Source organism: Pseudomonas tohonis, assembly GCF_012767755.2.
GTDB lineage: Bacteria > Pseudomonadota > Gammaproteobacteria > Pseudomonadales > Pseudomonadaceae > Metapseudomonas > Metapseudomonas tohonis.
The window spans coordinates 5,008,701-5,229,908 of sequence record NZ_AP023189.1; the positions used below are offsets into that span (position 1 = coordinate 5,008,701).

A 221,208-nucleotide genomic window follows, 5' to 3' on the forward strand; every position below is an offset into this window, starting at 1 on the left:
CCGCGAGCTTCACCCGCCCTACTGCCGACTCCAGGTACCCATGAAAAAGCCGGGCATCGCCCGGCTTCCTTCATACCCGTCCCGCACTCACCACATCAGGTCGTCCGGCACCTTGTAGGCGGCGTAGGGATCGTCCGCATCCGCTTCCTCGGTGGGGGTGTTGAGCAGCAGGATGCGGCGCGGATCGCGCTCCTGGATACGCAGCGCGGCATCACGCGGGATGATCTCGTAGCCGCCGCCGTGCTGGACGATGGCCAGGGAGCCACGGCTCAGCTTGTCGCGGACCATGTCGTTGACGGCGATGCGCTTGACCTTCTTGTCGTCGACGAAGTTGTAGTAGTCCTCGGTGGTCAGCTTGGGCAGGCGCGAACTCTCGATGAGCTGCTTGATCTGCGCCGACCGGGCCTTCTGCTCGGCCTTCTCCTGCTGCTGGCGGTTCAGCTCCTGGTCCCGGGCGACCTTCTCGGCCTGGGCCTTGAGAGCGGCCTGGCGCTGGGAATCGTCCTTCTCGACCTGGTTCTTCTTCTCCAGGCGCTGCTGCTTCTGCTGTTGCTTGCCGGCCTGCTTGACCTGCTTTTCATTGACCAGCCCGGCTTTCAGCAGTTGGTCACGGAGGGAAAGGCTCATGGGTAATTCAGTCTCTCTGCTTAGCAGCCAAGGGCGGCTTTTTCCTGTTTCTTGGCTTCGCCCCACAGGGCATCCAGTTCGTCCAGGGTGCAATCTTCGATGGGACGACCCGCTTCGCGCAATGCCTGTTCGATGAATCGGAAGCGCCGCTCGAATTTGCCGTTGGCCGAGCGCAGGGCGGTTTCCGGGTCCACCTTCAGGTGGCGCGCCAGGTTGACCACCACGAACAGCAGGTCGCCGATCTCGTCGGCCACGGCGGCAGGGTCGTTGTCGGCCATCGCCTCCAGCACCTCGTCCAGCTCCTCGCGCACCTTGTCCACCACCGGCAGCGCCTCGGGCCAGTCGAAACCGACCTGGGCGGCACGCTTCTGCAGCTTGGCGGCGCGGCTCAGGGCGGGCAGCACGGCGGGTACGTCATCCAGCAGGGACAGCTGCTCGGGTGCTGCGGCCTTCTCGGCGCGCTCCTCGGCCTTGATCGCCTCCCAGCGCTGCTTGATGGCGGCCTCTTCCAGGCGTGCCATGTCCGGCGCGCCGTACAGGTCGCCATCGGGGAACACGTGAGGGTGGCGACGTACCAGCTTGCGGGTGATGGCATCGACGACGGTGGCGAACTCGAAGCGGCCCTCCTCCCGCGCCAGCTGGCTGTAGTAGACGACCTGGAACAGCAGGTCGCCCAGCTCGCCCGGCAGTTGCTCGAAATCGCCCCGCTCGATGGCATCGGCCACCTCGTAGGCTTCCTCGATGGTGTGCGGGACGATGGTCGCGTAATCCTGCTTCAGGTCCCAGGGGCAGCCGTACTGCGGGTCACGCAGCCGGGCCATCAGGTGCAGCAGATCATTGAGTTGGTACATGGCAGGTCCGATGATATATGCCCGACACGACCTGAGCGTCGCGAGCGAAGGGCTGGCTAGGCGGAATGGGGCCGGAAAAGCGGAGTTGGCTAGTGCCAATGAGCATTTTCCGGTCCCTTTCCAACAACGCCAGACCGAGCGCCACAGCTCAGGCGGCGCGGTTACGGCGGGCTTCGATGATATTGGGCAGCTGCGAGATACGCGCCAGCAGACGCCCCAGCGCATCCAGCCCGGGGATCTCGATGGTCAGCAACATGGAGGCGGTGTTGTCCTCCTTGTTCGAGCGGGTGTTCACCGCCAGCACGTTGATGCGCTCGTTGAGCAGCACCTGGGAAACGTCGCGCAGCAGACCGGACCGGTCGTACGCCTTGATGACGATATCCACCGGATAGGTCTGCACCGGCACCGGGCCCCAGCTGACCTGGATCATCCGCTCCGGCTCGCGACCCGCCAGTTGCAGCGCCGAGGCGCAGTCCTGGCGGTGGATGCTGACGCCGCGACCGAGGGTGATGTAGCCGACGATCGGATCACCCGGCAGCGGCTGGCAGCAGCCTGCCATCTGGGTGAGCAGGTTGCCGACGCCCTGGATCTGCACGTCGCCACGCTTGCCTGGCTTGTGCTGCCCGGCGACGCGACGGGGGATCAGCTCCAGCTGTTCGCTGCTGCCACGCTCCGGCTCCACCAGTTGCTGCGCGCAATTGACCACATGCGCCAGGCGCAGGTCTCCGGCGCCCAGGGCGGCATGCATGTCCTCGGCGGTACGCAGGTTGCACTTCTCGGCGAGCTTCTCGAAATCCACCGGCGGCAGCGCCAGGCGTGCCAGCTCGCGCTCGAGCATGGCCTTGCCGGCGGCGACGTTCTGGTCGCGGGCCTGCAGCTTGAACCAGTGGACGATCTTCGCCCGCGCCCGCGAGGTGGTGATATAGCCCAGGTTGGGGTTGAGCCAGTCACGGCTGGGCGAACCCTGCTTGCCGGTGATGATCTCCACCTGCTCGCCGGTCTGCAGGCTGTAGTTCAGCGGCACGATGCGGCCATTGATCTTGGCGCCCCGGCAGTTGTGGCCGATCTCGGTGTGCACGCGGTAGGCGAAGTCCAGCGGCGTCGCGCCCTTGGGCAGGTCGATGGCGTGGCCATCGGGGGTGAAGACGTAGACGCGGTCGGGCTCGATATCCACCCGCAGCTGTTCGGCCAACCCGCCGATGTCGCCCAGTTCCTCGTGCCACTCCAGCACCTGGCGCAGCCAGGAGATCTTCTCTTCGTAGTGGTTGGAGCTGGATTTGACGTCGGTGCCCTTGTAGCGCCAGTGGGCGCAGACGCCCAGCTCGGCTTCCTCGTGCATGGCGTGGGTGCGGATCTGCACCTCCAGCACCTTGCCGTCCGGGCCGATCACCGCCGTGTGCAGGGAGCGGTAGCCGTTCTCCTTGGGGTTGGCGATGTAGTCGTCGAATTCCTTGGGGATGTGCCGCCACAGGGTGTGCACGATGCCGAGCGCGGTGTAGCAGTCGCGCACCTCCGGCACCAGCACGCGCACGGCGCGCACGTCGTAGATCTGGCTGAACTGCAGGCCCTTGCGCTGCATCTTCCGCCAGATGGAATAGATGTGCTTGGCGCGACCGCTGATGTCGGACTTGATGCCCGTGGCGGCCAGTTCCTCGCGCAGCTGGTTCATCACATCGGCGATGTACTGCTCGCGATCCAGGCGGCGCTCATGCAGCAGCTTGGCGATCTGCTTGTATTGGTCAGGCTCCAGGTAGCGGAAGGACAGGTCCTCCAGCTCCCACTTGATATGGCCGATGCCCAGGCGATGGGCCAGGGGCGCGTAGATGTCGAAGACCTCGCGGGCGACGCGGTGGCGCTTCTCGTCGTCGGCGTTCTTGACCTCGCGTATGGCGCAGGTCCGTTCGGCCAGCTTGATCAGCGCGACGCGCACGTCGTCGACCATGGCCACCAGCATCTTGCGCAGGTTCTCCACCTGCGCCTGGGTGCCCAGCACCAGGGAATGACGCGGGTTGAGGCTGGCGCTGATCGCGGCCATGCGCAGCACGCCCTCGATGAGCTTGGCCACCACCGGGCCGAAGCGCTGGTTGACGTCGGCGAGCTGGATCTTGCCCTCGCGCACGCCGCGGTAGATGACCGCCGCCACCAGAGACTCCTGGTCCAGCTTGAGGTCGGCGAGGATCTCGGCGATCTCCAGGCCGGTCTGGAAACTGGAGGTGCCCTCGGCCCAGAGGTTCTGCGCGGCGTTGGCCTGCTGCTCGGAGTCCCGGGCGAATTCGCAGGCCTGTTTCAGCACCTCGCGGTCCAACACCGGATCGAGACTGAGGACATGGTCCAGCCACGCCTCGAGGTTGATACTGCCGTCGGTGTTGACCGGCTGTTGCGCTCTGACCTGTACCATCTTGCCTTACCTTCCCTACGACGTACGCCCGTCACGCCGAATGTTCGCCAGCCTCTCTGGGCCAGTCGGATTACGCGAGCATCCTAGCCCGCCTCGAATAACGCCATGGCCTCGACATGGGCCGTCTGCGGAAACATGTCGAGGATGCCGGCTCTCCTGAGCCGATAACCCTGCCGGACCAGCTCGGCACTGTCGCGTGCCAGCGTCGCCGGGTTGCAGGACACATACACCACGCGTTTCGCGCCGAGCCCGCCCAGGTGGCGGGCGACCTCGAAAGCGCCGTCGCGCGGCGGGTCCAGCAGCACTGCATCGAACCCCTGCCGGGCCCACCGGGCCTCGGCCAGCGGCTTCGACAAGTCGGCCTGGAAAAAGTGCGCATTCTCCAGACCATTGATTACCGCATTGCCACGGGCGCGTTCGACCATGGCATCCACACCTTCCACCGCCACCACCTCGCGCACCTGGCGCGCCAGCGGCAGGGCGAAATTGCCGAGCCCGCAGAACAGGTCCAGCACCCGCTCGGACGCCTGCGGTGCCAACCAGTCTAGCGCCTGGGCGACCATCGCCTCGTTGACCGGCGCATTGACCTGGACGAAATCACCCGGCCGGTATTCCAGTTCCAGGCGCCACTGTTCCAAACGGTAACCCAGGCGCATGGCCGGGTCGTCCGCGTGCGGCTCGCCCGCACCGTGCAACCACAGCTGGGCCTGGTGTTCGGCGCAGAAATGCCGCAGGCGCTGCAGGTCCGCCTCACCCAGTGGCTGGATGTGGCGCAGCAGCAGCGACGAGGCATTGCCGTGAAAGAGCTCGACATGACCGAGGGCTTGCGGCCTTTCCAGGCTGCGCAGCAGTTGCGGTAACGCACGGACGATAGACTGCAAGGGCTGTACCAGCACGAGGCAGTCATCGATGCCGATGATGGTCTGGCTGGCGGCGGCGCGGAAGCCGACGTCCAGGCGCGCGGCCTTGGCGTCCCAGCGCACAGCGATGCGAGCGCGGCGGCGGTAGGCGAACTCCGGCCCCACCAGCGGTGCGGCCCAGGCCTCGGGCTCGAGCCCGGCGACGCGCGACAACTGCTCGGCCAGCGTGCGCTGTTTCAGGGCGAGCTGCTCGGCATGGGGCAGGTGCTGCAGGGTGCAGCCGCCGCACTGGCCGGCATGGGCACAGGGCTCGGCACGCCGCAGCGGGCTGGCCACCAGCACCTTCTCCGCGCGTGCCTCGACGATCTGGGCGCGGGCGCCGAGTACACGGGCCTCGACCTGCTCGTCCGCCAGCGCACCGGAAACGAACCAGGTACGCCCTTCGACGAAGGCGATGCCACGGCCGTCGTTGGCCAGGCGCTCGATGGACAGGCGCTGCTTCTTGCCGGTCGGCACCTGCTGCGTCGAGCGGGTGCCGCCACTGGGCTGGAAGCGCAGGCCGCCGCTACGCTTGGCCATGTTTCACATCCTTGGGCAGATACCAGGAGCGCTGCAGCAGGGCCGACGGCGCATAGCGGGAAACGGACGCAGCGGCGCCCAGGGCGAGGCCCCGGCTGGCGCCGCTCACGGGGTGCAGGTGAATGCGATAGGCGCGCAGCGAGTAGCGGCCTGCACAGCCATCGGGACGGGGAATGACGAGTCTCACGGGATCGGGTCGTACACGCCGGTGGACAGGTAGCGGTCGCCGCGATCACAGATGATCGCCACCATCACCGCGTTCTCCACCTCGCGGGACAGGCGCAGCATGGCCGCCACCGAGCCGCCGGAGGACACGCCACAGAAGATGCCTTCTTCCCGGGCCAGCCGGCGCATGGTCTGCTCCGCCTCGACCTGGGCCATGTCGACGACGCGATCGACGCGATCGGCCTGGTAGATCTTCGGCAGGTATTGCTCGGGCCAGCGACGAATGCCGGGGATGGCCGAGCCTTCCTGGGGCTGCAGGCCGACGATCTGGATCGCGGGGTTCTGCTCCTTGAGGTAGCGCGAGGTGCCCATGATGGTGCCGGTGGTGCCCATCGAGCTGATGAAGTGGGTGATGGTGCCCTGGGTCTGGCGCCAGATCTCGGGGCCCGTGCCGACGTAGTGGGCCTCGGGGTTGTCGCCATTGGCGAACTGGTCCAGCACCTTGCCTCGGCCTTCGGCCTGCATGCGTTCGGCCAGGTCGCGAGCGCCCTCCATGCCCTCCTCCTTGCTGACGATGATCAGCTCGGCGCCATAGGCGGTCATCGCCGCCTTGCGCTCGGCACTCATGTTGTCCGGCATGATCAGGACCATCTTGTAGCCCTTGATCGCCGCCGCCATGGCCAGCGCGATGCCGGTGTTGCCCGAGGTCGCCTCGATCAGGGTGTCACCGGGCCGGATGGCACCGCGCAGTTCGGCGCGGGTGATCATCGACAGGGCCGGGCGGTCCTTCACGGAACCGGCGGGGTTGTTGCCTTCGAGCTTGACCAGGAGGGTGTTGCTGGTGGCTCCGCCCAGGCGCTGCAGGCGCACCAGCGGAGTGTTGCCGATGCAGTCGGCGATGGTTGGGTACTGCAGGGTCATGGCGGGGTTCGCAATCCAGACGCAGGGGGTGCACATGATACCGGCAAACCGGCGATGGCCATATCGCGGGAAGGTGTCGCGTTATGCCATGAGGCTATATGCATGGAACCGACGGCTATTGCAGGGCCGGTCCGGCCCGCGTCGCGACCCCGCCCCTCCTTATATAGGTACGCGAGAACGACGAAGCCCCGGCAGCGATCGCGACCGGGGCTCCGTGGCCTGGCGGGGCGGCAGGACCGCGCCGATCAGAAGTGGAAGTTGGTGCTGAGCAGCGCCGTACGACCCGCCGCCTGGTTGGCGAAGTGGGTGGTGAAGGCCTTGTCGTAGTAGGTCTCGTCGGTGAGGTTCTGCACGTTCAGCTGCAGGTCGACGTTCTTGGTCAGCTGGTAGGCCGCCATCGCGTCGTAGCGCCAGTAGGACGGGACGTACACGGAGTTGTTGTTGTCGCCGAACACGTCGTCCACGTAGAAGGCACCGGCGCCGAGGGTCAGCTTCGGCAGTACCTGGTAGGTGGTCCACAGGCTGAAGCTGTTCTTCGGCGTATTGGGCATCTCGTTGCCCTTCGCCGCGTTGACGGTGCTGGTCACCAGGCCCGTACGGTTGCCCACGGCACCCGGGTCGACCAGCTCGCTGTCCAGGTAGCTGTAGCCGGCGAACACCTGCCACTTGTCGGTGATCTTGCCGCTGGCGGTCAGCTCGAGGCCGTCGACGCGGGTCTTGCCGGCGTTCTCGTAGGTGTAGTTGCTCACCAGGACGCGGGTGTTTTCCTTCTCGGTGCGGAAGATCGCGGCGGTCAGCGACAGGCGCTCATCGAGCAGGTCCCACTTGGTGCCCAGCTCGTAGTTGGTGGTCTCTTCCGGCTCCAGGTCGCTGACGATACTGGTCGGCGTGCCCACGGACGTCGGCAGGGCGTTGCCTTCCGTGCCCTCGCCCAGCATGGAGCCCGGTGGCGTCGCGGACGTGGCGTAGGAGGCATAGATGCTGCCGTTGCTGGCCGGCTTCCATACCAGGCCCACCTGGTAGTTGACGAACTCGGCGGTATCGGACGCCTTGAAGGTGGTGGCGCCAGAGGCGGACTTGGTCCTGGACTCGGTCTGGAAGTTGTCGTAGCGCAGGCCCAGGTTGAGGATCCACTGCGGGTCCAGCTCGATGCTGTCGAAAGCGTAGAGCGCACGGGTATCGCCGGTGGTCACGGTGGCGGCGTAGTTGCGCGCGACGCTGCCGGCCCAGGGGTCGTCCGGGTTGGGATTGCCCAGCGAGGTGCAGTTGTAGCCGGTGCCGGCGCCCGTGGTCGGGCAGTTCAGGGTGCCGGTCCCCACCGAGTTGGCGACCGTGTAGGAAGAGCGATCGGACTCCTCGCGGGACAGCTCGATCCCCGTGGAGAAACTGTGCTTGAGCCCGGCCAGCTGGAAATCGCCGAACAGGTCGGTCTGGTTGGTGGTGGTGGCGGTGTTGCTCACACGGCTGTTGGCGCGGCGCCAGACGGTGCCATTGATCACGTTGCCCTTGCTGTCGTCCGGCTGGGTCAGGATGTAGTCCTGCATGCTGTTGCCGTGGCGCAGGGTGTTCTTGAGGGTCAGCGAATCGGTCAGGTCGTGCTCGATGGCGATGGTCGCGATGTCCGCCCGGGTCTTGCGGAAGTCACGGCTGGTCAGGCCATAGAAGTTGCTGCTGTCGCCGCCGTCGACGGGTTTGTCCGGGCTGCCCGCGGTGTGGGTGGAGCCCACCGAGTAGCCGTAGGGGATGCCCGAGTCCGGCAGGTCGTCGCTTTCCAGGTGGTAGAAGTCGAGGTTCACGCGGGTGTCGGTGCCGAGGCCGAAGGCCAGCGACGGGGCCACGCCCCAGCGGTCGTAGTTGACCTTGTCGCGGCCGGCGACATTGCTCTCGTGGCTCATCAGGTTGAGGCGGAACGCGGCGGTGTCGAGGAACTGCTGGTTGATGTCGGCGGTGTAGCGCTGGGTCTGGTCGGAACCCCAGGTGAAGCCACCGTCGATGGAATCACCGAGGTGCGCCTTCTTGGTCACCAGGTTGAGGCTGCCACCGGCCGAGCCACGGCCACCGAAGGACGAGTTCGGCCCCTTGCTCACCTCGATGGACTCGATGGCGAAGATCTCGCGGGTCTGCGAACCGGTGTCGCGCACGCCATCGAGGTAGGTATCGGACTGGGCGTCGAAGCCGCGGATGAAGGGACGATCGCCCTGGGGGTTGCCGCCCTCGCCCGCCCCCATGGTGATACCGGGCACGGTGCGCAACGCGTCCTGCAGGCTCAGCGCGCCGGTGTCCTTGATCACCTGCTGCGGAACCACGGTCACGGAGCGCGGCGTGTCCACCAGCGGCGCGGTGTACTTCTGCGAGGCGGAGCGCTGGACCTGGTAGTCCTCGCCCCCGATCTGCTCACCGACCACCGAGGTGGCATCGAGCGAGATCACGCCGTCCTGTTCGCCATCCTTCTTCTCCGCTTGCGCGGCATGGGCAACCGGTGCCAGGGAGGCGGCCGAGAGGGCGACGCCGATGGCGGATGCCAGCAGGCGCTGGGCAGAAGCGGTGGATTCGAGTGACTGACGCGACATCGTTTTCCCTCCCCAGGGATCTCAGAGGCCGCGGAATCTATTTCAAAACGTTTACACTATCAATTGCCATATATTCTCATTTGCATCTTTTTTACAAACTTTACACTCGTCCGCGCAGACCGTCGGCAGGCCCGGCCAATCCCCTTGCCAGCAACAAATGTAAATCACTATCATTTGCGCTTTTTTCCCATCCGGAGGCCCCCGACCATGCTCCTGCGCATACCCGGTGTATTCACGCCCGAAGAGGCCGCCCGCATCCGCGAAGCGCTGGAACAGGCCGACTGGGCGGATGGCCGCGTCACCGCCGGGCACCAGTCGGCGAAGGCCAAGCACAACGAGCAACTGGTGGAAGGCCATCCCCTGGCGAAGGAAATCAGCGCGGCGATGCTGCAGCGCCTGTGGACCCACCCGCTGTTCGTCTCCGCCGTGCTGCCGCTGAAGGTCTTCCCGCCCCTGTTCAACCGCTACACGGGCGGTGGCACCTTCGACTACCACATCGACAACGCCATCCGCCGCATTCAGGGCAGCCCCGAGCAGGTCCGCACCGATGTCTCCGCCACGCTGTTCTTCAGCGAACCGGACAGCTACGACGGCGGCGAACTGGTGATCCAGGACACCTACGGCACCCAGCGCGTGAAGTTCGCCGCCGGTGACCTGGTCATCTACCCCTCCACCAGCCTGCACAAGGTGGAGCCCGTGACCCGGGGCGCACGCATCGCCTCGTTCTTCTGGACCCAGAGCATGGTCCGCGACGACGGCCAGCGCACCCTGCTCTACGAGATGGACCAGGCGATCCAGGGCCTGACCCGCGACGTACCCGAACACCCCGCGCTGATCCAGCTCACCGGCACCTACCACAACCTGCTGCGGCGCTGGGCGGACACCTGAAATGCACGTCACCCTCAGGCGCACCGAAACCCTCAGCGCAGAAGAACTGCGCGAGCGACTGGCCAGCGACCCTCGCCAGGCCGCACGGATCATCCTCGGTGCCGCCCGCGACGGCCTGACCGATGCACAGACGCTGCTGGGGCAGATCCTCCTCGACGGCAAGGGCATCGAGAAAGACCCGGCCCTGGCCCGCGCCTGGTTCCGCATCGCCGCCGACAACGGCGACGCCATGGCGCGCAACATGCTCGGCCGCTGCCTGGAGCACGGCTGGGGCGGTGACGTCGACCTGGTGGAGGCTGCCAACCAGTACCGGCAGGCCATCGCCAGCGGGCTCGACTGGGCCCTGTACAACTACGCGGGCCTTCTGGCCACCGGACGCGGCGTCGAGCTCGACCAGGCGGCCGCCTTCGCCCTCTACCTGCGGGCGGCCGAAGCCGGGCACGCCAAGTCGATGAACCTGGTGGGGCGCTATTTCGAAGAGGGCATCGCCGTGCCACGCGATGCAGGAATCGCCCTGGACTGGTACCGGCGCTCGGCCGAGGCCGGCGACTTTCGCGGCCAGTTCAGCTATGCCGCGGTACTGGCGGCACAGGGGCGGATCGACGAGGCCCTGGGCTGGCTGCGACGCTCGCTGGCCGCCGGCAATCTCAACTTCCTCCGCACCAGCCGTGCCAGCCTGGCCCAGGCCAGCGACCCGCGCATACGGGCCCTGGCCGGCGACTTCCACCAGCGCGCGAGCGAACTCGGCGACGACAGCGACCATCAGGCCCAGCAGCGTTTCCTGGCCCAGGACGGCGACGGTGTGAATATTCTCAACTAGCTCGGCCGCCCATCCTTTCAGGGAGACATTCGGATGGCCGCCAGGAAGCCTCGGGGCCCGAGTCCTATGGCGTTCTCAGCCTGACCCCGAGGCGCCGCCCGGCCAGGCTTGCAGGCGCATGTGCAAGCCCAGCCCCGGATTCAGGTTGCACGCCCACAGTCGGCCCCCCTGAAGATCGATGGCGCTGCGGGCGATGCTCAGCCCCAGGCCGAAACCGCCATCGCCGGGCCGCGCCTCGTCGAGCCGGGAGAAGGGCTCGAAGATCAGCTCCAGGTGTTCTTCCGCCACCCCCGGTCCCTGGTCGCGGAGGCACAGCAGCCAGTGCTCGCCCTCCTGGCGGCCGGACAGCGTGACCAGCCCGCCCGCAGGTGAATGGCGGATGGCATTGCGCAGCATGTTCTCCAGGGCCTGGGCCAGGCTGTTGAGGTGGGCCTTGACCACGCACCGCTCGTCCAGCTCGAAACGCAGTTGCTCCCGGGGCCATCCCGTCTCGAAACAGGCGTCTTCCGTGAGCACGTCCCAGAGCGGCCGCAACGGCACCGCCTCCTGGGGGAAACGCGGGCGCTCGGAATCCATCCAGGCCAGCTCCAGGGTGTTTTCCACCAATTGCTGCATCACGCCGATCTCGCGCTCCAGGCGCTGGCGCAGCGCCGGCAGGTCGTCCTCGCGCTCGCTGGCCGCGCGCAGGCGGCTGAGCGGGGTCCGCAGTTCGTGAGAGAGGTCGCTGAGCAGCCGGCGCTGGTAGACCACGGTGCCTTGCAGGCGATCGGCCATGTGATCGAAGGCCCGGCCCAGCTCTCCGAGCTCGTCCCGCCGCGAAACGAAGGGTTCGCCCAGACGCGCGCCGAGGTCGTCCGCCTTCAGCGAATTGGCCTGTTCGCGCAGGCGCGCCAGCGGGGCGATGAACAGCCGGTAGAGCAGCATGCACAGCAGCAGGGCGAGCAGCCCGGGCACCACCTTCTGGGCGATGAAGAACAACAGCGGCCGTGGGCCCCAGGGGCTGAAGCGTTGCGGCAGGAGCATCACCAGTTGCCCGTCCTGGCCCTCGAAGGGAATGCTCAGCGTGCGGGGTTCCGGCGTCTGCCGCCCCATCGGCCACTCCAGTTGCCGCATGAAGCCCAGGCGACGGCGCTGCTCCTCGCTGACCGGGCGGCTGCCCAGGGGGAACAGGTGCTGGTCGAGCACCAGCACCCAGCTGCCCTCGCGGCGCTCCAGGTCGGCCTGGAAGGCATCGACGCCGGCCCGCCCTCCCTCACGCCAGGCCCGCTCGGCCTCATGGGCGTAGCCGCGCAGGGTCGTGCGCGCCGCGTCGGACAGGTAGGAGGTGCGCTCGCCGATGAGCTGACCGAACGACAGCGTCAGGGCGATCATCACCAGGCAGAAGCCGACGAGGATGATCGCCAGCTTCCAGAACAGCGAATGGCGACCGGGCATCAGCCTTTCCCGCTGGTGAGCACGTAGCCCTTGCCCCAGACGGTCTCCAGCCGCCACTGGGCATAGCCGAGCCGCGCCAGTTTGCGACGGATGTGGCTGACGTGCATGTCCAGGCTGCGGTCGTGCTGCGAGTAGGCGCGGTGCAGCACGTGCTGGTAAAGGAACGCCTTGCTCTGCGCCTCCTCCATGTGCCGCGAGAAGGTGACCAGCAGGCGGTACTCGGTGGGCGTGAGTTCGGCCCAGCGCCCGCGATAGCTGATATCCGAGCGCCCTTCGTCGAACTTCAGCTCCAGTGCCTCGCTGGGCGGTTCCGGCTCACGCCGTTCGTAGGCCACGCGACGCAGCACGGCATCCACCCGCACCTGCATCTCCGCCATGCTGAAGGGCTTGGGCAGGTAGTCGTCCGCCCCCTGGCTGAAGCCGGCGATGCGGTCCTGCTCGGCGCCCAGCGCGGACATCAGGATCACCGGCACGCGGCGGCGTCGGCGCAGCTCGGCGAGCACCTCCAGGCCGCTGCGCCCGGGCAGCAGGATGTCCATGAGGATCAGGTCGAAATCCTCGGCGCAGGCCAGGCCCAGGGCCTCATCGCCATCCCGCCGCAAGGTCACGTCGAACCCCCGGCGACCGAGGTGATCGCAGAGATGGGAGGCCAGGACGGGGTCGTCCTCGATGGCGAGGATGCGGGCACTCTGGGGGATACTGACGTTCATGGAATCACCAGCAAATGCGAATTATTCGTTAATAGAATCGCATTCTGGCAAATCGCCGCCTGGATTCCCATATCACCGCCTGGATTCCCGCCTATATGTGGGAGGATTCCGACCGGCCGAATCGCTACACTTCCGGCATTCACTGACCGAAGGAACGAGCGTGTACAAGGATCTAGGCATCAAGGGCCGCGTTCTGCTGCTCACCCTGCTGCCCACCAGCCTGCTGGCCCTGGTGCTGGGCGGCTACTTCATCTGGGCGCAGCTTTCCGACATGCAGGCGCAGTTGCTGCAGCGCGGCCAGATGATCGCCGAGCAACTGGCACCCCTGGCGGCGCCGGCCCTGGTCCGCGGCGACGCGGTGCTGCTGGAGCGCATCGCCGACCATGCGCTGGACCAGCCCGACGTGCGCGCCGTGAGCTTCCTCAGCCTGGAACGCGCACGCCTCGCCCACGCCGGGCCGAGCATGCTCAACGGCACGCCCGACAGCGACGGCAGCCACCTCAGCCTGACCAGCAACACCGATGCCACGCGCTTCATGCAGCCGGTGTTCGAACGCCATCGCGTGCTCTCCGGCGACACCGCCAAGCTGGGCGACGACCAGCTGCTGGGCTGGGTCGAGCTGGAGATGTCGCACCACGGCACACTGCTCAAGGGCTATCGCAGCCTGTTCGCCAGCCTGCTGCTGATCACCGCCGGCCTCGCCGTCACCGCGCTGCTCGCCCTGCGCATGAGCCACCAGATCAACGAGCCGCTGCGGCGCATCAAGCAGGGCGTCGCGCTGCTCAAGGAAGGTCGCCTGGAAACCCGCCTGCCGCAGCTCGGCAACCACGAGATGGACGAACTGGCCGGGGGCATCAACCGCATGGCCGAGGCGCTGCAGAGCGCCCAGGAAGAACTGCAGCACAACATCGACCAGGCCACCGAGGACGTCCGCCAGAACCTGGAGACCATCGAGATCCAGAACATCGAGCTGGACCTGGCGCGCAAGGAGGCCCTGGAGGCGAGCCGGATCAAGTCCGAGTTCCTCGCCAACATGAGCCACGAGATCCGCACACCGCTCAACGGCATCCTCGGCTTCACCAACCTGCTGCAGAAGAGCGAGCTGTCGCCGCGCCAGCAGGACTACCTGTCGACCATCGAGAAGTCCGCCGACAACCTGCTGGGGATCATCAACGAGATCCTCGACTTCTCGAAGATCGAGGCCGGCAAGCTGGTGCTGGAGAACATCCCCTTCAACCTGCGCGACCTGATCCAGGACACCCTGACCATCCTCGCCCCCGCCGCCCACGAGAAGCGCCTGGAACTGGTCAGCCTGGTCTACCGCGACACCCCTCTGCAGCTGGTGGGCGACCCCCTGCGCCTCAAGCAGGTGCTGACCAACCTGGTGAGCAACGCCATCAAGTTCACCCGCGAGGGCACCATCGCCGTGCGCGCGATGCTCGAGGACGACAGCGATGCCGACCTGGTGCAACTGCGCATCAGCGTGCAGGACACCGGCATCGGCCTTTCCGACGAGGACCTGCGCGCCCTGTTCCAGGCCTTCAGCCAGGCCGACAACTCGTTGTCGCGCCAGGCCGGCGGCACCGGCCTGGGGCTGGTCATATCCAAGCGCCTGATCGAGCAGATGGGCGGCGAGATAGGCGTGGCCAGCACCCCGGGCGAAGGCTCCGAGTTCTGGATCAGCGTCAGCCTGCCCAAGGCCCGCGACGACGCCGACGACCTGCCCAAGGCCCTGCTCGCCGGGCGCTACGCCGCAGTGTTCGAGCCCCAGGAACTGGCCCGCCAGGCGCTGCACCACCAGCTCGAGGACTGCGGCCTGGAGGTGCAGGACTACCCCAGCCTGGAGGCCTTGCTGGAGGCAGTCGAGACCCAGCGCAACGGCACCCGCGCCATCGGCTTCGCGGTCATGGGCGTGACCGCCCGCGACCTGCCGCCGGATCGCCTCAGCCAGTACATCTGGGAACTGGACCAGCTGGGCTGCAAGAGCCTGGTGCTCTGCCCCACCACCGAGCAGGCGCTCTATCACCAGGTGCTGCCCGACTCGCACAACCAGCTGCAGGCCAAGCCGGCGTGCACGCGCAAGCTGCACCGTGCCCTCACCGGCCTGGTCAGCCCGCGCCAGCAGCCGCGCCTGGAGGCACCGCAGCCACAGAGCACGCGTGCGCCGAAGATCCTCTGCGTCGACGACAACCCGGCCAACCTGCTGCTGGTCAAGACCCTGCTCGGCGACATGGGCGCCCAGGTGACCGCGGTGGACAGTGGCTATGCCGCCGTCGAGGCCGCGCAGCAGCACAACTTCGACCTGATCCTCATGGACGTGCAGATGCCCGGCATGGACGGGCGCCAGGCCACCGAGGAAATCCGCCGCCTGGAAGCCGGCAGCGAATTGAGCCCGGTGCCCATCGTCGCCCTCACCGCCCACGCCCTGGCCAACGAGAAACGCGCCCTGTTGCAAGGCGGCATGGACGACTACCTGACCAAGCCCATCGGCGAGCGCCAACTGGCCCAGGTGGTGCTCAAGTGGACCGGCCTGGTCCTGCACAGCCCGGCCCCCGAGCGCGGCGCCGAGCACCCGGCCAACGAGGATGAGCCGAGCGTGCTGGACCCGGAGGAAGGCCTGCGCCTGGCCGCCGGCAAGGCCGACCTCGCCGCCGACATGCTGGCGATGCTGCTGGCCTCCCTCGCAGCGGACCGCCAGGCCATCCGCCAGGCGCTGGACAGCGACGACCACGCGACCCTGCTGGAGCGCGTCCACCGCCTGCACGGCGCCACCCGCTATTGCGGCGTGCCGCAGTTGCGCGCGGCCTGCCAGCGCAGCGAAACCCTGCTCAAGAAGAACGACCCGGCCTATCGCCAGGCGCTCGACGAGCTCGACGTGGCCATCGTCCGCCTGGCCGGGGAAACGCGGGTGAACGCTTGACCTGATGCAGGGCGCCTCTTCCCCGGCGGTCTAGAATGGCCGGGGATAAAAGGAGAGCCCATGCGCACCATTCTTTTCAGCAGCCAGACCTATGACCGCGAAAGCTTCCTCGGCGCCGCGGCAGGCATCGAGCTGCATTTCCAGCCGGCACGGCTGACCCTCGACACCACGGCCCTGGCCAATGGCTTCGACGTGGTCTGCGCCTTCATCAACGACGACCTGTCCGCGCCGGTGCTGGAGCACCTGGTGGCGGGCGGCACGCGCCTGATCGCACTGCGCTCGGCTGGCTACAACCACGTCGACCTCACGGCAGCCCGCGCGCTCGGCCTCACCGTCGTGCGGGTACCGGCCTACTCGCCCCACGCGGTCGCCGAACATGCGGTGGCATTGATCCTCGCCCTCAACCGGCGCCTTCACCGCGCCTACAACCGGACGCGCGAAGGCGACTTCAGCCTGCACGGCCTGACCGGCTTCGACCTGGTGGGCAAGCGCGTGGGCGTGGTCGGCACCGGGCAGATCGGCGAGACCTTCGCCCGCATCATGGCCGGCTTCGGCTGCCAGCTGCTGGCCTACGACCCCTTCCCCAACCCGGCCGTGGAAGCCATGGGGGCACGCTACCTGCCCCTGGACCCGCTGCTCGCCGAGAGCGACATCATCAGCCTGCACTGCCCGCTCAACGACGCCACCCGCTACCTGATCAACGCCGACAGCCTGCAGCACATGAAACCCGGTGCGATGCTCATCAACACCGGGCGCGGCGCACTGGTGGAAACCCCGGCGCTGATCGAGGCGCTGAAGAGCGGCCAGCTCGGCTACCTGGGCCTGGACGTCTATGAAGAGGAAGCCAACCTGTTCTTCGAAGACCGCTCCGACCTGCCGTTGCAGGACGACGTGCTGGCCCGGCTGCTGACCTTCCCCAACGTCATCGTCACGGCGCACCAGGCCTTCCTCACCCGCGAGGCGCTGGCGGCCATCGCCCGTACCACGCTGGACAACATCGCCGCCTGGGCCGCCGGGCGGCCGTGCAACCAGGTCGACGCCTAGGCCGTGATAGGATGCGCGGCGTTTCTGGAGGACCTATGGCCGAACACGATTTCCGTTACAACCTGCTCAACCCCGCCCACACCCTCAGCGAGTGCCGTGCACTCGCGCCGGGCCGCTATCAGGTCACCGGCACCGGGGGCTCGATCCAGAATGGCGACACCCTGGTCGTCACCCTCAAGGGCAGCCGCGACCTGGCGATGCGCCTGGAGGTGGAGAAGGTCCGCCACCTGATCAACCCGCCCGGCCAGTGGCTGGCGGTGGCCAAGGGCCCGGTCTTCAAGGAACTGTCCATCCTCAACTGGCACGTGGACTGCGACGCCTGCGCCAAGCGCCTGGACTTCGAGTTCGCCGTCGATTCCAGCCTCGGCAAGAGCGCGCAGGCACCGGCCGCGGAAGCCCGTATCGCCGAGCTGGGCTGGTTGAACAGGGAAGGCAAGCACCTCTGCCCGAAATGCCGTCAGGAGACCCCATGAACCGCAACGCAATCAGTGCCGCCGTCGGCGCCCTGGCCCTGGTGGGCTGCGCCAGCGAAGGCCCGAGCATCGAGACCGAGCGTACCTACCAGGTGGAGTGGATCGGCGAACGCCCGTTGATCGACAACAGCCACCTGACCATCACCCTGGGCCGCGACGGCCGTGCCTATGGCAATGGCGGCTGCAACCACTGGTTCGCCTCCTACGAGCTGAAGGACGACAGGATCAGCTTCGGCCCGGTCGGCAGCACCCGCAAGATGTGCGCACCGGCTTTGATGGAGCAGGAGCAGCGCTTCCTCGACGCCCTGCCGAGCGTGCAGCGCTGGGACTTCTCGGCGATCGAGCAACTGCGCCTGTGGCCCGCCGAAGGCAAGCCGCTGCGCCTGTGGCCGGAACGCTGAGTTTCAGAAAAGCTTGAGCTGCTCGGCGACGCCCTGCAGATCCTGCAGGCGCACGCCGATGCCGATCAGCCGCACCGGCTTGTCACCCCGGGCGAACGCCGCGCCCAGCAACAGCCTGTAGCTGTCCAGGTCACGCCCAGCGCCGGACTGCTCCAGGGTGGTCTGGGCGAAGTCGTGGAACTTCAGCTTCACGAAAGGCTTTCCGGGCTTATAGCTGGCGTCGAGCCGTTGCAGGCGCCGCTGCAGCTCCTCGTAGAGCTCCGGCAGGCGCTCCAGGCAGGTGCCCAGGTCGGGCAGGTCCTGATCGAAGGTGTTCTCCACACTCAACGACTGACGGCGGCTGTCCACCTGCACCGCGCGCTCGTCGATACCCCGCGCCAAGCCGTACAGGCGCTCGCCGAAACTGCCGAACTCGCGGGCCAGGGCCAGGCGGCTCCATTCGCGCAGGTCCGCGCAACTGATCACGCCGAGGCGGCCGAGCTTGTCCGCCGTCACCTTGCCCACGCCATGCAGCTTGCTCACCGGCAGCTGGGCGACGAAGTCGTCCACCTGGTCGGGCGTGATCACGAAGAGGCCGTCGGGCTTGCGCCAGTCGCTGGCGATCTTGGCCAGGAACTTGTTCGGTGCCACCCCGGCGGAAACGGTGATGCGCAGCTCCTGCCACACCCGCCGGCGGATCTCCTGGGCGATGCGCGTGGCGCTGCCACTGAAGTGCTGGCTCTCGGATACGTCGAGGTAGGCCTCGTCGAGGGACAGCGGCTCGATGATCTCGGTGAAGTCGCGAAGGATGGCGTGGATCTCCCGCGAGGCCTCGCGGTAGGCGTCGAAGCGCGGGCGCACGATCAACAGGTCCGGGCACAGTTTCAGCGCATGGCGCGACGACATGGCCGAACGCACGCCATAGGCACGCGCCTCGTAGTTGCAGGTGGCGATCACCCCGCGCCGCTCCGCCGAGCCGCCGACCGCCAGGGGGCGGCCGGCCAGCGAGGGGTCGTCGCGCATCTCGATCGCTGCATAGAAGCAGTCGCAATCGATGTGGATGATCTTCCTTTGACTCATGGACGCCTGGTTACCGGTGGAGCGAAGGAAGCACGCTCGGGCGGGCGGATGCCGCCGGGGGAGCCTCCACGGACGGGAGGCGGGCAAGTCTAGCCGATTTGCCAGGCGGGTTTCAGCGGCCGGATGTGCGCACGACCTGGGCGGCCCGGGCGTGATGCTCCGGCCAGAGTTCGGGCCGTGGGTCTGGGGTGCGCCAGGTCCTTATATAGAGATCCCAGGACGCCTCCACCTCATCGAGCGCAGGCAGACGCGCCGGGTCGCTCCACAGCAACAGCCGCGCGAAAGCGGCGGCCAGCGTATCGTCATGCCCCAGCGCAACGCGAACCCGCTCATCCACCGGCGGTACCTGGCGGGCGTCGCATACCTCGACGGCGACATCCCGGGTCACCGGGCAGCGCAGGACGAAGTGGACCATTTCATCGGGCGACTCCGACTGCCAATAGCTGTGAGGCCCGCCCTTGACCAGCGGGCGCTTCTCCAGACCGCTTTCCTGCAGGCCGATGGCGAGCAGCATCAATTGCGCCTCGCGGCTGTTCATCTCATCGGGCAGCAGGGCCAGGGCCGGCTCGATGACGAGGCGGCTGAAGGAATCGAGCGTCATGGGAACTCCGGAACGAAACGCCCCGTGGAACGAGGCGCGACCAACGCGGATGGGGCGCCACCGGCACCCCGTTGAAGCGGAGCAGTATCGCCGTAGCCCAAATCGCTACAACGGACGCGGGGCGGAATCAGCCCGAGCCTACCGGTGTCTGGAACTCTCCTACAGCACCTCCCCGTTACGCTCGTCCAGCGGCCAGGAAATGGACCTCCTGCCGCCCTCGGGTCCGGTTCCCCGTTCCGGACCCGAGGTTCATCCGGTCCATTCCCGCACCTGCGCACCTCGGCACCCGAAAAGCCTGAAGAACCCCGCCCGGCAGGGGCTGGAGGACTATCTGACCACTCGGATCACGCTAAGCACCTGAAGAAAAAACACTTTTTTCTCAATCAGGCGTTGACAGGGTGAATTAAATCGCTAGAATGCCGACCCACAGACGCGGGATGGAGCAGTCTGGTAGCTCGTCGGGCTCATAACCCGAAGGTCGTTGGTTCAAATCCAGCTCCCGCAACCAAATACGGAAAGGCCACTCGAAAGAGTGGCCTTTTTCGTTTGGGCGTCTTTTCTTAGGCTGAAGCCGCCCGACTCTGAGTCAGGCCATGCGCCAAGGAAAATATTGCATGACAGGGCTTGGAACTTGCCCGCGCTGCCCACATCCTGTGGCGCACATTGCATGAGGTGCTCGATGCGCGCCAACCCCACCGTTGAAAATCCGCTCTCCGACGATTCCACGCTGCAGGACGAACCCGCGCAACTGCGCTGGCTCGATCGCATAAGCGCCTACCGACAGCCCATCGGGCTGGCCTTCACCCTTCTTCTGTTCACCATCGGCCTGGTCGCCTGCTGGCACCTGCTGCGCGAGCTCGATCCCGACGCACTGCGCACGGCCGTCCGTGATGTACCCGGCACCAGCCTGCTGATGGCCATTGGCGCCACGGCAATCGGCTTCGTCGCGCTGATGGGCTACGAGTGGTCCGGTTGCCGCTTCGCCGGGGTCAAGCTGCCCTTCCCGCGCATGGCGCTGGGCAGTTTCTGCGCCACGGGCATTGGCAACGCCATCGGCCTCTCGGTGATCACCGGGGGCTCGGTGCGCTACCGCCTCTATAGCCGCGACAACGTCGGCACCGGCGATATCGCCCGCATCACGCTGTTCGCCAGCCTGGCCCTGGGCAGCGCCCTGCCCCCCCTGGCCGCCGTGGCCGCGCTGAGTGACCTGCCCGCCGCCGCCCAGGCCTTGCGCATCTCCACCAGCCTGGTGGCGATCATCGCCAGCGCCGTGCTCGCCGCCACCGTCATCGCCGTGGTCTGGCTGTCGCGCCTGCGCGAGCCGGTGGCGCCGACACCGGGTTGCGTGAACATCCGCATCGGCCATCGCACCCTGCGCCTGCCGGGCCTGCAGTTGTCCGCGCTGCAGCTGGTGATCACCCTAGTCGACGTCTGCGCCGCCGCTGCCGTGCTTTATGTATTGCTGCCGGAAGCGCCGCCGCTGGGTGCCTTCCTGCTGGTCTACCTGCTGGCCCTGGCAGCGGGCGTGCTCAGCCATGTGCCGGGCGGTGTCGGTGTGTTCGAGGCCGTGCTGCTGGCAGCCTTCGCCGGGCAACTCGGTGCAGCGCCCCTGGCCGCCGCCTTGCTGCTCTATCGCCTCATCTATGTGGGCCTGCCGCTGATCCTCGCCTGCCTGCTGCTGCTGGCGAACGAGGCGCAACGCTTCCTGCCCGCCGGGCGCCAGGCGGTGCGCGCCGCCTCCGGCCTGGCCGCGCCGGTGCTGTCGCTGATGGTGTTCCTCTCTGGTGTGGTGCTGCTGTTCTCCGGTGCCACCCCAGCCATCGACACCCGCCTGGAGCACCTGAGCTTCCTCATCCCCCATCGCCTAATCGACGCCTCGCACCTGGCCGCCAGCCTGGTGGGCGTGCTCTGCCTGCTCCTCGCCCACGGCCTGCGCCGGCGCCTGTCGGCGGCCTGGGCGCTGACGGTGGTGCTGCTGCTCGCCGGTGCCGGGCTGTCGATGCTCAAGGGCTTCGACTGGGAAGAGGCCAGCCTGCTGGTGCTCACCGCGACCCTCCTGGCGATGTTCCGCAATGCTTTCTATCGCCCCAGCCGCCTGCTGGAGATGCCTTTCTCGCCGGTCAACCTGGGCGCAAGTGCCTGCGTGCTGGCCGCGTCGCTGTGGCTGATGTTCTTCGCCTACCAGGACGTGCCCTACAGCCATGAACTGTTCTGGCAGTTCGCCGTGGACGCCGACGCCCCGCGCACCCTGCGTGCGACCCTGGGCAGCGGCCTGCTGCTGGCGGGCCTGGCGCTGATCTGGCTGCTGCGGCCGGTCCCCCTGGTGATCCACGAACCCACCGAGGAAGAACTGCTCAAGGCCGCCGATATCGTCAAGGCATCCGGCCAGCCCGACGGCGGGCTGGTGCTCACCGGCGACAAGGCGCTGCTGTTCCACCCCGAGGAGGACGCCTTCCTGATGTTCGCCCGTCGCGGGCGCAGCCTGGTGGCGCTGTTCGACCCCATCGGCAAGGCCAACCACCGCGCCGAGCTGATCTGGCAGTTCCGCGACCTCTGCGACGTGCACCATGCGCGCCCGGTGTTCTACCAGGTGCGTGCGGAGAACCTGCCGTACTACATGGATATCGGCCTCAGCGCCCTGAAGCTCGGCGAAGAGGCGCGGGTCGACCTGCGCCGCTTCGACCTGGAAGCCAAGAACAAGGCCATGAAGGACCTGCGCTACACCCTCAGCCGGGGCCAGCGCGACGGCCTGTCGATGGAGATCTTCGACGCCGGGCTGGCGCCGCTGGATGCGCTGCGGGCCATCTCCGAAGCCTGGATGCAGGGCAAGCAGGTGCGCGAGAAGGGCTTCTCCCTGGGCCGTTTCGACCCCGACTACCTCAAGCACTTCCGCATCGCGGTGGTCTCCTTCGAAGGCAAGCCCATGGCCTTCGCCAACCTGCTGGAGACCAGCAGCAGCGAACTGGCCAGCCTGGACCTGATGCGCGTGCACCCCGAAGCGCCCAAGCTGACCATGGAATTCCTCATGCTCAACCTGCTGCTGCACTTCAAGGAGCGCGGGCACGAGCGCTTCAGCCTCGGCATGGTGCCCCTGGCCGGCCTGCAGCCGCGCCGCGGCGCGCCGCTGACCCAGCGCCTGGGGGCCCTGGTGTTCCGCCGTGGCGAGCAGTTCTACAACTTCCAGGGCCTGCGCCGCTTCAAGGACAAGTTCCAGCCCGAGTGGGAGCCGCGCTACATGGCGGTGCCTGCGGGCCTCGACCCGCTGGTGGCGCTGGCCGATACCGCCGCGCTCATCGCCGGCGGCTTCACCGGACTGGTCAAACGCTGAGGGAACCATGCTCAAACGCAACTGGAAGCGCATCCTGGTCGTCGCCGTCCTCCTCGCCATCGGCATCGGCCTGCTGCTCTGGAGCCGCCCCGCGCCCCAGGCCAGGGTCGAGCAGAAGCGCCTGCCAGATGGCAGCTCCGCGACACTGGCCAGCCCACCGGCGGACGCCAAGGCGTGGGTACTGGTCCTGGTGGATCGCGACCAGCAACTGAAGGAAGCCGAACTGCTGGCCCTGGCCCACGACGGTGCGGCGCGCATCGTCCAGCTCGCCCTGCCGGCCAATGATTGCGATGCCCAGCAGCACCTGCTCCAGAACGCGCGGGAGCTGCTCCAGGGCGAACCCACCCTGGTAGCGGGCATAGGCCCGGGAGCCGCCTTCGCCTGGCGGTGGCTGGCCGGCCAGGACAAGGACGAGGCACGCGCCCTGTCCATCGACTTCAGCCTGGAACATGCCGACTGCCCGGCTCCTCTGCCCAAGGCCGCCCCCCACGGCCACTGGACCATCGCCTGGAACGACAACCCGGACGACCCCAGTGCCGCCTTCGCCCGGGACCAGGCCAACGCCGACACCAGCATCAGCGACTACGACACCACCCTGCCCCAGCTGCTCGACGAGCAGTTGCGCGCCCTTCTGCAAGGCGAAGGCACGCCGATGCCGGTGGTCGAGGTGCCCGCCACCAAGCCCTCCTCCACCGTCACCCTGTTCTATTCCGGCGACGGCGGCTGGCGTGACCTGGACCGCGCCGTGGCCGAGGAAATGGCCAAGCGCGACCACTCGGTGGTCGGCATCGATGCGCTGCGCTACTTCTGGCAGCACAAGAGCCCCGAGCAGGGCGCCGCCGACCTCAGCCGCCTGATGAAGCAGTACCGCGAGAAGTGGGGGGCCCAGCGCTTCGTGCTGGCGGGCTACTCCTTCGGCGCCGACGTGCTGCCGGCCTTCTACAACCGCCTGCCCAAGGCCGACCAGCAGCAAGTGGACGCCGTCCTCCTGCTGGCCCTGGCGCGCAGTGGCAGCTTCGAGATCGAGGTGCAGGGCTGGCTCGGCAAGGCCGGCCAGGAAGCGCCCACCGGCCCGGAACTGATCAAGCTGCCGGCTGCGAAGGTGCTTTGCGTCTATGGCAAGGAAGAGGCCAGCGAGAGCGGCTGCACCCAGCCCGGCGCGCCAGGCGAAGTGCTGGCGCTGCCCGGCGGCCACCACTACGACGAAAACTACCCCGCCCTGGCGGAGCGCCTGGTCGCCGCCATCGCCAAGCGCCAGCCCGCCCCTTGACGCCGCCTGCCCGCTACCCGCCCGGTAGCGGGCAGCGCGACGCTTGATCTGCTTCATTTTCACTTAAGCCACGGCCGCTAAACTGGAGACAAGCCCGCCGCTACGATGCGGGACAACAAGGAGCCGTGATGACCACCCCAACGTCCCGCTACGGGAAACTTTCAATCGCACTGCATTGGCTGATGTTGCTGCTGATCGCCGCCGTCTACGCCACCATCGAACTGAAGGGCAACTTTCCCAAGGGCAGCGAAACCCGCGAACTGCTCAAGCAATGGCATTTCATGCTGGGCCTCTCGGTGTTCGCCCTGGTACTGGTGCGCATCGCCGCACGCTTCCTCTCACCCACCCCGCCGATCACCCCGAACCCGCCGGCCTGGCAGAACGCCCTGGCCAAGCTCGCGCACCTGGCGCTGTACGGCCTGATGCTGGGCCTGCCGCTGGCGGGCTGGCTGATCCTCAGCGCTGCCGGCAAGCCGATCCCCTTCTTCGGTTTCGAGCTGCCGCCGCTGATCGACAAGAACCCCGACCTCGCCGGGCAGATCAAGGAGGTGCACGAGACCGTGGCCGTGCTCGGCTACTGGCTGATCGGCCTGCACGCGGCGGCGGCCTTGTTCCACCACTTCATCAGCAAGGACGACACCGTCCGGCGCATGTTGCCTGGGCGAAATTGAGTCCTGCCCTCCGGGCCCGAGCACGGCCCGCTGGCTGATCCCATCCATGAAAAAGCCCGGGCATGCCCGGGCTTTTTTCGTCGTGGCGAACCCCGTCGCCGGCTAGATCTCCACCTGGGTGCCGAGCTCGATCACGCGGTTGAGCGGCAGGTTGAAGTAGCGCAGGTTGCCGTTGGCGTTCTTCAGCAGGAAGGCGAACAGGGCCTCGCGCCAGCGCGCCATGCCGATCAGCTTGGACGGGATCACCGTCTCGCGGCTGAGGAAGTAGGTGGTGCGCATGGGGCTGAAATCCAGGTCGTTGAGGTGACACAGCTTCAGGGCCTGGGGGATGTCCGGGTCCTCGATGAAGCCGAAGTGCAACACCACGCGGAAGAAGCCCTCGCCATAGGCATCCACCTCGAAGCGTCGCTCCGGAGGAACCCTCGGGCTGTCTTCGTTGACCACCGTGAGCAGGACCACCTGCTCGTGCAGCACCTGGTTGTGCAGCAGGTTGTGCAACAGCGCGTGGGGCACGGCATCGGAGCGCGCGGTGAGGAACACGGCGGTGCCCTGCACGCGGTGCGGTGGTTGCGAGCGAATGCTGGCGATGAACAGCGGCAGGGGCAGCGAGCCCTCGTCGAGACGCTCCACCAGCAGCTGGCGACCGCGCTTCCAGGTGGTCATCAGGATGAACAGCGCGAGGCCGGCGATGACCGGGAAGGCGCCGCCCTGGACCACCTTGGGCAGGTTGGCGGCGAAGAACAGCGCATCCACCAGCAGCATCAGCAGGAAGAACGGGACGGCCAGCCACAGCGGCCATTTCCACAGCAGCCAGATCACCACGCCCATCAGCAGGGTGGTCATCAGCATGGTGCCGGTCACCGCCACGCCATAGGCCGAGGCCAGCGCCGCCGAGGACTCGAAGCCCAGCACCAGCAGTACCACGCCGACCATCAGCGCCCAGTTCACCGCCGGGATGTAGATCTGCCCCTGCTCCTGGCTGGAGGTGTGCTGGATGAACATGCGCGGCACGTAGCCGAGCTGGATCGCCTGGCGGGTCAGCGAGAAGGCGCCCGAAATCACCGCCTGGGAGGCGATGACGGTCGCCGCCGTGGACAGCGCCACCATCGGCAGCAGGGCCCAGCCGGGGGCCGTCAGGTAGAAGGGGTTACGTGCAGCCTCCGGGTTGACCAGGATGGTCGCGCCCTGGCCGAAGTAGTTCAGCACCAGCGCCGGCAGCACCAGGGCGAACCAGGCGCGGGCGATGGGCTTGCGGCCGAAGTGGCCCATGTCGGCGTACAACGCCTCGGCGCCGGTCAGCGCCAGCACCGTGGCGCCGAGGATGGCGACGCCTATGCCGGGGTGGGAGACGAAGAAATTGATCGCCCAGGTCGGGCTCATCGCCTTGAGCACTTCCGGCTCCTGCGATACGCCATAGATGCCCAGGGCCGCGAGGGCGAGGAACCAGGCCACCATCACCGGGCCGAACAGGATGCCGATGCGCGCGGTGCCATGCTTCTGGATGAGGAACAGGCCGACCAGCACCACCAGCGACATCGGCACCACCCAATGCTCCAGGCCGTCGAAGGCGATCTCCAGGCCCTCGATGGCGGAGAGCACCGAGATCGCCGGGGTGATCATGCTGTCGCCGTAGAACAGCGCGGCGCCGATCAGGCCGGCGACCACCACCATGGCCTGCAGGCGACGACGCCCGGTGGCGGCACGACGCGCCAGCGCGGACAACGCCATCACCCCCCCCTCGCCTTCGTTGTCGGCCCGCAGGACGAAGATCACGTACTTGATCGACACCACCCAGATCAGCGACCAGAAGATCAGCGAAAGCACGCCGAGCACGCCGTCGTGGTTGGCCTGCACGCCATAACCGCCGATGAAGACTTCCTTCAGGGTGTACAGGGGGCTGGTGCCGATATCGCCGTAGCAGACGCCCACGGCGCCGGCCATCAGGCCGATCGCGGAGCTGGAGTGGGGCCGCTCATGCTCAACGGTGCCGGCGCTTGCATCGGACATGTAACAAGATTCCTCGAAAAAATTCCGCGCATCCTGCTCCGACCCATTCGTCGATGCAAGAGTCGGGCGGTGTCGTCCTGACTGACTATAGAGCCTGCCCCCTACAATTACCGGGTATCACGAGCCTTGACCGGCCTGCGACAGCTTGTCCCAAAGAAGCTGGTCAAGTGCGCGGGCTGCCGCTAGAATTGCGCACTTTTTGATCAGAGGCACCCCGCGAGGTGCCCTTCGAGGTTAGTCGCCAATGTCCACCGCAACGCCCAAAGTCGGTTTCGTATCCCTTGGTTGCCCAAAAGCCACGGTCGACTCCGAACGCATCCTCACCCAGCTGCGCATGGAAGGGTACGAGATCGTCCCGACCTACCAGGATGCCGACGTCGTGGTGGTCAACACCTGCGGCTTCATCGACAGCGCCAAGGCCGAGTCCCTGGACGTGATCGGTGAAGCCATCGCCGAGAACGGCAAGGTCATCGTCACCGGCTGCATGGGCGTGGCCGAGGACAGCATCCGCAACGTGCACCCCAGCGTGCTCGCCGTCACCGGCCCGCAGCAATACGAGCAGGTGGTCAACGCGGTGCACGAGGTGATCCCGCCGAAAGCCGAGCACAACCCGCTGATCGACCTGGTGCCGCCGCAAGGCATCAAGCTGACCCCCCGCCACTACGCGTACCTGAAGATTTCCGAGGGCTGCAACCACACCTGCAGCTTCTGCATCATCCCCTCCATGCGCGGCAAGCTGGTCAGCCGCCCGGTGGGTGATGTGCTGAGCGAGGCCGAGCGCCTGGTCAAGGCCGGCGTGAAGGAGCTGCTGGTGATCTCCCAGGACACCAGCGCCTACGGCGTCGACGTCAAGTACAAGACCGACTTCTGGAACGGCCAGCCGGTGAAGACCCGCATGCTGGAGCTGTGCCAGGCGCTGTCGAGCATGGGCGTGTGGGTGCGCCTGCACTACGTCTACCCGTACCCGAACGTCGACGACGTGATCCCGCTGATGGCCGCCGGCAAGCTGCTGCCCTACCTGGACATCCCCTTCCAGCACGCCAGCCCGAAGGTGCTCAAGGCCATGAAGCGCCCGGCCTTCGAGGACAAGACCCTGGCGCGCATCAAGAAGTGGCGCGAGATCTGCCCCGAGCTGACCATCCGCTCCACCTTCATCGTCGGCTTCCCCGGCGAGACCGAGGAAGACTTCCAGTACCTGCTCGACTGGCTGAGCGAAGCCCAGCTGGATCGCGTCGGCTGCTTCCAGTACTCCCCGGTCGAAGGCGCCCCGGCCAACGACCTGGGCCTGGAGCCGGTGCCGGACGACATCAAGCAGGAGCGCTGGGAGCGCTTCATGGCGCACCAGCAGGCGATCTCCGCCGAGCGCCTGCAGCTGAAGATCGGCAAGGAGATCGAAGTGCTGATCGACGAAGTGGACGAGCAAGGCGCGGTCGGCCGCTCCTTCGCCGATGCCCCGGAGATCGACGGCAGCGTGTTCATCGACAGCACCGACCTGAAGCCGGGCGACAAGGTGATAGTCCGCGTGGTCGATGCCGACGAGTACGACCTCTGGGCCGAGCGCGTCTGAGCCAGCCCATGAGCCATGAAGAAGCCCCGCAGATGCGGGGCTTTTTCATGGGGGGCGGAAAACCGGGCTGAAGACCGGGCGGCGGTGGGATGTGGTTGGCATTGGCTGGCGCCCGCTGTCGGCTCGACCTTGCACCCCGGCGAGACTGGCCTATACAGGAAGCTCTCGACCAAGGAAGACCCACATGCCGAAGATGAACCACCAGGACGCCCACGAGCTGATCGCCACCCTGCGCTACGCCGTCAACGAGTCCTTCGAGAAGAACCAGAAGCTCTCGAACTTCGACCCCGAGGCCCACAACCTGTGCATCGCCCACTGCACCTTCAACAACGCCCCGCCGCTGAACCTGTTCTCCTTCTCGGCCATGAGCTCCTTCAGCAAGACGGCGCTTAACAAGCTGGTGCACGAGTGGGGCGTGGAGTTCGTACCGGACGTGGCGACCCATATCCGCACCTTCGCCTGCGGCGGCATGGGCCAGTTCCACACCGAGCCCCGGCTGATCAACTACATCCATGGGCGCCCGGGCTTCATCGGCCATCTCACCGACGTGACCCTGGTCAGCGAGATCGACTGCTGCGGCACCTGCGTGCCCCACAGCATCAACGCCTTCAAGCAGACCTTCACCGACGTGCAGGTGCACATCATCGAACTGGGCATGAAACCCAGCCTGGGGATCGGCCCGCAATACGGCTACGCCCACCTCTACTGATCGCGAGACCTGCCATGAGCCGCCACGTCACCCTCTTCCACTGCCCGCACACCCGCTCCTCCGGCGTCCTCACGCTGCTGGAGGAGCTGGGCGCCGATTACGAGCTGCACCTGATGAACATGCACAAGGGCGAGCAGCGACAGCCCGCCTACCTGGCGATCAACCCGATGGGCAAGGTGCCGGCCCTCCGCCATGGGGAAACCATCATCACCGAGCAGGTCGCGGTCTACCTGTATCTCGCCGACCTGTATGCCGATGCCGGGCTCACGCCGGCGGTGGACAGCCCGCAGCGCGGCACCTTCCTGCGCTGGATGGTGTTCTCCGGCACCTGCTTCGAACCGGCGGTGGTGGACCACGCGCTGCAACGCGCGCCGGTGGAGCCCTCCCGCTCGCCCTACGGCGACTTCGCCACTGTGCTCGATACCCTGGCCGAGCACCTGCAAGGGCGGACCTGGATGCTAGGGGACAGCTACAGCGTCGCCGACGTGCTCTGGGGCACCGCGCTGAACTGGACCATGGCCTTCGGCCTGATCCCCGAGCGGCCGGTGTTCCGCGCCTACGTCGAGCGCTTCCTCGCGCGCCCCGCGGTGCAACGGGCCAGGGCCAAGGACGTCGCGCTCGCCGAGAGCCAGAAGGCGGAATGAGGCGAAACGGCGGAATGCCGGCGCATTCCGCCCCTCGATAATGCCGCCGCGCGAAGCGGCGCCAGGCTAGGGTATCGACCTCACCCGATCAGCGACGAGGTTTCCATGCATCACTACTTCAGCCTCCAGGGCCGCACCGCCCTGGTGACCGGCGGCACACGCGGCATCGGCAGGATGATCGCCCAGGGCTTCCTCGAAGCCGGCGCCCGCGTGTTCATCTGTGCCCGCAACGCCGAGGCCTGCGCCGAGACCGCAGCAGAGCTTTCCGCCTACGGCGAGTGCATCGGCCTGGCCGCCGACCTCTCCAGCGAGGAAGGCGCCAAGGCCCTGGCCAGCGAGCTGGCCGGGCGCATCGAGCACCTCGACATCCTGGTCAACAACGCCGGCACCACCTGGGGCGCCCCCCTGGAAAGCTACCCGGTCAAGGGCTGGGAAAAGGTCATGCAGCTCAACGTCACCTCGGTGTTCAGCTGCATCCAGCAACTGCTGCCGTTGCTGCGCAAGGCCGGCAGCGCGCAGAGCCCGGCGCGGGTGATCAACATCGGCTCGGTGGCCGGCATCAGCTCCCTGGGCGAACAGGCCTACGCCTACGGCCCGAGCAAGGCGGCGCTGCACCAGCTCTCGCGCATGCTGGCCAAGGAGCTGGTGGCCGACCATATCAACGTCAACGTGATCGCCCCCGGCCGCTTCCCCAGCAAGATGACCCAGTTCATCGCCAACGACAGCGAGGCCCTGGCTGCCGACGTCGCGCACATCCCCATGAAGCGCTGGGGCCGCGAGGAGGAGATGTCGGCCCTGGCCCTGAGCCTGGCCAGCACCGCCGGCGCCTACATGACCGGCAACATCATCCCCATCGACGGCGGCTTCCACCTCTGACGACACTGCGCAGGCCGCCGGGCAACGGCGGCTTGCGCAAGGCGCCACCGGGGCGCTAGGGTAGCCGCGCCACCGCCCCGGATACCCGCACCATGCGCCTGTTCACCCTGCTCCTTTCGCTCGCCCTCGTCGCCCCGGCCTTCGCCGCGCCGGCGCCGTTCTACCTCTGGCAGAGCAAGCAGGATGGCCGCTACAGCTGCGCCCAGGTGCAACCTGGCGAAGGCTGGCTGCGCCATAGCGGGCCCTATCGCGACGCCGGTTGCCGGGTCCCCCTCGACGCTCCGATCCGCAGCCGCTGAGCCCATCGCCATGCCGCATTCCGTCTCGCCCGTGGGCATCGTTCGCTCCTGCTTCAAGGAAAAATTCGCCATCCCCCGCCAGCCGCACCTGGCGCCCGCCGCGCGTGGCGTGCTGGAACTGCTGCCGCCCTTCGACAGTGGCGATGCCGTGCAGGGGCTGGAGGAGGTCAGCCACGTCTGGCTGCTGTTCCTCTTCCACCAGGCGCTGGAAGACAAGCCGCGCCTGAAGGTGCGCCCGCCCAGGTTGGGCGGCAACCGCTCCCTGGGGGTGTTCGCCACGCGCTCGACCCACCGGCCCAACGGCATCGGCCAGTCGGTGGTGAAGCTGGACAAGGTCGAGGCCAATCGCCTCTGGCTCTCGGGCATCGACCTGCTGGACGGCACCCCGGTCCTGGACATCAAGCCCTATGTCCCCTACGTCGACCGCCAGGACGGCGCGACCAACCGCATCGCCGAGGCGGCGCCGGAGCCGATACCGGTGGAGTGGGTGGAGGGTGCGCTGGTGCTGGCCCGCGAACACGCCCTGCGCCTGGACGAGCCGCTGGTGGAGCTGATCGAGCAGTGCCTGGCCCAGGACCCGCGCCCGGCCTACCAGCAGCCGGAGCCTGGACGCCGCTATGGCGCGCGTCTCTGGGACCTGGACGTGCGCTGGCACTACCCGCGCCCGGGGCTGATCCGCGTGCTGGAAATCAGCCCTTCGGACTGAACGCCTCTAACGGGCCGCGTTGAGCGCCAGCACATCCGCCTCGATGACGTCCTGCTGGATGATCAGCGGGTTCACCAGCGGGCGGCTGGCTAGAAAGTGCGGTGTCTCCATATGCGCGTCGAAGGCCGCCTCGTCGGTGTAGACCTCGTAAAGCCATATCAGGTCCGGGTCGCTGCGATCCCGCACTACATCGAACACCAGGCAGCCTGGTTCGTCGCGCACGGAGGCGGCGGCGTTGACGCGCATGGCATCCATGAAGGCATCGAGGCTGCCGGGCTTGAGCTGGGTCTTGAGCAGAAGACAATACACGTTGGATTCCTTTTGTTTTATATTTCAAGGAAATTGTATACAAAAAAGGAATCCTGCTCATGCCTGTCCGTCCGAGCCGCCTCAATGGTCTTCGCCACCTGGCGATCGTGGTACCCAACCTCGAGGAGTGCGAGCGCTTCTACGTGGACATCCTGGGGATGCAGGTGCTCAACCGTGCCAACGAAGACCTGGTCTACCTCACCTGCGGCAACGACAACCTTTCCCTGGGCCGCTCCGACGTGCCCAGAAGCGGCGTGCAGGCGGTGGACCACTACGGCTTCGTGGTGGACAGCCTGGAGGAGCTGCGCGCCTGGTACGACTACCTCAAGGCCAGCGGCGTGACCCTGCTCGACCGCCCCTTCGCCCATGGCGACGGCGCCCACAGCTTCCACGTGCTGGACCCGGCGGGTAACAAGATCCAGCCGATCTACCACCCGGCGATCTCCGGACAGCGCTTCGGCTCGCCGCTCTGACCGTATTCGGTGGGTCCCCGCGTTCGCGAGGATGACGACCGGATCGCCGAAACGAAAAAGCCCGCCAATCGGCGGGCTTTCTCATGAAGCTGGCAGCGCTTACTTCTCGACGAATGCACGCTCGATCAGGTAGTCGCCGGGCTCGCGCATGCGCGGGGAGATCTTCAGGCCGAAGCTGTCGAGGACCTGGCTGGTCTCGTCGAGCATGCTCGGGCTGCCGCAGATCATCGCGCGGTCGTCCTGCGGGTTGATCGGCGGCAGGCCGATGTCGGTGAACAGCTTGCCGCTGCGCATCAGGTCGGTCAGGCGGCCCTGGTTCTCGAAGGGCTCGCGAGTGACGGTGGGGTAGTAGATCAGCTTGTCACGCAGTGCTTCGCCGAAGAACTCGTTCTGCGGCAGGTGCTCGGTGATGAACTCGCGGTAGGCGACTTCGTTCACGTAGCGCACGCCGTGGACTAGGATCACCTTCTCGAAGCGCTCGTAGGTCTCCGGGTCCTGGATCACGCTCATGAAGGGCGCGAGGCCGGTGCCGGTGCTCAGCAGGTACAGGTGCTTGCCGGGGTTGAGGTCGTCGAGCACCAGCGTGCCGGTGGGCTTCTTGCTGATGATGATCTCGTCACCTTCCTTCAGGTGCTGCAGCTGGGAGGTCAGCGGGCCGTCCGGCACCTTGATGCTGAAGAACTCCAGGTGCTCTTCCCAGTTGGGGCTGGCGATGGAATACGCACGCATGAGCGGGCGGCCGTTGGGCTGCTGCAGGCCGATCATGACGAACTGGCCGTTCTCGAAGCGCAGGCCCGGGTCGCGGGTGCACTTGAAGCTGAACAGCGTATCGTTCCAGTGGTGAACGCTGAGGACGCGCTCGGAGTTCATGTTGCTCATTTACGGGGGCTCCGAAAATTTGGATGTCGCCAGCGCCTCGGGGCGCAATTGCGCGACATTGTATTGATAGCCACAATATCTGTTAACTGGATTATCAAGATATAGGTTATCGGTTATATCGATATGCGATTCACACTCCGTCAACTCCAGGTATTCGTCAGCGTCGCCCAGCAGGGCAGCGTCTCCCGTGCCGCCGAATCGCTGTCGTTGTCGCAGTCGGCGGCGAGCACCTCGCTGACCGAGCTGGAGCGGCAATCCGGCTGCCAGCTGTTCGATCGCGTCGGCAAGCGCCTCAGCCTCAACGCCCTGGGCCACCAGTTGCTGCCCCAGGCCGTGGGGCTGCTGGACCAAGCCCGGGAGATCGAGGCGCTGCTCAACGGCAAGAGCGGCTTCGGCTCCCTCGCGGTCGGCGCCACGCTCACGGTGGGCAATTACCTGGCGACGCTGCTGATCGGCAGCTTCATGCAACGCCACCCGGAGTGCCAGGTGAGGCTGCATGTGCAGAACACGATGAATATCGTCCAGCAGATCGCCCACTACGAACTTGATCTGGGTCTAATCGAAGGCGATTGCCAGCATCCGGATATCGAGGTCCTGCCTTGGGTGGAGGACGAACTCGTGGTGTTCTGCGCCCCCGGCCATCGCCTGGCCGAGAGCGGCCAGGCCTCGCTGGAGGAACTCAGCCGCGAGGCCTGGATTCTCCGCGAGCAGGGCTCCGGCACGCGCCTGACCTTCGACCAGGCCATGCGTCACCACCCCACCCCGCTGAACATCCGCCTGGAGCTGGAGCACACCGAAGCGATCAAGCGTGCGGTGGAGTCGGGGCTGGGCATCAGCTGCATCTCGCGGCTGGCGCTGCGCGACGCCTTCCGCCGGGGCAGCCTGGTGCCGCTGGAGACGCCGGGGATCGACCTGCGCCGGCAGTTCTACTTCATCTGGCACCGGCAGAAGTACCAGACCGCGGCGATGCGTGAATTCCTCGACCAGTGCCGCGAACTGACGGCGGGCGTGCAACGCAGCGACCAGATCGTGCTGCCATCGATCGCCTGATCAGCCCAGGAGGATGGTGGCCCAGACTGCGGTGATCAGGCTCAGGGCGACGAACTGAGCGGCGCTGCCCATGTCCTTGGCGTTCTTCGACAGTGGGTGGCGATCCAGGGAGATGCGGTCGATGGCCGCCTCCACCGCCGAGTTGAGCAGTTCGACGATCAGCGCCAGCAGGCACGCGGCGATCATCAGCGCACGCTCGCCACGGCTGACGTCGAGGAAGAAGGTGATGGGGATCAGTACGACGTTGAGCAGCACCAGCTGGCGGAACGCGGCTTCACCGGTGAAGGCGGCGCGCATGCCGTCCAGGGAATAGCCGGCGGCATTGAGAATACGCTTGAGGCCGGTCTGGCCCTTGAATGGCGATGACATAGAGGCGGGACTGCTTGGTAAGGAGGCCGCAGGCTAACCCGCGACGAATCAAAATTGCGTGAAAACCGCCGGCTCAGGCCGAGGGAATCGATTCCATCTGTTGCAACAGCAATGCGGCCTGGGTGCGGGTGCGCACGCCGAGCTTGCGGAAGATCGCGGTGACGTGGGCCTTGACGGTCGCCTCGGACACGCTGAGCTCGAAGGCGATCTGCTTGTTCAGCAAGCCCTCGCAGACCATGGTCAATACGCGGAACTGCTGCGGGGTCAGGCTGGCGAGGCCGGCGCTGGCCGCCTTGGCCTCGGCGGAAACGGCAACGCTTTCCTCCACCTGCGGCGGCCACCAGGCATCCCCATCGAGCACCGCGCTCTGGATCACTTCCAGGGGGCTGGACTTGGGGATGAAACCGCTGGCGCCGAATTCGCGGGAGCGGACCACCACGGCCGCCTCTTCCTGGGCGGAAATCATCACCACGGGAATCTGCGGGTACTGCCCTCGCAACAGCACCAGGCCGGAGAAACCGTAGGCGCCGGGCATGTTCAGGTCGAGCAGGACGAGGTCCCAGTCGGCCTTTTCAGCCAGGCGCGATTCGAGTTCGGCGATGCTGGCCACCTCGACCAGCCGCACATCCGGGCCGAGACCGAGGGTCAGGGCCTGGTGCAAGGCACTGCGGAACAACGGGTGATCATCGGCGATGAGGATTTCGTATGCGGCCATGGGCGAGTCCTTTTTCTTGTGGGCCCAGAGATGCTGCCGATCCTGTCGGAAACACCCGGCACGGGGGAGGTGCCGCCTCTGCCAAGCCCTGAATGCTTACGGGTTGGCCGTAAAGCGGCGCCCAGCATGCCGACCCGCAACGGGGTGGTCAAGCAGGCATCTTTACGGCAAAGTCTGCGCCTTTGCCCGTCGAGAATCACCATGCGAAGCCATGCCCTGCGCGCCGATATCCTGATGCTGATCACCGCCGCCATCTGGGGTGCCGCATTCGTCGCCCAACGGCTGGGCATGGATGCCGTCGGGCCCTTCCTCTATACAGGCCTGCGCTTCACCCTCGGCGCCCTGGTGCTGCTGCCACTGCTGTTCCTTCTGCCACGCACGGCACCGAAAGCGCCACTGAACCGGGGCATGCTGCTGGGCGGCGTGCTCATGGGCCTGGCCCTGTCGCTGGGCATCAACCTGCAGCAGGTCGGCCTGCTGTTCACCAGCGTGACCAACTCGGGCTTCATCACCGGGCTGTACGTGATCATCGTGCCGCTGCTCGGGCTGCTGCTGGGGCATCGCACCGGCACGGGTACCTGGCTGGGCGCCGCAATGGCGGTGGCCGGAATGTTCCTGCTCAGCGTCGGTGACGGCTTCCAGGTCGCCTCGGGAGACTGGCTGCAACTGGCCGGCGCCTTCGTCTGGGGCGTGCATGTACTGCTGGTGGGCTTCTTCGCCAGCCGCTACGACCCGATCCGCCTGGCCATCCTGCAGTTCATCACCTGCGCGGTGATCAGCATGGTGCTGGCGCTGTTGCTGGAGGAGATCCGCCTCGACGCCATCCTCACCGCCGGCCCGGCGATCCTCTACGGCGGCGTCATTGCCGTGGCCATCGGCTACACCCTGCAGGTGGTGGCACAGAAACACGCGATCGCCTCCCACGCGGCGATCATCCTCTCCCTGGAGGCGGTTTTCGCCGCCATCGCCGGCGCCCTGCTGCTGGACGAGTCGCTGCATGCCCGTGGCTACCTGGGCTGCGGGCTGATGTTCGTCGGCATGCTGGTGGCGCAGCTCTGGCCGCAACCGAAGGTCGCGGCCGAGGGCGCGGAGGCTGCGCCCGCTCAGAGATAGGGCACGAGCGCCTGGTGCGCAGGGCTGGCGAGGTCCAGCGGCAAGGCGCGCTTGGCGCCGATGTAGTGCTCGGTGAAGACATCCAGGTAGGCATTGAGCGCCCCCGCGGCGCGCTCGTCGCCGGCCAGCTCCAGGCACAGCGCGGCCACTTCCGCGGTGCACAGGTGCTCGTCGCGGTTGGAGCGGCGCAGGCGGTAGCGGGAGATCTGCTCCGGCTGCAGGCTTAGCACCGGGAAGCGATCCAGGTAGGGACTCTTGCGGAACATCTTGCGGGCTTCGTTCCAGGTGGCGTCGAGCAGGATGAACAGCGGGCGCTTGCCGTCCTCCACCTGCACATCACTGACCACTCGCGACTGCGGCTCGACGTACTCCCCGGGGAATACCAGGTACGGCTGCCATTGCGGGTCGTCGAGCAAGGCGATGATCGCCGGGTCGACTTCGGTGCGCGACCAGCTGAAGGCACTGGTGTCAGCCACGGTGTCGGCGATCAGCCAGCCGGTGTTGCTGGGTTTCATCGGCTCCGAGTAGTACATGAACAGGCACATGCCGGAGCGGGCCTCCACCTGTGGGCGCAGGGTGCAGAAACAGTAGGGGGCGATCACCCGGCAACCCGGGCAGCGTGGCGAGCGGGCACCACGGGCGACGAAGGGGCGGGTACTGCGCGCCAGCAGCTCGGCGCGCAGGCGGGAAACGGCGTGACTCATCGGATAGCGGTCCAGGACAACTGATAGAGATCGCGACGCCGGTCCTGGCCGTTACGCACGGCGCCCGCCTCGCGCAGTTGCGCGAGGCGGGCGAGATCCAGGTCGGCGATCGCGAAGGATTCGATATTGGCATCCGCCTGGGCCAGTACGGCATCAGGCGGGAATGGCAGGTCGGCCGGGCTGAAGATCGCCGACTGGCTGTACTGGGTGTCGACGTTGTCTACCCCGCGCAACAGGCCAACGCCGCCGGCGATGGCGACGTAGCACTCGTTCTCCACCGCCCGCGCCTGGGCACAGAGGCGCACACGCAGGTAGCCGTGGCGGGTGTCGGTCCAGAACGGCACGAGGAGTATCTCCAGCCCCTGCTCGCGCAGCAGCCGCGGCAGCTCGGGGAATTCCACGTCGTAGCAGACGAGGATGCCGACGCGGCCCACGTCGCTGTCGAACACCCGCAGGCTGTTGCCACCTTCGAGACCCCAGACCTCACGCTCGTTGGGGGTGATGTGCAGCTTGGGCTGGCGGTCCTGGCTGCCATCGCGGTGGCACAGCCAGCTCATGTTGAGCATGCGCCCGCCCTCCTCCAGCGGCAGGCTGCCCGGGCAGAGGTTGACCCGGTAGCGCTGGGCCAGGCGCGAGAATGCGGCCAGTAGCGGCTCGGTGTACTCGGCGAGCTTGCGCATCTGCGCCGGGCCCTGGGCGAAGCGCGCGCCCTTGAGCAGGTTGACGTGGAAGAACTCGGGGAACACCGCCAGCTCGACGCCATAGCCGGCGAGGGTCGCCACCGTGTGTTCCAGGGCCTCCAGCAGGGCCGGCAGCTCGCTGCTCTGGCCGAGCGCCCACTGCACGGTGGCGACACGCACGGGGCGACGTTGCTGGGCGAGCGGCAGGACGGTTTCCGGGCCTGGCATGGCGGGCTCCTGAAGGTCGGGGGAATGCCGCGCAGTTTACCTGCGCCTCCACGGAAAAGGGCGGCCGCAGCCGCCCTTCCGTCACCCCTAGCCTCAGAAGGTGTGGTTGAGCGCCAGGCCGATGAAGTGGATCTGGGTCTTGTACTCGCCCTTGTAGTTGCCGCCGTTGCCGGTGCAGCGCACGCCGCTGTCGACATACAGGCCGCCGCTGCCGGGCACCCAGCCGGCCGGGGAGCAGTTGTCGGTGTAGTCCATCTTGCCGGTGTCGAACTGCACGAAGCTGTAGGCGAGGTCCACCGAGGTGTCCTTGAACAGCTTGTAGTTGGCGCCGAAGGACAGCCAGTAGCGATCCGCGTCGGGGAAGCCCGGGTGGCGGGTGGTGGAGCCGCTGACCGGGCTCTTGTCGTAGGCAACACCGGTGCGCAGCAGCAGGTCGTCGCTGTACTGGTAATTCATCCCCAGGGAGATCTTGTAGGTGTCGTTCCAGTCCTGCTTGACGCTGAGGTCGCCCTCGGTGACGCCGTTGAAGTAGGGGTAACCGGCAACCTGGTCGAGCCCCACGCCGATGGTGCCCAGGCGCGAGTGGCGGGTCCAGGTCACGTCGGCCATCAGCGCGACCTTGTCGTTGAGCTGGTGGAAGGCGTTGATGGACAGCGACTCGGGGGTGTCGATCGAGGTGCTGGCGTTGGAGTTGGGGTGCAAGCGGGTGGCGGCGAAGTCGCCGGGGTTGATCCAGTTGGCAGGATCGAGCACCTGCTCCAGCGCGTCCTGCGGCGGCAGCGTGATGATCCCGAGGTCGATCCCGCCGCTCAGGTCGGTCGTCGGAGAAGGCACGGCCCCCTGGACACCGGCGAAGCTCCACTTCGACTCACCTTCCAGGGTGTGCTTGATGTGGGAACGGTAGGAGATGCCGAAGCGGGTGAATTCGGTCGGCTCCCACAGGTACCCGATGTTCCAGCCGAAGCCCCAGTCATCGCCCTTGGCGCGGAAATAGCCGTCGCCCTGGACGTTGTCGGCGAAGTTGGAGGCCACGCAATCCACGAAGGAGTCGCCTGTCTGCCCGTCGCAGCTACTGATTTCGGTGGGCACGTTGACGCCATAGAGCAGCGGGATCGCGAACTGCCCGAGAGGGGACGCGGCCAGTTCGGTGACATCCTGGTTGGCGGCGACGAACTGCCCGGCCAACTGCCGTGAAGCCCCCTTCACATCGGCCGCGCCACGCTGGATCGACTTGATGTACTGGGCCGAGACACCGAAGCCGATGCTGTGATGCTCGTTGAAGCGGTAGGCGATGCTGGGGTTGAAGTTGACCGTCTCCAGGCTCGCCGACTGGATGCCGTAGCGGCCGCTCCAGTCCTCTTCGTAATCCAGCTTGGCGCCATAGGGCACGAAGATTCCCAGCCCGACCGTGACCTGGTCGTTGATCTGCTTGGAGAAGTAGAAGTTCGGCGCCGCGGCGGCGTCCGGCAGGTAGGAACCGGCATCGCCATCACCCGTGCCGGTGGGGTTGCCGAACACGTCGGTCGAGCCCTTGTCCTCGTATTCGCCCTTGGGGAGCAGGATGCTCAGCCCGCTGGTCATCTGGGTGCCCTTGAGGCGGGCGAGCCCGGCAGGGTTGTAGAAGATCACCGAGGGATCGGCGGCTTCCGCGCCATTGGCATGGGCAGTGCCCTGGGCAGAGACGGATTGCGAACCGAAGTGATACCCGGACGCCAGGACCGGGGGGGTGAATGTAAGCACCAGACTGCCGCCGCAGAACGCGGTGAGCCAGCCGGCAGGACGAGTTATTGTCATTGTTCTCGACTCCCAACTTTTTTGACGGAGCCTCTCGGCACCGTTGAAGCAGCTTTCCTCTTTGGCCGGCACGCAAGTGTTTCCGGGGTTTTGGCAGGCCAACCTCACTGGGACGCCGGGGACGTCCGCTTTTTTGTGACAGTCCGTGTTTTCCACGCTATCCCCGACCTTTAGTCGTGGTGACCCGCCAGGTCGCGCGGTGCGGTAACACCCCGGGGCGGAGTCTCCAAAAGGCCGGCCGAAATTGCCGTTTCGCTTATCCGGCAAGGCGTTAAGCGGTACGCCCAGCCAAAGCGGCTGGGCGATCCAGCGAGCGTTGGCAGGCGTGTTACCGATCGTCCCGCCGGCCGGGACTCGCTCCTCGCAGCGGGCTCGCGGCGGCTATCATTTCGCCGCTACGCGCGATAGCACAAAGAATCGGGAAAGGAGCGCGTTGGCTGGCCAGTCGCCATCCGCCCCTGAAGGGACAGACCGGCCAGGCGGCAATTGATTCAAGCGATGGATTTCGCGGCGATCGCCACAAGGGTTGGATGCACACCGCTACATGAGGAGGAAACCAGGCGAGGCGGGGTCTGCGGGGGCGGATCGATTGCCTCTTGATCTGCCAGCCGCGCTTGTTCAGGATGCGCCGACGATAACGCCGGACGATTTCAGGTCGCCGCTGAACACCGGCGCCGACCTCGGGTCAAAGGCTGCCAACCGTTGGAGATTTTCATGTCACGCCCCCTCGCAATCGCCCTCGTACTCGCCCTGCCCTTCACTGTCCAGGCTGCCTCGCTGAAGGACTTCGAGCTGACCAAAATGCTGGAAAAAGTGGCCGAGGAAAGCAGCGTCGGGACGCCGCGCGCGATCAACGAGGACATCCTGGACCAGGGTTACACCGTCTCGGGGGCAGAACTCGTGAACCACCTCAGCGTGCGCGAGGCCCACGCGGCGCAGATGCGCGCCAATCCGGACTCCATGCGCGCACAACTGGCCAACAGCGTGTGCCGCAACAACGGCTATCGCCAGTTGCTGGCACGCGGCGCAGCACTGCGCTACGAGTTCAGCGAGTACAAGACCAATCGCCCGATCAGCAACGAGCGCTTCACCGCTTCCGATTGCGGCCTGAGCACCGCACCGGCCAAGTAGCCCGGCGCTCAGTCTTCGGCGGCGCGTCGTTGCTCGTCATCGGCGCGCAGCTCCGCCAGCAATGCTTCCATATAGCGCGAGCGCCGCAGGCCGCCGTCCAGGCGTCGCTGGCATTCCTCCTCCAGACTGAGGCCATTGGTGTAGGCGGCCTGTTGCAACATGCGATACAGCTCGAGGTCGATCTCCAGACTCAACTTGGGCATGCCTGCCCCTCCCTCCGTACATCCCTAGACGGCCCGGACCGACCCGCTGGCCCGAACCTCCCTTGTCCTCGGCTTGCCGATACCTGCAGGTTAGGCGAGGCACGGCACATCTCCACCGCTGCAAAGGGCGGCGCCGACAGATTCCGACAAGCGCGACCGATAGCCGCGGCGAAACAATTGCGCTCCTATGCTTCTGGTATCGACGGACGCCCGCTGGCAAACGCCCGGGGGCTGAAGCAAGCTGTATTCGAGCGCTCGCAGGGCGCGCGGATGCGCCTGTGACGTCGATGACGCTCGACGCGATTCGCCCACCGGCAATGGTGGCTCGAGGGTCGCGATGCAGTTGATGAGCAAGGAGAACGCTATGCCTTACGAACCGGACGACTACCTGTCGAGACACTTCCAGACCAGCGGGATCGACCTCAACCAGAAGGTCGACGAACAGGTCAACCTCACGGTCCCGGGCGACAGCCGCAACCTCGCGCTGTACCGGGAAATGGTGATCACCGTGGTGCGCATGGCCCAGGCCGACCGCAACCGCTGGGACGCCAAGATCATGCTGCAGACGCTCCGCGAGATGGAGCACGCCTTCAGCGTCCTCGAACAGTTCAAGCGGCGCCGCAAGGTCACTGTGTTCGGCTCGGCACGTACGCCGGTCGAACATCCCATCTACGACCTTGCGCGCCAACTGGGCAGGGAACTGGCCAAGCTCGACCTGATGGTGATCACCGGGGCCGGCGGCGGCATCATGGCCGCCGCACACGAAGGTGCGGGGTTGGAGAACAGCCTGGGACTCAACATCACGCTCCCCTTCGAACAGCACGCCAACGCCACTGTGGACGGTACGGATAACCTGCTGTCGTTCCACTTCTTCTTCGTGCGCAAGCTGTTCTTCGTCAAGGAGGCGGATGCCCTGGTGCTTTGCCCGGGCGGCTTCGGCACCCTCGACGAGGCCCTGGAAGTGATGACCCTGGTTCAGACCGGCAAGAGCCCGCTGGTGCCGATCGTACTGCTCGATGAGCCGAACGGCAGCTACTGGAAGGAGGCGCTGGATTTCCTCCATCGCCAACTGGAGCAGAACCGCTACATCCTGCCCACCGACATGAAGCTGATGCGGCTGGTCCACAGCGCCGAAGAGGCTGCCGATGAAATTGCGCGCTTCTACGGCAACTACCACTCCAGCCGCTGGCTAAAGGGCGGCTTCCTGATCCGCATGAATCACGGCCTGACCGAAACTGCCCTGGCGGAAATCCGAGAAACCTTCGCTGACCTGTGCCTGCAAGGCAGCTTCGAGCAAAGGCCCCATTGCGAGTCGGAGAAGGACGAACCGGAGTTCTGCGATCTCATCCGCCTGGCGTTCACCTTCAACGGACGCGACCATGGACGCCTGCGCGAACTGATCGACTTCATCAACGAACCGCAGCACTGGGCAACGCACGCCTGAGCACCCACCCGACGGCCATGCGCGAACGCGCATGGCCCGAGTGGCGGGCAATCAGTCGTCGAGGGATGCGCCGCGCAGCAGGCGGCTGATCATGTCCATGGAATAACCACGGTAGGCGAGATAGCGGCCCTGCTTGGCACGCTCACGAGCATCGGCAGGTCGTTCGCCGCCGAACTTGCGCAACCAGACGTCACGCAGATGACTGCCCCAATCGACATCCGCCTCGCGCAGGGCGGCCTCGATTCCATCCCTGGCCAGGCCCCGCTGAGCGAGATCTTCACGAATGCGCTGCGGTCCATAGCCTGCACGGGCACGGCTGGCCACGAAGCTTTCCAGGTAACGGGACTCATCGAGCAGGCCCTCGTCCGCAAGGCGGTCGAGGGCGCTGTCGATCAGTTCGGGAAGAGCACCCCGTTGACGCAGCTTGCGCGTCAACTCGACCCGCCCATGTTCTCGTCGCGCCAGGAGGTCCATGGCGGCCCGCCGCACAGCGGCGGGGCTATCGAGCACGATGGGCACGGGGTTTAGAAGTCGGCTTCGGTTTCGGCGACTTCGCTGGTGGCAGCGGACTCGCCCTTGATGGCATCACGATTGAGCAACTGCTCGCGGATCAGCTTCTCGATGGCCTTGCCTACTTCAGGGTTGTCTTCCAGGTACTTGGCGGAATTGGCCTTGCCCTGGCCGATCTTGTTGCCCTGGTAGCTGTACCAGGCACCGGACTTCTCCAAGATGCCCTGCTGCACGCCGAGGTCGATGATCTCGCCGTTGCGGTAGATGCCCTTGCCATAAAGAATCTGGAACTCGGCCTGACGGAACGGCGGAGCGACCTTGTTCTTCACGACCTTGACGCGGGTCTCGCTGCCCACCACTTCCTCGCCCTCTTTCACCGCGCCGATACGACGGATGTCGAGGCGGACGGAGGCGTAGAACTTCAGCGCGTTACCACCGGTGGTGGTTTCCGGGCTGCCGAACATCACGCCGATCTTCATGCGGATCTGGTTGATGAAGATGACCAGGCAGTTGGCGTTCTTGATGTTGCCGGTGATCTTGCGCAGCGCCTGGGACATCAGGCGGGCCTGCAGGCCGACGTGGGAATCACCCATCTCGCCTTCGATCTCGGCCTTGGGCACCAGGGCGGCCACGGAGTCGACGATGATCACGTCGACGGCATTGGAACGCACCAGCATGTCGGTGATCTCCAGTGCCTGCTCGCCGGTATCCGGCTGGGAAACCAGCAGGTCATCGACATTCACGCCCAGTTTGCCGGCGTAGTCGGGGTCCAGCGCGTGCTCGGCGTCGACGAATGCGCAAGTGGCACCCGCCTTCTGGGCTTCAGCGATCACGGACAGGGTCATGGTGGTCTTACCCGAGGATTCCGGACCGTAGATTTCCACGATACGGCCCTTGGGCAGGCCACCGATGCCGAGCGCGATATCCAGGCCGAGGGAGCCGGTGGAGATGGCTGGAATAGCCTGGCGATCGTGATCGCCCATGCGCATTACGGCGCCCTTGCCGAACTGTTTCTCGATCTGGCCCAGAGCAGCCGCCAAAGCACGCTTCTTGTTCTCGTCCATTGAAGTCCTCGCTAATCAAGAGGGCCTGACGGCCACCAACAACTGTATAAGTAGCCAGTATTATTCCATAGGGCAAGTCGCGCGCCTACCCCTCGGACGCTTTTTCTCCTGCAGCTAGTCGGATCACCCCATCCAGGGCCTTGGCCACCGTCTGCTGGCGGACCGACTGGCGATCACCCTCGAACTGGCAGCGGCACGACTGGATGGAGCCACCATCGGCCCAGGCCAGCCAGACGGTGCCGACCGGTTTCTCCAGCGAACCGCCATCCGGCCCAGCGACGCCGCTGACCGCCACCGCGAAACGCGCACCGCTGGCCGCCTGGGCGCCCTGGGCCATGGCTTCGACGACTTCGCGACTGACCGCGCCGACGCGACCGAACAGCTCCTGCGCAACCCCCAGCTGGCGGGACTTCTGGGCATTGGAATAGGTGATGTAGCCCGCCTCGAACCAGGCCGAGCTCCCGGGGATACGGGTGATCGCTTCGGCAATGCCCCCCCCCGTGCAGGATTCGGCGGTGGTCACCTGGGCATCGACGAGGCGTAGTAGCTCACCGAGGCGCGCGGCCAGTTCGGTCAGTCGTGAATCGATATCGGACATGTGCACTCCGGGGTTAAAGCGGGCAAGCGGGATACCGTACACTAGCGACTTTTGCGCGCAAGGCCGGGCATCTTCGCCCTCCTGCCGAACGTCCTTGCCGCCCCACTTTCAAGACAGATGCGCTGACCGATGGCCAAAGATACCCAGGACCTCTCCGACCACACCCCGATGATGCAGCAGTACTGGCGGCTGAAGAACCAGCACCCGGACCAGCTGATGTTCTATCGCATGGGTGACTTCTACGAGATCTTCTACGAAGACGCCAAGAAGGCCGCCAAGCTCCTCGACATCACCCTCACCGCACGCGGCCAATCGGCTGGCAAGGCGATCCCTATGGCAGGCATTCCCTTCCATTCGGTGGAGGGCTACCTGGCCAAGCTGGTGAAGCTCGGCGAGTCGGTGGTCATCTGCGAGCAGATCGGCGATCCGGCCACCAGCAAGGGCCCCGTGGAGCGCCAGGTGGTGCGCATCATCACCCCCGGTACCATCAGCGATGAGGCGCTGCTGGATGAGCGGCGCGACAACCTGATCGGTGCGGTACTCGGTGATGAGCGCCTGTTCGGGCTGGCGGTGCTGGACATCACCAGCGGACGCTTCAGCGTGCAGGAGATCAAGGGCTGGGAGAACCTGCTGGCCGAACTCGAGCGCATGAACCCCGCTGAGCTGCTGATCCCCGACGACTGGCCGCAGGGCCTGCCGGCCGAGAAGCGCCGTGGCGTACGTCGCCGCGCGCCCTGGGACTTCGACCGTGACTCGGCCCGCAAGAGCCTGTGCCAGCAGTTCGGCGTACAGGATCTCAAGGGCTTCGGTTGCGAGAACCTGACGCTGGCCATCGGAGCTGCCGGCTGCCTGCTCGGCTATGCCAAGGAAACCCAACGCACCGCTCTGCCGCACCTGCGCAGCCTGCGCCATGATCGTCTCGACGACACGGTGATCCTGGACGGTGCCAGCCGCCGAAACCTGGAACTGGACATCAACCTCGCAGGCGGACGCGACAACACGCTGCAATCGGTAGTCGACCGCTGCCAGACCGCCATGGGCAGCCGCCTGCTGAGCCGCTGGCTGAACCGCCCGCTGCGTGATCGCGCCGTATTGGAAGCACGCCAGGACTCCATCAGTTGCCTGCTGGAGCGCTACCGCTTCGAAGGCCTGCAGCCACAGTTGAAGGAAATCGGCGACGTAGAGCGCATTCTCGCCCGCATCGGCCTGCGCAACGCCCGTCCCCGCGACCTGGCCCGTCTGCGCGACGCCCTGGCGGCACTGCCCGAGCTGCAGAGCGCCATGACCGACCTGGAGGCGCCGCATCTGGGAACCCTGGCCACCAGCATCCGCACCTATCCGGAGCTGGCGGACCTGCTGGCCCGCGCCATTATCGAGACACCGCCTGCGGTGATCCGTGACGGTGGTGTGATCAAGACCGGCTACGACGCCGAACTGGACGAGCTGCAGGCGCTCAGCGAAAACGCCGGCCAGTACCTGATGGACCTCGAAACACGCGAGAAGGCACGCACCGGCCTGCCCAACCTCAAGGTCGGCTACAACCGTATCCACGGCTACTACATCGAACTGCCCCGGGTGCAAGCCGAGCAGGCGCCCGCCGACTACATCCGCCGCCAGACCCTCAAGGGCGCAGAGCGCTTCATCACTCCCGAGCTCAAGGCATTCGAGGACAAGGCCCTCTCCGCGAAGAGCCGCGCCCTGGCCCGCGAGAAGATGCTCTATGAGGACCTGCTGGAACAACTGATCGAGCAACTGGCGCCCCTGCAGGACACTGCGGCCGCCCTGGCCGAACTGGACGTACTGAGCAACCTCGCCGAGCGCGCCCTGAACCTGGACCTGAACCGCCCCCGCTTCGTCGAAGAACCCTGCATGCGCATCGTGCAAGGTCGCCACCCGGTGGTGGAGCAGGTGCTGGAAACCCCGTTCGTGGCCAACGACCTGTCTCTGGACGATGCCACCCGCATGCTGATCATCACCGGTCCGAACATGGGCGGTAAATCGACCTACATGCGCCAGACAGCCCTAATCGTCCTGCTGGCGCACATCGGCAGCTTCGTGCCAGCGGCCAGTTGCGAACTGTCGCCCGTGGACCGCATCTTCACCCGTATCGGCTCCAGCGACGATCTGGCCGGCGGCCGCTCCACCTTCATGGTGGAGATGAGCGAAACCGCCAACATCCTGCATAACGCGACCGACAGCAGCCTGGTGCTGATGGACGAAGTGGGCCGTGGCACCAGTACCTTCGACGGCCTGTCGCTGGCGTGGGCTGCAGCTGAGCACCTGGCACGCCTACGCGCCTATACGCTGTTCGCCACTCACTACTTCGAGCTCACCGTGCTGCCGGAAAGCGAGCCGGTGGTGGCCAACGTGCACCTCAATGCCACCGAGCACAACGAGCGCATCGTCTTCCTGCATCATGTCCTGCCCGGCCCGGCGAGCCAGAGCTACGGCCTCGCAGTGGCACAACTGGCCGGCGTCCCGGCAGACGTGATCCTCCGTGCACGCGAGCATCTGGCGCGACTGGAAACCACCAGCCTGCCCCATGAAGCACCGAAAGCCGCACCCGGCCAGCCGGCACCGCCCATGCAGAGCGACATGTTCGCAAGCCTGCCGCACCCGGTGCTCGACGAGCTGGCGAAGTTGCAACCGGACGACCTGACCCCACGCCGCGCGCTGGAGTTGTTATATACATTCAAGGCTCGAATCTAACGCCATCGCGCACAAGCTGTTAGAATCCCGCGCGCTCTGGACGAGCTCCGGCCGCCAGCCTGAGTCGGGGACGCCATCCAGAGCCGGGAAACCTCTATAGCCAGGGTTTCCGAGCCGCCGCTGAGGAGAGAACTAGAAATGACCTTCGTCGTCACCGACAACTGCATCAAATGCAAATACACCGACTGTGTGGAAGTCTGTCCGGTGGACTGCTTCTACGAAGGCCCGAACTTCCTGGTCATTCACCCGGACGAGTGCATCGACTGCGCACTCTGCGAACCCGAGTGTCCGGCCCAAGCCATCTTCTCGGAAGATGAAGTGCCGGAAGACATGCAGGAGTTCATCGAACTCAACCGCGATCTGGCGGAAGTCTGGCCGAACATCACCGAAAAGAAAGAAGCTCTGGCAGATGCCGAAGAGTGGGATGGCGTGAAAGGCAAGCTCCCCCAACTGGAGCGCTGATCGCGTATCAAGCAAAAGGCCCGCAATCGCGGGCCTTTGTTTTTTGCGGACAAAAAAAGGGGCGGTTGCCCGCCCACTCTTTTGTCCCTATCCCTTCAATTCCCTTTCATCATCCTGATGAGCCACATCCAGTGACGTTCCTGACCGATTTCCGTATAGGCCCGCAACATTCCGTGTTGCATGGGGCTGATGATAGCGATCCCCAGCCTGCCAACAAGGGCACCTACCGGAGCGGGTCCTGGTGAACTCAATCAGCAATTAAAATAAAAACCTTAAAAATCAATAATATAAAAAATCAGCTCACGCACTTTGGCCCTGATTTCCACTCACTTTTGACCTTTAACGCTTACAGCAAATGTAAGCAAATACTTACATGATCCTTTTTTCAACAAAGATGTAGCGCTTCGATTTTCCGGCTTAAGAAGTTCCATAACGAAGAAACCCGGCCTTAGCCGGGTTTCCCTTAACGACCTCCCTTACTGAAACAGCGCGTCGCTCGACAGGCCGTTCTTCTCCAGGATTTCCCGAAGCCGTTTCAAGGCCTCCACCTGGATCTGCCGCACCCGCTCCCGGGTCAGGCCTATTTCCTGGCCGACTTCCTCGAGCGTGCAGCTTTCATGGCCACGCAGACCGAAGCGACGCACCACCACTTCACGCTGTTTGTCCGTCAGCTCCGACAACCACTGATCGATGCTCTGCGACAGATCGTCGTCCTGCAGCAACTCACAGGGATCGGTCGGACGGTCGTCGGTGAGCGTATCGAGCAGCGTCTTGTCCGAATCCGGACCCAGGGAAACGTCCACCGAAGTGACCCGCTCGTTCAAGCCGAGCATCCGCTTCACCTCGTCCACCGGCTTTTCGAGCAGGTTGGCGATTTCTTCCGCAGAGGGCTCGTGGTCGAGTTTGTGGGTCAGCTCCCGCGCAGCGCGCAGATAGACGTTGAGTTCCTTGACGACGTGGATCGGCAGCCGGATTGTCCGGGTCTGATTCATGATCGCGCGTTCGATGGTCTGGCGGATCCACCAGGTAGCGTAGGTGGAGAAGCGGAAACCCCGCTCCGGGTCGAACTTTTCGACCGCCCTGATCAACCCGAGGTTGCCTTCTTCGATCAGGTCCAGCAGGGAGAGCCCCCGGTTTACGTAACGACGGGCGATCTTGACCACCAGTCGCAGGTTGCTCTCGATCATGCGTTTGCGCCCGGCAGGATCACCTCGCTGCGCCAGGCGCGCGAAATGTACTTCTTCTTCCGGAGTCAGGAGGGGGGAAAAGCCGATTTCGTTGAGGTATAGCTGGGTCGCGTCGAGGGCGCGGGTGTAGTCGATGTACTTGTGCTGTTTGAGTGAGCTTGACTGCTTGGACCTGCTGCTCGGGGCAGGTGCGTCCTGCTCCTCGGACAGCGAATCGTCCATGCCGACGCCCGGCTCCAAAAGGAGCAATTCGTCGTCGACGTCAAACTCCGGCGCTTCTTTATTGAGTGCCATTGTTGTTGTCCCTTGCTGAGTTCGACAACAAGCTCTGACGACGCCATTTCCCTGGCTACGCCTGAGCCCGTCCATCCCACGAGGGTGACGGGCTGACGTCGGATCAACGACGGGGCAGATATTGCAGGGGATCTACAGGCTTACCTTGGCGGCGAATTTCAAAGTGAAGCTTCACCCGGTCAGTACCCGTTGAGCCCATCTCTGCAATGGTCTGTCCGACCTTGACCTGCTGTCCTTCCCGTACCAGCAACCTGCGGTTGTGGCCGTAGGCGCTTACGTAGGTATCGCTGTGTTTGATGATTACCAATTCGCCGTAGCCCCGTAATCCACTTCCGGCGTATACAACCGAACCATCCGACGCAGCTAAAACAGGCTGGCCTAATTCACCTGCTATATCAATCCCTTTATTCAAACTACCGTTTGAGGAAAAACGACCGATCATCGCGCCGTTCGCAGGCCACGCCCAGCCAGTCGCAGAGCGGGTTACAGGCAGGGTCGGAGTGGTTGCCGGCGTGGTCGCGACAGGGGGTTGGGCCGGAGTGACGGGCTTGGTCGGCTGGCCTTGCACCGGTTGGCTGGTGGACGGTTGCCTGCTCGGCGGCGCGGTGACGACCGGAGCGGTAGCGACGGTACGCACCGGTGCGGAATTGGACTGGCCATCGAAACGGATGGTCTGCCCCGGACGGATCACATAGGGCGCGGGAATATTGTTTCGCGCAGCCAGGGCTTTCCAGTCCCAGCCGAAGCGGAAAGCGATGGAGTAAAGAGTGTCACCGCGCTGTACGCGGTATTGGCCAGTGCTCACCGGTTGACGTTGCTGGGTGCTCACGGCGCGGCCGTTGCGATCGACCACCTGGACACCACCGGGCGGTGAGCTCGCGCAGCCCGCCAGCAACAAGCCAACGGCCACGACGGACAGCAGTCCATGCGCGCTTCCCATGCTGATCCTCTGCCGAATGGCCAGGCTCATTCCTGTCCCCTTTCCCAATGCCCCAAGGTCGTGCGTATTGTGCCGATTATATCGTTCAGGACCAGTTACCCATTGCTCATCTCGGGTTGGCCGCCAGGGCACGAGGCCGTGGCAACGTATCGCCGTGCCTGCCAATCAGAAAGTCGATCGGCGTACAGGTTCCCCGCGGCCAGGTGGATGGTGCGCCGACGCGTCCGTCCGCTCAGGCCAGCGGCCCGTTGAGCAGCGGAACGAAACGGACGGCGTCCAGCACATGGCGCGAGAAGCCATGCTCCTCGCGGATGATCAGCATCAGTTGCTGGACATCGCCCGCGCCGACCGGGATCACCAGACGCCCGCCAGGGGCCAGTTGATCCAGCAACGCCTGCGGCACTTCGGCGGCGCCGGCAGTGACGATGATGCCGTTGTAGGGTGCCAGCGCCGACCAGCCCTCCCAGCCGTCTCCCCAGCGGAACACGACGTTGCGCAGGTTGAGTTCGACCAGGCGCTCCTTGGCGCGGTCTTGCAGGCTCTGGATGCGCTCGACGGAGAACACCCGCTCCACCAGCTGCGCCAGGATGGCGGTCTGGTAGCCGGAGCCAGTGCCGATCTCCAGCACCTTGTCCAGCGGTCCGGCAGCGAGCAGCAGCTCGCTCATCCGCGCCACCATGTAGGGCTGGGAAATGGTCTGGTTGTGGCCGATGGGCAGTGCCGTGTCTTCATAGGCGCGATGCGCCAGCGCCTCGTCGACGAACAGGTGCCGCGGCGTACGACGGATGGTTTCCAGCACATGGGCGTTGGACAGCCCCTCTTCATAGAGGCGCTGGATGAGGCGCTCACGGGTGCGCTGGGAGGTCATGCCGATGCCCCGACGCAGCAGGTCGTCCTGTTCGCGAGCCATCAGAACAGCCTCCCCAGCCAGCCCTCGAGGCTGTCGAGCCCCTGGGTGAAGGTGCGGTCCAGCTGCAACGGCGTGATCGAGACATAGCCCTGCATCACGGCATGGAAATCAGTACCCGGGCCGCCATCCTCGGCATCGCCGGCCACGGCGATCCAGTAGCCCTCCTTGCCACGCGGGTTGACCACCTTGACCGGCGCCGCAGCCCGGGCGCGATGGCCCAGGCGGGTCACCTGCACGCCACGGATATGGTCCAGCGGCAGGTTGGGGATGTTCACGTTGAGCACGGTGCGCGGCGGCAGGTCGAGCTGCGCATGGCCTTCGACCAGCTTGCGAGCGAAATGCGCAGCGGTGGCGAGGTTGTCCGACTGGCGCGAAAGCAGCGAGAAGGCGAATGCCGGCAGGTCGAGGAAGCGCCCTTCCAGCGCAGCCGCGACCGTCCCCGAATACAACACGTCGTCGCCGAGGTTGGCGCCGAGGTTGATCCCGGACACCACCATGTCGGGCGTCTGCTCCAGCAGGCCGTTGAGCCCCAGGTGGACGCAATCGGTGGGCGTGCCGTTGATGCTGATATAGCCGTTGTCCAGGCGATGCGGGCACAGCGGACGATCCAGGGTCAGCGAGCTGCTCGCGCCGCTCTTGTCCTGGTCGGGGGCGATGACCACGCACTCGGCATAATCCTCGAGCGCAGCATGCAGGGCGGCGATGCCGGGTGCATTCACCCCGTCGTCGTTGGAAATCAGAATACGCATGGGTTGTCCGTCTGCCCCGCCGGCACCAGATCGACAAGCTCGCGAACCACTGCGGTAGCGAAGCATCCAGCCGGCAGGACGAATTCCAGTTGCAGAACGTCAGGCTCGGGATAATGCCACGTAAGGCCGCCGATGGGGAGGCGGAGGATGCGCCGTTCGTGCGCCATGCCCGCATCCGCGAGCCAGTCGCGCAGCGCCGGCTCGGCATCGGCCAGCGCCTGCTCCAGGGCCCCCGTGGCGCCGCCGGCAGGGGACGGCCCGGAACCCCACAGCGCGCCGGTGGGGTGCAGGTCGAGAATCTCCAGGCGGGGGTCGCGGCACTCCTCCTCGCCCGCCATGAAGAAGCTGCGCTTGTCGGTGAAGGCCAGCAGGTCGCCGACCTCGGCACGGTTCCATTTGCCCTTGGCCACCCGCTCGGCGAGCACCCGGTTGAACAGGTAGCTGCGACCGGCCGATAGCAGCCGAGAGCGGACGTTGCGCTGTTCCGGCAATTCACGACGGCTGGCGAAAGCACGGGCATCGACGACATTGCCGCCGTCATGGCCGAAGCGCTGCGAGCCGAAGTAGTTGGGCACACCGCCGGCCGCCATCGCCTTGAGCCGGGCATCGAGCGCCTCGTGGTCGGCGACCAGGCGCGTGAGGCGCAGGGTGAAGCCATTGGCCGAATGCGCGCCCCGTTGCAGCTTGCGCTTGTGGCGCATGCTCTTGAGGATGCGCAGGCTGGGGTTCTCGGCGGCGGAGAGGTCCGGATCGGCCTTGCCCGGCAGGTGCAGGCTGAACCATTGGCGGGTCAGCGCCTGGCGGTCCTTCAGGCCGGCATAGCTGATGGTCCGGACCGGCACGCCAGCTGCACGGGCCAGGCGCCGGGCGGCTTCCTCGGTGTTCAGCTCGCGCTTCTCCACCCAGAGCCAGAGGTGCTCGCCTTCGCCGGCGAGAGGGATGTCCAGCACTTCGTCGACCTGGAAGTCCTCGGCGATCGCCTTGAGCACGGCCTGGCCGAGTGCCTCCCCGTAGGCACGTGGCCCCAGCAGTTCGAACTCGTTCATGCGCTCAGCAACAGGGCGACCGCATGCACGGCGATGCCCTCCTCGCGGCCGGTAAAGCCGAGCTTCTCGGTGGTGGTGGCCTTGACGTTGACCTGGTCCAGTTCGACACCGAGATCCTCGGCGATCAATGCACGCATGGTCTCGATGTGCGGGGCCATCTTCGGCGCCTGGGCGACGATGGTGGCGTCCACGTTGCCGACCTTCCAGCCCTTGTTGCGCACCTGCACCAGCACATGGCGCAGCAGCGCGCGGCTGTCGGCGCCCTTGAACTGCGGGTCGGTATCCGGGAAGTGCTTGCCGATGTCGCCCAGCGCAGCGGCACCCAGCAGCGCGTCGGAGAGCGCGTGCAGCAGCACGTCACCATCGGAGTGGGCGATAAGCCCGAACTTGTGAGGGATGCGCACGCCGCCCAGGGTGATGAAGTCCCCCTCGCCGAAACGATGCACGTCGTAACCGTGGCCAATTCGCATAGTCAGAAAAACGCCCTGAAAAGTCAGGGCGCGATTCTAACTGAAAGCTGGAAGCTGGAAGCCAGCAGGCAATCACGCCGGCTTCCAGGGCTCAGGCCTCAACCTCTGGTTCATCAGCCTTCAAGTGCAGCAGCGTGGTGCCGCAGGTGGTCGTCGATGAAGCTGGCGATGAAGTAATAGCTGTGGTCGTAGCCCGGCTGCATGCGCAGTGTCAGCGGGTGGCCGGCGGCCTTGGCGGCAGCCTGCAAGGCCTCGGGCTTGAGCTGGTTGACCAGGAAATCGTCACGATCACCCTGGTCCACCAGGATCGGCAGGCGCTCGCCGGCATCGGCGATAAGCGCACAGGCATCCCACTCGCGCCAGCGCGAACGGTCCTCGCCCAGATAGCGGGACAGCGCCTTCTCGCCCCAGGGGCAGGCCATCGGGTTGACGATGGGCGCGAAGGCCGACAGCGACTGGTAGCGCCCCGGGTTACGCAGCGCACAAACCAGCGCCCCGTGGCCGCCCATGGAGTGCCCGCTGATGCCGCGCTTGTCCGAGACCGGGAAATTGGCCTCGATCAACGCCGGCAGCTCCTGCACCACGTAGTCGTGCATGCGGTAGTTGCGCGCCCAGGGCTCCTGGGTGGCGTTGACGTAGAAGCCGGCGCCCAGCCCGAAGTCCCAGGCACCGTCCGGGTCGCCCGGCACATCGGCACCGCGCGGGCTGGTATCCGGGGCGACGATGATCAACCCGAGCTCGGCGGCCAGCCGATGGGCACCGGCCTTCTGCATGAAGTTCTCGTCGGTGCAGGTCAGCCCCGACAGCCAGTAGAGCACCGGCAGCTTCGCGCCCTGCTCCGCCTGGGGCGGCAGGTAGACGGCGAAGACCATGTCGCAGTTGAGCGCGTTCGAGCGATGGCGATAGCGCTTGTGCCAACCGCCGAAGCTCTTGTTGCTGGAAACGATTTCAAGGGTCATGGGGCCCTCCGGGCAGCCACAAGCCACAAGCGGCAAGAGAAGACGTGCAGCTTGCAACTTGCGGCTTGCGCTTATCAGTAATGAATGACGGTGCGGATGCTCTTGCCTTCGTGCATCAGGTCGAAGGCTTCGTTGATGCGGTCCAGCCCCATGGTGTGGGTGATGAAGGTGTCCAGCGGGATCTCGCCCTTCTCGGCCTTTTCCACATAGCTCGGCAGCTCGGTACGGCCTTTTACGCCGCCGAAGGCCGAACCGCGCCATACGCGGCCGGTCACCAATTGGAAGGGACGGGTGCTGATCTCCTGGCCGGCACCGGCGACGCCGATGATCACCGACTCGCCCCAGCCCTTGTGCGCGCATTCGAGGGCCGCGCGCATCAGTTGCACGTTGCCGACGCATTCGAAGGAGTAGTCGACGCCGCCATCGGTCAGCTCGATCACCACGTCCTGGATCGGCTTGTCGTGATCCTTCGGATTGATGAAGTCGGTCGCACCCAGCTCACGGGCCACGTCGAACTTGGCCGGGTTGATGTCGATGGCGATGATGCGCGAGGCCTTGGCCATCTTGGCGCCGATGATCGCCGCCAGGCCGATGCCGCCGAGGCCGAAGATAGCCACGGTGGCGCCCTCCTCCACCTTGGCCGTGTTGAGTACGGCACCGATACCGGTGGTGACACCGCAGCCCAGCAGGCAGACCTTCTCCAGCGGCGCTTCCTTGGGAATCTTCGCCAGGGAGATTTCCGGCACCACGGTGTACTCGGAGAAGGTCGAGGTACCCATGTAGTGGTAGATCGGCTGGCCGTTGTAGGAGAAGCGGCTGGTGCCGTCGGGCATCAGGCCCTTGCCCTGGGTGGCGCGCACCTTCTGGCACAGGTTGGTCTTGCCGGACTTGCAGAACTTGCACTCGCGGCACTCGGCCGTATAGAGCGGAATCACGTGGTCGCCCACGGCAAGGGAGGTCACGCCCTCGCCCACCGCCTCGACGATGCCACCGCCCTCATGGCCGAGGATGCAAGGGAACACGCCCTCGGAATCCGCGCCGGAGAGGGTGTAGGCATCGGTATGGCAGACACCGGTGGCGACGATACGTACCAGCACCTCGCCGGCTTTCGGCGGCGCGACGTCCACTTCGACGATCTGCAGGGGTTTGCCGGCCTCGAAGGCAACGGCGGCGCGCGACTTGATCATGGTGACTCTCCAGCGGATTTGACGATGGCCGAGAGTGTAGATGAGCCGCCAATGGTAAATAATCAGCCACAAAGCAAAACTTTATTGCTGCACAGGGATAATCCATGAGCCGTTGGGAAGGGTTGGACGAATTCGTCGCCGTGGCCGAAACCGGCCGCTTCACCGCTGCCGCCGAACGCCTGGGGCTGTCGTCGTCCCACGTGAGCCGCCAGGTGGCGCGACTGGAGGAGCGGCTGCAGACGCGCCTCTTCTACCGCAGCACGCGCAGGGTGGCACTGACCGAGGCCGGGCAGACCTTCCTGCAACACTGCCAGCGCCTAGTGGACGCGCGCGACGAAGCCCTGCGCGCGGTCAACGACCTCACCGGCGAGCCCAAGGGGCTGCTGCGCATGACCTGTGCCGTCGCCTATGGAGAGCGCTTCATCGTGCCGCTGGTGAACCAGTTCATGGCCCGCCATCCGCAGTTGCGGGTGGAGATCGAGCTGAGCAACCGGCCGCTCGACCTGGTCCACGAGGGGCTGGACCTGGCCATCCGCCTCGGTCGCCTGCAGGACTCTCGACTGGTCGCCACCCGGCTGGCTCCACGGGTCATGTACCTGTGCGCCGCCCCCTCCTATCTCGAGCGTTACGGTCGCCCCCACAGCCTCTCCGAGCTCGGCCGGCACAACTGCCTGATCGGCAGTTCGGACCAATGGGGCTTCCTCGCGGAGGGACGGGAACAGACGGTGCGGGTGCAGGGCAACTGGCGGTGCAACAGCGGCGAGGCGGTGCTGGATGCGGCGCTGCGCGGCTTCGGCCTGTGCCAGCTGCCGGACTACTACGTGCTGGAGCACCTGCGGGCCGGCAGGCTGGTCTCCCTGCTGGAACAGCACCAGCCGCCGAATACCGCGGTCTGGGCGATCTATCCACAGCAGCGCCACCTGTCACCCAAGGTGCGCCAGTTGGTGGATCTGCTGAAGGAAGGCCTGGCGAAGCACCCGGCCTATCGCGATCAGTGCCTGCCGGCCCAGCGCTGACGTAGCCAGTCGAGGTCTTCCGGGCGGGTGACCTTGAGGTTGTCGGCGCGCCCTTCGACCAGGCGTGGCGCCTGCCCCGACCACTCGATGGCCGAAGCCTCGTCGGTGATGGCGACGCCCGAGACCAGGGCATCGGCCAGGGAGCGATGCAAGGTGCCGAAGCGGAACATCTGCGGTGTATAGGCCTGCCAGATGACACTGCGGTCCACCGTCTCGGCCACACGCCCATCGGGCCCGGCGCGCTTCAGCGTGTCGCGTGCGGGCACCGCCAGCAGGCCACCGACGGCGTCATCGGCCAGTTCGGCCAGGAGCAGGTCGAGGTCGGTGCGGGCCAGGTTGGGCCGCGCCGCGTCGTGCACCAGCACCCAGTCGCTCGGGCGCGCGCCGAGTTCATCCAGGCGCAGCAGGGCCTTGAGCACCGTGTCAGCACGCTCCTTGCCGCCGTCCACGCGCTCGATACGCGGGTCTCCGGCGCAAGCCAGCGCAGGCCAGTAAGGATCGTCGACGGAGAGGCCGACCACCACGCGCCTGAGGCTGGGATGATCGAGAAAGCAGGCGAGGCTGTGTTCGAGGATGGTCCGCCCGGCCAGCTCCAGGTATTGCTTGGGGCGGTCGGCACGCATGCGGGCACCGACACCGGCGGCAGGGATCACGGCCCAGAAGGCGGGGAGCTCGGGAGTCGTCATTCGGCCAACTGATAGAGGGTCTCGCCCTCTTTGACCATGCCCAGTTCGTGGCGCGCACGCTCTTCCACGGTCTCCATGCCCTTCTTCAGCTCGGAAACCTCGGCCTCGAGGATGCGGTTGCGTTCCAGCAGGCGTTCGTTCTCGCCCTTCTGGTCGGCGATCTGCCGCTCGAGATCCGTCACCTGCGCAAGGCTGCCGTCACCCACCCACAGGCGATACTGCAACCCGGCCAGGGCCAGGATCAGTACGACGAACAACCAGTAAGGGGATTTGGCCATCGAAAGAGAAGTTTCCATACGAAAAGGGCAGCTTTCGCTGCCCTTTTTATCATCCCCGGCTTAGCCGCGGAACTCGGCACGACCACGGTAAGGCGCCTTTCCGCCCAGCTGCTCTTCAATACGCAGCAGCTGGTTGTACTTGGACACGCGATCGGAACGGCACAGGGAGCCGGTCTTGATCTGGCCGGCGGCGGTGCCAACGGCCAGGTCGGCGATGGTGCTGTCCTCGGTCTCGCCGGAGCGGTGGGAAATCACCGCGGTGAAGCCGGCGGCCTTGGCCATCTGGATGGCTTCCAGGGTCTCGGTCAGCGAGCCGATCTGGTTGAACTTGATCAGGATCGAGTTGCCGATGCCTTTCTCGATGCCTTCCTTGAGGATCTTGGTGTTGGTCACGAACAGGTCGTCACCCACCAGCTGGATCTTCTCGCCGATCTTGTCGGTGAGGATTTTCCAGCCGGCCCAATCGGACTCGTCCAGGCCGTCTTCGATCGAGATGATCGGGAAGCGCTCGGTCAGGCCTTTCAGGTAGTCGGCGAAGCCTTCGGCGTCGAACGACTTGCCTTCGCCGGACAGGTTGTACTTGCCGTCTTCGAAGAACTCGCTGGCAGCGCAGTCCAGGGCCAGGGTCACGTCGGTGCCCAGCTTGTAGCCGGCATTGGCGACGGCTTCGGCGATGGCGGCCAGGGCGTCCTCGTTGGAGGTCAGGTTCGGTGCGAAGCCGCCTTCGTCACCCACGGCGGTGTTCAGGCCACGGGCCTTCAGCACGGCCTTGAGGTGATGGAAGATCTCGGTGCCCATGCGCAGGCCGTCGGAGAAGGTCTTGGCGCCGACCGGCTGGACCATGAACTCCTGGATGTCGACGTTGTTATCGGCATGCTCGCCGCCGTTGATGATGTTCATCATCGGAACCGGCATGGAGTACTGGCCGGGAGTGCCATTGAGGTTGGCGATATGCGCGTACAGCGGCAGGTCCTGGTCCTGGGCAGCGGCCTTGGCGGCGGCGAGGGACACGGCGAGGATGGCGTTGGCACCCAGCTTGGCTTTGTTGTCGGTGCCGTCGAGGGCGATCATCGCGTGGTCGAGCGCCTTCTGGTCAACCGGGTCCTTGCCCAGCAGCAGGTCGCGGATCGGGCCGTTGATGTTGGCGACGGCCTTCAGCACGCCCTTGCCCATGTAGCGGCTCTTGTCGCCATCGCGCAGCTCGAGGGCCTCGCGGGAACCGGTGGAGGCACCGGACGGCGCGCATGCGCTGCCAACGATACCGTTGTCCAGGATCACATCCGCCTCGACGGTGGGGTTACCGCGGGAATCCAGGACTTCACGGCCCTTGATGTCGACGATCTTTGCCATTGTTGTTAGCACTCCAAAGTTGACGATGACGCTGCAGCGGAATTAGAGGGGCGGCGCGGGCAGACGTTCGATTCGGCAGGTCTCACCACAAGCCTGACTGCTCGGTCAGATTGCGCGCGCCCGGCACTTTACCGGAGATTTGCCCGTTCAGGCAGTCTCGATCGGCGGAAAACTCTTGACCAGGTCGTCCAGCTGCTTGAGCTGGCTGAGGAACGGCTCCAGCTTGTCCAGGCGCAGGGCACAAGGGCCGTCGCACTTGGCGTTGTCCGGGTCCGGGTGCGCCTCCAGGAACAGGCCGGCGAGGCCCTGGCTCATGCCGGCCTTGGCCAGGTCGGTGACCTGGGCGCGGCGGCCACCGGCGGAATCGGCGCGCCCACCCGGCATTTGCAGGGCATGGGTGACGTCGAAGAACACCGGGTACTGGAACTGTTTCATGATGCCGAAGCCGAGCATGTCCACCACCAGGTTGTTGTACCCGAAGGAGGAGCCGCGCTCGCAGAGGATCATCTGGTCATTTCCGGCTTCCTCGCACTTGGTCAGGATGTGTTTCATCTCCTGGGGCGCGAGGAACTGGGCTTTCTTGATGTTGATCACCGCACCGGTCTTCGCCATCGCCACGACCAGGTCGGTCTGGCGGGAGAGGAAGGCCGGCAGCTGGATGATGTCGCAGACCTCGGCTACCGGGGCAGCCTGGTGCGGCTCGTGCACGTCGGTGATGACCGGCACGCCGAAGGCCTTCTTCACGTCCTCGAAGATCTTCATGCCCTCTTCCAGGCCCGGGCCGCGGAAGGAGTTGATGGAGGAGCGGTTGGCCTTGTCGAAGCTGGCCTTGAACACGTAGGGGATGCCGAGCTTGTCGGTGACCTTGACGTACTCCTCGCACACCTTCATCGCCAGGTCACGGGACTCCAGCACGTTCATGCCGCCGAACAGCACGAAGGGCTTGTCGTTGGCGATCTCGATGTCGCCAACGCGGATGATCTTCTGTGCCATGGGTCAGGCCTTCTTCGCTTTCTGCGCCAGGGCGGCGTTGACGAAGCCGCTGAACAGCGGATGGCCGTAACGCGGCGTGGAGGTGAACTCCGGGTGGAACTGGCAGGCGACGAACCACGGATGGTCCGGGGACTCGACCACCTCGACCAGCGCGCCGTCGCCGGAGCGACCGGTGATCTTCAGGCCGGCTTCCTGCAGTTGCGGCAGCAGGTTGTTGTTCACTTCATAGCGATGGCGGTGGCGCTCGACGATCTCGTCCTTGCCGTAGCAGGCGTGTACCAGGGAGCCCGGCTCCAGCTGGCAGGCCTGGGCGCCCAGGCGCATGGTACCGCCGAGGTCGGAGGCTTCGGTGCGGATCTCGGTGGCGCCGGTGGCGTCTTCCCACTCGGTGATCAGGCCCACGACCGGATGGCCGCTGGCCTTGTCGAACTCGGTGGAGTTGGCGTCGGTCCAGCCCAGCACGTTGCGGGCGAACTCGATGACCGCCACCTGCATGCCGAGGCAGATGCCGAGGTAGGGGATCTTGTTCTCGCGGGCGTATTTGACGGTGGTGATCTTGCCTTCCACGCCGCGCAGGCCGAAGCCGCCCGGCACCAGGATGGCGCCGACGCCTTCCAGCAGGCTGGTGCCCTGGTTCTCGATGTCTTCGGAGTCGATGTAGCGCAGGTTCACCTTGGTGCGGTTCTGGATGCCGGCGTGGCTCATCGCCTCGATCAGCGACTTGTACGCGTCCAGCAGCTCCATGTACTTGCCGACCATGGCGATGGTGACTTCCTTCTCCGGGTTCAGCTTGGCATCGACGACGCGATCCCACTCGGAGAGGTCGGCACCGCCACACTGCAGGCCGAAACGCTCGACGACGAAGTCGTCCAGGCCCTGGGCGTGCAGCACGGAAGGAATGCGGTAGATGGTGTCGACGTCCTGCAGGGCGATGACCGCGCGCTCTTCCACGTTGGTGAACAGCGCGATCTTGCGGCGCGAGGACAGGTCGACTTCATGGTCGGAACGGCAGATCAGCACGTCGGGCTGCAGGCCGATGGAGCGCAACTCCTTCACCGAGTGCTGGGTCGGCTTGGTCTTGGTCTCGCCAGCGGTGGCGATGTAGGGGACCAGGGTCAGGTGCATCAGCATGGCGCGCTTGGCGCCCACTTCCACGCGCAATTGGCGAATGGCCTCGAGGAAGGGCTGGGACTCGATGTCGCCCACGGTACCGCCGATCTCGACCATCGCCACGTCGGCGTCGCCAGCACCCTTGATGATGCGGCGCTTGATCTCGTCGGTGATGTGCGGGATGACCTGGATCGTGGCACCCAGGTAGTCACCACGGCGCTCCTTGCGCAGCACGTCCTCGTAGACGCGGCCGGTGGTGAAGTTGTTGTTCTGGGTCATGGTGGTGCGCACGAAGCGCTCGTAGTGGCCCAGGTCGAGGTCGGTTTCGGCACCGTCCTCGGTGACGAACACTTCACCGTGCTGGAAGGGACTCATGGTGCCGGGATCGACGTTGATGTACGGATCCAGCTTGAGCATGGTGACCTTCAGCCCCCGCGCTTCCAGAATGGCGGCCAAGGATGCCGAGGCGATGCCTTTCCCCAATGAAGAAACAACACCACCCGTGACGAAGATGTAGCGCGTCATGAAAAACCCTAGAAGTCTGCGTTTAGGCGGAAGGCCGCCGGGGAGAGCGAAGTAAGGCCGAAGCCTGCAATCTGGAACAGTGCCAAAACGGCAAACTCCCGCCGACTCCGAAGGAATCGGCAAGAGCTCTGTAAGACGGGAGCGTAGTCTACCGGAAAGACCCTTTCAGCTCAAACCTTGGTCATTCGTCGGCGGTGTCCAGCGCAGTCGCCAGCGTGCATCCACAGGCCCGGCAAGGCCTGGAAGGTTGGCCACGGCGAGCAGCTCCGGGCCGCGATAGAGCAGCGGCAGACGCCCGCGCACGAAGGCCGGAAGGCCACTCTCGTTGAGCAGCCGCTTGAGCTCGCGACGCCCACGCCCCGGCACGTCCAGCACCTCTCCGCCCTGGCGGTAGCGGACCTCCAGAGGGCCTGCCGGCGGCTCGCCGGCAAGTTGCAAACGGCCGTTGCCGGGCAGTTCGAGCGCCTGCCCGGGCTCGGCCCAGCGCACGCTGCCCGCCCCGGGGCTCGACCATTGGCCGGGCAGCCACCACAGCCGTCCGTCGGCGCGCCGCAGGTCGCCCCCCGCCAGCCTCCATACGGGGCTCGCGCTGGCGCCGGCATCGCGCAGGTCGTCCCAGCCAGCCCAGTGATCGCTGTCCGGCATCGCGGTGAAGCCGGCCATCCAGTGGCGCAGGGCATTGCGCTGGCGGGCCGGCGACAGGCCCATCAACGGGGCCAGCTCCAGGGATGGCAGCCGCAGCCAGGGAAAGGCGCTGTCGGTCCGCGCGGCCTGCAAGTCCAGTTGCGCCAATTCGCCGAGCAACGCCTCGCCCTCGGCCAGGTGCTCGGCGCTGCGGGTGATGCTTTCCACGGCCCGGGGCCATCGCTGGGTGAGTGCCGGCATGATCCGGCGACGCAGGTAGTTGCGGGAGAAGTCGGTGTCGTCGTTGGACGGGTCCTCGACCCACGCCACACCCAGCTCGCGGGCGCAGGCCTCGAGTTCCGCGCGAGACACCCGCAGCAGCGGGCGCAGCAGGACGCCCTCGCCTAGCGCACGGCTGGCGGGCATGCCGGCCAGGCCACGCACCCCGGCTCCCCGCAGCAGGCGGAACAGCAGGGTTTCCGCCTGGTCGTCACGGTGCTGGGCGCTCATCAGCACCTCGTCCGCCCCAAGCCGTGCGATGAAGGCCGCGTAGCGGGCATCACGGGCGGCGCGCTCCAGGCTGTTGCCCTGGGTCACCTGAACCCGCGCCACCTGCAAGGGCACGCCGAGGCCGTTGCAGGTCCGCTGGCAATGCGCAGGCCAGGCCTCGGCAGCAGGCTGCAGGCCATGGTGGACATGGATGGCGGACAAGGGAGGCAGGCTCTCGCGCCGGGCGAGACGTACCAGGAGGTGCAGCAGGACGGTGGAATCCAGGCCTCCGGAGAAGGCCACCCGCCAGGCGGGTGCCGCACGCCAGGGAGCGACGGCGGCCAGCAAGGCGGATTCGAGCTTCAGGACGAGCGCGCGACCCGGTTCGGCCACGCGCCCGCCCCCATGGCCGTCAGGCCACGCCATAGCTCATCAGGCGCTCGTAGCGGCGAGCCAGCAGGTCGTCGGTATCGAGCTTGCCGAGGGCCTGCAGCTGCGAGGTCAGCTCGGCACGGATCGACGCAGCGGCGACGGCGGGATCGCGATGGGCACCGCCCAGCGGCTCGGCGATCACCTTGTCGACGATGCCCAGACCTTTCAGGCGCTCGGCGGTGATGCCCATGGCCTCGGCGGCATCCGGCGCCTTCTCGGCGGTCTTCCACAGGATGGAAGCGCAGCCTTCCGGCGAGATCACCGAATAGGTGGAGTACTGCAGCATGTTCAGACGGTCGCAGACGCCAATGGCCAGCGCACCGCCGGAACCGCCCTCGCCGATGACGGTGGCGATGATCGGGGTCTTCAGGCGCGCCATGACGCGCAGGTTCCAGGCGATCGCCTCGCTCTGGCCACGCTCCTCGGCATCGATGCCCGGGTAGGCGCCGGGGGTGTCGATGAAGGTGAGGATCGGCATCTTGAAGCGCTCGGCCATCTCCATCAGGCGGCAGGCCTTGCGGTAGCCCTCGGGGCGCGGCATGCCGAAGTTGCGGCGGACCTTCTCGCGCACTTCACGGCCTTTCTGGTGGCCGATGACCATCACCGGCTGGTCGTCCAGGCGGGCAACGCCACCGACCAGGGCCGCGTCGTCGGAGAAGTGGCGGTCGCCATGCAGCTCGTCGAACTCGGTGAAGATGTGCTCGATGTAGTCGAGGGTGTAGGGGCGGCGCGGATGGCGTGCCAGCTGGGCGATCTGCCAGCTGGTCAGGTTGCCGAAGATGCTTTCGGTGAGCGCGCTGCTCTTCTCCTGCAGGCGGGAGATCTCGTCGGTGATGTTCAGCGCGTTGTCGTTGCCGACCAGGCGCAGCTCCTCGATCTTGGCTTGCAGGTCAGCGATCGGCTGTTCGAAATCCAGAAAATTCGGGTTCATAGGCTTCCGTCGTGCGCGTGGGGCCAGGCGGCTGGTTCCATTTGGCGCCCTACCTTAAAGGAAGGGCGCGTGTGGGTCGAGAAACGGGAGCGGCGATGCGCTCCTCGCTTCAGCGGTAGTGCAGGAAGACGTTGTCGCGCCCGAACTGGTCACGCAATGCCTGAATCAAAGCGTCAGCGGGATCGATCCGCCACTGCTCGCCGAACTGCAGCAACGCCTTGGCACTCGCTCCACTGTAGTCCAGCGTGATCGGGCAGGAGCCGCGATGGCGGTTGCACAGCTCGGCCAGCCAGCGCAGGCGGTCACCCTGGAGAGCGCTGTGGTCGACCTTCATGCGCAGGCTCTCGGCCAGCCCTGTGCGGGCCTCTTCCAGGCTCATCACGCGTTTGGCGCGCAGGCGCAGGCCGCCGGAGAAGTCGTCGTGGCTGACCTCGCCCTCGACCACCACCAGCGCATCGGTCTGCAGCAGCGCGCTGGCGGAGTTGAAGGCATCGGCGAACAGCGACGCCTCGATGCGACCGGAGCGGTCGTCGAGGGTGATGAAGCCCATCTTGTCGCCCTTCTTGTTCTTCATCACCCGCAGGTTGACGATCAGGCCGGCGATGGTCTGGGTGTCACGCGCGGGCTTCAGCTCGACGATGCGCTGGCGGGCGAAGCGACGCACCTCGCCCTCGTACTCGTCGATCGGGTGCCCGGTGAGGTAGATCCCCAGGGCATCCTTCTCGCCCTTGAGCCGCTCCTTAAGGGACAGCTCCTTGGCGTTGCGGTGGTTGGCGTACATGTCCGCCTCGGGCTCGGCGAACAGGCCGCCGAACAGGTCCATGTGCCCGCTGTCGTGGCTGCGCGCGGTCTGCTCCGCGGCCTGGATGGCCTCCTCCATGGACGCCAGGAGCACCGCCCGGTTGCGGTCGATGCCGGCCTGGTAGGCCTTGGGCTCTTCGCTGAAGAACGGGCCCAGGCGATCCAGTGCACCACCGCGGATCAGGGCGTCCAGGGTGCGCTTGTTGACGCGCTTGAGGTCGATGCGGTTGCAGAAGTCGAAGAGATCCTTGAACGGGCCACCTTCGGCGCGGCATTCGGTGATCGCCTCCACCGGGCCCTCGCCCACGCCCTTGATCGCGCCAAGGCCATAGATGATCTGTCCGGCGTCATCGACGGTGAAGCGGTATTCGGAGTTGTTCACATCCGGCGCCACGATCCGCAGCTTCATGTTCCGGCACTCTTCGATCAGCGTCACCACCTTGTCGGTGTTGTGCATGTCCGCCGTGAGTACCGCGGCCATGAAGGGCGACGGGAAGTGCGCCTTGAGCCAGGCGGTCTGGTAGGAGACCCAGCCGTAGGCGGCGGAGTGGGACTTGTTGAAGCCGTAGCCGGCGAACTTCTCCACCAGGTCGAAGATGTTGCCCGACAGGTTCGGGTCGATGCCGTTGCTGGAGCAGCCCTCGATGAAGCCGCCACGCTGCTTGGCCATCTCCTCGGGCTTCTTCTTGCCCATCGCGCGGCGCAGCATGTCTGCGCCGCCAAGGGTGTAGCCCGCCATCACCTGGGCGATCTGCATCACCTGCTCCTGGTACAGGATGATGCCGTAGGTAGGCTTGAGCACCGGCTCGAGGCCGGCGTACTGGTAGTCCGGGTGCGGGTAGGAGAGCTCGGCACGGCCGTGCTTGCGGTTGATGAAGTCGTCCACCATGCCCGATTGCAGCGGCCCCGGACGGAACAGCGCCACGAGGGCGATCATGTCCTCCAGGCAGTCGGGCTTGAGCTTCTTGATCAGCTCCTTCATGCCGCGGGATTCGAGCTGGAAGACCGCGGTGGTCTCCGCCTTCTGCAGCATGTCGTAGGTTTTCTTGTCATCCAGGGGGATGCGGTCGATGTCCACCAGCGGCAGGCCTTTCTTCTCCTGCTCGCGGTTGATCATCTCCATGGCCCACTTGATGATCGTCAGCGTCCGCAGGCCGAGGAAGTCGAACTTCACCAGGCCGGCCGCCTCCACGTCATCCTTGTCGAACTGGGTCACCAGGCCACCGCCCTCCTCGTCGCACGCGATGGGCGAGAAGTCGGTGAGCTTGGTCGGGGCGATCACCACGCCGCCGGCGTGCTTGCCGGTACCGCGGGTGATGCCTTCGAGCTTCAGGGCCATGTCCCAGATTTCCTGGGCTTCCTCGTCGGCCTTGAGGAAGTCGCGCAGTGCCTCCTCCTGGTTGTAGGCCGCCTCCAGGGTCATGCCCACTTCGAACGGGATCATCTTCGAGAGGCGATCGGCCAGGCCGTAGGACTTGCCCTGCACCCGCGCCACGTCGCGCACCACCGCCTTCGCCGCCATGGAGCCGAAGGTGATGATCTGGCTCACCGCATTGCGCCCGTACTTGTCAGCCACGTAGTCGATCACGCGGTCACGGCCGTCCATGCAGAAGTCGACGTCGAAGTCGGGCATGGAGACCCGTTCGGGGTTGAGGAAGCGTTCGAACAGCAGGTCGTAGGCCAGCGGGTCGAGGTCGGTGATCTTCAGCACGTAGGCGACCAGCGAACCGGCGCCCGAGCCGCGCCCCGGGCCCACCGGCACGCCGTTGTTCTTCGCCCACTGGATGAAGTCGGCAACGATCAGGAAGTAGCCGGGGAAGCCCATCTGGATGATGGTGCCCAGCTCGAACTCCAGGCGGTCGATGTAGAGCTGGCGCTTCTCCTCGTAGTCCGGAGTCGTCTCCTTCGGCCAGAGCACCGCCAGGCGCTCCTCCAGGCCTTCATAGGAAGCGTGGCGCAGGTAGTCATCGATACCCATGCCGTTGGGCGTCGGGAAGTCGGGCAGGAAGTGCTTGCCCAGCTGGACTTCGATGTTGCAGCGCTTGGCGATCTCGACGGTGTTCTGCAGCGCCTCGGGGATGTCGGCGAACAGCTCGGCCATCTCCTCGGGGGTCTTCAGGTACTGCTGGTCGGAGAAGTTGCGCGGGCGGCGCGGGTCGTCGAGGACACGGCCCTCGCCGATGCATACGCGGGTCTCGTGGGCCTCGAAATCGCCCGGCTTGATGAAGCGCACGTCGTTGGTGGCCACCAGTGCCGCGCCGCAACGATCGGCCAGGGCGACGGCGGCATGCACGTGCTCCTCGTCGTTGACCCGGGCGGTGCGCTGCAGCTCCAGGTAGAAGCGATCGGGGAAGACGGCCTGCCACTCGGCCAGCAGCGCCTCGGCGCCGGCCTGGTCGCCGCTGAGCAAGGCCATGCCGATCTCGCCTTCCTTGGAGCCCGACAGGGCGATCAGGCCTTCGGCGGCCTCCTTCACCCATTCGCGCTGGATGATCACCAGGTCATTGCTCTGGCCTTCGGACCAGCCCCGGGACACCAGCTCGGTGAGGTTGCGGTAGCCCTTGGCATTCATCACCAGCAGGGTCATGCGCGTCAGTGGCCCATCCTCATAGGGGCTGGCAAGCCAGATGTCGGCACCGCAGATGGGCTTGACGCCCCCGCCCATGGCGGCCTTGTAGAACTTCACCAGCGAGCACATGTTGCTCTGGTCGGTGATCGCCACGGCGGGCATCCCGGCGCTCGCCACGGCCTTGATCAGCGGCTTGACCCGCACCAGGCCGTCGACGAGTGAATATTCGGAATGCAGACGGAGATGGACGAAGGCGACAGTCATGGCGGTCCTATAGAAAACGCAAAAACGGCAAGGCCGGGATTGTACAGCGGAAGCGGCAGCTGGCTTCAAGTCGGGAACGGCCGGTCGCCGGCACGAACGCCGGCAGGCCGATGAAACGGTGCCCGGGAGGGCCGGAAGGAATCAGTCGACGCCTTCGATCACCGCACGGACCGGGGCGAAGGAGCGCCTGTGGATGGGCGTCGCGCCCAGGCGTCGCAAGGCTTCCAGGTGCACCGGCGTCGGGTAGCCCTTGTGCCCGCCCATGCCGTAGCCCGGGTAGATCGCGTCGAGCGCCTGCATCTCGCGGTCGCGGCTGACCTTGGCCAGGATCGACGCAGCGGCGATGGCCGGCACCTTGGCGTCACCCTGGATCACCGGCGCGCTGGGCACCGCCAGTTTCGGGCAGCGGTTGCCGTCGATCAGCGCCAGCTTCGGCGTGACAGCGAGGCCTTCGACCGCGCGCTGCATGGCCAGCATGGTCGCGTGGAGGATGTTGAGGCGGTCGATCTCCTCCACCTCGGCGCGAGCGATGCACCAGGCGAGGGCCTTCTCGCGGATCTCGTCGAACAGCGCCTCGCGACGCGCTTCGCTGAGCTTCTTGGAATCGTTGAGGCCGAGGATAGGGCGGGCCGGATCGAGGATCACCGCGGCGGTGACCACCGGACCACAGAGCGGGCCGCGACCGACCTCGTCGACGCCGGCCACCAGTTCCTCCACCAGGGTGAAATCCAGTCCGAGCTGCATCAGCGACTCCCTATCAGGTCGAGCACCGCGCCCGCGGCTTCCTTGGAAGCATCGAGACGCAAGGTACGGTGGATGCGGTCGAAGCCTTCGGTCTGCACGTCCCCGCCGTCGAGCAGCGGCACCAGGGTCTGGGCCAGCGCCTCGGGCGTCGCGGCGTCCTGCAGCAGTTCGGGCACCAGCAGGCGCTGGGCCAGCAGGTTGGGCAAGGACACGTAGGGGCTTTTCACCAGGCGCTTGAGAATCCGATAAGTCATGGGCGCGACCTTGTAGGCCACCACCATGGGGCGCTTGTACAGCAGCGCTTCCAGGGTCGCCGTGCCCGAGGCGATCAGCACCGCGTCGCAGGCAGCAAGGGCTTGGTGCGAACGACCGTCCAGCAGGGTCAGCGGCAGGTTGCGGCCGGCGAGCATCTGCTCCAGCTGCTGGCGCCGCGCGGGGCTGGCGCAGGGCAGCACGAAATGCAGGCCCGGGCGCATCGAGCGCATGCGCTCGGCGGCGTCGAGGAACAGGCTGCCGAGGCGACCGACCTCGCCACCGCGGCTGCCGGGCATCAGCGCCACCAAGGCGGCGCCGTCCGGCACCCCGATGGCGGCGCGAGCCGCAGCGCGGTCGGCTTCCAGCGGAATGGTGTCCGCCAGCGGATGGCCGACGAAGCGCACCGGCACCTGGTGGGCCTCATAGAACTGCGCCTCGAAGGGGAACAGGGTGAGCATCAGGTCGCAGCCTTCGCGGATCTTCAGCACGCGCTTCTGCCGCCAGGCCCAGACGGAGGGGCTGACGTAATGCACGGTGCGGATGCCGGCGCGGCGCAGCTTGAGTTCGACGCCCAGGTTGAAATCCGGGGCGTCGATACCGATGAAGACGTCCGGGCGGGCGTCGATCAGGGTGGCGATCAGGCGCTTGCGGCGACTCAGCAGTTCGGGCAGGCGGCCGAGCACTTCGACCAGCCCCATCACCGCGAGACGCTCCATGGGGAAATAGGAAGCCAGGCCCTCCGCCTCCATCAGCGGACCACCCACGCCAATGAACTCGGCATCGGGATGACGGGCCTTGAGGGCTTGCATGAGGCCGGAGCCTAGGATGTCGCCGGACGCCTCGCCGGCGACCAGCGCGATGCGCAATGGACGGGTCATGAGATCAGCGCGTGATGCCGCGGGTCGAGGACTGGATCGAGTCGCGGAACACCGCGACCTCGGGGAATTGCGCGGAGGATTCGGCGAGTTCGGCCAGTGCCTGCTCGACGGTCAGGCCCTGGCGGTAGACGACCTTGTAGGCCCGACGCAGGGCCTGGATCGCCTCGGCGGAAAAACCACGGCGGCGCATGCCTTCGAAGTTCATGCTGCGCGCCTCGGCCGGGTTGCCGAAGACGGTCACGTAGGCAGGTACGTCCTTGCCGATGGCGGTACCCATGCCGGAGAAGCTGTGGGCGCCGATGCGGCAGAACTGGTGCACCAGGGTGAAGCCGGAGAGGATCGCCCAGTCGTCCACGTGGACATGGCCCGCCAGCGCCGTGTTGTTGACCAGGATGCAGTGGTTGGCGATGACGCTGTCATGACCGATATGCACGTAGGCCATCAGCAGGTTGTGGTCGCCGATGGTGGTCTCGGAGCGATCCTGGACGGTTCCACGGTGGATGGTCACACCTTCGCGGATCACATTGTGGTCACCGATGACCAGGCGGGTGGGCTCACCCTTGTACTTCAGGTCAGGCGTGTCCTCACCTACCGAGGAGAACTGGTAGATGCGGTTGTGCCTGCCGATGCGCGTGGGGCCCTTGATGACCACATGGGGGCCGACCACGCTACCCTCGCCGATTTCCACATCGGGTCCGATGATCGACCAGGGGCCGACCTGGACGTCATCCGCCAGCCGGGCTGACGGATCGATGATGGCGCGAGGGTCGATCAAACTCATAATTTGCGTTCCGCACAGATGATTTCAGCCGAGCAGACTTCCTTGCCATCGACGCTGGCCTGGCACTCGAACTTCCAGATGCTGCGCTTTACGCTGCGGAAGCTGGCTTCGAGGATCAACTGGTCACCCGGCAGCACAGGCTGGCGGAAGCGCAGCTTGTCCGAGCCGACGAAGTAGTACAGGGTGCCGTCGGCAGGCTTCACGTCGAGCATCTTGAAGCCGAGGATGCCGGCGGCCTGGGCCATCGCTTCGATGATCAGCACACCCGGCATGATCGGGTGTTCGGGGAAGTGGCCGTTGAAGAATGGCTCGTTGATGCTGACATTCTTGTAGGCGCGAATGCGCTTGCCCTCGATATCCAGATCCACGACCCGATCCACAAGAAGGAAAGGGTAGCGGTGCGGCAGGTATTCGCGAATCTCGTTGATGTCCATCATTTTCCTGGAGCCTTAAAAGGGGATTGGGGATGCGCGGCGCTGCGCGGGTCACGCATCAGATGAAGCATCCCCGCCCGGGGTCACTGACGCCAGGCGCTTTTCCAGCTGCTGCAGACGACGCGCCATGTCATCCAGCTGGCGAATTCTGGCTGCGCTCTTCTTCCATTCCGCCGCGGGTTGCATGGCGGTACCGGAGGAATAGGCACCAGGCTCGGTAATGGAACGGGTCACCATGGTCATGCCGGTGACGAACACGCCATCGCAGACCTCGATATGCCCGACCATGCCGACGCCGCCTGCAATCATGCAGTTGCGGCCGATCTTGGTACTGCCGGAAATACCCACGCAGCCGGCCATGGCGGTGTTGTCACCGACCTGGACGTTGTGGGCGATCATGATCTGGTTGTCCAGCTTCACGCCGTTGCCGATCAGGGTGTCGGCCAGGGCGCCACGGTCGATGGTGGTGTTGGCACCGACCTCGACATCGTCGCCCAGGGTGACACCGCCGATCTGCGCGATCTTCTGCCAGACACCCTTCTCGTTGGCGAAGCCAAAGCCCTCGCCACCGATCACGGCACCCGACTGGATGACCACGCGTTTGCCGATACGCACGTCGTGGTAGAGCGTCACGCGGGGCGCCAGCCAGCCGCCCTCGCCTATCACGCTGCGTGCGCCCACGACGCTGTACGCGCCGATGGTGACACCGGCGCCGATCTGTGCACCGGACTCGATCACCACGCCAGGCCCGATGCTTGCCGACGGATCGACCTTGGCATCGGGGGCGACCACTGCACTCGGATGGATGCCAGGCGCGGCGACGGGCCTGGGATCGAACAGGTGGGAGAGCCGGGCATAGGCCAGGTAGGGATTGGGCACCAGCAGCGCATCACCGGCGAAGCCTTCGGCATCGGCCGGAGTCAGCAGCACGGCGGCGGCACGGGTATCGGCGAGGAACTTGCGGTACTGCGGGTTGGCCAGGAAGGTCAACTGGTCGGGACCAGCGTCCTGCAGCGTAGCCAACCCGGAGACAACCCTGGTCTCGTCGCCACGCAGGGTGGCGTCGAGACGCTCGGCCAACTGGCCGAGGGTGAAGGTCGCGACGGTCATATCAGCGCAGTTGGTTCATGCGCTCGATGACCTGGCGAGTGATGTCGTACTGAGGCTTGACATCGATCACCGCACCGCGCTCCAGCACCAGGTCGTAGCTGCCCTTCTTCAGGACTTCTTCGACGGCCTGGTCCAGCTTCGGCTTCAGTTGCTTGAGCATTTCGCGGTCGGCAACGGCCTTGGCTTCGTTCAGTTCCTTGGACTGGAACTGGAAGTCACGGGCTTTCTGCTTGAACTCGAGCTCCAGGCGCTCACGCTCGGCCTGCTGCATCTTCTCGCCTTCCTTGACCAGGCGATCCTGGATGCGCTTGGCATCGCTTTCCAGGGTCTTGAGCTTGGTCAGCTGGGGGCCGAACTTCTTCTCGGCATCCACGGCGTACTTCTTCGCCGAATCCGATTCGAGGAGCGCCATCTGATAGTTCAGTACCGCAACTTTCATCTCGGCAAAAGCCGGAGAGGCCATCAGGGCCGCGGCAACCAGAACGATTTGAGTCAACTTACGCACGATGCACTCCTGCAACAAACACTGTTGTCTTCTTGATCAGCAATTAGAAGGTCTGGCCCAGGGAGAACTGGAATACCTGGGTGTCGGCATTGTCCGGCTTCTTCACCGGCATGCCCAGGCTGAAGCTCAACGGCCCCAGCGCGGTGATCCAGGTCAGCCCCACACCCACGGAGCTGGCGAGATCGCCTGCGTTGATGCTGCTGCAGTTGGTCGCGGTGGACGAGCAACTGGTGTCGAACACATTACCCACATCCCAGAACAGCACGGTACGCAACTGGCGCTGGTCCTTGACGAAGGGCAGCGGGAACAGCAGCTCTACACCGCCCTGCACCAGAACGTTGCCACCGAAGGGCAGCGGATCCTGGTCCGGGTCGGCGATGGTGCCGGGGTTGCGACCGGTACTCGGGGTGCTGCGCGGGCCCAGGCTGCTGTCCTCGAAGCCACGCACCGAGTTGAAGCCGCCGGCGAAGTAGTGCTCGTAGAACGGCAGCTCGGAGGTGGAGCCGTAGCTGTCGCCGTAGCCCAGCTCGGTGTGCCAGCGCAGCGCGGTGCTCTGGCTCAGCGGGGTGAAGAGCTGGGCACGGTAGTCGAGCTTGAAGAACGACAGGTCGCTGCCCGGCAGCGTGCTTTCCAGCACCAGGCTCTGGGAATGGCCACGGTTGGCCAGCACGCCACGGTTCAGGGTCGATTCGGACCAGCCGATGGAACCCTTGAAGTTCAGGTACTTGTCGCCTTCCTGACGGATGAAGTCGAAGATCTCGTCGACGGTGTAGCGACCAGTGCCGATCTCGTCCTGCTGCACGGTCAGGCCGAAGGTCAGGCGCGAGGTCTCGTTGATCGGATAGCCGACGCTCACGCCACCACCGAGGCTGTCCACCGAGTAGCTGGATACGTCGACATCGAGGTCGTCGTAGTCGGTGGTGCGGTAGAAGGCGTTGTAGCCCAGGCTCACGCCGTCGACGGTCCAGTAGGGGTCCACGAAGCCGAAGTTGTAGCGGGTCTGGTACTCGGAACGGGTCAGGCCGATGCTGACCTTGTTGCCGGTACCGAGGAAGTTGTTCTGGCTGATCGAGCCGCCGAGGATCAGGCCCGCGCTCTGCGCGAAGCCGACACTGGCGGTGATGGAGCCGGAAGGCTGCTCTTCGACGCTGTAGTTGACGTCGACCTGGTCGTCGGTGCCCGGCACCTGCGGGGTCTCGACGTTGACTTCCTTGAAGAAGCCCAGGCGTTCCAGGCGGGTCTTGGACTGGTCGATCAGGTAGGTCGAGGCCCAGCCACCTTCCATCTGGCGCATCTCGCGGCGCAGCACTTCGTCCTCGGACTTGGTGTTGCCACGGAAGTTGATGCGGTTGACGTAGGCACGCTTGCCCGGATCGACGGCGAAGGTCACGGAGACGGTGTGATCCTCGTCGTGAGCCTGGGGCACGCCGTTGACGTTGGCGAAGGTGTAGCCCTCGTTGCCCAGGCGGCGGGTGATCAGCTCGGAGGTGGTGGTCATGATCTTGCGGGAGAAGACCTGGCCTTCCTTCACCAGTAGCAGCGACTTGACCTCTTCTTCCGGCACCTTCAGGTCGCCGGAGAGCTTCACGTCGCGGATGGTGTATTTCTCGCCTTCGTCGACGTTGACGGTGACGTAGACGTGCTTCTTGTCCGGGGTGATGGATACCTGGGTGGAGGAGATATCCATGTTGATGTAGCCGCGGTCCAGGTAGTAGGAGCGCAGGCGCTCAAGGTCACCGGAAAGCTTCTCGCGGGCGTACTTGTCATCGTTCTTGAAGAACGACAGCCAGTTGGTGGTCTTCAGCTCGAAGAGGCCAATCAGGTCCTCATCGGGGAATACGGTGTTGCCCACCACGTTGATGTGCTGGATGGCAGCGACCGTGCCTTCGTTGATGTTGATCTTCAGCGCGACGCGGTTGCGCGGTTGCGGGATCACCTCGGCTTCGATCTCGGCGGAGTAGCGGCCCTGGGCCACGTACTGGCGCTGCAGCTCGTTGCGCACGCCTTCGAGGGTCGCGCGCTGGAAGATCTCGCCTTCGGAGAGGCCGGACTGCTTCAGGCCCTTGAGCAGGTCTTCGCTGGTGATGGCCTTGTTGCCTTCGATCTCGATGCTGGAAATCGACGGGCGCTCGACCACACTGATCACCAGGACACCACCATCGCGGCCGAGCTGGATGTCCTGGAAGAAACCGGTCTTGAACAGGGCGCGAGTGGCTTCAACCAAGCGGCGGTCATCCGCCTGATCGCCGACGTTGAGCGGCAGAGCACCGAACACGCTGCCGGCGGATACCCGCTGCAGGCCGTTTACGCGGATGTCGGAGATGGTGAAGGACTCGGCGTGAACTTCGCCGATCATGAGTGCGGCGAGCACCGCAGTTAGCAACAGGCGTTTCATGAAGTCCTTTTTTATTCCAACTGATAATAAGGAATCTGCCGCGAAGGGCGGCAGATCCGGAATTCAGCGACGCGTTACAGACGGCCCAGATCGTTCACCAGGGCCAATAGCATGACCCCGACGACAAGACTGATGCCGATCTGTACCCCCCAAGCTTGCACCCGCTCTGACAGTGGTCGTCCACGCGCCCATTCGATCAGGTAGAACAGCAGGTGCCCCCCGTCCAGGACGGGAATTGGCAACAGATTGAGAACCCCCAGGCTTATGCTCAGGTAGGCCAGGAAATTCAGGAAATCCCCCACGCCGGACTGGGCTGAAGCGCCCGCCACTTTAGCAATGGTTATCGGCCCGCTCAAGTTTTTTACCGAGAGCTCGCCGAGCAACATTTTCTTTAGGGAATCCAGAGTTAGCAGGCTCATGGACCAGGTCCGCGCCGCTGCCTCGCCGACCGCATCGAGCGGGCCGAAGCTCACCTCGCGCAGCATCTCGGCCGGCCACTCACCCGCCTTTACGCCGGCGCCGAGGAAGCCGCTGCGGGCGTCACCCTCGCCGCGCGCCCCCAGGGTGACGGGCATTTCGGCGACCTGCCCGTCACGCTCGTAGCTCACCGTGATGCGCTGGCCCGGGCGGCTGCGGACGAAATCCACCAACTGCTGCCAGTCATCCATCGCCTGCCCATCGAGGGCCCGGATGCGATCGCCCGGGCGCAGCCCAGCGGCCTGGGCCGGACCTTCCGGCACCTCGTCCAGCAGCGGCGGCATGGCTGGACGCCACGGCCGGATGCCCAGCGAACCGATGGGATCTGGTTCGTCAGCGCCTTTCAGCCAGTCGTTGAGCTGCAGGCGCAGCGGGGTCTCGGCAGTCGAGCCCTGGCTGCGCACCACCAGGTTGAGGTCGCCGCTCTCGCCGAGACGACGCACCAACTGCAGGTTGACGCCGCCCCAGCCGGTGACGGCCTTGCCATCGACGGAAAGGATTTCCTGCCCGACCTGCAGGCCGGCCTGCGCGGCGATGCTGTCGGCGGCAACGGAGCCCACTACCGGACGCACCTGCTGCGTGCCCAGCATGGCCAGGATCCAGAAGAACAGCAGCGCGAGGAGGAAGTTGGCGATGGGCCCGGCGGCGACGATGGCGATGCGCTGCCCCACGGGCTTGCGATTGAACGAACGGTCGAGCTCCGCAGCGGGCACTTCAGCCTCGCGCTCGTCGAGCATCTTCACGTAGCCACCCAGGGGGATGGCGGCGATCACGAACTCGGTGCCATGGCGGTCATGCCAGCGGACCAGCGGGGTGCCGAAACCGACGGAGAACCGCAGCACCTTGACGCCGCAGCGACGAGCGACCCAGAAGTGGCCGAACTCGTGGAAGGTGACCAGCACCCCCAATGCCACCAGGGTACCCAAGACCATGTATAGCGCGCTCATCGAGAACCTCCGGGCTCAACGCCCGTGACGGGCCAACCAATCCTGCGCCGCAGCGCGTGCACGGGCGTCCGCGAGCAGCACGGCGTCCAGCGTTTCGACCGCCAGCACCGATTCGCGGTTCAGCACCTCGTCGATGATACTCGCGATCTCCGTGAAGCGAATGCGCCGCTCGAGGAAGGCCGCGACAGCCACCTCGTTGGCGGCATTGAGCATCGCCGGGGCACTGCCACCCGCCTCCGCCGCCTGTCGCGCCAGGCGCAGGCAGGGGAACCGCGTCTCGTCAGGCTCATGGAAATCCAGCCGACCGATACGGAAAAGGTCCAGCGCAGAGACACCCGAATCGATGCGCTCCGGCCAGGCCAGGGCGTGGGCGATGGGCGTGCGCATGTCGGGGTTGCCCAATTGGGCGAGCACCGAGCCATCGACATAATCGACCAGAGAGTGAATGACGCTCTGGGGGTGGATCACCACCTCGACCTGGGACGGGCTCGCATCGAACAGCCAGCAGGCTTCGATCAGCTCGAGCCCCTTGTTCATCATGCTCGCCGAATCCACGGAGATCTTCCGCCCCATGGACCAGTTGGGATGGGCGCAGGCCTGTTCGGGGCTCACCTCATGCAGCACATCCAGCGAGGTTTCGCGGAACGGGCCGCCGGATGCGGTGAGGAGGATGCGCCGCACGCCGACCTGCGCGAGGCCACGGGAATAGTCCCCCGGCAGGCACTGGAAGATCGCGTTGTGCTCGCTGTCGATGGGTAGCAGCACCGCACCACTGTGCCGCACCGCCTGGATGAACAGCGCCCCGGACATCACCAGGGCTTCCTTGTTGGCCAGCAGCACGCGCTTTCCGGCCTCGACGGCAGCCAGGGTCGGCTTGAGGCCGGCCGCGCCGACGATGGCGGCCATGACCGCATCGACCTCGGGATGAGACGCGACCTCACAAAGCCCGCCCTCCCCCACCAACACCTCCGTGGTCAGGCCGGCACCCTGGAGCCCGGCCTGCAGGTGGCGGGCGGACTCCTGGTCAGGCACCACGGCATAGCGCGGACGGTGCCGCAGGCACAGGGCCTGCAATTCGGACAGGCGGGAGAAACCGCTCAGGGCGAAAGCCTCATAGCGCAGAGGATGGCGCGCGATGACATCCAGGGTGCTGAGGCCGATGGAACCGGTGGCTCCCAGCACGGTGATGCGTTGCGGACGGCTCACAGACTGCCCCAGCCGGCGACCCACAGCAGCGCGGCGAACATCGGGATGGCGGCGGTGAGGCTGTCGATACGGTCGAGCACGCCACCATGGCCAGGCAGCAGGTTGCTGCTGTCCTTGATGCCGGACTGGCGCTTGAACATGCTTTCGGTGAGGTCGCCCACCACCGAGATCAGCACCACCAGCGCAGCGCCGAGCAACCCGGCGAGCAGCACGCCGCCGTCCCAGCCGCGGAAGATGCCCACGCCCAGGGTGATCAGCAGGCTTGTGCACAGGCCGCCAATGAGGCCTTCCCAGCTCTTGCCGGGGCTGACCGCAGGGGCCAGCTTGCGCTTGCCGAAGGCCTTGCCGGAAAAATAGGCGCCGATATCAGCGGCCCAGACCAGCACCATCACGGCGAGGATCAGCCAGTTCGCCAGCGGCCACTGCTTGAACAGCACCAGCCCCTGCCAGGCCGGCAGGAGGATCAGCAGGCCGATCGCCAGCTTGCCGGCGGAGCCACCCCAATAGCGGCTGGAGCCCGGATAGCCGAGCACCAGCAAGGTCGCGGCCAGCCACCAGAGGATGCCGACGGCCAGGACCCAGGGCGCCAGGGCCGGCACCTGGTAGAGACCGAACAGCAGGGCCGCGACCAGCGCGGCGTAGCCGACACGGGCCGACTGGGCGTCGAAGCCGGCGAGGCGCGCCCATTCCCAGCCTCCGAGGCTGACCACCAGGCCGATGAACAGCGCGAAAGCGCCGCCGTCGAGCAGGAAGAAACCTCCCAGCGCGATGGGCAGGAGCACCAGCGCGGTGATGATTCGTTGTTTGAGCATCGTTAACGGGCCTCGGCTTCTATCTGTTCGCTGGTCTTGCCGAAGCGGCGCTGGCGCGTGGCGTAGTCGCCCAGGGCCTTGCGCATGGCTTCGTGCTTGAAGTCGGGCCAGAACAGATCGGAGAAATACAGCTCGGCATAGGCCAGCTGCCAGAGCAGGAAGTTACTGATGCGATGCTCGCCCCCGGTGCGGATGCACAGATCGGGCAGCGGCAGGTCGCCAGTGGCCAGGCAGTTCTGCAGCAGCCCGGGCGTGATCTCGTCCACCTGCAGGTGCCCGGCCTGGACTTCACGGGCCAGGCGCTGGGCGGCCTGGGTGATGTCCCATTGGCCACCGTAGTTGGCGGCGATCTGCAGGGTGAAGCGGTGCTCGCCAGCGGTCAGTAACTCGGCTTCGCGCATGGCGGCCTGCAACTCGGGATGGAACCGCGAACGGTCACCGATGATGCGCAGGCGGATCTGGTTGTCGTTCAGGCGCCGCGCCTCCCGGCGCAGGGCCGAGAGGAACAGCTCCATCAGCGCGCCGACCTCCTCGGCCGGACGCTGCCAGTTCTCACTGGAGAAAGCGAAGAGCGTGAGCACCTCGACACCCGCCTCGGCGCACACCTCGATCACCGCACGGACGGCATCGACACCGGCCTTGTGACCGGCGACGCCCGGCAGCAGGCGCTTCTTGGCCCAGCGATTGTTGCCATCCATGATGATCGCCACATGACGCGGGATCGCTGGAGAAACGCCTTTCTTGTCCATATGGGGGTGCCGTCAGACAGCCATCAGGTCGTTTTCTTTGGCTTCCAGGCCCTTGTCGACCTCAGCGACGAACTTGTCGGTCAGCTTCTGCACATCATCGGCAGCGCGACGCTCGTCGTCCTCGCTGATTTCCTTTTCCTTCACCAGGTCCTTCAGCTGCGCCAGGGCATCGCGGCGGATGTTGCGCACGGCGATACGGGCGTTCTCGGCTTCAGCGCGGGCCTGCTTGGTGTAGCCCTTGCGGGTTTCCTCGGTCAGGGCCGGCATCGGGACGCGGATGGTGGTACCGGCGGTGGCCGGGTTGAGGCCGAGGTCGGAGGTCATGATGGCCTTCTCGACCGCCTGGATCATGCTCTTGTCGAACACGGTCAGGGCCAGGGTGCGGGAGTCCTCGGCGGTCACGTTGGCCACCTGGCGCAGCGGGGTATCGACGCCGTAGTAGGACACCATCACGCTGTCCAGGATGCTCGGATGTGCACGGCCGGTACGGATCTTGGCGAAGGCATGGCCCAGGGACTCCAGGGTCTTGGTCATGCGCTCCTGCGCGTCCTTCTTGATCTCGTTGATCATTGCTCGCCCTCCTCGATCAGGGTTCCTTCGGCGCCACCCACAACGATGTTCAGCAGGGCACCGGGTTTGTTCATGTTGAAGACCCGCAGCGGCATCTTCTGGTCACGGCACAGGCAAATCGCCGTCAAGTCCATCACGCCCAGCTTGCGATCCAGCACCTCGTCATAGGTGAGGTGCTCGAACTTCTCGGCGTTCGGGTCCTTGAAGGGGTCGGCAGTGTACACGCCATCCACCTTGGTGGCTTTCAATACCACGTCGGCGTCGATCTCGATCGCACGCAGGCAGGCGGCCGAGTCGGTGGTGAAGAACGGGTTGCCGGTACCGGCGGAGAAGATCACCACTTCGCCGCTCTTGAGGTGGCGCATGGCCTTGCGGCGGTCGTAGTGGTCGGTCACGCCGACCATGGAAATGGCCGACATCACCAGCGCGGGGATATTGGAACGCTCAAGCGCGTCGCGCATGGCCAGGCCGTTCATCACGGTGGCCAGCATGCCCATGTGGTCGCCGGTGACCCGATCCATGCCGGCCGCGCTGAGGGCCGCGCCACGGAACAGGTTGCCGCCGCCGATGACCAGGCCGACCTGGACGCCGATGCCGACCAGTTGACCGATTTCCAGAGCCATGCGGTCCAGGACCTTCGGGTCGATCCCGAACTCCTCGGACCCCATCAGGGCTTCGCCGCTGAGTTTGAGCAGAATGCGTTTATAGCGAGGTTGGCGACCACTCACCTGCTGAGCCATTACGAGTTCTCCTGCGGCGCATTGAATTCATGGAGCACGGGGCTCCGCTGTCCTGGAGCGTAGCTTCGACTACGCACGCGGCACTTGGTGCCCGCCTGGCGGACATGGCCACGGAAACCGCCCCGAAAGGGTTCCCCAGTTTGACGAAGAGGCCGCGCGCGTTAGCGGGCAGCCTCTTGCGGGGCGACAGCCTAGGCCGTCTTACTGCTTGGTTGCAGCGACTTGTGCAGCAACTTCGGCAGCGAAGTCCACTTCGACCTTCTCGATGCCTTCGCCTACTTCGTAGCGAACGAAGGAAACGATTTCGGCACCGGCTTTCTTGGCCAGGTCACCGACCTTGACTTCCGGATCCTTGACGAACGGCTGCTCGACCAGGCTGGCTTCGGCGAGGAACTTGGCGATACGGCCCTTGACCATGTTCTCGACGATGTTTTCCGGCTTGCCGGCGATCTTGTCGGCGTTCAGGGCCAGGAAGATTTCCTTTTCCTTGGCAACGGCTTCTTCGGAGACCTGGGAAGCGTTGAGGAACTGCGGGTTGCTGGCAGCCACGTGCATGGCGATGTCACGAGCCAGCTCGACGCTGCCGCCTTTCAGGCTGACCAGGACGCCAATGCGGTGGCCGTGCAGGTAGGCACCCACGACATCACCCTCGACGCGGGTCAGGCGACGGATGTTGACGTTTTCGCCAGTCTTGGAAACCAGGGCCAGGCGAGCTTCTTCGCGGGAGGCAACCAGCGGAGCGGCGTCGGTCAGCTTCTCTTCGAAAGCCTGCTCGATGGTGGCGGCGACGAAGTTCTTGAAGTCGTCCTGCAGAGCCAGGAAGTCGGTCTGGGAGTTGACTTCGATGATCACGGCGGCCTTGTTGTCGGCAGCGACCTTGACGGCGATGGCGCCTTCGGCGGCGATGTTGCCGGACTTCTTGGCGGCCTTGATGGCACCAGCGGCGCGCATGTCGTCGATGGCCTTCTCGATGTCGCCATCGGCGGCGGTCAGGGCCTTCTTGCAATCCATCATGCCCAGGCCGGTACGCTCGCGCAGTTCTTTAACCAGGGCTGCAGTAATCTCTGCCATGTTCGCAATCCTCTTGAATAGGTTTTCAACCATTCAGCCCGGCATTCCGGGCAGACAATATCGGAGGTGGCAAAAAGGGGGCCTAGCCCCCTTCTTGCGCACCGGGTAACGCTAAGCGCGCCGGCCTCAGCCTTCGGCAGCCTCGGAAGCGGCAGCTTCTTCGACGAACTCGTCAGCACCGCCGTTGGCGTTCTGACGGCCACGCAGCACGGCGTCGGCCATGGCACCCAGGTACAGCTGAACGGCGCGAATGGCGTCGTCGTTACCCGGGATGATGTAGTCAACGCCTTCCGGGCTGCTGTTGGTATCGACAACGCCGATGACCGGGATGCCCAGCTTGTTGGCTTCGGTGATAGCGATGCGCTCGTGGTCGACGTCGATCACGAACAAAGCGTCCGGCAGGCCGCCCATGTCCTTGATGCCACCCAGGCTGCGTTCCAGTTTTTCCAGATCGCGGGTGCGCATCAGCGCTTCTTTCTTGGTCAGCTTGGTGAAAGTGCCGTCCTGAGCCTGGGTTTCCAGGTCGCGCAGGCGCTTGATCGACTGACGGATGGTCTTGTAGTTGGTCAGCATGCCGCCGAGCCAGCGGTGATCGACGTACGGGGAGCCGCAACGAGCAGCTTCTTCGCGGACGATCTTGCCAGCGGAACGCTTGGTGCCGACGAACAGAACCTTGTTCTTGCCTGCAGCCAGTTTTTCAACGAAGGACAGGGCCTCGTTGAACATCGGCAGGGTTTTTTCCAGGTTGATGATGTGGATCTTGTTACGCGCGCCGAAAATGAACTTGCCCATTTTCGGGTTCCAGTAACGGGTCTGGTGGCCGAAGTGCACACCGGCCTTCAGCATATCGCGCATGTTGACTTGGGACATGATAGTTCCTTGATAAGTCGGGTTAGGCCTCCACGCATCCCAATCTCCAACCCTTGCGGGCACCCAGGAAATCGTGTCGATACGTGTGTGGGTTTGAGCCTTGCGGGCAGAGTGCCCGTAAAGCGGCGCGTTTTATAGCACAAAAAACTACTCGAAGCTATAAGCTCAAAACCCGAAGCGGGACTCGCCGAGCGCTCTTGCGGCTTCAAGCTTCGGGCTTCCAGCTGTTAAGATTGCGCTCTTTATATAGAAACGCTCGAGAACCGCCATGACCGTGACCATCAAGACGCCCGCAGAAATCGAAAAGATGCGCGTGGCAGGCCGCCTGGCCGCCGAAGTCCTGGAGATGATCGGCGAGCACGTCAAACCCGGTGTCACCACCGAAGAGCTCGACCGTATCTGCCACGACTACATCGTCAACGTGCAGAAGGCGATTCCCGCCCCGCTCAACTACAAGGGCTTCCCCAAGTCCATCTGCACCTCGATCAACCACGTGGTCTGCCACGGCATCCCCAACGAGAAGCCGCTGAAGGATGGCGACACGCTGAACATCGACGTGACCGTCATCAAGGACGGCTACCACGGCGACACCAGCCGCATGTTCCATGTCGGCAAGGTACCGGTCTGGGCCGAGCGCCTGTCCCAGGTGACCCAGGAGTGCATGTACAAGGCCATCCAGCTGGTCAGGCCGGGCTGCCGCCTGGGCGATATCGGCGAAGTGATCCAGAAGCACGCCGAGAAGAACGGCTTCTCGGTGGTCCGCGAATTCTGCGGCCACGGCATCGGTGCGGTGTTCCATGAAGAGCCGCAGATCCTCCACTACGGTCGCGCCGGCACCGGGATGGAACTCAAGGCCGGGATGACCTTCACCATCGAGCCGATGATCAACCAGGGCCGTGCCGAGACCAAGGTACTGGGCGACGGCTGGACCGCCATCACCAAGGACCGCAAGCTCTCCGCGCAGTGGGAACACACGCTGATGGTGACCGAGACCGGCTACGAGATCTTCACCCTGCGCAGCGACGACACCATTCCCCGGGTTTCCGCCTGAGTCCCGACAACGCCCCACAGATATAAGGAAGGCGACCGATGCCGCAGGTGGATCCCGAACTGTTCGACCGCGGCCAGTTCCAGGCCGAACTGGCGCTGAAATCCAGCCCCATCGCCGCCTTCAAGAAAGCCATCCGCCAGGCCAAGGAAGTCCTCGACACCCGCTTCGCCAATGGCCGCGACATCCGCCGCCTGGTCGAGGACCGCGCCTGGTTCGTCGACCAGATCCTGCGCGCCGCCTGGGAGCGCTTCGACTGGAGCGAGGACGCCGACATCGCCCTGCTGGCGGTAGGCGGCTACGGCCGTGGCGAGTTGCACCCCTACTCGGACATCGATCTGCTGATCCTCCTGGACAGCGCCGACCACGAGACCTTCCGTGAATCCATCGAAGGCTTCCTCACCCTGCTCTGGGACATCGGCCTGGAAGTCGGGCAGAGCGTGCGCTCGGTGGACGAATGCGCCGAGGAGGCCCGCGCCGACCTGACGGTGGTCACCAACCTGATGGAAAGCCGCACCATCGCCGGCCCGGAAAGCCTGCGCAGGCGCATGCAGGACGTCACCAGCCCCGAGCGCATGTGGCCGAGCAAGGACTTCTTCCTCGCCAAGCGCCAGGAGCGCAAGGCCCGCCACGCCAAGTACAACGACACCGAATACAACCTGGAACCCAACGTGAAGGGTTCCCCCGGCGGCCTGCGCGACATCCAGACCATCCTCTGGGTCGCCCGCCGGCAGTTCGGCAGCCTCAACCTGCACGCCCTGGTCAAGGAAGGCTTCCTCGTGGAGAGCGAATGCAGCGTGCTCGCCTCCAGCCAGGAGTTCCTCTGGAAGGTGCGCTACGCCCTGCACATGCTCGCCGGCCGCGCCGAGGACCGCCTGCTGTTCGACCACCAGCGCAAGCTGGCCGGCCTGCTGGGCTTCCAGGGCGACGACGCCAAGCAGGCCATCGAGCACTTCATGCAGAAGTACTACCGCGTGGTGATGGGCGTCGCCGAGCTCAGCGACCTGATCAACCAGCACTTCGAGGAAGTCATCCTGCGCAGCGCCGGCTCCTCGCCCGCGCAACCGCTGAACAGCCGCTTCCAGCTGCGCGACGGCTACATCGAAGTCACCCATCCCAACGTCTTCAAGCGCACCCCCTTCGCCCTGCTGGAGATCTTCGTGCTGATGGCCCAGCACCCGGATATCAAGGGCGTGCGCGCCGACACCATCCGCCTGCTGCGCGACAGCCGCCATCTCATCGACGACGACTTCCGCAGCGACATCCGCAACACCAGCCTGTTCATCGAGCTGTTCAAGTCGTCCCAGGGCATCCACCGCAACCTGCGGCGGATGAACCGCTACGGCATCCTCGGCCGCTACCTGCCGGAGTTCGGCCACATCATCGGGCAGATGCAGCACGACCTGTTCCACATCTATACCGTCGACGCCCACACGCTCAACCTGATCAAGCACCTGCGCAAGCTGAAGTGGCCGGAGCTGGCGGAGAAGTTCCCGCTCGCCAGCAAGGTCATCGACAAGCTGCCCAAGCCCGAGCTGATCTACATCGCCGGCCTCTACCACGACATCGGCAAGGGCCGCGGCGGCGACCATTCCGAGCTCGGCGCCGTCGACGCCGAAGCCTTCTGCGCCCGCCACCAGCTGCCGGCCTGGGACTCGCGCCTGGTCACCTGGCTGGTGCAGAACCACCTGGTGATGTCCACCACCGCCCAGCGCAAGGACCTCTCCGACCCGCAGGTGATCTTCGACTTCGCCCAGCTGGTGGGCGACCAGACCCACCTCGACTACCTCTACGTGCTCACCGTGGCCGACATCAACGCCACCAACCCGAGCCTGTGGAACTCCTGGCGCGCCAGCCTGCTGCGCCAGCTCTACACCGAGACCAAGCGCGCCCTGCGCCGCGGCCTGGAGAACCCGCTGGACCGCGAAGAGCAGATCCGCCAGACCCAGACCGCCGCCATCGACATACTCGTGCGCAACGGCATCGACCAGGACGACGCCGAGCAGCTCTGGTCCCAGCTCGGCGACGACTACTTCCTGCGCCATACCGCCAACGACGTCGCCTGGCACACCGAGGCCATCCTCCAGCACCCGGCCGGCAACGACCCGCTGGTGCTGATCAAGGAAACCGCCCAGCGCGAGTTCGAGGGCGCCACCCAGATCTTCATCTACGCCCCCGACCAGCACGACTTCTTCGCCGTGACGGTGGCCGCGATGAGCCAGCTCAACCTCAACATCCACGACGCGCGGATCATCACCTCCACCAGCCAGTTCACCCTCGACACCTACATCGTGCTCGACACCGCCGGCGGCTCCATCGGCGACAACCCGGCCCGGGTGAAGGAAATCCGCGAGGGCCTGATCGAAGCGCTGAAGAACCCCGACGAGTACCCGGCCATCATCCAGCGCCGCGTGCCGCGCCAGCTCAAGCACTTCGCCTTCCCGCCCCAGGTGACCATCTCCAACGATGCCCAGCGCCCGGTCACCGTGCTCGAAGTGATCGCACCCGACCGCCCCGGCCTGCTGGCGCGCATCGGGCGCATCTTCCTCGACTTCGACCTGTCGCTGCAGAACGCCAAGATCGCCACCCTCGGCGAGCGGGTGGAAGACGTGTTCTTCGTCACCGACGCCGACAACCAGCCCCTGGCCGACCCCGAACTCTGCCAGCGCCTGCAGGCGGCCATCGTCTCGCAGCTGTCCGAAGCCAACGCCCAGGGCGTTGACCCCACCCGAATCAGTATCTGAGCGCGCCCGTGCAGCCGCTCGCAGTAGCCAGGAACGACGCATGAACGACGCTCTGAACCACCTGCAGCCCTACCCCTTCGAGAAGCTCCGCGCCCTGCTCGGCGGCGTGCAACCGGCCGACAAGAAGGCCATCGCCCTGTCCATCGGCGAACCCAAGCACCGCTCGCCGGACTTCGTCGCCAAGGCCCTGGCCGACAGCCTCGACCAGATGGCCGTGTACCCCACCACCCTGGGCATCCCCGCCCTGCGCGAAGCCATCGCCGCCTGGTGCGAGCGGCGCTTCAAGGTGCCCGCCGGCTGGCTCGACGCCGCCCGCCACGTGCTGCCGGTCAACGGCACCCGCGAGGCGCTGTTCGCCTTCACCCAGACCGTGGTCAACCGCGCCGACCAGGGCCTGGTCGTCAGCCCGAACCCCTTCTACCAGATCTACGAAGGCGCGGCCCTGCTGGCCGGCGCCGAGCCGCACTACCTGCCGTGCCTCGCCGAGAACGGCTTCAACCCCGACTTCGACGCCGTACCGGCCGAGGTCTGGCAGCGCTGCCAGATCCTCTTCCTCTGCTCCCCGGGCAACCCCACCGGCGCCCTGGTCCCGGTCGAACAACTGAAGAAACTGATCGCCCTGGCCGACGAGCATGACTTCGTCATCGCCGCCGACGAGTGCTACAGCGAGCTGTACTTCGACGAAGCCAACCCGCCGGCCGGCCTGCTCACCGCCTGCGCCGAACTGGGCCGCAGCGACTTCGCCCGCTGCGTGGTGTTCCACAGCCTGTCCAAGCGCTCCAACCTGCCGGGCCTGCGCTCCGGCTTCGTCGCCGGTGACGCCGCCATCCTCAAGGCCTTCCTGCTGTACCGCACCTACCACGGCTGCGCCATGCCCGTGCAGACCCAGCTGGCCAGCATCGCCGCCTGGAACGACGAAGCCCACGTGCGCGCCAACCGTGACCTGTACCGCGAGAAATACGACGCCGTGCTCGACATCCTCGGCGGCGTGCTCGACGTGCAACGCCCGGACGGCGGCTTCTACCTGTGGGCCAAGACCCCGGTGGACGACCAGACCTTCACCCGCGACCTCTTCGCCCGCGAGCACGTCACCGTGGTGCCGGGCTCCTACCTCTCCCGCGAAGTGGACGGCTTCAACCCGGGCGCAGGCCGCGTGCGCATGGCCCTGGTCGCACCGCTCGCCGAGTGCATCGAAGCCGCCGAGCGCATCCGCGACTTCGTCCGCAGCCTCTGACCCCACGGCCCGCCAGGCGGGCCCTTCGACCCTGACGACACGGGGCGCCGCGCCGGCGCCCCATCGGGCAATCCCGCGTGGCATAATCGCCGACCGACGTCGCGCGGCCCCTGGCTGCGCGGCCCTTGCCTCACGTGAATCCGAGCTGCCCCATGACCATCACCCTCTACGGCATCAAGGCCTGGGATACCGTAGCGAATCAGTAATTCTCCTTTCAGATCAAAGTCTTGCAGCTGAAAACGACGCCTCGCAACGGGGCGTTTTGCATGACTTCCCACCTCAATAAAATCAGATACTTAGGGATGTGTTTTGGGGAAGATTTACGGCGATTTCGTCGTGACTTCTCGGACCCACGCCTGCAGACTCTTGAGCCTCACGGCGCAGCGGTCTGCATCTCCGGCGAGGGCGGCAAGATCTGCTGCAGTCGCTGGGTGAAGCTCGGCGTACTGGGCTCCATCATCCACGCCGGAGGCACCGGTGGCGGCGGGCACGCCACCGCAACTGGCCGGACCTCGGACCTTGACGAGCAGCCGCTGGCGATCAGCAGCGAGATCAGCGCGCAGCCGATCAGTGTTTTCCTGGGCATGTGCCAGCTCCTGGTAGTGCTGTTGCTCGGTGAGTTCAAGGCGGCGCTGCAGGTCCGCCTGCTGTTCCTGGTGGACCTGCAGCTGCTTGGCCGTGGCGCGGTCGATCTCGGCCAGGGTGTCGGCGTGCACCTGGTTGGCCATGGCCAGCCGGGCCTCCCAGCGCCAGCCGTTGACCAGCGCGCCGGCGGCAGCAGACAGCGCGGCAGCTATAACCAGCACCAGCAGGCGAACCTGCAGGGCGGTCACTGCACCGCCTCCACGGCCTGCTGGTAGAGCGCGGGCCAGGTATCAGGGTGCGGCTTCCCGGGTCGCCAGGTGCGCAGGTACATCTCCCAGGCCGCCCGCGGCGCCCCGATCTCCGGCAAGGCCATGGGGTCAGTGATGAGCAGCAGGCGCGCCAGGCAGCAGGCCAGGATGTCGTCGGTCTCGATAGCGGCGTAGATGGCGTCATCGGTCGGGGGAACGCCCCGGGCCTCTAGCACCTTCGCGGCGGTGCGCATGGTGGCCACGTGGCGCGGTACGCCGTGGACCATGCCGCCGCCCTTCTCCCCCTGCCAGAAGCTCCGCGCAGGCCCGTTGATCTGCCGGCGGTGGAGGAAGCGGCTCTCCTGCAGCCCGATGGCCAGCAGCATCACCTCGGCCTTTTTCCCTGCCATACGGTCAGGCAGCAGCAAAAACGCCGGGGCAATGATTTCCCGGCGGACCTGTTGTAGATCCATGGTGATCTCCAGAAAGAAGAAGCCCCGCTCGGTAGCGGGGCTCAGTCGGCTTCGGTGGTTGGCCACTTCATCGGCGGCAGCATGGCCAGCAGCTCCGCCTCAGTGGGGATGGGCGCCGCGCCGGCGCGCACACGGGCGATGAGGTCGTAGCCCAGCTGCCAGCATGCATCACGCCACACGACACCAGCCTGGCCTTCGGCCTGGAACCTGGGGACAGTGCTGGTGGCGTAGGTGCAGAGGCTGAGGATGGAGTCGTAGCCACGCGTGCGGGTCTCTGCATCCATGTGGGCTTGGACTACTGCCGTGAGCAGGGACTGGATCTGTTCCAGACTCAAGGCTGGCCTCAACCTGACGTTAATCTCTTCTTCAGTCAGGCGGATATAGCCAGAAGGGATTTCCTCTGGATCGTCATATCCGAAGACGTCAGAGGTCGCAGGATTACGTGCCTGGATATGCATCAACGTAACTCCATCCACTTGTTTATCGGTGCAGTGCCGCCCTGGCTGACGCTGTACGTGGAGCCAGGCGGGACCGCAAACGAAACACATGCAACAGCCCCCGCAACATGCGCCTGATTCCCCAGGGCGATAGTCACCCCTCCCACTGCAGCGGATAGGTTGCCATTCAGGCCGGTAGCTGTAGCCCAGACACTCACCGCAATCGGCCTGCTAGTGCCATTCGTGTATGTGGTTGACAGAGCACGGCTAGCCGTCATGTCCTGCCAGGACTGGTTGTAGCCGAACCCGTTCTCAGCGATAGGCCAGCCAATTACACGGTTGTAAGAAAGGCATCGCCAGTTACCACCGCCTAAGGATACGAACGTCGCTGTATCTCCAGGCGCCGTCCAGATGCTGCTCAGCGTGGGCAGAATCATCGCCGTCGCGTTGTAGGTGATCGACATCATCCCGTCGAACCATATCCATCGCATCGTGCCCGATGGAGCACTGCCGAACGAGGCGATGGCGGCGCTTCCGGTGAGCCGGAGCATGTTTGCCCGGGCCGCGCCGATGTCCGTCGTCGCGGCCGATGCAATAGTGAGGATGGGCGCCTCATCGACTGCGCCGGTGAAGCGCATCAGCCTATCACCGTGGCCCGGTACTGCCCGGAGGTTGGGGCCGTACCGAAGGTCAGCTGCACGGTGTTGGCGGTGTTGGCGACCCAGTCCGTGATCACGCCGGCATTGGTTGCGGTTTCGCGCACGCTGACGACGACGTCCTGGGTGTTCAGGTTGTGGGTGACGGTGATGGTAGTGGCCGTGCCGTCGCCAATGGTGGCCGACATCTTGCGCGCAGTGACGGAGGTATCGACCGCGATGACGCCGCCGGTAATGGTTATGCCGTTGCCGGCGGTGTAGCTCGAACCGCCTCCGACCTGCTCCCATACGATGGCCGTGGTGCCTACCGTGATGGGGGCGTCGGTGGTCATCTTCCATTGCTGGTTTCCCTGAGTGGCACCCTCGCTCACGAAAACAGCAGCGCCCAGCATCTCGGCGGCAGTGTCGAAATCGGTCGAACGGGTCCAGCTGCCGGAGGCCACCAGGTAGATGCCGTTACCCGATGCGGTCGACTGGTTCTTTACCAGCACGCGATCGCCGGCCACCAGGGCGACGCCGTCGATTGTCTGGGTGCCGGACAGCGTGATGTTCGCCGTGGTGGCCGCGCGCACCGGAGCTTTCCAGGCAAAGCCCTGGATTGCCGCATCCAGCTGGGAGCGGGTCACCGCGTCCTGCGGATTCACCCCGTCGGCGAGGTTGATGGCCTTGAAGCCGTTGAGGTCTAGCGTGTTCGTATGCTTCATAAGGTGCTCCTAGTTGAAATACGCTCGGCCGATCTCCGGCCGCCCGTGGGTGATCTGGACAATGTTGTCGTCGATGTAGGTGACGTCTGGCTCTACCCGGTTGCCGAGATGGTCCACGACGGTGACGCTGGGGAATCTCTGCAGGTTGTGGGGGACGGTCCACACCGCCAGAGCGATGGTCTGATCCCACTGGAAGGTCGTTCCGCCAGGGGCGCCGTCACGGCCGGATGGACCTTGCGGCCCGGTAGCAACAACCGCGACCGGGGCTCGCCGGGGCTCGGTGACGATCACCACCGGCTGCGCCACCACTACAGCGGGCGAGGTGTCAGCCATGGCAGCACCCTCCCCCGCTGCTGACGACCACCTCGCCGCGCAGCCAGCGCTCCACGCGGCCGTCGGTGTAGGTGAGGTCCAGATCCCATTCGCCCCGCGTCCAGGTGATGGCGGCGGTCTGCTCGGGGGTTAGCACCATCATCAGCTGGCCCAGGCCGGTTACGGTCAGCCCAGCGCCCAGCGTGAGCACGATCGGATCTGCGCCCTCCCCCCGGATCTCGACTTGCGGCACCATGCCGGTGAGGTCCACCGGCAGCTGGAAGACCAGCACGCCGCCAGACGCCCTCAGCGCCAGGCCGTTGATGTCGTTGAACTCGACCGTATCGGCGTCGACCACCCGGGTCATACGACCCACGGTGGTGGCCTTGTCCAGATTCAGGCCCTGGCCCTGCTGGATGCCCTCGCACCAGGTCATCCATTCCCCGGGCAGGCCGTGGCCAGGCACCGTCATACGCAGCGGCGCGCTCTGCTGAATTTCCGCGATCGGCTTGTAGGTGTAGGTCGGCTGCATCAGCAGGAGCGGCTGCTGCAGGGTAGCGCCCGGAATGATGTCCAGGACTAAGCGGGCCGGCGTCATGCTGGCTACTCCTCGTGTCAGGGGTGTCAGGCGCCGGCGGCGCGGTGCAGGCGGATGAGCGGCGGGTTGGTAGTGGAAAGGTCGGTGCGGACAAATTCCCAAGTGTCCGGCGCCCCCGTAGCCCAGGACACCGAACGCGATAGTGAGCAATAGCGGCTGTTGCCGTCGGCGCTCACGCCCAGCACCGGAGCGCCGACAGTAGAGGCGCGCAGCTGGGGCATGCCGTTGGTGTGCACTGCCAACCAGTAGCGCCGGCCGCCTAACAGCTCGGCCGGAATGCTGAGGGTGGCTACGGCCTGGCCGGTGCTGCCCATCGAGGCCAACCCGTTTGCGCTTGGGAGCCCAGAGCCGGGCCAGCCATTGATGTCCGATTCATAGACCTTCAGCATCGCCGACGTACCCGCCGCAGCGCTTGTGACGATCACCGACATCTGGTCGACCGTCATATCGTGAGGCGCCACATAGGGGACCATCACCAGCGTGCCGCTCATGATCAGCGCGGTGGAACTGGTGAAGGTAACCGGCATGCTATCGGTCCAGCCGTCCTCTGGGATCTCGAACACCGGTACCGGCACCCACTCCTCGAAGCGCCGCACGTTGAGGCGGCCATCGTCGTTCACGTCCTCGATGCCACCACCGGGCCCCGTGCCACCGCCGGCGTCACGGAGCTGAGCGAGCAGGCCAGCAGTCACGCGGCCGCTCACGACCGTACCGGTCGGCCAGAGCCTGGCCGCGGTCCCTTCCTGGGCGCGGACGATGGTCAGCACGCCCGATGCGTTAGCGGTGATCTTCACGATCTCCCAGGCGTTTTCCTGGCCCGCCACATCGACGCCCACCAGGGTCGCCATGTAGTAGTCGCCCACGGCCAACCCGGAGAGAAGCGCGGCACGGTCGGTCTCGATAATCATGCTGGTGGCGTCGCTCGCCAGCTCGGCCTGCAGCGACGCAGTCCAGTTGTTCACGAACTGGGGTTTGGCCATCAGATCCATCCTACGATCCCTGCCGACAGGGCAGAGGCTTCATGGGTTACAGGGTTCCAGGCGCAGTAGGGCCTGGGCCCATACAGGCGGTTCCGGTCGGGGAACGTGACGATCGTCCCCTGGTGGTTCTCGTTCATCAGCAGCGGCGCCAGTGGCGTCGTCGGGCAGGCCGCGCCGATGTAGCGGTGCTCGGGCTGCGCCGAACCGGTCTCCTGCAGGCGCACGTACAGGCCTACCAGGTTGTTGCTGTAGGCGACGATGTCCGAGTTATCCCCGGCCAGGACGCCGCCGATGGAGTCGCGTGGCATCAGGCGTTCGCGCAGGGTCAGCGGCCCGACCGCGTCCACCGGCGACTCCTCGCCGGAGAAGGTCTGGCTGTAGATCGTCTCCCCGTTGAGGGTGCCAAAGGCTGTGATGCTCCCCGGCGGCGACTCATTGAACAGGCTGGCCAGGTCCGCCTCGCAGGCCAGTGTGCTGTCGACCTTCAGCTGCCAGAGGAAGCGCGACCGCTTCGTGCCGCCGTCGACGGTCATGTGCTGCTCCGCCTCCTCGCGCCGGTACAGCAGGCACGGAATCGGTAGCCCTGACTCGTTGAACCAGGCCGCCCAGATCCGATCGATGATCTCCCGCGTCTCCGTGCCGTTCGCCGAGATGGGGTTGCCAGTGCCGTCGTGCTCCACCACCAAGTCGGAGGTGTAGCCAGAGGTACCCAGCGTCTCGGCCCGGGTGAAGAGCACGGTGATGTTGGCGGCGAACGGCGTAGCGGCGCCGCCGGTGACCTCCACCAGCAGGAACCCAACCGGCATGGGCCGTTCGAGCGGGCCGTAGGCCACGTCGCGCATGTACAGCATCAGGATGGCCTTGCGCCCATCGCTGCTGATGTCGATCGGCACCGGCCACTGAAACACCGGAGCTTCGCCCTCGCCGAAATCCAGGCTCGGGGTGCTCTGCCCGTTGTCCGCCGGCCAGGTCACCGTTATGGCCTTGGTCTGCGGAGGCTTGCCGAACTCGCCCATGCGGCGCGCCTGGGCGCCCTCCAGGTTGATGATCCAGCGCGTCCCGTCCGGCGAGCAGTAGAGCCAGCCACCCAGGTCCTGGCCGTAGAGGCCGGTTCCGCTCAGGATCGCCTCGTTCCACCATTGCCGCCCTGCTGCCTCATCTGCTGCCTGTTGCTCCGGGGTGCGCACCACTGCGGGCGTGCCGGGAACGTAGATGCGGTAGTTCGTGCTGCCGGTGAGAGGGTGCTCCTTGGTCTGGCCGTTGGGCAGAACGATCTCACCCTGGCTCGGGTTGTCGGCCGGCCGGATCAGTCCATGCCAGCACCAGCCCCACACGTTGACCTTGTCGGTAGGGACGCCTCCGATGTTGATCATCGCTTCGGCTCCGCCAGGATCACCTGGTGATCCGCCACGTTGTCCGCGTCGCGGAACTTCATGATGTGCACCGGCGGAATCTCCAAGGTGAAAATCCCTTCGCTGGTTGTCAGCACCAGGTCGGCGTAATAGGTGCGGTCCGGCACCGTGTCGCCGTCGACATCCACCGTGGTCTGTTCGGTCAGGGGCCAGGCCACGCCCTCCCCTGTTCCGCCGGTAGCAGCAGGCTCAACCCAGACCCCACGGCCCCGTGTCGCCGGGCGCAGGCCCTTGCGCTCGAGCGTGTTGAGCTCCTGCGTGCGGCGGCGGCTGGTTTCCAGGCTGTTCAGGTCGCGCTTCAGCGAGCTCGCTCGGGACGAGCTCACCCCCGCGCGGATAGCGGCGCGTTCTTGGGCAAGGGTCATTCAAAGCTCCAGGAGGTCGGTGGGCACGCCGACGCGGTAGGTCTGCGCCTGCTCCACCTCGTATTCGTCACGGTGGTCGGCAGGCTGTTCCGGCGCCTCAAGGTCGAAGCGCCGCTCGAACTTGTCCTGTGTCGAGTTGTAGTTGGTGTAGTTGCCGGAGAACCCGAGCAGGTCCTCGTCGTAGGGTGGGCTGTCGACGTGGCCGGAGAGCTGGGTCGGCAGTTGGATCAACACCGGCACATCCCCGGATGGGGTGCTGGCCGGGGCGCCCGGAACGGTGAGCGGGTCGGTCTCATCCCCGCCGCCCTGGCTCACCGCGAACTGAATCGAGGTGATGGCCGAGCCGCTATCCAGGTCCCACTGGTGCGCGATGCTGAACATCCGGGCCTGGCAGACGATGTTGCGACCCAGGATCACGTCCTCTACCCGTCCGGTGTGCTCCAGGCGAATATCCAGGCAGTCCGCCGTGGGGAGCTGGTAGGCGAACCGGTTGCCGCGGTGGGCGCCGAGGATCTTCACTCGCCCGACGTGCATCAGACAGCTCAGGGCCTGGGCCCGTCTCTCGTCCTCGCGAAGGTCCACCACCCAGTCGCCCAGGGCGTCCTGCACTGCATCGGCATCCGGGCCGGTAAAGGTCGCATCCTCGAAGGACTCGGCGCGGTCGCTCTCGGTCTCGATCGCCACCCGCTCACGGTCGATCACCTCGCCCGCTTGGGTCACGCTGGCCGGCGCCTCGATGCGGAGCTTGTACTGCTCCGTCACCGGCTGGACCCAGCGCATGGCGCTGTCCCAGGTGGCCCGCACCAGCAGGTCAGGGTAGGGGTTGGTCCAGCCCGACGGCGGGTCACACAGAGCCCCGGAGCCAGTTGGCGGAAGCCGTTCCCAAACGACGTTGATGATCGCCTGGTAGCCGGCATCCTCGCTGGCCTGAGTGACCATCGCGATATCGGGCAACTCGGTTCCGTCCTCGCGATGGTTGAAGCAGAAGCCGTCGATAACGGTCAGGCCAACCCAGGAGGGATGCTCCCAGAAGAAGGGCTGGTGGCGCTCCCGCAGCCGCGGGAATCGGTAGTCACCCTCGATCTCCACGACGTTGATCCGCTCGCTCAGCTCCACCGGTATCCACTCGATGGACTCGAACAGCACCGTGCCGGCCGGGACGATGAAGTGCGGCTCAGGGGTCGGCGCCCACTCGGTCACCTGCAGAGCGCCCTCCAGGCTGAGCTGCAGGCTCGCCGGGCGGGTGCTCATCCGCTCGGACGCATAGTCCCAGCGCGAGCGCCCCTCGACCTCCTCGAACACATCCGCCGACCACAGGCCGCCGGTGATGGCGTCGATACCGGCCACGTCCATGGCCTCGACGATCTCGTTGAGGCGGTCGCTGCACTCGCAGGACAGCACCCGGGTCTGCAGATTGAACTGCGGGCCGGTGATCTGCCCCCGGAAGCACAGCGCCACATCCCAGCCGGAGCCGTTCCAGACCATGAAGGACAGCTCCACCCGCTGCCCCTGGTAGCTGGCCGGGTTCACCGCCTCGCCCAGGAACTGTAGGTCGAAGTCGGCGATGCAGCGGGCGCCCTCCTCCCTCTGGATGCTGATGGAGCCCGCCAGCAGGTGGCTGGAGTCCACGCCGTTGAGCATCAGCCGAACCGACCACAGCACCGACACCACAGGATCAATCGTCACTGGCGCCGGCGGAGCGCCCACACCAAGGCCGCCGTTCAGCGGAGCCCCGTTGAGCGGCGAGCCATTCAGTTGCATCAGACTTCCTCGGCGTTGATGGTCCAGTCGTGGGTGTTGGCCTGCGGGTCCATGGACTCCGGCGGCGGTTCGCAGAACACCATGAATTGCGGCATCCAGCAGACCTGGTAGAGCGTGGCACCCGGTACTTCTGTGATGGCGAAGGCGTTGCCGGTCATGGCCACCGGGGTTTTCACCCAGTCGCGGCCCAGCAGCGCCAACGCCCAGGGCTCCATGTCCGGCCTGACGGTGCCGACGATGGTGCCGGTCAGCGAGGTGGTACTTATCGAGAGCTGCTTCGTGCAGCGCAGCTCCAGTGGCTGGCTGAAGTCCAAGGCCGAAAGCCCCGGGCCCATCCAGCCGCTGCCGCGCAGGCTGACGCTCATCTTCCGCCAGTGCTGCATCTTCACCGCCGCACCGCCGGAGCGGCGCACCACAGTCGATCCGCCAATCGGCGAATACTCCTGCGACACAGGCCCGCTCCAGCCCTTCAGCGGAATACCGCCGAGCATGACGTCAGGGATCATGGTTGGTCCTTATCGGGTAGAGGATTTGCCGCGCATACGTGCCTGGCGGCGAATTTCCTTGGCGGTGTCGTGCTGCACCATGGCTGGGAACGCGGTGCCGTCCGGCAGGTTGATCTGAAGCGAGCCGTAGTCGGCCAGCGAGTTGCCAGAGCCAGCCAGCGACGAAGGCGAGATCAACGGAATGCTCGGCCTGGCGCCGGCCGTTGCCAGGCCGCCCTCAGCGAACCCTCGGCGCAGCCTGGCGGTGAGCGACGACATCGTGTTCTGGAAGCCGTTGCGGCGGATAGTCTCCAGGAACGAAAGCGCCCCTGGCTCGTTGACCACTTCCTTCGGCTGCACGTGCTCGTCGGCGTGCACCACGCCCACCGGCAGATACTTCCCACCAGGACCCGTCCAGCCGCCGGCGGAATAGCCCTCCGGGAACTGGCTGTAGCCGGTGCCGTCAGCGCTGACGTAGTACTTCCCGCTCTTCTCCAGCACCGGCGTAACCGGAACCGTGAGTTGCTGCTGGAACTGCTGCGCCAGCGTGGCGATCTGGCTCTGCACGACAGTAGCCGCTTCCGCATTGAGCTCGGGCGTCACCTCGGTGGGCGGGAACTGGCTGAAGCTGGTCCCGTCCTGGAACGCCTGCGGCTTCTTGAGCTGCGGCTCGACGACCATCTCCTTGCTGACGTCAGCGCCGAGCTTCTCCGCCTCCTTCTTGGTGGTTTCGCTCTCCGTCGGGAACGACACCTTGCTGTCGCCCTGCAGCGCCATGGCCTGCTGCTGATCCGTGCCTGTGATCAGTGGGTTTAGCTGGACCTGGAAGATCTTCCCGGCCTTGGTTGCCAGGTCCTGCATCTGAGCGAGGACCTTGTTGGCCTCCTCGTCGGACATCGAAACGGTGATCTGGACGTTCTTCAGCTCATCCAGTCCCTGCTGCAGGTCGGAGATTTTGGCGCGGATTTCCTCCAGCGACTTGTCGGCCTTGGCCTTCTCCAGGTCCGTAGCCGCGAGCTCGATCTTCTCGAGCTCCTTGGCGAAACCGCGAAGCCCCAGCGTATTGCCGCCGGCCTCCTCGATGGCGAGGATCACCTTCAGGGCTTCGTCGGCCCGCTTCTTCGCCGTGGCGAAGTCACCCTTCTGCAGGGCCTGGCTGGCGGACACCTTCAGGCGCTGGGCGGTGCCGTAGGTGTTCTTCGCCTCGGGCGCGCCGCTGAGAGCGGTCTGCGCATCGGCATACTTCTTCTCGATCGAGGCGCGCTCGTCGCGGATCTTGCCGAGCCGGGCAAGCGCATCCTTTTCCAGCTTCTCCTGGGCCTTGATGTTCTTTTCCAGGCCTTTGACGAACTCGGCTCGCTCGCCCTCCGCCTCGGTGCGCGACTTGCGCAGCTCCTCCATGTACTCGGCGTTCGCGGCCTTGGTGTCGGCGTTGCGTTGCTCCTGGAGCTTCCGCTCTTCCTCCGTAGATCCGGTCATCTCCTTGATGAGCTTGGCGCGGTAGTCCTGCCACTCTTTCAGCTTCTGCTTTAGCTCATCGTCGGTGTACAGCAGGTCCAGCACACCGATCCCTTCAATCGCGTTCTCAAGCCTGCGGATCTCCTGTTCCGCGCGATCTACCTCAGAAATCTGGCCAAAGAGGCGAGCGACGCTATAGGTCGCACCGTTGATTCCCTCGGTCACGTTGGACAGGGCAATAGTCCCCCAGCTTCCGAGGCGGATAAAGGCCGCACCAATCGTGTTCAGATTCTCAGCGGTCTTCGGCTCACTAATCGTGTCCCCCAACTCCTTCATCTGATCGATCAGCGGCTTGGTCTTAACCCCCCCAAGCGCCAGATTAATGCGGTCTTTCAGCACCACAAATTGACCGCCAACGGTTTGCGGAAGCTGCTGAGCCTCGTCGGTGAGCCTCTGCCATTGCGGCAACAAAGCATCAACGATCACCGAGGCAGTCAACTTTCCCTCGGCCGCCATATCGCGCAGAGACTGGACCGGGACTTTCATTCCATCAGCCAGAGCCTTCAGGAGACGCTGCGAGTTCTCCGAAACCGCGTTGAACTCCTCCCCCCTGAGTACGCCTGAACCGAGAGCCTGCGAAAACTGCTGGATTGTTGACGAGGCTTCGCTAGCGGTTGCGCCACTGATCCGGAGCGACTTCGCAACAATATCGATCACCCTCCCAGTGTCTTCTTGGCTCCGCCCCATAGCCTTCAGGGGTACGTTTAGGCGCGCATAGAGCTTCACGGTGTCTTCGAGCGGAACCATGTTCGTAGTTGCGATTTCCCGGGTGATTTCCTGGGCTCGGTTGAATTCCTCTTGGCTCGATGTTGCCAGTCGCAGCTGGGCGTTCATGTTTTGCACGCTGTCAGCAGCCTGGACGTAGGCACGGAAGGTCTGTGTTGCAGCAAGCCCAGCACCAGCAAGGCCTGCATATTGCCCAAGCGAGACGCCAGACAGGCGACTCGAGGCGCCCTTTTGTTGCTCGCCATTCAGGCGCGCCAGCTCTCGACGAGCCTCCTCCACCTGGTTGGTGTAGTTCCGTTGTGCAATGGCCAACTCGTTGGCCGTCAGGGTGCCCGAGGCCTTGAGAAGGCGGAATTGCTGTTCCAGCTTCTGGATGGCTGTAGTTGCCTCGCGAGCTCGGTTTACGCCGAAGTCTGCACGGGCAGCATCGATAGAGTTCTGGCGCTGAACCACCTGCAGGCGCTTCTGCTCAGCCGCAAGGGCGCGAATCCCATTCCGGGCAGCGTCGGCACGTCCAGCAGACAGGTTGGTGGCCAGTTCTTGAGACAGGCGGCGCTGCTCGCGCACAAGATTCGTTGTGTCGACGCCGGCGGCTTTCAGCTCCTTCTGCATAACCCTCAGACGGTTGGTCTGGACTGCCTCCTGGCGCTCCAGCTTCTTCAGCTCAGCAGTAGCAACGCGGTAGGAGTTCTGCAGTTGCTCGGACGGGTACTCGGTGCGAATCAGTTCAGCGCCAAGCTCCCGCACCCGCGCACGGGCGTCGGCAGTCGCCTTGCCCATGGCTTCCAGGCCATCTTCCAGGCCGCGAAAGGCATTCACCTGTCTCAGAGGCTTCTCCACCGCCTTGACGAGCTCGGCGTACTCCTTCCGGAAGACGGCCACTTCCTTCACGGCCGAATCAAGGTCGGCCGTCAGCCGGAATTCGATCTCGGTAGTCATTTATCAACCTTCAAGGCGCGGAGAAACAGGCCCCATGGATACCGGAGCACGTCGTGGTGGCCGATACGAACCAGGGCGCAGATGAGGGAGTCGAGTTGCTTTACCGGGCTTCCATGCGCTTCTGCTGCCGGGCCAGCATTCCGAAAAAATCCGGATTGGCCTCCTTGCAGGCGCTGATCACCTGGCGCAGCTCACTTGGGCGCATCAGTTCGATCTTCTCGGCGGTCAGGTTGGTAAAGACCGGCAAGTCCACCAGGGCGATCTCCTCAAAAAGCGCCGCACCGAGAAGGTCGTTGTCCGGGGCGCGCCCCATCAGCGCTCGCACATCAGCAACGGTGAGCTCGCGCACAATGACCTCGTGCTCGCCAAATTTGCGGGCCACAAGCCCAGGCTGTTCCGACATTCTTTTCTCCAGAAAACAAAAAACCCGCCGAAGCGGGTTTGCGGTGTGCGTTGATCAGTAGATCTTTTTTCGGACCTTCAGGAACCAAGGCTCCTTGGTCAATTCGTAAGACCCAACGTAGAACCTGTTCTTATTCTCGCAGTCGACGTACACCACAATTTCATTAGGAGGAGAGCTCTCCTGCTCCGAAAGACCTACGTAGGTGACGCGATCGCACTGACCTGACCTTGCGACCTGATTTGCGGCGGCTCTCTCGCGCTCCTTGATTCGGTCGACACCATCCTCTCCCCACGTGTCATAGGTCCGAGGGTAATTAGCGCGGCTGTAGTTGCTGAGAGCGGCCTCATCAATCGGCGCGGCCTGAGACTCTGAAGTAACGGCTAAAGACCCCGAGTTGCCGTAGTAAGCCTTCACTGCGAAAAGCCCAACAGCCACGAACGCGGCCAATCCAATCCATTCCTTGATAGACCTACCGGCAAGCATGGTTCTCTCCTGTTCAATTTGACAGGAATGTAGCAGAGCTGATCCAAAGGCTCCCAGATCCACAGGCTCACTGTTCAAAACCACAGCTTCACAGCGCGCTACCGCTACCGATAGATTCAGATCACCATTGAATGGCAGGGACAGCCAATGTCAAACCGCCCTCCGAACACAATAACGACGCTCACCATCTGTTACGAGGACTACGGTGGGGAGATCACTCAGCGCGGCGTATCCGTAACAGACTTCGACGAAGAGCAAATGGATGGGTTCTGCCATCTGCGCGAGCAACGCCGGACCTTCCGGTATGACAGGGTGCTCTCCTGCGTAAACGCGAACACAGGCGAAGCTGTTAACAACATCAACGTGCACCTGATGTCGCACTACAAGCAGACACTGAGGTACACGCTCGACCTGCTGTATCGCAATCACCCTGACGCTCTGAAGGTCCTCCTGTACGTAGCCAAAGCCGACGGCCAGGTGCGTGCACCCGAACTGAAGGTAATAGCCGGCTTCCTCAAGGTGCTCACGCGAGACTTCCGAATAGACGAAAGCGCCGCAAGGGAACTGCTATACGCTTTCGATGCGCCAAGCCTGCACGGTTTCAAGGTCTCCACCGGCAAGGTTGCTTCACGCGGAAACGCATCAACAACCAGAAGCTTGCTGCTTGCCTGCAGAGCCATCGTAAACACCGGGAAGACTGTAACGGCGGTCGAACAAGAAGCACTCGACTATTTGAGCAAGCGTCTTCCGCTGGAGTAACAGGGCTCCCACCCAAAACCCAGCACCACCATTGAAAGCCCCGCCCTTGAGCGGGGCTTTTCGTTTCCGCCAATCAGGCCGCCGGAAGCTCCTTCTTGATGCGGAAGTACTTCGAAGTGCCAGCGCCGATCTTGGTGCCGTCGCGCAGCACCTTGGCCGTGGCCTCGAAGCCGCCGAAGTCCTCGGTGTTGATCCAGTCCATGGTGGTGGCCAGGTTGAGGCGGCACTGGAAGAAGCGAGCCTCGACGCGCTTCTGGGTGCCGGCGGCGTTCTCGCCCTCGAAGAGGAACTCGAAGGTCTTGCCGCTGTTGGTCAGGGCCTCGATCACGTCCACCGCAGCAGAGCTGTAGTCGACGCTGACCTTGTACGGCGTGCCGGACGGCGATGCCTTGATGGCAGTCTCCAGCGCGCCACCGGCCACGACCTCGATGCCGGAGCCGGTCATAACCCAGTCGTCGAACTCGTTGAAGTCGGTGGTGCCGGCCTCGTTGCTCACACCGGAGATGGTCAGCGGCATCTGCGCCAGGGCAATGGTGCCATCGACGGTTGCGGTGTGGACTTCGCCGGTGATGGTGGTAGCGGCCACGCTGGTGGCGCTACCCCATACCAGGGCGGCCAGCACCCAGGTGTAGATCTCGCGGAAGTTGATGCTGAGGCCCACGGAAGTAACGCGGTCCAGGCTGTCGTACTCGCCACCCTGCGGGGTAGTGGTGTCGGGCAGCGTCAGGCTGTTGGTTTCGGTGGTGTGCTGAATCGTCGAGACCAGGCCGACCTTCTGGAAGGGCAGGCCAGAACCAACCTCGCGCGCCTTCAGGTAGCCGCCGATGACGACCGTCTCTTTGTAGATAGCCATGGCTTACTCCTTGCTGGTGGCCGGGGCGGCCTGGTTGAGGACGACGGCGCCGATCTTCCCGGACTGCTCCAGGAACAGCTTCTGGCGCTTCGTGACCTTGATCGTGTCGCCGGCGCTGTAGCCGACGCCCTTGTGGGTGTGTTCGCCGGCGAGCTCTACCTCGACCAGCTGCACGGGTTTTTCAGTGCTCATCGGCGGATTCGCTCCTGGATGATGGTGGTGATGTGGATGGGGACCAGGACGCCGGCATAGCGCTGTCCATCGCCTGGCGGGAAGGGCTCCGAGGCACCCAGCGACAGCCCAGTGACGCCCGAAGGGAATCCCTGCGGGAACACGCCGGATGCCGGCAGCAGGGCCTGGCAGATATCCAGTTCCATGGCGTCGAGGGCGTCCTCGTAGGTGGCCAGGTCGCACTTGACCAGGCCGATCACGAAGAACCCCGGGTAGGCCTTGATCGCCGCTGGTCCGCGCTCGGGCGGCCGGTTCGGTGCCTTCTGGATCAGGGCGAACAGCTCAGGTAGTCCGCTCAGCGGCGGCCCTTTCGGTGGCAGCACCTCGTTCAGCCATCCGGTTTTCACCTGATGGCCGAGGTTGGTGTTGAAGCCGTTGTCGGTGGTGATGCCCTGGACCTTCGTGATCAGCGCCCGGCGGACGGCGGTGAGGATGTTGCTCATGCGTCCTCCATGCAGGCGGCGGTCACCATGTGCCCGTCGTCCGCGATGACGTCCTCGACGATCAGCCGGCGACCGCAGTGCAGAAAGATCCCGCCCCGCTCTGCCGTCTCCAGCAGCGGCTTGCGCCAGCTCACGCCGATCATGTCCGAGCGCATCAGGCCCTCGGGGCCGTTCTGCATCAGGTTGTTGTCGACGATCACCGGCAGGCAGCGCACCGGGGGCGCTCCATTGAGGCCCCGGTACTCGGCCGTACCGTCGTTGAGGTGCGCGACCACACGGTTGTGCATGCGGTCGCGCATGTCGGCCCAGGCCATGGATTAGGCCACGGCGGCCGGGGCGGAAACGCCGTTGAGGCGAACACGGCCAACGGCGGAGGGGTTGGCGGCCACTTCGGTGGCGGCGCCGACCAGCACCAGGCCGGTAGCCGAGACGTTGGTCAGGGCGCGGCTGGTGGTGTTCATGAACACCTGATCACCGACTGCCCAGGCCTGGGCGCTGATCTTGGTGAGCTCGAACACGCCGTCGAGCTTCAGGACAACGGGGTCGCCCTGGGCTTCGGTGGTGGCGGCCACGCCGACGAAGGCGCCGACCTTGTAGAGCTGGCCGGACAGGGTGCCGCCGGTGGGCGCGGGTACGGTGATGCAGTCGCCGTGCTGGATGAACGATTTCATGGGTCACCTCGAGAGGGGAATGGGTTGGCGATTCAGGCGAAGGGGTCAGCCGGACGGGCGATGGCGCGAACGAAGCGCATGAAGCCGTCCTGCAGCTTGGTGCGAGCCAGAGCCAGCTCGCGCTGGTCGACGCCTTCCACCTGCTGGATCTGCTTGAACAGCGCACCGGCGTCGGCCTCAAGGGCCTTGATGGAATTCATGCCGTCGATCTCGGCTTGGGTCAGATCCCGGTATCCGGTGATCTTCTTGTGCTGGTTGTCCATGGAGTCTCCTGAAACAGAAAGGGCGCCCGAAGGCGCCCTGCTGGGAGTGGTGAAGGATCAGTTGCCGGGGTTCAGGTATGCGCCGCGGAAGTCGATCCAGCCGGCGCCGAAGACCAGCCGCGCCTTGACTTCCAGTCCGTCCACCTCGAAGCCCTCTCTGGTCTCAGTGAACACGCCTTCTTCGCCTTCCAGGTAGGCGTACTCGAAGGTGTCGATCAGACCCGGCTCAGTGAACAGGAACCACTGGTTGCCGGTGATACGGGCGTCGACGATCACGGTCAGCGAGGCGTTGCGGACGTCGTTGATGTCGGAGTTCTTGGCAGGGACGTACTGGGAGCTGGTGTACTGGAAGGCCTCCAGTTCCTTGTCCGGGCCAACCACCAGGTAGCGGGGCTCGGGGTTGAGGAACGCGCCAGCCTTGGACTTCTGCTTGCGCATGGCGGCGCGGGCAGCCCCCAAGGTGGTGGTGTTGATCGCGCCGCCGCTGGCCGCGATGTTGCCGTGGTCTGCCACGAAGATGGCCTTGCCATCGGTGAAGTTCGGGTTGGAAAGGATCAGGTTCCAGACCAGGTTGGACTCGGTCTGAGCCGCAGCCGCGCCGTATGCCTGGGGGATGCGAGTGAACGCGCTCAGGTCATCGTTGATGATGGCTTCCCAGGTGATCGCGATGATCTTGCCGAACTTGGTGACGCGGATCGGCGCACCCTCTTCTTCCAGCTTGCCGTACTTGTACTCGCCGTGCTCCTTCACTTCTTCCAGCGCGGCGATATCGCCCAGCGCAGCACGGGTGACAGCGCGGAAGTCGGAAACGGTGGTCTTGCGGCCCAGGGGGCGCCAGGTCTGCGGGGCCTGGGCATAGGCGTCGCGCAGAGTGCGGTTGACGGCGTTGCCGAGCAGGATCGGGAAGTCACTGGTGGAGTGCATGCCTGCAGTTCGGAAAGCCTGGCGATCGCAGCCCAGGGCCGCGCGGGCGATCTCGTGAGGCATCATGCCGCGAGTGGAACCGCCGACCGCCTCAATGGATTCGCGCGCCATGTCGAGCAGGCGCATGCCACGGAACTCGCGTCCCGTATCTTCCAGCTTGATGGCCGAGTTGCAGCGGTGCAGCAGGGCGTTCAGCATCGCGGCGCGTTTGGCGTCGATCAGATCTTGGTCGCGGGTGCCGGTGGGCAGAGTGTTGCGGGTGTCGGGCTGGTTCTTCTGCTGACGCTCGGCCAGCTTGTCGATCATGGCAGTGCTGGCGTCGGCCGGCGATACGCCGCGCTCGATCAGGTCTTCGGCGAAGTCGTCGTCCAGGCCGACTTTCTTGGCCATGGCGCGGATGGTGGTGCCGCGCTTGCGCTCGGCCTCGGCGGCCTCACGGCGGATCAGCTCTTCGGCCGCGCGTTTCTCTTCTTCGGTCATTTCGGTTTCCTCTTGGGGGTTGGCCACGGCGGCCGGTTGGGCGGCAGGCTCTTCAGCCTCCCGAGTTTCGAACAGGGTGTTGAAGCGCTGGCCTTCGTACTCGGCCGGGGTCTTGGCGCTGCGGATCTTGGCGCCGTCGTCGAAGCCGATCGGCACGATGGAGAGCTCCATGGGCTCCCAGTCCACCGCGCGGTAGATCGGCATGGTGTCGTCGCCGCCCTCGACCAGGACGTAGCGGTGCACGGTGTAGCCCACGCTGATGTTGCGCAGGATTCCGTCCTTCACGTCGCGGAACACCTCGTCGGCGTCCTCGCGCTTGCTGAAGCGCACCAGGGCGTGGCCTTCACCGTTCTCGAGCCAGGCCTTCTCGACCACGGCCAGCACGGAGCGCAGCTCCCACTGGTTGTGGGCGTTGAGGAGAGGGGCACCGTTGTTGAGGCGCTCCATCTTCACGGCCGAGTCGCTGACTTCCAGCTCCTCGAGGTAGTAACCCACGTCCCAGTTCCAGCGCCGGCCCTGGGCGCCGGTGGTCCACACCAGCTCAGCCGTGCGGGCCTCGATGTCGACCGTCTCCGGGCGCACCGCGGCGCGCAGCGTGAGCATGGGGGTCTCATGCGTCTTGTTCGTCGCCGGCTGCATCTTCCGGTTTCTCCTTGGTGGTGTTGGTGGCAGCCGCTGCCGAACCGGCCGCGAGCACCTTGCGGGGGTCGCAGTCGAGGATCAGCCCGAGGTCGTCGAGCAGGGCGTTGGCGTCCTGGATGTTCTTGGCATGTGCCTGCGGGTCGGTGATGCCGAGCTCGCGCAGGGCATCCGGCCAGGTGACCAGGCCATTGCGCAGGCGCTGCTTCACGGCCTCGATCTCCGACTTCGGATCGACCATCTCGCGGCGCGGTGGCGTCCACTCGGCTTTCACGTCCTCGAGCACGCCACCCGGCAGCAGGGCCTGAGCCTCCATGAACCAGGACCAAACGCCGACACAGAGCTGAGGGATCAGCATCCGCCACTGCCACACGTCCACCCGGCGCGCGAAGTGCAGCCAGCCCATCCGGCCGCTGGAGAAGTTCACCCCCTTCAGGTCGCCGGTGGTGAGCTCGTAGGGAACCCCCAGGCCGACGGAGATGGCGTGAAGGCCTTGCCAGGCGTAGGAGTCGTAGCCGTTGAACGTTGGCGGCGTGCCGAAGCTGACGCTTTCGCCCTGCCCCAACTCCTGGATGATCCCTGGCTCTACCCGCTCAACCAGAGGCGGCGGCTTTCCGGTGCTCGCAGCATCATCCTTGTTGATGAAGGCGGCGAAGCAAGCGGCGATCTTCGCCTGCTCCATCACCGCATCTTCCATCTCGTCGAAGTTGCGCAGGCGCTGCATCACCGGCGCGAACCAGCTGTAGCCACGGGCCTGGCCAGGGCGCTTCGGCAGAAAGATGTGGATCACGTCCTCGGCCGGGATGCGGCGGGAGGTCGATGTGCGCCAGGCGTTGTTGGCGCCTGGGTGCTGATCGAAAAGCCAGTAGGCGACGCGCTTGCCGATGGGGCTGAACTCGATGCCCTGGATAATCTCGTTGGCGCCGTTGGGGCCGTGCTTCTCCTCGTCGAGGAAGTCGGCCTCCAGCACCTGCAGCTGCATCGGCACCGGCAGGCCATCCGAGGACTTGCGCCAGCGCCGGCGCACCAGCACCTCGCCGCCCTCGGGCACCGCTTCCATGATCTTGTGCTGAAGCCCATAGAAGTTCTCCAGGCCGTCGGCGTCGCAGAGCGTCTCCTCCCCCCAGGCCTTCCACAGGTCCATCAGCTTCTTGTTGGCGCGACCGGACTTCGCCATGGGGCGCGGGACGATGCCCGCGCCCACTACGTTGTCGGCGATGCCGGTGACGGCACGTTCGGCATAGGGGTTGTTCCGGCGAAGGTCGCGCGCGCGGTTGCGCAGGCGGGCCAGGGCCGGTCCGATCTCAGCGTTGGCGTCGGTGCTACTACTGCGCCAGCCATCGTTGCGACGGCCCTTGGCAGCCCCTTCGAAGCGGCGCTCGAAGATGTCGATCTGCAGGTCGATCTTCTTTTTCCGCAGGCGAGCTTCTGCGCGTTTCGCGGCACGGCCGGGAAACAGGTTGTCCATGAAGCCCATGTCAGTAGCCTTTCGAGAAGGAGGCGTAGCGCCTGCCGCCGTTGTTATGGGAGTTCATGCCGAGCTCACCCTCCATCTGGCGGAGGATGCGCATCATCTCGTCCACGCTGCGGTAGGTAACGGCGCGATCGGCGTAACGCACCTGAAGCTCGCCGCCGGCCAGGGCGGCCTTCAGGGCTTCGTACTGCTCCAGGGTGTAGGCCATCAGTTCTTCTTCCAGTAGGAGGATTTGGCACGAGGCCGTTCTTCGGAGGTGTCCACTGCGGTCGCGCCACCGGGTTCGGGTTTAACGGCCAGAGCCTCAAGGTCCAAGCCGAAGCGCTGCTGGCTGATACGCAGAGCGGCGACAGCCAGGACAAAGCAGTCCAGCGCTTCGTTGCGCTTACCGCCGGCGTCCCAGCGAAGAACTCGCTTGCCCTTCGAAATCACAGCCTTCTTCTTCTCGGCGGTGAGCTGCTTCAACTCGTCTTCGTCGCAGATGTCGTCGTTTGCGGGGAAGTGCACAGCTCCAGGTTGAGCCTCGCCGCTCCTCGACTTCGCCACGTCGATGGCGATACGCAGGCGGCTGTAGATCAGCTCCTTGGCGTTGTCGGTCCCGATCTCCGTCTTGTAGATGCGGTCCTTCTTCTTCCTTGGGAAGTTGGCGATCATCTTCCCGTAGGTGCTTGCGCCGAAGGTCGGGATTACCCACATGGCGCCATGCTTGCGGCTCTCTGCGGCAACCTCGTCGGAGTAGTGGCCGCCGGCGTCCCAGCACCAGCGCTCCACGCGCATCACCAGGCCGTCGGCTCGGGTGAACTGCTTGTGGATCTGAAGGCCGACCTTCCGGCGCAACTCCTCGCTGCCCGGGTCTCCGTTCAGGATGAAGCGGTGCACCAGCCAAGATTCCTCGCCGGGCCCGAATGCCCACACCCGTCCTTCAAGGCGGTCGTCCTGGGTGTCGATTCCGCCCATGAGCGCAGTGGCCGCCATGGGAACCTCGGGGTACACCTCGCGGCGCCCATAGAGGAGCTCCCAATCAACCTTCTCGCCCTGGTCTTCCTCCCACACCTCGCCCAGCACGGTGTTGACGAAGGTGATCAGCTTCTCGCGATCACCCTTGACCTTGAGCCAGTCCTCGACGATCTCGAGCCAGGTGGTGCGAGTGCTGTAGGCGGTCCAGATGTGGAAGCTCACCGACTGCGGGGTGCCGCATGGCTCGTCGTCCTGGTCAAACCAGTCCATGCCGTCGCGGGTCCAGATGCCGGTCTTCTCGCAGATCCAGCGGCCTTTCTCGGAAGCCACCACCATCTGGTGGTGGTAGAACTCGCAGCCCTTGTGGGCGCACACGTACCAGGCCTTGCTGGCCTGGCCGAGCTTGTCGGTTTCCCACTTGATGCCGAAGGCGCAATCCTTGCCGCCCCACAGCAGCACCTGCTCACCGCCGCAGCATGGGCAGGCGATGTTGTAGCGCAGCAGGTGCGGCGACTCTTCAACGGCCTTGGTGATCTGGCACGGCCCGGCAATGCCCGGGGTCGAGCCACGGATGGACTTCGGGTTCGTCGCGCCCTGCAGGCGCCGGTCTCCGAGAGAAGTCGGAGAGCCCTCGCCCTCAATGCTGGCGTCGAACTTCGACAGCTCGTCGTAGATGACCTCGTCGGCCGACTTCTCGCGGTAGTTCCGCGCAGCCTTTCCGCCCAGGCACCACAGCATCTTCCGGTTTGCGAACCGCTTGGCATTGATGGTGTTGTCCGCATGCTTGCGGCCGAACCACGGAGCCAGCTCCAGAAGCAGGGGGGCGTCACGGATCAGGCCGTTGATGTGGCGCTTCGAGAACTCTTCGGAGTCAGGGTCGGTCGGGGTGTACGCCAGCACGTTGCGGCGCTTGTGCTGGATCTTGTAGCCGATATTCGCCACGAGCAGCTTGGTATAGCCGACGCGGGCGGACTTGATCAGGTTCAGCGTCCGGATCAGGTCGTTGCCCATGCAGTTCAGGATCGCCCGCTGCACGGGGTCGGTGATCCACTTGCCCTCCTGATAGGACGATTCGGCCGACATGTAGAAGCCGTTGTCGGCATCGGCCCATTCCACCGCAGTCTGAGGTGGCTCCTTGTAGAGCGGAGCGAGCCCGAGCTTGATCGCCTTGCGGAAGTTACTCAGCCAGGGACTCGAGGTACTCATCAAGATATTCCGGGAGGTGCTCGCCAAGTTCGGCGGCAGCGTTGCGCGCCATGGCTAGCTCCCGCTCGAGCGACTCGAGGTGCCGGGAATCCATATCGGGGTGCTTGCGCCGCAACGTCTTGCTGACGGTATCCAGGATCGAACCGACCTGGGCGGCCAGCTTGACCAAGGCGAACGTGGCAAATGGGGCCGGGACAAGTTGCTTGTCCGTGACCAAGTTTTCCTTCTCTTTGGCGTCGGCCTGGGCGGCGGTAAGTCGCAACCGCTCGACGTTCAGTTTGTACTCGATCAGCGGATCTACACCTTCGCCATCGACATGGCCAGGTTGTTGTTTCCGCAGTGCGTGTTGAACGCGGTTTTCAACCACATCTTGCACCAGATAGAAGGCCTCACGACCCATCCGGGCAACTGGCTCGACGCCCCATTTATCAAAGGCTTGCGGAGAAATCCCGAGGCTTGAAGCCATCTCGGATTTGTTCAAGCAGCCCCGAGGCTTGGTTGTTTCGTTTTTGGCCATGACTAAACAACAACCAACCTCTGATTTTCGGTCATACATAGTGTGAAAGCGGGGCTCGAATTACCCTCATAGGCCACCCCGTCCGGGAGGACCCAAGACCCATAGGCCCAGCCTATCGACGCCGGGTGGCCATGGCCTGCGCCATCGCGAGTTCGAACTGTCGAGGCAACTCGCGCTGAGCCGTTCGCTCTGCGATCTCGAAGAAGTCGAGGGTCTTGCGATAGCGCGGCGTGCGCCCCGCGAAGGCCAGCACTACACGCAGCCCTGACCTGCCCGAGCCTGTGCGCTCCGCTACTGCAAACGGCTCACGCTTGGCGTTGTGCATGACGAAGTAGCGCTTGGCGTTGCCCTTGGCCCTGCTGCGCTTGCTGCCTGTGGCGTTGGCGCTGTAGCCCTCCTCAGTGAAGAGCGAGGCGCCGGAAATGATCTTGTTCAGCGTGCCCTTGGGGATGTTGCCGTAGGCATCCAGCTCCATTCGGTTTCCCGGAACGATGTACTGGCCCTGCTTCAGCACTCCCTTACGCCTGAGCATCTTCTCGATGCCCTTGTCGCTGCGAGGGCCGCCGTAGATCTCAGGGGTGAGCCAGGTTGATGCTGCCCTACCCTTACCCCATGCACCTTCACGTCCGACCACGTTGCCCTTGCCGTTCACGCCGCGGCCATCCTTGATCCATACCCGAGCCTCGAGCTTCTGCTTGGTGGCGGACTGAATGTAGAGGCTGTTGAGCGTGGCTGGCGTGGGCCTATCGAAAACCACACCCATCTCGGCGCGGATGTCCTCGGCCACCACTTGGGCGGTACGCGTCAGGGCGAGAGCAGTGGCGAACGGGAGTTGATTGCGCTCCAGGTCCGTGAGCCGAGCCATCGCCTGGTCGAGACCAGTCGGCTTGACCGAAATCATGGCCTACTCGATCTCCCGGCCAACCAGAAACATGAAGGTCGGCTCGGTACCCCGCATGGCATGGCACAGGCCTTCGACGTGATGCCACAGACTCATGAGCAGCTCGAGCGGCGCCCACTTGGTGGCGACCATGCAATTCCCATGAGGATCACCTACCCACACCGGGATGCCGTAGTACTTGCCGTGGTGGGTGAAACCAAGGCGCTTTGCCTCTTGGGCAGTCATATAGCCAAGCATGATCAGCTCCTTCTGCGTTCAGCACCGGTCCATCCCCACTCGTCGCGGAAGATGTGCCGGCGCTTAACGAACGCGAAGAGCAGCAGCCCCGAATGCACCAGGGCGCTATAGGGGTCGAAGTGCCAGGTTTTGATTGTCACGACCAGTCCGCCGAACGCACCGATGGCCACCAGGTAGAACGACAGGCACAGCACAGGATGCTCGTAGACGCTCACGGCGCGCAGGTAATCCAGCGCAGCCAGTACGACCAGGATGCACAGCAGCGCAGCCAGGCCGATCAGCAAGGAGTTGATCATGGTCAGGTGCCTCTGGTGGGCGTGAACCGCTCCGCCGCGGCCTTGATGGCTGGGATGATGTTCATCGCCAGCAGGCCGATCAGAAAGGCCACACCGTTGCGGGAATCGGCGTCTGCCGGAAGCCCGAAGTAGTTGATGACGAAGTGCGTAGTGAATACAGCAGAGCCGAAGCCGGTGAGAACGGCCAGCCCAGCCTCCTTGCGAGTGAGCCCCTTCAGGAAGCTCAGCGAGAGCACGGCGCCAGCGAAGCCGGCGATCGCGACGCCATACTTGGCGAATACCGCACCCGCCGCAGTCGACGTCGGTTCCATAGGTCTCTCCATGAATAAAAGGCCCCGGGCGGGGCAAGGGCGCTGCTGCTGATGAGGGGAGCAGCGCAGAGCAAGATGGGCGCTATGCGCCAGAAACGAAAAAGCCCCGGCAGGATGGCCAGGGCTTTGTCGGAGTCGGTCCTCGCAACGCGTAAGATCGACAGGATGGGTTTAATATCGCTCATGCGCTCACGGGTTGCAACCCACTACGCAGCTTCCGTGAACAGCACCCCTTCTGCCTCCAGAATCTCACCTGCGGCGATGAGCGCCTCCTCCACCATCTCATCCAGACGCTTGCGGACATCTCCCCTCCAGCGCCGGCGAGTTTGCTCGGGCCTGGCGTCCAGATCCCAAGTGTTCATGTCGTAGAAGCTCTTGGGCAGCACGATCATGTCGCACGAACGCTTACCATCCACACCTTTCATTTGCGGGATGGCCCATGCCGTCACCGCCTTCTGAACGAACAGCTTCGGCGCGTGGCTCGGGATCAGCGGGCAGAGCCGCCCGATAGCAGCCACCTTCCTTCCCTTGTGGGTGCCGTACCGAGCGGCAAGTACATCCCAGTGTCTGGGTTTGAGCTGACTGTGCAGGCGGGCAAATACCCAGCAGTCCACGTCGGTTCGGTTCAGGCCAGCTCCATCGGTGCCCATCAGCGTGGCGAAGTCGTGCCCATCCTCGTGGCCAGGCCTATAGAGCTTCTGCCATGCCTGTTTGGCCGTGTTGTCGATCGTTTCAGCCGCGAGAGCGGAAACCACCGCGGCGAGTACTGATGCGTAAACCATGGTCTTCCCCCTTAATCTCCGGTCCAATTGCCGCCGCCGATCCCGGCGGGGTTCCTCTTTCCTCTGTAATCATCGTGCGGGCCGCCCTTGCTCTGCTGAGTGCCTTCAAGCTGCGCCAGGCGGCGGTCACGCTGGTTGAGGCGAAGGCGCAGTTGCAGCACCAACACCTCGGCGGGCAGTGCCTCGCCTGTTTCCTTGCTCACCATCCCCGACGCGCCGCAGGTGTTGCACTGGAGGTCGTGAAACAGGCCTTTGGTCCATCCCTGCCCTGCGCAATCGGGGCAGGCCGCCAGGTCGATAACCTCCAACCTCCTGCCTGGCCCGTGACGCTTCGGAATCACCCCTTCACCGCCTGAGTGGGCGGCATGGCCATGTAGCCGTTGATGACCTCGATCGCCTCGTTGATCCCTCTGCACACCAGGGCCATGTATCCCTGCAGCTCTACGCTCATCAGGTACGACTGCTGGCTCTCAGTCACGGGTGAGTCGTGAGGAGGGGTCGCTTTGAATTCGATGTACAGGCCGAAGTAGCCGCCCCTGGCCATCGGCAGCACGATGTCGCTGACGCCGGCCTTCACGCCCTGCCCTTTCAGCTTCGCGGCGACTGCCTTGACGCGATGGCCGCCGTTCGGGACGTGATAGGCCAGCTTGAAAGCCTGCGGGTGCTGGAGGGCCAGCCACTTGAACAGGGAGGCCTGCTCCTTCCCCTCGTAGTCCACGGAGGGGCGGCGGAAGGCGTGGGTCGATACCAGGCGCTTACCCGACATGGGCCACCTCCCGCGCCAGCTCGCGCTCGATCCACTTGGCCGCGCCAATGGCGGTGGGGAAGACGCCGAAGCTCCGGCCGTCCGCCATTCGGGTCCTGTACATCCAGCACGGGAAGCCGTCCTGGGTGCCGAACTCGGCGATCACCGCGTGGCCACCCTTCTCGTGCCGGTACTGCTCCACCCGCACCCAGCCCATCGCCACCAGCTCTGGGTCGTGCATCTTCAGGTTCACCGTGTAGCCGTCCGGGTGGCGCTTGTGGGTAAGCGGGCTGATCCCGCGCCCGCGCCTCACGCCATCACCTCGTCGCCATCCAGCCAGGCCAGGAAGCCGGCGGGGATGTCGTGACCTTCGGTGGCGAGGATCTTGGCGCACTCGGCGAGGAGGTCGTCCTCTCGACCGTAGCGCGCTACGAATCGCGCTTTGTTGTGATGTAGCGCGACACCCTCGCCACCGGTCTGGTGGTGCGGCCCGCACAGGGGGATGACGTTCCAGTGCGCGCCCCGCTTCGTGCGCCCGCCGATGTGGTGGATGCTGCAGTGAGTGTTGCCCAGGCGCCCGTCCGCGCGGCAGGCGATGCAGCCGACCTCGCTCACGAGCTTGTCGTGCCAGCGCTTCTGTTCGGCGGTTACTGCTCTTCCCTGCATCATGCCGGCACCGCCTGGGCTTCCTTGTGAGCCAGGATCAGCGGGGTGATGTCGTCACGCTCATTGGTGTAGGCGAACGGAGCGCTGCCGCCCGGGGCGGTGATCGTGTAGCGGTTGTTCGGCAGCCGGCAGATAGCGATAGTGTAGCCGCATTCGGTCACCCAGCAGTCGTTGATCAGCTTGTGGTCGCGGTCGCGCTTCTGGCGCCAGCGCAGATTGTCAGCCATGGTCGGCTCCTTGTGCTTCAGCCATCCGGGCCGCGTGCCGGGCCTTCAGGCGTTCGTCGTACTGGTTGAGCTCTTCGCGGCGCGCTCGGGCGCGGGCGCCCTTCTGTTCTGCCAGGGACTTCTTCAGTTCCAGGAGGCGCTCACGGAGCTGGGGGGATGGGTTTCCGGTGCGCCCGGTGAGCAGGCCAGCAATGGCGGCTCCGTCCTGGCTCACCGGTACGCCTTGTTCGCGAAGGTCGGCGAGCAGCTGCTGGCCAACCGGCGCGGGAAGACGCTGCAGCAGTACCGCCTGCTCCACCGCCAAGGCCCGACGCTGCAGGTCGTAGCCGATGGAGAGCGACCACTTGACCGGCTTGCCCTCTCGGCGCGCCGTCTCCACCAGGCGGTCGTAGGCGCTGAGGAACGACATCCGGGCGCCGACCTTGTCCCGCATATCCAGGCTGGGCTTGGCCACCTGCAGCGCTGCCAGGATCTCCTCGGTCAGCATCACCGACTCGAACTCGTCGGAGGCGGCCAGGGCGATGGACCAGGCTTCATCCCGCCCAGGGCGGCCATCTGCGGCCTGCACACGCTGCAGGATCGCTCCGATGGTGAGCTTGCCGGTCAGTTCCCTGCGGCAGGCCTGCAGCGCCGCGACCACCACCGGCTCCGGGTAGCCCTTCAGGTCGTCGATCATCATCAGGCCGGCGGCTTGGGTCAGCTCTTGCCCCATCGCCTCAGCGGTGGCGAACAGCGACACCAGCAGTTGGTCTTCCTGGTCAGGCGTTAGCACTGGCTGCCCTCCTCTCGCGCTGGACCTGCAGGGCAGCCTGGGCTGCGCTCAGGTTGGCCTGGGTCTTCTCGGCCTGCTGGGCGGTACGGCCGGTGACCTGGGTCTGGGTAGCCCAGGCGGTGCGGTAGGCCTCGGCCTTGGCCAGCAGTTGGCCGAACTCGTGGTAGCTGCGGATCAGGTAGGCGTCGTTGATCCCGACGAAGTAGGCGGCCACCGCCGGGGCTTCCTCGGCGCCGAGGCGCTTCAGCAGGGCCGGCACTTGGGCGTTGACCTTGGCGTTGCGCACCGGCTTGGCGCCGTAGCGATCGAAGTAGGCCATGGCGTAGGCATTCCAGATCGCCCTGCAGGCTTCCTGGCGAGCCAGCTCCGCTTCCTGGCTCTGAGCCTTGGTCGGCCGCTTGGCCTTCCGCTGGCCGGCCGGGACGGTCGGCAAAGAGGATTGCGGTTCTTCTGACGGTTCTCTTTTGGTTCTATTACGGTTCTGGGTGCAGCTGCTGCGGGGGTGGGGTGCAGTATCTGCGGGGGTGGGGTGCAGCTCCTGCGGGGGTAGACCCGCACCATATGCGGGGGTGCATTTGCTGCGGGGGTGCAGCTCCTGCGGGGGTGCATATGCTTCGGGGGTAACCGTGTACACAGTGGAGCGGCCGGTGCGGTCACTGGTGGCCAGGGCCCCCACGCTGCACAACCACTTGATAGCCCCCTGCACCGCACGCTCCGACAGGCAAGTGCGCAGCGATATGTTCGACACCGAAGGCCAGCACACTCCTTCGTCATTGGCGTTGTCCGCCAGCGAGATCAGCACAGCCTTCTGGGTTGCGGTCATCCCCTGGAGCGGCCAGCAGGCCGACATGATTACGGTGCTCACGAGACCACCTTCAGGTTGGCCTGGCGAAGGTCGGCGATCACGTTCTCAGCCACCCGACGCAACTCGGCGCAGCGGCTTTCAGCAGCCAGGAGCGACTCGACCATCTGCGGGAGGTGCTGGTGGTCCAGTGCATCGATCTTGCCGTCAGCCAGAACTACGCCGCAGGCTTCAACGGTCGAGCCCAGGTGGCCTACTAGTTGACCGAAGGCCATCACTGGGCAGGCGTCCCCGCTCTGCTGGCGGACAGCAACCAGGCCGTGGCGGGCGGCCAGTTCATTGGTGCAGCGCTCGCGATACTCGGGCTCCAGCGCATCGACCCAGGGCTCTTCGAGCCAGGAAGGGAAGTCGACCGAGCCATCCAGCCAGCGCTGGACCCGCTTGAGCCAGGTATCCGCCTGCTTGAGAAACTCAGCGCCGTCGCCACCGGCTATCGACTCCAGATCCGGCACCTTTCGGTCTTGGGCCTGGGCGCCAAGCGCCTCTACAACCAAGCGATTCAGGCGGTGGGCGAATTTCGGGCTCTTGAACCCGGTCCGCGTGATCATCTCGTTGGCATGCGCCACCAGAACCTGGTCCCGGCTGCAGCCGTGTCGCTCATTGGACAGTGTCATCTTGCTCTCCCGCTCTTATCGTGGAGCCATGAACGAACACGACCCCATCTTCGAATCCCTTACTGCCTACGCAGCTTTCGCCGGCTTGGCGTTCTTCAGCAGCCACTCGCGTTCAAACGGCTCGCCCCGAGCAGCCGCTGCTGCGGCGAGGCAGCCCGCGTAGTCGGTCTCTCCAGAAAAATCCGTGCGAGGCAAAGCTCCTGCGGCGAGCCACTTGTAGATGGCTCTTGCGCTCTTGCCGCAGGCCTTGGCCGCTGCCGCCGGGCCGCCTGCTTTGTTGATGGCATTCTTCAATTCGCTCATACGGCCTCCGGGGCCAGAATCTGAACCTGAAGTACATATTATGTCGGAACTGAAAGTACAGGCAAGGGAATGCGATAGTGAACCTATGGTTCAGACAGAAGATCTCCGCGCAGGCTTTGCCGAGCGCCTCAAGAAAGCCATGGCAGACAAGGGCCTTCCCGAATGGGGGGCAGGCGCTCGCTTGGCAAAAATCACTGGAGTGACCCCGAAAGCTACCAGTAAGTGGCTGAACGGCGAGGCAGTTCCAGGCCCAGCAAATCTGCTCGCAATAGCTGAGGAGCTATGCGTACGGCGGGAGTGGCTCGAGTACGGCGAAGGCCTTCCCCAGGCGATCGATAACGCTGAGCTGGTGCCGCAGCCAAGCCGCTACTACCGCTTCCCTGTGGTCAGCAGCGTCGTTGCCGGTGGCTGGGGTGATGCGATCCAGGCCTACGAACCAGGCGCAGAAGATCGCTTCGAGAAGACCGACACCAAGGTGAAGGGCCCGGCGTTTTGGCTGGAGGTGGAGGGCGACTCCATGACCTCCCTTTCCGGACCCAGCATCCCCGAAGGCATGCTGATCCTCGTCGACACCGGCATCGAGCCGCAGCCAGGCCACCTGGTGGTCGCCAAGCTGGATACCGAAGAGAAGGCTACCTTCAAGAAGCTGGTGCAGGACGGCGGAAAGCTGTACCTGAAGCCGCTGAATACCGGATACAACCCCATCGAGATCAACGGCAACTGCAGGATCATCGGTGTGGTGCGCGAAGCGAAGATGAAGCTGCTGTAACAAACAAAATTCAACTACAACAAACTATCAGAGAGCAATTACATGGAAGTTCAAAAACAGCCAGACATCCAAGAAACTGTCTTCACAATCTCCTACGATGCCAAGGGAGATTTAGCCAGTCATACCATTGACGCTCGAGACCTTGGAATGGCGATTATAGGTATGAACGACCTAATAACAAAGGCCGCCGATATCGTTAGCAATGGCTCCTCTGAGGCAGACTTGAAAGTGGTTGCGCCGGCAAAGGAAGGTTCCCTAGAGATTGTTTTTGCCCTTCTCGCTGATCCAGTAACAACAGTAGCTGTTCTCAAGAGCATCGGAATCGGCGCCGGAGCCATTGTTGCAGGCGCCGCCTCAGCGATTGGAATTATGGATCGCGTCAAGGACAAGAAAATCGACAGAGTGATAATTGACAAGGCGACAAATACGGCAACTGTATATGTTGGCGATGAGCAAATTCAAACTTCAGACAAAGTTGCTCAGCTAGTTGCGAGCCGAGAAATTCGACAGGCACTACACAACGTAATCCAGGCCCCATTAGCTGGCCGCGAGGACGCCTCGATAAAGTTCGAGGCGGAGGGTGTTACTGTAAAGCTTGATGATCAAGAAATACGTAACTTCACCCCTATCCGCGCTGACATTGTGGACAAAGAAGAGAAGAGAGAATTCCAGAAAGTTGTGCAGTTTACTAAGATTAACTTTAGAGGGCGTCGAGGCTGGCAGGTGCTGAGTAACGACGGACAGGAATACGGCGTCACAATTAGAGACGCTGACTTTCTCAACAAAATCTCTTCCAACGAAGAGCAGTTCCAGAAAGATAAATCATACACCGTTCAAATAGAACAAACTGATATAACAACAGTTAGTGGAACAAGCACCAGATATGCTATCGTTAGAGTAATTAACGAATTCAATCCTTAACGCAAATAGCCACCATGTGGAATATATTTTATATTGTTCAAGCACTGGCGTGGGCAGTATTGATTTTTACCTTGCCATTCGCATTTGTGTTTTTGAGGAAGACCGTTTCGTATATTTCGTACAAGGTACTTCCCAGGGACACCATTATTCAAATTAATGACAACGGAAAAATTGAATCCGCATATTATGTGAAGTTTAGTATTTTCAGGAAGGCTTCAATAAGGGAATTAAGTAAGAAAGAACTGGACAGGCTAGGGGCTAGCACTTGAAAAACAATATGTTCATGGCGCTGGCAACTAGCTCACTAAACGCACTAGCAGTAGTCATTGGCACATTTATTGAAAGCCCAAAGGCCAGCCAGGCACTACTTGCGGCAGTTAGCCTTCTTTCCCCTTTTCTTGCAATCTATCTTTTGAGATTCTATATAAAGATTGCTCACCCAGCTGAGCTAATCCGTCAAATATCAGCTCTAGAGGCTTCTATAGCGATTTGCAAGTCACATCTCAAAGACAAAAACGCAAGCGACGAGTTTAAGCAAAAGACTCGGCGGCAGATGGAAAAATTCCAAACTCAGCTGCAGAATATACGATCAACTTTTGAGGCTGGCCGGACACACGTTACAACTTCAATTGATAGTAATTCTGAGTAGATTCGCAGCCCCCTCCCAGTGCGGGGCTTTTTCTATCCGCCTTACACCTCATCCGGCTCCGCATTCGCATCCTCTTCGTCCACGTTCTCCCAGTAGGCCCAGGCCGCCTGATCCGCCGCTGATTGCAGCCTGAACAGCAGGTCCTGGTTTTTCACATCGCCCATGTCCGGGTCCTTCGCCATGAAGTCGTGCACCTCCTTCCACGCCGCTGCAGCGGACAGCGACAGGCGCATATGGCGTTCTCTACTCGTCTCGTACATCGTGACCTCCGGCGGTGGTAGCTCCCCGGTAGACAGGTAGGCCAGGTGCACGTTCACGTCGTCCGCTGGTCTACCCTTCCAGCACCTGATGAAGGGGAATCCCATGTGCGGACGCGTCGCCCAGTTCATGTCCTGGGCCGAGATCTACCACCTCCTGAACATCCACAACCTCCCGCCAGGGGCGCCGCTGGAGCCGCGCTACAACGTCGCGCCCACCACCCAGGTGCAGGTCGTACTGCCTCTCGAGGACGATGCGCGGGTAGCGCCGGCACGGTGGGGATGGAGGCCGCACTGGGCCCAGGATAGAGCGGCGCCGATCAACGCACGAGCCGAGAAAGTGGCGCATGGCCCGTTCTTCAGGTCCATCTGGCCCAACCGGATGCTCTGCCCGGTGTCAGGGTGGTTCGAATGGGTCGACGAGGGCGAGAAGCGGAAACAGCCGTACTTCATCCGGCGGCGGGATGGCACCCCTACCCTCTGCGCCTCGATCGGCCAGGTGCACGACGAGCCGCAAGATTCCGACGGCTTCGTGATCATCACTGCCGACGCCCTGGGCGGCATGGTCGATGTGCATGACCGCAGGCCCGTGGCGTTCTCCCCTGCCCTCGCCCGGGAATGGCTGGACCCGGCTACACCTCGCGAGCGCGCCGAGGAGATGCTGGCCGCCGGCGAGGGGCCCGATGTGTTCGAGTGGTATCGGGTGGATCGTGCCGTGGGCAACGTGCGCAACCAGGGGCCGCAGCTGGTGGATCCCCTTCCCGCGCAGCTGATCTAGGGGCGGTTGACCTCGCGCTCAACCATCGAGCGGTACTGATCAGGCTGGAGGGCTGCGATCTCGGCACGCGCCCACTCCGCCCATTTCCCCTTCTTGCGGTCCTTCTCGCCCCTGATCTTCGCCGCCTCCCCCTTCGCGCGCTCCAGGTTCTGCTGCCAGAACAGGTAGCTCTGGGCCTTCTCGTGCTCCATGGCGGCACGCTCATCAGGGTGGAGCTCGGCGAGGTTGCGGATCATGGCGTCACCTACTACTGAATGGAGCGGGCATTGTAGGGCCTGGGTGATCAGGCGGAGGCGCTGCCCGTCGGGTGAGAGTGGCTGAACTGCGGCGGCGGGCGGATACTGTATATTCATACAGTTATCCATTCCGCATCATGAACAAACGCCACCTTGAAGAACGTCGTCGATTCCTGCTCGACCAATGGAATGGTGCCCTCGATGACGATCACACCTTCCGCTACAGCCCTGACGCTCACTACCAGGCCCTGCTCGAGATCATTGATGAGTTCTACCACTCCGGCGTGATCGGCCTTGGGCATCGCCAGGAGCTGGTCACGCGCGCCCTGGGCGCTTACTCGTTCCACGTCGAGGAAGGGATCGCCGCGGATGTCTACTTCAACCCCAACTTCTACTACGAGTTGCTGGACGGTGACCAGTTGCTGGGCACCGTCCTGGAAGGCTACATCACGGGCCTGACCTACAACCGCCTCGGCGTCATCTGGCACGATTGGGTCGACGGAGCCTGGCACTACCAGATGAAGGACGCCGACCTGAATGTGGTTGGCCGAGTCGAGAAACTGCAGGTCATTCGCCCCGGCCTGGCTCCGCTAACCCTTCGCTGCGTCGTCCCGCCCAAATACGAATTCCGGGACTGGCGCGAGACCGTTCTCGCGCCAGAGCGGGACTGAACCTGTCAAAAAAGTTTACACGTGTACCAAGGTGGAACCCTGCCCCGTATTGAAAGGCCATCATCTGCCGAAATACTGTATGTATATACAGCCAAGGAGCAGTAACGATGGCAGAAGAAGCGCTTCAGCGCCCTGAACAGAGCAGCTACTACCACCTCACCCGCCGTGTTCAGCTCCTGCTGAGCACCCCGCGCGCCCAGGTCGAGCACCAGGCAGTGATCTATCGCGAGCCCTCAGACAGTTCTTCCGACTGGGATCGCCTCCTCGAAGAAATCCGCGACACCGAGGGCGTAGCCCTCACCCACCGCCCAGACGGCAGCATCCATGTTGCCTGGTTCAGCAATCACTGCTGATAACTCCCTCTCCCTCTAAGCCCCTCAGTTTGAGAAATATGTACTTTTGGTTCTTGACTCAATATGAACCATTGGTACATATTTAGCTCACGCCAGCAGAACACCGCCGGCACACAAGCCGGAGTCTCACCGGCTACCACGGCCCAGGGGAATCGAGGCCCAGGCCCCGAAGAGGGATCGACCTGCTCCATACCGGAGAGCTCTCAACCATCAAGCCAAAGGAGGAAACAGCCAATGCAGCAATAAGCCCTGCCGACAGATCGGGTCGGCCAGAACGCATACCGGAAAGCATCACTGAAGCCGCTTCGCTGAGGCGGCTTTGGGATGAACACCACCGCCCGATCGGGCGCAACCAAGACGGAGAATCCAAATGATCGAACTCGGCAAGTTGGCCAAAGACAAGGTGACGGGCTTCCAGGGCGTCATCACTGGGCGCGCCCAGTATCTGACCGGATGCAACCAGTACGTGCTCGTCCCGCCGGTCAAGGAGGGTGGCAGCTTCCAGCACGGCGAATGGTTCGATGAAGGGCGCCTGGAAGTAGTCGGCGAAGGCATCAGTGTCGCCGAGGTGGCCGGCCCCACCGCCGGCGGGCCGCAACGGGACGCACCGCGCCGCTAGCGGCAAGCCAGGGCAACCGCCCTGGCTGCATGGGTGGGTGATCTGAGGTCGCGGAGTCGCGATGTGCAGCTGATGCACCAGGAGGCATAGGCCGTCCAAACGCCTCGTCATACCGGACGGCAAGCCGGGTTCAGAACCGGCCAGATCACCCAACCCATGCAGCCACACCAACCAGGAGTTCGGCCATGTACGAACTGTTCGAAACGATCAAGCACACCGGAAGCAGCGCCGGCATTACCACCGCCTGCTACGTCGATGGCGAGGTGATTGGAGAGGTTGTCTTCTGTGCCTGGCCTGACCGCACCTCTGTGGCCAGCTCTATCGGGCCGGATGAAGCAATCCGCCAGTGCGCTTTCGTTCACCGCTACAGCGGCCCCCTGAGGCGCCACAAGGCGCACGCCAGCGACGAGGTCAACAGCTACGCATAGCCCCAGTTCCCCGAACCGACACGGGGCGCCACCGCGCAACGCATGACGCCGCGCGCGGCAACGACCGGCTGGCCACCGGGGCATCCGGCCACCCATCAACCCAACATCCAGGAGAGCGACGTGCTGACCGCCACCTCGATCATGAACCCCGTTTTCCTGGCCAAGGTGCGCGCCGCCATGGCCCAGGCTTTCCGCGACAGGAAGCCGGTGCGCGTGCGCAACCGCCACGGGCTCACCGTGCTCTGCATCGAGTGGGCCGCCGGCACCTGGCGGGCCTGGGCCGACTTCGGTCGCGAGGTCACCAACTCCCTTCGCAACGCCTTCCACTTCACCCAACTGCTTCGCCAAGGAGAATGACATGCAGCAGCGCCAGCAACCCGCCGCCGACATCGAAGAGTTCGCCGGCAAGAACATCCGCGCCACCGCCGCCCTCGCCCGCCGCTACGGCTATACCGATCCGATCTTCGCCAAGCTCTGTGGCAACCTGTGTGTCCTCGGCTTCAAGCGCCGCCAGGCGCAGCAGGTGGCGTGATGCTCTCCACAGGATGCATCCGCAGCCACGAGCAGCAGGTGGCCATGCTGGGGAGCGCAGCCGGGATCGACCCCGAGCGATTTCCGCGGCGCTACGAATTGGCCAGGGCCCGAGGCGAGCTGAAAGAACTCGAGAAGGCAGAGCGTGAGCGCACCAAGCAGGAGAAGCGTGCGGAGGAAGATCGCGCTCTGGTGGTCGAGCTGCGCAGGCTCGCTCAGAGCTACCACAACGCAGAAGTGGCCAGACTTCTAGGAATAGACAGGAAACGCCTGGCTCGCCTCGCCGAGGAGTATGGAATTTGCTTTCCCGATGGCCGTACCGGTCAGCTGTTGATCAAGTACGAAGTGCATGCGGAGAAGCTGAAGGCCTATCTGGCCATAGGACTTACAAAGCATGAGGCCAGACGGGCGTCGGGCCTCAGCTTCGGGATGTTCAAGCGGGTGTGTTCCAGATTCAACATCAAATTTCCGGAGGGGCGGTAATTATCCAGGGAAAACGCTGCTCTCCGGAACTTCCCAGGTGCCTTTGCGGCTACCATCCGCCGAAACAATCAGGTTTTCACCGACAACTTCAATCACTACGCCGAAGCGCTCTTTCCCCGTGAGCATGTCGCCCACAAAGTCGTCTACCTCAAAGGTGACGGTACCGTCGCTGTTGTGTCGCATCTTCGCTCCTTGATCCGGCTCCACGCCGAGCATCCGAACCTAGCTTACTTCAGGCCAGCAAGCCAGTGTCGCGACTGCAAACTAGGGAAGCACGACCTGAACCGCCTGCAGCAGAGCGGCGATTGATGCGAAAACAGCCGCGATTTTGTTCCACTTCGACTGCATCTCGATTGTGGCCGGGAGGTCAGTTTCCTTGCCGTCTTTGCCGGTCCAAACGATGCGTGTCCCGGGGATAACGGGGGGCACATGAGCTGTAGCCGACCGTGCCCAGCACGCGCATGAAACTATCGAGCTAACGCATACCCCAGCAGTTAAAGCGCCCTTCAATGTTTCCATAAATCAGTTCCGTACCAGCAGTGAGCTCTCATTTATCTCACATGCGGAACTGCCCGTCACAACCCCTCCCATACCCACCCCATCCATCCGCACCAGCGGAATGGAGTAGGACGACCTGGAGAAAGCATGAATCCCTATAAGCTGACGGGGCCGACCTGCCTCAGCTTCAGCGGCGGACGCACCAGCGCCTATATGCTCTGGATGGTGCTCCAGTCGAATACCGCAGAGGATATCGCGCGCTGGCTGATCATCTGCTTCGCCAACACTGGCAAGGAGCGTGAGGAGACTCTCGAGTTTGTCCGGCGTTGCGGCGAGGTCTGGGGTATCACCATCGTGTGGCTGGAGTTTCGAGACACGGAGCCGGGCTACCACGTTGTGGACTTCGCCAGCGCCAGTCGCGACGGCGAACCATTCGAGGCCGCCATCCGCAAACGCCAGTACCTGCCGAACCCGGTCACTCGCTACTGCACAGTCGAGCTGAAGATCCGCACCATGCACCGCTATCTGCGGGCCCTGGGCTGGGCCGACGACGGCGGCGAGTGGGATCAGATGGTCGGCATCCGGGCCGACGAGCATCGCCGGGTCGCCAAGATCCGAGCCCGCGGCACGAGCACCGAAACTCCGCGCGAACATATGCGGCTGCCACTGGCTGAAGCTGGGGTCACCGTGCAGGCCATCGAACGTTTCTGGCGCCAACAGCCTTTCCGGCTAGAGCTGCCAACGGTCAACGGCAAGACGCTCTTGGGCAACTGCGACCTGTGCTTCCTCAAAGGGCGCCAGCAGGTCTACAGCATCATCCAGTCGGACATACGCAGCGCCGACTGGTGGGCGCGCATGGAGCGCCTCGGTAACGGTAAAGACGCGGCCTATTTCCGTAAGGACCGCCCGAGTTACGCCGAGATGCAGGCCTATGCCCGATCACAACAGAACCTGTTCAGCGACCTGGTCGACGAATCCGTTGACTGCTTCTGTGGAGAGTAACGATGACCATCACCTACGGATCGGTGTGCAGCGGCATCGAGGCCGCGAGCGTGGCCTGGCACCCTCTGGGGATGAGGGCTTCCTGGTTCGCCGAGATCGAGAAATTCCCCAGCGCCGTCCTGGCTCATCGCTGGCCGGAGGTCCAGAACCTCGGCGACATGACCCAGCTCGCGCGCCAGGTATTGCTTGAGCAAATCTCGGCGCCTCCCGTGCTGGTTGGCGGAACGCCCTGCCAGGACTTCTCAGTCGCTGGAATGCGCAAGGGCCTGGCCGGCAAGCGCGGCGCACTCACCATCAAATTCGTGGAGCTTGCAGATGCAATTGACCATGTTCGCCCTGCCGGAGACGAATGCGTCGTCGTCTGGGAAAACGTACCTGGCGTCCTCTCGGACAAAGCCAACGCCTTCGGCTGTTTCCTCGGCGCCCTGGTGGGCGAATCCGATGCGCTCCAGCCGTCAGGGGGAAAATGGACGAACGCTGGTTGTGTGTATGGACCCCGCAGAACAGCCGCATGGCGGGTGCTGGATGCCCAATATTTCGGACTGGCCCAACGACGCCGCCGTGTGTTCGTTGTCGCAAGTGCTAGAAGAGGGTTCGATCCCGCAGCGGTACTTTTTGAGCCAGAAGGCTTGCGCCGGGATACTCCGCCGCGCCGAGGCGAGGGGCAAGACCTTGCCGGACGCGCTCCTTTCGGCCCTGCGCTCCAGTGCGGATGCGGAACCATCCTCGAGCTAAGCGTGGGTGAGTGGGGGTGCCCGAACTGCGAAGGCGAGGAAGGCCCTGCGGTTGAAGTGATAGCCGGCGTTCCCGCCTTCGGCGGCGAGAACCAGGGAGGCAGCCTGTTCCAGGCCGGCGCCCTCAACGCCCATGGCCTGCGCAACGATTTCGCCACCGAAACCTTCTGCGTAGCACCCACCATTACCGGTGGTGGTAGGAAGGGCGGGGGTTACAGCTGCGATGACATCCCGCTGACTACCGCAACTCTTGACGCATCCTACGGGCGACTCCATGGATGCAGCGGCCAGGATCTGAACCACGGCCATAGCCATCTGATCGCAGTGCATGGCACCCAAGATCCATGCGTTCAGATCGACCAGGCGCACACACTGGGGCGGAACAACGGGCAGGAGAACGCCGTGCTGGCATTCCACGAGAACCAGCGCTCTGAGGTAACGACCCACGAAGTTGCCTGTACGTTGAAGGGCCACGGCGGGAAGCCCGGCCAAGGCTATGCGGCCGCGATGATTGGGCCAGCAGTTCGCCGTCTCACCCCGCGCGAGTGCGAGCGCCTGCAGGGCTTCCCCGACGACTACACGCTGATCCCTTGGCGCGGGAAGCCGGCGGACGAATGCCCGGACGGCCCGCGCTACAAGGCCATCGGCAACAGCAAAGCTGTCCCGGTGGTGCGCTGGATCGGCCAGCGCCTCCTGCAACAGCTCCAGTAACCCCACCCCATCCCCACCTACTCTGCGCACTGCGCTGGAGGGATACACCATGCGCCGAATCTACCTGGCCGGCCCGATGACTGGGCTTCCCGAGTTCAACTTCCCCGCTTTCAACGCCGAGGCCGCTCGCCTAAGGGCTGCCGGAGACGCAGTAACGAACCCAGCCGAGCACGGGATTATCGACGGCTACGAATGGGTGGATTACATGAAGCTGGACATCCAGATGCTGGCCGCCTGCAACACCATCCACCTGCTGCCGGGGTGGTCGAAAAGCCGCGGCGCCAGCATCGAGTATCGCCTGGCCAAAGACCTCGGACTTCAAATCAGCTTCGCCAATGGCGCCGAGCCCTTCGATCCGGACCCGGTAGAGGCGTTCTTGGATGAGGTGCGCGCGGAGCTCAAGCGAGCCAGGAGCAAGTTCCCGGGCGACCGACTCATGACGCTAGCCTTGGCCGAGGAGTTCGGCGAGCTCTGCAAGGCTGTCCTCGATGAGTCGGCAGAGAGCGTTCGCAAGGAGGCGGTTCAGACAGCCGTCATGTGCTGCCGGGTTGTCCTGGATGGTGATGGCTCGGTGCGCTCCTGGCGCTCAGCCAGAGGCCTTGACGAGCTGAAGGCGGTGCCGGCATGAACCAGTCGAAGATCCTCACAGCGAAGCAGCAGCGCGCCGAGCAAGTCAACCAGGTGATCCGGATCATCGCGGATCACGGACGCCGGTTCTTCTTCAGCGCCAGCCAGCAGCGTTACGCCAGCATGGAGGTCGACGAGCGCGGGCGCGTCTGGTTCGTCGACGAACTCTCAGGCAAGCGCATCTACACGCATCGCACGCCTTGGGGTGGCCGCTGGCGAGGCTTCACCCACGGCGGAACGCTGCGCTCCCTGGTGGAGGAGTTCCGCGAGTACATCCGCACCGGCAAGCAGCTGCACCCGGCCTACCTCGGGCCGGAGCGAGAGCGCCTCACTGACGGGAATATCTGGGGCTATGCGCCCGGGGAAATGCAGAAAGTTCGCACCCTTGCCGGAGCCCTTCCCGTCTTCCGCCAGTTGGATCGGGAGGACTGAGCCATGTTCACCGACGGCGCAAGAAAGCTCCATACCGATGCCCTGGCCAACAAGGCACCCCGCTACCTCCACCTTCCCACCAATCGCCGTTACCTCGTCATCAGCGACGACGGCGATTCCTGCGATCTGCAGGGCGTAGACATGCGAACCATCCCGGTCAGTAAAGAAGCTCTGGCCGATCACAATGTATGGGAGAGATTGCCGTGAGCGAAGAACTGAAGCCGTGTCCATTCTGCGGGGAGGTTCCCGACCTGCCGAGCGGTGACGGAACGCAATACGAAATCGAGTGCGGCGCATGCGGTGGCGCGATGGTAAGCGTCCAGATCAGCACCCTCATGACCCATGAAGAGCGCAGCTCGGATCCGTTCACCGATTACCGCTACGCCGAGCAGTTCATTCAGCGAGCCAAAACCGAGGCTATAGAGCTCTGGAACACCCGCGCCACCCCTCCCGCCGCGCAGGTGCAGGGAGAGCAGCCGATGGAGTGCAGTTGCCCGAAGATTGGCGAGCAGTGGGACCCCGTGAAGCATGGCAAGGACTGCCCCGTGCATGAGCCTGGCGTTGCGCAGCTGCAGGGTGAACTAGGGGATTTCGAAGCATGGGTCAGGCAACGCTGCGGAATGCCCAGACATGTCCCGGTGAACTGGGAGGCGCCATTTACCCTTGATACCTGGGCCGCATGGAACGCCCGAGCCGCGCTCTCCGCCCCGCCTGCTGCTGACATGGCCGATGCCTACGTCGGCTCCCGCGAAGATGTGGCCATCTGGAAGCGTCGAGCACTAGAGGCTGAGCAGAAGGTGCGCGTGCTGGATCAGCGTATCGACCAGCTCGTGCTGGATGCTCAGGGCGAAACCCGCATGGGCGAGCCGTACATAGCCCCGCCTGCTGCTGGGGTGCTGGAACAGATGTCCGAAGAGGCCCGCTCAACGCTGGTTGGCATGGTCGAGTATTGCCTCAATGCGCGCGTCTGCATGGGTATGGACGAGGGCTTCAAATCGTTCGAGCCGGAGGTCGAGCACGATTTCGTGAAGGAGCTGCGCGCGTTCGCAGAAGGCGCCCCCACCCCGCCTGCTGCTGGGGTGCCGGAGACAGTGCACGTCCTACGCAAAGCCTACGAGGGAAACTCGGCCGGGCTCTTCAACAGTGGTGCGCCGAAGCACCTCTGGAGCGCGGCCATGCTGGAATTGTTCGAATCGCTGGACGAGGAGGTGCAGGAGGAGGCTCGGGAGACCGTCATGGCTCACTCCGACATGCGTGCTGTGGCAGCGATCGACAGCGTGATAGCACTGCTCGCCGCCACCACCCCGCCTGCATCCGAACAGCAGCAGGCTGTCGTGATGCCGGAGCGGAAGGAGATACCTGACCAGGCGACGTTCCCCGGCGGCCCGGCCTACTACGCGAAGGAGTTCGACAAAGCGCGAGCGCACAACGCCTGCCTCGACGAACTCCTGCGCCTGAACCCACGCCTGCAGCCGGCAGCGCCGAGCCAAGGGGAATCCGAATGAAGACCCATCCACTGGAAATCGAGAGCGTCGGCAGCGACACCTACATCGTCATGAGTCGCGGCCATCACAACCTCGACGAGTTCATGCGCGAGGCGGTCAAGCAGTACCCGGACTGGCAGCTGGGCGGCCCGGTCCACAAGTGGGTCAAGTCGGTGCCTGACCGCTCTGGCGAATTCGCTATGCGCTACGAATTCGTGAAGGAAGGAACGCGCGGCGCCTGGCCGGCAACGTACTGCTGGGAATACGGCGAGGACTGGCAGCGCTACAACACCACCCCGCCCCAGGAGAACGACCGATGAGCGATGTGAAGCGATTCCTGGCTCCGACAAACGACACATGCGACATGGACAGCTATCAGCAGGTTGTGCTGGCCGCCGACTACGACGCTCTGCTGGTCAAGGCTGAGCGTCAGGCCGAAACGATCATGCGTTACCAGCGAGAGGTTTCTGATGGTGGGGCATCGGCTCCTACAGTCTTGTGGGACCGCAACAAGCTCAGGGAAGAGCGCGACCAGCTCCGCGCCGAGCTCGCCGTGATCAGGGGGCAGCAGGCCGGCTGGAAATTGGTCCCAATCGAGCCTACCGCCGAAATGATTGCCGCTGGCTTCAATGCGTATCCGTGCAACCTGGCCAGGACGTACCGCGTTTACGTGGACGCTGCTCCACCTCCACCCCAGCAGCCCGACGCGGTAAGCGTGCCGAGGGAGTTGGCTGAGCGACTGGAGGTGCGCATGGCTGAGTGCAGCCCCATGAAAGAACACTGGGACACGCTGGAAGAACTCCGCGCCCTCCTCTCCACCCGCCAGGCTGAGGAGGGGGAATGATGGATAGCCAACTGAAACAGTGGCGCAATGATAAAAAGCACCTGCCGGAGTTCATGCGCGACTTCCACAACTGCAAAGACCTGTTCAAAGGGATATCGGAATACATCGTTTGCGACGATGACCACCCAGCAAATCAGGTGAATTGGCGCCAGGCGCATTGCTATACGATCGACGTTTTCCTTTGGTTCATGGCAGAGCATGGCTTCACGCTTCAGCGAAGCCGAGCTCGACAGAATTTCAGCGACCTTGACGCACTTCTGGCTGAATTGAACCGCCTGCGCCGCGAGGCATTCACCTCCGCAATGCTGGCTCACATCCAAGCCAAGTAACCCCCACCTTACAACCCCCCCCCTACCCCACCACAGCCTGCCGGATAACGGCGGGGAGGTATTCCTATGTCCCTCATGACCCTTGAGGAGTGGGCAGCGGAGCAGTTCCGCACCCCGCCCAGTGCCAACACATTGAGAAAGTGGGCCCGAGAAGGGCGAATCCAGCCGCCACCGCGCAAATGCGGCCGCAGCTACTATGTGGAGTCCGAGGCCCACTACTTCGAACCGGCGCCAGCACCACGCGTGCCTGGCGGAACACTGCTCAGCCGCATCGAGATCGCCCGCCATGGTGCCAAGGCCGCGTAAAGCAGGATCGAAAGACCTGCCCGAGAACCTCTACAAGAAGACCGATAAGCGCAACGGGAAGACGTACTACACCTACCGTGACCCGGTTTCGGGGCGCTTCTTCGGGCTGGGCACCGACAAGGCCCTGGCCATCTCCGAGGCCATCAGCGCCAACCTGAATGCTCAGCCGGTGGCGCCATCGCTGCAAGCGCGCATTGAGGTGCGGCCGCAGAAGAATGGAGGCCTGTTCTCGGCCTGGATTGAGGAGTACCTGGTGCTGTTCGCTGAGCGCGGGTTATCCGAAGCAAGCATCAAGAACGGGAGGATGCACCTGAAGAGATTGGTCGCACAGTTTGGCGCCCTGGACATGCGAGAGGTGTCGACCTTCGCCGTCGCGAACTACCTCGGCAGCCTGGCGAAGGAAGGCAAGGCGCAGATGGCCCGTGCGCTGCGGTCGAGGCTAAGCGACGTTTTTGCGGAGGCTATTGCGGCGGGGTGGTGCGAAGCGAACCCAGTCGACGTGACGAAGGCTGCGCGGGTGACGATCAAGCGCGAGCGCCTGACGCTGGAGATGTGGCTCGCCATCTACGGCGAGGCCAAGCAGGAATGGCTGAAACGCGCCATGGAGTTGGCGCTGCTCTCTGGCCAGCGGAGGGAGGATGTTGCAGGGATGATGTTCAAGAAGGTGGAGGAGGATTTCCTCCATGTGGTCCAGCTCAAGACAGGCGCCAGGATCAGGCTCAGCACATCGATACGGCTGGACTGCATAGGCCTGGACCTGGCAGGCGTGATCAAGCGTTGCCGCGATGGGGTTGTGTCGCCCTACCTGGTGCACCACAGCCGCACCATCAGCCGCGCCAAGGCGGGACAGCCTGTGATGCTCGACACCCTGTCATCTGCCTTCGCGGCGGCCAGAGACTCAGCGGCGTCGAAGGGCCTGATCCAGATCGGCGACCACCCGCCGACCTTCCACGAGCAGCGCTCGCTGGCGGCACGTCTTCACAAGGAACAAGGCCGCGATCCGCAACGACTTCTCGGGCATCGCTCGGAGAAGATGACCGGCATCTACCTGGACAGCCGCGGCGCCGAATGGGTGGATGTCGTGGCATAATCCCCGACCATCATTTTGGCGGAGTTTTGGGGAGGATTTGGAGAGCCCCAAGACCAGTAGGTAAATCAATGACTTACACCCTCTACGGCATCAAGGCCTGCGACACCATGAAGAAAGCCCGTACCTGGCTCGACGAGCAGGGCGTGAGCTACGACTTCCACGATTACAAGACCGCCGCCATCGACCGCGCCAATCTGCAGAAATGGTGTGCCGAACACGGTTGGGAAACCGTCCTCAACCGTGCCGGCACCACCTTCCGCAAGCTCGATGACGCGCAGAAGGCCGATCTCGACCAGGACAAGGCCATCGAACTGATGCTCGCCCAGCCGTCGATGATCAAGCGCCCGGTGCTCGACCTGGGCAACCGCACCCTGGTCGGCTTCAAGCCCGATCTCTACGCCGCCGCGTTCAATTGAGCGACCCCGGACGCGGCACAGCCCGGCAAGCCATCGACCGGACCGCCTGATCCAACCTATTCAGCAAGAGGAATTCCCATGTCCACCCAACTCTTCAGCGTCGCTTTCGGCGTCGGCACCCAGAACCGCCAGGGCAACTGGCTGGAAGTCTTCTACGCCCAGCCCCTGCTCAAGCCCACCGCGCAACTGGTCGAGGCCATCACCCCGATCCTCGGCTACAGCGCCGGCAACCAGGCCATCGCGTTCACCAATACCCAGGCCGCCGACCTGGCCACCGCCCTGAAGGAAATCGACCCGGCCCAGTCCGCTCTGCTGACCCGCCTGGCCGAGAGCCAGAAGCCGCTGGTCGCCACCCTGCTGGCCGAAGACGCCGCCCTGACCTCCACCCCCGAGGCCTACCTCAAGCTGCACCTGCTGTCCCACCGCCTGGCCAGGCCCCACGGCCTGAACCTGACCGGCATCTTCCCGCTGCTGCCCAACGTCGCCTGGACCAGCCACGGCGCCGTCGACCTCGCCGAGCTGGCCGAGCGCCAGCTGGAAGCGCGCCTGAAGGGCGAGCTGCTGGAAGTCTTCTCCGTGGACAAGTTCCCCAAGATGACCGACTACGTGGTCCCCGCCGGCGTGCGCATCGCCGACAGCGCCCGCGTGCGCCTGGGCGCCTATGTGGGTGAAGGCACCACCGTGATGCACGAGGGCTTCATCAACTTCAACGCCGGCACCGAAGGCCCGGGCATGATCGAAGGCCGCGTCTCCGCAGGCGTCTTCGTCGGCAAGGGTTCGGACTTGGGCGGCGGCTGCTCCACCATGGGCACCCTGTCCGGTGGCGGCAACATCGTCATCGCCGTGGGCGAAGGCTGCCTGATCGGCGCCAACGCCGGCATCGGCATCCCGCTGGGCGACCGCAACATCGTCGAGGCCGGCCTGTACATCACCGCCGGCACCAAGGTCGCCCTGCTGGACGACCAGAACGCCCTGGTGAAAGTGGTCAAGGCCCGCGACCTGGCCGGCCAGCCCGACCTGCTGTTCCGCCGCAACTCGCAGAACGGCGCCGTCGAGTGCAAGACCAACAAGACCGCCATCGAGCTGAACGAAGCGCTGCACGCGCATAACTGACAGGAGCAGCGCCAAGCTGCAAGCCGCAAGCGGTGCCCCCTTGCGGTTCCGCTTGCAGCTTGAAGCTTGTGGCTTATGGCTCTTACCTCTCCCTGGCGCTCCGACTTCCCCGCCCTCTCGGCCCTCGACGCCGAGGGGCAGACCTACCTCGACAGCGCCGCCACCTCGCAGAAGCCCCAGGTCGTGCTCGACGCACTGCTCGGCTACTACGCCAGCGGGGCGGCCAACGTGCACCGCGCCCAGCACCTGCCGGGCGAGCGCGCCACGCGGGCCTTCGAAGGCAGCCGTACGCGCGTCGCCCACTGGCTGAACGCCGCCCATCCGGCGCAGATCGTCTTCACCCGGGGCGCGACCGAGGCGTTCAACCTGCTGGCCTATGGGCTGGAGCGGCAGTTCGCACCTGGCGAGCGCATCGTCATCAGCGCCCTGGAACACCACGCCAACCTGCTGCCCTGGCAGCAACTGGCGCGCCGCCGCCAACTCGAGCTGGTGGTGCTGCCCCTGGATGCACGCGGTGACATCGACCTCGACCAGGCACGCCGGTTGATCGACTCGCGCACCCGCCTGCTGGCCGTCAGCCAGCTGTCCAACGTGCTCGGCCGCTGGCAGCCCCTCGGCGAGCTGCTGGCCATGGCCCGCCAGCAAGGCGCGCTGACCGTGGTGGATGGCGCACAGGGCGTGGTCCATGGCCGCCACGACGTGCAGGCCCTGGGCTGCGACTTCTATGTGTTCTCCGGTCACAAGCTCTACGGGCCGGAAGGCGTCGGCGTGCTCTACGGCAGGGCGGACGCCCTCGCCCGCCTCGATCACTGGCAGTTCGGCGGCGAGATGGTCCATCGCGCCGATTACCACGACGCCGACTTCCATGGCGCCCCGCTCGGCTTCGAGGCCGGCACCCCGGCCATCGCCCCGGTGATCGGGCTCGGCGCCGCGCTCGACTACCTCGGCAGCCTCGACGCCGCCGCCGTCACCGCCCACGAGACCGTGCTCCACGCCAAGCTCATGGCCGGCCTCGCCGCCCGCGACGGCGTGCGCCTGGTGGGCGATCCCCAGGTGGCGCTCGCCTGCTTCGGCGTCGATGGCGTGCACAACGCCGACCTCGGCCACCTGCTCACCGAACAGGGCATCGCCGTGCGCGCCGGTCATCACTGCGCCATGCCGCTCTACAAGGGGCTCGGCCTCGGCGGGGCGATCCGCGTATCGCTCGGCCTCTACAACGACAGCGCCGACCTGGAGCGCCTCTTCGTTGCCCTCGACAAGGCCCTGGAGCTGCTGCGATGAGCCTGCCACCCGCAGCCACCGAAGCCCTCGCCGCCTTCACCGACGCCGGCAGCTGGGAACAGCGCGCCCGCCTGCTGATGCAGTGGGGCGAACGCCTGGAGCCCCTGAGCGACGCCGAGCGCAGCGAAGCCAACCGCGTGCACGGTTGCGAGAGCCAGGTCTGGCTGGTGGAGGAGATAAAGGAAGGGCGCCGCCACTTCCGCGCCGCCAGCGATGCGCGACTGATCCGCGGCCTGTTGGCCGTGCTGCTGGTGCGCGTCCAGGGCCTGCCGGCGGAAGAGCTGGCCACCCTCGACCTTGCCGACTGGTTCACCCAGCTCGGCCTCGCCCGCCAGCTCTCACCCTCCCGCAGCAACGGCCTCAAGGCCGTGCTCGAACGGATGCGCAAGACCGCGCCTCAATGAATCCGCTCGCGCCCGCAGGAGCGAGCTCTGCTCGCGAAGCCTTTGGCCCGGTTGCCCGGGCTCACCCCACCATCGAAGCCGCCGGCAACCCCGTTGGTGGATGGAAGAGCGCCATCCACCCTAAGCAGCGACGGCCCTCCGCGTGGGAGCGAATTCATTCGCGATGAAAGCCCCCGGTGCAACTGTGCTAGCCCGCAGCCCGCTCCGACGGCCGCCGCGCACCGGCCACCAGCTTGTCCACCGTCTTCGCCGCAGCGGCCATGCCGAAGCTGGCGGTGACCATCATCACCGCGCCGAAGCCACCGGCGCAGTCCAGCTTCACACCCTCGCCGACGAAGCTCTTCTGCTGGCACACCGAGCCATCGGGCTTGGGGTAGCGCAGCTGTTCGGTGGAGAACACGCAGGGCACGCTGTAGGTGCGCCCCGGCGTGCGGGAGAAGTTGTAGTCACGGCGCAGCATGGAGCGCACCTTGGCCGCCAGCGGATCGTTGAAGGTCTTGTTCAGGTCGGTGACCTGGATCTGCGTCGGGTCCACCTGGCCTCCGGCGCCGCCGGTGGTGACGATCTGGATCTTGCGCCGCTTGCACCAGGCGATCAGCGCCGCCTTGGCCGCCACGCTGTCGATGCAGTCGATCACCGCATCCAGCTCCGGGGTGATGTACTCGGCCATGGTCTCGCGGGTGACGAAGTCCGCCACCGCGTGCACCACGCAGGCCGGGTTGATGGCGCGGATGCGCTCGGCCATCACCTCCACCTTGGCCCGCCCCACGGCGCCCTCGATGGCATGCACCTGGCGGTTGGTGTTGGTGATGCAGACATCGTCCAGGTCGAACAGCGAGATCTCGCCCACGCCGGACCGCGCCAGCGCCTCGGCCGCCCAGGAGCCGACACCGCCGATGCCGACCACCGCCACGTGCGCCGCCTGCAGGCGCGCCGCGCCCTCCAGCCCATAGAGGCGGGCGATGCCACCGAAACGTTCGTCTGTACTCATGCCTAGCTCCCAACTCGCCAGCCACCTGGCCGGGCGCGCATTATAGGAAGCGTCGACCGCCATCCCAAGCCCGACGCCGCTGAATGGCGGGCCATAGATCGCCCCGCCGCCCTCCAGCGCTATAGTCGGCCGATAACAAAAAAGGGAGCCCAGCATGCGCAACTTCAGCTTCTACAACCCCACCCGCATCCACTTCGGCGAAGGCCAGATCGACAAGCTGGCCCGGGAGATCCCCGCCGGCAGCCGGGTGCTGGTCACCCACGGCGGCGGCAGCATCTTCCAGAACGGCGTCTGGCAGCAGGTGGAGCAGGCCCTGGCCGGCTACACCCTCACCCGCTTCGCCGGCATAGAGGCCAACCCGCAGTTCGACACCCTGGTGAAGGCCGTGGAGCTGGGCCGTCGCGAAGGCTGCGACTTCATCCTGGCCGTCGGCGGCGGCTCGGTGATCGACGGCAGCAAGTTCATCGCCGCCGCGCTGTGCCACGCAGGCGACCCGCTCGACCTGCTCACCGGCACCCGGGCCAAGGCGGCCCTGCCCCTGGGCTGCGTGCTGACCCTCGCCGCCACGGGTTCGGAGAGCAACCCCCACGGCGTGGTCACCCATGTGGCGCGCCAGGAGAAGCTGCCCTTCTCCAGCCCGCTGCTGTACCCGCGCTTCGCCATCCTCGACCCGCGCACCACCTTCAGCCTGCCGGCCCGGCAGATCGGCAACGGCGTGGTCGACGCCTTCGTCCACACCCTGGAGCAGTACCTCACCTACCCCGCCGACGCGCCCCTGCAGGACCGCCAGGCCGAAGGCCTGCTCATCACCCTGATAGAGGAAGGCCCCAAGGCCCTGGCCAACCCCGAGGACTACGCCGTGCGCGCCAACCTCATGTGGTGCGCCACCCAGGCCCTGAACGGCCTGCTCGGCTGTGGCGTCCCCCAGGACTGGGCGACCCACATGATCGGCCACGAACTCACCGCCCTCTATCACCTGGACCACGCTCAGACCCTGGCCGTGGTGCTGCCGGCCATGCTGGCGGAACGGCGCGAGCCCAAGCGCGCCAAGCTGATCCAGTACGCCGAGCGCGTCTGGGGCATCGAGGGCGACGAGGAGGCGAAGATCGACGGCGCCATCGCCGCCACCCGCGACTTCTTCCAGGCCCTGGGCGTGCCCACCCGCCTCGCCGACCACGGGCTGGACGCCGAGGCCATCCCCCAGGTGCTGGCGCAGCTGGAGCGTCATGGCATGACCGCCCTCAGCGAACGCCGCGACCTCGACCTGGACGCCAGCGAGCGCATCCTGCTGCGTGCGCTGTAGTCCGCGTCGTATCGGGCCCGACACGAAGCCCCCGGCGGGCCCGGCAAATCCCCGCGAACTTCTCCGCACCCCCAGGGACAAAGCCTGTGTGCAATGGCCGGCGGGCACGGCTATCGTTCGTACACAATCTATACAGTCGCCGGACGCCGGAGTAGCATGCGCGCCGACCAGCGCTCGCTGGCGCTATCTCCCCGTTCCACGCTTCGGAACCTGAAATCCCTATGCCATCGCGTAAATTTGGACTCAACCTGGTGGTCTTCGTGGCGGTCGCCGCGTTGTTCACCGGAATCTGGGCGCTCTACAACCGTCCCGTTAGCGCTCCGGACTGGCCGGAGCAGATCTCCGGCTACTCCTACTCGCCGTTCCGCGTGGACCAGAACCCGCAGCAGAACCGCTACCCCACCGACGAGCAGATCCGTGAAGACCTGGAACTGCTGAGCAAGCAGACCGACAACATCCGCACCTACTCGGTGGACGGCACCCTGGCCGACATCCCGCGCATCGCCGAGGAGTTCGGCCTGCGCGTGACCCTCGGCATCTGGATCAGCCCGGACGAGGCGCGCAACGAGCGCGAGATCACCAAGGCCATCGAGATCGCCAACACCTCGCGCAGCGTCGTCCGCGTGGTGGTGGGCAACGAAGCGCTGTTCCGCCGCGAGATCAGCCGCAAGGACCTTTCCGTCTACCTCGACCGCGTGCGCGCCGCGGTGAAGGTGCCGGTGACCACCTCCGAGCAGTGGCACATCTGGCTGAAGTACCCGGAGCTGGCCAACCACGTCGACCTGATCGCCTCCCACGTCCTGCCCTACTGGGAATTCATCCCCATGGAGGACTCCACCCAATTCGTGCTCGACCGCGCCAAGGACCTGAAGAAGGCCTTCCCGAAGAAGCCGCTGCTGCTGTCCGAAGTGGGCTGGCCGAGCAACGGCCGCATGCGCGGCGGTGCCGATGCCTCCCAGGCCGACCAGGCCATCTACCTGCGCACCCTGGTCAACGCCCTCAATGCCCAGGGCTACAACTACTTCGTGATCGAAGCCTTCGACCAGCCGTGGAAGGCCAGTGACGAAGGCTCGGTGGGCGCCTACTGGGGTGTCTGGAACCTCGAGCGCCAGCCCAAGTTCAACTTCGAAGGCCCGGTGATCGCCATCCCGCAATGGCGCATGCTGGCCGTCGCCTCGGTGGTCATGGCCCTGCTGGCCCTGGCCCTGATGCTCATCGACGGCAGCGCCCTGCGCCAGCGCGGCCGCACCTTCCTCACCTTCGTCGCCTTCGCCGGCGGCTCGGTGCTGGTGTGGATCGCCTACGACTACAGCCAGCAGTACAGCACCTGGTTCAGCCTCACGGTCGGGGTGCTCCTGGGCATCGGTGCCCTGGGCGTGTTCATCGTGCTGCTGACCGAGGCCCACGAACTGGCGGAGGCGGTCTGGGTGCGCTCGCGCCGCCGGCCGTTCCTGCCGGTGATCGGCGACTCGGCCTACCGGCCCAAGGTGTCGATCCACGTGCCCTGCTACAACGAGCCGCCGGAGATGGTCAAACAGACCCTCGACGCCCTCGCCGCACTCGACTATCCGGACTACGAAGTCCTGATCATCGACAACAACACCAAGGACCCGGCGGTCTGGGAGCCGGTGCAGGCCTACTGCGAACAGCTCGGCCCGCGCTTCCGCTTCTTCCACGTGGCCCCGCTCGCCGGCTTCAAGGGCGGCGCGCTGAACTACATCCTGCCGCACACCGCGCCCGACGCCGAAGTCGTGGCGGTGATCGACTCCGACTACTGCGTGAACCCCAACTGGCTCAAGCACATGGTCCCGCACTTCGCCGATCCGTCGATCGCCGTGGTGCAGTCGCCGCAGGACTACCGCGACGGCAAGGAAAACACCTTCAAGAAGCTCTGCTACGCCGAATACAAGGGCTTCTTCCACATCGGCATGGTGACCCGCAACGACCGCAACGCGATCATCCAGCACGGCACCATGACCATGATCCGCCGCACCGTGATGGACGAACTGCAATGGGCCGACTGGACCATCTGCGAGGACGCCGAGCTCGGCCTGCGCGTGTTCGAGAAGGGCTACGCCGCCGCCTACGCACATGACAGCTTCGGCCAGGGCCTGATGCCGGACACCTTCATCGACTACAAGAAGCAGCGTTTCCGCTGGGCCTACGGCGCCATCCAGATCATGAAGGGGCACGCCCGCAGCCTGTTCCTGGGCAAGGACTCCGAGCTCAAGCGGGGCCAGCGCTACCACTTCATCGCCGGCTGGCTGCCGTGGATCGCCGACGGCCTGAACATCTTCTTCACCATCGGTGCGCTGCTCTGGTCGGCCGCGATGATCATCGTGCCGCAGCGGGTCGACCCGCCGCTGCTGATCTTCGCCATCCCGCCGCTGGCGCTGTTCTTCTTCAAGGTGGCGAAGATCGTGTTCCTCTACCAGCGCGCCGTCGGCGTCAACCTGAAGGACGCGTTCTGCGCCGCGGTGGCGGGCCTGGCCCTGTCGCACACCATCGCCAAGGCGGTGCTGTACGGCTTCTTCACCACCAGCATCCCGTTCTTCCGCACGCCGAAGATGCGCAGCAACCACGGCCTGATGATGGCCCTGGCCGAAGCCCGCGAAGAGGTCTTCGTGATGCTCCTGCTGTGGGGCGCGGCCATCGGCATCGGCATCGTCCAGGGCCTGCCCAGCGCCGACGTGAAGTTCTGGGTGGCCATGCTGCTGGTGCAGTCGCTGCCCTACCTCGCCGCGTTGATCATGGCGCTGCTCTCCTCGGCGCCCAAGCCGCTGGAACACCCCCAACAGGAAGCTGCGGCCTGACCCGCAGCGGGTGACCTAAACGGCGGCCAATGGCCGCCGTTTATGTTTTAAGATGTCGTCCTTTTCACGCCTTGCCGCCTTTCCGGAGCCCCGCATGACCGCCCTGTCCCCCACCCTCGAGCTCGCCTGCGAGCTCATCCGCCGCCCCTCGGTCACACCGGTCGACGAAGGCTGCCAGGAGCTGATGATGCGCCGCCTGGAGGCCGTCGGCTTCCGCATCGAGCGCATGCGCATCGAGGACGTGGAGAACTTCTGGGCCATCCGTGGCGGCGAAGGCCCCGTGCTGTGCTTCGCCGGCCATACCGACGTGGTCCCGACCGGCCCGCTGCAGGCCTGGCAGCACCAGCCCTTCGACGCCAAGATCGACGAGCACGGCATGCTGTGCGGCCGCGGCGCCGCGGACATGAAGGGCAGCCTCGCGTCGATGATCATCGCCGTCGAGCGCTTCGTCGCTGCGCACCCTGGCCACAAGGGCGCCATCGCCTTCCTCATCACCAGCGACGAGGAAGGCCCCGCGCACCATGGCACCAAGGCCGTGGTCGAGCGCCTGGCCGCCCGTGGCGAGCGCCTGGACTGGTGCATCGTCGGCGAGCCCTCCAGCACCACCCTGGTGGGCGACGTGGTGAAGAACGGTCGCCGTGGCTCCCTCGGCGCCACCCTCACCGTGCGCGGCGTGCAAGGCCACGTGGCCTACCCGCACCTGGCGAAGAACCCGATCCACCTGGCCGCCCCGGCCCTGGCGGAACTCGCCGCCGAACACTGGGATGACGGCAATGCCTTCTTCCCGCCGACCAGCTTCCAGGTCTCCAACCTCAATGCCGGCACCGGCGCCACCAACGTGATCCCCGGCGAGCTGGTGGCGGTGTTCAACTTCCGCTTCTCCACCGAGTCCACGGTCGAAGGCCTGCAGCAGCGGGTCAACGCCATCCTCGACAAGCACGGCCTGGACTATCACGTGGAGTGGGCCCTGTCCGGCCTGCCGTTCCTCACCGAACCGGGCGAACTGCTCGACGCGGTGGCCGCCAGCATCAAGGCGGTGACCGGCCGCGAGACCACGCCCTCCACCAGCGGCGGCACCTCCGACGGCCGCTTCATCGCCACCATGGGCACCCAAGTGGTGGAACTCGGCCCGGTCAACGCCACCATCCACCAGGTCAACGAGCGGGTGCTGGCCAGCGACCTCGACCTGCTGAGCGACATCTACGAACAGACCCTCGTGCGACTGCTGGCCTGATCATGCTCACCTGCCCCATCTGCCAGGCGCCGCTGTCCACCCTGGACAACGGCGTCGCCTGCCCGGCCAACCACCGCTTCGACCGCGCCCGCCAGGGTTACCTGAACCTGCTGCCGGTGCAGCACAAGAACAGCCGTGACCCGGGTGACAACGCCGCCATGGTCGAGGCCCGCCGGCGCTTCCTCGAAGGCGGGCACTACGCACCACTGGCCGCGCGCCTGGCCCAGCTGGCCGCAGGACGCGGCCCGGCGCGCTGGCTGGATATCGGCTGCGGCGAGGGCTACTACACCGCGCAGATCGCCGACGCCCTGCCCACCGCCGATGGCTACGGCCTGGACATTTCCCGCGAGGCGGTGAAGCGCGCCTGCCGCCGCGCCCCCGGCCTGACCTGGCTGGTGGCGAGCATGGCCCGCGTTCCCCTGGCCGACGCCAGCTGCCAGCTGCTGGCCAGCGTCTTCAGCCCGCTGGACTGGCAGGAAGCGCGCCGCCTGCTCGCCCCCGGTGGTGGCCTGCTGCGCATGGGCCCGACCCGCGGCCACCTGATGCAGCTGCGCGAACGCCTCTATGACGAGGTGCGCGACTACGACGACGAGAAGCACCTGTCGCTGATCCCAGAGGGCATGACGCTGGCCCACAGCGAAACCCTCGAGTTCGACCTGCACCTGGCCAGCAGCGAGGCCCGTGCCGACCTCCTCGCCATGACGCCCCACGGCTGGCGCGCCAGCGCCGAACGCCGTGCCGCCGTGATCAAGGACGCCTTCGAAGTGACGGTCTCCATACGCTACGATTGGATCGTCAGAAACTAGGACCCCGCCATGCGCCAACCCGATATCGAGATCTACCTGAAGGACGCCGACCAGGATGCCGTCGCCACCTGGCTGGCACAGGCCCTGGGCCCCTGCTCGCCCTGGCGGCAGAAGGGACAGACCTTCAAATGCGACGCCGGTGGCGTTCCCGTGACCTGGCTGCCGCGCGCCGTGGGCAAGTGGCACAGCCTGCTGCTGGAGAGCGACACGACGCCCTGGGAGGATGACCTCGGCTGCGCGCTGGCGGCCTTCGCCGCACTGGGTGTGGAAATCCGCTGTGCACCGGGCGGCTGGCAGGAAGAGGAAGGCGAGGAAGATGCGGATCGCTGGATCAAGGTCAACGCCGCAGGCGCCAACGAGTTCATCTGGCGCACCGAATAGGCGCAGCGCCCGGCGCGGTATCGCAGAAAACAAAAGGCCCGTCATCGACGGGCCTTTTGTCTGGAGTCGTCAGACTCTGGAGACGTCTTCCGCCTGCAGGCCTTTCTGCCCCTGGATCACCGCGAATTCCACTTTCTGGCCTTCGACCAGGGAGCGGTGCCCCTCGCCGCGGATAGCACGGTAGTGAACGAATACATCCGGACCGCTTTCGCGCTGAATGAATCCATAGCCTTTAGCGTCATTGAACCACTTGACGGTTCCGACCTCACGATCAGCCATTACTACTCTCTCCAAACTCGCAATTTTTGTTGTTTGCCTCTTATTCAAGAGGCTTGGACGGTTAGGCAAGGACGTTCTTCTTCTTATATCCGACCGCAGTCCAGAGAGGCGTGGGCGGGTATTACGAATGGCGTTCTTTTAACCACCGCGACCGGAGTATACGACAGGAAATGCTACAGAAAAGCACTTTTTTCCGGCACCGTGAAAGGGCCGGCTGGCAGGGCTTTCACGCCCTTTTATGGGTCTTTCGGGTCACATATTGGGGCACTCCCGGAGCCGACGAAAAGCAACTTCGAAACGCCTGTCGCCCGCCCCGGTAGTTGCCTGGGTCACTTGGCCGAAATGAGGTCGTCGAGTGTCTTGGCCAATGCCTGGTATTGGAACGCCTCGATGCGATAAGCCCAGTCGAGGCGACCCGCTACTTGTTCGCCGTCGAACTTTTCCTTGCGCTTCAACTGCATCCAGTACTGCTCGCCCTGGGCCAGGATGACGCCCTCGAGCTGGCCCCCGGCGAAGCTCTGCAGGCTGAACTGCAGCAGCGGCCGGTCCTTGAACTGCACCTGGTCCAGCGGCGCGGCATCGGCGAACTCCAGGTTGGCGAAGAGCGTCGCCATGCCGTTGGCCGCGGCCTCGTAGGCCAGCTTGCGACCAGCCGGCAATTGGCGGACCTTGAGGTTCGGCTCGCCCTCGGCGTCGCGGTAGACCGTCAGCGCCTTGCCCTGGCGGAGGGTCACCTCCACCTGACGCACGCTGTCGAACGGGATGCTGGCGATACGCCGGTCCAGCCAGCCGAGCTCGGTCTCCGGCATCAGGATGCGCCGGTCGACCAGCCAGCTCTGTGCCTGGTCGGCCAGGCGTACCAGCTGCCCCTTGCCCTGCTGGCCGGGCTTGCCCACCAGCAACGCCTGCTCGGGAAGGCGTTCGCCCTGGAGCGTCACGCGGATGCCCTGGCCTTCGCCCTTGTCCGCCAGGCCGAGCTGGCCATGCAGCTCGACCCTGGCGGTACGCGCCTCCACCTCACGGGCCTCGCCCAGCGCCCTCAGCAGGTCGGCGACCGGCTTGGCGGCCGCCGGGTAGCCGGCCTTGTCGGGCAGCGTCCAGACACCGTCCTGGCGTGCCAGGCGCAGCACCGGCTGGCCGGGGCGCTGCACCTCGATGCGCTCCACCTCGGCGAGCCGGCCCTGCAGGGCCGGCAGCAGCGGCGACGGCCCCTTGGCCGCCAGCGGCTCGGGGGTCCGGTGCAGGCCGACATAGGCCAGCACCAATGCAATGGCCACGAGGGCCAGGAACAACAGGGCCTTGCGTCCCATCAGGCTTCTCTCCTCAGGCCCGGCGACGACGCCAGAACCACAGCAGCAGTACGCCCAGGGTCAGTACCAGCGGCACCAGGGCGATGTTGATGAACTTGAGGGTACGGCCGAGCTTCTCGATATCGGCGTTCAGCTGGTAGTTGACCTCGCGCAGCTCCTTGCGGATGCGCACCTTCTCCTGCATGAACTGCTGCAGGGTGGCCTGCTGCTCGGGGGTCAGTTCCAGGGCCTTGGTCGGGTCCTGGTTCTTCTGCAGGCTGGCCAGCTTTTCCTCGGTGTCGGCCAGGCGCTGCTGCAGCACCTGCTCCTGCTCGCGGAAGCGCGTTTCCGCCTCGCGCTGCAGCGACTCGACCACGGTGAAGGGCCGGGTGAAGCGGCCACGGGAGCGCACGCTGATCAGCGCCTCGGAACCGGCGAGGTTGTCCAGGGCGTTGATGGCGAAGCCGGAGTTGTCGGCCCAGGGTTGCGGCACGCGTTGGCCGAAGAAGTCCTGCACCTGCACCCACATGCGGTCGCTGAGCATGTCGGTGTCGGCGACCACGATGACGTTGATGTTGTCCGCCGACTTGAGCCCGTCCTTGCGACCCTCGATGCCATCGGGGAAGGCGCTTTGCGCCGGCCCGCCGATCCGCGCGGCGATGGCGTAGCGATCACCGCTGGGCTTGAGCTCGCGCATCAGCACGTCGGGGTTGCGCAGCATGGCGAAACGCTCGGCGTCGAAGGGCATGGCGTACTCCGAGCTCTGGATCAGCGGCGCGAAGTGGGTCTTCGCCCCCTCCAGCGGGCGCAGGATGCCGGCCGTGGCGACGGTGACCGTCTCCAGGTTCGCGGTGGCGATGTCGCTGGCGTCCAGGGCCTTCTTCGGCAGGCTCAGCCAACCGACGTGACGCGCCGGACGCTGGCCCTCGCCCATGCTCACCGACATGGCGTAGGCACCATCACCCACCACCTTGCCGGGCACCATCTCCAGGCCCCAGGCCTTGAACAGCTCGGGAAGGTCGGAGGCCTTGTCCTCGCCGCCCATCTCGCCGGGCATCTGCATGCCGTGGTCGGCTTCGCTGTAGGGGTCGACGAAGACCAGCAGCTTGCCGCCACGCAGGACGAACTGGTCGATGGCGTACCGGGTCTGCTGCGGCAGGTTCTTCGGGTGCACCAGCAACAGCACCGAGACCTTGTCGGGAATCTGGTCGACGCTGGGCTTGACGCTCTCGATCTGGAACAGCTGGCGGATCTCCTCCATCACCATCCAGGGCTGGCTCGGCTGGCGGGTCTGCATGTCGAAGCCACCGTTGATCGGCAGCCCCGACATCACCCCGACCACGGGCCGCTGCGGCTTGGCCAGGCTCTGCACCAGGCGGCTGATCTCGTATTCGAGGAACTCCTCCTGGTCGAGCGGGAAGAACGGGATGATCTGCCGGTCATCGACCGCGTTGGTGCCGGCCAGGCCGAAGTAGATGGAGTCGCCGCCCTGCTGCAGGGGGATCGCCTGCAGGCCGAATTCGGCGGCCTTGTCCTCGTCCTCGGAGAAGGGCTCGGGGTCGACGATGTGCAGCTTGATCTTGCCGTCCGCCGCCTGGGCGTAGGCCTTGAGCATCTCCTCCACGCGCTTGGCGTAGTTGCGCAGCACGACCAGGTCCTTGGCGGACTTGTCGGAGTAGAAGAAGTACAGGTTGATGGGCTCGTCCAGCTCCCCGAGGATCTGCCGGGTGCCGTCGGAGATGGTGTAGAGCTTCTGCTCGGTGAGGTCGAGCCGGGCGTTGGTCAACGCCAGCCCGGAGACCATGTTGAACGCCAGGAAGGCCAGGGCGATGAGCAGCAGGCCGGCGCTGGAATACATCAGTTTCTTCATGTCAGTCGGCCTTCTTCAGATCGACCACCACGGCGGTGGCGGCCAGCCACGCGGCGATCAGGGTGACGAAATAGAGCAGGTCGCGCGCATCGATCACGCCCTTGCTGATGGCCTCGAAGCGGGTCAGGAAGCTCAGCGAGGCGACCGCGTCCAGCAGCCATTGCGGGGCCCACGCGCTGAAGGCGTCGAGCACCAGCGGGAAGCCGCTGACGATGAACAGGAAGCACATGACCACGGCGAGGATGAAGGCGATCACCTGGTTCTTGGCCAGGGCCGACATGCAAGAGCCGATGGCCAGGTACGCCCCCGCCAGCAGCCAGCTGCCGATGTAGCCGGTGACGATGGCGCCGTTGTCCGGCTCGCCCAGGTAGTTGACGGTGATGACCATGGGGAAGGTCAGCAGCAGCGCCAGGCCGGCGAAGGCCCAGGCAGCGAGGAACTTGCCGGTGACCGCCTCGAAGCGGGTGATCGGCAGGGTCATCAGCAGCTCGATGGAGCCGGACTTGCGCTCCTCCGCCCACAGGCGCATGGCGATGGCGGGCACCAGGAACAGGTAGAGCCAGGGGTGGAAGTTGAAGAAGGGCGCCAGGCTCGCCTGGCCGCTCTCGAAGAAACCGCCCAAGTAGAAGGTGAAGACCCCGGACAGCACCAGGAAGATCACGATGAACACATAGGCCAGCGGCGTGGCGAAGTAGCTCGCCAGCTCGCGCTTGAATATGACCGGCAACTGCTTCATGCCGCTTCTCCCCGGGTCAGGCTGCGGAACACTTCATCCAGGCGGCCCCGCTCGACATCCAGTTCCTTGACCTTCCAGCCACGCTGGTGGATCAGCTGGTTGACCTGCGGGAAGATCACCTCGCCGGGCTTGGCCAGCACCGTCAGGCCGCCGCCCAGGGGGTTCTCCTCGACACCGGCGACGCCCGGCAGTACCGCCAGGGCCAGCGCATCCAGGGGCTCGTCGGCCACCAGGGTCACCGCCTGGTGGTAGCGCGAACGGCTCTCCAGCTCATACGGCGTGCCATCGGCCACCAGCTTGCCGGCGGCGATCACCACCGCGCGGGTGCACACCGCCGTCACCTCTTCGAGGATGTGGGTGGAGATGATCACGATCTTGTCCTGCGCCAGGCTCTGGATCAGTTGGCGCACCTGGTGCTTCTGGTTGGGGTCGAGGCCATCGGTGGGCTCGTCGAGGATCAGCACGCGCGGATCGTGGAGGATGGCCTGGGCCAGACCCACGCGGCGCTTGAAGCCCTTGGACAGGGTCTCGATGGACTGCCCCAGGACCTTGTCCAGCTCCACCAGGCCGGCGGCGCGGGACACACGCTCCCGCTTCTCGGCACCGCGGAAGCCGCGCACCTCGGCGATGAATTCGAGGAAGCCGCGCACCGTCATGTCGCCGTAGCAGGGCGCGCCCTCGGGCAGGTAGCCGATCTGCCGCTGGGCCTTGAGGGTCTGGGTCTGGACGTCGAAGCCGAGGACGGTCGCGGTGCCGGAGGTCGGCGCGAGGAACCCGGTGAGCATCTTCATGGTGGTGGACTTGCCGGCGCCGTTCGGGCCGAGGAAGCCGAGCACTTCCCCCGGTTCGACGCCGAAGGACAGGCCGTCGACGACGGTGTGCTGTGCGAAACGCTTGGTCAGTTGTTTTATTTCGATCATGGCCTCTACCCCAAAGGGAAAAGCCCCCGGCCATGCGGGCCGCGGGGGCCTTGCAAACGCCGGCGGAATATAAGGAGTCCCCCGGCGGCAATGCAAGACAGCAGAAGATTCCGCAAGTTTCGCGACCCACCCCTCCATTTCGGACGGTCAGAGGCTTTTTGCGGCCCGGTGGCGAATACGGCAAACTAGCCGCCCCGAGCATTCGCTCGTTCGACTACAGACTCCGTATGACCCGCTCGCCCTTCCGCCGCCTGGCCTTCGGTACCCTGCGCCGCCTCCTCTACCTGTGGGTGCGCTCGGAAACCATCAACCAGTCCGCCTTCACCCTCAAGCTCGACCGCAGCAAGCCGGTGCTCTATGTGCTCCAGCAACCCTCGGCCAGCGACCTGGCGGTGGTGGACCGGGAATGCACCAAGGCCGGCCTGCCCCGCCCGGTGCTGCCGGTGGCGGTAGGCGACACCCTGGAGCCCGCGGCCTTCTTCTACCTGACCCCCGAGCCCGGCTGGTTCGGCGGCCAGGACAAGCGCGGCACCTCGCCCACCCTGGTGCGCGTGCTCGACGCCATCCAGCAGCACGCCGTGGATGACGCGCAGATCATTCCGGTCACCGTGTTCTGGGGCCAGTCCCCGGACCGCGAGACCAGCCCCTGGAAGCTGCTGTTCGCCGACAGCTGGGCCGTCACCGGGCGCCTGCGCAAGCTGGTCAGCATCCTCATCCTCGGGCGCAAGACCCGGGTGCAGTTCTCCGCCCCCATCCACCTGCGCGAGCTGATCGCCCAGGGCAAGGGCCCGGAACGCACCCAGCGCATGGTGCAGCGCATCCTGCGGGTGCACTTCCGCAACCAGAAGACCGCCGTGATCGGCCCGGACCTCTCCCACCGCCGCAACCTGGTGAAGGGGCTGGTGCATTCGGACCTGGTGCGCCAGGCCATCGCCGAAGAAGCCGAGCGCGAGAAGATCAGCCCGGCCAAGGCCGAGGCCCAGGCGCTGAAGTACGGCAACGAGATCGCCTCGGACTTCGCCTATACCGCCATCCGCTTCCTCGAAGTGGTGCTGAGCTGGTTCTGGAACAAGCTCTACGAGGGCATCAAGGTCAACCACATCGAAGGGGTGCAGGACATCGCCCAGGGCCACGAGGTCATCTACGTGCCCTGCCACCGCAGCCACATCGACTACCTGCTGCTCTCCTACCTGCTGTTCCGCAACGGCCTGACCCCGCCGCACATCGCCGCCGGCATCAACCTCAACATGCCGGTGATCGGCGGCCTGCTGCGCCGGGGCGGCGCCTTCTTCATGCGCCGCACCTTCAAGGGCAACCCGCTCTACACCGCGGTGTTCAACGAATACCTGCACACCCTGTTCAGCCGTGGCTTCCCGGTGGAGTACTTCGTCGAGGGCGGGCGTTCGCGCACCGGCCGCATGCTCCACCCCAAGACCGGCATGCTCGCCATCACCCTGCGCAGCTTCCTGCGCTCCTCGCGCCTGCCCGTGGTCTTCGTCCCGGTCTACATCGGCTACGAGCGCGTGCTGGAGGGCCGCACCTACCTGGGCGAGCTGCGTGGCGCGAGCAAGAAGAAGGAATCGATCTTCGACATCTTCAAGGTCATCGGCGCACTGAAGCTGCGCTTCGGCAGCGTCGCGGTGAACTTCGGCGAGCCCATCAAGCTGGCCGAGTTCCTCGACCAAGAGCAGCCCGACTGGCGTGAGCAGGAGCTGGGCCCGCAGTTCCGTCCGCAATGGCTCAACGAAACCACCAACCGCCTGGCCACTCGCGTCGCTCGCCACCTCAACGACGCGGCGGCGATCAACCCGGTCAACCTGGTCGCCCTGGCGCTGCTCTCCACCAGCCGCCTGGCCCTGGACGAACGTGCCCTCACCCGGGTCCTCGACCTCTACCTGGCCCTGCTGCGCGCCGTGCCCTATTCGCCCCACGCCACCCTGCCGGAAGGCGATGGCCAGGCGCTGATCCAGTACGTGCAGAGCATGAACCTGTTGGCCGAGCAGAAGGACGCCCTGGGCAAGATCCTCTACCTGGACGAGCAGAACGCCGTCCTGATGACCTACTACCGCAACAACGTGCTGCACATCTTCGCCCTGCCGGCGCTGCTCGCGAGCTTCTTCCAGAGCAGCGGGCGCAGCAGCCGCGAGCAGATCCTGCGCTACACCCGAGCGCTCTACCCCTACCTGCAGGCCGAGCTGTTCATCCGCTGGAACCTGGACGAGCTGGACGCCGTGGTCGACCAGTGGCTGGCCGCCTTCGTCGAGCAGGGGTTGCTGAAGTTCGAGAACGACACCTACGTGCGTCCCGCCCCCAGCTCGCGCCAGTTCGTGCTGCTGACCCTGCTCTCGCGTGCCATCGCCCAGACCCTGCAGCGCTTCTACATGGCCATCGCCCTGCTGCTCAACGCCGGGCAGAACCAGCTGACCGCCGAAGAGCTCGAAGACCTGTGCACCGTGATGGCCCAGCGCCTGTCCATCCTCCACGGGCTCAACGCCCCGGAGTTCTTCGACAAGAGCCTGTTCCGCCACTTCATCCAGACCCTGCTCGACCAGCGCGTGCTGCGCCAGGACGACGCCGGCAAGCTCAGCTACCACCCGGCCCTTGGCGATCTCGCCGAAGGCGCCGCCAAGCGCGTGCTGCCGGCGGAGATCCGCCTGTCGATCCGCCAGGTCGCCCTGGAGCGCCAGGGCGAAGCCGAGACCGAAGCACCGGTCGACGCGCCCTGATCCCCTGGCCGGCCCCGCCCGGGGCCGGCCCCCCTCCTCCGAACATTTAGGGAACTCGCCTACACGCCGCTGGGGAGCGTGCCGAACGGCCTCCTCGTGCCCGCTCAGTACCATGGCCGGCCTGCGACCAGCAGGACTCCTTAAACAAGGACGATGCCGACCATGCTGCTCAGATCAATCCCCATCCAGAACGCCGATGGCCAGGCGCTCAACGCCGCCATCCTCTGCTGTTTCGGGATCGCCGCCCTGGAGCGCGACTTCCTGCTCTATACCCTCGACGAACCCCAGCCCGGCCGCCGCTGCAAGGCCTACATCGCCGAGCTCACCCTCCACCCCGAGGGCTACAGCCTGAACGCCATCGAGGACCACCACTGGAGCCAGGTGAAACGGGTGCTCAAGGAGCTGACCCGGGAGCGCTCCTCATGAGCCCGCGCCAGCACGCGCTGGAGTTCCACCTGCTGAACCTCAAGGCGCTGCCGCTGAGCCAGCCCGTGGAACCTAGCCGCGTGGAGGAGCACCGCACGGTGCTGCTCGACCGCGACGCGCTGGAGCGGCTCATGGCGGTCACCGGCAAGGCCCATCGCGAGCAGGAGCACGGCGCCTGGAACATCGCCGCGGCGCCAGGACCAGCCGCGCCGCCCGCGGTACCCGGTCGCGCGGCGCACCTGCAGCGCCTGGAAGGGGAGCTCGTCCAGCGCATGGAGCGACTCCAGCAACAGGCACGCGAACTGGCCAGGCGCGAAGCGGAACTGGAGCGCCGGGAATCCAGCCTGGCCAAGCGCGAGGCGGCGCAGCGCCAGCGTGGTCGGAGCATGGCGCAGCGACTGGAACAACTGGTCAGCGCCCAGCGGCGCCTTCGGGAACTCAGCCGCGCGCTGCAGGAGCGAGCGCCGGCCTCGAAGGCCGACACCGACGGTCGATGATCCGAACCGGGCGCATGGGTGCTGTACCCCCGCGCCCTCGCTTCTATAGTGTGTCTATCGTCGCCAACGGACCACGAGGCCCCATGAAATCGCCCAGCCTGCTGCTCGCCAGCGCCCTGCTCGTCGCCTGCACCACCGTCCAGCCACCGTCCCAGGAGCACCTGAACGGCGAGGTCTACTACCTGCAACGCAGCGCCCTGCCGCCGGACGCCACCTTGCGTGTCTCGCTGCAGGATGTCTCGCTGGCCGATGCCCCCGCGCGCGAACTCGCCTACCAGCAGGGCCGCGTCGAGGGGCAGGTGCCCCTGCCCTTCCAGCTCAGCTACGACCCGGCCAACCTGCAGCCCGGCCACAGCTACGCGGTGAGCGCCCGCATCGAGCGCGACGGCAAGCTGCTGTTCATCAGCACCGAGCGCCACTCGGTTAAACTCGACGGCAGCGACCCGCAGCCCCTGCGCATCAAGGTCGACGCCGTTCCCTGACAACCGCTTTCCCGCCACAAGGATGCCGCCATGTTCCGACTCACCACCCTGGTCGCCGGCCTCGCCCTCTCCGCCAGCGCCTTCGCCCTCTCCCTCAGCGACCTCAGCCAGCAGGACGCCAGCGGCGGCCTCAAGGACGCCCTCACCCAGGGCGCCAAGGTCGCCGTGCAGCAGCTCGGCAAGCCGGGCGGCTTCAGCGAGAACCCCGAGGTGCGCATCGAGCTGCCGGGCAAGCTCGGCAAGGCCGCCAAGACCATGAAGATGATGGGCATGGGCGCCCAGGTCGACCAGCTGGAAGCCAGCATGAACAAGGCCGCCGAGGCCGCCGTGCCGGAAGCCCAGGCGCTGCTGGTGGACGCGGTGAAGAAGATGACCGTGCAGGACGCCAAGGGCATTCTCTCCGGCCCCGAGGACTCCGCCACCCAGTACCTGAACAAGACCAGCCGCGAACAGCTGCGCGCCAGGTTCCTGCCCATCGTCAAGAAAGCCACCGACCAGGTCGGCCTGGCCAAGCAGTACAACAGCTTCGCCGGCCAGGCCGCGAGCTTCGGCGTGGTCGACGCCAAGAGCGCCAACATCGAGAGCTACGTGACCGAGGAAGCCCTCGACGGCCTGTTCAAGATGATCGCCGAGCAGGAGGCCAGCATCCGCAAGAACCCCGCTGCCGCGGCCACCGGCCTGGCGAAGAAGGTCTTCGGCGTGCTCTGAGCCTCAGCCCGAAACGAAAAAGCCCGGCCAAGTGCCGGGCTTTTTCATGCATCCGTAGGTTGGCGCCGAGCGCAGCGAGGCCCAACGGACAAACATCCGAGACTGCCTAGTGGCCTGATCGCGAATGAATTCGCTTCCACAAAGGCAGGCTCATCACCACTGTGTAGGGTGGAGGTCGCTCTTTACCTCCACCAGGCGGAGTCGAACGCGGCAAAGGTTCATGCCTGGACTCCACCGCGCACGCGATCAACCCCGCCCCACCACCTCCACCCGCTCATCCCCCAGCGCCTCGTCCAGGCCCTGGTGGAACCAGCGCAACGCCTGCTCGTAGCGCCCATGCCAGAGGCGGTCGCTGGCGCCGGCGCGGATGCCTTCCTGCACCCGCGCGGCCATGGCGAAGTCCTCCTCCAGGGCGGCATAGAGGATCTCGTTGTTCTTCTCGAAATAGCGCCGGGCCTTCTCCGTCACCGGCTCCTCGGCCAGCAGCGTGTGGCCAAGCACCCGGGTGGCCAGCGGGCCATCGGGGAATACGCTGGAGAAGTCGATGTGGTCCGGCTCCACCAGCACCAGGGTGTTGGGCCAGAGGAAGTACAGCAGGTTGCCGTGGCGGCGCAGGTCCCACTCGGCCTCGGGCCGCGCCTGCACCTCGCGCAGGTTGCGCTTCACGTAGTAGTTGCGGATGTGCCGGCCGAAACGCTCGAACAGCCCCAGGTTCGGCCAGAACAGGTGGTCGATCGTGGCCTGGTGCGCCTTGGCCACATGGTAATTCTCCAAGAAGGTGTCGATGGTCAGCTTCCAGTTCACCGGCCGGCGGATGTCGCGCGGGTCGAAGACCACGTGCTCGTCCAGGCCGAAGCTTACGAAATCGGCCATCAGCTCGGGGCCGAAGAACGCCGGCATGTCCAATGCCGGGCCCGGCGAGTGCCGCGCCCAGATGGCACCGAAACACTCGGCCACCGGCACCTCGGTGAGGTTCAGGCAGCCGCGCTCGACGCCCTCGAACCCGTAGCCGTGGGGGATGCCGCGCAACTGCCCGTCCGGGTTGTAGGCCCAGGCGTGGTAGGGGCAGACGAAGACCCGGTTGGGGCCTTCCACCTCCGCCACCAACTGCGTGCCACGGTGCTTGCAGACGTTGAGAAAGCCGCGCAGCCGCCCGGCCTCGTCACGCACCAGCAGCAGCGGCGCCAACAGGTCGCGGGTGATGAAGCGCCCCGCCGCCACCTCGCTGGAGCGCGCCACCAGCACCGGCTCGCGGCGCAGCACCTCGTCCCGCTCACGCCGATGGCGCGCCTCGTCGAGGTAGCTGTCCACCGCCAGGGACGAGGCCGTCTCCAGGCAATCGGAAACGCCCTGTTCGGCCAGCGCCAATGCCTTCCTCAGCAATTCAACCTGGGTCGCGTGCTGCATGCCTGCCTCTTCTTGGTGTTGGGGTCATGTCGGCTGGAGTGGCGCCAGCGCGCCACGGATGAAATGCCAGAGCTGGCGCGACAGCTGCTCCGCCGGCGGTCGCGGTGAGCGGCCGAGCGCCTCAAGCAATGCCTGGTGCATGCCGCCGAGGATCATCGCCGAGACCAGCTCCGGGTCGAGGCCCGCGTTCAGCTGCCCGGCGGCCTGGCCACGGCGGATGTTGTCGGCACCCTGGCGAACGTTCTCGGCGATGCGCCGGGCCTCCAGCGCGGCCACCTCCGGCTCCCGTGCCAGGCTCACGAGCAGCAGCGGCGCCAGGGGCTCGCCGTAGACGAACTGCACCGCGCGGCGCACCCGTTGTTCCTCGCGGCTGCACCAGTCCTCGGCGCCCGGCAGCGGGTCGGCCGCCATCACCTCGGCCTGGTAGCGGTCGTGGAAATCCTCCGCCACCGCTGCCAGCAGCCCCGCACGCGAGGCGAAGTAGCGGTAGATCAGGCCGACCGAGACACCCGCCCGCTCCGCCACACGCCCCACCTCAAGGCCGCCGCCGAGCTCGAGCAGCTCGTCTCGGGCGGCGTCCATCAGGCTGGCGCGGGTTCTCTGGGCCTTGGGGGAAAGATCGGTCATGGGGTTCTCGATAAAGCGCTGGACAGAAAAAGTGAATTCAGTTTACTTATTTCTCCCGACACGCCAAGCCCCGATCCAATAAAAACCAACGGAGCATTCCCATGACCGACTCCACCGTCCACTACGCGGTCGACGGCCGCATCGCCACCCTCACCCTGAACAGGCCGGAGCGTCTCAACGCCATCGACGACCGCCTGCCCGCCGACCTGGAAGCCGCCGTGCTGCGCGCCAACGCCGACGACGCCGTGCACGTCATCGTCCTCACCGGGGCCGGGCGGGGCTTCTGCAGTGGCTACGACCTGAAGTTCTTCGCCGAGAACCCGCGCGGCATCTACGGCAGCCAGGAAATGCCCTGGGACCCGATGGTCGACTACGCGCTGATGAAGAAGAACACCGAGCACTTCATGAGCCTGTTCCGCAGCTACAAGCCGGTGATCGCCAAGGTGCACGGCCCGGCGGTGGCCGGCGGCAGCGACATCGCCCTGTGCTGCGACCTGATCCTGATGGCCGACGAGGCGGTGATCGGCTACCCGCCGGCGCGGGTCTGGGGCTGCCCGACCACGGCGATGTGGGTCTACCGGCTGGGCCCGGAGAAGGCCAAGCGCATGCTGCTGACAGGCGACCTCATCGACGGCCGCGAGGCCCAGCGCCTGGGCCTGGTCTACCAGAGCGTGCCGTTGGCCGAGCTGGACGCGGCGGTGCAAGCACTGACCGCGCGCATGCAGGGCATCCCCCGCAACCAACTGATGATGCAGAAGCTGATGATCAACCAGGCCTTCCACAACATGGGCCTGGAAACCACGCAGATGTTCGCCACACTCTTCGACGGCATCACCCGCCACAGCCCGGAGGGCGTGCGCTTCAAGGCGCGTTGCGAGGAAGTCGGGTTCGCCCAGGCGGTGAAGGAGCGCGACTCGGGCCAGCCCATTCCCTGAGCCCCCGCCGTCCCACGAGTACAGGAGGTGTTCGATGACGACGCAACAACCGCCGGCCGATCTTCCCAGCATCCCCGCCCTCCTCGCCTGGCGCGCCGAGCGCACGCCCGACTGGCCCGCCGCCCAGGTTCGCCACGCCGATGCCTGGCGCAGCCTCGACTGGGGCGAAATGGCCCGCCGCAGCGAGGCCCTGGCCAGGGCCCTGGTCGCCGCCGGTGTCGAGCCCGGTGACCGCGTGGCGATCTGGAGCCGCACCCGCCTGGAGTGGAGCCTGCTGGATTTCGCCGTACTCATGGCCGGCGCCACCAGCGTCGGCCTCTACCCGAGCCTCACCCCGGCCCAGGCGACCCAGCAGTTGCAGCGTGCCGGCTGCCGGCTGCTGTTCGTCGAGCGACCGGGACAGGCGCAGGGCCTGGCCTTGCCGGGCCTGCGCGTCGTCGCCATGGACGGCGACGGGCTTGCGGCCCTGGACGCCTTCATCGCCGCAGGCAACGACGTACCGGCCGATCAGGTTCGTCGACGCTGGCAGGCACTGGAGCGCACGTCCCTGGCCAACCTGGTGTTCACCTCCGGCACCACGGGCGAACCCAAGGCGGCCATGCTCAGCCACGGCAACCTCCTCGCCGCCGTCGCTGCCTACCCGTTGCCACCGCAGCGCTACACCGGGCTCGCCTTCCTGCCCATGGCCCATGTCGGGGAGCGGGTGATCGGCCAGTACCAGCGCCTCTGGTGCGGCGCCCAGGCCGCCTACGTGCCGGACATCAACGACGTGCCCCAGGCCATCGCCGAGGTACAGCCGGACTTCTTCGGCAGCGTGCCCCGGCTCTTCGAGAAGCTGCACGGGGCGGTCATGGCCCAGCGTGAGGCCCTGTCGCCCGGTAAACGCCGCGTGCTCGACTGGGCATTGCGCACCGGCGCCCGCCAGCGCGGCGGCCTGCGCCTGCTGCTAGCCCGGCGCCTGGTGCTGGATGGCCTGCGCCAGCGCCTGTTCGGCGCGCGCATCCGCGCCCTGGTCAGCGGTGGCGCCCCACTCGATGCCGAACTGGTGGCCTTCTTCACCGCCCTCGGCGTGCCGCTCTGCGAAGGCTGGGGCATGTCCGAGTCCACCGCCTTCCTCACCAGCAACGAAGCCGGGTTGGCCAAGGCCGGCTCGGTGGGCCGCCCCCTGCAAGGCGTCGAGGTGCGCATCGCCGATGACGGCGAGGTGCTGGTGCGTGGGCCGCAGGTGTTCCAGGGCTATTTCCAGCAACCGGAGAAGACCGCCGAGGCCTTCACCCTCGACGGCTGGCTGCGCACCGGCGACCTGGGCCGGCTGGACGCCGCCGGCCACCTCTGGCTGACCGGGCGCAAGAAGGAGCTGATCATCACCGCCGGCGGCAAGAACATCGCGCCGACGCCCATCGAGGCGCGCCTCAAGCAGCATCCCCTGGTGGAGCAGGCCCTGGTGCACGGCGACCGCCGCAAGCACCTCAGCGCCCTCCTCGCCCTGGAGCCGCAAAGCCTGGCCATCTGGGCGAAACGCCAGGGCCTGGCGGGCGATGCCGAGGCCTGGCTGCAGGCACCGGCGCTGCTGGCGGAGCTGCAGGGGCACGTCGATACGATCAACGCCGAGCTGTCGCAGGTGGAGCGGATCAAGGCCTGGGCGCTGCTGCCGCGCCTGCTCAGCCAGGAGCAGGACGAGCTCACGCCCACGCAGAAGCTCAAGCGCCCGGTGGTGGAGCGCAACTTCGCGGCGCTGCTGGATGGGATGTACGAGGAGAGCCCCGGCGGGGCGCTGTCCAGTGGGTCCCCGCCTTCGCGGGGATGACGGTGATGTGAACGCATGGATTGAAGCCCAACGAGCGGTGCCGGGGCTGGCATCGCAACGTTGGGCTTCGTACCTCGGCCCAACCTATGGCCCGTCGGAACCGTAGGATGGGTAGAGCGCAGCGAACCCCATGCGGATGGCCTTCCCGTCAGGCCCTGGGCACTTCCTTGACCCGGAACCAGGCCGCATAGAGCGCCGGCAGGAACAGCAGGGTCAGCGCGGTGGCGACGATCAGGCCGCCCATGATGGCCACCGCCATCGGGCCGAAGAACACGCTGCGCGACAGCGGGATCATCGCCAGTACCGCCGCCAGGGCGGTGAGCACGATGGGCCGGAAGCGGCGCACCGTGGCTTCGATGATCGCGTGCCACTTGTCCAGGCCGGCGGCGATGTCCTGCTCGATCTGGTCCACCAGGATCACCGAGTTGCGCATGATCATCCCCGCCAGGGCGATGGTGCCGAGCATGGCCACGAAGCCGAACGGCTGGCGGAACACCAGGAGGAACAGGGTCACCCCGATCAGCCCCAGGGGCGCGGTGAGGAACACCATCGCCGAGCGCGAGAAGCTCTTGAGCTGCAGCATCAGCAGCGTCAGCACCACGACGATGAACAGCGGCACACCGGCATTCACCGATTTCTGACCACGGGCCGAGTCCTCCACCGTGCCGCCCACGTCCAGCAGGTAGCCATCGGGCAGTTCGGCGCGGATCGGCTCCAGGGTCGGCAGGATCTGCGCCACCAGGCTCGCCGGCAGCGACTTGTCGTAGATGTCGGCGCGCACGGTCACCGTCGGCAGGCGATTGCGGTGCCAGATGATGCCTTCCTCGAAGCCGTACTCCAGGGTGGCGATCTGCGACAGGGGCACGCTCTTGCCGCTGTCGGTGGGCACCGCCAGGCTCGGCAGCAGCGCCAGCTCCTGTCGCTCGCGCGGGGTGCCGCGCAGGAGGATGTCGATCAGCTCGTTGTCCTCGCGGAACTGGCTGACCGTGGAGCCGGTGAGCGAGCTCTGCAGGAAGCGCGACAGGTCGGCGGTGCTCACGCCCAGGGCACGGGCGCGGTCCTGGTCGATGTTCAGGCGCACCACCTTGCTCGGCTCTTCCCAGTCCAGGTGCACGTTCACCACGTGGGGGTTCTCGCGCACCTTGTCGGCCACCTTGCGCGCGTAGGCGCGTACCTCGTCGATGTGCTCGCCGGAAACGCGGAACTGCACCGGGTAGCCCACCGGCGGGCCGTTCTCCAGGCGCGAGACGCGGGTGCGCAGGCTGGGGAACTCGTCGTTGAGGGTCTGGATCAGCCAGCTGCGCAGGGCCTCGCGGTCCTCGATGGTCTTGGCCAGCACCACGAACTGGGCGAAGCTCGCCGCCGGCAGTTGCTGGTCCAGCGGCAGGTAGAAGCGCGGTGAACCGGTGCCCACATAGGCCACGTAGTTATCCACGCCCGGGTGTTCCTTGATCAGTTTCTCCAGGCGCGTCACCTCGGCCTCGGTGTTGCTCAGCGAGGAGCCCTCGCCCAGCTTGAGGTCGACCATCAGCTCCAGGCGCCCGGAGGCCGGGAAGAACTGCTGGGGCACGAAGCGGAACAGGGCGATGGCGGCGACGAAGGCCGCCAGGGTGAGGACGATCACCGTCTTGCGCCGGCGCACGCACCACTCCACCACGCGCCGCACGCGCTGGTAGAAGGGCGTCGCGTAGGGGTCGTGGGCGCCGCTGCCGCCGTGCTTCTCGGCGTGGCGCTTGGCCAGGTCCGGCAGCAGGCGGTCACCCAGGTAGGGCACGAACACCACGGCGGCGACCCAGGACACCAGCAGGGCGATGGTCACCACCTGGAAGATCGAACGGGTGTACTCGCCGGTGCCCGATTGCGCGGTGGCGATGGGCAGGAAGCCGGCGGCGGTGATCAGGGTGCCGGTGAGCATGGGGAAGGCCGTGCTGGTCCAGGCGTAGCTGGCCGCCTTGAGCCGGTCGTAGCCCTGCTCCATCTTGATGGCCATCATCTCCACCGCGATGATCGCGTCGTCCACCAGCAGGCCCAGCGCCAATACCAGCGCGCCGAGGGAAATCTTGTGCAGGCCGATGCCCAGGTAGTACATGGCGGCGAAGGTCATCGCCAGCACCAGCGGGATCGACAACGCCACCACCAGGCCGGTGCGCAGGCCCAGGGAGAAGAAGCTCACCAGCAGCACGATGATCAGCGCCTCGGTGAGCACGCGGACGAACTCGCCCACGCCGGTCTTCACCGCCGCCGGCTGGTCGGAGACCTTGCGCAGCTGCATGCCGGCCGGGAGGGTTTCCTGCAGGCGGGCGAACTCGCCCTCCAGGGCCTGGCCGAGGATCAGGATGTCGCCACCCGCCTTCATCGAGACCGCGAGGCCGATGGCGTTCTCGCCCATGAAGCGCATGCGCGGCGCGGGCGGGTCGTTGAAGCCGCGATGCACGTCGGCGACGTCGCCGATGCGGAAGGTGCGGTCGCCCACGCGGATGGGGAAGTCGCGGATCTCCTTCACCGAATCGAAGCGCCCGCTGACGCGAAGCTGCACGCGGTCGCTGGCCGTCTCGAAGAAGCCGGCGGCGGCCACCGCGTTCTGCTCCTCCAGCGCCTGCTGCACGGCGGCCAGCGGCAGGCCGAGGGTGGCGGCCTTGGTGTTGGAGAGTTCGATCCAGATCTTCTCGTCCTGCAGGCCGAGCAGCTCGACCTTGCCCACATCCTTGACCCGCTGCAGTTGCAGCTGGATGCGGTCGGCGTAGTCCTTGAGCACGGCGTAGTCGAAGCCCTCGCCGGTCAGCGCATAGATGTTGCCGAAGGTGGTGCCGAACTCGTCGTTGAAGAACGGCCCCTGGATGCCCTGGGGCAAGGTGTGGCGGATGTCGCTCACCTTCTTGCGCACCTGGTACCAGAGCTCGGGGATTTCGTTGGAATGCATCGAGTCCCGTGCGAGGAAGGTCACCTGCGACTCGCCCGGCCGCGAGAACGACACGATGCGGTCGTATTCGCCGGTCTCCATGAGCTTCTTCTCGATGCGCTCGGTGACCTGGCGGGAAACCTCCTCGGCGCTGGCGCCGGGCCAGTTGGTGCGGATCACCATGGCCTTGAAGGTGAAGGGCGGGTCTTCGCTCTGCCCCAGCTTGGTGTAGGAGATGGCGCCGACTATGCCCAGCAGCAGCATGATGTAGAGGACGATCTGACGGTTCTTCAGCGCCCAGGCGGAAAGGTTGAAGTTCACTCGGCCCTACTCCTTGGCGATCAGCTTCACCGCGCGGTTGGCGCGGTCCACGGGGCGGACTTCCTGGCCTTCGCGCAGCACCTGGACACCGGCGGCGACCACCCAGTCCTCGGGCTTCAGGCCTTCGAGCACCGGCACCCGGTCCTCGCCGTAGGGACCGACGCGCACGGGGCGGCGTTCGATCTTCGAGCTGTCCGGGTTCACCACCCAGACGTAGGGCGCACCGGCTTCGGCGGTGAGCGCCGAGAGCGGCACCGAGAGCGGCACCTCGCCGTTGGCCTGGATGTACACGCGGGCGCTCTGGCCCAGTTCGGCGGGCACCTCGCCGGCGGTGAAGGCGATGCGCGCGGCGAAGGTGCGCGACTGCTGGTCGGCGGCCGGCGAGAGTTCGCGGATGCGCCCTGGGAAGCGCTTGTCGGGCTGCGACCAGAGTTCGACGGCCACTGCCTGGCCGATCTTGAAGCGGTCGATGGCGTGTTCCGGCAGGCTGATCAGCACTTCGCGCTCGCCGTCGGCCGCCAGGGTGAAGACGGTCTGCCCGGCCGCCACCACCTGGCCCACTTCGGCGCGGCGGGTGGCGATCACGCCGTTCTGCGAAGCACGCAGCACGGCGTAGCCCGCCTGGTTGCTGGCGACGTTGTATTCGGCCTGGATCTGTTTCACCCGCGCTTCGCCTGAGCGGTACTGGTTCTCGACGTTGTCGAACTGCGACTGGCTGATCAGCTTGCGGTCCAGCAGCGTCTTGTAGCGGTCGCGCTCGGCACGCACCAGCTTGAGGTTGGCCTCGGCGGCGGCGACCTGGGCGCGGGAGGCTTCCAGTTGCAGGCGCACGTCCTGCGGGTCGAGCTCGGCCAGGGGCTGCTCGGCCTTGACCCGGTCGCCCACCTCCACCAGGCGGCGGGTGATCTTGCCGCCGATGCGGAAGGCCAGTTCCGGCTCCAGCCTGGCGCGCACTTCGCCCGGGTAGGTCACCATCGCATCGCCAGCGGGCTGCGGTTGCACCACCATCGCCGGGCGTATCGATTGCTGGACGGTCTCGTCATTGCCGCAGGCACCGACGAGCAAAGAGAGTGTCAGAGGCAGAGCGAGGGGCAGGACATGGCGGAACATGGTGTATGACCTTTCGCGAAGTGCTGTTGGAATATTTATACTGCCGGGTATAGTAAAAATAGCAAACTCACCAGTCCAGTATTTAAACGCGAATGTCAGACAAATCTTTACAAGCCAGCGGCCCCGGTCGCCCGAAGGACCCCGCCAAGCGTGCGGCGATCCTCGAGGCGGCCAAGTCGCTGTTCCTCAGCAAGGGCTACGACGGCAGCAGCATGGACGCCATCGCCGCCGAGGCCGGGGTCTCCAAGCTCACCGTGTACAGCCATTTCACCGACAAGGAGACGCTGTTCTCCGCGGCGGTGAAGGCCAAGTGCATGGAGCAGCTGCCGGAGCTGCTGTTCGAACTGCCCCTGGGTGGGACCATCGAGACTGTGCTACGCAACATCGGCATGGGTTTCCAGGCGCTGATCAACAGCAGCGAATCCATCGAGCTGCACCGCCTGATGGTGACCCTGGGCAACCAGGACCCGAAGCTCTCGAAACTGTTCTTCGATGCCGGTCCGCAGCAGATCCTCAACGAGATGGAGCGCTTGCTGATCCAGGCGGACAAGGCCGGCAAGCTGCGCATCGACAAGCCGATCAACGCCGCCGAGCACTTCTTCTGCCTGATCAAGGGCGGGCAGAACTTCCGCCTGCTGATCGGCTGCGGCGCGCCGCTGGAGGGCGAAGAGGCCGAGCAGCACGTGCAGGAAGTGGTGGAGCTGTTCCTGCGCGCCTACGGCACGGAAATCACCCCCGCCGCACGAACCTGACCCTTGCACGCCTGGGCCGCAGGGAGAACCAGCCCTGCGGCTCCACCGGGCCGAGCGGCTCGACGTCCCAGTGCTCGACCCACCAGGCCAGCGACACCGCCAGGTCCATCATCGCCATCGCCGTTCCCGGGCAGGCGCGGTCCCCGAGCCCGAAGGGGAAGTAGGCGCCCTTCGGCCAGGTCGAAGGTTCGATGAAGCGCTGCGGGCGGAACTCCAGCGGCGCCTCGAACCAGCGCGGGTCGCGATGGGTGATCCAGCTCGACAGCATGACGATGTCGCCCTTCTTCAGCGCCTGGCCGAACACCTCCACATCCGCCGTGAGCTGCCGGGGCACCAGCCCGTAGGCCGGCGGGTAGATGCGCAGGCTCTCCTGGATCACCGCCCGCAGCAGCGGGCACTGGCGCAGGTCGGCCATGCCCTGCACCTGGCTCCAGTCCAGGCCCTTGAGTTCATCCCGCAGCGCCTCGCGCACCGCCGGGTTCTGCGCCAGCAACAGCTGTGCCCAGGTCAGGGTGGCGCCGGTGGACTGGTGCCCCGCCATCAGCAAGGTGGCCAACTCGTCGCGCTGCACCGCCAGCGGGCGGAGTGATTCGTCAGCGCAGCGCCCCACCACCTCCTGCAGCTGCGCCAGCGCCCAGCGCTTGCGCGGGCACAGCTTGCTGGGGAACCAGTGCCCCAGGGGGATGCCGGTGCTGGTCTCCAGCAGCGCCACCCGCGACAGCAGGCGCACCGCGCGGGCCACGCGGAAGGCGTCGTTCTCCAGGTCGATATCGAAGAGCGCGCGCCCGGTGAGGGTGACGCTGTAGGCCGCCATCTCCAGGTCGAGATCACGCTCGGCGCCATCCTCGATGCCTTCGCCCCAGCGCTCCGCCAGGCGCAGGATCTCGCCCGGCGCCGGCGCGGCGATATGCGGTCGCACCTCCTTGCGCCTTTCACGGGCCGGCTCGCCCTCGCGCATCATGAAACTGCGCCCGTTCCACTGGCGCATCATGCACAGGCTGGGTTCCCAGCGTTTCAGGTGTTCGCGGTGATCGACCATCAGCTCCTGCACCGCCCGGGGGTGGAACAGGCACCAGAGCCGGCTCAGCCCCATGCGCGTGACCGCCATGTCCGGCTGCTCGGCGTGCACGTTCTGCAGCCAGGCCAGCGGGTCGCGCTGCATCGCCAGCCAGTGGCGGGCGCCGGCGCGGTCATCACCGACCCAGGGCAGTTGCGCGAGGGTGCGGCGGATGGGGCAGCGGATGGCGTCGTCCATGGAGTCCCTTCCCTTGCGATCAGCCCTTGCTCAGGGCCTTCTTCGGATAGATGTCGTAGCGGCTGGACTTGCCCTCCAGCGCGTAGCTGGGCTTGGTCCCCTCGATGATCGGCGCCTTGCGCGGGCGCTTCACCACCACCCGGTGGGTCGCCAGTGCCAGGGCAGCGGCGAGCAGCGCCGGGGCGTCCAGGTCGTCGCCCACCAGCGGGCGGAACAGGCGCATTTCCTTCTTCACCAGCGCACTCTTGTCGCGGTGCGGGAACATCGGGTCGAGGTAGATCACCTGGGGGGCCTCGCCCTGCCAGCCCTGCATCAGTTCGATGGCGTTGCCGGTGTGCAGGTGCATGCGGGCGGCGATGGCGGCCACCTCGGCATCGTCGCAGGCGCGGGCCAGGCCATCTTCCAGCAGCGCCGCGACCAGGGGCTGGCGCTCGATCAGGTCCATCTCGCAGCCCAGGCTGGCGAGCACGAAGGCGTCGCGGCCGAGCCCGGCGGTGGCATCCAGTACCTGCGGGCGGATGCCCGGCTGCACGCCCACCGCCTTGGCGATCATCTGCCCGGCGCCACCGCCGAACTGGCGACGATGGGCCGCCGCGCCTTCGACGAAGTCGACCCGCACCGGGCCCGGCGCCTGGGGCGACAAGTCCACCAGCTGCAGGCCCTCGTCACCCAGCTGCAGGGCGAAATCCGCTTCGCCGCCCTGGGGCAGCCCGAGCCGCGCCGCCCACTCGGCCGCGCGCGCCTGGTGCTGCGGCGCCAGCGCGTCGACACGTACCCGGGCCTGTTCCCGCTCATCGCTCATCGATCGAATCCGTTGTTCCAAGATGGGCGGCATTTTGCCAGAGCGCGGCGCCAGGCGCCCGTGCACGGCACTCAGCGGCACATGCGCAGCAGGCCCATGTCGACATGGAAGTGATCCCGGTGCGCAGCGTTGTAGTCCGGCCCCAGGGTGGTGTTGAAGTGCTCGCAGGCGGCGTCGCGCGCCCGGCGCAGGAAGCGCGCCTCGGTGTCGTCGCCGGCCCAGTCGCGGGCCACGCTGATGCGACGGCCATCGGCCAGGCGGAAGCCGGCGATGTCCAGGGCATTGGCCGAGGCGTGCTGGCTGCGACGCTGGGTGCCGCCGATGTTGCGGCAGGCGAAGCTGCCCAGGTGATCGATGCGCGCCACCGGCTGGCCGTAGAGTTCGCGGGCGACGGGTTGCAGCCCATGGCGTTCGAACAGGGCGAAGGCCACGGCCACCTCGCAGGTGGCGATGAAGCTGCTGCTGAAGGCCAGGTCCGAGCCGCTGACGCGCACGCTGTTCTCGATGGGGCAACCGGCTGCCGGCGAGCTGTCCGGCAGCGCCGCGTACTTCAGGCTGGAGGTCTGCAATGCCAGGCGGCACAGCGCCGGGTCGGCCTGCAGGCGCATCAGCTTGAAGGGCGTCAGCAGGTTGGGCGCCTCGCGCACATCCAGCGGCGCCCAGGGGTCCCAGCGCGGCGGCGGCGTCACCCACTTCTGGTACACCGCCAGCGGTGCACCGAGCACCAGCAGCAGGACCAGCCAGGGGACCAGCCGGCGCACGCGCACCCGTTCAGCCCCTGAACAGGTCGTTGATGCGGTCGAAGGGCATGGCCCGCTGGGTGGCCGTGAGATCACCGCAGAGCAGGTCCTCCGCCGCGCGGAAGAACGCGCCGTAGGCGACCCGCGCCAGGTTGGAGCCCAGGCTGACGCGCTTGACGCCGAGCTCGGCCAGCTCCGCCAGGCCCACCTTCAAGGCGGGCGACCCCACCAGCAGGTTGACCGGCTTGGGCGCCACCGCGCGCACCACTTCGACGATCTGCTCGCGGGTGGTCAGCCCCGGCGCGTAGAGCACATCGGCACCGGCCTCGGCATAGGCCACCAGGCGGCGGATGGTGTCATCCAGGTCGGGTCGGCCGTGGAGGAAGTTCTCCGCACGGGCGGCGAAGGTGAAGGGGAACGGCAGGCGGCGCGCCGCCTCCACCGAGGCCCGCACACGCTCGACGGCCAGTTCGAAGGGGTAGATGGGCGCCTCGGCGCGGCCGCTGGCGTCTTCGATCGAGCCGCCTACCAGGCCGACCTCGGCGGCGAGGCGGAGGGTCTCGGCGCAGGCCTCGGGGCTGTCGCCGTAGCCGTTCTCCAGGTCCGCAGCCACCGGCAGCGGCGTGGCTTCGACGATGGCGCGGGCGTTGGCCAGCGCCTCGTCACGGCTCACCGCGCCTTCGGCGTCACGCCGGCCCAGGGAGAAGGCCAGCCCGGCACTGGTGGTGGCCAGGGCTCGGCAGCCCAGGGCGGCGAGCATTTTCGCCGACCCGGCATCCCAGGGGTTCGGCAATACGAGAAGTCCGTCGCCCTGGTGCAGGGCGCGGAAGGTTTCGGCACGTTGGGCCTGGTTCGGCATGGCATCACTCCCTCGTTGCAAAGGCCCGACCTTAACCCGCGCCTAGGGGAAAGTGACAGCGTCAGAGCAGGTCGAGTTGCGTCGATTCCGCCTCGAAGGCGCTCTCGGCCAAGGGCGGCAGGCCCGGCAGGCGGCTCATCAGCCCGGCATGGAAGCGCTGCGCCTGGGCGGCGGCGAGGTGGTTGTCGGGGGTGTGCAGGAAGACATGGGGCACCAGGCCCTCGCCTATCCAGTCGGCCACCTTGTCCAGCCAGGGGTCGAGGTAGCGCTGGTTGGCGTCGAGGTCCGGACCACCGATGAAGCGCACCTGGGGGGACGCGCTGAAAGCGGTCGGGCGCACCGGCACGCGGGGCTTCTTCGATTGCGCGTGGAGCACCGCCGGGTCGTCGGATTCGCAGGCGAACAGGGCCCGCGAGTCCAGGCAGATGCGTTCCACCCCACGCGCGTGGAGCAGGCGGTTGAGGGCCTTCTCCTCCTCGCCCCGGGCGAAGAACGCGGCGTTGCGCACCTCCACGGCGATGGCGCGGTGGGAAAAGGTGTCCAGCCAGTCCGCCAGCTCGCCCAGGCGCTGCGGCCCGAAGCTCGCCGGCAGTTGCAGCCAGAGCGGTGCCACGCGCGTGCCCAGGGGCTCGAGCAGGCGCAGGAACTCACCGGTGGCGCCGATGCGGTCGCGCAGGTCGCCCTCGTGGCTGATGTCACGCGGGAGCTTGGCGCAGAAGCGGAAATGCCCGGGCATGCGTTCGGCCCACAACTGCAGCGTGGCGACGGAGGGCCTGGCGTAGAAGGTGGTGTTGCCTTCCACCGCATTGAACACGCGGGCGTAGTGTTCGAGGGTATCGGCGGGGCGCACGTCGGCGGGATAGAAGCTGCCGCGCCAGGCGGGCTCGTTCCAGGACGGGCAGCCGAGGAAGTACGGGAGCATCAGGCGTAGAGATCGAGCCCGAGCACTTCCGGCGCGTCGGTCTCCGACGCGAAGCTGGCGGTGGAGGCGTAGCTGGCCATGGCCTGGTAGGCACGGTTGCTCAGGTTGCGTTGCTGCACGATGTCCTGCGGGCGGGCCGGCAGGCTGTTGCTGCTGGCGTTGCTGGCCTCGACCTTGCGCGGCTGGGCGGTCTGCTCGAAGCCCTGGGTGCTGGCCGGGGTGGCCGGCACGTCGCGCCGGCTCTCGACCTCACGCTGCACCTCGCGGAAAGCCGTGTTCGCGCTGCCCTGGCGGGGGCTGCGATCCAGCGAGATGGATGAGGTGAAGCCGTCGATGCGCATCAAGGGAAGTCAGGCAGGAAAAGGGATCGGCGAATGGGGTGGAATCTAGCCGGACATCCAGGGATTTTCAATCGTCCCTGACGCCCGGCACTGCCGGTGGTCAGCCCGCTCAGCGGGGCGCCTTGGGCGTGGCGACGTTGTCGCGCAGGTAAACCGGCTGCGCTTCGTCGGCCACCACCGCTTCGCCGCGGGCCCAGGCGAAGGCGGCCAGGGCCAGCAGGTCCTGGGCGTGGGGCAGCAGGTCGGGCGCCTGGCCGTTGACCGCCACCGGGAGGCGGGCGGCGAAGGTGCCCCAGCCGGTGCCGGCACCGAACCAGTCGCCCTGGGCGTCGCGGGGCAGCGCCGCGCGCTCGGGCGGCAGCACCGCCTCGCTGCCGGCCAGGCGCATCTCGCCGGCGTCCAGGCGGTAGCAGCCCCAGTAGACCTCATCCATGCGCGCGTCGATGGCGGCGGCCACCTGAGCGACGCCCTGCTCGCGATGGGCACGCTGGGCCAGCACGGCGAGGTTGGAAACCGGCAGCACCGGGCGATCGAGGGCGAAGGCCAGGCCCTGGACCACGCCCACGGCGATGCGCACGCCGGTGAAGGCTCCGGGGCCACGGCCGAAGGCGATGGCATCCAGGGCGGACAGGCCGACACCGGCCTCGGCCAGCAGGTCCTGGATCATCGGCAGCAGGCGCTGGGCATGCTGGCGCGGGATCACCTCGTAGTGACTGAGCACGCGGCCGTCATGCAACAGGGCGACGGAACAGGCTTCGGTGGCGGTATCCAGGGCCAGCAAGGTGGTCATCGGTGCATCCAGGTGGGTCGAAAAAGGCGCGCATTATAAACGCCAACGGCCCGCAAGCGGGCCGTTGGTCGAATCGATCGTCGATCGATCAGGAAAGCGCGGCGAACACCTTGGCGGTGATCTCTTCCACGCTGCCCACGCCAGCGATGGCGCTGTACTTCGGGGTGCCCTGGGCGGCCGACAGCTTCTGGTAGAAGTCCACCAGCGGCTTGGTCTGCGAGTGGTAGACGGACAGGCGATGACGCACGGTCTCTTCCTTGTCGTCGTCGCGCTGGATCAGGTCCTCGCCGGTTTCGTCGTCCTTGCCGGCGACCTTGGGCGGGTTGTGCTCGGTGTGGTAGACGCGACCCGAGGCCGGGTGCACGCGGCGACCGGCGATGCGGCCGACGATCTCTTCGTCGTCCACGGCGATCTCGACCACGTGGTCGATGGCGACGCCGGCGTCCTTCAGGGCTTCGGCCTGGGGGATGGTGCGCGGGAAGCCGTCGAAGAGGAAGCCGTTGGCGCAGTCGGGTTGGGCGATGCGCTCCTTGACCAGGTTGATGATCAGGTCATCGGAAACCAGGCCGCCGGCATCCATCACGCTCTTGGCCTTCAGGCCGAGCTCGGTGCCCGCCTTGACCGCTGCGCGCAGCATGTCGCCGGTGGAGATTTGCGGAATAGCGAATTTCTTGGTGATGAAACCAGCCTGGGTACCTTTTCCGGCACCGGGCGCCCCCAGCAGAATCACGCGCATCGATGTGCTCCTCAAGATTGTTTTGAAGTCTCGGATTCGCCTCTTGGGGCCAATCTCAGTATCGGGTTTCGGCGTCGTTGAGCGGCCAAAAGGTTGATCAAGATACACAGCACCCCTATGCCGCACAAGCCACCGAAAGTCGGATAAGAAGCCCCTTCAGCCGGTGTTCCTGAGCCCCGCCGCGATGCCCGCCACACTCACCAGCAACGCCTGTTCCAGGGGGCCTTCGGCAGCGTTTTCCGCGCGCCTGGAACGGGCCAGAAGCTCCGTCTGGAGCAGGTGCAACGGGTCGAGGTAGGTGTTGCGCACACTGATGGCCTCACGGGTCTCCGGACTGGACGCCAGCAGCTCGGACTGACCGGTCAGGCCTAGTACGGTCGTACAGGCCTGCGACAATAGGTCGCGTAGATGCGCACCCAGCGGCAACAGCCGCTCTTCCACCAGCCGCATGTCATAGCGTTCGGCGATGGTGGCATCGGCCTTGGCCAGGACCATTTCCAGCATGTCGATGCGGGTGGCGAAGAACGGCCAGTGCTCGCGCATCTCCTGCAGCAGCGCCATCTCGCCCCGCTCCACCGCGTTGCGCAACGCACGCTCCCAGCCCAGCCAGGCCGGCAGCATCAGCCGGGTCTGGGTCCAGGCGAAGATCCAGGGGATCGCCCGCAGGCTCTCCACGCCACCGGCGCGGCGCTTGGCCGGGCGGCTGCCCAGGGGCAGGCGCCCCAGCTCCTGCTCGGGCGTGGCCTGGCGGAAGTACTCGACGAATTGCGGATGCTCGCGCACCACCGCGCGGTAGCCGGCCACGCCTTCGCCGGCCAGGCGGTCCATCGCCGCGCGCCACGCGGGCTCGGGTTGCGGCGGCGGCAGCAGGGTCGCCTCCAGCACGGCGGCCAGGTAGAGGTTGAGGTTCTGCACGGCGATGTCCGGCAGGCCGAACTTGAAGCGGATCATCTCGCCCTGCTCGGTGGTGCGGAAACGCCCCGCCACCGAGCCCGGCGGTTGCGACAGGATCGCCGCGTGGGCCGGGCCGCCGCCGCGTCCGACAGTGCCGCCACGGCCATGGAAGAGCAGCAGCTCGACCTGGTGCCGGCGGCAGGTTTCCACCAATGCCTCCTGCGCGCGGTACTGGGCCCAGGCGGCGGCCGTGGTGCCGGCGTCCTTGGCCGAGTCGGAGTAGCCGATCATCACCTCCTGCGGGCCATGCAGGCGTGAGCGGTAGCCGGGCAGCCCGAGCAGCCGCTCGATGGCCGGTGCGGCGTTGTCGAGGTCCGCGAGGGTCTCGAACAGCGGCACCACGCGGATCGGCCGTTGCAGCCCGGCCTCCTTCAGCAGCAGTTGCACGGCCAGCACATCGGACGGCGCACCGGCCATGGAGATGACATAGGAGCCCAGGGACGCCGCCGGCGCCGCGGCCACCACGCGGCAGGTAGCAAGTACTTCGGCGGTGTCGGCGGACGGCCGGAAGTGCGGCGGCAGCAGCGGCCGGCGGTTGTCCAGCTCGCGCTGGAGGAAGGCCAGGCGCGCGTCTTCGTCCCAGGCCGCGTAGTCGCCCAGGCCGAGGTAGTCGGTGATCTCCGCCAGGGCCGCGCGGTGGCGGGCGGAGTCCTGGCGCACGTCGAGGCGGACCAGGAACAGCCCGAAGCACGCCGCCCGGCGCAGGCAGTCGAGCAAGGCACCGTCGGCGATCACGCCCATGCCACAGGCGTGCAACGAGTGGTAGCAGAGCTCCAGGGGTTCGAGCAGTTGCTGGTTGTCCTGCAGCACCTCGGGGCCGGGCGCCACCTCGCCCTGCAACGCCGCCTGGGCCCAGGCCCGGGTCGCCCGCAGGCGCTCGCGCAGCTGCTTGAGCAGGGCGCGATAGGGCTCCGGATGCACGCCCACGCGCACCCGCAACTCATCACTGGCCTGGTGCATGGACAGCTCGGCGGCCAGGTGGTCGACATCGCGCAGGTAGAGGTCGGCGGCCATCCAGCGCGCCAGCAGCAGCACCTCGCGGCTCACCGCCGCGGTGACGTTGGGGTTGCCGTCGCGATCGCCGCCCATCCACGAGGCGAAGCGCACCGGTGCGGCGGAGAGCGGCAGGTGCAGGCCGGTGGCGGCGAACAGCGCGCGGTCGGTCTGGCGGAGGAATTCCGGCAGCGCCTGCCAGAGGGAATGCTCGATCACCGCGAAGCCCCACTTGGCTTCGTCCACCGGCGTCGGCCGGCTGCGGCGGATCTCGTCGGTGAACCAGGCCTCGGCGATCAGCCGCTCCAACGCGGTACGCACCCGCGCCCGCTCGCCCTCGCTGAGGTCACCGTGGTCCTGGGCCGCCAGCTGCGCGGCCATGGCGTCGTATTTCTGGATCAGCGTGCGCCGCGCCACCTCGGTCGGATGCGCGGTCAGCACCAGCTCGATGTCCAGCCGCGCCACCTGCCGCGCCAGCTGCTCCGGCGAATGGCCGGCGGCGCCCAGGCGCTGCAGCAGCTCGGGCAGCACGCGGTTCTCGAAGAGTTCGGGTTCCTGCGGCCCACGCCGGCGGATGCGGTGGTACTGCTCGGCGATGTTGGCCAGGTTGAGGAACTGGTTGAAGGCACGGGCCACCGGCAGCAGTTCGTCGGCCGTGAGCCCGTCGAGCGCCTCGTTGAGCTGTTGCTCGCCCTGCCGCGAGCCCTTGCGGGCCGCCTTGGCGCCCTTGCGGATGCGCTCGATCTTGTCCAGGAAGGCCTCGCCCTGCTGGGCGCGGATGGTGTTGCCCAGCAACTCGCCGAGCAGGTGAACGTCTTCGCGCAGGCGTGCGTCGATTTCCGCCATGACAGGCTCCCCAGAGAGATGTCGAGCGTCCAGAGTGCCGAGGGCGCCATCGACTTACAAGGGTGCGACGCCATGCCGCTGCATGGCCCCCGGCGAGCTAGGCTCAAAACAGGCGGGCACCAGAAGTGACCGCCGGCCGACGGTCTACGCCGCCGACCTCCAGCAGATGCCCGCCACGAGCGGGCCCGGCACGAGGTGACCATGAAGATCCGCGAACTGATCCGCCATTGGGAAAGCAACGCCAAGGGCCGCCTGACCCGCAGCCGCTACAACATCCACCTGGACGTGGAAGCCGCGGCGCGACTCGCCGCCCTCAACGAGATGTACCCCAAGCGCAGCATCGAGGAGCTGCTGGGCGAACTGCTCGGCTGCGCCCTCGAAGAACTCGAGGCCAGCCTGCCCTACGTCAAGGGCAGCCAGGTGGTGGCGACCGACGAGCAGGGCGACCCGCTCTTCGAGGACATCGGCCCCACGCCACGCTTCCTCGCCCTTTCACGCAAGCACCTGCGCCTGCTCGAACAGCAGCAGGGCAGCATCGAGCACTGAGGTTCCCGAACCCGGCCCCCGCAACGGGGGCCGCTTCAGCTTCCTCGCCATCCTCCCGCACAGGCTCGCACCGCTCGAACGCCGTGCCAGCGCATCCACCTCTCGGCCGCAGGCCTTGCGCTGCGGGGCTTCCAGCCATTCTCCGTAAATTTTATTGAACATTTTCGAAAAGCGCCCTGTCACAAAAGGCAAGCCAGCGCATCAACCATTGATCGGCGAATTTTTGGCGGAAAATCGTCGATGTAGCGGTCAAAAGCATGCACCTGGTAGGCAAGTTGCCATGAGAAACGAAATGGCGTGGTATTCCCAATGGAGCTGAACATCATGAAGACAAGCCCTGCTGTAACGATTCGCAGAACAGTCATGACCGCCCTGGTCGCAGGCGGCACCGTGCTGCTCGCCGGTTGCGCCGGCAATCCGCCCACCGAGCAGTTCGCCGTGACCAACACCGTGGTCAAGAGCGCCGTCAGCGCGGGTGCCCCGCAATACGCGCCGGTCGAGATGAAGACCGCCCAGGACAAGCTGGCCCAGGCCGAGAACCTGCTGCGTGAAGAGCGTTACGACGAAGCCCGCCGCATCGCCGAGCAGGCCGAGTGGGACGCCCGTGTCGCCGAGCGCAAGGCCCTGGCCACCAAGGCCCAGAAAACCCTGGAAGACGCCCAGAAGGGCGTTCAGCAGATTCGCGAGGAAGGCTCGCGCCAGCCGATCATTCTGCAGTGATCCGCGCCGCCCTCTTTCCGCATCGATAAGGATGATCCGTCATGAACAAGCTGATCACAGTTTCCGCCCTCTCCGTACTCAGCCTGGCGCTGGTGGCCTGCGCCTCCAAGCCCAACCCCAACCTTGACCAGGCCCGCAGCAACTACTCCGAGCTGCAGGCCGAGCCGCAAGCCAGCACCCTGGCCGCGCTGGAAACCAAGGAAGCCGGCGACATGCTGAGCCGTGCCGAGCAGGCCTACGCCGACAAGCAGGACCAGGTGCAGGTCGACCAGCTCGCCTACCTCACCAACCAGCGCGTCGAACTGGCCCGCCAGACCATCAAGCAGAAGGCCGCCGAAGAAGCCCTGGCCAACGCGCCGGCCCAGCGCACCCAAGCCCAGCTGGATGCCCGCAACCAGCAGGTGGACGTGCTGGTCAACCAGCTCAAGGCCAAGCAGACCGACCGTGGCCAGGTGGTGACCCTGGGCGACGTGCTGTTCGAAGTGGACCGTGCCGAGCTGACCCCCAACGGCATAAACAACGTCCAGCAACTGGGCAACTTCCTGGTGCAGAACCCGGATCGCCAGGTGGTGGTGGAAGGCTTCACCGACAACACCGGCACCGTCGACCACAACCTGCGCCTGTCCCAGGCCCGCGCCGACTCGGTGCGTCGCGCCCTGGTGGCCATGGGCGTGAACCCGACGCGCGTCACCACCCACGGTTTCGGCAAGGACTACCCGGTGGCCAGCAATGACACCGCCTCGTCCCGCTCGCTGAACCGCCGCGTGGAAGTGACCATCGCCAACGGTCCCGGCCCGGTCGCCCCGCGCGCCGCGCTCTGATCCATCGCAACGGAAAAGCCCGCCGCCAGGCGGGCTTTTTTGTGCGCGACTTGGCGCCACGCCAATCACCGCTCCCGCAAAACCGGCCGCCTCGCTAGGATGCATGCCCATCGCCTTCCGGAGATCAGGGACCATGTCGCCCACCCCACCTCCACGTCACGTCCTGGCACTCGTCCTGTGCACCGCCCTGCCCTTCGCGCAGGCACAGGCGACACGCTTCGACGGCTATGAAGCCTTCTATCGCTCCCTCGGCGACAACACCTTCGAAGGCCCCGGCAGCCCGCTTCACCTGGCCTGCACCGAGGCGCAGCAGTGCCTGTGGGTCAACGCCATGGCGGCAGCGGTGAAGCGCTACGACTCCGAGCTATGGAGCGTACCGGGCGAGCTGCCGGACGCGACACCGGCCGGCATGCCCGAGATCGCCTTCGACGGCCAGCGCCTGGACATCGGTGAACGCCACTGGCTACTGGGCGAAGCCGTCGAGCTCGCCCCGGCGCAATGGCGAGTCGGGGCGTCGATGGACCCGGAGGAGCTCTACGGCATCACGGCCTGGCGTAGAGGTGAAGCCTATTGCCTGGAGCTGCCCGCCAAGGGCAACGGCCGCGCCGACCGCTACACCCAGGTCCTGCTGGTGCACGATCGGGCGCTCTACGACCTGCCCCCGCTGTTCGCGTCCTGTGCCGCCATCCGCCAGGCGCCCGCAGGCAGCTTCCTCTACCCCCGCAATGCCTACCTGGAAGAAACGATCGATAACGAGCCGATTGGCCTGCGGGTGGACTACCTGCAACCCGGCAGCAAGACACCTGCGGAACACCATCGCCTGCAGTTCCCCGACCCGCAGAACCCCTTCCTGTTCGAAGTCCGGTAGCCCGAGGATGGCGGTGCTGCGCACCGCTTGGCGACTGAAGTCGCCCCTCCAAGGAGCCTGCCGTGCCATCGCACGGACATGACCGCTGTGAAGGGTGGATGACGGTCTTCCCATCCACCAGGCGGAGCCGAGAACGGCAAACCGTTGCAGAGGAAACGCCGCCACCTCAATGCCGCTTGTGCACCCCCGGCACATGCAGGTGACCCGCCTCGGCGCAGGAATCGGAAATCACGCTCGGCGGCGCCGGCTGCTCCAGTTCGCGGAGGATGCCGCAGGACTCGCTGCTGCCGGCGGTCTGGCAATGGGCACGCAGCTGGCGCAGTTGCTCCTGCAGCGAACGCAACTCGGCGATGCGCACCTCCACATGGTGGATATGCTCGTCGATCAGCCGGTTGGCGGCGGTGCAGTCCGCCTCGGGGCTGTCGCGCAGGCGCAGCAGTTCGCGGATCTCCTGCTGGGTCATGTCCAGCGAACGGCAATGGCGGATGAAGGCCAGGCGCTCGACATGCGCCTGGGTGTACTGGCGGTAGTTGCCCTCGCTGCGGGCAGGCTCGGGCAACAGGCCTTCGCGCTCGTAGTAGCGGATGGTTTCCACCGGGCAGTCGGTCAGTCGCGCCAGCTCGCCGATCTTCATCGTTCCCTTCCCCTGCTTGACTCTGTAGTTGCTACAGGGTGTGCAATGAGCACCATTCCCGTCAATGGAGTCCCGCGATGAGCAAGGACAACTGCTGCAACCACGACCATTCGAGCCTGGCCGGAAGCCCGGCGCGGCACGAACATGGCCACGGGCACGATCACGATCACGATCACGATCACGATCATGGCCATGCTCGCGCGCAGCCTGCCGAGGTGAAGGAGGCGACCGATGCGCCGCTCGGCGAGCTGCGCTGGAGCAGCCTGCGCATCGAGGCCATGGACTGCCCCACCGAGGAGCGGCTGCTGCGCGACGCACTCGGCAAGGTCGCGGCCATCGAGGCGCTGGAATTCAACCTGATGCAACGCGTGCTGAAGGTGCAGCACCGCTTCGCCGAGCTGGCGCCGTTGCAGGAACTGGTGGCCCAACTGGGCATGCAGGCCGAACCGCTGGACGCCGCCGCACCGCCTGCCAGGGCCGCCGACAAACCCTGGTGGCCGCTGGCCCTGGCCGGCGTCGCCGCACTGGCCGCCGAGGCCTGCGAATGGTTCGGCTTCGGGCCCGCCTGGCTGGAAGCCGGCCTGGCGCTGCTGGCCATCGCCACCGCCGGCCTGCCCACCTACCGCAAGGGCTGGATCGCCCTGAAGAACCTCAACCTCAACATCAACGCACTGATGAGCATCGCCGTGACCGGCGCCATGCTGATCGGCCAGTGGCCGGAAGCGGCCATGGTCAGCGTGCTGTTCGCCCTCGCCGAGCTGATCGAGGCCAAGTCGCTGGACCGCGCGCGCAACGCCATCCGTGGCCTGCTCGACCTCGCCCCGCAGCAGGCCACCGTGCTGGTGGACGGCCAGTGGCGGGAAATCCCGGCCAGCGACGTACGCCCCGACGCCCGGGTGCGGGTGCGCCCCGGCGAACGCATCGCCCTGGACGGCGAGCTGCTGGCCGGCCGCTCCGGCGTCAACCAGGCGCCCATCACCGGCGAGAGCCTGCCGGTGGACAAGGAGCCGGGCGACCCGCTGTTCGCCGGCACCATCAATGGTGAAGGCGAGCTGGAATACCGCGTCACCCGTGCCGCCGACGACAGCACCCTGGCGCGCATCATCCACGCGGTGGAAGAGGCCCAGGGCGCCCGCGCGCCGACCCAGCGCTTCGTCGACAGCTTCTCGCGCATCTACACGCCCACGGTGTTCGTCCTGGCGTTGCTCACCGCCGTGCTGCCGCCGCTGCTGATGCAGGGCGCCTGGCTCGACTGGGTGTACCGCGCCCTGGTGCTGCTGGTGATCGCCTGCCCCTGCGCCCTGGTGATCTCCACCCCGGTGACCCTGGTCAGCGGCCTGGCCGCCGCCACGCGCCGTGGCGTGCTGGTCAAGGGCGGCGTGTTCCTGGAGATGGGCCGCCAACTGGCCTGGGTCGCCCTCGACAAGACCGGCACCCTCACCGAAGGCCGCCCGCAGCAGACCGACTACCTGCCCCTGCGCGAGGACGCCGGCCGCGACCCGCGCCGTCTCGCCGCCAGCCTCGCCGCCCGCTCGGACCACCCGGTGTCGCAGGCCCTGGCCCGCGCGGCGGAAACCGACGGCATCGCCCTGCATGGCGTCGACGAGCTGGCCGCGCTGCCGGGGCGCGGGGTCAGGGGCGTGATCGATGGCCAGCCCTACCACCTCGGCAACCACCGCCTGGTGGAAGAACTGGGCCTGTGCTCGACGACCCTGGAAATGCGCCTGGACATCCTCGAGCGCGAAGGCAAGACCGCCATCGTCTTGCTCGACGCCGAAGGCCCGCTGGCGCTGTTCGCGGTGGCCGACGGCGTGCGCGAGACCAGCCGCGAAGCGGTGGCCGAGCTGCACGAACTGGGCGTACGCACCCTGATGCTGACCGGCGACAACCCGCACACCGCCGCCGCCATCGCCGCCCAGGTGGGCATAGACGAGGCCCTGGGCAACCTGTTGCCCGAGGACAAGCTGAGCGAAGTGGAACGGCGCCAGCAGGGCGGCCAGCGCATCGGCATGGTGGGCGACGGCATCAACGACGCGCCCGCCCTGGCCCGCGCCGACATCGGCTTCGCCATGGGCGCCGCCGGCACCGACACCGCCATCGAGACCGCCGGCGTGGCGCTGATGGACGACGACCTGCGCAAGCTGCCGCTGTTCATCCGCCTCTCGCGCCGCACCCACGCGGTGCTGGTGCAGAACATCGTCCTCGCGCTGGGCATCAAGGCCCTGTTCCTCGCCCTCACCCTGGCCGGCATGGGCACCCTGTGGATGGCCGTGTTCGCCGACATGGGCGCGAGCCTGCTGGTGGTGTTCAACGGGTTGCGGTTGTTGCGCGGGGCGCGCTGAGCGAACAGCGGCGCTGCGCGCCGCTTGGCGACTAAAGTCGCCCCTACAAAAGCAGCTGGCCCCGCCGTAGGGGCATGACCACTGCCTAGGGTGGAGGTCGCTTTTTACCTCCACCAAGCGGCGTCAGGATCGGCACGGGTTCATGCCAGTTGCGTAGCCCGAGACGGAGCCAGGCTCAGGCCAGGGCTTCGCGGTAGAGGCGCGCCATGTCCTCGGAGAAGGCCACCAGCAACGCCCGCTGCAGGGTGCTGCCGGCCGGGCGCGAGCGGCGCAGCTCGGCGATGGCGACCTGCGCAGCGGCGTGCAGTGGATAGCCGTAGATGCCGCAGCTGATGGCCGGGAAGGCGATGCTGGCCAGACCTTCGGCCTCGGCCAGGGCCAGGCTGTTGCGGTAGCAGCCGGCGAGCAGCTCGGGCTCGCCATTGTCGCCCCCGCGCCAGACCGGCCCGACCGTGTGGATCACGAAGCGCGCCGGCAGGCGGAAGCCCGGGGTGATGCGCGCCTCGCCCGTGGGGCAGCCGCCGACGATGCGGCAGCGGGCGACGAGTTCCGGCCCCGCCGCGCGGTGGATCGCGCCATCGACGCCACCGCCGCCGAGCAGGGAGGAATTGGCCGCGTTGACGATGGCGTCCACGTCCAGGCGGGTGATGTCGCCCTGCCAGACCTCGATCTTCATCGCGTCCTCACTTGACCTCTTGCGGGGTCTCCTGGCCCATGCAGCGCACGGCCTGCTTCTTGTTGTTCACCAGCACGCCGGTCAGGCCCTTCTGCTCGGTGTCGAACAGCACCAGGACGCCATCGATGCACTGGGCGACCTGGGTGGCCGGGGTCAGGGAAATCTTGTAGTCCTCGCCCGGGATGGTCTTGAGCATGGTGAAGTCGGACAGCAGCAGCGCATCTTCCGGTTTGGCGAAGTGCAGGTAGCCGTAGTACCAGAGGACCATCACGGTGCCGATGATGGTGCCGACGCCGGTGAGGATCAGCGGGATGGGGTTGCGTTCGCTCATTGGGGACTCTCTGTATTCGGGACTTCAGCCAGCCGTCGCAGCCCGACGAAACCTTTCGGGTCTTCGAGGTAGCGCAGCATCACCTCCCGCCAGGTGGGGTCGGCGAAGGTCTGCACATGGCCACCGCGAGTCGGCTGGAACACCCGCGGCGGCGGCGCAGCTTGATACAAGCGCACGCCGTTGGAAAGAGGCACCACCGGGTCGTCGATGCTGTGGTAGATCAGCATCGGCAAGCCTTGCAGCTTGGAAATCGCGCCGATCGCGCTGTCGCCATCAGGCACCAGCCAGGACAGCGGCACCTGGAGCGGCCAGGTTAACCAGCCCTTGCCCAGGGTGAATTGAGCCACGTCACGGTAACTCGCCGGCACGCCGTCGAGCACCAGGGCGCGCAGCTGGGCGCGGCGCCCGGGGTGTTCGCCCAGGTAATGCACCGCCAGGGCGCCACCGAGGCTCTGGCCGAGCAGCACCAGGGGCTTGCCGCGCACCTCGGGGGCCTGGTCGAGCCAGGCGAAGGCGGCGTCGATGTCCTGGTACACCGCCGGCAGCGAGGCGCTGCCCTCGGAGCGGCCGTAGCCCCGGTAGTCCAGCAGCAGCACCTGGTAGCCCTGCTCGGGCAACCACCAGCTGCCGCCCAGGTGCGAGGCGACGTTGCCGCCGTTGCCGTGCAGGTGCAGCACCGTGCCCTTGACCGCCTTGCCCGGCGCCGCCGGCAGCCACCAGCCGTGCAGCCGCACGCCATCGGCGGTGAAGAGTTCGACGTCGCGGTAGGCCAGGCCGGCGCGCTCCGGGGTGAAGGGCAGCTGGCGCTCGGGGTAGAACAGCAACCCGCTGCAGCCCTGCAGCAGCAGGAGCAGCAGCAGGACGCCGGGACGGATCACTTGCCGCCGGCGCGGGTTTCCTCGCGCGCCTTGAAGGTGGCTTCGTAGATGCGCTCGGCCAGGCGCGAGAACGGCAGGCTCTGGATCCACACCGTGCCGGTGCCCTTGAGGGTCGCCAGGAGGATGCCCTCGCCGCCGAAGAGCATGCTCTTCAGCCCGCCGGCCAGGCCGATGTCGTAGTCGATGCCGCTGGTGAAGGCCACCAGGCAGCCGGTGTCCAGGCGCAGGGTCTCGTTGTTCAGCTCCTTGCGGATAACCGTGCCGCCGGCATGCACGAAGGCCAGGCCATCGCCTTCGAGCTTCTGCAGGATGAAGCCCTCGCCCCCGAAGAAACCGGCGCCGATGCGCTTGTTGAAGGCGATGCCGATCTGGGTGCCGTGGGCGGCGCAGAGGAAGGCGTCCTTCTGGCACACCAGGTGCCCGCCGACCTGGGCGAGGTCGATGGGCACCACCGTGCCCGGGTAGGGCGCGGCGAAACCGACCCGCTGCTGGCCGCGTCCTTCGTTGGTGAAATGGGTCATGAACAGCGACTCGCCGGTGAGCAGGCGCTTGCCCGCCCCCCACAGCTTGCCCAGCACGCCGCTGGAAGAGCCGTCGCCCATGCGCGCCTCGAAGCGGATGCCTTCGGTCATGTAGTTCATCGCACCGGCTTCGGCGATCACCGTTTCCTGCGGGTCGAGGATGATCTCCACGGTCTGCGCCGAAGCGCCGAGGATTTTGTAGTCGAGTTGATGGCTGGGCATGTGGGAACCTTCGGTTGGCTGCAAGCTGCAAGCTTCAAGCTGCAAGAGCACCAGGGATTCGCCCCTTGCGGCTTGTCGCTTGCAGCTTGTCGCTCTAGAGAATATTCGCGTAATCCGCCTCGATGCGGTCCAGGCTCAGGTGGTTGAGGAAGTTGGAGAAGCACATCCAGGCCGACAGCGCGTTGAGGTCGCGGAACTGCGGTGGCAGGTACTTGGGCGGTGCCACCAGGCCTTCGTCCACCAGTTGGCGCAGGGTGCGCATGTCTTCCAGGGTGGTCTTGCCGCAGAACAGCAGCGGGATCTGCTCCAGCTTGCCCTTGCGCACGGCGAGCTGGATGTAGTTGTAGATCATGATGAAGCCCTTCAGGTAGGACAGGTCCTTGGTGAAGGGCAGGCCGTCCGGCGAGGAGCCGCGGAACACCCGGCTGGCGTTGCCGTAGCTCTCGGCCATGCCGTAACCCTGCTCGCGGTAGAAGTGGTAGACCTCGAGGAAGTCGGCCCCCTCCTCCGCCATGTGGATGGCGCGGGTGCGGTTGGTGAGCTTGCGCAGGCGCGTGGGGTAGGAGGCGAAGGCGATCACCTCCATGAGGATGGCCAGGCCTTCCTGGGTCACGGTGGAGGACGGCGGGCCCTTGGCCAGGAAGGTGCAGATCGGCTGGTTCTGGCCGTTGAGCGTGGTGCCGACGTGCACCAGGCCCTCGTGCACTTCCAGGGCGCGCACGTCGCGCTCGTTGAACATGGCGTCGGCGCGCACCTTGATGTAGTCGGCACCTGCGGCGGCGTCGGCGACGATGCCGTCGGACTCGAACACGCGGATGGTGTCGTCGCCCTCGCCGAACACCGCGCTCAGGCGGCTCTGCAGCATGGCCACGGCGTCCTTGGCCGTGAGCGTCTTCGGCTCGTCCTTGAGGTCGCCCCGGTCGTCGATCTTGTTCAGGTAGTCCGAGAGCATCAGCCCCAGGTCGGAAAGGGTCGGGTCACCGGCATGGAAGGCGTCGGTGGCGGCGCCGTAGAGTTCCTGGGAGATCAGTCCGAAATCGGCGGTGCCGCGTGCTTCGAGCATGCGGATCACCATGCGGTATTCCTTGCACATGCGCCGCATGATCTGCCCCACCGGGTTGAACTGCCCCAGTTGGCGGGTGATGTCGCGCTCGATGTTCTGGAACTCCAGCTTCTTCGCCGAGGAATCGAAGGCCAGCGGCCGGCTCTCGTAGTAGGCGCGGTCCACCTCGGGCATGGCCTTGCCCTTGTGCTTGAGAAAGCCCTGGCGAACGCTGTCGTCCCACTTGATGGCATCCAGCACGCGGATCGGCGTCTGCGCGTGGACGATGCGGTCGGACAGGGTGCGGACGATGTTCTGGTAGTCGTCGGGCAGTTTGCGCCGGCTCATGCTCACTCCTCGGTGGAACGCTGGTAACGCGCCACCTCGACGAAGACGTCGGAGTTGGCCGGGTCGTCCAGCCAGGCCTGGATCTTCTCCCAGGGCGTGGTCAGCAACACGCCGTCACCGTCGGGCATCTCCACGCTGGCGCCTTCGAAGGTGCCGTGTTCCAGCTCCTGCTGCAGGCGTTCGACGTCGAGGTTGTAGACCACCAGTTCGTTGTCGGTGGTCAGCTCGAAGCCGGCGACGGCGAAGTTGGCGCCCCACTTCTTCGGCAGCCCGGCGGAGAGGTACCAGCGGCGGCCGTGGTGGGCGACGGTGAAGCCGTATTCCTGGAGGCTGTCGAGGTTGTCCTTGCTGCCCTCGTAGGTGCGGGCCTTGTAGAGGTTGGAGCCGGCGCGGCTGATCTCCAGGTAGAGGCGTTCGCCCCATTCGTCCTTGCGCGTCCAGTCGCCCAAGAGCGGGATCGGTGCCGGCTCGTGGGCCGGGATCGGGTCCCGCAAGGTGACCAGGCACCCGCTCAATAGCAGGAAGGACAGGGCGACCAATGCGCGCCAGGGTTTCATTTCGCTCTCCTTGTGACCATGAAAAACCCCGCAAGACAGGTGGCCTGAATGCGGGGTCTCGTACCGTGTCCTAGAGCCCCATCACCAGATAGAGGTAGCGCTTGAGCACGGCTCGCATCTCGTCGATATCGAGGTTGTCCACCCCATCGAGCAGGCCCTGATATTCCATCCGCAGAATGATGGCCGTCAACACCTTGGCGTCCTCCGCCGGCTCATCCGAACCCAGCACCTGGAAGAAGTGCTCGGCGCCCTGGGAGAGGATTCCGCGATGGGCGTCGGCCAGCGGCCGCAGCCCCTGGTTGATCAGCGCCTCCTGGCGGAACGCCTGCTCGGCCAGCAGCTGCACGCGGTTCTCGATCAGTTGGCGGCGCACGTACTGGATCGCCATCTCGACGATCTCGTCGGTCATCTGCCGCCGCGAGGCGCCGTCGCGGCTCAGTGCCGCCGCCATGCCCTGCAGGTCACCCTCGACGCTGCCCCAGAACGCGGCCATGGCTTCGGCGCTGCGTTCGACGAACTGGGCGAAGGTGTCGGTGATCAGGTCGTTGATGTCCTTGAAATAGTAGGTGGTGGCCGAGAGCGGCACTTCCGCCTCCGCCGCCACTGCGCGGTGCCGCACCGCGCGCACGCCGTCGCGCACGATGATGCGCATGGCGGCATCGAGGATCGCCTGGCGGCGTTGCTCGCTGCCCTGCCGGCTGGCCTTGCGACCCTGGTACTGGACACTTTCGGCGAGGGCGCTGGCCGCCTGGGCGGCGCTGTCGCTACGGGACGACTTGGGCAAGATTCATGGACCTCCGGGTTCGGCTGGGATGCAAGACAGTTTTGACCATTTATCCGGCTATTCAACTCATCGCCGGCCAAGAAAAAACCGCCCGAAGGCGGCTTTTCTCACACGTCAGGCCTGGGGCCGCATATGCGGGAACAGGATGACGTCACGAATAGACGGCGAATTGGTCAGCAACATCACCAGGCGATCGATACCGATGCCCTCGCCCGCGGTGGGCGGCATGCCGTACTCCAGCGCGTTGACGAAGTCGGCGTCGTAGTGCATCGCCTCGTCGTCACCGGCGTCCTTCTCCTTGACCTGCAGCATGAAGCGCTCGGCCTGGTCTTCGGCGTCGTTGAGCTCGGAGTAGGCGTTGGCGATCTCGCGGCCACCGATGAACAGCTCGAAGCGGTCGGTGACGCTCGGGTCCTGGTCGTTGCGGCGGGCCAGCGGGGAGACCTCGAAGGGGTACTGGGTGATGAAGTGCGGCTGCTCCAGCTTGCTCTCCACCAGCTCCTCGAAAATCATCACCTGCAGCTTGCCCAGGCCTTCGTGGCCGAGGACCTTGGCGCCGGCGGCCTTGGCGATGGCGCGGGCCTTCTCGACGTCGTTGAGGTCGGCCGCGGTGATCTCCGGGTTGTACTTGAGGATGGCGTCGAACACGGACAGGCGGGCGAAGGGCTCGCCGAAGTGGAAGACCTTGTCGCCGTAGGGCACGTCGGTGCTGCCGAGCACGGCCTGGGCCAGCTCGCGGAACAGCTCCTCGGTCAGGTCCATGTTGTCTTCGTAGTCGGCGTAGGCCTGGTAGAACTCGAGCATGGTGAACTCGGGGTTGTGCCGGGTCGAGACGCCTTCGTTACGGAAGTTGCGGTTGATCTCGAAGACCTTCTCGAAGCCACCGACCACCAGGCGCTTGAGGTACAGCTCCGGCGCGATGCGCAGGAACATGGCCATGTCCAGGGCGTTGTGGTGGGTTTCGAAGGGCTTGGCCGCCGCGCCGCCGGGGATGGTCTGCAGCATCGGGGTTTCCACTTCGAGGAAACCGCGCTCGGACAGGAAGCGGCGGATGTGGGCGATGACCTGGGAGCGCACGCGGAAGGTGTGGCGGGTTTCCTCGTTGACGATCAGGTCGACGTAGCGCTGGCGGTAGCGCTGCTCGGTGTCGGTCAGGCCGTGGTGCTTGTCCGGCAGCGGGCGCAGGGACTTGGTCAGCAGGCGCACGCTGGTCATGTCGACGTACAGGTCGCCCTTGCCGGAACGGGCCACGGTGCCCTCGGCGCCGATGATGTCGCCCAGGTCCCAGGTCTTGATCTCGGCCAGGGTCTCTTCCGGCAGGGTCTTGCGGTTCACGTAGACCTGCAGGCGGCTGGTGCTGTCCTGCAGAACGATGAAGGAACCACGGTTGAGCATGATGCGACCGGCGACCTTGACCGGGATGGCTGCGGCTTCCAGCTCTTCCTTGGTCTTGTCCGCGTACTGTTTCTGCAGGTCCGCGAAGTAGGCGTCGCGGCGGAAGTCATTGGGGAAGGCGATGGCCTTGGCCTCGCGCACGGCGGCAAGCTTTTCCTTGCGCTGGGCGATCAGCTTGTTCTCTTCCTGTTGCAGTTCGTGCTGGTCGGGTTGTTGGTCGCTCATGGTCTTGGTGGTTCCTGCTTCGGCGTTTTGGCGCCTGGTGAAAAGTTATCGCTTGGCAAGGACTGTGAAGGGAGGGCGGGCGCAGGTCAGGTGCTATCAACGCAGCCCGACCCGGCCCGGCCGTCTCAGAGACCTTGCTTGAGGCTCGCTTCGAGGTACTCGTTCAGATCGCCGTCCAGCACCTTGTCGCAGTCGCTGCGCTCGACGCCGGTCCGCAGGTCCTTGATGCGCGACTGGTCGAGCACGTAGGAACGGATCTGGTGGCCCCAGCCGATATCGGACTTGGTGTCTTCCAGCGCCTGGGAGGCGGCGGTGCGCTTCTGCATCTCCTGCTCGTACAACCGGGCCCGCAGCATCTTCATGGCGGTGTCCTTGTTGGCGTGCTGGGAGCGTTCGTTCTGGCACGCGACCACGGTGTTGGTCGGTACGTGGGTGATACGTACCGCCGAGTCGGTGGTGTTCACGTGCTGGCCGCCGGCGCCGGAGGAGCGGTAGGTGTCGATCCGCAGGTCGGCCGGGTTGATCTCGATCTCGATGTTGTCGTCGATCTCGGGGGAGACGAACACCGCGGTGAACGAGGTGTGGCGACGGTTGCCGGAGTCGAACGGGCTCTTGCGCACCAGGCGGTGCACGCCGATCTCGGTACGCAGCCAACCGAAGGCGTACTCGCCCTTGATGTGCACGGTGGCGCCCTTGATGCCGGCAACCTCGCCCTCGGACAGCTCGACGATCTCGGCGGCGAAGCCGTTCTTGTCGGCCCAGCGCAGGTACATGCGCAGCAGCATGTTGGCCCAGTCCTGGGCCTCGGTGCCGCCGGAACCGGCCTGGATGTCGAGGTAGGCGTTGTTGGGGTCCATCTCGCCGCTGAACATGCGGCGGAACTCGAGCTTCTCGAGGATCTCGCGCAGGCGTTCGACTTCGGCGGCGACGTCGTTCACGGCGCCTTCGTCGTTCTCCTCGACCGCCATGTCGAGCAGGTCGCGGGAGTCGGCCAGGCCGCCGGTCAGCTCATCCAGGGTCTCGACGATCTGCGCCAGTTGCGAGCGCTCGCGGCCGAGATTCTGGGCGTACTCCGGGTTGTTCCAGACGTTGGGGTCTTCGAGTTCGCGGTTTACTTCGACGAGACGATCATGCTTGTGATCGTAGTCAAAGATACCCCCGAATGGTCTGGGTGCGGTCGGAGAGGTCCTTGATGCTGTTCAGGATCGGGTTGATTTCCATGGCTGGAAGCGCTCTCAGGCAAAACTTTCGGAAAAGCCGGCGAGTATACCCGACTCGAAACCGGCCGGGCAGCCCGCCCGACCACTGTCCGCGCTAGAGCGCCTCGGCCACCGTCACCGCCCGCCAGGGGCCGGTGGAGCGGCCGCTGAGCGCCGCCCAGTACCAGGCGGAATTGTCGCTGAAGCTCTGCCCGGCGGCGTCCTCGATGTACTCGCAGACCTGCTGCGCAGGACCGCGCCCCTCGGCGACGAAACAGCGCTGCAGCCCGCCGTTGCCGGGTCGCTGGCGCAAGGCGATGGCGCGTATCACGTAACCCAGGCCCTGGTAGCAGTCGGCAGCGGGGTGCAGCTTGCGCGTGGGCGCCGTGACATGGCGCAGGGTGACCACCCGCGAGCCCGTGCTGAAGCGGGCGATGGCGCCGGGGAACTGCTCGGCGAAGCGTTGCTCGACCTTCGACAGCGCCAAGGGCCGCAGCCGTTCGCCGTCGAAGCGCTGCGGCCATTCGACGAAGGCCGACGCGGGGGATGCCTCCACCACAGCCCGCCCCGGCAACGACGCCAGCCCCAGCAACAGGAACGCCCCGGCCACCAGGGCGCGACCGCCCCGCCAGGGCGACGCCGTGGCCACGCTCGCCACCGGCAGCGGCACGCCTGCGCCCTGCCCCGCCGCCACGGTACGCAGCACCAGCGCGCAGACGCCGACGAACACCACGAGCCCGGTGGCCTCATGCATCCAGCCGGGCCAGAGCGCCTGCCCGGTCTCCTGCAGCACCAGCAGGGTGTTGCGCAGGCTGTTGCCTCCCAGCACCAGCAGCCCGATCCACGGCAGGCGTCGCAAGAGTTGCCCGTCGCCGAGGCGCAGCCAGGCGGCGGTGGCGAAGGCCGTGAAGTAGGCCACCCAGGCCATGTGCACGCCCGAGCAGGGCGCATCCACCATCACCAGTTGCCCGCCCACTTCCAGCGCCGTGCCCTCGCGCAGCACCTCAAGCCCCAGCCCGCGCAGCAGCCAGAGGCTGGCTTCGGCGGTGACCAGGCGCAGCGGATAGCCGGCGAAGAACTGCAGCGAGGAGAGGATCGGCAGCGCCAGCAACCCCAGCCCCAGCCATGCCAGCACCGGCTGGCCCGGGCGGCGCAACGCCAGGGTGGTGGCGATCACCGCCAGCACCGCGAGCACGCCGCGCCCCAGCCCCGGGATCAGCGCGCTGCCGAGGAGCGCCAGCCCCGCCAGCCCCAGCGACACCAGCAACCACCCGCGCCGGGGCACCGCCAGGAAGGCCCGGCGCTCACGCCCCAGCCCCAGCAGCAGGGCGATCAGCGCAACCACCCCGTAGGGGTCGTCCGAGCCATCGCCCATGCGCCGCAGGCTCCACAGCCACACCGGCCACAGCGCCAGCACCGGTGGCAGCAGCCAGGCCCAGCCCGGCAGTACGCGGGCCTTCACCCCCGCACCTGGCGGCGCGTCGCCCAGCCCATGCCCAGCAGGGCCAGTGCCAGCATCGCCCAGGTGCCCGGCTCCGGCGTGCTCGATACCTGCAGGCCGGCGGTGGCGGGGGCCGGGCTGGCGGTGCCGATGGCCTGGGCGCTCACCCCCTGGGGCAACGGCAGCGGCTGCTTGACCGTGGTGCTGCCGGCGGGGTCGGGGTTGCGCACCACCTGGTCCACCGCGATGAACGAGGTGTAGGGGGTCAACAGGCTGTACTTCAGGCCGAGGTCGAGGATCTGCTGGCTGTAGCCGAAGCCACCGTCCAGGCTTTCCTGGTCCACCAGCGAGGCGATGCGGTGCCGTGCCCAGAGATGGGTCAGCGCCTGGTCGCCCTCGATCACCTTGCCCGCCTCGATCGGCACCTCGGTGCGCCACGGGCCGCTGGCAGCGATGCCTTCGGCCTGCAGCACGCCACGGGGCTCGCCGCGCCACTTGCCGAACATCACCAGCGGGCGCTGGGCGAACAGGTCCGGCAGCGCCACCGGTTCGACTTCGTAGGTTTCCAGGCCGCTGAACGACAGCTTCGGGTGCACCAGCACGGGCGAGTCGATCATCCGCCGCAGGCGGTCGGCCTCGGCCTGCGCCGAGCCGTCGTCGAGCACCACGAAGGGCTCGCCCTGCCCGGCCCGCGCCAGCCCTTCGATCAGCTCGCGGTTGACCGAGCTGCCGATGCCGAAGGCGAACAGGTTGGCCTTGCTGAGATTCTTGCGCACCAGCTCGAAGGCCTCGGTCTCCACCTCCACGTAGCCGTCGGTGACCACCACGAAGCTGCGCGACCGCTCGGCATCCGCCGGCATCGCCAGCGCCTGGCGCAAGGCCGGCAGCAGCTCGGTGCCGCCGCTGCCCATCTGGGTGTCGAGCATCGCCAGCGCCTGCTCGATGTTGGCCCGGGTCGCCGGCTGCGATTGCGGCGCCAGCAGGCTGCTGCTGCCGGAGAACAGCAGCACGTTGAAGCTGTCCATCGACCGCAGGCCGCCGATCAGGCGGCGCAGCAGGACCTTGGTGGTATCCAGCGGGAAGCCGTGCATGGAGCCGGAGATATCCACCACGAAGATGTACTCGCGCGGCACGATGCTGCCGGGCTTGACCGCGGCCGGCGGCGCCACCATGGCCAGGAAGAAGTTTTCCTCGGCGCCACGGGCGAGCAGCACGCCGCTCTCGAACACCTCGCTGCCCAGGCGGTAGTCGAGGATGAAGTCGCGGTTGTTGCCCGGCTCCTGCCCGTCCTCCAGGGTCACCCGGGTGTGCCGGGGCGCGACCGTCTGCCGGAGGATGCGATGGGTGCGCGAGGCGACCTCGCCGATGGCGGTGGGCGACTGCAGGTCGACCTGCATGGAGAAGGTGCTGCGACCGGGGTCGCCCTCGGCCAGGTGCGGCGTGGAGCTCCACGCCTCGGCCTTGTGGCTCTCCTGCCCCGGCGCGCCGTTGTAGCGCGGCCCGACCACGGTGGGGAACACGAAGTGATAGGCGCCGTCGGTGGGCAGCAGCAGCTCGGTGTAGCGCAGCTCCACGTCCACCACGTCGCCCGGGAGGATATTGGCCACGCTCATCTGGAACACATTGGCGCGCTCCTGCTCCAGCAGCGCGGCGGTCTTGCCCCCGCTCTTCGCCTCCTGGTACTCGCGCTGGGCGCTCTGCTTCTCGCGGATCTGCGCCTGCAGCTCACGATCGCCCAGGCGCACGGTCATGCCGTGCACCGCCGCACGGGTGGAGCCGGGGAACACATAGCGCGCCTCCAGGGCTCGCGAACCCTCGTTGCGGTACTGCTGGATGACCTTGACGCTGGCGATCACGCCCAGCACCTGCACCTCCACGCGGGTGGATTTCAGCGGCAGGCCGTCGACGCCCGGCTCGGCGTTGTCCACGGCGAAATAGGGGCTTTCGCCGCGCTCCGAGGCCTCCTCGGCCAGGCACGGCGCCACGCCGACCAGGGCGAGAAACAACGCCAGCAGCCAACGGCCGGGCGAAAGGAAAGGCAGGGACAGGCGATACATGCGGCGCACTCCAGGGAAATGTTCGTGCCGCCATGCTCCCGCCCCTGTGTGGACACAATTTGCAGCGCCCGTGGAGATTGTGTGGAATTGGCCCCGCCGCCGCTGGGCTAAGCTCTCACTGCGGCCCCGCAGCCCTCGCCCGCCCCTGGAGAACCCCCCATGCAAGCCACGCACAGCCTGCGCAGCCGTATCGCCCTGCTCGTCGCCCTGCTGGTGGGCGCGCTGGGCTGGTTGCTGGGCGCCCTGATCGGCCACGACTCCAGCCTGCGCATGCGCGACGAGATCGGCCAGGACCTGGCGGAAGTCTCCTTCCAGATGATCGACCGCCTGGACCGCGACATGGCCGACCGCGCCAAGGTGCTGCAGGTGCTCAGCCAGTTGCGCGCGTTGCGCCAGCCCGACGACATCGCCGAGGTCCGCACCCTGCTCGACAGCCTGCAGCACGAACTGCACGAGATCGCCTGGATCGGCTACACCGACCCGGCCGGCACCGTACGGGCCTCCAGCGACGGCGTGCTCGAAGGCGCCAGCCTCAGCCAGCGCCCGGTGTACATCAACGGCATCAAGGGCCTGTTCATCGGCGACGTGCACGAAGCCGTGCTGCTGGCCAAGCTGCTGCCCAATCCCACCGGCGAGGCGATGAAGTTCGTCGACATCGCCATGCCGGTGAAGGGCCTGGACGGCGCCACGGTCGGGGTGCTCGCCTCGCACCTGTCCTGGGCCTGGGCCGACGATGTGCGCCGCTCGCTGCTCGAACCCATGCAGCAACGGCGCAAGGTCGAGTTCTTCATCATCGGCAGCGACCGCACCGTGCTCCTCGGCCCGCGAGCCATGATCGGCCAGCGCCTGCACCTGGAGGCCCTGGACAATGGCGAAACCAACTACTGGCGGGTGCAGGAATGGCCCGATGGCGGCACCTGGCTCACCGGCTTCGCCCGCAGCACCGGTTACCAGGACTACAAGGGCCTGGGCTGGACGGTGATCGCCCGGCGATCGGTCGACGAAGCCTTCGCCCCCTCGCGGGAGCTGCAGCGCGACATCTATATCTGGGGCGCAGCCCTGGCGGTGATCTTCGCCTTCATCGGCTGGGTTCTGGCCGGGCGCATCACCCGGCCGCTGCGGGAGATCGCCGCCGCGGCGGACCGCCTGCGGGCCGGCGAGATCGCGGTGATACCCGACGACCTGGGCACCCGCGAGATCCGCACCCTCAGCCAATCGATCCGCCAGCTCGTGGAAAGCCTGACCCAGCAGCAGAACGCCCTGGGCCTGATGGAAAGCCTCGCCCACCACGACCCGCTCACCGGCCTGCCCAACCGCACCGCCCTGGAAAAGCACCTGCCCCGCGTGCAGCAGCGCAGCCAGCTGGGCAAGAGCTCCCTGGCCCTGCTCTACCTCGACCTGGACGGTTTCAAGCCGGTCAACGACAACCACGGCCACTCGGTGGGCGACCAGGTACTGCGCGAGGCCGCCGCCCGCATGCGCGCCAGCCTGCGCGAAGGCGACCTGGTGGCGCGGCTTGGCGGGGACGAGTTCCTGATGATCCTCCAGGTGCCGGAGGGCGATGCCGCCCCGCAGGCCCTCCAGGTGGCCCTGCGTACCCTGCAGTCACTGGGCGAGCCGATCCAGCTGGGCGAACTGCGCCTGAACATCGGCTGCAGCATCGGCGGCGCCCTCTGGCCCCAGGACTCCGCGCAACTGGGAGAGGCCCTGGAACTGGCCGACCAGGCGCTCTACCGCGCCAAGCACGAAGGGCGCAACCGGGTGGTGTTCCATGGCCCGCAGCCGCCGCAGGGCGAGCGGACGGCCTGAAGGCCACGGGAATCGGGGAAACCGGCGTTCGCCCCCGGCAGAGCAGCGGCACTGCGCGCCGCCTGGCGACCGAAGTCGCCCCTGCAAGGTCGGCCCACCCCGTGGACCTGATCGATACGCAGGGTGGAGGTCGCTTTTTACCTCTACCGGCTTATTTCGAGGCGCCGCATCGACGGGCCTGCAGCACAAGGACGATGCGCCCGGGAAAGACCGTTCGCCAATGAACCAGCTTCCACGAGAGCGGGGCGGTTCTCCCGGCGGCGCACGAAAAGGCTAGGCGCCGGGCGCACCGGCAACCAGCCCCACCTGGTTGCGACCGTTGTTCTTGGCCATGTAAAGCCCCTGGTCGGCGAGATCCACCAGCAACAGCGACACCTGGCCCGCCTTGGGCGTGAGGGTCGATACGCCGATGCTCACGCTCAGCGAGGCCCCGTCCTGGGGCAGGTCATGGGGGATGGCGAGCGCCTCTACCGCACGCCGTACCTTTTCCGCCAGCAGGCGGGCGCCGCCGCTGGAGGTGCCCGGCAGGACCATGGCGAACTCCTCGCCGCCATAGCGCGCGGCCAGGTCGGAGGAACGCGTGCAGGACTCGCGCAGGGTCTCGGCCACGCGGCGCAGGGCGTCATCCCCGGCGACATGGCCGAAGTGATCGTTGTAGCCCTTGAAATAGTCCACATCGATCATCAGCAGGGACAACGAGGTCTGCTCGCGGAAGGCACGGCGCCATTCCATTTCCAGGTACTCGTCGAAGTGACGGCGGTTGGACAGGCCGGTGAGGCCGTCGGAGTTCATCAGCCGCTGCAGCACCAAGTTGGCCTCCAGCAACTGCTGCTGGCTCTCGCGAAGGGCACGGTAGGCCTCGTCGCGCTGCTGCAGGGCGAGGTAGGAACGCGAGTGGTAGCGGATGCGTGCCACCAGCTCGATGGAGTCGGGCAGCTTGACCAGGTAGTCGTTGGCGCCGGCGGCGAATGCGGTGCTCTTGACCGCTGCGTCGTCACGGGTCGATAGCACGATGATGGGTACGTCACGCAGCTCGGAGGCGGCGCGATAATCGGCCAGCAGGCTGATGCCGTCCACACCGGGCATCACCAGGTCCTGGAGGATCACCGTCGGCCTTATCTGCCGGGCGACCTCGACGGCCGTCTGCGGGTCCGCACAGAAATGGAAGTCGATTCCGGCTTCATCGGCCAGGGCGCGGCGCAACGCCTCGCCGATCATCGCCTGATCATCGACCAGCAGCACCATCACCTTGTTTTCGGTAATCGAGTGCATTTCGGCCTGATTGCGATAGGGGTAATGCATAACGTTCTCCGGGCCCACGGGCCTTGCGCGACACGCACACTACATCGAAGTGCGCGGCCCATGATAATGCGTGTCACGGGTAGGCCGCCGTCAAAAAATATGTCACCCCGGGTAGCGCCCCGGGCAGCCGTCATCGCGAGAACGCTTCCACGAGCCTCGGTGCGATCCGCTGCAAGGGCAGGATTTCCACGGCGGCATCCAGCGCTGCCGCCGCCTTGGGCATGCCGTATACGGCGCTGCTCGCCTGGTCCTGGGCAATGGTGAGAAAGCCCCGGTCACGCATGGCCTTGAGCCCCTGCGCACCATCGCGGCCCATGCCGGTGAGCAACACGCCCACCGCGTCGCCCCGCCAATGCGCCACCAGGCTGTCGAAGAACACGTCGATGGAAGGCCGGTAGACGTGGCTGCGAGGCTCCTCGGTATAGGCCAGCTCACCATTGCGCAGCAGGCGCATGTGGTTATTGGTGCCCGCCAGCATCACGTGGCCGGGTTGCGGCTGGTCGCCCTCGCGGGCCAGGCGCACCGGCAGGCTGGACTCGCTGCCCAGCCACTCGGCCATGCCGGCGGCGAAGGTCTCGTCGACGTGCTGCACCAGCATCACCGCCGGCGCGAAGTCGGCCGGCAACTGCTTGAGCAGCTGCGCCAGGGACGCGGGCCCGCCGGCCGAGGCACCGATGGCCACCAACTGCCGGCACGAGGGCTCGCGAGCCCCGCGGCTGCCCACACGCTGCCCGATCAGCCAGCCTATGTTCTGTATCTTGCGCAGCAGTGCCGAGGCGTCGCGCTCGTGGTCGGCGCCCAGGGCGGGCGTGTCCACGGCGTCCAGCGCACCCTGGCCCATCGCCTCGAAAACACGGTGGATGTTCTGCTCCTTGTCGACGGTGACGATGAGGATGGCGCAGGGGGATTGGGCCATGATCCGCCGGGTCGCCTCGGTGCCATCCATCTCCGGCATCAGCAGGTCCATCAGCACCAGGTCCGGGGTGTCTTCCCGGCAGAAACGCACCGCTTCGGCGCCGTTGCTCGCGATCCAGACGATCTGGTGAGCCGGCTCGCGGGCCAAGGCGCGACGCAGCGCCTCGACCGCCAGGGGCATGTCATTGGCGATTCCTATCCTCATCCCTGTGCCTCTCCGATCAGCACGACCACCGCGTCAAGCAACGCCTCGTCGTGGAAACTGGCCTTGGCCAGATAGTAGTCGGCACCGGCATCCAGGCCACGGCGCCGGTCTTCTTCACGGTCCTTGTAGGACACCACCATCACCGGCAACGATTGCAGCCGGCTGTCGCGGCGCACCAGGGTCACCAGCTCGATGCCGTCCATGCGCGGCATGTCGATGTCGGTGATCAGCAGGTCGAAGGCTTCCGAACGCAATGCGTTCCAGCCGTCCATGCCGTCCACCGCCACCGCCACCTCGTAGCCACGGCCGAGCAGCAGCTTGCGCTCCAGCTCGCGCACGGTGAGCGAGTCATCCACCACCAGCACCCGCTTGCGTCGATGGCCGGCACCCTGCCGGGCCAGGCCACCGACACGTTCCAGGCGGCCGCTGCCGAGCAGCTTGCCGACCGACTTGAGCATGTCCTCCACATCGAGGATCAACACCGGCGTGCCATCGTCCAGCAGCGCGCCGGCGGAAACGTCCTGGACCTTGCCCAGGCGCGGGTCCAGCGGCATCACCACCAGGGTGCGCTCGCCGATGAAGCGGTCGACGACGATGCCGTAGAGCGCCTCACGCTCCCGCACCAGCACCACCGCCAGGCCGTCCTCGCCGGCATCGCCCTCCGGGCGTTGCAATATCTGGCTGGCGGCTACCAGGCCGACATGCCGCTCTTCATGCCAGAAATGCTGGCGGCCTTCGAGTTGCACCAGCGCCTCGCCGGGCACGCGGGTCATGCGCTCGATGTGCGCCAGGGGGAAGGCATAGGCCTCGCCGCCGATTTCCACGACCAGGCTGCGCACCACCGACAGGGTCAGCGGCACCTCCAGATGAAAGCGGGTGCCTTCGCCCTGGCGCTGTTCCATGCGCACGCCACCGCGCAACTGACGGACCATGTGCTGCACGGCATCCAGCCCGACACCGCGACCGGACACCTCGGTGACCTGCCCGCGCATGCTGAAGCCGGGCAGGAAGAGGAAGGCCAGCAGTTCCTCCTCGCTCAGTCGCGCGCCGGTCTCGGCGTTGGCGAAACCACGCTCGATGACCGCAGCACGCAGGCGCTCCAGGTCGACCCCGGCGCCATCGTCACGCAGCTCCAGCACCAGCATGCCGGCGTGGTGGCGCGCGCTGAGGAGGATGCGTCCTTCCTCCGGCTTGCCACGGGCGATTCGCTGCGCGGGGCTCTCGATGCCATGGTCCACGGCATTGCGCAGCAGGTGGGTGAGCGGCGCTTCGAGCTTCTCCAGCACATCGCGGTCGACCTGGGTGTTCTCACCTTCTATGTCCAGGCGCACCTGCTTGCCGAGGGAACGGCCGAGATCGCGCAGCATGCGCGCCTGGCCGACGAGCACATCGGCGAACGGGCGCATGCGCGAGGCCAGCGCGGCGTCGTACATCAACTGCGCGCGCTGGCCACCCTGCCAGCCGAACTCATCGAGGTCGGCCATATGCCGGGCGAGCATCTGCTGGCACTCGCCGAGCAACTGCCTGGCCTCGGCCAGCATGGCGCGGGAGGGGGCGTCCATCGCATCGTCCTGCACCGCCTCGCGCACTCCGTCGAGCGTACGTGCCGCACTGGCCTGCAGGCGCTTGAGGCGCTGCAATGCATCCCCCAGGGGCTTGATGCGCTGGAACTCGACCAGCGACTTGCTGGAGATATCCAGCAGGTGATCGAGGCGTTCGGCGCTCACCCGCAGCACCCGGTCCCGGCTCTCGCCGGTCGCTGGAGCGGATGCCGGGTGCTCCTCCTCGGGTGCCGCCTCGTCGGGCAGGGCCACGGATTCGCCGACCGGCTCGTAGCGGGTGCCCGGCTCGCAAGGGGCCACGCGCTGCCCGCTGGCCAACGCCTGCAGACGCTCCACCAGGGCATCGATCTGCGCGCGACCGTCCTTGTCGGCCCAATCGGCCCCCGCCGCCGAGCCCAGGCGCAGCAGCAGGTCGGAGCCCTGCAACAACGCGTCGACGTGCTCGGACTGCAACTGCAGGCGCCCCTCCTGGGCGCCCACCAGGCAGTCTTCCATCACGTGGGCGATGCGCACGCCAGCCTCGATGCCGACGATGCGCGCAGCCCCCTTGAGCGAGTGGGCGGCGCGCATGCAGGCTTCGAGCTGGTCGGCCTGGCGCGGGTTGCGCTCCAGCACCATCAGCCCACTACTGAGCACCTGGGTCTGCGCCTCGGCCTCCAGCTTGAACAGTTCCAGCAGCGACGCATCGCGCATCTGGTCCGGGGTCATCCGAGGCTCCTGGCGATGGCCTGCTGCAGCATCGTCTCGTCCAGCAGGGTGATGCTGCGCCCTCGCCACTGCACCACGCCGGCGGCGAAGGGGCGGGCCACCTGGGCGGTGCCGCGGCCACCTTCCAGCACGGCGCGCAGGGGAATGGCATGAATCCCGTCGACCTCATCCACCGGCGTCACCACGGGGCCATCCCCGCTGGCGACGATGAGCATGCGCGGCACCACACGGCGCTCCGTCACCACGCCGCCCCCCGCTTCCAGGCCAAGCACCTCCACCAGCGACAGGCAGGCGACCAGCGCGCCGCGCACGTTGGTCACCCCGAGCAGGCCGAGGGAGCGCTGGTGCGGCAGGGAGTGGATCAACGACTGGGGCGCCACTTCGACCAGCTGTCGCGTGGCGAGCCCCAACCAGGCGTCCCCGAGACGGAAGACCAGCGTCGAACGGGTCTCGCCAAGGTCCTCCTCACCGGAGGCCTGCTCCTCTTCCACCTCGCGGTGCAGCGCATAGCGGTCCAGCAGCCGGATGGCCGCCACCGCATGCACCTCGCAGTTGCGGCAGTGGATATGCGCCTGCAGGCGTTCGCAGCTCTTGTCGCCGTGCACGCCGATACGGTTCCAGCAGTCGTCGATGGGCGCCTCCGGGCTGTCGTCGAGGCGTATGACGCGGCTATCGATCATGGTCGCTCACTCCACGGCTGGCGCGCTCTTGCAACCGCCTGGCCCCCGCCAGGTCGCCGCGCGCGGCGAGCAACGCCGCCAGGTGGGCCAGGGCCTCGGCATGCCCGGGCTCCAGGTAGAGGGTCTTGCGGTAGTAGTCCTGCGCCTCGCGCTGCTGGCCGGCCACATCGCAGAGCAGGCCCAGCCAGTAGAACACCGCCGCCGAGGGGCCATGGGCGGCCAGGTGGCGCTCGCAGGCAGCGCGGGCGTCGATGCTGTTGCCGCCGTTGGCCAGCCGGGCGATCTCCAACAGCTCGCCAGCGGCCTCCTGGCCGCGCCCGACCGGTGCCGGGCGCGGGGCGACGGGCGCCGGGCGGAACGCTGGCGGGGCAGCCCTTCGGGGGGCTGGGGCAGGCGCCGGAGCGGAAGCGACCCGTGGACTCGGCGCGACGGCGCGTGGCGCCCTGGCCACGCCTGCCAGGAACACGAAGGACTGCGGCAGATCCAGCGCACGCATGCCGTCCTGGCTCAGCAGGCTGGCCTCGGCAGGACCGACGAACAGCGCCCCGTCAGGACACATCAGACGCTTGAGCACCGCCAACACCTGGCTTTGGGTGGGCCGGTCGAAGTAGATCAGCAGGTTGCGACAGAACACGAAGTCATAGGGCGCCTCGCCCGCCAACAGGCCCGGCCCCAGCAGATTGCCATGGCGGAAGTTCACCTTGCGCCGGACCTGCTCGGTGAGGACGTGGCCCTCCTCGACGGGCAGGAAGTGGCGATCGCGAAAGCCCAGCTCCTCGCCACGGAACGAGTTGCGCCCGTAGACGGCCTGGCGCGCGCGCTCCAGCACCTTCTCGCTGACGTCCAGCGCATCCACCTGGAACAGTGCCGGGGCAAAGCCCGCATCGAGCAGCGCCATGACGATGGAGTACGGCTCCTCGCCACTGGAGCAGGGCAGGCTCAGCACCCGCAGCGGGCGCCCGGAGGCGAGGCGCGGCAGGCGCTCGAAGGCCAGCCGGGCCAGGGCCACGAAAGACTCGGGGTAGCGGAAGAACCAGGTCTCGGGAACCACGACGGCCTCGACCAGGGCCTGCTGCTCACCGTGGGACGACTCCAGGCTCAGCCAGTACTCGTCCACGTCCCGGCAACCACTGGCCTGCATGCGCAGGCGTATGGCGCGCTCCACCAGCTCGCGGCCGACCGAGTCGACGTCAAGGCCGATGCGCTCCTTGAGCAGACGCTCGAAGCGCGGGGTCATGATGTGGCCTCCGCATCGGCCGGGAACAGCAGCGCGCGTGCCTCTTCACCGAGCAGCTCGGCGACCTCGACACGCTGCACCAGCCCTTGTGCACTGCGGAAAACCGGCCCCAGGTAACGCGCCTCGCCCCCATCCAGCCCGTAGTCCTGGAACTCCTCGGGTTGGCAGCGCAAGGTCTCGGTGGCCTGCTCCAGGACCAGGCCGAGATTGTGCCCGGCGTAGCGCACCATCACCAGCCGGGTGCTGGTACGCGGGCGGGCGGGCTCGCCGAAAGCCAGGACGCCGAGATCCAGAACCGGCACCGGCGCACCGCGCCAGTCGAAAACGCCAGCCACCCAGGCAGGCGCCTCGGGCAGGCGCTTGAGACGGCGCAGGGGCATCACCTCCAGCACGTCGCGTACGTCCAGGGCATAGCGGTCGCTGCCCATGCCGAACAGCAGGTAGAGCTGCCCACGACGGGGCTGCTGGCCAGTCGCGCGGGTCGTCATCTCAGACCTTGAAGCGGCTGACGCCGGCCCGCAGGCCCTGGGCGACGTGGTTGAGCTCATCGATCGCGGAGCTGGCCTGACGCAGGGACTCCACCGTCTGCCCCGAAGCCTCGCCCAGCTGCACCAGGGCCTGGTTGATCTGTTCGGCGCCGGTGGATTGCGCCTGCATGCCTTCGTTGACCATCTGCACGCGCGGCGCCAGGGCCTGCACCTGCTGGATGATCTGCGACAGCTGCTCGCCGACCTGGCCGACCTCGGACATGCCGCGGCGCACCTCCTCGGAGAACTTGTCCATGCCCATCACCCCGGCCGAGACGGCAGACTGAATCTCGCGCACCATCTGTTCGATGTCGTAGGTGGCCACGGCCGTCTGGTCGGCCAGGCGGCGCACCTCGGTCGCCACCACGGCGAACCCGCGGCCGTACTCGCCGGCCTTCTCCGCCTCGATGGCGGCGTTGAGGGACAGCAGGTTGGTCTGGTCGGCGACCTTGACGATGGTGGTGACCACCTGATTGATGTTGCCGGCCTTCTCGTTGAGGATCGCCAGCTTGGCGTTGACCAGGTCGGCGGCGCCCATCACCTGGTGCATGGTCTCCTCCATTCGCGCCAGGCCCAGCTGGCCGGAGCCGGCCAGGGTGGAGGTCTGCTCGGCGGCGCCGGAAACCTCGGTCATGGTGCGCACCAGGTCCCGCGACGTGGCGGCGATCTCACGTGAAGTGGCACCGATTTCCGTAGTGGTGGCCGCCGTCTCGGTGGCCGTTGCCTGCTGCTGGCGCGTCGTCGCGGCAATCTCGGTCACCGAGGTGGTGACCTGCACCGAGGAGCGCTGGGCCTGGGATACCAGGCTCTTCAACTCCTCCGCCATGCTGTTGAAGCCCGTCTCGATGGAGTCGAACTCATCCTTGCGCCCAAGGTGCAGGCGCGCGGTGAGATCGCCCGAGGCGAGCGCCTGGAGGTTCTGCACCACGCGCTGCACCGGCTCGGTGATGGCCCGCACCAGCAAAGCTCCACAGACGAAAGCGGCGGCGACGGCCAGGAGCACCGAGACGATCATGCTCAGCTCGGCATTGCGCGCGGCGTCGACGATGTCGCCGGTCGCCTCCTCGGCGGTCTTGCGGTTGTAACTGATGAGCTCGGTCAGGTGATTGCGTCCTTCGTTCCACAGCTTGGTGAGGTCACCGGTGAGCAGCGAGCGGGCTTCGCCCAGTCGCTTCTGCTGGTGCAACTCGATAACCGTGGAAAGGGTCGCGTCATAGCGCTTGCGACTCTGGTTGAAGTTCTCCAGGAGCACCAGGTCGTTGTCGTCGCGGGCGGTCTTGCGGTAGTCGGCCACGACACCGTCGAGCCGTTCATCGAGCAGACGCAGGTTGTCCAGGTCGACCTTCTCCAGCGGCTGGTCGGAGGCGCCCACACGCTCCAGGGTCTTGATGAACACATCGGTCCAGGCGCTGCGTACCTGGGTGATGAGGAACATGCCGGGCATGGCGTCCTGCGCCAGGCGCTCCGCCCCCTTCTGCACCGTGAACAAGCGCATATAGGCCGTAACGGCCATCAGCACCATGATCGCGATGATGATGGCGAAACTCGCCTGGATTCGTAGCCGCACCGACCAGTTCTTCACGTAGACCCCCGCTTGCCAGACCTTTTCGCTTACCGCGCCGGACATCGCGCGCGCATTGGGCGGCGACTCTAGAGACTCGCCCCACGTCCTTGCAAGACAAAGCGCAACGGGGCATCAGCCCTTGGCGGGCCCGCCTGGAAGTCTGGCAGAAACGAGAAATTGTGCTGGGCGTGTTGGGAGGATGGGCGGCGCCACAGCCGAGCGAGGACATCGGTGTTCAGCGAGCACCGCGAAGCCCATCATGGGGTGCCAGGGCCCGGCTTCGCGTGGTGGAGGTAAAGGGCGACCTCCACCCGACGCAGCGGTCGTGTTCATCCGGCGGACGGTGCGGGGGCGACTTCAGCCGCCCAACGGCGCACAGCGACACCCTGTAGGAGCGAATTCATTCGCGATCGGGCATGCAGGCAGTCTGCGGGAACCTAGCTGACCTGCAGTTCCTGGCGGACCTGGCTTTCCAGCTCGGTCTTCAGGTCGGGGTCGAGCTTGAGCTGGCGGGCCAGCTCGTCCAGGTAGGCGCGCTCCATGAAGTGCTCCTCATCCACCATCAGCACGCTGGCGAGGTACATCTCCGCCGCCATTTCCGGCGTGCGTGCGGCGCGGGCCACATCGGCGGGGTCCAGCGGCTTGTTCAGCTCCAGCTCCAGCCAGGAGCGCAACTCGGCATCCTGGGTCAGCTTGCCCAGCTCGCCCTCGATGAGCTGGCGTTCGCGGGCGTCGACATGGCCATCGGCCTTGGCCGCCGCCACCAGCGCCTTGAGAACGGCCTGGCTGTGTTGCTCGGCCTGGGGCGCAGGCAGGCGGTCGAGGGTCTGCGGTTCGCCCTGGGGCGCGCTGGCCTGCCTGGCCTGCCAGTTGCCGTAGGCCTTGTAGGCCAGCACGCCGAGTGCGGCCAGGCCGCCATAGGTCAGCGCCTTGCCACCGAGCTTGCGCGCACTCTTGTTGCCCAGCAGCAGGCCCAGCGCACCGGCCGCCAGCGCGCCGCCACCGGCGCCGCCGAGCAGGCTGCCGAGGTTGCCGCCCACGCCGCCGGAGCCACCGCCTGCGAAACCGCCGGACTTGCCGCCGGTCTTCTGTTGCAGCAGGTCCTGGCCGGATTTGAGCAGTTGATCGAGCAATCCACGGGTGTTCATCACAACCTCCTTCGGTGGGCGAATCTTCTGATGGACTGCACTCTAGCCGCCGAGTTTCCGAGCACGTGAGCGCCGGATTGCTTCGGGATATTGCCGCTGGGCCGGGCCCGCCCCGACCGCCGGACTGACATCAGACCGTAGGGTGGGCTTCAGCCCACCAGCAAGGCATCGCCTGGGCTGAAGCGGAGCGCCGCCCGGCCCACCCTTCAAAGCCGCCAGCCACATGCATCAATCATTCGATAAAAAAGAATCACCCACTCGATTTTCGATAAACCATACTGTCGCGCAGCATTTATACCTGCGGAAACCCGCCCCATGATGACCCTGCGCCAGATCCGCCACTTCATCGCCGTCGCCGAGACGGGCTCCATCTCCGCAGCCGCCCAGGCGGTCTTCATCTCCCAGTCCACCCTGACCCTGGCCATCCAGCAGCTGGAGGAGGAGATCGGCGTCAGCCTGTTCAACCGCCACGCCAAGGGCATGTCCCTGACCCACCAGGGCCACCAGTTCCTGCGCCAGGCGCACCTGATCCTGGCGACCGTGGACAACGCCAAGCGCAGCCTGCAGCAGAGCACCGACCAGGTGGCCGGCAGCCTTACCATCGGCGTGACCAGCCTGGTGGCCGGCTATTACCTGGCCGACCTGATCACCCGCTTCCAGCGCGCCTACCCCAACGTGAAGACCCGCGTGGTGGAGGACGAACGCCCCTATATCGAACACCTGCTGGTGAGCGGCGAGATCGACGTCGGCGTGCTGATCCTCTCCAACCTGGAGGACCGCCACGCCCTGCAGACCGAGGTGCTGACCCACTCGCCCCACCGCCTCTGGCTGCCGGCCCAGCACCCGTTGCTGGAGCACGACAGCATCAGCCTGGCGGACGTCGCCGGCGAGCCGCTGATCCAGCTCAACGCCGACGAGATGGGCCTGCACACTCAGCGCATCTGGTCCCGCGCCGGCCTCACGCCCCAGGTGACCCTGCGTACCGCCTCGGTGGAAGCGGTGCGCAGCCTGGTGGCGGCCGGGCTCGGCCTGTCGATCCAGCCGGACATGACCTACCGCCCCTGGTCCCTGGAGGGCGACATCATCGAGGCGCGCCCGCTGGTGGACCTGGGCGAACCGCTGGACGTGGGCCTGGCCTGGCGTCGCGGCACCGCGCGGCCGCCGCTGGTGGACCCCTTCCTCACCCTGGCCCGCGAACAGCCGAACGCCCGCAAGCCTTCGATTTAATCGAACGCTGCTTTCAATATTTAGAATTTGTCGACCTCAAGCCCGCCCACTAGGCTCTGCTTCCTATAAACAGAGTCATGCCGGGCGCCGCCAGGAGCCCCGCCATGACTGAAGAACAAAAACCCAGGAAGAAAAGAGCCCCGAAGATGGCCGGCACTGCGAGCACGCCCACCCTGCATTCCCATTTGCTGATCGATGGCCGGCTGGTCATCGGTGAAGGCCTGGTCGAGCCCATCCTCAACCCCGCCACCGGGGAAACCCTGATCGCCATCGCCGAGGCCTCCATCGAGCAGGTGGAAGCCGCCGTCCTCGCCGCGCACAAGGCCTTCGCCGGCTGGTCCCGCACCACCCCCGCGCAACGCGCCGCCGCCCTGCTGGCCATCGCCGACGCGGTCGAGGCCAACGCCGAGCAACTGGCCCGCCTGGAATCGCTGAACTGCGGCAAGCCGCTGCACCTGGCGCGCCAGGACGACATCCCCGCCACCGCCGACGTGTTCCGCTTCTTCGCCGGCGCCGTGCGTTGCCAGCAGGGCCAGCTCGCCGGGGAGTACGTGCCCGGCCACACCAGCATGGTGCGCCGCGACCCGGTGGGCGTGGTCGCCTCCATCGCGCCCTGGAACTACCCCCTGATGATGGCCGCCTGGAAGATCGCCCCGGCGCTGGCGGCCGGCAACACCCTGGTGTTCAAGCCGTCCGAACACACCCCGCTGTCGATCCTGGCCCTGGCCCCCGCCCTGGCGGAGATCCTCCCGGCCGGGGTGATCAACATCGTCTCCGGCGGTGGCGAAGGCGTCGGCAGCCACCTGGTCAGCCACCCCAGGGTGCGCATGGTCTCGCTCACCGGCGACATCGTCACCGGGCAGAAGATCCTCCAGACCGCCGCCCGCACCCTCAAGCGCACCCACCTGGAACTGGGCGGCAAGGCCCCGGTGATCGTCTGCAACGACGCCGACCTCGAAGCCGTGGTCCAGGGCGTGCGTGCCTATGGCTACTACAACGCCGGGCAGGACTGCACCGCCGCCTGCCGCATCTATGCCCAGGCCGGCATCCACGACCGCCTCGTCAGTGAGCTGGGCGACGCCGTGGCCAGCCTGCGCTTCGCCCGCAAGCGCGACCAGGACAACGAGATCGGCCCGCTGATCAGCTCGCGCCAGCGCGACCGCGTGGCCAGCTTCGTCGAGCGCGCCCTCGGCCAGCCGCACATCGAGCGCGTCACCGGTGCCGCCGTGCATTCCGGCGCCGGCTTCTACTACCAGCCCACCCTGCTGGCCGGCTGCAAGCAGGGCGACGAGATCGTCCAGCGCGAAGTGTTCGGCCCGGTGGTGACCGTGACCCGCTTCGACCAGCTCGACCAGGCGCTGGACTGGGCCAACGACTCCGAGTACGGCCTGGCCTCCTCGGTGTGGACGCAGAACCTCGACAAGGCCTTCCAGCTGGCCAACCGCCTGCAGTACGGCTGCACCTGGATCAACACCCATTTCACCCTGGCCAGCGAGATGCCCCATGGCGGGCTGAAGCGCTCCGGCTATGGCAAGGACCTGTCCAGCGACTCGTTGCAGGACTACAGCGTGGTGCGCCACATCATGGCGCGCCACGGCCAGGACTTCTAAAACAACAAAGGCCGGAAGGCCCGCGAAACGACGTTCAACTGCCCCGACCAATAACTAGTCAACAAGAGGGAACATCAATGTCCGCGCGCAAAACCGCTCTGCTCAGTGCGCTCTCCACCGCCCTGCTGGCCAGTGCCAGCCTGCAGGCCGCCGAGCCCCTGAAACAAGTCGGCACTGGCGAAGGCCAGCTCGACATCATCGCCTGGCCCGGCTACATCGAACGCGGCCAGACCGACAAGAACTACGACTGGGTCAGCCAGTTCGAGCAGGACAGCGGCTGCAAGGTCAACGTCAAGACCGCCGCCACCTCCGACGAGATGGTCAGCCTCATGGCCAAGGGCGGCTACGACCTGGTCACCGCCTCGGGTGACGCCTCGCTGCGCCTGATCTACGGCAAGCGCGTGCAGCCGATCAACACCGCGCTGATCCCCAACTGGAAGAACCTCGACGAGCGCCTGAAGGACGCGCCCTGGTACACGGTGGACGGCCAGCACTACGGCTCGCCCTACCAGTGGGGCCCGAACGTGCTGATGTACAACACCAACACCTTCAAGGAAGCCCCCACCAGCTGGGCGACCATTTTCGAAGCCCAGGACCTGCCCGACGGCAAGGCCAACAAGGGTCGCGTGCAGGCCTACGACGGCCCGATCTACATCGCCGACGCCGCCCTCTACCTGAAGGCCACCCAGCCGGCCCTGGGCATCCAGGACCCCTACGAGCTGAACGAGGCGCAGTACAGCGCCGTGCTCGACCTGCTGCGCAAGCAGCACACGCTGATCCACCGCTACTGGCACGACACCACGGTACAGATGAGCGACTTCAAGAACGAAGGCGTGGTCGCCTCCAGCGCCTGGCCGTACCAGGTCAACGCCCTGCAGCTGGAGAAGCAGCCGATCGCCTCCGTGGTACCGAAGGAAGGCGCCACCGGCTGGGCCGACACCACCATGCTGCACGCCGAGGCCAAGCACCCCAACTGCGCCTACAAGTGGATGAACTGGTCCCTGGAACCCAAGGTCCAGGGTGACGTCGCCGCCTGGTTCGGCTCCCTCCCCGCCGTTCCCGCCGGCTGCAAGGCCAGCGAACTGCTCGGCGCCGAAGGCTGTGCCACCAACGGCTTCGACAACTTCGACAAGATCGCCTTCTGGAAGACCCCGCAGGCCCAGGGCGGCAAGTTCGTGCCCTATAGCCGGTGGACCCAGGACTATATCGCCATCATGGGCGGCCGCTGAAAAACACTCAGCCCGCTGCTGCGCGTGCCTGATCCGTGTTCGGGCAGTGCTCGGAATCCTCACGTACGGTCGTACGCTCCGGTTCCTGTGCGCTGGCCAACCACGGCTGAGGCCCGCTCGCGACGTGGGCTGAACGTTTTTTCCAGCCTCTTTCGAAGTGCCTCCCTCTCCTTGCAGGAGACGGGGGACAGATGAACAGCAGTACCTGAAGTTTTCCCCTCGCCTGCGGGCGGGGGGCCGTTTCGCCACACCTGCACCCTTTTCGCTTTACCGGAGCACCGCACCATGACGCTTGCAGTCCAGTTCACCCAGGTTTCCCGTCTCTTCGGCGAGGTCAAGGCCGTCGACCGGGTATCCATCGATATCCAGGACGGCGAGTTCTTTTCCATGCTCGGCCCATCCGGTTCCGGCAAGACCACCTGCCTGCGCCTGATCGCCGGCTTCGAGCAGCCCAGCTCCGGTTCCATCCGCATCCATGGCGAGGAGGCCGCCGGCCTGCCGCCCTACCAGCGCGACGTCAACACCGTGTTCCAGGACTACGCGCTGTTCCCCCACATGAACGTGCGTGACAACGTCGCCTACGGCCTGAAGGTCAAGGGCGTCGGCAAGTCCGAGCGCCTGAACCGCGCCGAGGAGGCCCTGGGCATGGTGGCCCTGGCCGGCTACGGCGACCGCAAGCCGGCGCAGCTCTCCGGTGGCCAGCGCCAGCGCGTGGCCCTGGCCCGCGCCCTGGTCAACCGCCCCCGCGTGCTGCTGCTGGACGAGCCCCTGGGCGCACTGGACCTGAAGCTGCGCGAGCAGATGCAGAGCGAGCTGAAGAAGCTGCAGCGCCAGCTCGGCATCACCTTCATCTTCGTCACCCACGACCAGAGCGAAGCGCTGTCGATGTCCGACCGCGTGGCGGTGTTCAACAAGGGCCGCATCGAGCAGGTCGACACCCCGCGCAACCTCTACATGCAGCCGGCCACGCCCTTCGTCGCCGAGTTCGTCGGCACCTCCAACGTGCTGCGCGGCGCCGTGGCGAAGGAGCTGACCGGCAACGAGCAGCCCTTCTCCATCCGCCCCGAGCACATCCGCTTCGCCACCGGCGAGGCCGCCCTGGCCGGCGAGGTGCAGATCAGCGGCCTGCTGCACGACATCCAGTACCAGGGCGCCGCCACCCGCTACGAGCTGCGCCTGGATAACGGCCAGAACCTGTGCATCAGCCAGGCCAACAACCAGTGGCAGGCCGCCGCGCCGTCGTTCCAGCCGGGCGAACGCATCACCGTGCGCTGGGCGCGCGAGGCCATGGTGCAACTGAGCGAGGGCGTGTGACATGAGCGCGACCCTCACCGCCCAGGCACAGGCCGCCCCCAGCGGGGCCATGCGGCGCCTGTCCAACCTGCTCTACCGCCGGCCGACGCTGTACCTGTCGATGCTGCTGATCCCGCCGCTGCTGTGGTTCGGCGCCATCTACCTGGGCTCGTTGCTGAGCCTCTTGTGGCAGGGCTTCTACACCTTCGACGACTTCACCATGGCGGTGTCCACGGACCTGACCCTGGCGAACTTCTCGGCGCTGTTCCAGGCCGCCAACTTCGACATCATCCAGCGCACCCTGGCCATGGCCGTGGCGGTGTCGATCGCCAGCGGCATGCTGGCCTTCCCCATCGCCTACTACATGGCGCGCTACACCACGGGCAAGACCAAGGCGTTCTTCTACATCGCAGTGATGATGCCCATGTGGGCCAGCTACATCGTCAAGGCCTACGCCTGGACCCTGCTGCTGGCCAAGGGCGGCGTGGCCCAGTGGTTCGTCCAGCAGTTCGGACTGGAGCCGGTGCTGCAGTTCATCCTCGGCATCCCCGGCGTCGGCGGCAGCACCCTGTCCACCTCGCACCTGGGGCGCTTTTTGGTGTTCGTCTACATCTGGCTGCCGTTCATGATCCTGCCGATCCAGGCCTCCCTGGAGCGCCTGCCGCCGAACCTGCTGCAAGCCTCCGCCGACCTCGGCGCCAAGCCCCGCCAGACCTTCCTGCAGGTGGTGCTGCCGCTGTCGATCCCGGGTATCGCCGCCGGCTCGATCTTCACCTTCAGCCTGACCCTGGGCGACTTCATCGTGCCGCAGCTGGTGGGCCCGCCCGGCTACTTCATCGGCAGCATGGTCTACGCCCAGCAGGGCGCCATCGGCAACATGCCCATGGCCGCCGCCTTCACCCTGGTGCCGATCGTGCTGATCGCCGTCTACCTCTCCATCGTCAAACGTCTGGGGGCATTCGATGCACTCTGAGAAAGCATCCTGGGGCCTGAAAGCGGCCGCCTGGGGCGGGCTGGTGTTCCTGCACTTCCCGATCCTGATCATCTTCCTCTACGCCTTCAACACCGAGGACGCGGCCTTCAGCTTCCCGCCCAAGGGCTTCACCCTGCACTGGTTCAGCGTGGCCTTCGCCCGCGAGGACGTGCTGGAGTCGATCAAGCTGTCGCTGCAGGTCGCCTGCGTCGCCACGCTGATCGCGATGGTGCTCGGCACCCTGGCCTCGGCGGCGCTCTACCGGCGCAGCTTCTTCGGCAAGGAAAGCATCTCGCTGATGCTGATCCTGCCCATCGCCCTGCCCGGCATCATCACCGGCATTGCGCTGCTCTCGGCGTTCAAGAGCCTGGGCCTGGAGCCGGGGCTGCTGACCATCATCATCGGCCACGCCACCTTCTGCGTGGTGATCGTCCACAACAACGTGATCGCGCGTTTCCGGCGCATCTCCCACAGCCTCATCGAAGCCTCGATGGACCTGGGCGCCGACGGCTGGCAGACCTTCCGCTACATCATCCTGCCGAACCTCGGCTCGGCCCTGCTGGCGGGCGGCATGCTGGCCTTCGCGCTGTCCTTCGACGAGATCATCGTCACCACCTTCACCGCCGGCCACGAACGCACCCTGCCGCTGTGGCTGCTCAACCAGCTCAGCCGCCCGCGCGATGTGCCGGTCACCAACGTCGTCGCCATGCTGGTGATGCTGGTGACCATGCTGCCGATCCTCGGCGCCTACTACCTGACCAAGGGTGGCGAAGGCGTCGCCGGCAGCGGCAAGTGACACACCGCCCCCGTCACGACGGCGGGGGCCTCAACCCCGGATTCGCGAAACCCCGACTGGAGGATTCACCATGCAGACCAAACTCCTGATCAACGGCCAACTGGTTGCCGGCGAAGGCGCCGCGCAAGCCGTGCTCAACCCCGCCCGTGGCACCACCCTGGTGGACATCCCCGAAGCCAGCGAGGCCCAGGTCGACGCCGCCGTGCGCGCCGCCGACGCCGCCTTCGACGCCTGGTCGCAGACCTCGCCCAAGGACCGCTCCACCCTGCTGCTCAAGCTCGCCGACCGCATCGACGCCGGCGCCGAGGAGCTGGCGCGCCTGGAATCGGACAACTGCGGCAAGCCCTACGCCGCCGCGCTGAACGACGAGCTGCCCGCCGTCGCCGACGTGTTCCGCTTCTTCGCCGGAGCCAGCCGCTGCATGAGCGGTTCCGCCGCCGGTGAATACCTGCCCGGCCACACCTCGATGATCCGTCGCGACCCGGTGGGCGTCATCGCCTCCATCGCGCCTTGGAACTACCCGCTGATGATGGCCGCGTGGAAACTCGGCCCGGCCCTGGCCGCCGGCAACACCGTGGTCCTCAAGCCCTCCGAGCAGACCCCGCTGACCGCGCTGAAGCTGGCCGAGTACCTGGCCGAGATCTTCCCCGCCGGCGTGGTCAACATCGTCTTCGGCCGCGGCCCCAGCGTCGGCGAGCCGCTGACCACCCACCCCAAGGTGCGCATGGTCTCGCTCACCGGCTCGGTGGCCACCGGCTCGCGCATCGTCGCCGGCACCGCCGACACCGTTAAGCGCATGCACATGGAACTGGGCGGCAAGGCCCCGGTGATCATCTTCGACGACGCCGACATCGACGCCGCCGTGGAAGGCATCCGCACCTTCGGCTTCTACAACGCCGGCCAGGACTGCACCGCCGCCTGTCGCATCTACGCGCAGAAGGGCATCTACGAGAATTTCGTCGAGAAGCTCGGCGCCGCCGTCTCCACCATCAAGTACGGCCTGCAGGACGACGCCGGCACCGAGCTCGGCCCGCTGATCACCGAGCAGCACCGCGAGCGCGTGGCCGGTTTCGTCGAGCGCGCCGCCGCCCAGCCGCACATCCGCATCGTCACCGGCGGCAAGAAGGTCGAAGGCCCCGGCTTCTTCTTCGAACCCACCGTGATCGCCGACGCCCGCCAGGACGACGAGATCGTGCGCCGCGAAGTCTTCGGCCCGGTGGTCTCGGTCACCGCCTTCGACGACGAGGCGCAGGTGCTGGCCTGGGCCAACGACTCCGACTACGGCCTGGCCTCCTCGCTCTGGACCGCCGACGTCGGCCGCGCCCACCGCCTCTCCGCGCGCCTGCAGTACGGCTGCACCTGGGTCAACACCCACTTCATGCTGGTCAGCGAGATGCCCCACGGCGGCGTGAAGCTGTCGGGCTACGGCAAGGACATGTCGATGTATGGGCTGGAAGACTACACCGCCATCCGCCACGTCATGTTCAAACACTGACCCTGAGCGCCGCTCGCTGGTCCGGGCGTTGTTGAGAAGCGCGTCGAAATGCTCATGTACCGCAGTACATTCCGCTTTCTCCGCGCTTCTCGCCTAGCCCGCCCTGCGCGCTCGGCACTCAGCGCTCCATGGCACCTCCCCCTGTAGGGGCGAATTCATTCGCCCGCTTTTCCCTCACCACAGGCTCCGCTTCAAAACCGCTGCACCCCACCCCCAGGAGAACCGAAATGCGAACCACCCTGCGTAGTTTCAGCTTCATCCTGCTGTGCGCCGCCACCGGCCTGGCCCAGGCCGCCGGTGATGCCAGGTCCGTCGTCGAGGGCTACATGGCCGCCTGGAATGCCCACGATGCGGACAAGGCCGCCACCTTCCTCGCCGAGGATGCGGAATACTTCGACGCCACCGTCGGCACCCCGCAGAAAGGCAAGGCCGCCGCCCGCGACAACGTCATCAAGGTGTTCATCGGCGCGGTGCCGGACCTGAAATGGAAGATGACCAGCGAGCCCATCGTCGGGCCCGACGGCATCGCCTTCCAGTGGGAGTTCAGCGGCACCAACAGCGGCGCCTGGGGCGCGGAAACCCCGGCCACCAACAAGCCCCTGAAGTTCGAAGGGGTCAGCTTCGTGCGCATCAAGGACGGCAAGATCGCCTACCAGGGCGACTACTACGACGCCCTCGGCTTCAATAAGCAACTGGGCTGGTAAGCCCGACGTGGCGCCCGGCACGACCCGGGCGCCACGCATAAAAAACGACAACGCCTTGCAGGTACACCATGACCATCACCCGCCGCGACTTCCTCAACGGCGCTGCCCTCGCCATCGGCGCCGGACTCACTCCGCTGCAGCTGCTCCAGGCCGCCCCCTCCGGCCGCTACTACCCGCCCGCCCTCACCGGCCTGCGCGGTAGCCACCCCGGCGCCTTCGAGGTGGCGCACCAGATGGGCTGGGAAAAGAAGGTGTTCGATACCGACGGTCTGAAGATCGAGGAGGAATACGACCTGGTGGTGGTCGGCGGCGGCATCAGCGGGCTCGCCGCGGCCTGGTTCTACCGCCAGAAGCACCCGCAGGCGCGCGTGCTCATCGTCGAGAACCACGACGACTTCGGCGGCCACGCCAAGCGCAACGAATTCCAGGCCGGCGGCCGGATGATCCTCGGCTACGGCGGCAGCGAAGCCTTCCAGTCGCCCAAGAGCCTCTACAGCAAGGAGGTCAACGGCCTGCTCAAGCAGCTGGGCGTGGACATCGACCGCTTCGAGACCGCCTTCGACCGCGACTTCTACCCGGGCCTGGGCCTGTCGCGCGGGGTGTTCTTCGACAAGGCCGGCTTCGGCCAGGACAAGCTGGTGACCGGCGACCCGACGCCCATGGTGGCCGACGACATCGCCCCGGAAAAACTCAACGCCCGCAGCTGGCGCGCCTTCATCGAGGACTTCCCGCTGCCGGAAGCCGATCGCCAGGCGCTGATCGACCTGCACGAGGCACCGCGCGACTACCTCGCCGGCAAGAGCCGCGAGGAGAAGGAAGACCACCTGGCCAAAACCAGCTACCAGGACTTCCTGCGCAAGGACGTGGGCCTGAGCGAGGCGGCCACCCGCTATTTCCTCGCCCGCACCAACGACTTCTCGGCCCTGAGCATCGACGCCGTGGCCGCCGCCGACGCCTACTCGGTGGGCTTCCCCGGCTTCGCCGCCATGGACCTCTCCCCCGTCAGCGAAGAGGCCAAGGCGGAGATGGAAGAGCCGTACATCTACCACTTCCCGGACGGCAACGCGTCCCTGGCGCGCCTGCTGGTGCGCGGGCTGATCCCGGCCGTGGCACCGGGCAAGGGCATGGACGACATCGTCCTCGCCGACTTCGACTACGCCAAGCTCGATCAGCCGGGCAGCCCGGTGCGCCTGCGCCTGAACAGCACCGTGGTCAGCGTGCGCAACCGCGACGGCGGCGTGGACGTCGGCTACAGCCGTGGCGGCCAGCTGCACCGGGTGCGCGGCAAGCACACGGTGCTGGCCTGCTACAACATGATCATCCCCTACATCCTGCGCGACCTCTCCGCCGAGCAGGCCCACGCGTTGTCGCAGAACGTGAAGTTCCCGCTGGTGTACACCAAGGTGGTGATCCGCAACTGGCAGAGCTTCCGCAAGCTCGGCGTCCACGAGATCTACGCGCCGAACCAGCCCTACAGCCGGGTCAAGCTTGACTACCCGGTGGACATCGGCGGCTACCGCCACCCACGCGACCCGAACCAGCCCATCGGCCTGCACATGGTCCACGTGCCCACCAGCCCGAACATGGGCATGGACGCCCGCACCCAGGCGCGGGTCGGTCGCACCAAGCTCTACGGCATGAGCTTCGAGCAGATGGAGACGGCCATCCGCGACCAGCTCCAGGCCATGCTCGGCCCGGCCGGCTTCGACCACCAGAAGGACATCCTCGGCATCACCGTGAACCGTTGGTCCCATGGCTACGCCTATTTCGCCAACAGCCTGTTCGACGACGAAGACGAGAGCGAGAAGCTGATGAACCTGGCGCGCACCCAGGTCGGCAACGTCACCATCGCCAACTCCGACGCGGCCTGGAGCGCCTACGCCCACGCCGCCATCGACGAGGCCTGGAGGGCAGTGGGCGAGCTGGGCTGACGCCGCGCCGAAGACGGGGATGCCCACGCCACAGATGAAAAAGCCCGCCGATCGGCGGGCTTTTTTCATGGGCGGGCACTCACTCCTGTATGCGCAGGTGCGAGGTATCCGGCGGAGGCGCGGCCGGGGCGGCCTTGGCCTGGCCCATGTCGCTGCCCACCGGCGCCAGGCTGAACTGGCTCAGGTCGACCTTGGGCGCCTGCGCCTCGGCCTTGGCGTCCTGCAGGTCCGCCCCCACCGGGGCGATGCCGAAGTCCGGCGCGTCCACCTCGGCGAACGCCGCCATGTATTCGTCACGCGGCGCCACTTTCAGGCGCCCCACCGGAGCGCCCTCCCCAGACGGCTGGGCCACCGGGGCGCGCGGCGCGGCGACCGGCTCCTGCACGGGCGGCGGCGCCAGCTCCACCTCCTCGATCTCGACGTCCATCGACACCACGTCCACCACCGCACCGGCACGCTCAAGCGTTGCACGATATTTCTCGGCGGCGGCCTCATCGAGGTTGTTCTTGATCACGATGCGCCTGCCGGAAAACAGCATGGCGATGCGTTGCGCGTCAGCCTGGAAGAGCTTGGCCATGTTGGCCTGCACCAGCTCCAGCCGGGCTCCCGGAACCAGTTGGCCGGAGAAAGCGATCTCGTAGCGGCTCATGGTCACACTCCTGTCCGAAACAGACCGCAGTATGGCGCAGGTTTTTTTCTGCAAACAACAAGTTGCAGCCAAGCAGTTGCTTGTTACACTTGAGCGTCGATGGAGTAATGCAATGTTTTCTCAGGCGCAAACGATAAGAATTCTCAGCCTAATGATGTTACTGGCCCTCCCTCTTTCGGGCCTGACGGGATGTTCCACCTGGATGACCGGCGGCTTCCGCGATCCGGACGTGCGGCTGGTCAAGGTCGATGTGATCAAGGCGAAACTCCTCGAGCAGCAGTTCCTGCTGCGCTTTCGCGTGGACAACCCCAACGACGTCAGCCTGCCCGTCCGCGGCCTGGTCTATACCGTCCACCTCAACGACGTGAAGCTCGCCTCCGGCGAGTCCAGCACCTGGTTCACCGTGCCCGCCAATGGCCACGAGACCTTCGATGTCCCGGTGCGCACCAACCTCTGGCGCCACATGAAGTACATCGTCAAGCTCCTGGAGAAGCCCGACGAGCCGATCCACTACCGCCTCGAAGGCGAGGTGAAGACCGGCCTGATGTTCGGCAAGAGCGTGCACCTCTCGCGCAATGGCGAGATAATCCCGGGCAACTACATCCCGGAGTGACCTTTCCATGAGTCAAGAACCCCATGTCCATGGCCCCGACTGCAACCACGACCATGATCATGACCACCACCACGATCACGGCCACGTGCACGGCCCGCACTGCAACCACGGCCCGCAGGAGCCGGTGCGCAACCCGCTGAAGGAAGTGGGCCGCAACGATCCCTGCCCCTGTGGCAGCGCGAAGAAATTCAAGAAATGCCACGGCGCCTGATCCCCGCCAGTGCAACCAAGGCCCGTCTAGCACGGGCCTTTTCGTTGGCGTGGGGAATCCTTTAGGCTGGCCGCCCGCATCCTGAGGAGTCCCACCATGATCGACCTCTACTACTGGACCACCCCCAACGGCCACAAGATCACGCTGTTCCTCGAGGAGACCGGCCTCCCCTACCGGATCCACCCCATCAACATCGGCAAGGACGAGCAGTTCCAGCCGAGCTTCCTCGAGATCGCCCCGAACAACCGCATCCCCGCCATCGTCGACCACGCCCCGGCGGACGGCGGCGAGCCGCTGTCGCTGTTCGAGTCCGGCGCCATCCTGCTCTACCTTGCCGAGAAGACCGGGCGCTTCATCCCCGCCGACCTGCGCGGCCGCGAAGAAACCCTGCAGTGGCTGTTCTGGCAGATGGGCGGCCTCGGCCCGATGGCCGGGCAGAACCACCACTTCAACCGCTTCGCCCCGGAGAAGGTGCCCTACGCCATCCAGCGCTACGTGAAGGAGACCGCCCGTCTCTACGGCGTGCTCGACAAGCGCCTGGCCGACCGCCCCTTCGTCGCCGGCGCCGAGTACGGCATCGCCGACATGGCCATCTATCCCTGGATCGTCCCGCACACCTACCAGGAACAGGACCTCGACGACTTCCCCAACCTCAAGCGCTGGTTCCAGAGCATCCAGGCCCGCCCGGCCACGATCCGCGCCTATGAACTGGTGGAAAAGATCAACCCCGCCGCCGCTAAAAAGTAGGGCCAACGGCGCTTGCGCAGTGCGAGGCCGCTCTCTAACGTAGCGCGTTTGAAAACCGCCGCCTCTTCGGGAGATACCGCTCCATGGCCTCGCCTGCGCCCAAGCGCTTCCTGCCTCGTTTCTGCCTGGCCGCCGCCCTCGGCGCCATGGTCGCGCTGACCGGTTGCCAGTCCTGGCTCGACAGCCGCTATTCCGACAGCCTGCCCCCCACCTCCGGCTTCAAGCCGGTCAAGGGCCTGGCGCAGAGCGTCTCCATCCGCCGCAACCCGCTGGGCATGCCGCTGATCGAGACCACCACCTTCCACGACGCCCTGTTCGCCATGGGCTACGTGCACGCCTCCGACCGCCTCAGCCAGATGGTCGGCCTGCGCCTCATGGCCGAGGGCCGCCTGGCCGAGATGGCCGGCCCCGGCGTGCTGGAAGTGGACCGTTTCATGCGCGCGGTGAACCTGCGCAAGAGCGCCGACATCCTCTACAAGAACGCCTCCCCGCGCCTGAAGTCCTTCTTCGAGGTCTATGCACGCGGCGTCAACGCCTACCTCTTCCAGTACCGCGACAAGCTGCCGATGGACCTCGCCGAGTCCGGCTACAAGCCCGCCTACTGGAAACCCGAGGACTCGGTGCTGGTCTTCAGCCTGCTCAACTTCGGCCTGGCGGTGAACCTGCAGGAAGAGATCGCCTCGCTGGTCATGGCGCAGAAGGTCGGGGCCGACAAGGTCGCCTGGCTGCTGCCCACCTACCCGGACGAGAACCTGCCCTTCGACGAAGCCGACAAGCTCAAGGGCCTCAACCTCGGCGGGCAGATCCAGGGCCTCGCCGCCATCGACCAGGCCGCCGGGCAGCTGGCGGGCCTGAACATGCTCGGCGTCGCCGCCTCCAACAACTGGGCCATCGCGCCCCAGCGCACGCGCAACGGCAAGAGCATCCTCGCCAACGACACCCACCTGCCGCTGGCCATGCCCTCGTACTGGAACTTCATGCAGATCCGCTCGCCGAAGTTCCAGGCCGCAGGCGTCACCATCGCCGGCGTGCCCGCCGTGGTCGCCGGCTTCAACGGCAAGCTGGCCTGGGGCATGACCATGGTCATGGCCGACAACCAGGACCTCTACCTGGAGAAGGTCAAGCGCGAGGGCAACCGCCTCTACTACCTCGCCGACGGCAAATGGCAGCCGGCCATCGAGCGCAACGAGACCTTCTTCATCAAGGGCGAGCGGCCGATCCGCGAAACCCTCTACGAGACCCGCCACGGCCCGCTGCTCAACTCCGTGCTCGGCCAGCGCAAGCACCCGCTGCAGCCCCTGGAGATGAAGAGCGGCCTGGGCATCGCCCTGAAGACCGCGCAGTTCGAGAACGACCAGACCCTGGACGCCTTCTTCGACCTGTCCCGCGCGCAATCCGTCGAGCAGGCCAGCGAGGCGACGCGCTCGATCCGCGCCATCGGCCTCAACCTGCTCACCGCCGATGCCCAGCACATCGCCTGGCAGGTCACCGGCCGCTACCCCAACCGTCGCGAAGGCCGTGGCCTGATGCCCTCCCCCGGCTGGGACGGCCGCTACGACTGGGACGGTTTCGCCGACCCCATGCTGCACCCCTATGACCAGGACCCGACCCAGGGCTGGCTCGGCACCGCCAACCAGCGCACCGTGCAGGGCGGCTATGGCGTGCAGCTGTCCAACTCCTGGTTCTACCCGGAGCGGGCCGAGCGCATCGCCCAGCTCGCCGGCAGCGGCAAGCACGACACCCGCAGCACCATCGCCATGCAGTACGACCAGACCACGCCCTTCGCCGCCAAGCTCAAGGCGATGTTCGAAGACCCGGCCATGGCCCAGCCGCTCAAGCAGGCCATCGACGCCCTGCCCACGGCCGAGCGCGACAAGGCCCGTGAAGCCCTGAGCCGCCTGCTGGCCTTCGATGGCGACCTGCGCCCGACCTCGGCCGATGCGGTGTTCTACGAAGCCTTCCTGCAGGAAAGCGCCAGGCAGATCTTCCAGGACGAACTCGGCCCCGAAGGCAGCCCGGCCTGGCAGGCCCTGGTGGAAACCGCCAACCTCTCCTACTCCGCCCAGGCCGACCACCTGCTGGGCCGCGCCGACAGCCCGTTCTGGGACGACGTGCGCACAGCGCAGAAGGAAGACAAGCCCGCCATCCTCGCCCGCAGCCTGGCCGCCGCCGTCAGCTTTGCCGAAGGCAAGCTCGGCACCGACCGCAAGGCCTGGCAGTGGGGCAAGCTGCACAGCTACACCTGGGCCACCGAAACCACCAGGCTGGCGCCCTTCATGAGCGCCAGCCAGCGCACCGGGATCAACGCCATCCAGGGCTACCTGGACCGTGGCCCCTACCCGGCCGGCGGCGACATGAACACGCTGAACGTCTCGGCCTACGAGTGGGGCAACGACTTCGACACCTGGCTGATCCCGGCCATGCGCATCATCGTCGACTTCGGCCAGCCGGAACCCATGATCGGGCTCAACAGCTCCGGCCAGTCCGGCAACCCGGCCAGCCCCAACTACGCCGACGGCATCGACGCCTGGCTCAAGGCCCGCTACATGAGCTTCCCCTTCCAGTCGCAGAACCTCGACAAGGTCTACGGCACCAAGCGGCTGATGCTCACCCCGCAAAAATGATCGCCCGGGGCGGGAACTAACCGCCCCGGCACTGTCTATGTAAGCGGACTTACTCCATAGATCACATCATTTCAGGGCGCCCTCACCGGCGCCCTTTCTTTTGCCCGCGAAAAGGCCTCGTAGGTTGGGCTGAGGCACGAAGCCCAACGCACCGGAGCCCGTCCCGGCCGCGATGTAGGGCCTCGCCGGCTCGGCGCCAACCTACGGACGTAGCCCGGGCTTCAGCCCGGGAATCGGCAAAAAGGGAAAGGTGAAGAACCAGAAGCAGCGGCCCATGCATTACACATGGGCCGCCGTCGAAGGTCAGGACGCCTTCGGCTTCACCGGTGCCTTGGGCTCCGGCTTCTGGAAGGGGTACAGGTGCTGGCGCAGGATGCCGTCCGGCAGCGGCTTGCCGAACACGCCGTAGCGGGTCGGCCACTCCTTGGGCGGCAGCTTGAAGGTGCCGAACAGCATGTCGACGATCGGCAGGTGGATCGCGTAGTTCTTGTAGATGTAGTCCGGGTGCCGGGCGTGGTGCCAGTGGTGGTAGCGCGGCAGCACCAGCAGGTAGTTCAGCCAGCCGCCGTCGATGCGCACGTTGGCGTGGGCCAGCACCGCCTGCACGCCCACCAGGATCACGTAGGCATTCATCGCCTGGGGCGAGAAGCCCATCAGCATCAGCGGCACCAGCACCCCGGTACGGGTCAGCAGGATCTCCACGAAGTGGATGCGCGAGCCGGCCAGCCAGTCCATCGCCGTGCTCGAGTGGTGCACCGCATGGAAGCGCCACAGCCAGGGCACCACGTGGTACAGGCGGTGCAGCCAGTACTGGCCCAGGTCCGCCACCAGCACCGCGAGGATGAACTGCAGCCAGACCGGCAGCGACTGCACGCCCGCCTGGAAGGCCGGCGACACCGCCCAGCCCCCCAGCAGCGTGGACGAGGCGGTGACGAAGATCAGGATGAACTGCACCAGCATGTGGCTGACGAAGAAGTACGCCAGGTCCGTGCGCCAGTGGGGGCGCAGGATGTTCTGCTGCGGGTCCTTGGCGTAGAGCTTCTCCAGCGGGATGAACACGATGGCCGAGACCAGCAGCGCCAGCACGAACCAGTCCAGCCCCAGGGAATAGGGGGTCTGGCCGATGGTCTCGAACTGGATGTTGGTGCCGCCGAGGAACACCGCCAGGCCCGAAGCGGCGATGCCGGTGAAGCCCAGCCGCTTGCGGCGGTTGAGCAGGATGTTGAGCGTGCCCAGGGAGAACGACGCCACCAGCCCCACCAGCAGCACGCTGCGGGCGAACTGCTCGCTGTAGACCTTGCGGAACTCGGCGAAGGTCAGCCATTCGGGGAACAGGAAACACAGCACCGCGCAGAGGCTGAGCAGCCCCAGCGCCGCGGAAAGATAACCGCTGATACGCCCCTCGCCGATCCGGAACGGATCATGACCGTGGCGCTGGAAATAGGCCTTGATCGCCTGCATTCGCACATCCTCCATGAAGTCGGCAGAAAAGCCGCTCCCGATCTTGACGTCCACACCCCGTTCCAGGCCACCTGTTCCGACGAACACCCGGGACTTCCGTGACCTGTTTCGCGATCCCGAGGCGAACTAGCCAGCCGAACCAACCGAACCCGACCATGCTCATAGACATGAGCCCACAACGAGGCAGCCCCATGGACCTGGTCGTCGCGAGGCCCGAAGGCCTCTACTGTCCGCTCGGTGACTTCTACATCGACCCCTGGAAACCGGTGGAACGTGCCGTCATCACCCACGGCCACGGCGACCACGCGCGCACCGGCAACGGCCATTACCTGGCGACCAGCGCCGGCGCCGGCATCCTGCGTGCACGCCTCGGCGACATCCGCCTGCAGACCCTCGACTACGGCGAGCGCCTGGAGCACGGCGGCGTCACCCTCAGCCTGCATCCGGCCGGCCACGTGCTCGGCTCGGCCCAGGTGCGCCTGGAGTACCGGGGCGAAGTGTGGGTGGCTTCCGGCGACTACAAGACCGAGGCCGACGGCACCTGCGCGCCCTTCGAGCCGGTGCGCTGCCACTGCTTCATCACCGAATCCACCTTCGGCCTGCCCATCTACCGCTGGCAGCCGCAAGCCGCCCTGTTCGCCGAGATCGACGCCTGGTGGCGCGCCAACCAGGCCGCCGGGCGCGCCAGCGTGCTGTTCTGCTACGCCTTCGGCAAGGCCCAGCGCATCCTCCATGGCATCGACGCGAGCATCGGCCCGATCCTCGTCCACGGCGCCATGGAGCCGCTCAACCGGGTCTACCGCGAAGCCGGCGTCGCCCTGCCGGAAACCCGCTACGCCGGCGACATCGCCCGCAACGACCCACTGCTGCGCCAGGCCCTGGTCATGGCCCCGCCCTCCGCCGGCGGCAGCACCTGGATGCGCCGCTTCGGCGACTACAGCGACGCCTTCGCCAGCGGCTGGATGATGCTCCGCGGCACCCGCAGGCGGCGCGGCGTGGACCGCGGCTTCGTGCTCTCCGACCACGCCGACTGGCCCGGCCTGCTCTGGGCCATCGAGCAGAGCGGCGCCGAGCGGGTGTTCGTCACCCACGGCTCGGTCAACGTGCTGGTGCGCTACCTTAGCGAACAGGGCCTGGACGCCCAGGCCTTCAGCACCGAATACGGCGACGAGGACGAACCGGCCAGCGCCCCGGAGGCGACCCCGTGAAGGATTTCGCCGAGCTCTACGGCCGCCTCGACGCCAGCACCTCCAGCAATGCCAAGCTGGCCGCGCTGCAGGACTACTTCGCCAGCGCCACGCCCGAGGACGCCGCCTGGGCGGTGTACTTCCTCAGCGGTGGCAAGCCGCGCCAACTGGTGCCGGTGCGCCAGCTGCGGGAGATCACCCTGGCCATCACCGGCCTGCCCGAATGGCTGTTCGAGGAGAGCTACCAGGCGGTGGGCGATCTCGCCGAAACCATTTCCCTGCTGCTGCCACCCAGCGTCCAGCGCTCCGACGAGGGCCTCGCCACCTGGGTCGAGGAGCACCTGCTGCCCCTGCGCGGGCTGCCCCCGGCGGAACTCGCCGCCCGCCTGCCGCCGCTCTGGGCGCGCCTCGACCGCCTGAGCCTGCTGGTGTGCCTGAAGCTGGTCACCGGGGCCTTCCGGGTCGGCGTCTCGCGCCTCCTGGTCACCCGCGCCCTGGCCAACCTCACCGGCCTCGATCCCAAGCGCGTCGCCCAGCGCCTGGTCGGCTACACCGACGCCTCGCGCCCGCCCAGCGCCCAGGGCTACGCCCGGCTCATCGCCGAACAGAGCGAGGCCGAGCACCTGGAACGCGGCGGCCTGCCCTACCCCTTCTTCCTCGCCCACCCGCTGCAGGCGGAGGTCGGCACCTTCGCCGACCTGCTCGGCCCGCCGGCGGACTGGCTGGTCGAATGGAAATGGGACGGCATCCGCGCCCAGCTGGTACGCCGCGACGGCCACCTGTGGATCTGGTCGCGGGGCGAGGAGCTGGTCAGCGAGCGCTTCCCGGAACTGCACGGCCTGGCCCATGCGCTGCCCGAAGGCACGGTGATCGACGGCGAGATCCTGGTGTGGAAGGACGGCCGCGTGCAGCCCTTCGCCCTGCTGCAGCAACGCATCGGCCGCAAGCGCCTGACGCGCAAGGTGCTCGACGACGCCCCCGTGCGCCTGGTGGCCTACGACCTGCTGGAGTGGCGTGGCGAGGACTGGCGCCAGCGCCCCCTGGCCGAGCGCCGCGAACGCCTGGAGCAATTGCTGGAGGAGCTGAGCGACCCGGTGCTGGAGCTGTCCCCCGAGGTGCGCGGCGAAGACTGGCATGACCTCGCCCGCCAGCGCGAGGGCGCACGCGCCCTGGGCGTCGAAGGGATGATGCTCAAGGCCCGCGACGCGCTGTACGGCGTCGGCCGCACCAAGGACCAGGGCACCTGGTGGAAATGGAAGCTCGACCCCTACAGCGTCGACGCCGTGCTGATCTACGCCCAGCGTGGCCACGGCCGCCGCGCCAACCTCTACACCGACTTCACCTTCGCCGTCTGGGAGGGCGACGACGCCACCGCCGAGCGCGCCCTGGTGCCCTTCGCCAAGGCCTACTCGGGCCTCACGGACGAGGAAATGCGCCAGGTCGACGCCATCATCCGCCGCACCACGGTGGAGAAGTTCGGCCCGGTGCGCAGCGTCACCCCGACCCTGGTGTTCGAACTGGGCTTCGAAGGCATCGCCCTGTCCAAGCGCCACAAGAGCGGCGTCGCCGTACGCTTCCCGCGCATGCTGCGCTGGCGCCGCGACAAGCCGGTGGCCGAGGCCGACACCCTCGCCAGCCTCCAGGCACTGCTCGCCGATGCCCCGCCGGAGCCCGAGGCTTGAGCCGCGCGCCCCGCCCCTCCTCGCGCTGGTTCGACAGCCGCGGCTGGCGCCCCTTCAGCTTCCAGAAGGCCCTCTGGCGCGCCGTCGCCCAGGGCCGCTCCGGCCTGCTCCACGCCACCACCGGCGCCGGCAAGACCCACGCCGCCTGGTTCGCCGCGCTCGACCTGCTGGCCGGCACCGCCCCCACCCGCAAGGCACCTGGCAAGGGCCAGGTGCTGCCGCTTTCGGTGCTGTGGATAACCCCCATGCGCGCCCTGGCGGCCGACACCGCCCGCGCCCTGCAGGCGCCCATCGACGAACTCGGCCTGCCCTGGAGCCTGGGCCTGCGCACCGGCGACACCGGCAGCGCCGAGCGGGCCCGGCAATCGCGCAACCTGCCCAGCGTGCTGGTCACCACGCCGGAAAGCCTGACCCTGCTGCTGACCCGCGCCGACGCCGCCCAGGCCTTCGCCGGGCTGCGCATGGTGGTGGTCGACGAATGGCACGAACTGCTCGGCAACAAGCGCGGCGTGCAGCTGCAACTGGCCCTGGCGCGGTTGCGCCGGTGGAACCCCACGC

Annotated in this window: 227 protein-coding genes, 1 tRNA gene, 1 other RNA gene and 1 pseudogene (1 of these 230 cut by a window edge); 90 read left to right on the forward strand and 140 right to left on the reverse strand. The window is 66.2% G+C overall.

The window, feature by feature from the left end:
- Window positions 1-87: 87 nt before the first annotated feature.
- The 7 genes from HSX14_RS22840 to HSX14_RS22870 form a co-directional block, all read right to left on the reverse strand.
- Entirely contained in the window at window positions 88-627 is a 540-nt protein-coding gene (locus tag HSX14_RS22840) for a DUF2058 domain-containing protein (RefSeq protein ID WP_111261719.1), read from the reverse strand.
- A gap of 20 nt (window positions 628-647) precedes the next feature.
- The gene (mazG, locus tag HSX14_RS22845; protein ID WP_173171841.1) at window positions 648-1,478 is read right to left on the reverse strand and encodes a nucleoside triphosphate pyrophosphohydrolase; all 831 of its coding nucleotides are present in this window, start codon (window positions 1,476-1,478) and stop codon (window positions 648-650) included.
- Between the two features lie 148 nt (window positions 1,479-1,626).
- Entirely contained in the window at window positions 1,627-3,876 is a 2,250-nt protein-coding gene (relA, locus tag HSX14_RS22850) for a GTP diphosphokinase (RefSeq protein ID WP_111261721.1), read from the reverse strand.
- Between the two features lie 83 nt (window positions 3,877-3,959).
- A complete protein-coding gene (gene rlmD, locus HSX14_RS22855) occupies window positions 3,960-5,315 on the reverse strand; it encodes a 23S rRNA (uracil(1939)-C(5))-methyltransferase RlmD (RefSeq protein WP_173171839.1) in 1,356 nt (451 codons plus the stop codon).
- Complete coding sequence (locus HSX14_RS22860) at window positions 5,302-5,502, reverse strand: hypothetical protein (RefSeq protein ID WP_173171837.1); 201 nt, start codon at window positions 5,500-5,502, stop codon at window positions 5,302-5,304. Before HSX14_RS22860 ends, rlmD begins: the two co-directional genes overlap by 14 nt.
- Window positions 5,499-6,401 (reverse strand): cysteine synthase CysM, encoded by a 903-nt coding sequence (gene cysM, locus HSX14_RS22865; RefSeq protein ID WP_173171835.1) that lies wholly within the window; start codon window positions 6,399-6,401, stop codon window positions 5,499-5,501. Before cysM ends, HSX14_RS22860 begins: the two co-directional genes overlap by 4 nt.
- Before the next feature lie 245 nt (window positions 6,402-6,646).
- The gene (locus HSX14_RS22870) at window positions 6,647-8,971 is read right to left on the reverse strand and encodes a TonB-dependent receptor (RefSeq protein ID WP_173171833.1); all 2,325 of its coding nucleotides are present in this window, start codon (window positions 8,969-8,971) and stop codon (window positions 6,647-6,649) included.
- Between the two features lie 207 nt (window positions 8,972-9,178).
- On the opposite strand from HSX14_RS22870, the gene HSX14_RS22875 reads away from it, so the two are divergent.
- A complete protein-coding gene (locus HSX14_RS22875; RefSeq protein WP_173171831.1) occupies window positions 9,179-9,859 on the forward strand; it encodes a Fe2+-dependent dioxygenase in 681 nt (226 codons plus the stop codon).
- A gap of 1 nt (window position 9,860) precedes the next feature.
- Window positions 9,861-10,679 (forward strand): tetratricopeptide repeat protein, encoded by an 819-nt coding sequence (locus HSX14_RS22880; protein WP_173171829.1) that lies wholly within the window; start codon window positions 9,861-9,863, stop codon window positions 10,677-10,679.
- Window positions 10,680-10,754: 75 nt separating this feature from the next.
- Here the strand turns inward: HSX14_RS22880 and HSX14_RS22885 are convergent, their stop codons facing one another.
- Window positions 10,755-12,113, reverse strand: coding sequence for a sensor histidine kinase (locus HSX14_RS22885; protein WP_173171827.1), 1,359 nt, complete (start codon window positions 12,111-12,113; stop codon window positions 10,755-10,757).
- Window positions 12,113-12,823 (reverse strand): response regulator transcription factor, encoded by a 711-nt coding sequence (locus tag HSX14_RS22890; RefSeq protein ID WP_173171825.1) that lies wholly within the window; start codon window positions 12,821-12,823, stop codon window positions 12,113-12,115. The genes HSX14_RS22885 and HSX14_RS22890 overlap by 1 nt, the downstream gene beginning before the upstream one ends.
- 160 nt (window positions 12,824-12,983) lie before the next feature.
- On the opposite strand from HSX14_RS22890, the gene HSX14_RS22895 reads away from it, so the two are divergent.
- From HSX14_RS22895 to HSX14_RS22910, 4 genes are read left to right on the forward strand one after another with little or no spacing between them, the layout of a single operon-like run.
- A complete protein-coding gene (locus tag HSX14_RS22895; protein ID WP_173171823.1) occupies window positions 12,984-15,743 on the forward strand; it encodes a response regulator in 2,760 nt (919 codons plus the stop codon).
- A 60-nt stretch (window positions 15,744-15,803) separates the two neighbouring features.
- Window positions 15,804-16,787, forward strand: a complete 984-nt coding sequence (locus HSX14_RS22900) for a 2-hydroxyacid dehydrogenase (protein WP_173171821.1) — start codon at window positions 15,804-15,806, stop codon at window positions 16,785-16,787.
- A 35-nt stretch (window positions 16,788-16,822) separates the two neighbouring features.
- The gene (locus HSX14_RS22905) at window positions 16,823-17,260 is read left to right on the forward strand and encodes a hypothetical protein (protein WP_173171819.1); all 438 of its coding nucleotides are present in this window, start codon (window positions 16,823-16,825) and stop codon (window positions 17,258-17,260) included.
- Window positions 17,257-17,661, forward strand: coding sequence for an META domain-containing protein (locus HSX14_RS22910; RefSeq protein ID WP_111261733.1), 405 nt, complete (start codon window positions 17,257-17,259; stop codon window positions 17,659-17,661). The genes HSX14_RS22905 and HSX14_RS22910 overlap by 4 nt, the downstream gene beginning before the upstream one ends.
- A gap of 3 nt (window positions 17,662-17,664) precedes the next feature.
- On the opposite strand, the gene dinB is transcribed toward HSX14_RS22910, so the two are convergent.
- Both dinB and HSX14_RS22920 read right to left on the reverse strand, forming a co-directional pair.
- A complete protein-coding gene (gene dinB, locus HSX14_RS22915) occupies window positions 17,665-18,720 on the reverse strand; it encodes a DNA polymerase IV (RefSeq protein ID WP_173171817.1) in 1,056 nt (351 codons plus the stop codon).
- A 112-nt stretch (window positions 18,721-18,832) separates the two neighbouring features.
- A complete protein-coding gene (locus HSX14_RS22920) occupies window positions 18,833-19,321 on the reverse strand; it encodes a hypothetical protein (RefSeq protein ID WP_173171815.1) in 489 nt (162 codons plus the stop codon).
- 431 nt (window positions 19,322-19,752) lie between these two features.
- On the opposite strand from HSX14_RS22920, the gene HSX14_RS22925 reads away from it, so the two are divergent.
- The 4 genes from HSX14_RS22925 to HSX14_RS22940 all read left to right on the forward strand — a co-directional run bounded on the left by HSX14_RS22925 (window position 19,753) and on the right by HSX14_RS22940 (window position 24,590).
- Window positions 19,753-19,829: transfer RNA gene (locus HSX14_RS22925), tRNA-Met, on the forward strand.
- Between the two features lie 219 nt (window positions 19,830-20,048).
- Window positions 20,049-22,649: a bifunctional lysylphosphatidylglycerol flippase/synthetase MprF gene (mprF, locus tag HSX14_RS22930; RefSeq protein WP_373874647.1), complete on the forward strand. Its 2,601-nt coding sequence runs from the start codon at window positions 20,049-20,051 to the stop codon at window positions 22,647-22,649.
- Window positions 22,650-22,656: 7 nt separating this feature from the next.
- The gene (locus HSX14_RS22935) at window positions 22,657-23,919 is read left to right on the forward strand and encodes a virulence factor family protein (RefSeq protein WP_173171811.1); all 1,263 of its coding nucleotides are present in this window, start codon (window positions 22,657-22,659) and stop codon (window positions 23,917-23,919) included.
- A gap of 128 nt (window positions 23,920-24,047) precedes the next feature.
- Window positions 24,048-24,590 (forward strand): cytochrome b, encoded by a 543-nt coding sequence (locus HSX14_RS22940; RefSeq protein WP_173171809.1) that lies wholly within the window; start codon window positions 24,048-24,050, stop codon window positions 24,588-24,590.
- A gap of 102 nt (window positions 24,591-24,692) precedes the next feature.
- On the opposite strand, the gene HSX14_RS22945 is transcribed toward HSX14_RS22940, so the two are convergent.
- Window positions 24,693-26,597 carry a potassium transporter Kup gene (locus tag HSX14_RS22945; protein WP_173171807.1) on the reverse strand — a complete coding sequence of 635 codons (1,905 nt, stop codon included), beginning with the start codon at window positions 26,595-26,597 and terminating at the stop codon, window positions 24,693-24,695.
- Window positions 26,598-26,841: 244 nt separating this feature from the next.
- Between HSX14_RS22945 and rimO the strand changes: the two genes are divergently transcribed.
- The 6 genes from rimO to tsaA all read left to right on the forward strand — a co-directional run bounded on the left by rimO (window position 26,842) and on the right by tsaA (window position 31,398).
- A complete protein-coding gene (rimO, locus tag HSX14_RS22950) occupies window positions 26,842-28,164 on the forward strand; it encodes a 30S ribosomal protein S12 methylthiotransferase RimO (RefSeq protein ID WP_173171805.1) in 1,323 nt (440 codons plus the stop codon).
- A 184-nt stretch (window positions 28,165-28,348) separates the two neighbouring features.
- Window positions 28,349-28,873, forward strand: coding sequence for a hypothetical protein (locus HSX14_RS22955; RefSeq protein WP_173171803.1), 525 nt, complete (start codon window positions 28,349-28,351; stop codon window positions 28,871-28,873).
- A gap of 14 nt (window positions 28,874-28,887) precedes the next feature.
- Window positions 28,888-29,517, forward strand: coding sequence for a glutathione S-transferase family protein (locus HSX14_RS22960; RefSeq protein ID WP_173171801.1), 630 nt, complete (start codon window positions 28,888-28,890; stop codon window positions 29,515-29,517).
- 105 nt (window positions 29,518-29,622) lie between these two features.
- Window positions 29,623-30,393: an SDR family oxidoreductase gene (locus HSX14_RS22965; RefSeq protein ID WP_173171799.1), complete on the forward strand. Its 771-nt coding sequence runs from the start codon at window positions 29,623-29,625 to the stop codon at window positions 30,391-30,393.
- A gap of 92 nt (window positions 30,394-30,485) precedes the next feature.
- Entirely contained in the window at window positions 30,486-30,692 is a 207-nt protein-coding gene (locus HSX14_RS22970) for a hypothetical protein (protein WP_173171797.1), read from the forward strand.
- 10 nt (window positions 30,693-30,702) lie between these two features.
- Window positions 30,703-31,398, forward strand: coding sequence for a tRNA (N6-threonylcarbamoyladenosine(37)-N6)-methyltransferase TrmO (gene tsaA / locus HSX14_RS22975; protein ID WP_173171795.1), 696 nt, complete (start codon window positions 30,703-30,705; stop codon window positions 31,396-31,398).
- A 6-nt stretch (window positions 31,399-31,404) separates the two neighbouring features.
- Here the strand turns inward: tsaA and HSX14_RS22980 are convergent, their stop codons facing one another.
- Window positions 31,405-31,707, reverse strand: coding sequence for a putative quinol monooxygenase (locus tag HSX14_RS22980; RefSeq protein ID WP_173171793.1), 303 nt, complete (start codon window positions 31,705-31,707; stop codon window positions 31,405-31,407).
- Window positions 31,708-31,766: 59 nt separating this feature from the next.
- Here HSX14_RS22980 and HSX14_RS22985 point away from each other — a divergent pair, with 59 nt between their 5' ends.
- Window positions 31,767-32,180: a VOC family protein gene (locus HSX14_RS22985; protein WP_173171791.1), complete on the forward strand. Its 414-nt coding sequence runs from the start codon at window positions 31,767-31,769 to the stop codon at window positions 32,178-32,180.
- A 99-nt stretch (window positions 32,181-32,279) separates the two neighbouring features.
- Here the strand turns inward: HSX14_RS22985 and fpr are convergent, their stop codons facing one another.
- On the reverse strand, window positions 32,280-33,059 hold the full coding sequence (gene fpr / locus HSX14_RS22990; protein WP_111261748.1) for a ferredoxin-NADP reductase: 780 nt from the start codon (window positions 33,057-33,059) through the stop codon (window positions 32,280-32,282).
- Between the two features lie 123 nt (window positions 33,060-33,182).
- Here fpr and HSX14_RS22995 point away from each other — a divergent pair, with 123 nt between their 5' ends.
- Window positions 33,183-34,109, forward strand: coding sequence for a LysR family transcriptional regulator (locus HSX14_RS22995; protein ID WP_173171789.1), 927 nt, complete (start codon window positions 33,183-33,185; stop codon window positions 34,107-34,109).
- On the opposite strand, the gene HSX14_RS23000 is transcribed toward HSX14_RS22995, so the two are convergent.
- Entirely contained in the window at window positions 34,110-34,478 is a 369-nt protein-coding gene (locus HSX14_RS23000) for a diacylglycerol kinase (RefSeq protein ID WP_173171787.1), read from the reverse strand.
- A 73-nt stretch (window positions 34,479-34,551) separates the two neighbouring features.
- The gene (gene erdR / locus HSX14_RS23005; protein WP_173171785.1) at window positions 34,552-35,193 is read right to left on the reverse strand and encodes a response regulator transcription factor ErdR; all 642 of its coding nucleotides are present in this window, start codon (window positions 35,191-35,193) and stop codon (window positions 34,552-34,554) included.
- 126 nt (window positions 35,194-35,319) lie between these two features.
- Between erdR and HSX14_RS23010 the strand changes: the two genes are divergently transcribed.
- Window positions 35,320-36,306 (forward strand): DMT family transporter, encoded by a 987-nt coding sequence (locus HSX14_RS23010; RefSeq protein WP_373874643.1) that lies wholly within the window; start codon window positions 35,320-35,322, stop codon window positions 36,304-36,306.
- Here the strand turns inward: HSX14_RS23010 and HSX14_RS23015 are convergent.
- The 3 genes from HSX14_RS23015 to HSX14_RS23025 form a co-directional block, all read right to left on the reverse strand.
- On the reverse strand, window positions 36,297-37,010 hold the full coding sequence (locus HSX14_RS23015; protein ID WP_173171781.1) for a tRNA-uridine aminocarboxypropyltransferase: 714 nt from the start codon (window positions 37,008-37,010) through the stop codon (window positions 36,297-36,299). The two genes, HSX14_RS23010 and HSX14_RS23015, sit on opposite strands and share 10 nt — an antisense overlap.
- Window positions 37,007-37,918, reverse strand: a complete 912-nt coding sequence (locus HSX14_RS23020) for a carbon-nitrogen hydrolase family protein (RefSeq protein WP_173171779.1) — start codon at window positions 37,916-37,918, stop codon at window positions 37,007-37,009. Before HSX14_RS23020 ends, HSX14_RS23015 begins: the two co-directional genes overlap by 4 nt.
- A 93-nt stretch (window positions 37,919-38,011) precedes the next feature.
- Window positions 38,012-39,712 carry an OmpP1/FadL family transporter gene (locus HSX14_RS23025; protein ID WP_173171777.1) on the reverse strand — a complete coding sequence of 567 codons (1,701 nt, stop codon included), beginning with the start codon at window positions 39,710-39,712 and terminating at the stop codon, window positions 38,012-38,014.
- A gap of 714 nt (window positions 39,713-40,426) precedes the next feature.
- Between HSX14_RS23025 and HSX14_RS23030 the strand changes: the two genes are divergently transcribed.
- The gene (locus HSX14_RS23030) at window positions 40,427-40,843 is read left to right on the forward strand and encodes a quorum-sensing-regulated virulence factor family protein (protein ID WP_173171775.1); all 417 of its coding nucleotides are present in this window, start codon (window positions 40,427-40,429) and stop codon (window positions 40,841-40,843) included.
- An 8-nt stretch (window positions 40,844-40,851) separates the two neighbouring features.
- Here the strand turns inward: HSX14_RS23030 and HSX14_RS23035 are convergent, their stop codons facing one another.
- On the reverse strand, window positions 40,852-41,046 hold the full coding sequence (locus HSX14_RS23035) for a hypothetical protein (RefSeq protein WP_111261756.1): 195 nt from the start codon (window positions 41,044-41,046) through the stop codon (window positions 40,852-40,854).
- 364 nt (window positions 41,047-41,410) lie between these two features.
- Between HSX14_RS23035 and HSX14_RS23040 the strand changes: the two genes are divergently transcribed.
- The gene (locus HSX14_RS23040) at window positions 41,411-42,490 is read left to right on the forward strand and encodes an LOG family protein (protein WP_173171773.1); all 1,080 of its coding nucleotides are present in this window, start codon (window positions 41,411-41,413) and stop codon (window positions 42,488-42,490) included.
- A 51-nt stretch (window positions 42,491-42,541) separates the two neighbouring features.
- Here HSX14_RS23040 and recX read toward each other — a convergent pair whose 3' ends face one another.
- The 3 genes from recX to HSX14_RS23055 all read right to left on the reverse strand — a co-directional run bounded on the left by recX (window position 42,542) and on the right by HSX14_RS23055 (window position 44,662).
- Window positions 42,542-43,009 (reverse strand): recombination regulator RecX, encoded by a 468-nt coding sequence (gene recX, locus HSX14_RS23045; RefSeq protein ID WP_173171771.1) that lies wholly within the window; start codon window positions 43,007-43,009, stop codon window positions 42,542-42,544.
- Window positions 43,010-43,014: 5 nt separating this feature from the next.
- A complete protein-coding gene (recA, locus tag HSX14_RS23050; protein ID WP_111261759.1) occupies window positions 43,015-44,064 on the reverse strand; it encodes a recombinase RecA in 1,050 nt (349 codons plus the stop codon).
- Between the two features lie 85 nt (window positions 44,065-44,149).
- Entirely contained in the window at window positions 44,150-44,662 is a 513-nt protein-coding gene (locus HSX14_RS23055) for a CinA family protein (protein WP_173171769.1), read from the reverse strand.
- Between the two features lie 129 nt (window positions 44,663-44,791).
- On the opposite strand from HSX14_RS23055, the gene mutS reads away from it, so the two are divergent.
- Together mutS and fdxA are read left to right on the forward strand one after the other, a co-directional pair.
- On the forward strand, window positions 44,792-47,371 hold the full coding sequence (gene mutS, locus HSX14_RS23060; protein WP_173171767.1) for a DNA mismatch repair protein MutS: 2,580 nt from the start codon (window positions 44,792-44,794) through the stop codon (window positions 47,369-47,371).
- A 138-nt stretch (window positions 47,372-47,509) separates the two neighbouring features.
- Window positions 47,510-47,833 carry a ferredoxin FdxA gene (fdxA, locus tag HSX14_RS23065; protein ID WP_111261643.1) on the forward strand — a complete coding sequence of 108 codons (324 nt, stop codon included), beginning with the start codon at window positions 47,510-47,512 and terminating at the stop codon, window positions 47,831-47,833.
- 476 nt (window positions 47,834-48,309) lie between these two features.
- Here fdxA and rpoS read toward each other — a convergent pair whose 3' ends face one another.
- The 8 genes from rpoS to HSX14_RS23105 all read right to left on the reverse strand — a co-directional run bounded on the left by rpoS (window position 48,310) and on the right by HSX14_RS23105 (window position 55,575).
- On the reverse strand, window positions 48,310-49,314 hold the full coding sequence (gene rpoS, locus HSX14_RS23070) for an RNA polymerase sigma factor RpoS (RefSeq protein ID WP_173171765.1): 1,005 nt from the start codon (window positions 49,312-49,314) through the stop codon (window positions 48,310-48,312).
- 103 nt (window positions 49,315-49,417) lie between these two features.
- A complete protein-coding gene (locus HSX14_RS23075) occupies window positions 49,418-50,284 on the reverse strand; it encodes a peptidoglycan DD-metalloendopeptidase family protein (protein ID WP_173171763.1) in 867 nt (288 codons plus the stop codon).
- Window positions 50,285-50,486: 202 nt separating this feature from the next.
- Window positions 50,487-51,122, reverse strand: coding sequence for a protein-L-isoaspartate(D-aspartate) O-methyltransferase (locus tag HSX14_RS23080; RefSeq protein WP_173172433.1), 636 nt, complete (start codon window positions 51,120-51,122; stop codon window positions 50,487-50,489).
- A 41-nt stretch (window positions 51,123-51,163) separates the two neighbouring features.
- Window positions 51,164-51,913, reverse strand: a complete 750-nt coding sequence (surE, locus tag HSX14_RS23085) for a 5'/3'-nucleotidase SurE (protein ID WP_111261647.1) — start codon at window positions 51,911-51,913, stop codon at window positions 51,164-51,166.
- Window positions 51,901-52,959, reverse strand: a complete 1,059-nt coding sequence (truD, locus tag HSX14_RS23090) for a tRNA pseudouridine(13) synthase TruD (protein WP_173171761.1) — start codon at window positions 52,957-52,959, stop codon at window positions 51,901-51,903. Before truD ends, surE begins: the two co-directional genes overlap by 13 nt.
- Window positions 52,956-53,429: a 2-C-methyl-D-erythritol 2,4-cyclodiphosphate synthase gene (gene ispF, locus HSX14_RS23095; RefSeq protein ID WP_173171759.1), complete on the reverse strand. Its 474-nt coding sequence runs from the start codon at window positions 53,427-53,429 to the stop codon at window positions 52,956-52,958. The genes truD and ispF overlap by 4 nt, the downstream gene beginning before the upstream one ends.
- A 113-nt stretch (window positions 53,430-53,542) precedes the next feature.
- On the reverse strand, window positions 53,543-54,388 hold the full coding sequence (gene fghA / locus HSX14_RS23100; protein WP_173171757.1) for an S-formylglutathione hydrolase: 846 nt from the start codon (window positions 54,386-54,388) through the stop codon (window positions 53,543-53,545).
- Window positions 54,389-54,462: 74 nt separating this feature from the next.
- Window positions 54,463-55,575: an S-(hydroxymethyl)glutathione dehydrogenase/class III alcohol dehydrogenase gene (locus tag HSX14_RS23105; protein WP_111261651.1), complete on the reverse strand. Its 1,113-nt coding sequence runs from the start codon at window positions 55,573-55,575 to the stop codon at window positions 54,463-54,465.
- A 104-nt stretch (window positions 55,576-55,679) separates the two neighbouring features.
- Here HSX14_RS23105 and HSX14_RS23110 point away from each other — a divergent pair, with 104 nt between their 5' ends.
- The gene (locus HSX14_RS23110) at window positions 55,680-56,591 is read left to right on the forward strand and encodes a LysR substrate-binding domain-containing protein (RefSeq protein WP_173171755.1); all 912 of its coding nucleotides are present in this window, start codon (window positions 55,680-55,682) and stop codon (window positions 56,589-56,591) included.
- Here the strand turns inward: HSX14_RS23110 and ispD are convergent.
- The 23 genes from ispD to rpsB form a co-directional block, all read right to left on the reverse strand.
- Complete coding sequence (ispD, locus tag HSX14_RS23115; RefSeq protein WP_173171753.1) at window positions 56,567-57,277, reverse strand: 2-C-methyl-D-erythritol 4-phosphate cytidylyltransferase; 711 nt, start codon at window positions 57,275-57,277, stop codon at window positions 56,567-56,569. The genes HSX14_RS23110 and ispD overlap by 25 nt on opposite strands.
- A complete protein-coding gene (gene ftsB, locus HSX14_RS23120; RefSeq protein WP_111261654.1) occupies window positions 57,274-57,555 on the reverse strand; it encodes a cell division protein FtsB in 282 nt (93 codons plus the stop codon). The genes ispD and ftsB overlap by 4 nt, the downstream gene beginning before the upstream one ends.
- A 60-nt stretch (window positions 57,556-57,615) precedes the next feature.
- The gene (gene eno, locus HSX14_RS23125) at window positions 57,616-58,905 is read right to left on the reverse strand and encodes a phosphopyruvate hydratase (protein WP_111261655.1); all 1,290 of its coding nucleotides are present in this window, start codon (window positions 58,903-58,905) and stop codon (window positions 57,616-57,618) included.
- Window positions 58,906-59,052: 147 nt separating this feature from the next.
- Window positions 59,053-59,898, reverse strand: a complete 846-nt coding sequence (kdsA, locus tag HSX14_RS23130; protein WP_173171751.1) for a 3-deoxy-8-phosphooctulonate synthase — start codon at window positions 59,896-59,898, stop codon at window positions 59,053-59,055.
- A gap of 3 nt (window positions 59,899-59,901) precedes the next feature.
- Window positions 59,902-61,533, reverse strand: a complete 1,632-nt coding sequence (locus HSX14_RS23135; protein ID WP_173171748.1) for a CTP synthase — start codon at window positions 61,531-61,533, stop codon at window positions 59,902-59,904.
- A 165-nt stretch (window positions 61,534-61,698) separates the two neighbouring features.
- On the reverse strand, window positions 61,699-63,012 hold the full coding sequence (tilS, locus tag HSX14_RS23140) for a tRNA lysidine(34) synthetase TilS (protein WP_228723645.1): 1,314 nt from the start codon (window positions 63,010-63,012) through the stop codon (window positions 61,699-61,701).
- A gap of 46 nt (window positions 63,013-63,058) precedes the next feature.
- Window positions 63,059-64,009: an acetyl-CoA carboxylase carboxyl transferase subunit alpha gene (accA, locus tag HSX14_RS23145; RefSeq protein ID WP_111261658.1), complete on the reverse strand. Its 951-nt coding sequence runs from the start codon at window positions 64,007-64,009 to the stop codon at window positions 63,059-63,061.
- A gap of 109 nt (window positions 64,010-64,118) precedes the next feature.
- Complete coding sequence (dnaE, locus tag HSX14_RS23150) at window positions 64,119-67,643, reverse strand: DNA polymerase III subunit alpha (protein WP_173171744.1); 3,525 nt, start codon at window positions 67,641-67,643, stop codon at window positions 64,119-64,121.
- A gap of 141 nt (window positions 67,644-67,784) precedes the next feature.
- The gene (gene rnhB / locus HSX14_RS23155) at window positions 67,785-68,387 is read right to left on the reverse strand and encodes a ribonuclease HII (protein WP_173171742.1); all 603 of its coding nucleotides are present in this window, start codon (window positions 68,385-68,387) and stop codon (window positions 67,785-67,787) included.
- Entirely contained in the window at window positions 68,387-69,520 is a 1,134-nt protein-coding gene (lpxB, locus tag HSX14_RS23160; protein ID WP_173171740.1) for a lipid-A-disaccharide synthase, read from the reverse strand. Before lpxB ends, rnhB begins: the two co-directional genes overlap by 1 nt.
- A gap of 4 nt (window positions 69,521-69,524) precedes the next feature.
- Complete coding sequence (lpxA, locus tag HSX14_RS23165) at window positions 69,525-70,301, reverse strand: acyl-ACP--UDP-N-acetylglucosamine O-acyltransferase (RefSeq protein WP_111261662.1); 777 nt, start codon at window positions 70,299-70,301, stop codon at window positions 69,525-69,527.
- Window positions 70,298-70,738 (reverse strand): 3-hydroxyacyl-ACP dehydratase FabZ, encoded by a 441-nt coding sequence (gene fabZ, locus HSX14_RS23170; RefSeq protein ID WP_031287666.1) that lies wholly within the window; start codon window positions 70,736-70,738, stop codon window positions 70,298-70,300. The genes lpxA and fabZ overlap by 4 nt, the downstream gene beginning before the upstream one ends.
- A 48-nt stretch (window positions 70,739-70,786) precedes the next feature.
- On the reverse strand, window positions 70,787-71,845 hold the full coding sequence (lpxD, locus tag HSX14_RS23175) for a UDP-3-O-(3-hydroxymyristoyl)glucosamine N-acyltransferase (protein ID WP_173171738.1): 1,059 nt from the start codon (window positions 71,843-71,845) through the stop codon (window positions 70,787-70,789).
- 1 nt (window position 71,846) lies between these two features.
- On the reverse strand, window positions 71,847-72,350 hold the full coding sequence (locus HSX14_RS23180; RefSeq protein ID WP_031287668.1) for an OmpH/Skp family outer membrane protein: 504 nt from the start codon (window positions 72,348-72,350) through the stop codon (window positions 71,847-71,849).
- Window positions 72,351-72,393: 43 nt separating this feature from the next.
- A complete protein-coding gene (gene bamA, locus HSX14_RS23185) occupies window positions 72,394-74,745 on the reverse strand; it encodes an outer membrane protein assembly factor BamA (RefSeq protein ID WP_111261664.1) in 2,352 nt (783 codons plus the stop codon).
- A 74-nt stretch (window positions 74,746-74,819) separates the two neighbouring features.
- Complete coding sequence (gene rseP / locus HSX14_RS23190) at window positions 74,820-76,169, reverse strand: RIP metalloprotease RseP (RefSeq protein ID WP_173171736.1); 1,350 nt, start codon at window positions 76,167-76,169, stop codon at window positions 74,820-74,822.
- A gap of 15 nt (window positions 76,170-76,184) precedes the next feature.
- A complete protein-coding gene (ispC, locus tag HSX14_RS23195) occupies window positions 76,185-77,375 on the reverse strand; it encodes a 1-deoxy-D-xylulose-5-phosphate reductoisomerase (protein ID WP_173171734.1) in 1,191 nt (396 codons plus the stop codon).
- Window positions 77,372-78,187 (reverse strand): phosphatidate cytidylyltransferase, encoded by an 816-nt coding sequence (locus HSX14_RS23200; RefSeq protein ID WP_173171732.1) that lies wholly within the window; start codon window positions 78,185-78,187, stop codon window positions 77,372-77,374. Before HSX14_RS23200 ends, ispC begins: the two co-directional genes overlap by 4 nt.
- Before the next feature lie 2 nt (window positions 78,188-78,189).
- Window positions 78,190-78,936 (reverse strand): polyprenyl diphosphate synthase, encoded by a 747-nt coding sequence (uppS, locus tag HSX14_RS23205; RefSeq protein WP_111261668.1) that lies wholly within the window; start codon window positions 78,934-78,936, stop codon window positions 78,190-78,192.
- Between the two features lie 12 nt (window positions 78,937-78,948).
- Window positions 78,949-79,506 (reverse strand): ribosome recycling factor, encoded by a 558-nt coding sequence (frr, locus tag HSX14_RS23210; protein WP_111261669.1) that lies wholly within the window; start codon window positions 79,504-79,506, stop codon window positions 78,949-78,951.
- Window positions 79,503-80,246 carry a UMP kinase gene (pyrH, locus tag HSX14_RS23215; protein ID WP_111261670.1) on the reverse strand — a complete coding sequence of 248 codons (744 nt, stop codon included), beginning with the start codon at window positions 80,244-80,246 and terminating at the stop codon, window positions 79,503-79,505. Before pyrH ends, frr begins: the two co-directional genes overlap by 4 nt.
- Before the next feature lie 201 nt (window positions 80,247-80,447).
- Entirely contained in the window at window positions 80,448-81,317 is an 870-nt protein-coding gene (gene tsf / locus HSX14_RS23220) for a translation elongation factor Ts (protein ID WP_173171730.1), read from the reverse strand.
- Between the two features lie 126 nt (window positions 81,318-81,443).
- Window positions 81,444-82,187, reverse strand: a complete 744-nt coding sequence (rpsB, locus tag HSX14_RS23225) for a 30S ribosomal protein S2 (protein WP_111261672.1) — start codon at window positions 82,185-82,187, stop codon at window positions 81,444-81,446.
- A gap of 268 nt (window positions 82,188-82,455) precedes the next feature.
- On the opposite strand from rpsB, the gene map reads away from it, so the two are divergent.
- Genes map through dapC form a run of 3 tightly spaced genes read left to right on the forward strand, consistent with a single transcriptional unit; the run spans window position 82,456 to window position 87,213 of the window.
- Window positions 82,456-83,238 (forward strand): type I methionyl aminopeptidase, encoded by a 783-nt coding sequence (gene map / locus HSX14_RS23230; protein WP_111261673.1) that lies wholly within the window; start codon window positions 82,456-82,458, stop codon window positions 83,236-83,238.
- A 38-nt stretch (window positions 83,239-83,276) separates the two neighbouring features.
- Window positions 83,277-85,979 (forward strand): [protein-PII] uridylyltransferase, encoded by a 2,703-nt coding sequence (locus tag HSX14_RS23235; protein WP_173171728.1) that lies wholly within the window; start codon window positions 83,277-83,279, stop codon window positions 85,977-85,979.
- 40 nt (window positions 85,980-86,019) lie between these two features.
- Window positions 86,020-87,213, forward strand: coding sequence for a succinyldiaminopimelate transaminase (gene dapC / locus HSX14_RS23240; protein WP_173171726.1), 1,194 nt, complete (start codon window positions 86,020-86,022; stop codon window positions 87,211-87,213).
- A 320-nt stretch (window positions 87,214-87,533) separates the two neighbouring features.
- Here the strand turns inward: dapC and HSX14_RS23245 are convergent, their stop codons facing one another.
- The 15 genes from HSX14_RS23245 to HSX14_RS23315 all read right to left on the reverse strand — a co-directional run bounded on the left by HSX14_RS23245 (window position 87,534) and on the right by HSX14_RS23315 (window position 100,298).
- Entirely contained in the window at window positions 87,534-88,046 is a 513-nt protein-coding gene (locus tag HSX14_RS23245) for a lysis system i-spanin subunit Rz (RefSeq protein ID WP_173171724.1), read from the reverse strand.
- Window positions 88,043-88,519 carry a hypothetical protein gene (locus HSX14_RS23250; RefSeq protein WP_173180447.1) on the reverse strand — a complete coding sequence of 159 codons (477 nt, stop codon included), beginning with the start codon at window positions 88,517-88,519 and terminating at the stop codon, window positions 88,043-88,045. The genes HSX14_RS23245 and HSX14_RS23250 overlap by 4 nt, the downstream gene beginning before the upstream one ends.
- Before the next feature lie 41 nt (window positions 88,520-88,560).
- Window positions 88,561-88,854: a hypothetical protein gene (locus HSX14_RS23255; protein WP_173180446.1), complete on the reverse strand. Its 294-nt coding sequence runs from the start codon at window positions 88,852-88,854 to the stop codon at window positions 88,561-88,563.
- A gap of 122 nt (window positions 88,855-88,976) precedes the next feature.
- Complete coding sequence (locus HSX14_RS23260) at window positions 88,977-89,594, reverse strand: hypothetical protein (RefSeq protein ID WP_173180445.1); 618 nt, start codon at window positions 89,592-89,594, stop codon at window positions 88,977-88,979.
- A complete protein-coding gene (locus HSX14_RS23265) occupies window positions 89,594-90,316 on the reverse strand; it encodes a head decoration protein (RefSeq protein ID WP_173180444.1) in 723 nt (240 codons plus the stop codon). Before HSX14_RS23265 ends, HSX14_RS23260 begins: the two co-directional genes overlap by 1 nt.
- Window positions 90,317-90,325: 9 nt before the next feature.
- Window positions 90,326-90,649, reverse strand: coding sequence for a hypothetical protein (locus HSX14_RS23270; protein WP_173180443.1), 324 nt, complete (start codon window positions 90,647-90,649; stop codon window positions 90,326-90,328).
- The gene (locus tag HSX14_RS23275) at window positions 90,642-91,226 is read right to left on the reverse strand and encodes a hypothetical protein (RefSeq protein ID WP_175384279.1); all 585 of its coding nucleotides are present in this window, start codon (window positions 91,224-91,226) and stop codon (window positions 90,642-90,644) included. The genes HSX14_RS23270 and HSX14_RS23275 overlap by 8 nt, the downstream gene beginning before the upstream one ends.
- Before the next feature lie 26 nt (window positions 91,227-91,252).
- Window positions 91,253-92,215 (reverse strand): hypothetical protein, encoded by a 963-nt coding sequence (locus HSX14_RS23280; RefSeq protein WP_175384280.1) that lies wholly within the window; start codon window positions 92,213-92,215, stop codon window positions 91,253-91,255.
- Window positions 92,206-93,579, reverse strand: a complete 1,374-nt coding sequence (locus HSX14_RS23285; protein WP_173180435.1) for a hypothetical protein — start codon at window positions 93,577-93,579, stop codon at window positions 92,206-92,208. The genes HSX14_RS23280 and HSX14_RS23285 overlap by 10 nt, the downstream gene beginning before the upstream one ends.
- The gene (locus tag HSX14_RS23290) at window positions 93,576-93,983 is read right to left on the reverse strand and encodes a hypothetical protein (RefSeq protein ID WP_173180448.1); all 408 of its coding nucleotides are present in this window, start codon (window positions 93,981-93,983) and stop codon (window positions 93,576-93,578) included. The genes HSX14_RS23285 and HSX14_RS23290 overlap by 4 nt, the downstream gene beginning before the upstream one ends.
- A complete protein-coding gene (locus tag HSX14_RS23295; RefSeq protein WP_173180449.1) occupies window positions 93,984-95,744 on the reverse strand; it encodes a hypothetical protein in 1,761 nt (586 codons plus the stop codon).
- Window positions 95,744-96,250: a hypothetical protein gene (locus HSX14_RS23300; RefSeq protein ID WP_175384281.1), complete on the reverse strand. Its 507-nt coding sequence runs from the start codon at window positions 96,248-96,250 to the stop codon at window positions 95,744-95,746. Before HSX14_RS23300 ends, HSX14_RS23295 begins: the two co-directional genes overlap by 1 nt.
- Before the next feature lie 9 nt (window positions 96,251-96,259).
- Complete coding sequence (locus HSX14_RS23305; RefSeq protein WP_173180426.1) at window positions 96,260-99,412, reverse strand: tape measure protein; 3,153 nt, start codon at window positions 99,410-99,412, stop codon at window positions 96,260-96,262.
- Window positions 99,413-99,512: 100 nt separating this feature from the next.
- Complete coding sequence (locus HSX14_RS23310) at window positions 99,513-99,815, reverse strand: hypothetical protein (RefSeq protein WP_173180425.1); 303 nt, start codon at window positions 99,813-99,815, stop codon at window positions 99,513-99,515.
- A 54-nt stretch (window positions 99,816-99,869) separates the two neighbouring features.
- A complete protein-coding gene (locus HSX14_RS23315) occupies window positions 99,870-100,298 on the reverse strand; it encodes a hypothetical protein (RefSeq protein WP_173180424.1) in 429 nt (142 codons plus the stop codon).
- A 147-nt stretch (window positions 100,299-100,445) separates the two neighbouring features.
- Here HSX14_RS23315 and HSX14_RS23320 point away from each other — a divergent pair, with 147 nt between their 5' ends.
- Complete coding sequence (locus HSX14_RS23320) at window positions 100,446-101,057, forward strand: tellurite resistance TerB family protein (protein WP_173180423.1); 612 nt, start codon at window positions 100,446-100,448, stop codon at window positions 101,055-101,057.
- Between the two features lie 73 nt (window positions 101,058-101,130).
- Here the strand turns inward: HSX14_RS23320 and HSX14_RS23325 are convergent, their stop codons facing one another.
- The 26 genes and pseudogenes from HSX14_RS23325 to HSX14_RS23445 all read right to left on the reverse strand — a co-directional run bounded on the left by HSX14_RS23325 (window position 101,131) and on the right by HSX14_RS23445 (window position 116,431).
- Window positions 101,131-101,910 carry a phage tail tube protein gene (locus tag HSX14_RS23325; protein ID WP_173180422.1) on the reverse strand — a complete coding sequence of 260 codons (780 nt, stop codon included), beginning with the start codon at window positions 101,908-101,910 and terminating at the stop codon, window positions 101,131-101,133.
- A 3-nt stretch (window positions 101,911-101,913) separates the two neighbouring features.
- Window positions 101,914-102,102 (reverse strand): DUF7210 family protein, encoded by a 189-nt coding sequence (locus HSX14_RS23330; RefSeq protein ID WP_173180421.1) that lies wholly within the window; start codon window positions 102,100-102,102, stop codon window positions 101,914-101,916.
- Window positions 102,099-102,584 (reverse strand): hypothetical protein, encoded by a 486-nt coding sequence (locus HSX14_RS23335; RefSeq protein ID WP_173180410.1) that lies wholly within the window; start codon window positions 102,582-102,584, stop codon window positions 102,099-102,101. Before HSX14_RS23335 ends, HSX14_RS23330 begins: the two co-directional genes overlap by 4 nt.
- Entirely contained in the window at window positions 102,581-102,898 is a 318-nt protein-coding gene (locus tag HSX14_RS23340; protein ID WP_173180409.1) for a hypothetical protein, read from the reverse strand. Before HSX14_RS23340 ends, HSX14_RS23335 begins: the two co-directional genes overlap by 4 nt.
- A gap of 3 nt (window positions 102,899-102,901) precedes the next feature.
- Window positions 102,902-103,255 (reverse strand): DUF2190 family protein, encoded by a 354-nt coding sequence (locus HSX14_RS23345; protein WP_173180408.1) that lies wholly within the window; start codon window positions 103,253-103,255, stop codon window positions 102,902-102,904.
- Window positions 103,256-103,287: 32 nt separating this feature from the next.
- Complete coding sequence (locus tag HSX14_RS23350; RefSeq protein WP_173180407.1) at window positions 103,288-103,518, reverse strand: Acb2/Tad1 domain-containing protein; 231 nt, start codon at window positions 103,516-103,518, stop codon at window positions 103,288-103,290.
- A gap of 57 nt (window positions 103,519-103,575) precedes the next feature.
- Window positions 103,576-105,525, reverse strand: a complete 1,950-nt coding sequence (locus HSX14_RS23355) for a prohead protease/major capsid protein fusion protein (RefSeq protein WP_173180406.1) — start codon at window positions 105,523-105,525, stop codon at window positions 103,576-103,578.
- Between the two features lie 7 nt (window positions 105,526-105,532).
- Complete coding sequence (locus HSX14_RS23360; protein ID WP_228723488.1) at window positions 105,533-107,029, reverse strand: phage portal protein; 1,497 nt, start codon at window positions 107,027-107,029, stop codon at window positions 105,533-105,535.
- Between the two features lie 10 nt (window positions 107,030-107,039).
- The gene (locus tag HSX14_RS23365) at window positions 107,040-107,243 is read right to left on the reverse strand and encodes a phage head-tail joining protein (RefSeq protein WP_173180404.1); all 204 of its coding nucleotides are present in this window, start codon (window positions 107,241-107,243) and stop codon (window positions 107,040-107,042) included.
- Entirely contained in the window at window positions 107,243-109,198 is a 1,956-nt protein-coding gene (locus HSX14_RS23370; RefSeq protein ID WP_173180403.1) for a phage terminase large subunit family protein, read from the reverse strand. Before HSX14_RS23370 ends, HSX14_RS23365 begins: the two co-directional genes overlap by 1 nt.
- Entirely contained in the window at window positions 109,170-109,715 is a 546-nt protein-coding gene (locus tag HSX14_RS23375) for a terminase small subunit (protein ID WP_173180402.1), read from the reverse strand. The genes HSX14_RS23370 and HSX14_RS23375 overlap by 29 nt, the downstream gene beginning before the upstream one ends.
- A 112-nt stretch (window positions 109,716-109,827) precedes the next feature.
- Window positions 109,828-110,616 carry a hypothetical protein gene (locus HSX14_RS23380; RefSeq protein ID WP_173176265.1) on the reverse strand — a complete coding sequence of 263 codons (789 nt, stop codon included), beginning with the start codon at window positions 110,614-110,616 and terminating at the stop codon, window positions 109,828-109,830.
- 3 nt (window positions 110,617-110,619) lie between these two features.
- Window positions 110,620-110,853, reverse strand: coding sequence for a hypothetical protein (locus HSX14_RS23385; protein WP_173176263.1), 234 nt, complete (start codon window positions 110,851-110,853; stop codon window positions 110,620-110,622).
- Between the two features lie 2 nt (window positions 110,854-110,855).
- Window positions 110,856-111,149 (reverse strand): hypothetical protein, encoded by a 294-nt coding sequence (locus tag HSX14_RS23390; RefSeq protein ID WP_173176261.1) that lies wholly within the window; start codon window positions 111,147-111,149, stop codon window positions 110,856-110,858.
- Between the two features lie 2 nt (window positions 111,150-111,151).
- On the reverse strand, window positions 111,152-111,460 hold the full coding sequence (locus tag HSX14_RS23395) for a hypothetical protein (RefSeq protein WP_021217129.1): 309 nt from the start codon (window positions 111,458-111,460) through the stop codon (window positions 111,152-111,154).
- A gap of 206 nt (window positions 111,461-111,666) precedes the next feature.
- Entirely contained in the window at window positions 111,667-112,242 is a 576-nt protein-coding gene (locus tag HSX14_RS23400) for a hypothetical protein (RefSeq protein WP_111261794.1), read from the reverse strand.
- A gap of 11 nt (window positions 112,243-112,253) precedes the next feature.
- Complete coding sequence (locus HSX14_RS23405) at window positions 112,254-112,550, reverse strand: hypothetical protein (protein ID WP_173176259.1); 297 nt, start codon at window positions 112,548-112,550, stop codon at window positions 112,254-112,256.
- Window positions 112,551-112,579: 29 nt separating this feature from the next.
- Window positions 112,580-113,008 (reverse strand): VRR-NUC domain-containing protein, encoded by a 429-nt coding sequence (locus tag HSX14_RS23410; protein WP_173176257.1) that lies wholly within the window; start codon window positions 113,006-113,008, stop codon window positions 112,580-112,582.
- Window positions 112,998-113,300, reverse strand: a complete 303-nt coding sequence (locus HSX14_RS23415; protein WP_173176254.1) for a hypothetical protein — start codon at window positions 113,298-113,300, stop codon at window positions 112,998-113,000. The genes HSX14_RS23410 and HSX14_RS23415 overlap by 11 nt, the downstream gene beginning before the upstream one ends.
- A complete protein-coding gene (locus tag HSX14_RS23420; RefSeq protein WP_228723489.1) occupies window positions 113,297-113,656 on the reverse strand; it encodes a Ref family recombination enhancement nuclease in 360 nt (119 codons plus the stop codon). The genes HSX14_RS23415 and HSX14_RS23420 overlap by 4 nt, the downstream gene beginning before the upstream one ends.
- Window positions 113,653-113,880, reverse strand: coding sequence for a hypothetical protein (locus HSX14_RS23425; protein ID WP_228723490.1), 228 nt, complete (start codon window positions 113,878-113,880; stop codon window positions 113,653-113,655). The genes HSX14_RS23420 and HSX14_RS23425 overlap by 4 nt, the downstream gene beginning before the upstream one ends.
- Window positions 113,873-114,652, reverse strand: a complete 780-nt coding sequence (locus HSX14_RS23430) for a hypothetical protein (protein ID WP_111261792.1) — start codon at window positions 114,650-114,652, stop codon at window positions 113,873-113,875. Before HSX14_RS23430 ends, HSX14_RS23425 begins: the two co-directional genes overlap by 8 nt.
- Window positions 114,639-115,085 (reverse strand): hypothetical protein, encoded by a 447-nt coding sequence (locus HSX14_RS31285; protein WP_228723662.1) that lies wholly within the window; start codon window positions 115,083-115,085, stop codon window positions 114,639-114,641. The genes HSX14_RS23430 and HSX14_RS31285 overlap by 14 nt, the downstream gene beginning before the upstream one ends.
- Window positions 115,086-115,388: 303 nt before the next feature.
- A pseudogene (locus HSX14_RS31355) lies at window positions 115,389-115,502 on the reverse strand (helix-turn-helix domain-containing protein); the annotation flags it as partial.
- 11 nt (window positions 115,503-115,513) lie between these two features.
- Window positions 115,514-116,128: a DUF8585 domain-containing protein gene (locus HSX14_RS23440; RefSeq protein WP_173176250.1), complete on the reverse strand. Its 615-nt coding sequence runs from the start codon at window positions 116,126-116,128 to the stop codon at window positions 115,514-115,516.
- Between the two features lie 66 nt (window positions 116,129-116,194).
- Window positions 116,195-116,431 (reverse strand): hypothetical protein, encoded by a 237-nt coding sequence (locus HSX14_RS23445; RefSeq protein WP_173176248.1) that lies wholly within the window; start codon window positions 116,429-116,431, stop codon window positions 116,195-116,197.
- Between the two features lie 85 nt (window positions 116,432-116,516).
- Between HSX14_RS23445 and HSX14_RS23450 the strand changes: the two genes are divergently transcribed.
- The 3 genes from HSX14_RS23450 to HSX14_RS23460 all read left to right on the forward strand — a co-directional run bounded on the left by HSX14_RS23450 (window position 116,517) and on the right by HSX14_RS23460 (window position 118,770).
- Window positions 116,517-117,200: a LexA family protein gene (locus HSX14_RS23450; RefSeq protein ID WP_173176275.1), complete on the forward strand. Its 684-nt coding sequence runs from the start codon at window positions 116,517-116,519 to the stop codon at window positions 117,198-117,200.
- 42 nt (window positions 117,201-117,242) lie between these two features.
- On the forward strand, window positions 117,243-118,121 hold the full coding sequence (locus HSX14_RS23455; protein WP_173176246.1) for an LAPAL motif-containing putative phage structural protein: 879 nt from the start codon (window positions 117,243-117,245) through the stop codon (window positions 118,119-118,121).
- Window positions 118,122-118,386: 265 nt separating this feature from the next.
- Complete coding sequence (locus HSX14_RS23460) at window positions 118,387-118,770, forward strand: hypothetical protein (protein WP_173176244.1); 384 nt, start codon at window positions 118,387-118,389, stop codon at window positions 118,768-118,770.
- 41 nt (window positions 118,771-118,811) lie between these two features.
- On the opposite strand, the gene HSX14_RS23465 is transcribed toward HSX14_RS23460, so the two are convergent.
- Window positions 118,812-119,003, reverse strand: coding sequence for a hypothetical protein (locus HSX14_RS23465; protein ID WP_173176242.1), 192 nt, complete (start codon window positions 119,001-119,003; stop codon window positions 118,812-118,814).
- A 130-nt stretch (window positions 119,004-119,133) separates the two neighbouring features.
- Between HSX14_RS23465 and HSX14_RS23470 the strand changes: the two genes are divergently transcribed.
- Window positions 119,134-119,805, forward strand: a complete 672-nt coding sequence (locus HSX14_RS23470) for an SOS response-associated peptidase (protein ID WP_173176240.1) — start codon at window positions 119,134-119,136, stop codon at window positions 119,803-119,805.
- Here HSX14_RS23470 and HSX14_RS23475 read toward each other — a convergent pair.
- A complete protein-coding gene (locus tag HSX14_RS23475; RefSeq protein WP_173176238.1) occupies window positions 119,802-120,041 on the reverse strand; it encodes a hypothetical protein in 240 nt (79 codons plus the stop codon). The two genes, HSX14_RS23470 and HSX14_RS23475, sit on opposite strands and share 4 nt — an antisense overlap.
- A gap of 137 nt (window positions 120,042-120,178) precedes the next feature.
- Between HSX14_RS23475 and HSX14_RS23480 the strand changes: the two genes are divergently transcribed.
- The 7 genes from HSX14_RS23480 (at window position 120,179) to HSX14_RS23510 (ending at window position 123,126) form a co-directional block, all read left to right on the forward strand.
- On the forward strand, window positions 120,179-120,712 hold the full coding sequence (locus tag HSX14_RS23480) for a hypothetical protein (protein ID WP_173176236.1): 534 nt from the start codon (window positions 120,179-120,181) through the stop codon (window positions 120,710-120,712).
- Window positions 120,713-120,819: 107 nt separating this feature from the next.
- Window positions 120,820-121,065 carry a DUF1654 domain-containing protein gene (locus HSX14_RS23485; RefSeq protein ID WP_173176234.1) on the forward strand — a complete coding sequence of 82 codons (246 nt, stop codon included), beginning with the start codon at window positions 120,820-120,822 and terminating at the stop codon, window positions 121,063-121,065.
- A gap of 370 nt (window positions 121,066-121,435) precedes the next feature.
- Window positions 121,436-121,684 carry a hypothetical protein gene (locus HSX14_RS23490; protein WP_173176232.1) on the forward strand — a complete coding sequence of 83 codons (249 nt, stop codon included), beginning with the start codon at window positions 121,436-121,438 and terminating at the stop codon, window positions 121,682-121,684.
- A gap of 185 nt (window positions 121,685-121,869) precedes the next feature.
- Window positions 121,870-122,112, forward strand: coding sequence for a hypothetical protein (locus tag HSX14_RS23495; RefSeq protein WP_173176230.1), 243 nt, complete (start codon window positions 121,870-121,872; stop codon window positions 122,110-122,112).
- Window positions 122,113-122,232: 120 nt separating this feature from the next.
- Window positions 122,233-122,469 carry a hypothetical protein gene (locus HSX14_RS23500; RefSeq protein WP_173176228.1) on the forward strand — a complete coding sequence of 79 codons (237 nt, stop codon included), beginning with the start codon at window positions 122,233-122,235 and terminating at the stop codon, window positions 122,467-122,469.
- Window position 122,470: 1 nt separating this feature from the next.
- Complete coding sequence (locus HSX14_RS23505) at window positions 122,471-122,644, forward strand: hypothetical protein (RefSeq protein ID WP_173176226.1); 174 nt, start codon at window positions 122,471-122,473, stop codon at window positions 122,642-122,644.
- Window positions 122,644-123,126 (forward strand): hypothetical protein, encoded by a 483-nt coding sequence (locus HSX14_RS23510; protein ID WP_173176224.1) that lies wholly within the window; start codon window positions 122,644-122,646, stop codon window positions 123,124-123,126. The genes HSX14_RS23505 and HSX14_RS23510 overlap by 1 nt, the downstream gene beginning before the upstream one ends.
- On the opposite strand, the gene HSX14_RS23515 is transcribed toward HSX14_RS23510, so the two are convergent.
- On the reverse strand, window positions 123,127-123,309 hold the full coding sequence (locus tag HSX14_RS23515) for a hypothetical protein (RefSeq protein WP_173176222.1): 183 nt from the start codon (window positions 123,307-123,309) through the stop codon (window positions 123,127-123,129).
- Between the two features lie 462 nt (window positions 123,310-123,771).
- Between HSX14_RS23515 and HSX14_RS23520 the strand changes: the two genes are divergently transcribed.
- The 15 genes from HSX14_RS23520 to HSX14_RS23590 all read left to right on the forward strand — a co-directional run bounded on the left by HSX14_RS23520 (window position 123,772) and on the right by HSX14_RS23590 (window position 134,397).
- Window positions 123,772-124,626, forward strand: a complete 855-nt coding sequence (locus HSX14_RS23520) for a phosphoadenosine phosphosulfate reductase domain-containing protein (RefSeq protein ID WP_173176220.1) — start codon at window positions 123,772-123,774, stop codon at window positions 124,624-124,626.
- Between the two features lie 2 nt (window positions 124,627-124,628).
- The gene (locus HSX14_RS23525; RefSeq protein ID WP_173176218.1) at window positions 124,629-126,071 is read left to right on the forward strand and encodes a DNA cytosine methyltransferase; all 1,443 of its coding nucleotides are present in this window, start codon (window positions 124,629-124,631) and stop codon (window positions 126,069-126,071) included.
- Between the two features lie 49 nt (window positions 126,072-126,120).
- Entirely contained in the window at window positions 126,121-126,699 is a 579-nt protein-coding gene (locus tag HSX14_RS23530; RefSeq protein WP_173176216.1) for a DUF4406 domain-containing protein, read from the forward strand.
- Window positions 126,696-127,130, forward strand: coding sequence for a hypothetical protein (locus HSX14_RS23535; protein WP_173176214.1), 435 nt, complete (start codon window positions 126,696-126,698; stop codon window positions 127,128-127,130). Before HSX14_RS23530 ends, HSX14_RS23535 begins: the two co-directional genes overlap by 4 nt.
- A 3-nt stretch (window positions 127,131-127,133) precedes the next feature.
- Window positions 127,134-127,337 carry a hypothetical protein gene (locus HSX14_RS23540; protein ID WP_173176212.1) on the forward strand — a complete coding sequence of 68 codons (204 nt, stop codon included), beginning with the start codon at window positions 127,134-127,136 and terminating at the stop codon, window positions 127,335-127,337.
- A complete protein-coding gene (locus tag HSX14_RS23545) occupies window positions 127,334-128,635 on the forward strand; it encodes a Lar family restriction alleviation protein (protein ID WP_173176210.1) in 1,302 nt (433 codons plus the stop codon). The genes HSX14_RS23540 and HSX14_RS23545 overlap by 4 nt, the downstream gene beginning before the upstream one ends.
- Window positions 128,632-128,934, forward strand: coding sequence for a hypothetical protein (locus HSX14_RS23550; RefSeq protein ID WP_228723491.1), 303 nt, complete (start codon window positions 128,632-128,634; stop codon window positions 128,932-128,934). The genes HSX14_RS23545 and HSX14_RS23550 overlap by 4 nt, the downstream gene beginning before the upstream one ends.
- A complete protein-coding gene (locus tag HSX14_RS23555; RefSeq protein ID WP_173176208.1) occupies window positions 128,931-129,458 on the forward strand; it encodes a hypothetical protein in 528 nt (175 codons plus the stop codon). Before HSX14_RS23550 ends, HSX14_RS23555 begins: the two co-directional genes overlap by 4 nt.
- Window positions 129,458-129,787 (forward strand): hypothetical protein, encoded by a 330-nt coding sequence (locus tag HSX14_RS23560; protein ID WP_173176206.1) that lies wholly within the window; start codon window positions 129,458-129,460, stop codon window positions 129,785-129,787. Before HSX14_RS23555 ends, HSX14_RS23560 begins: the two co-directional genes overlap by 1 nt.
- A 75-nt stretch (window positions 129,788-129,862) precedes the next feature.
- Window positions 129,863-130,093 (forward strand): excisionase, encoded by a 231-nt coding sequence (locus tag HSX14_RS23565; RefSeq protein ID WP_476655297.1) that lies wholly within the window; start codon window positions 129,863-129,865, stop codon window positions 130,091-130,093.
- A complete protein-coding gene (locus tag HSX14_RS23570; RefSeq protein ID WP_173176202.1) occupies window positions 130,074-131,183 on the forward strand; it encodes a phage integrase Arm DNA-binding domain-containing protein in 1,110 nt (369 codons plus the stop codon). Before HSX14_RS23565 ends, HSX14_RS23570 begins: the two co-directional genes overlap by 20 nt.
- Before the next feature lie 68 nt (window positions 131,184-131,251).
- Window positions 131,252-131,599, forward strand: coding sequence for an ArsC family reductase (locus HSX14_RS23575; RefSeq protein WP_173176200.1), 348 nt, complete (start codon window positions 131,252-131,254; stop codon window positions 131,597-131,599).
- A gap of 78 nt (window positions 131,600-131,677) precedes the next feature.
- A complete protein-coding gene (dapD, locus tag HSX14_RS23580) occupies window positions 131,678-132,712 on the forward strand; it encodes a 2,3,4,5-tetrahydropyridine-2,6-dicarboxylate N-succinyltransferase (protein ID WP_173176198.1) in 1,035 nt (344 codons plus the stop codon).
- A gap of 75 nt (window positions 132,713-132,787) precedes the next feature.
- Window positions 132,788-133,993, forward strand: coding sequence for an aminotransferase class V-fold PLP-dependent enzyme (locus HSX14_RS23585; protein ID WP_173176196.1), 1,206 nt, complete (start codon window positions 132,788-132,790; stop codon window positions 133,991-133,993).
- Entirely contained in the window at window positions 133,990-134,397 is a 408-nt protein-coding gene (locus HSX14_RS23590) for a SufE family protein (RefSeq protein WP_173176194.1), read from the forward strand. Before HSX14_RS23585 ends, HSX14_RS23590 begins: the two co-directional genes overlap by 4 nt.
- A gap of 187 nt (window positions 134,398-134,584) precedes the next feature.
- Here HSX14_RS23590 and tcdA read toward each other — a convergent pair whose 3' ends face one another.
- A complete protein-coding gene (tcdA, locus tag HSX14_RS23595; RefSeq protein ID WP_173176192.1) occupies window positions 134,585-135,388 on the reverse strand; it encodes a tRNA cyclic N6-threonylcarbamoyladenosine(37) synthase TcdA in 804 nt (267 codons plus the stop codon).
- Window positions 135,389-135,542: 154 nt separating this feature from the next.
- Between tcdA and HSX14_RS23600 the strand changes: the two genes are divergently transcribed.
- From HSX14_RS23600 to HSX14_RS23620, 5 genes are all read left to right on the forward strand, one after another.
- Window positions 135,543-136,691: an iron-containing alcohol dehydrogenase gene (locus tag HSX14_RS23600; RefSeq protein WP_173176190.1), complete on the forward strand. Its 1,149-nt coding sequence runs from the start codon at window positions 135,543-135,545 to the stop codon at window positions 136,689-136,691.
- 221 nt (window positions 136,692-136,912) lie between these two features.
- Window positions 136,913-139,504: a glycosyltransferase gene (locus HSX14_RS23605; RefSeq protein ID WP_173176188.1), complete on the forward strand. Its 2,592-nt coding sequence runs from the start codon at window positions 136,913-136,915 to the stop codon at window positions 139,502-139,504.
- Between the two features lie 94 nt (window positions 139,505-139,598).
- Window positions 139,599-140,738 carry a succinyl-diaminopimelate desuccinylase gene (gene dapE / locus HSX14_RS23610; protein WP_173176186.1) on the forward strand — a complete coding sequence of 380 codons (1,140 nt, stop codon included), beginning with the start codon at window positions 139,599-139,601 and terminating at the stop codon, window positions 140,736-140,738.
- A 2-nt stretch (window positions 140,739-140,740) separates the two neighbouring features.
- Window positions 140,741-141,544, forward strand: coding sequence for a putative RNA methyltransferase (locus HSX14_RS23615; protein ID WP_173176175.1), 804 nt, complete (start codon window positions 140,741-140,743; stop codon window positions 141,542-141,544).
- 9 nt (window positions 141,545-141,553) lie between these two features.
- A complete protein-coding gene (locus tag HSX14_RS23620) occupies window positions 141,554-141,925 on the forward strand; it encodes a hypothetical protein (RefSeq protein WP_173176173.1) in 372 nt (123 codons plus the stop codon).
- 69 nt (window positions 141,926-141,994) lie between these two features.
- Here the strand turns inward: HSX14_RS23620 and HSX14_RS23625 are convergent, their stop codons facing one another.
- The 5 genes from HSX14_RS23625 to HSX14_RS23645 all read right to left on the reverse strand — a co-directional run bounded on the left by HSX14_RS23625 (window position 141,995) and on the right by HSX14_RS23645 (window position 147,019).
- Window positions 141,995-142,204, reverse strand: a complete 210-nt coding sequence (locus HSX14_RS23625; RefSeq protein WP_111261686.1) for a cold-shock protein — start codon at window positions 142,202-142,204, stop codon at window positions 141,995-141,997.
- 329 nt (window positions 142,205-142,533) lie between these two features.
- Complete coding sequence (locus HSX14_RS23630) at window positions 142,534-143,514, reverse strand: DUF4340 domain-containing protein (RefSeq protein WP_173176171.1); 981 nt, start codon at window positions 143,512-143,514, stop codon at window positions 142,534-142,536.
- A gap of 13 nt (window positions 143,515-143,527) precedes the next feature.
- Window positions 143,528-145,363, reverse strand: a complete 1,836-nt coding sequence (locus HSX14_RS23635) for a GldG family protein (RefSeq protein ID WP_173176169.1) — start codon at window positions 145,361-145,363, stop codon at window positions 143,528-143,530.
- A gap of 1 nt (window position 145,364) precedes the next feature.
- Complete coding sequence (locus HSX14_RS23640; protein WP_173176168.1) at window positions 145,365-146,099, reverse strand: ABC transporter permease subunit; 735 nt, start codon at window positions 146,097-146,099, stop codon at window positions 145,365-145,367.
- Window positions 146,096-147,019, reverse strand: a complete 924-nt coding sequence (locus HSX14_RS23645; RefSeq protein WP_173176166.1) for an ABC transporter ATP-binding protein — start codon at window positions 147,017-147,019, stop codon at window positions 146,096-146,098. The genes HSX14_RS23640 and HSX14_RS23645 overlap by 4 nt, the downstream gene beginning before the upstream one ends.
- 227 nt (window positions 147,020-147,246) lie before the next feature.
- On the opposite strand from HSX14_RS23645, the gene plsB reads away from it, so the two are divergent.
- The 5 genes from plsB (at window position 147,247) to HSX14_RS23670 (ending at window position 151,858) form a co-directional block, all read left to right on the forward strand.
- A complete protein-coding gene (gene plsB / locus HSX14_RS23650) occupies window positions 147,247-149,745 on the forward strand; it encodes a glycerol-3-phosphate 1-O-acyltransferase PlsB (RefSeq protein ID WP_173176157.1) in 2,499 nt (832 codons plus the stop codon).
- A gap of 162 nt (window positions 149,746-149,907) precedes the next feature.
- On the forward strand, window positions 149,908-150,171 hold the full coding sequence (locus tag HSX14_RS23655) for a hypothetical protein (RefSeq protein WP_173176148.1): 264 nt from the start codon (window positions 149,908-149,910) through the stop codon (window positions 150,169-150,171).
- A complete protein-coding gene (locus tag HSX14_RS23660; RefSeq protein ID WP_173176146.1) occupies window positions 150,168-150,668 on the forward strand; it encodes a hypothetical protein in 501 nt (166 codons plus the stop codon). The genes HSX14_RS23655 and HSX14_RS23660 overlap by 4 nt, the downstream gene beginning before the upstream one ends.
- Before the next feature lie 83 nt (window positions 150,669-150,751).
- Complete coding sequence (locus HSX14_RS23665; RefSeq protein WP_111261694.1) at window positions 150,752-151,150, forward strand: YbaY family lipoprotein; 399 nt, start codon at window positions 150,752-150,754, stop codon at window positions 151,148-151,150.
- Between the two features lie 30 nt (window positions 151,151-151,180).
- A complete protein-coding gene (locus tag HSX14_RS23670; protein ID WP_111261695.1) occupies window positions 151,181-151,858 on the forward strand; it encodes a DUF4197 domain-containing protein in 678 nt (225 codons plus the stop codon).
- A gap of 246 nt (window positions 151,859-152,104) precedes the next feature.
- Here the strand turns inward: HSX14_RS23670 and HSX14_RS23675 are convergent, their stop codons facing one another.
- Both HSX14_RS23675 and HSX14_RS23680 read right to left on the reverse strand, forming a co-directional pair.
- Window positions 152,105-153,265, reverse strand: coding sequence for an aromatic ring-hydroxylating oxygenase subunit alpha (locus HSX14_RS23675; RefSeq protein ID WP_173176144.1), 1,161 nt, complete (start codon window positions 153,263-153,265; stop codon window positions 152,105-152,107).
- A gap of 24 nt (window positions 153,266-153,289) precedes the next feature.
- Window positions 153,290-153,892: a TetR/AcrR family transcriptional regulator gene (locus HSX14_RS23680; protein WP_173176135.1), complete on the reverse strand. Its 603-nt coding sequence runs from the start codon at window positions 153,890-153,892 to the stop codon at window positions 153,290-153,292.
- Window positions 153,893-153,993: 101 nt separating this feature from the next.
- Here HSX14_RS23680 and HSX14_RS23685 point away from each other — a divergent pair, with 101 nt between their 5' ends.
- Both HSX14_RS23685 and HSX14_RS23690 read left to right on the forward strand, forming a co-directional pair.
- Window positions 153,994-154,827 carry a crotonase/enoyl-CoA hydratase family protein gene (locus HSX14_RS23685; RefSeq protein WP_111261698.1) on the forward strand — a complete coding sequence of 278 codons (834 nt, stop codon included), beginning with the start codon at window positions 153,994-153,996 and terminating at the stop codon, window positions 154,825-154,827.
- 34 nt (window positions 154,828-154,861) lie between these two features.
- Window positions 154,862-156,634 carry an AMP-dependent synthetase/ligase gene (locus HSX14_RS23690; RefSeq protein ID WP_173176133.1) on the forward strand — a complete coding sequence of 591 codons (1,773 nt, stop codon included), beginning with the start codon at window positions 154,862-154,864 and terminating at the stop codon, window positions 156,632-156,634.
- A 148-nt stretch (window positions 156,635-156,782) separates the two neighbouring features.
- Here the strand turns inward: HSX14_RS23690 and HSX14_RS23695 are convergent, their stop codons facing one another.
- Window positions 156,783-159,854: an efflux RND transporter permease subunit gene (locus HSX14_RS23695; RefSeq protein ID WP_173176131.1), complete on the reverse strand. Its 3,072-nt coding sequence runs from the start codon at window positions 159,852-159,854 to the stop codon at window positions 156,783-156,785.
- A gap of 6 nt (window positions 159,855-159,860) precedes the next feature.
- Window positions 159,861-160,964, reverse strand: a complete 1,104-nt coding sequence (locus tag HSX14_RS23700) for an efflux RND transporter periplasmic adaptor subunit (protein WP_173176129.1) — start codon at window positions 160,962-160,964, stop codon at window positions 159,861-159,863.
- A gap of 92 nt (window positions 160,965-161,056) precedes the next feature.
- Between HSX14_RS23700 and HSX14_RS23705 the strand changes: the two genes are divergently transcribed.
- Complete coding sequence (locus HSX14_RS23705) at window positions 161,057-161,716, forward strand: TetR/AcrR family transcriptional regulator (RefSeq protein WP_173176127.1); 660 nt, start codon at window positions 161,057-161,059, stop codon at window positions 161,714-161,716.
- Here the strand turns inward: HSX14_RS23705 and HSX14_RS23710 are convergent.
- The 9 genes from HSX14_RS23710 to ppc all read right to left on the reverse strand — a co-directional run bounded on the left by HSX14_RS23710 (window position 161,694) and on the right by ppc (window position 170,954).
- Complete coding sequence (locus HSX14_RS23710) at window positions 161,694-162,971, reverse strand: cytochrome P450 (RefSeq protein ID WP_173176125.1); 1,278 nt, start codon at window positions 162,969-162,971, stop codon at window positions 161,694-161,696. The two genes, HSX14_RS23705 and HSX14_RS23710, sit on opposite strands and share 23 nt — an antisense overlap.
- Before the next feature lie 19 nt (window positions 162,972-162,990).
- Window positions 162,991-163,773, reverse strand: a complete 783-nt coding sequence (locus HSX14_RS23715) for a class I SAM-dependent methyltransferase (protein ID WP_173176123.1) — start codon at window positions 163,771-163,773, stop codon at window positions 162,991-162,993.
- A 71-nt stretch (window positions 163,774-163,844) separates the two neighbouring features.
- A complete protein-coding gene (locus HSX14_RS23720) occupies window positions 163,845-164,540 on the reverse strand; it encodes an extensin-like domain-containing protein (RefSeq protein WP_373874640.1) in 696 nt (231 codons plus the stop codon).
- Window positions 164,541-164,544: 4 nt separating this feature from the next.
- Window positions 164,545-165,372, reverse strand: coding sequence for an isocitrate lyase/PEP mutase family protein (locus HSX14_RS23725; protein WP_173176119.1), 828 nt, complete (start codon window positions 165,370-165,372; stop codon window positions 164,545-164,547).
- Window positions 165,373-165,433: 61 nt separating this feature from the next.
- On the reverse strand, window positions 165,434-166,294 hold the full coding sequence (locus tag HSX14_RS23730) for a DUF72 domain-containing protein (RefSeq protein ID WP_173176117.1): 861 nt from the start codon (window positions 166,292-166,294) through the stop codon (window positions 165,434-165,436).
- The gene (locus HSX14_RS23735) at window positions 166,294-166,635 is read right to left on the reverse strand and encodes a hypothetical protein (RefSeq protein WP_111262287.1); all 342 of its coding nucleotides are present in this window, start codon (window positions 166,633-166,635) and stop codon (window positions 166,294-166,296) included. The genes HSX14_RS23730 and HSX14_RS23735 overlap by 1 nt, the downstream gene beginning before the upstream one ends.
- A gap of 109 nt (window positions 166,636-166,744) precedes the next feature.
- Complete coding sequence (gene tsaB, locus HSX14_RS23740; protein ID WP_173176115.1) at window positions 166,745-167,425, reverse strand: tRNA (adenosine(37)-N6)-threonylcarbamoyltransferase complex dimerization subunit type 1 TsaB; 681 nt, start codon at window positions 167,423-167,425, stop codon at window positions 166,745-166,747.
- An 88-nt stretch (window positions 167,426-167,513) separates the two neighbouring features.
- Window positions 167,514-168,161 carry an adenylate kinase gene (gene adk / locus HSX14_RS23745; RefSeq protein WP_111262289.1) on the reverse strand — a complete coding sequence of 216 codons (648 nt, stop codon included), beginning with the start codon at window positions 168,159-168,161 and terminating at the stop codon, window positions 167,514-167,516.
- Between the two features lie 156 nt (window positions 168,162-168,317).
- On the reverse strand, window positions 168,318-170,954 hold the full coding sequence (gene ppc / locus HSX14_RS23750) for a phosphoenolpyruvate carboxylase (RefSeq protein ID WP_173176113.1): 2,637 nt from the start codon (window positions 170,952-170,954) through the stop codon (window positions 168,318-168,320).
- A gap of 201 nt (window positions 170,955-171,155) precedes the next feature.
- On the opposite strand from ppc, the gene HSX14_RS23755 reads away from it, so the two are divergent.
- Window positions 171,156-171,500, forward strand: coding sequence for a pilin assembly protein (locus HSX14_RS23755; protein ID WP_173176111.1), 345 nt, complete (start codon window positions 171,156-171,158; stop codon window positions 171,498-171,500).
- A gap of 179 nt (window positions 171,501-171,679) precedes the next feature.
- Here the strand turns inward: HSX14_RS23755 and HSX14_RS23760 are convergent, their stop codons facing one another.
- On the reverse strand, window positions 171,680-171,865 hold the full coding sequence (locus HSX14_RS23760) for a hypothetical protein (protein WP_173175931.1): 186 nt from the start codon (window positions 171,863-171,865) through the stop codon (window positions 171,680-171,682).
- On the opposite strand from HSX14_RS23760, the gene HSX14_RS23765 reads away from it, so the two are divergent.
- The 3 genes from HSX14_RS23765 (at window position 171,810) to HSX14_RS23775 (ending at window position 173,909) form a co-directional block, all read left to right on the forward strand.
- The gene (locus HSX14_RS23765; RefSeq protein ID WP_173176109.1) at window positions 171,810-172,220 is read left to right on the forward strand and encodes a DUF4398 domain-containing protein; all 411 of its coding nucleotides are present in this window, start codon (window positions 171,810-171,812) and stop codon (window positions 172,218-172,220) included. The genes HSX14_RS23760 and HSX14_RS23765 overlap by 56 nt on opposite strands.
- Before the next feature lie 41 nt (window positions 172,221-172,261).
- Window positions 172,262-173,041 carry an OmpA family protein gene (locus HSX14_RS23770; protein ID WP_173176107.1) on the forward strand — a complete coding sequence of 260 codons (780 nt, stop codon included), beginning with the start codon at window positions 172,262-172,264 and terminating at the stop codon, window positions 173,039-173,041.
- Between the two features lie 133 nt (window positions 173,042-173,174).
- Complete coding sequence (locus tag HSX14_RS23775; RefSeq protein WP_173176105.1) at window positions 173,175-173,909, forward strand: hypothetical protein; 735 nt, start codon at window positions 173,175-173,177, stop codon at window positions 173,907-173,909.
- 166 nt (window positions 173,910-174,075) lie between these two features.
- On the opposite strand, the gene cadR is transcribed toward HSX14_RS23775, so the two are convergent.
- Window positions 174,076-174,543, reverse strand: coding sequence for a Cd(II)/Pb(II)-responsive transcriptional regulator (cadR, locus tag HSX14_RS23780; protein ID WP_173176103.1), 468 nt, complete (start codon window positions 174,541-174,543; stop codon window positions 174,076-174,078).
- A 77-nt stretch (window positions 174,544-174,620) separates the two neighbouring features.
- Here cadR and HSX14_RS23785 point away from each other — a divergent pair, with 77 nt between their 5' ends.
- The gene (locus tag HSX14_RS23785) at window positions 174,621-176,885 is read left to right on the forward strand and encodes a heavy metal translocating P-type ATPase (RefSeq protein WP_173176101.1); all 2,265 of its coding nucleotides are present in this window, start codon (window positions 174,621-174,623) and stop codon (window positions 176,883-176,885) included.
- Between the two features lie 175 nt (window positions 176,886-177,060).
- On the opposite strand, the gene HSX14_RS23790 is transcribed toward HSX14_RS23785, so the two are convergent.
- The 11 genes from HSX14_RS23790 to HSX14_RS23840 all read right to left on the reverse strand — a co-directional run bounded on the left by HSX14_RS23790 (window position 177,061) and on the right by HSX14_RS23840 (window position 188,561).
- Window positions 177,061-177,561, reverse strand: coding sequence for an O-acetyl-ADP-ribose deacetylase (locus HSX14_RS23790; protein ID WP_173176099.1), 501 nt, complete (start codon window positions 177,559-177,561; stop codon window positions 177,061-177,063).
- A gap of 7 nt (window positions 177,562-177,568) precedes the next feature.
- On the reverse strand, window positions 177,569-177,892 hold the full coding sequence (locus tag HSX14_RS23795; protein ID WP_111262298.1) for a PA3694 family proteiin: 324 nt from the start codon (window positions 177,890-177,892) through the stop codon (window positions 177,569-177,571).
- Window positions 177,889-178,770: an alpha/beta hydrolase gene (locus tag HSX14_RS23800; RefSeq protein ID WP_173176097.1), complete on the reverse strand. Its 882-nt coding sequence runs from the start codon at window positions 178,768-178,770 to the stop codon at window positions 177,889-177,891. The genes HSX14_RS23795 and HSX14_RS23800 overlap by 4 nt, the downstream gene beginning before the upstream one ends.
- Window positions 178,767-179,513: a TIGR00266 family protein gene (locus tag HSX14_RS23805; RefSeq protein WP_173176095.1), complete on the reverse strand. Its 747-nt coding sequence runs from the start codon at window positions 179,511-179,513 to the stop codon at window positions 178,767-178,769. Before HSX14_RS23805 ends, HSX14_RS23800 begins: the two co-directional genes overlap by 4 nt.
- A 94-nt stretch (window positions 179,514-179,607) precedes the next feature.
- Window positions 179,608-180,903 (reverse strand): flavohemoglobin expression-modulating QEGLA motif protein, encoded by a 1,296-nt coding sequence (locus HSX14_RS23810; RefSeq protein WP_173176093.1) that lies wholly within the window; start codon window positions 180,901-180,903, stop codon window positions 179,608-179,610.
- 2 nt (window positions 180,904-180,905) lie between these two features.
- Window positions 180,906-181,460 (reverse strand): hypothetical protein, encoded by a 555-nt coding sequence (locus HSX14_RS23815; RefSeq protein ID WP_173176091.1) that lies wholly within the window; start codon window positions 181,458-181,460, stop codon window positions 180,906-180,908.
- A gap of 70 nt (window positions 181,461-181,530) precedes the next feature.
- Window positions 181,531-182,244 carry a TetR/AcrR family transcriptional regulator gene (locus HSX14_RS23820; RefSeq protein ID WP_173176089.1) on the reverse strand — a complete coding sequence of 238 codons (714 nt, stop codon included), beginning with the start codon at window positions 182,242-182,244 and terminating at the stop codon, window positions 181,531-181,533.
- A 114-nt stretch (window positions 182,245-182,358) separates the two neighbouring features.
- Window positions 182,359-183,864, reverse strand: coding sequence for a lysine--tRNA ligase (lysS, locus tag HSX14_RS23825; protein ID WP_173176087.1), 1,506 nt, complete (start codon window positions 183,862-183,864; stop codon window positions 182,359-182,361).
- 125 nt (window positions 183,865-183,989) lie between these two features.
- Window positions 183,990-185,085, reverse strand: a protein-coding gene (prfB, locus tag HSX14_RS23830) for a peptide chain release factor 2 (protein ID WP_173176085.1) whose coding sequence is annotated in 2 segments (ribosomal slippage) — window positions 183,990-185,012 and window positions 185,014-185,085 — 1,095 coding nt in all. Because the reading frame shifts where the segments join, the coding sequence is not laid out codon by codon here.
- Between the two features lie 93 nt (window positions 185,086-185,178).
- Window positions 185,179-186,525, reverse strand: coding sequence for an exosortase Q (gene xrtQ, locus HSX14_RS23835; RefSeq protein ID WP_173176083.1), 1,347 nt, complete (start codon window positions 186,523-186,525; stop codon window positions 185,179-185,181).
- Window positions 186,522-188,561 carry a VIT and vWA domain-containing protein gene (locus HSX14_RS23840; RefSeq protein ID WP_173176081.1) on the reverse strand — a complete coding sequence of 680 codons (2,040 nt, stop codon included), beginning with the start codon at window positions 188,559-188,561 and terminating at the stop codon, window positions 186,522-186,524. The genes xrtQ and HSX14_RS23840 overlap by 4 nt, the downstream gene beginning before the upstream one ends.
- A gap of 159 nt (window positions 188,562-188,720) precedes the next feature.
- Here HSX14_RS23840 and HSX14_RS23845 point away from each other — a divergent pair, with 159 nt between their 5' ends.
- Window positions 188,721-190,370, forward strand: a complete 1,650-nt coding sequence (locus HSX14_RS23845) for a GGDEF domain-containing protein (RefSeq protein WP_173176079.1) — start codon at window positions 188,721-188,723, stop codon at window positions 190,368-190,370.
- Window positions 190,371-190,643: 273 nt separating this feature from the next.
- Here the strand turns inward: HSX14_RS23845 and HSX14_RS23850 are convergent, their stop codons facing one another.
- From HSX14_RS23850 to HSX14_RS23885, 8 genes are all read right to left on the reverse strand, one after another.
- Window positions 190,644-191,672, reverse strand: a complete 1,029-nt coding sequence (locus HSX14_RS23850) for a diguanylate cyclase (RefSeq protein ID WP_173176077.1) — start codon at window positions 191,670-191,672, stop codon at window positions 190,644-190,646.
- 130 nt (window positions 191,673-191,802) lie between these two features.
- The gene (gene cheB / locus HSX14_RS23855; RefSeq protein ID WP_173176068.1) at window positions 191,803-192,792 is read right to left on the reverse strand and encodes a chemotaxis response regulator protein-glutamate methylesterase; all 990 of its coding nucleotides are present in this window, start codon (window positions 192,790-192,792) and stop codon (window positions 191,803-191,805) included.
- Entirely contained in the window at window positions 192,789-195,062 is a 2,274-nt protein-coding gene (locus tag HSX14_RS23860) for a hybrid sensor histidine kinase/response regulator (RefSeq protein WP_173176065.1), read from the reverse strand. The genes cheB and HSX14_RS23860 overlap by 4 nt, the downstream gene beginning before the upstream one ends.
- Window positions 195,059-195,742, reverse strand: a complete 684-nt coding sequence (locus HSX14_RS23865) for a chemotaxis protein CheW (RefSeq protein ID WP_173176063.1) — start codon at window positions 195,740-195,742, stop codon at window positions 195,059-195,061. Before HSX14_RS23865 ends, HSX14_RS23860 begins: the two co-directional genes overlap by 4 nt.
- Window positions 195,732-196,979, reverse strand: coding sequence for a CheR family methyltransferase (locus HSX14_RS23870; protein WP_173176061.1), 1,248 nt, complete (start codon window positions 196,977-196,979; stop codon window positions 195,732-195,734). The genes HSX14_RS23865 and HSX14_RS23870 overlap by 11 nt, the downstream gene beginning before the upstream one ends.
- Window positions 196,976-197,467 carry a chemotaxis protein CheW gene (locus tag HSX14_RS23875; protein WP_173176059.1) on the reverse strand — a complete coding sequence of 164 codons (492 nt, stop codon included), beginning with the start codon at window positions 197,465-197,467 and terminating at the stop codon, window positions 196,976-196,978. The genes HSX14_RS23870 and HSX14_RS23875 overlap by 4 nt, the downstream gene beginning before the upstream one ends.
- Window position 197,468: 1 nt before the next feature.
- Window positions 197,469-199,088, reverse strand: a complete 1,620-nt coding sequence (locus HSX14_RS23880; protein ID WP_173176271.1) for a methyl-accepting chemotaxis protein — start codon at window positions 199,086-199,088, stop codon at window positions 197,469-197,471.
- Between the two features lie 419 nt (window positions 199,089-199,507).
- Window positions 199,508-200,218, reverse strand: a complete 711-nt coding sequence (locus HSX14_RS23885; protein ID WP_173176057.1) for a tellurite resistance TerB family protein — start codon at window positions 200,216-200,218, stop codon at window positions 199,508-199,510.
- A gap of 315 nt (window positions 200,219-200,533) precedes the next feature.
- Here HSX14_RS23885 and HSX14_RS23890 point away from each other — a divergent pair, with 315 nt between their 5' ends.
- From HSX14_RS23890 to HSX14_RS23935, 10 genes are all read left to right on the forward strand, one after another.
- Window positions 200,534-201,445, forward strand: coding sequence for a LysR family transcriptional regulator (locus HSX14_RS23890; RefSeq protein WP_173176055.1), 912 nt, complete (start codon window positions 200,534-200,536; stop codon window positions 201,443-201,445).
- Window positions 201,446-201,549: 104 nt separating this feature from the next.
- On the forward strand, window positions 201,550-203,055 hold the full coding sequence (locus tag HSX14_RS23895) for a gamma-aminobutyraldehyde dehydrogenase (RefSeq protein WP_173176053.1): 1,506 nt from the start codon (window positions 201,550-201,552) through the stop codon (window positions 203,053-203,055).
- Between the two features lie 77 nt (window positions 203,056-203,132).
- Window positions 203,133-204,284, forward strand: a complete 1,152-nt coding sequence (gene ydcS, locus HSX14_RS23900) for a putative ABC transporter substrate-binding protein YdcS (RefSeq protein WP_173176051.1) — start codon at window positions 203,133-203,135, stop codon at window positions 204,282-204,284.
- Window positions 204,285-204,345: 61 nt separating this feature from the next.
- Window positions 204,346-204,420: non-coding RNA, sX9 sRNA (locus HSX14_RS23905), on the forward strand.
- 149 nt (window positions 204,421-204,569) lie between these two features.
- Window positions 204,570-205,598 (forward strand): ABC transporter ATP-binding protein, encoded by a 1,029-nt coding sequence (locus tag HSX14_RS23910; RefSeq protein WP_173176049.1) that lies wholly within the window; start codon window positions 204,570-204,572, stop codon window positions 205,596-205,598.
- A gap of 1 nt (window position 205,599) precedes the next feature.
- Complete coding sequence (locus HSX14_RS23915; protein WP_173176047.1) at window positions 205,600-206,550, forward strand: ABC transporter permease; 951 nt, start codon at window positions 205,600-205,602, stop codon at window positions 206,548-206,550.
- Window positions 206,540-207,346: an ABC transporter permease gene (locus HSX14_RS23920; RefSeq protein ID WP_021217182.1), complete on the forward strand. Its 807-nt coding sequence runs from the start codon at window positions 206,540-206,542 to the stop codon at window positions 207,344-207,346. Before HSX14_RS23915 ends, HSX14_RS23920 begins: the two co-directional genes overlap by 11 nt.
- A 70-nt stretch (window positions 207,347-207,416) precedes the next feature.
- On the forward strand, window positions 207,417-208,841 hold the full coding sequence (locus tag HSX14_RS23925) for a gamma-aminobutyraldehyde dehydrogenase (RefSeq protein WP_173176045.1): 1,425 nt from the start codon (window positions 207,417-207,419) through the stop codon (window positions 208,839-208,841).
- Between the two features lie 227 nt (window positions 208,842-209,068).
- Window positions 209,069-209,545, forward strand: coding sequence for an ester cyclase (locus HSX14_RS23930; RefSeq protein WP_173176043.1), 477 nt, complete (start codon window positions 209,069-209,071; stop codon window positions 209,543-209,545).
- 68 nt (window positions 209,546-209,613) lie between these two features.
- On the forward strand, window positions 209,614-211,476 hold the full coding sequence (locus HSX14_RS23935; protein WP_173176041.1) for an NAD(P)/FAD-dependent oxidoreductase: 1,863 nt from the start codon (window positions 209,614-209,616) through the stop codon (window positions 211,474-211,476).
- 79 nt (window positions 211,477-211,555) lie between these two features.
- Here the strand turns inward: HSX14_RS23935 and HSX14_RS23940 are convergent, their stop codons facing one another.
- Window positions 211,556-212,125 carry an NADH-quinone oxidoreductase subunit E gene (locus HSX14_RS23940; protein ID WP_173176039.1) on the reverse strand — a complete coding sequence of 190 codons (570 nt, stop codon included), beginning with the start codon at window positions 212,123-212,125 and terminating at the stop codon, window positions 211,556-211,558.
- A gap of 112 nt (window positions 212,126-212,237) precedes the next feature.
- Here HSX14_RS23940 and HSX14_RS23945 point away from each other — a divergent pair, with 112 nt between their 5' ends.
- The 4 genes from HSX14_RS23945 (at window position 212,238) to HSX14_RS23960 (ending at window position 216,320) form a co-directional block, all read left to right on the forward strand.
- Window positions 212,238-212,738, forward strand: a complete 501-nt coding sequence (locus HSX14_RS23945) for an LEA/WHy family protein (protein ID WP_173176037.1) — start codon at window positions 212,238-212,240, stop codon at window positions 212,736-212,738.
- 7 nt (window positions 212,739-212,745) lie between these two features.
- The gene (locus tag HSX14_RS23950; RefSeq protein WP_173176035.1) at window positions 212,746-212,949 is read left to right on the forward strand and encodes an SEC-C metal-binding domain-containing protein; all 204 of its coding nucleotides are present in this window, start codon (window positions 212,746-212,748) and stop codon (window positions 212,947-212,949) included.
- A gap of 96 nt (window positions 212,950-213,045) precedes the next feature.
- The gene (locus HSX14_RS23955; RefSeq protein ID WP_173176033.1) at window positions 213,046-213,696 is read left to right on the forward strand and encodes a glutathione binding-like protein; all 651 of its coding nucleotides are present in this window, start codon (window positions 213,046-213,048) and stop codon (window positions 213,694-213,696) included.
- Between the two features lie 83 nt (window positions 213,697-213,779).
- Window positions 213,780-216,320 (forward strand): penicillin acylase family protein, encoded by a 2,541-nt coding sequence (locus HSX14_RS23960; RefSeq protein ID WP_173176031.1) that lies wholly within the window; start codon window positions 213,780-213,782, stop codon window positions 216,318-216,320.
- Between the two features lie 303 nt (window positions 216,321-216,623).
- On the opposite strand, the gene HSX14_RS23965 is transcribed toward HSX14_RS23960, so the two are convergent.
- Window positions 216,624-217,781 carry a sterol desaturase family protein gene (locus HSX14_RS23965; RefSeq protein WP_173176029.1) on the reverse strand — a complete coding sequence of 386 codons (1,158 nt, stop codon included), beginning with the start codon at window positions 217,779-217,781 and terminating at the stop codon, window positions 216,624-216,626.
- A gap of 191 nt (window positions 217,782-217,972) precedes the next feature.
- Here HSX14_RS23965 and HSX14_RS23970 point away from each other — a divergent pair, with 191 nt between their 5' ends.
- The 3 genes in view from HSX14_RS23970 to HSX14_RS23980 are tightly spaced (each overlapping or abutting the next) and all read left to right on the forward strand, a layout consistent with a single transcriptional unit that may run on beyond the window.
- Window positions 217,973-218,989 carry a ligase-associated DNA damage response exonuclease gene (locus tag HSX14_RS23970; RefSeq protein WP_173176027.1) on the forward strand — a complete coding sequence of 339 codons (1,017 nt, stop codon included), beginning with the start codon at window positions 217,973-217,975 and terminating at the stop codon, window positions 218,987-218,989.
- Window positions 218,986-220,650 carry an ATP-dependent DNA ligase gene (locus tag HSX14_RS23975; protein WP_173176025.1) on the forward strand — a complete coding sequence of 555 codons (1,665 nt, stop codon included), beginning with the start codon at window positions 218,986-218,988 and terminating at the stop codon, window positions 220,648-220,650. Before HSX14_RS23970 ends, HSX14_RS23975 begins: the two co-directional genes overlap by 4 nt.
- On the forward strand, window positions 220,647-221,208 hold the beginning of the coding sequence (locus tag HSX14_RS23980; RefSeq protein ID WP_173176023.1) for a ligase-associated DNA damage response DEXH box helicase. It continues 1,934 nt past the right edge of the window; the window shows 562 of its 2,496 coding nt (coding positions 1-562); its start codon is at window positions 220,647-220,649; its stop codon lies beyond the right edge, outside the window. The genes HSX14_RS23975 and HSX14_RS23980 overlap by 4 nt, the downstream gene beginning before the upstream one ends.

Excerpts from the sequence above, each read along its gene's own strand:
- HSX14_RS22840 (WP_111261719.1), bottom strand. The coding sequence starts at position 627 with ATGAGCCTTTCCCTCCGTGACCAACTGCTGAAAGCCGGGCTGGTCAAT.
- mazG (WP_173171841.1), bottom strand. The coding sequence starts at position 1,478 with ATGTACCAACTCAATGATCTGCTGCACCTGATGGCCCGGCTGCGTGAC.
- relA (WP_111261721.1), bottom strand. The coding sequence starts at position 3,876 with ATGGTACAGGTCAGAGCGCAACAGCCGGTCAACACCGACGGCAGTATC.
- rlmD (WP_173171839.1), bottom strand. The coding sequence starts at position 5,315 with ATGGCCAAGCGTAGCGGCGGCCTGCGCTTCCAGCCCAGTGGCGGCACC.
- cysM (WP_173171835.1), bottom strand. The coding sequence starts at position 6,401 with ATGACCCTGCAGTACCCAACCATCGCCGACTGCATCGGCAACACTCCG.
- HSX14_RS22870 (WP_173171833.1), bottom strand. The coding sequence starts at position 8,971 with ATGTCGCGTCAGTCACTCGAATCCACCGCTTCTGCCCAGCGCCTGCTG.
- HSX14_RS22875 (WP_173171831.1), top strand. The coding sequence starts at position 9,179 with ATGCTCCTGCGCATACCCGGTGTATTCACGCCCGAAGAGGCCGCCCGC.
- HSX14_RS22880 (WP_173171829.1), top strand. The coding sequence starts at position 9,861 with ATGCACGTCACCCTCAGGCGCACCGAAACCCTCAGCGCAGAAGAACTG.
- HSX14_RS22885 (WP_173171827.1), bottom strand. The coding sequence starts at position 12,113 with ATGCCCGGTCGCCATTCGCTGTTCTGGAAGCTGGCGATCATCCTCGTC.
- HSX14_RS22890 (WP_173171825.1), bottom strand. The coding sequence starts at position 12,823 with ATGAACGTCAGTATCCCCCAGAGTGCCCGCATCCTCGCCATCGAGGAC.
- HSX14_RS22900 (WP_173171821.1), top strand. The coding sequence starts at position 15,804 with ATGCGCACCATTCTTTTCAGCAGCCAGACCTATGACCGCGAAAGCTTC.
- HSX14_RS22905 (WP_173171819.1), top strand. The coding sequence starts at position 16,823 with ATGGCCGAACACGATTTCCGTTACAACCTGCTCAACCCCGCCCACACC.
- HSX14_RS22910 (WP_111261733.1), top strand. The coding sequence starts at position 17,257 with ATGAACCGCAACGCAATCAGTGCCGCCGTCGGCGCCCTGGCCCTGGTG.
- dinB (WP_173171817.1), bottom strand. The coding sequence starts at position 18,720 with ATGAGTCAAAGGAAGATCATCCACATCGATTGCGACTGCTTCTATGCA.
- HSX14_RS22920 (WP_173171815.1), bottom strand. The coding sequence starts at position 19,321 with ATGACGCTCGATTCCTTCAGCCGCCTCGTCATCGAGCCGGCCCTGGCC.
- HSX14_RS22935 (WP_173171811.1), top strand. The coding sequence starts at position 22,657 with ATGCTCAAACGCAACTGGAAGCGCATCCTGGTCGTCGCCGTCCTCCTC.
- HSX14_RS22940 (WP_173171809.1), top strand. The coding sequence starts at position 24,048 with ATGACCACCCCAACGTCCCGCTACGGGAAACTTTCAATCGCACTGCAT.
- HSX14_RS22945 (WP_173171807.1), bottom strand. The coding sequence starts at position 26,597 with ATGTCCGATGCAAGCGCCGGCACCGTTGAGCATGAGCGGCCCCACTCC.
- rimO (WP_173171805.1), top strand. The coding sequence starts at position 26,842 with ATGTCCACCGCAACGCCCAAAGTCGGTTTCGTATCCCTTGGTTGCCCA.
- HSX14_RS22955 (WP_173171803.1), top strand. The coding sequence starts at position 28,349 with ATGCCGAAGATGAACCACCAGGACGCCCACGAGCTGATCGCCACCCTG.
- HSX14_RS22960 (WP_173171801.1), top strand. The coding sequence starts at position 28,888 with ATGAGCCGCCACGTCACCCTCTTCCACTGCCCGCACACCCGCTCCTCC.
- HSX14_RS22965 (WP_173171799.1), top strand. The coding sequence starts at position 29,623 with ATGCATCACTACTTCAGCCTCCAGGGCCGCACCGCCCTGGTGACCGGC.
- HSX14_RS22970 (WP_173171797.1), top strand. The coding sequence starts at position 30,486 with ATGCGCCTGTTCACCCTGCTCCTTTCGCTCGCCCTCGTCGCCCCGGCC.
- tsaA (WP_173171795.1), top strand. The coding sequence starts at position 30,703 with ATGCCGCATTCCGTCTCGCCCGTGGGCATCGTTCGCTCCTGCTTCAAG.
- HSX14_RS22985 (WP_173171791.1), top strand. The coding sequence starts at position 31,767 with ATGCCTGTCCGTCCGAGCCGCCTCAATGGTCTTCGCCACCTGGCGATC.
- fpr (WP_111261748.1), bottom strand. The coding sequence starts at position 33,059 with ATGAGCAACATGAACTCCGAGCGCGTCCTCAGCGTTCACCACTGGAAC.
- HSX14_RS22995 (WP_173171789.1), top strand. The coding sequence starts at position 33,183 with ATGCGATTCACACTCCGTCAACTCCAGGTATTCGTCAGCGTCGCCCAG.
- HSX14_RS23000 (WP_173171787.1), bottom strand. The coding sequence starts at position 34,478 with ATGTCATCGCCATTCAAGGGCCAGACCGGCCTCAAGCGTATTCTCAAT.
- erdR (WP_173171785.1), bottom strand. The coding sequence starts at position 35,193 with ATGGCCGCATACGAAATCCTCATCGCCGATGATCACCCGTTGTTCCGC.
- HSX14_RS23010 (WP_373874643.1), top strand. The coding sequence starts at position 35,320 with ATGCCGACCCGCAACGGGGTGGTCAAGCAGGCATCTTTACGGCAAAGT.
- HSX14_RS23015 (WP_173171781.1), bottom strand. The coding sequence starts at position 37,010 with ATGAGTCACGCCGTTTCCCGCCTGCGCGCCGAGCTGCTGGCGCGCAGT.
- HSX14_RS23020 (WP_173171779.1), bottom strand. The coding sequence starts at position 37,918 with ATGCCAGGCCCGGAAACCGTCCTGCCGCTCGCCCAGCAACGTCGCCCC.
- HSX14_RS23025 (WP_173171777.1), bottom strand. The coding sequence starts at position 39,712 with ATGACAATAACTCGTCCTGCCGGCTGGCTCACCGCGTTCTGCGGCGGC.
- HSX14_RS23030 (WP_173171775.1), top strand. The coding sequence starts at position 40,427 with ATGTCACGCCCCCTCGCAATCGCCCTCGTACTCGCCCTGCCCTTCACT.
- HSX14_RS23035 (WP_111261756.1), bottom strand. The coding sequence starts at position 41,046 with ATGCCCAAGTTGAGTCTGGAGATCGACCTCGAGCTGTATCGCATGTTG.
- HSX14_RS23040 (WP_173171773.1), top strand. The coding sequence starts at position 41,411 with ATGCCTTACGAACCGGACGACTACCTGTCGAGACACTTCCAGACCAGC.
- recA (WP_111261759.1), bottom strand. The coding sequence starts at position 44,064 with ATGGACGAGAACAAGAAGCGTGCTTTGGCGGCTGCTCTGGGCCAGATC.
- HSX14_RS23055 (WP_173171769.1), bottom strand. The coding sequence starts at position 44,662 with ATGTCCGATATCGATTCACGACTGACCGAACTGGCCGCGCGCCTCGGT.
- mutS (WP_173171767.1), top strand. The coding sequence starts at position 44,792 with ATGGCCAAAGATACCCAGGACCTCTCCGACCACACCCCGATGATGCAG.
- fdxA (WP_111261643.1), top strand. The coding sequence starts at position 47,510 with ATGACCTTCGTCGTCACCGACAACTGCATCAAATGCAAATACACCGAC.
- rpoS (WP_173171765.1), bottom strand. The coding sequence starts at position 49,314 with ATGGCACTCAATAAAGAAGCGCCGGAGTTTGACGTCGACGACGAATTG.
- HSX14_RS23075 (WP_173171763.1), bottom strand. The coding sequence starts at position 50,284 with ATGAGCCTGGCCATTCGGCAGAGGATCAGCATGGGAAGCGCGCATGGA.
- HSX14_RS23080 (WP_173172433.1), bottom strand. The coding sequence starts at position 51,122 with ATGACCTCCCAGCGCACCCGTGAGCGCCTCATCCAGCGCCTCTATGAA.
- surE (WP_111261647.1), bottom strand. The coding sequence starts at position 51,913 with ATGCGTATTCTGATTTCCAACGACGACGGGGTGAATGCACCCGGCATC.
- truD (WP_173171761.1), bottom strand. The coding sequence starts at position 52,959 with ATGAACGAGTTCGAACTGCTGGGGCCACGTGCCTACGGGGAGGCACTC.
- ispF (WP_173171759.1), bottom strand. The coding sequence starts at position 53,429 with ATGCGAATTGGCCACGGTTACGACGTGCATCGTTTCGGCGAGGGGGAC.
- fghA (WP_173171757.1), bottom strand. The coding sequence starts at position 54,388 with ATGACCCTTGAAATCGTTTCCAGCAACAAGAGCTTCGGCGGTTGGCAC.
- HSX14_RS23105 (WP_111261651.1), bottom strand. The coding sequence starts at position 55,575 with ATGATCAAGTCGCGCGCCGCCGTTGCCTTCGAGGCCGGCAAACCCCTG.
- HSX14_RS23110 (WP_173171755.1), top strand. The coding sequence starts at position 55,680 with ATGAGCCGTTGGGAAGGGTTGGACGAATTCGTCGCCGTGGCCGAAACC.
- ispD (WP_173171753.1), bottom strand. The coding sequence starts at position 57,277 with ATGACGACTCCCGAGCTCCCCGCCTTCTGGGCCGTGATCCCTGCCGCC.
- ftsB (WP_111261654.1), bottom strand. The coding sequence starts at position 57,555 with ATGGCCAAATCCCCTTACTGGTTGTTCGTCGTACTGATCCTGGCCCTG.
- eno (WP_111261655.1), bottom strand. The coding sequence starts at position 58,905 with ATGGCAAAGATCGTCGACATCAAGGGCCGTGAAGTCCTGGATTCCCGC.
- kdsA (WP_173171751.1), bottom strand. The coding sequence starts at position 59,898 with ATGGCACAGAAGATCATCCGCGTTGGCGACATCGAGATCGCCAACGAC.
- HSX14_RS23135 (WP_173171748.1), bottom strand. The coding sequence starts at position 61,533 with ATGACGCGCTACATCTTCGTCACGGGTGGTGTTGTTTCTTCATTGGGG.
- accA (WP_111261658.1), bottom strand. The coding sequence starts at position 64,009 with ATGAACCCGAATTTTCTGGATTTCGAACAGCCGATCGCTGACCTGCAA.
- dnaE (WP_173171744.1), bottom strand. The coding sequence starts at position 67,643 with ATGACTGTCGCCTTCGTCCATCTCCGTCTGCATTCCGAATATTCACTC.
- rnhB (WP_173171742.1), bottom strand. The coding sequence starts at position 68,387 with ATGCAGCTCGGACTGGATTTCACCCTGGTGGAGGAACTGGTGGCCGGC.
- lpxB (WP_173171740.1), bottom strand. The coding sequence starts at position 69,520 with ATGACCCGTCCATTGCGCATCGCGCTGGTCGCCGGCGAGGCGTCCGGC.
- lpxA (WP_111261662.1), bottom strand. The coding sequence starts at position 70,301 with ATGAGTTTGATCGACCCTCGCGCCATCATCGATCCGTCAGCCCGGCTG.
- fabZ (WP_031287666.1), bottom strand. The coding sequence starts at position 70,738 with ATGATGGACATCAACGAGATTCGCGAATACCTGCCGCACCGCTACCCT.
- lpxD (WP_173171738.1), bottom strand. The coding sequence starts at position 71,845 with ATGACCGTCGCGACCTTCACCCTCGGCCAGTTGGCCGAGCGTCTCGAC.
- bamA (WP_111261664.1), bottom strand. The coding sequence starts at position 74,745 with ATGAAACGCCTGTTGCTAACTGCGGTGCTCGCCGCACTCATGATCGGC.
- rseP (WP_173171736.1), bottom strand. The coding sequence starts at position 76,169 with ATGAGCGCGCTATACATGGTCTTGGGTACCCTGGTGGCATTGGGGGTG.
- HSX14_RS23200 (WP_173171732.1), bottom strand. The coding sequence starts at position 78,187 with ATGCTCAAACAACGAATCATCACCGCGCTGGTGCTCCTGCCCATCGCG.
- uppS (WP_111261668.1), bottom strand. The coding sequence starts at position 78,936 with ATGGACAAGAAAGGCGTTTCTCCAGCGATCCCGCGTCATGTGGCGATC.
- frr (WP_111261669.1), bottom strand. The coding sequence starts at position 79,506 with ATGATCAACGAGATCAAGAAGGACGCGCAGGAGCGCATGACCAAGACC.
- pyrH (WP_111261670.1), bottom strand. The coding sequence starts at position 80,246 with ATGGCTCAGCAGGTGAGTGGTCGCCAACCTCGCTATAAACGCATTCTG.
- tsf (WP_173171730.1), bottom strand. The coding sequence starts at position 81,317 with ATGGCAGAGATTACTGCAGCCCTGGTTAAAGAACTGCGCGAGCGTACC.
- rpsB (WP_111261672.1), bottom strand. The coding sequence starts at position 82,187 with ATGTCCCAAGTCAACATGCGCGATATGCTGAAGGCCGGTGTGCACTTC.
- map (WP_111261673.1), top strand. The coding sequence starts at position 82,456 with ATGACCGTGACCATCAAGACGCCCGCAGAAATCGAAAAGATGCGCGTG.
- HSX14_RS23235 (WP_173171728.1), top strand. The coding sequence starts at position 83,277 with ATGCCGCAGGTGGATCCCGAACTGTTCGACCGCGGCCAGTTCCAGGCC.
- dapC (WP_173171726.1), top strand. The coding sequence starts at position 86,020 with ATGAACGACGCTCTGAACCACCTGCAGCCCTACCCCTTCGAGAAGCTC.
- HSX14_RS23250 (WP_173180447.1), bottom strand. The coding sequence starts at position 88,519 with ATGGATCTACAACAGGTCCGCCGGGAAATCATTGCCCCGGCGTTTTTG.
- HSX14_RS23260 (WP_173180445.1), bottom strand. The coding sequence starts at position 89,594 with ATGCGCTTCACCGGCGCAGTCGATGAGGCGCCCATCCTCACTATTGCA.
- HSX14_RS23265 (WP_173180444.1), bottom strand. The coding sequence starts at position 90,316 with ATGAAGCATACGAACACGCTAGACCTCAACGGCTTCAAGGCCATCAAC.
- HSX14_RS23270 (WP_173180443.1), bottom strand. The coding sequence starts at position 90,649 with ATGGCTGACACCTCGCCCGCTGTAGTGGTGGCGCAGCCGGTGGTGATC.
- HSX14_RS23275 (WP_175384279.1), bottom strand. The coding sequence starts at position 91,226 with ATGACGCCGGCCCGCTTAGTCCTGGACATCATTCCGGGCGCTACCCTG.
- HSX14_RS23280 (WP_175384280.1), bottom strand. The coding sequence starts at position 92,215 with ATGGATCTGATGGCCAAACCCCAGTTCGTGAACAACTGGACTGCGTCG.
- HSX14_RS23285 (WP_173180435.1), bottom strand. The coding sequence starts at position 93,579 with ATGATCAACATCGGAGGCGTCCCTACCGACAAGGTCAACGTGTGGGGC.
- HSX14_RS23290 (WP_173180448.1), bottom strand. The coding sequence starts at position 93,983 with ATGACCCTTGCCCAAGAACGCGCCGCTATCCGCGCGGGGGTGAGCTCG.
- HSX14_RS23295 (WP_173180449.1), bottom strand. The coding sequence starts at position 95,744 with ATGCAACTGAATGGCTCGCCGCTCAACGGGGCTCCGCTGAACGGCGGC.
- HSX14_RS23300 (WP_175384281.1), bottom strand. The coding sequence starts at position 96,250 with ATGATCCCTGACGTCATGCTCGGCGGTATTCCGCTGAAGGGCTGGAGC.
- HSX14_RS23305 (WP_173180426.1), bottom strand. The coding sequence starts at position 99,412 with ATGACTACCGAGATCGAATTCCGGCTGACGGCCGACCTTGATTCGGCC.
- HSX14_RS23310 (WP_173180425.1), bottom strand. The coding sequence starts at position 99,815 with ATGTCGGAACAGCCTGGGCTTGTGGCCCGCAAATTTGGCGAGCACGAG.
- HSX14_RS23315 (WP_173180424.1), bottom strand. The coding sequence starts at position 100,298 with ATGCTTGCCGGTAGGTCTATCAAGGAATGGATTGGATTGGCCGCGTTC.
- HSX14_RS23320 (WP_173180423.1), top strand. The coding sequence starts at position 100,446 with ATGTCAAACCGCCCTCCGAACACAATAACGACGCTCACCATCTGTTAC.
- HSX14_RS23325 (WP_173180422.1), bottom strand. The coding sequence starts at position 101,910 with ATGGCTATCTACAAAGAGACGGTCGTCATCGGCGGCTACCTGAAGGCG.
- HSX14_RS23330 (WP_173180421.1), bottom strand. The coding sequence starts at position 102,102 with ATGAGCACTGAAAAACCCGTGCAGCTGGTCGAGGTAGAGCTCGCCGGC.
- HSX14_RS23335 (WP_173180410.1), bottom strand. The coding sequence starts at position 102,584 with ATGAGCAACATCCTCACCGCCGTCCGCCGGGCGCTGATCACGAAGGTC.
- HSX14_RS23340 (WP_173180409.1), bottom strand. The coding sequence starts at position 102,898 with ATGGCCTGGGCCGACATGCGCGACCGCATGCACAACCGTGTGGTCGCG.
- HSX14_RS23345 (WP_173180408.1), bottom strand. The coding sequence starts at position 103,255 with ATGAAATCGTTCATCCAGCACGGCGACTGCATCACCGTACCCGCGCCC.
- HSX14_RS23350 (WP_173180407.1), bottom strand. The coding sequence starts at position 103,518 with ATGGACAACCAGCACAAGAAGATCACCGGATACCGGGATCTGACCCAA.
- HSX14_RS23355 (WP_173180406.1), bottom strand. The coding sequence starts at position 105,525 with ATGCTCACGCTGCGCGCCGCGGTGCGCCCGGAGACGGTCGACATCGAG.
- HSX14_RS23360 (WP_228723488.1), bottom strand. The coding sequence starts at position 107,029 with ATGGACAACCTGTTTCCCGGCCGTGCCGCGAAACGCGCAGAAGCTCGC.
- HSX14_RS23365 (WP_173180404.1), bottom strand. The coding sequence starts at position 107,243 with ATGGCCTACACCCTGGAGCAGTACGAAGCCCTGAAGGCCGCCCTGGCC.
- HSX14_RS23370 (WP_173180403.1), bottom strand. The coding sequence starts at position 109,198 with ATGAGTACCTCGAGTCCCTGGCTGAGTAACTTCCGCAAGGCGATCAAG.
- HSX14_RS23375 (WP_173180402.1), bottom strand. The coding sequence starts at position 109,715 with ATGGCCAAAAACGAAACAACCAAGCCTCGGGGCTGCTTGAACAAATCC.
- HSX14_RS23380 (WP_173176265.1), bottom strand. The coding sequence starts at position 110,616 with ATGATTTCGGTCAAGCCGACTGGTCTCGACCAGGCGATGGCTCGGCTC.
- HSX14_RS23385 (WP_173176263.1), bottom strand. The coding sequence starts at position 110,853 with ATGCTTGGCTATATGACTGCCCAAGAGGCAAAGCGCCTTGGTTTCACC.
- HSX14_RS23390 (WP_173176261.1), bottom strand. The coding sequence starts at position 111,149 with ATGATCAACTCCTTGCTGATCGGCCTGGCTGCGCTGCTGTGCATCCTG.
- HSX14_RS23395 (WP_021217129.1), bottom strand. The coding sequence starts at position 111,460 with ATGGAACCGACGTCGACTGCGGCGGGTGCGGTATTCGCCAAGTATGGC.
- HSX14_RS23400 (WP_111261794.1), bottom strand. The coding sequence starts at position 112,242 with ATGGTTTACGCATCAGTACTCGCCGCGGTGGTTTCCGCTCTCGCGGCT.
- HSX14_RS23410 (WP_173176257.1), bottom strand. The coding sequence starts at position 113,008 with ATGTCGGGTAAGCGCCTGGTATCGACCCACGCCTTCCGCCGCCCCTCC.
- HSX14_RS23420 (WP_228723489.1), bottom strand. The coding sequence starts at position 113,656 with ATGATGCAGGGAAGAGCAGTAACCGCCGAACAGAAGCGCTGGCACGAC.
- HSX14_RS23425 (WP_228723490.1), bottom strand. The coding sequence starts at position 113,880 with ATGGCTGACAATCTGCGCTGGCGCCAGAAGCGCGACCGCGACCACAAG.
- HSX14_RS23440 (WP_173176250.1), bottom strand. The coding sequence starts at position 116,128 with ATGACACTGTCCAATGAGCGACACGGCTGCAGCCGGGACCAGGTTCTG.
- HSX14_RS23445 (WP_173176248.1), bottom strand. The coding sequence starts at position 116,431 with ATGAGCGAATTGAAGAATGCCATCAACAAAGCAGGCGGCCCGGCGGCA.
- HSX14_RS23450 (WP_173176275.1), top strand. The coding sequence starts at position 116,517 with ATGGTTCAGACAGAAGATCTCCGCGCAGGCTTTGCCGAGCGCCTCAAG.
- HSX14_RS23455 (WP_173176246.1), top strand. The coding sequence starts at position 117,243 with ATGGAAGTTCAAAAACAGCCAGACATCCAAGAAACTGTCTTCACAATC.
- HSX14_RS23465 (WP_173176242.1), bottom strand. The coding sequence starts at position 119,003 with ATGCGCCTGTCGCTGTCCGCTGCAGCGGCGTGGAAGGAGGTGCACGAC.
- HSX14_RS23470 (WP_173176240.1), top strand. The coding sequence starts at position 119,134 with ATGTGCGGACGCGTCGCCCAGTTCATGTCCTGGGCCGAGATCTACCAC.
- HSX14_RS23475 (WP_173176238.1), bottom strand. The coding sequence starts at position 120,041 with ATGATCCGCAACCTCGCCGAGCTCCACCCTGATGAGCGTGCCGCCATG.
- HSX14_RS23480 (WP_173176236.1), top strand. The coding sequence starts at position 120,179 with ATGAACAAACGCCACCTTGAAGAACGTCGTCGATTCCTGCTCGACCAA.
- HSX14_RS23485 (WP_173176234.1), top strand. The coding sequence starts at position 120,820 with ATGGCAGAAGAAGCGCTTCAGCGCCCTGAACAGAGCAGCTACTACCAC.
- HSX14_RS23490 (WP_173176232.1), top strand. The coding sequence starts at position 121,436 with ATGATCGAACTCGGCAAGTTGGCCAAAGACAAGGTGACGGGCTTCCAG.
- HSX14_RS23495 (WP_173176230.1), top strand. The coding sequence starts at position 121,870 with ATGTACGAACTGTTCGAAACGATCAAGCACACCGGAAGCAGCGCCGGC.
- HSX14_RS23505 (WP_173176226.1), top strand. The coding sequence starts at position 122,471 with ATGCAGCAGCGCCAGCAACCCGCCGCCGACATCGAAGAGTTCGCCGGC.
- HSX14_RS23510 (WP_173176224.1), top strand. The coding sequence starts at position 122,644 with ATGCTCTCCACAGGATGCATCCGCAGCCACGAGCAGCAGGTGGCCATG.
- HSX14_RS23515 (WP_173176222.1), bottom strand. The coding sequence starts at position 123,309 with ATGCGACACAACAGCGACGGTACCGTCACCTTTGAGGTAGACGACTTT.
- HSX14_RS23520 (WP_173176220.1), top strand. The coding sequence starts at position 123,772 with ATGAATCCCTATAAGCTGACGGGGCCGACCTGCCTCAGCTTCAGCGGC.
- HSX14_RS23525 (WP_173176218.1), top strand. The coding sequence starts at position 124,629 with ATGACCATCACCTACGGATCGGTGTGCAGCGGCATCGAGGCCGCGAGC.
- HSX14_RS23530 (WP_173176216.1), top strand. The coding sequence starts at position 126,121 with ATGCGCCGAATCTACCTGGCCGGCCCGATGACTGGGCTTCCCGAGTTC.
- HSX14_RS23535 (WP_173176214.1), top strand. The coding sequence starts at position 126,696 with ATGAACCAGTCGAAGATCCTCACAGCGAAGCAGCAGCGCGCCGAGCAA.
- HSX14_RS23540 (WP_173176212.1), top strand. The coding sequence starts at position 127,134 with ATGTTCACCGACGGCGCAAGAAAGCTCCATACCGATGCCCTGGCCAAC.
- HSX14_RS23550 (WP_228723491.1), top strand. The coding sequence starts at position 128,632 with ATGAAGACCCATCCACTGGAAATCGAGAGCGTCGGCAGCGACACCTAC.
- HSX14_RS23555 (WP_173176208.1), top strand. The coding sequence starts at position 128,931 with ATGAGCGATGTGAAGCGATTCCTGGCTCCGACAAACGACACATGCGAC.
- HSX14_RS23560 (WP_173176206.1), top strand. The coding sequence starts at position 129,458 with ATGGATAGCCAACTGAAACAGTGGCGCAATGATAAAAAGCACCTGCCG.
- HSX14_RS23565 (WP_476655297.1), top strand. The coding sequence starts at position 129,863 with ATGACCCTTGAGGAGTGGGCAGCGGAGCAGTTCCGCACCCCGCCCAGT.
- HSX14_RS23570 (WP_173176202.1), top strand. The coding sequence starts at position 130,074 with ATGGTGCCAAGGCCGCGTAAAGCAGGATCGAAAGACCTGCCCGAGAAC.
- HSX14_RS23575 (WP_173176200.1), top strand. The coding sequence starts at position 131,252 with ATGACTTACACCCTCTACGGCATCAAGGCCTGCGACACCATGAAGAAA.
- dapD (WP_173176198.1), top strand. The coding sequence starts at position 131,678 with ATGTCCACCCAACTCTTCAGCGTCGCTTTCGGCGTCGGCACCCAGAAC.
- HSX14_RS23585 (WP_173176196.1), top strand. The coding sequence starts at position 132,788 with ATGGCTCTTACCTCTCCCTGGCGCTCCGACTTCCCCGCCCTCTCGGCC.
- HSX14_RS23590 (WP_173176194.1), top strand. The coding sequence starts at position 133,990 with ATGAGCCTGCCACCCGCAGCCACCGAAGCCCTCGCCGCCTTCACCGAC.
- tcdA (WP_173176192.1), bottom strand. The coding sequence starts at position 135,388 with ATGAGTACAGACGAACGTTTCGGTGGCATCGCCCGCCTCTATGGGCTG.
- HSX14_RS23600 (WP_173176190.1), top strand. The coding sequence starts at position 135,543 with ATGCGCAACTTCAGCTTCTACAACCCCACCCGCATCCACTTCGGCGAA.
- HSX14_RS23605 (WP_173176188.1), top strand. The coding sequence starts at position 136,913 with ATGCCATCGCGTAAATTTGGACTCAACCTGGTGGTCTTCGTGGCGGTC.
- dapE (WP_173176186.1), top strand. The coding sequence starts at position 139,599 with ATGACCGCCCTGTCCCCCACCCTCGAGCTCGCCTGCGAGCTCATCCGC.
- HSX14_RS23615 (WP_173176175.1), top strand. The coding sequence starts at position 140,741 with ATGCTCACCTGCCCCATCTGCCAGGCGCCGCTGTCCACCCTGGACAAC.
- HSX14_RS23620 (WP_173176173.1), top strand. The coding sequence starts at position 141,554 with ATGCGCCAACCCGATATCGAGATCTACCTGAAGGACGCCGACCAGGAT.
- HSX14_RS23625 (WP_111261686.1), bottom strand. The coding sequence starts at position 142,204 with ATGGCTGATCGTGAGGTCGGAACCGTCAAGTGGTTCAATGACGCTAAA.
- HSX14_RS23630 (WP_173176171.1), bottom strand. The coding sequence starts at position 143,514 with ATGGGACGCAAGGCCCTGTTGTTCCTGGCCCTCGTGGCCATTGCATTG.
- HSX14_RS23635 (WP_173176169.1), bottom strand. The coding sequence starts at position 145,363 with ATGAAGAAACTGATGTATTCCAGCGCCGGCCTGCTGCTCATCGCCCTG.
- HSX14_RS23640 (WP_173176168.1), bottom strand. The coding sequence starts at position 146,099 with ATGAAGCAGTTGCCGGTCATATTCAAGCGCGAGCTGGCGAGCTACTTC.
- HSX14_RS23645 (WP_173176166.1), bottom strand. The coding sequence starts at position 147,019 with ATGATCGAAATAAAACAACTGACCAAGCGTTTCGCACAGCACACCGTC.
- plsB (WP_173176157.1), top strand. The coding sequence starts at position 147,247 with ATGACCCGCTCGCCCTTCCGCCGCCTGGCCTTCGGTACCCTGCGCCGC.
- HSX14_RS23655 (WP_173176148.1), top strand. The coding sequence starts at position 149,908 with ATGCTGCTCAGATCAATCCCCATCCAGAACGCCGATGGCCAGGCGCTC.
- HSX14_RS23660 (WP_173176146.1), top strand. The coding sequence starts at position 150,168 with ATGAGCCCGCGCCAGCACGCGCTGGAGTTCCACCTGCTGAACCTCAAG.
- HSX14_RS23665 (WP_111261694.1), top strand. The coding sequence starts at position 150,752 with ATGAAATCGCCCAGCCTGCTGCTCGCCAGCGCCCTGCTCGTCGCCTGC.
- HSX14_RS23670 (WP_111261695.1), top strand. The coding sequence starts at position 151,181 with ATGTTCCGACTCACCACCCTGGTCGCCGGCCTCGCCCTCTCCGCCAGC.
- HSX14_RS23675 (WP_173176144.1), bottom strand. The coding sequence starts at position 153,265 with ATGCAGCACGCGACCCAGGTTGAATTGCTGAGGAAGGCATTGGCGCTG.
- HSX14_RS23680 (WP_173176135.1), bottom strand. The coding sequence starts at position 153,892 with ATGACCGATCTTTCCCCCAAGGCCCAGAGAACCCGCGCCAGCCTGATG.
- HSX14_RS23685 (WP_111261698.1), top strand. The coding sequence starts at position 153,994 with ATGACCGACTCCACCGTCCACTACGCGGTCGACGGCCGCATCGCCACC.
- HSX14_RS23690 (WP_173176133.1), top strand. The coding sequence starts at position 154,862 with ATGACGACGCAACAACCGCCGGCCGATCTTCCCAGCATCCCCGCCCTC.
- HSX14_RS23700 (WP_173176129.1), bottom strand. The coding sequence starts at position 160,964 with ATGTTCCGCCATGTCCTGCCCCTCGCTCTGCCTCTGACACTCTCTTTG.
- HSX14_RS23705 (WP_173176127.1), top strand. The coding sequence starts at position 161,057 with ATGTCAGACAAATCTTTACAAGCCAGCGGCCCCGGTCGCCCGAAGGAC.
- HSX14_RS23710 (WP_173176125.1), bottom strand. The coding sequence starts at position 162,971 with ATGGACGACGCCATCCGCTGCCCCATCCGCCGCACCCTCGCGCAACTG.
- HSX14_RS23715 (WP_173176123.1), bottom strand. The coding sequence starts at position 163,773 with ATGAGCGATGAGCGGGAACAGGCCCGGGTACGTGTCGACGCGCTGGCG.
- HSX14_RS23725 (WP_173176119.1), bottom strand. The coding sequence starts at position 165,372 with ATGCCGAACCAGGCCCAACGTGCCGAAACCTTCCGCGCCCTGCACCAG.
- HSX14_RS23730 (WP_173176117.1), bottom strand. The coding sequence starts at position 166,294 with ATGCTCCCGTACTTCCTCGGCTGCCCGTCCTGGAACGAGCCCGCCTGG.
- HSX14_RS23735 (WP_111262287.1), bottom strand. The coding sequence starts at position 166,635 with ATGCGCATCGACGGCTTCACCTCATCCATCTCGCTGGATCGCAGCCCC.
- tsaB (WP_173176115.1), bottom strand. The coding sequence starts at position 167,425 with ATGACCACCTTGCTGGCCCTGGATACCGCCACCGAAGCCTGTTCCGTC.
- adk (WP_111262289.1), bottom strand. The coding sequence starts at position 168,161 with ATGCGCGTGATTCTGCTGGGGGCGCCCGGTGCCGGAAAAGGTACCCAG.
- ppc (WP_173176113.1), bottom strand. The coding sequence starts at position 170,954 with ATGGCGGAAATCGACGCACGCCTGCGCGAAGACGTTCACCTGCTCGGC.
- HSX14_RS23755 (WP_173176111.1), top strand. The coding sequence starts at position 171,156 with ATGAAGATCCGCGAACTGATCCGCCATTGGGAAAGCAACGCCAAGGGC.
- HSX14_RS23765 (WP_173176109.1), top strand. The coding sequence starts at position 171,810 with ATGGAGCTGAACATCATGAAGACAAGCCCTGCTGTAACGATTCGCAGA.
- HSX14_RS23760 (WP_173175931.1), bottom strand. The coding sequence starts at position 171,865 with ATGACTGTTCTGCGAATCGTTACAGCAGGGCTTGTCTTCATGATGTTC.
- HSX14_RS23770 (WP_173176107.1), top strand. The coding sequence starts at position 172,262 with ATGAACAAGCTGATCACAGTTTCCGCCCTCTCCGTACTCAGCCTGGCG.
- HSX14_RS23775 (WP_173176105.1), top strand. The coding sequence starts at position 173,175 with ATGTCGCCCACCCCACCTCCACGTCACGTCCTGGCACTCGTCCTGTGC.
- cadR (WP_173176103.1), bottom strand. The coding sequence starts at position 174,543 with ATGAAGATCGGCGAGCTGGCGCGACTGACCGACTGCCCGGTGGAAACC.
- HSX14_RS23785 (WP_173176101.1), top strand. The coding sequence starts at position 174,621 with ATGAGCAAGGACAACTGCTGCAACCACGACCATTCGAGCCTGGCCGGA.
- HSX14_RS23790 (WP_173176099.1), bottom strand. The coding sequence starts at position 177,561 with ATGAAGATCGAGGTCTGGCAGGGCGACATCACCCGCCTGGACGTGGAC.
- HSX14_RS23795 (WP_111262298.1), bottom strand. The coding sequence starts at position 177,892 with ATGAGCGAACGCAACCCCATCCCGCTGATCCTCACCGGCGTCGGCACC.
- HSX14_RS23805 (WP_173176095.1), bottom strand. The coding sequence starts at position 179,513 with ATGCCCAGCCATCAACTCGACTACAAAATCCTCGGCGCTTCGGCGCAG.
- HSX14_RS23810 (WP_173176093.1), bottom strand. The coding sequence starts at position 180,903 with ATGAGCCGGCGCAAACTGCCCGACGACTACCAGAACATCGTCCGCACC.
- HSX14_RS23815 (WP_173176091.1), bottom strand. The coding sequence starts at position 181,460 with ATGAAACCCTGGCGCGCATTGGTCGCCCTGTCCTTCCTGCTATTGAGC.
- lysS (WP_173176087.1), bottom strand. The coding sequence starts at position 183,864 with ATGAGCGACCAACAACCCGACCAGCACGAACTGCAACAGGAAGAGAAC.
- HSX14_RS23840 (WP_173176081.1), bottom strand. The coding sequence starts at position 188,561 with ATGTATCGCCTGTCCCTGCCTTTCCTTTCGCCCGGCCGTTGGCTGCTG.
- HSX14_RS23845 (WP_173176079.1), top strand. The coding sequence starts at position 188,721 with ATGCAAGCCACGCACAGCCTGCGCAGCCGTATCGCCCTGCTCGTCGCC.
- HSX14_RS23850 (WP_173176077.1), bottom strand. The coding sequence starts at position 191,672 with ATGCATTACCCCTATCGCAATCAGGCCGAAATGCACTCGATTACCGAA.
- cheB (WP_173176068.1), bottom strand. The coding sequence starts at position 192,792 with ATGAGGATAGGAATCGCCAATGACATGCCCCTGGCGGTCGAGGCGCTG.
- HSX14_RS23860 (WP_173176065.1), bottom strand. The coding sequence starts at position 195,062 with ATGACCCCGGACCAGATGCGCGATGCGTCGCTGCTGGAACTGTTCAAG.
- HSX14_RS23865 (WP_173176063.1), bottom strand. The coding sequence starts at position 195,742 with ATGATCGATAGCCGCGTCATACGCCTCGACGACAGCCCGGAGGCGCCC.
- HSX14_RS23870 (WP_173176061.1), bottom strand. The coding sequence starts at position 196,979 with ATGACCCCGCGCTTCGAGCGTCTGCTCAAGGAGCGCATCGGCCTTGAC.
- HSX14_RS23875 (WP_173176059.1), bottom strand. The coding sequence starts at position 197,467 with ATGACGACCCGCGCGACTGGCCAGCAGCCCCGTCGTGGGCAGCTCTAC.
- HSX14_RS23885 (WP_173176057.1), bottom strand. The coding sequence starts at position 200,218 with ATGAACACCCGTGGATTGCTCGATCAACTGCTCAAATCCGGCCAGGAC.
- HSX14_RS23890 (WP_173176055.1), top strand. The coding sequence starts at position 200,534 with ATGATGACCCTGCGCCAGATCCGCCACTTCATCGCCGTCGCCGAGACG.
- HSX14_RS23895 (WP_173176053.1), top strand. The coding sequence starts at position 201,550 with ATGACTGAAGAACAAAAACCCAGGAAGAAAAGAGCCCCGAAGATGGCC.
- ydcS (WP_173176051.1), top strand. The coding sequence starts at position 203,133 with ATGTCCGCGCGCAAAACCGCTCTGCTCAGTGCGCTCTCCACCGCCCTG.
- HSX14_RS23910 (WP_173176049.1), top strand. The coding sequence starts at position 204,570 with ATGACGCTTGCAGTCCAGTTCACCCAGGTTTCCCGTCTCTTCGGCGAG.
- HSX14_RS23915 (WP_173176047.1), top strand. The coding sequence starts at position 205,600 with ATGAGCGCGACCCTCACCGCCCAGGCACAGGCCGCCCCCAGCGGGGCC.
- HSX14_RS23920 (WP_021217182.1), top strand. The coding sequence starts at position 206,540 with ATGCACTCTGAGAAAGCATCCTGGGGCCTGAAAGCGGCCGCCTGGGGC.
- HSX14_RS23925 (WP_173176045.1), top strand. The coding sequence starts at position 207,417 with ATGCAGACCAAACTCCTGATCAACGGCCAACTGGTTGCCGGCGAAGGC.
- HSX14_RS23930 (WP_173176043.1), top strand. The coding sequence starts at position 209,069 with ATGCGAACCACCCTGCGTAGTTTCAGCTTCATCCTGCTGTGCGCCGCC.
- HSX14_RS23935 (WP_173176041.1), top strand. The coding sequence starts at position 209,614 with ATGACCATCACCCGCCGCGACTTCCTCAACGGCGCTGCCCTCGCCATC.
- HSX14_RS23940 (WP_173176039.1), bottom strand. The coding sequence starts at position 212,125 with ATGAGCCGCTACGAGATCGCTTTCTCCGGCCAACTGGTTCCGGGAGCC.
- HSX14_RS23945 (WP_173176037.1), top strand. The coding sequence starts at position 212,238 with ATGTTTTCTCAGGCGCAAACGATAAGAATTCTCAGCCTAATGATGTTA.
- HSX14_RS23950 (WP_173176035.1), top strand. The coding sequence starts at position 212,746 with ATGAGTCAAGAACCCCATGTCCATGGCCCCGACTGCAACCACGACCAT.
- HSX14_RS23955 (WP_173176033.1), top strand. The coding sequence starts at position 213,046 with ATGATCGACCTCTACTACTGGACCACCCCCAACGGCCACAAGATCACG.
- HSX14_RS23960 (WP_173176031.1), top strand. The coding sequence starts at position 213,780 with ATGGCCTCGCCTGCGCCCAAGCGCTTCCTGCCTCGTTTCTGCCTGGCC.
- HSX14_RS23965 (WP_173176029.1), bottom strand. The coding sequence starts at position 217,781 with ATGCAGGCGATCAAGGCCTATTTCCAGCGCCACGGTCATGATCCGTTC.
- HSX14_RS23970 (WP_173176027.1), top strand. The coding sequence starts at position 217,973 with ATGGACCTGGTCGTCGCGAGGCCCGAAGGCCTCTACTGTCCGCTCGGT.